Raw genomic sequence first — 230,221 nt, forward strand, 5'->3', positions numbered from 1 at the left:
CGGCCCCGGCGTGCCTGGTGCCCGGACCGGCAGTAGCGGTTCGATCACTGTCCACAACTCGTCTTCCACGATCCACGGGGCCGCCACGACGAAACATACTGCACCGCAACGAGAATCACCGCCACTCTACAGAACCTGTTAGGAGCTCTTAACCATGTCTTCAGCCTGACGCATCTTGTGCTCGACCCGCCTCGCCGCCGCAGCAGTCATCAAGGAAGGCTGGGTTCCCGGATCAGGGTTCTGCCTCTGAGATCCGGCAAACGGCGTCGGCAGGCATGCGCGAACCCTGGCCTGAGCTTAGTCCCACCCATTTCGGCACCTGCCCGTGCTACAAATCCTAGCGGCGCATTAGCTCCCGAGTCGCCGTTGTCGCGGCACGGGCCCCAGCGCATGTCCACCCTCATCCCTACAACTACGGATGAGAGGTATTGCTCGAATTGGTTGACTTGGAGCAACGTGGGACCGGAAGGAAACCCCCAAGGTACCCGCCCCGGCAACGGCGTCGGCCGGTCGGCAAGGAGGTCGACCATATAGGCGGCCCTTCGCATCCCAAGCACATCGAATCGAGGCCGGCAGTCACACCATCTCCGTCCGGTCGCAGACGCGGTGGTATCCCCTTTGCGTGAGGTGTCCGGTGTGCACCTCCCTCGACAGCAGGGGTGCTTCGCGGGGTCCAGGGGCGGGAAGCGGCCGTACAGCTTGTGCTGAATTGACCAACCCATCGCTATGCTCTGCAGAGTTGGGAGAACCAACTTATGAACATCAACTACTTCAACGGGCTCGATCTGGTCGTAGTATTCGACGTGCGCAATGTCGAAGCCCACTTGACCGGCGCTATCGAGGACTGCGTGGCGCGTGTGCCACGGTATCTGGACCGGCATTAGTTGTCCGGCGCGTCGCGCCATCGGGATCAGTCGCACAGCCGTTCCCGAAGACCTGGCAGCTCCGCAAACGCCATTAACCGCCACCGCGGTTGTCGAGTTGCTGCGCCCGCAGGCCCGCGTGTGACGTCAAGGCATCTCCGGCGCTCGTGGCAGCGCTGCGTCGGCGTGCTGCAACGCGTCTTGCGCGGGATCTGTACAGGGCCGTCAACCTACTCGGTATACCTGCCGTCAGCGAGGTGCGTCGTGACGGTTCAGTGCAGTTGCCACGCCGCCCCGGGACGAAACGCCCAATTTGGTGAAGACCCGTGCGAGATGCTTCTCGACAGTCTTTGGGCTGACGAATAGCTCTGCCGCGATCTCACGATTCGTGTAGCCCTGAGCGACACGGTTTGCGATGTCGCGTTCACGTTTCGTCAACATCGGCGAATCCATCGGTGCGTCGCCGGGCGGCTGTCGTCGCACGCGCCGACCGAGTATCCGCAGTTCCTTCGCACATTCGTCCCGCAACCGTTCGGCCCCAGCGTCTTGGAAAATCGCGTAAGCGATTTCAAGTTCACGTATCGCCGCCACACCTGCACCGGCCAAGCGGAGACTTCGGCCCTCTAGGAGCCGGGAGCGGGCGGCCCAGATTGCCATCTCTACAGTCTCGAAGCGTTCGACTGCATTGTGAGCTGACGCCGCGGCTGCCGTAAAATCCCCCGCCGCGAGATTGACACGAGCGCGGGCGTAGCAAGCGTTTCCTTGGCGGGAAGGCCCCACCGCAGTCGCCTCCATGCCCTGGGTCAGTGCCTCGGCTTCATCCATCCGGCCTACGGACAAATCTACCGTTATCAGCGCCTGGTGCCAAAACGGGCCCGCGGTCGGAGGAAGACCGCCGAGCTGGGGTCTGCCGAGTGACAGGATCTCGTGACGACCTCGTTCCAGCTCGCCGGATTCAATCAGGGCTTCGCCGTAGCACGCGTGCGCCAACCACGAGAAAAGCGCATCCGGCTGGCGATTGGCGGAGCGTACTGCGGCGCGGCCAGCGGCTAACGCCGCGGACAGGTCACCGCGCAAGGTCTCGACCCAGCACCGTAGCGTCTCTGCCGTCGATAGCAATTGATCGTTGTCTAGCAACAACGCAGTTTCGATAGCGGTTTCGACCGCCGTCCTAGCCTCTGGCAGCTGGCCGAGGAACAGCTTGGCTGCCGCCGCACCGATGGTGAACCGGCCGAACGCGTACCCGTGCCCTGTGGTGCGGCTGATATACAGTCCGCGTTCGGCGTGGCGATCGGCCGTGCGGAAGCGATCGTTGGTCATTTCCGCGTAGACGAGATCGGCGAGTGCTTCGAGCAACGCCGGGGGTAGGTCGACGTCACGCCTATCCATACCGTCAGCGGCGAGGTCGATCAGTTCATTAGCCTCAGTCAGGCTGCCTTGGTAGCTGGTCAACCAGGCGAGAGTGGCGGTCGAGGCGAGCAGCAAAGCTGGATCACCGAGGACGTGTGCCTGTTCGCGTGCGTGCGCTGTGGTCTCGACAGCTCGCTCCCACTCGTGCATCATCAAGTGATTTTGCGCTAGGTCCAGACGCAAGGCTACGGCGTCGGCGCTGCCAGGGATTGCCTGCTCGAGTGCCGTTGTAATGAGACGCCGGGCCTCCTCGGCCCGTCCGAGACCGTGATCTGCGCGGGCTATCATTCCAATGATTCGAACTCGATCGCCGGGTGCATCGGCTGGTATAAGCTCCAATGCTCGCTCTAGTGTCACGCGACTCTCTCGCAGATTACCTGACGAGGCGAGAGCTCCCGCCAACGAAACCATGAGTGATAGCCGCCGATCAGACCGGCTCGCTTCGGGCAGCAGCCGCAGGGCTGCTTCGAACAACCCAGCAGCTGCTGCGGGGGCGCGGGCCGCCACCGTGTGTCCAGCCGCGCTCAAAGTTGCGACCGCCTCGTCGTCCCCGACGGTGGCCGAGCGTTCGACGTGGTGTGCTCGCGTGCCGAGCGAAGCCCCGCGCTGCGTGAGTGCGCGTGCTGCCCGCTTATGGGCATCGAACCGCCAGCAGGGCATCGTGGTGTCGTATACCACTCGACGCACGAGCGGATGCCGGAACCGAAAAGACCCCGCTACATCGAGTGCCCGAACGAGGTCGGCAGCTGCGAGCGCGTCGAGGCACTTCAGCACCCGCCCTTTGTCGTTAGCCGCGATCTCGCCTATAAGGTCTACATCGAACGGATCGCCAGCCACCGCGGCGGCTTGCAGGACTCTGAGTGTATCCTCTGGCAACACTGCTAGCTCTCGGGCGAGAGTCGCGCGCAATGCCGTGGAGATATTGCTCTCACGTTCCTTGCCCACGCCAGGTGAATGAGGATAAGAGGCCGGATCGTTACGTGCCATCCGAGACAATTGCTCTAAATAGAATGGATTTCCGCTGCTCTCGGCGTACAGGTGTCGGACGAGAGGCGAGTCTGGTCTTTGACTGAGCAAGTCGGCCGCTTCGTGGATAGTAAGTGGTGCGAGCTCGAATTCCTGCAGAAGACCATCGCGTATGGCTTGCTCCACTGCGCCGAGTAGTAAGCTAGGCGTCTGTCGTGGCCGGTACGCAAGTGCTAGAACCATGCCAGGGACGGCCCGTCGCAACAAGTAGCTAATCAGCTCGACCGATGCCGGATCGGCCCAGTGTGCGTCATCAAGCGCCAGTAGCAGTGGGCGGCTGCGGCATAGACGCTCGAATGTGGCGCGCACCGCGCGGTAGAATTCGAAACGCTCCACCTGCAATCGGCTTGCAAGTTGGCCGCCGCGTCCCGCGAGTGACGGCAACACGGCGGCTAGTTCAGACACCCGATCCGGGCCGAGGGCTTCGACGACCTCGGCGTCCAGAACGCCGAATCGCTCATCAAGAGCCTCGACTACCAAGCCGTAGGGGACTTCCCGCTCGAACTCTGAGCCACGCCCGGTCAATACCTGGAAACCCATGTCCGCAGCATGCTTGCACACCTCGTCGAGTAGGCGCGTCTTACCGATGCCGGGTTCCCCCAACACTGCCACAGCGCCAACGGAGTTCGCAGCAGCTGCGGCGAGCAGTTGCTGCATGCACAACAGTTCCGATGCTCTGCCTACCAGCTTCTCGCTCGGGTTTGTACCGGTGGAACTCAGCTCCATCTCGTATCCCAAGCGACGAAGTCATTCGGTGAGCCTGTGGTCGGCCCCGTCATCATGCTCATTGCTCTTCGAGCATACCGCTGTGCGAAGTCAACAGCATGGACGGCTGTCGCTGGAGCTCCGAAATCCCTATCCGAACGCTGCGCGCCAGCCCGGCGGCAGCTGACTGACGAGCACTCGACCGCAGGCACAGCAATCGGCGGTGCACCAATCTATGCCGAGAGCAGGGATGATTCGTTTACGCTAACCGCCGGGGCTGGACAGATCTATCGATCATGACCGGATGCACCGGGACAGGGTGTGACCGAGAGTTCGAATCGTCCGTTGAGTTCGAGTCGTCCGTTTGAAGCGTGGGAGAAGATGGGGAGACCGCGGACTATCGCCCAACGTGACATGTCCTGCGGCGCGGAGACACTTGGTTGAGCGGCGCGCCTGGACGCCTTGAGATCAGACCAGGTGAGACTTCGACGCCGACACCAGTCGAGACGATCGTGCGGATCGAACAACTGCCATGTGCACGCAAACGGTCGGCACGACGCATCGCCACCGACCTGTGGGCCGCGGGCATGACGATCTCGGTACGCACAGTCAGTCGCCACCTGCACCGGCTGGGACTGAACCGGCGGCGGTTTCTCGCCCCCGCCCGGCGCATCGAACCGGGCACCGCGTCGCATCATCCCCCACCGTCCCGGCCACATGGTGCACGTCGACGTTAAGAAGGTCGGCCGTATCCCCGACGGCGGCGGCTGGCGGGTGCATGGCAATGGCTCCGATCGGGACAAAGCTGTCGCCCGCACATAGAAGCGAGGCACACGCACTGGCTACCTGTTCCTGCACACCGCGGTTGACGGCTACTCCAGGCTGGCCTACACCGAAGCCTTGCCGGTCGAGAAAGCCCTCACCGCGATCGGTTCGTTTTCCGGCGCGAGCGTTCTTCGCCGCTCACGGCATCCACATACAGCGGATCGTCACCGATAACGGCGCCTGCTACCGGGCGACCGATTTCTCGAAGGTGCTGCTCGGCGCTCGCCACCAGCGCATCAACCCCTACACCACACGGCAAGGTCAAGCGCTATCACCGGATCCTGGCCGAGGAATTCCTTTACGCCCGTGAATGGGCCAGCGAAACCCAGCGCACCGACGCGCTCGGGATCTGGAACATCCACTACAACGACCATCGACCACACACCGCCGCCGAAAACCAGCCACCAGCCAGCCGCCTTCATACCGGCGTCACCAACGTCCCGGCTCATACAGCTAGAGGTGACTGTGAGTGGGTTGCCGGCTCTGAACTGCTCGTGCGGACTGCGGAACGAGAGGTGGCGACCGCGTCATGGCACCTGAACGGCCAGTGGTCCGCCGGGGCGGTTGTGTGAAGCTATGGCTAATGGCCACGACTGTCCGCGCACCTTCAGGGACCGCGCCGTAGCCGATGCCCTCTCGCGCAAATAGGGGAGCACGGTAGGGCTTTCCCCATGCCAGTGCCGTCAGTGCTGTGACACGGTGACTGTAAACCACCGTGGACATCTGTGTTGGGACGCTGAACTGGCACACTCGGCATGTGTAGGCGAAGCTGACACGGACGGATATACCCGAGGCGGCTCGCCTTGTTCCAAGCTCAGGACTGGGCACTGGCGACCGTGCGCCAGGCGGGCGTCTCGGCTCCCCCTGTCTATGCCCCGTTGTGCAATATCGACGTCTACACGTCCTCACCGGCGGGCGCCGCTGGACGCCGGACCGGATCGAGCGGTGATGAAAAGAGGTCCTCATCCAGGTGAGCTCCTCGGTCGACCGCCGAGGGGACATGATGATCGAACGATCCGGATGAATCGGTCCGGCTGATTTCCGGCGGGGAAGAAGCGCACCGTCGCGCCGCCGCGATCCAGCGAGCTGCTCAAGACTCCTCGAGGTCCGGCGTCGGTGCGATCTTCGCACCGGCCGACAGCAGTCGCCGTGCCAGCGCGCGACTGCGCGGCCCGAGTTCGGGAGGTTCGAGTATCTCGAAGTCGTGCCCCAGCAGCACCATGTGCATGAGCACGAAGTCGAGGCTGTCGGCGGCGCCGCTGAGGACCTCGCATCGGTCGCCGCCTCGCGGTCGTACGACGGCGGCCGAGGCGGGGATCTGCGCGCGCACCGTGTCGGCGGAAGCGTGCACCAGGAAGCGGGCCCGGTTCGGATAGACCCGGCTCGCCACACCCTCCTGCACATACGCCGCCGCCTCGGGCGCCGCGCGTGGGCGGAAGCGCCACGTCCGGGCCGACACGTCGGTCATCCGGTCGACACGGAAGCTGCGCCAATCGTCGCGATCGAGGTCGAAGGCCAGCAGATACCAGCGCCGGTCGGAGGCGACCAGACGGTAGGGCTCGACTCGCCGCGGTCGCACCGTGCTCCCCGCGGGGTAGCCGAAGCCGGCCTCGACCTCGTCGCGGCAGGCTCTGGCCAGCGTCATGAGGACATCGGGATCGACCGGGGTGCGTCCTGCGCCGAAGGACTCCACCGCGCCGGAGAGGGCATGCACTTCGTGTCGCAACCGGATGGGCAGTACCCGGTCCAGTTTGGCCAGCGCCCGGAGTGCGGCGTCGCCCGCGCCCGCGACGGCACCACCCGCGCCAACCAGCAGCGAGACCGCGGTGACGATCGCTTCCTCGTCGTCGAGCAGCAGGGGCGGCAGGTCCTGCCCGGGGCCGAGGTGGTAGCCGCCGCCGACGCCTTGGCAGGCGTGCACGGGATAACCGAGCGTGCGCAGGCGCTCGACATCACGGCGTACGGTGCGCGCGGTGACCCCGAGCCGTTCGGCGAGTTCGGGACCGGTCCAGACCTGGCGTTGCTGGAGCAGCCCGAGCAGGGTGAGCACCCGTTCGGTGGTGCCCCGCTCCTCTCCGCTCGCCGCGCCCATATCGTCAGCCTGCCAGAAATAGCGGACCGATTCTGTCCGCTGGGTATGTCAGGGTGACGGCATGAACACAGACCAGCCCGACTGGAACAGGACGCTGCGCGAGCAGTGGGAGGCGCACTGGAACCGTCAGTTGCGGGACCGGCTGCGCGGCCTCACCGACGACGAGTACTTCTGGGAGCCCGTGCCGGACACATGGAGCGTGCGGCCGCGCGGCAGCTCGATGGCGCAGATGCAGGGCGGGTCGGGGAATTTCACGATCGATTACGCCTTCCCGACGCCGGTGCCCGCGCCGTTCACCACGATCGCCTGGCGGCTCGGTCACGTCATCGTCGGCGTGCTGGCCGTGCGCAACGCGGCCCACTTCGGCGGGCCCGCCGCGTCGTACGAGACCTGGGAATACGCCGGTGACGCGGCCACCGCGCTGGAACAGCTCGAGGGGCAGCTCGACGCCTGGCTGGCCGGAGTGCGCGGGCTCGGCGAGGACGGACTCCACGTCCCGATCGGACCGAAGGAGCCCTTCCCCGAGGCGCCGATGGCCGATCTGGTGCTGCACATCCACCGTGAACTGATCCACCACCTGTCCGAGGTCTGTCTGCTGCGCGATCTCTACCTGCACACCAGGGGCCCGCAGTAGACCCATACGAATTTCGGCTGCTCGGATCGCAGGGGTATCGCTCGGTTCAGCGGTCCGCTGCCCGATGGACGCTGCTCTGGGATGCCACGATGCGCACGAGATCGCCCAGCGCGATCTCCACGTCGGTCAAGTGCAGACCCCACGTGGCATCCGGGATCGGATACAGCTGCGGGCTGCCCGGTTCCGGCGTCGCCATCAGTGCCGACGCGCCGCCGTCGCGCACGCATCGGAGCCGGTACTGCTCGGCGGGGATCAGCCATGGGGTCGGGGCGGCGACGGCGGACGGCCCTTGGCGCAGAGCCACTTCGACGCCGAGCGGGCTGGGCACCGGGCCGGTACGGAGTACGGTCGCCGCGACGCGCGCTTCGTTGTGGTCCAGCGAAGCAGGGTTGGTGCAGGCGATCTCGTAGTCCGGACCGTACGGCCGCGGCAGCGGTTCGGGGGTCGCCGGGTTGCGGCCGAATCGGCTGTCCGGCGGCGGGGTCGCGCCGAAAGTTTGCCACGCGAGCACGCACCGCGTCTGCAGCTCGCTGCGGCACAGCGGCAGATACCGGAAGTCGCCGCCGACGTCGCCGTCCCTGGGCACCACCACATTGCCGCCGAGCAGGATCGCCGACAGGATCCGGTCGCGCACCGCCTGCTGCGGCTCGATCTCCTCCCGGATCAATTGGCGCAGCATGCGCGCACCCTGCGAATGCCCGATCAGCACGACCGGCCTTCCGCTCTCGCGCTCCGCGAGGAACTGACGCCACGCCCGCAGCACGTCCCCGTAGGCGATCCGCGCCATCTCGGCGCGCTGCTCGGGGGTGTAGATCCGCTCGGCCGCCAACGCGGTCAGGGTCCGCTGCCGATACACCGGCGCGAAGACCTGACACACTTGCGAGAATCGGGCGGCCTGTTGTTCCGCGACGGCCCGCACTTCCGGCGTCACCGCGGTGCCGGAGTTGGGTGTCGGCTCCAAGGATGCCGTCGGGTAGACATAGAAGCAGTCCACGCCGGAATCTGTGGGGACAGCGGGATCTTCGCGCGCATCGGGTTGCCCGGTCCGCCGCACTGTCGTCGCCGAGCTCCCTCGGCACGGATCATCGGCTCGATCCGGCCGGCACAACCAGACGACGCCGGCGTCGTCGAGCGGGTCCGCCGCCGCGCTCACCGATGAGCCCGCCGACAGCCCGATTCCGCACACGACAGCCGCAATCGTCCGTGCCCACCGACTTTTCCGCATCGCGCATACCTCACTGCTTCCGCACCCGGCCACCGGTGCCGAACCGGAAACGCTCGCCTGGGCTGGCGTCAGCCTAGCGGCCATCGCACGGACCGGGGCCTCGATCGTGGGTCTGCGTCACATCCCGCGGCGAACGGCACCAGTCAGCGCTGCACGAGTCGGGCCAGGCGATCCCACGAGATATACGCGAGAATGGCCGTCAACATGACGAAGTGAACACCTCGGCCCGATGGGTCGATCTCCTGCTCATATCGCGTGGTACAGAGTGTCTTCGTCTGCAAGTCTTCCATTCTCGTGAGAATAGTGACTAACATATTGCTCGGATCCCCTCGGCTGACCCGTGCGGCTGGGCGCCTGCCCGGCGCGGGCGCCGCTCGGTAAGCGGCGGCGCGTGGATCGAAGCGAAAGGATGCATCGACGCATGCTCAAGAGACTCGACCGAATACTCGGTTATGAGATGAAGGTCTCCGAGTTCCTCGGCACCCTCGTCATCATCGGCGTTCCCTACGGGCTGGCCGGGGTGGTCTGGACCCTCACGCACACCAGTCATCTGCGCGACATGCACGGCATCGATCTGGTGATCTCGTTCCTGGGATCGATCGTGTGCTGGCCGGTGCTCACCTTCTCGAATGTGTGCATGACCTGATGATGGCTCTGGTGTGGCTCATCGACGTTCTCGTGATCGTGGTCAAGATCCTCGGTGGGCAGATGAAAGTGAATCCCGTTCTTCGCGCCGGGTTGTGGGTGGCTGTGCTGAGTCTGTTCCTGGCCGGCTGTGCGGTGCTCGTCGCGCTCGTGGTGTTGCTGCAACGGTGGCTGGAAGCTCTCGCCTAACCGTCTCGCGACACGTTCATCAAATTTGGAATGAAGAGTTACATACCTACAGCATGAGCTCGATTGTCAAGCGGTGTCGACCTGCCTACTGACTCATATGTGCACTTCGCAAGGGTAATCCGGTGGGATCGTTGGGCTCGAGGCGAGGCTCGCCGCTTTGCTTTACGGAAGTAATTGTCAATCACTTGTCGCTTGTATGACGTCTGTGAGGTGTGCAACACTGCACACGCTCCGCGCCATCGAAGGGGCAGCCGCCGGCGCGGCGGACGAGAAATCGAAAGGAACGGCCACCAGTGACTGCCTCGCTGCGAACGCCGGCCGACAAGCAACCGCCACCGGAACCGGGCGAAGTCGAGAAGATGATCGCCGGCGCTTCGGGTTGTGGCGGCGCCACCCCCAGCGCTCACTGGAAACCCTCGGCCGGCAGGTCACTTTGGGCCGCGAAGCGATCATCCAACTCTTCGTCTCGCTGGTGCGGGGGCGCTTTCCCTACCAGGAGTTCATCAAACAGTGCGCGTTCATGGCGAACGTGTCGGCAGCGCCGACCGTGTTCGTGGCCATTCCGATCGCCGTCGTGGTCTCCATTCAGGTCGGCGCTCTGGTGAACCAAGTGGGCGCGACGACATTCATCGGCGCGGTGGCGGGATTGGGCATCATCCGCCAGGGCGCGCCCTTGGTGTCGGCGTTGATGGTGGCCGGTGCGGTCGGGTCGGCGATCTGCGCCGATCTGGGATCGCGGACCATCCGGGAAGAGATCGACGCGATGATGGTGATGGGCGTCGATCCGGTGCGCCGCCTGGTCGCGCCGCGGCTCGCGGCGGCGGCGCTGGTGAGCGTCTTGCTCTGCGGTTTCGTCGTCTTCGTCGGATTCGCGACCGCGTACATGTTCAACGTGTACGCGCAATCCGGGACGCCGGGCTCGTTCATCAGCTCGTTCGCCTCCTTCGCGGTGGCGAACGACCTGATCATCGCCTTGGTCAAGGCCGCGATCTTCGGCGTGCTCACCGCGGTGATCGCCTGTGACATCGGCTTGCACGCGCACGGTGGCCCTGGCGGTGTGGCGAACGCGGTCAACTCGGCGGTGGTCAGTTCCGCGCTGATGTTGTTCGCCACCAACATCATTCTCACCCAGCTGTACAACACCTTGTTCCCGGCGAAGGTGGTGTGAGGATGGCGAGCACCTACACACCTCCGGCGCTGAAGCCGCTGCGCAGTGTCGGAAAGACCGCGCTGGCGCCGGTGCACGCCAACCAGCGCCTGGGGCATCAGGCCATCACGTTCTTCCAGGCTCTCGGCGCCATCCCGTTCGTGCTGCGGCATTACCGCCGTGAGGTGGCACGGTTGACGGCCGACGTCGGCTGGGGCAACGGCTCGCTCATCGTCGGCGGCGGCACCATCGGCGTCGTCGTCATCTTGTGCGCGTTCGGCGGCATCATCGTCGGGATGGAGTCGTTCACGGCGCTGAACCTCCTCACGATGTCTCCGCTCACCGGCGCGATCTCCGGATTCGCCACCACCAGGGAACTCGCGCCGATCCTGGCGACTTTGGCATTCGCGATCCAGGCGGGTTGCCGGTTCACCGCGCAACTGGGCGCGATGCGGATCTCCGAGGAGATCGACGCACTGGAGTCCATCGCCATCCGCCCGCTTCCGTACCTGATCAGCACGCGCATGATCGCCTCGACCCTGACGATCATCCCGCTGTACAGCATCGGCCTCGCCACCGCCTATCTGACCACCAAGATCACGGTGCTGTTCCTGGGCGGAACGGCGGCAGGCACCTACGACCACTACTTCTTCCAGTTCCTGATCGGCACGGACGTCTTCTTCTCTTTGCTCAAAGTCGTGGTGTTCGTGATGCTCTCGACGTTCATCCAGTGCTACTACGGCTATGTCGCCACCGGTGGCCCGGAAGGCGTCGGAGTCGCGGCCGGGCGTGCCATCAAGATGGTGATCGTCGTGATGGTCTTCGCGAATCTCTTTCTGACCTTGAGCATCTGGGGCATCGATCCCGGATTCCGGATTTCGGGGTAGGGCCGACGATGATTCTGGACCCCAGTGGCCGTGGACCCAGCGCCAGGCAGTCGACCCTCGCCGGGCTGGCCGTGCTGACCACGATCGCGGTGCTGCTGTACCTGCTGGCGCTGCGCTACACCGGCTATTTCGAGGACAAGGTCCCGGTGACCGTCGTGCTCACCAGCACCGGTGACGGCTTGCCCGGACGGGCGGACGTCAAGTTCCGCGGCATGGTCGTGGGCTGGGTGGCCGCGGTGGACGTGGTCGCGCGCGGCGCCCGGCAGGAAGCGCACGTGGACTTGAGACCGGAGGTGGCTTCGACCATTCCGGTGAACGTGACCGCCCGGGTGATCCCGAACAATCTGTTCGGCGTCACCGCGATCGAACTCGTCGACAACGGGCCGGAACCGAAGACCCTACGCGCCGGTGCGACCATCCCGGAGGACACCGGAAGCGAGACGGTGGCGTTGCAGACCACATTGAACGTCCTGCGCAACGTGCTCGACAACATCCAGCCCGAGAAATTGGGCCGGGTGCTGGCCACCCTGGCGGCGGCGCTGGATCCCGCGGCCCGCGCGCCCGGCTCGACGGTGGAGCGCCTGGACGTCTGGCTGACGGAGATCCGGGGGACACCCGGTGTCGACACGCTGCTCGGCGATCTCGGGCGGGCCTCGATCGCGCTGAGCCAGTCGGCGCCGGAGCTGGTCGGGGTGCTGTCGGAGTCGGTGACCACGGCGCGCACCCTGGCCGAACGACGAGCGAAACTCATCGGTCTGCTGGCCACCGGGAACGCCACGGTCGATACGGTCAACGCCCTGTTCGCCCGCAATCCGGACGCGGGGAAGTTCCTCGTCGCCGGGCTGGACGATCTGTTCGGCGGTCTGGCCGCAGACCCGGAAGCCATCCCCTACACGGCCGCGAACCTGAACGTGGCGCTGCAACGGCTGGCCACTACGTTCCGCTACGGACCGGCCGAACAGATGGTGTGGAAGATGGACGTGTCGTTCACGCCGTTCCAGCAGTACACGGCGAAGGACTGCCCGCACTACGGCGATCAATACGGCCCCAGGTGCGGCGGCGCCACGGTGCCCGAGGTGGCTCCGGAGCAGAACTATCCGCCGCAACTGATGCCGAAGTGGCTCGACGCGGCAGGACCGCCGCCGGTACCGGCGGCGCCCGCCCCCCTCGGCGCGATGGGGCTGGTGCTTCCTGGGCTACCGGCGATTCCGGGTCTTCCCTTCATCCCGGGCCTGCCGGCCATCCCGGGCCTTGCGCCGACGCCGGACGCCGTCGCGCCGACGGAGCCCGGCACGCAGAACCCAGGCGCCGAGGTCCAGCCGATCGCGCTGCGCGGATCCGATGCCGTCGCGGCGATCGTGGGGACGAGACCCACCGTGGCGCAGTACCTGCTGTTGAGCCCGGTACTGGCGGGCGGATCGGTCACCGTGTCCGCCCACGACGAAGGGCGGGGCAAATGAAATCGGCCAAGGCGCTGGCGGGCTTCAGCTTCTTCGCGGTGGTGGCGGTCGCGCTCACCTTCACCATCTGGTCCACGCTGCAGCGGTCGGTCGACGGGGACACCCACCGCTATTCGGCGATCTTCTCCGACGTGCTGGGCCTGCGCGTCGGGGACGACGTGCGGATGGCGGGCGTGCGGGTCGGACGGGTGGATGAGATCGATTTCGCCGACGGCTACCAGGCCAGGGTCGATTTCCGGATCGATGAACGCCAGCATCTCACCACGACGACGAAGGCGCTGGTGCGCTACCAGAACCTGATCGGCCAGCGCTATATCGCCCTGGCGCCGGGCAAGGAGGCGGGCGCCGTCGTCGAAGCCGGTTCGCAGATCCCCCTGGAGCGCACCGAGCCGTCGTTCGACGTGTCCGCGTTGCTGTCCGGATTCGAACCGCTGTTCAGCGTGCTGCAGCCGGATCAGGTCAATTCGCTGTCGGAGACGTTGATCCAGGCGCTGCAGGGCAATCAGGTGTCCCTGCGCAGCCTCATCGTGCAAGCCTCCGAGCTCGCGGGCACCTTCGGGCAGCGCGACGAGATCCTGGGGGAGGTACTGGGCAATCTCAGCTCGGTGGTCAGCGGTCTGGCCCACCGCAGCGGCGAGCTGGAGACGTTGATCACGCAGGCCAGGGCGCTGGTGGAGGCCCTCTACTCGCAAGGAGAGAGCTTGAAGCACTCGGTCGACCGGGTGGCCGACACGACCGACTCGCTGACCCGGTTGATCATGCAGGTCAAGCCGGGCCTGGCGGGGGCGCAGCACGACGCCACCACGGGCGTCGCGTTGTTGCTGCTCAACGGCGCGTCCCTGGACCGGGCCGCGGTCGAACTGCCCGCCGTCCTCAACGGCGTCGCCCGCTTCACCAGCAACGGCGCCTACGGAAACGCGTACCTGTGCAGCCTCGACGTGTCGTTGTGGGGCGTGGTGTTGCCGCCGGGATTGTTCTCCCAGGTCGGCGGCAATTCGCACTCGGAGGTGTGCCGGTGATCGGGCGCCTTCCGACCCCGGGTTTCCTGCGGAATCGGTACCTGCGACTCGGCTTGATCGCGGCCGCCACGGTGGCGGCTCTGCTGATCGGATCGAGTGTCCTGACCCAGGCCCGTCTGGGCGACAAGACGATTCACGCCGAATTCGCCCAAGCTGCCGGTCTCCGTCCCGGCGCGACGGTGGACGTCTCCGGGATCGAAGTCGGCGAGGTGCACTCCGTGCGTCTCGAGGGCACCAAAGTCCTGGTGGACCTGAAGGTTCGGCGCGATCTTCGCTTGGGCGCGGACGCGCGCGCGGCGATCGAGATGTCGACGATCCTCGGCCGATTGCACGTAGACCTCCTCCCCGGCGACGGCAAGGGACTGCCGGGCAACCGCATCCGGCTGGAGAACACCTCGGTGCCGTACAACCTGAGCAAGGTCATCCAGGACCCGAAGTACAAGAACTCCTTCGAACGCATCGAACGCCTCGACCCGCAGAAACTGCGCCAAGCGCTGGATCTGGTCGATCAGCAGCTGGGGGATTCCCCGCAGCTGGCGGTCCAGGCGCTCGACAGCATCGGCGCGCTCGCCAAAGTGGTCACCGATCGCCGGGACGAGGTGGACGCGCTGCTGAAGAGCATGGACCAGGTATCCCAGCTCGTCGCCGACAATCAGAACAGCGTGCTGCTGTTGCTGACCCGCGGCGAAGCGATCGGCAACGCGGTGCGGCAGCGGCAGGATCTGCTGAAGCAGCTGCTCGACAATGTCGCGGCCCTGTCGCGACTGCTACAGGAGATGGGAGTGGAGAACAACGGTCAGCTCGCGCCGTTGATCCACGATCTGAACACCATGTCGGAGGGTTTGCAGAAGAACCGCGACAATCTGGACCGGCTCTACGAGAACATGCCGATCGCGTTGCGGCAGTTCAACAACGCCGTCGGCAACGGGCCGTACGGCGACGTGTGGGCGCCCTGGTTCTTCCCGGACAACTGGCTGTGTTTCGCCCGAGCCGTACAGGGGTGCAACTGATGAGAAAACGACGATTCGCGCAGGTCGGCGGCCTGATCGCGGCCGCGCTGGTCACCGCGAGCTGCGCGCTCGTGCCCGACAGCCTGACCGCGCTGCCGAGGCAGTACCTGGGCGAGCACATCCGCATCAGCGCCGATTTCGAGAACGTCGCTGGGCTCTACGCGGGCAACGAGGTCGCGGTACTGGGCGTCCCGGTCGGCCGGGTCGACACCGTGGCGGCGAAGGGCAGTTACGTCCAGGTCACCATGAGCTTGGAGAAGGGGACCGAGGTCCCGGCCGATGCGATCGCCGCCCTGGTGTCGCCGCAGCTGATCACCAACCGCCATGTCGAACTCGCCCCCGCCTACAGCGGCGACGGGCCCGTTTTCACCGACGGAATGCACATTCCGCTGTCCAGGACGCGGACACCGGTCGAATTCGACCGCATTCTGGAGAATTTCGACCAGCTCGGAGCCGCGCTCAAAGGCGACGACCAGAACGGGCCGATGGCCAGCCGGGTTCTGTTCCCGCTGCTGGACGGCAACGGCGACCGGTTGCGCGCGACATTGGACGCCTTGTCCTCGGCCTTCGAAGTGACTTTCGCCAACAAGGACCAGATCTCGAACACCATCGTCGAACTCAACGAGATCACCCAGATCATCGCCCAGAACGACCAGACGGTGCGCGATTTCAGCGGCCGCCTCACCGAACTGGTGCAGCTGATGGGTGACCAGGCGCCCGGCCTGCAAGCGGTGCTGCAGCAGCTGGACCAGTTCGTCACCAATACCGGCACGCTGGTCGGCGAGAACTCCGATCAGCTCGCGGGCGCGCTGGAGCGATTCACGACCATCACCGAACAGATGCGGGCCAACTCCCGCGGCCTCACCGAGATCGTCGACGTCGGGCCGCTGCTGTTCGAGAACCTGTCCAACGCCGTCAGCCGGGAACATCAAGCGCTGCGCCTGCACGCGCTCACCGACAAGGTCCTGCTCGACAACGAGGTCGTGTCGCAGTTCTGCGAACGCATCCAGATGCGCCTCGATGGTTGCCGCACCGGGAAACCGCAGGATTTCGGGCCCGACTTCGGTCTGACCGCGGCACTACTGGGGATCACGAAATGACCGGCAGGAAAGCGCTTCGGCGCACGACGGTGGCGGCCGCGCTGGTCGCGGCGATGAGCACCGCGACCGGCTGCAGTGTGACGGTGGCGAATCTGCCGATGCCGAAACCCGGCATCGGAGCCCCCGGCTACACCATCCGCGCGGCCTTCCGTGACGCGCTCAACCTGCCCGATCACGCGCACGTGAAGATCGGCGGCACCGATATCGGCGTCGTCACCGCGATCAGCACGACCAACTTCATCGCGGAAGTGGACATGCTGATCAGGGAAGACATCCAGTTGCCCCGGGGCACCACCGCGGAACTGCGCCAGGCGACGCCGCTGGGAGACATCTTCGTGGCGATGACCTTGCCCGCGACCGCACCGGGCGGCGAGAACCTGCGCGCGGGGGACGTCATCGACACCGAGCACACGTCGGCCGCCGCGTCCGTCGAGCAGCTGATGATGTCGGTCTCGATGCTGATCAACGGCGGCGGCATCAATCAGGCCGCGAAGATCACCTCCGAACTCGATTCGATGTTCGCCGGTCGCGCCCCGCAACTGGCACACCTGCTCAGCGAACTCACCCATGTCATCGCCGCGCTCAACCAGCGCACCGGCGACATCGACAACGTCCTGACCGGCCTCAACGTGCTGACCGGCGAATTGGCCCGGCGCAAAGCCGAACTCGGCGAGGCCGCGGACACCTTTCCGGCGTTGCTGGCGCTGTTGGCCGAGAACAACCAGTCCATCGTCGATCTGCTCGACAAGGTCTCGATCACGATGACCGCGCTCGGTGATTTCACCGAGACGACCGGGCCGCAGGCGGTCAGCCTGTTCGACAGCATCCAGCGGTTGATGGCCGGCTTCACCCGGATGGGCGACGACCTGGGCGGCACGTTGAACGGTCTGCACACCATCTATCCCGGGCTGATGGCGAGCCTGGACGGCCCCACCCTGGCCGTCGCGGCGACGGTGTCCTACCTCAGCGTCGGCGCCTTGACCGATCCCAGCGGCAGCAGGCCGCCCGAACTCGGCGACGTGCCCGCGTTCGTCGGCAGCTTGGCGCAGGTCATCGAGAAGGTGATCGGCCGGGTCACCAGTCCGCCCCAGCAACCGCAGCAACCCCAGCAGCAAGGAGGGGCCCGGTGAATCCTCCGCTGTGGCAATGGCTGGTGCGTCGCCGCGTCGCGGTCGCGAACTTCGGATCGGTCGTCGTGCTGATCGTCGGCGCGGCCTATCTCGGCGCCGAAGTCCTGCGCATCAATCCCTTGCCGAACGACTACTCGGTGACGGTGGAGCTCCAGTCCTCGGGCGGACTGTCGGCGGGCAACGACGTCACATTCCGGGGTACCCGGGTGGGCAAGGTCCGCGAAGTGAAGGTGGCGGGCAGCGGCGTCGTGGCCGTCGCCGAGATCGACTCGTCGGCGAAGATCCCGGTGGGCGGGACGGTCGCCGTGGGCAGGCTGTCGGCAGCGGGCGAGCAATATCTCGACTTCCGTCCGAGTTCCGACACCGGTCCCTACCTCACCGACGGGGCGCTGGTGGAACGGTCCCAGACCACCGTCCCGGTCACGGTGCAGTCGGTGCTGACCAACCTCAGCGGCTTCATCGGGGGCCTGAACCCGGACCGGTTGAACGTCATCATCGACGAACTGGACAAGGCGCTGGCCGGCGGCCCCGACCAGCTGCGGAACATGGTGTCCGGCATCAGCCGCGCCATGGCCGGGCTGAGCGACTTGCTTCCCCAGACACGGCAACTGATCGAGAACCTCGAAGTGATCGCGGAGACGACGTCGCACGCGCAGCCGGACCTCGCGACACTCACCCGCACCGGCGGGGTGTTGTTCGAGCAGCTGACCGCGGCGGACCAGGAACTCCGTCATCTCCTGGACGAAGGGCCGGTCCAACTCCGCACACTCGGCGGCTTCGTGTCCCGCACCGAAGACCCGCTGACCAACCTGGTCACGAACTTCGTCGCCATCACCAAGGCCGCCAAGCTGCGCGCACCGGCGATCGCGGCGCTGTTCCCAGCATTGCGGGTCGGGTCGCAGGCGCTGGGGATACCCGCCCACGACGATGCCTTCTACACACTGGTCGACATCTGGCCGCGGCCCACCTGTGAATACGACACCATCCCGCTGGTGCCTACGGACAAGATGACCGACACCAGGGTCCGGCTCTACAACTACTGCGTCACCAACGATCCTGCCCTGCAGGTGCGCGGTTCGGCGAATGCGCCGCGCCCCGACATCCCGGACAACGGGTCCACCCGACCGCCGGGCGTCGGTGGCGATGAGCTGTCTCGCCCGGCCCCCGGCAACTAGGAGATTCCGATGAAGAGTGAATACGTCGATCCGGCCGCTGAAACCGACTCGTCCGCAACCGAACCGGAAGAGCAGGCCGTCCCGGTGCAAGCCGGCTCCGGTGACCCGGCGGACGGGGACGGGGACGCCGACGCGGATCACGGCGTCACCGCCGGCTCCGAAGCCGCGAAAGTCCCCGGCCGGTGGGAAAGGCTGCGCCGCCTGCCGATCGGACGCCCCGCGCCGATCGTGCTGCGCTCGGCGGCAGCGGTCCTTGTGGGCGTATCGGTGGCGTCGGCCGGTTACTGGTATGTGCAGGCCGCCAACAGCAAGGATCTGCTGGCGGCCCACGAGGATGCACGCGCCGCGGCCTGCCGCTACGCGCCCATACTGGCGAACTACGACTCGAAGAACCTCGACGCGTACTTCACCGCTGTCGGTGACGGCGCCACCGGCGACTGGAAGAAACAGTTCGAGTCCACCAGCACCGAACTGCGTGCGGTGCTCGGGGAGGGGCAGGTCACCTCGGCCGCGCGCGACGTGCAATGCGCGATCCGCGCCGGTGACGAGCACTCCGCCGAAGCGATCGTGGTCATCGGCCAGACCATCACCAGTCTCGGCACCAAGGGCAAGCCCGCGCCGGGGCAGCTGTCGATGGTGATGCGCCTGGAGAAGGTCGGGGACCGGTGGTTGGTGAACAAGGTGAACTCGCCGTTGACGTCGCCTGCACAGCCCTGAACGCGTACGCGGTTCGCCATATAGAAGGAATTTCAATAAACATATGATTGTTGATGGGGGAGACTGTAATTGCTAGTAAAGCCATTATAGAGACTTGTACAACCCGGCGAGTTGGATAGAATACTCAATAACATAAGTCAGAGGTGGCCCACCCGGTCATCGAACGCGGGGGAGTCCGGAGAAGGCGGCGTCCGGCTGACGTCGACCCGGCTGATTCGCCTCGTCGTTCGACGTGTGAACGCAGATGGAAGGACATCCCGATGACCGCAGTCGCTCATCAACCCGATCACGACCACGGAGTGCCGCTGACCAAGGATCGCACCCGCATCGGTATCAGCGTGACGCATCGGCCGTTCACCAAGCGGCCGATCAAACTGACCGACGCGCTGGATTTCTGGTCGTTCGCCGGCGCCGCGGCGAACGTGGTCATGCAGATGGCCCGGCCCGGTGTCGGTTACGGTGTGGCCGAGAGCAAGGTGGAATCGGGCTCGCTGATGAAGCATCCGTGGAAACGCGCGCGTACCACCACGCAATATCTCGCGGTCGCCATCCTCGGCACCGACGAAGAGCGCAAGGCATATCGCGAGGCGGTGAATGTGGCGCACCGGCAGGTGCATTCGGCCCCGGGCGCCCCGGTCGAGTACAACGCCTTCGACCGCAATCTCCAATTGTGGGTCGCCGCCTGCCTGTACATCGGATTCGAAGACACCTATCAGCTGCTGCACGGAAGAATGAACGACGCGCAGGCCGAGGCGTTCTACACCTCCTCGTCCACACTTGGCACCACCCTGCAGGTAACCGAGGACATGTGGCCCGCCACCCGGGCCGAATTCGACGAATATTGGAACGCCGCCTGCGAGCAGGTCGTGCTGGACGACTACGTCCGAGGCTACCTCGAAGCCTTGCTCGAGCTTCGTATGATCCACTGGTACCTGCGGCTGCCTTTCCGGAACCTGCTGCGATTCCTCACCATCGGATTCCTGGCCCCGATCTTCCGGGAACAACTCCGGGTCGAGTGGACCGCCGCCGACCAGCGGCGTTTCGAGCATCTTTTCGTGTTCGTCTCATTCGTCAACCGCTTCATTCCGCGCTTCGTCCGCCATGGCGGATCGCACGCGCTGATGGTCGACCTGCGCCGGCGCATCCGGAAGCAGAAAAACCTGATCTGAGCAGTTGCTCGCTAAACCGTTCGGCCACTGCGGCACTGGGATTTGGCGATTTCGCGCGCCACCCGGTACATTCGTCTTGTCAAGCTACCGAGCGATCGGTGGACAGGCACGAATACCCCCGAGCGAGCCCCGAACCGATGCAGACCGGTTCGGGGCTCGGTTGGTTCCTGTGGTCTTCGAGTGATCCGGGCGTGCGCGGGTGACGGCCCCAACGCTGTCGAGCCGCCGTCATCGTGTCTCGTATGACCGCCCGTTCCCTGCCGGAGGAGCGGCCGAAGGAATCAGTCCGGTGGTTCCTGCGCCTCGTCGGTGGTCAGTTCCGGAGCTATCTCCCGAGTCGCCATTCCGCCGTGGCGGTCCTGATCGGTCGGGCCCGGCCTGCCTCCCTTGGGCTCGTCGGTCTTCTCGTCGTCCCTGTCTTTCTCGCGTGCCATGACAAACCCCTTTCTCGTGGCTTCGATCTACCCGCCGCGGTCCACTTCACACTTCGTCCGCTTCGTCGCGGTCACGGGATAGCAGCCCGGCGTGGCCGGTCAACGGCGACGTTCGTGCAAGGTGAGCAGTACGTGGTCGAAGCGGGTGCGCGTGTGCACTCCGGCGCCGCCGAAATCGGTCAGCGCCGCGACCAATTCCTCGGCCAAGACACGCAATTTCGTGTTCGTTTCTTGCGACCGCCAAATCAGCACACGAAAAGCTTGATCGGCCGAGATCCCGTACACCAGCATCAGAGCGCCCTTCGCCTGCTCGATCACCTCACGCGCGGCGACCATTTCCGGCAGCGTCTCATCGATGATTTCCTGGCGCTCCTCATCGACGGTGTCGGTGACATCGATATAGAAGCCCGCCGTGCCGACCACCGCACCGGTGGAATCACGCATCTGGTCGCTCACCACCAGCACGTGGTGCACCACCCCTTCGGTATCGATGATGCGGTGGCGGCCGCTGAAAGGCAGCCCGGTCCGCACAGTCGTGGCCAGGGTGTCGGCGACCTCGGCTCGATCGTCGGGATGTTTGTGCGCCAACAGCAACTCCGTCGTGGGCGTCACCTCGCCCGGCGCGTAACCATGCAGGGCCGCGACCTCGTGCGACCATTCCCAGCGTTGATCGGCGAACCAGAACTGGAAACGTCCGGTCCGCTTCGAGAGTGGGACCGTGGGCGCCGGTCCCGATGGCGCGTTGTCGTTCACGGCCTCTGCATTCCCCGCCGCCGGGCCGGTATGCGCCAGTACCGCACCGGTGGGCCGTGAACCGCCTCACCGAGCCGCCCCCTCCGCACTCCTGCCGCGAATATTGCGGCGAAGATGCGGCAAAGGCCCGAAACTGCCCAGCGGGCCGCCTTCGGCTTCGTGCACATCGTCTTCGGCAGCTGGTTCTCGGTCATCGCCAGCGATTTCGGCAGCTGGATCTTCGCGTCCCGGTACGTGCGGACCCGGTCGCTGTTCACCGGTTCGGTGGAGCACTCGGTCTACGGGATTCTCGTCTTCACCGTCGGACTGGGCCGGTACTTCTCGCACGGTCCCGTGCCTGAGACTCCGGTCCGGGCGATCGCCCCGGCACCGGCGTGAGGATGATCGCAACCCGGTGCGGTCGCCGACGGCTTCGGCGCCGATCACGCGGGTATCCGCCGCTTCGTGGTGGATTCTCTGCGACGGGCCGTGAGCACGCCCCTGCTGTATTTCTTCATCCTCGGTGACATCCTGGGCGCGGGCATCTATGTGCTGGTCGGGTCCATCGCGGGGGAGTCCGGCGGCGCGGTCTGGTTGCCTCTGCTGGTGGCGCTCGGTCTCGCCTGCCTCACCGCGGGCTCCTATGCCGAGTTGGCGACCAAGTACCCCAAGGCAGGCGGCTCGGCCCACTACGCAGGCCGTGCGCTCGGGCCCGCGGCCGGATCCCTCGTCGGTTTCTGCATGCTCGCCGCCGGTGTCGTGTCGGTGGCGGCGCTGAGCAGGGCTTTCGCCGCGGGCTACCTACGCGCCCTGGTGACGTTGCCGACCGCGGTCGTTGTCGTGGTGTTCCTCACCACGCTGGCATTGCTCAACGTCTACGGGATCAAGGAGTCGCTGCGCGCCAACGTGGCCGCGACACTGGTCGAAGTCGGCGGGCTCGTTGTCGTGATCGGGCTCGGGGCGTGGGTGATCTTCCGAGGAGACGCCGACCCGGGCCGGCTCACCGAGGTGGGGACGGCGGAGCGCGGCGTTGTCGGCGCGACCCTCGCGGGCGCCGTCTTGGCCTTCTACTCTTTCGTCGGGTTCGAGACCTCGGTGAATCTGGCGGAGGAAGTCACCGAGCCGCGCAGGTCCTATCCGCGCGCGCTCTTCGGGGCGCTGCTCACCGCCGGTGGCGTGTATCTGCTCATCGGGTCGGTGGCCGGTGCGGTGGTGCCCACCGAGCGCCTGGCGAACTCGAGCGGGCCGCTCCTGGAAGTGGTGCGCTCGGCCGGAGGCGTTCCGGACGAGTTGTTCGCGGTGGTCGCCTTGGTCGCCGTGGCGAACGGAGCCCTGCTGACCGGGATCATGTCCTCGCGGTTGGCCTACGGCATGGCTCGCGAGGGACTGCTGCCGCGGGCGCTGGGCCGGGTGTTGCCGGGCCGCCGGACGCCGTGGGTGGCGATCGTGGTGACAACGGTCGTGTCGTTGCTGCTCGCACTGACCGGCGAGGTGGCCGCACTGGCCGAGACGTTGGTGCTGTTGTTGCTGGTCGTCTTCGCGGCGGTCAACGTGTCGGTGTTGATCCTGCGGCGGGAGCCGCACGAAGGGGAACATTTCCGGGTGCCCGTGGTGGCGCCGTGGCTGGGTCTGATCTCCTGCCTGTTCCTGTTCACCCGGATCGACGCGGAGGTGTGGTTGCGCGGTTCGATCCTGATCGGGGTCGGCGTGCTGTTCGCGGCCGCGAACGCGGTGCGTGCACGTCTTGCGCAGCCGGACGGTCGCAGCGCCTCCCCGGCCGGGCGCGGAGCGTGACGATTCGCTCTCCATTGCGCGTCGACAGGACCATGTCCTTGCACCGGTATGAGCCCGGTGGTACACAAAATCTATGACGACTTAGTTAGATTTCCTCCTGAGAAAACGGCAGCCCGGGTGTGAATCCAGCTGCCGGATCCGCGGCGCCGCAGCGCCGATCGCAGTACGGAGATCGAATCGGTAATCCCTGAAGTAGCAACTGGCCTGGAGGTTCCACGCAATGACATACCCCGCGCACGGTGTTTCGCCGCTCGGTAGCGCAGTCCACGGTCACAACCCGCGGCACGACAGTACACGCGCAGCGGCGCACCGCGGTCTCGCCGTACCGGACCGTCCCAGCGAATGGCACCCGGGGATGCTGTGGTGGGACGCGGGCACAGTTCTGGTGACATATCCGCAGCCGCAGGGCGGCGGACACTGGAACACCGTGCCGCACCTGGTGTTGCCGGTCGGTCACGGGCGTCTGGCCTTCCGGATCTCGTCGCATTCGAGCGAAGCGCGGCATCTGGACGGCGACCGCCGGGTCATCGTGCAAGCCGCGGACTGGCGGGGCGAGCCGGCCCTCGGGTCGCGACAGCATCAAGGCACCGCCGAATTGCTGCGGACCGGTCCGCTGTTCGATCAGGTGCGAACCGGTATGCAGGTCAAATATGGCAAACGGGTCGGCTTGGCGCGGCTGACCCACCGATTGGCCATGGGTGCGGCTCCCTATGGCGACATCGTGGTCGTGGTCACGGTGCACGAAAACCGGGCTCTCGGCGTGTGAGTTCGCGCTCGGATCACCGTCGCGTCACGGCTCGCCCTCGGCGCCGGCCCGGCTGCCGAGGGCGAACGAGGAATTGGTGGCAGGTTCGACCGGCACCGAATTCGCGGGACGTACGCATGGAATCCGGTCGTACTGGACATGTGCGCGGAGTGCTGTCCATACGATGGGGTCGTGTCGCGGAAGCCGTGACGCACCGAGGGCCGACGGAGGTCGATGTGAAGGTCCATCTGCAGGTCACCGGAGCGCCGCGGCAGGTCGCGACCGACGCGCGGGAACTGGCCGAAACCGGGGCCGACGGACTGTTCACCTTCGAGGGCCCGCACGATGTGTTCTTCCCTCTCGTCGTCGCGGCCGGTGCGACCCCCATGGAGTTGATGACGAACGTGGCGATCGCCGGGCCGCGCAGCCCGATGCATCTCGCGCACGCGGCCTACGACCTGCAGGTATACAGCGAGGGGCGGTTCCGGCTGGGGTTGGGCTCGCAGATCCGCGCCCACATCGAGAAGCGCTACGGCAGCACGTGGGGCGCACCCGCGGAGCGTACGGCGGAAAGCGTGGCGGCGGTGCGAGAGATCCTCGCCGCATGGGAAGGCCGGGCTCCGTTGAACTTTCGTGGCAAGTACTTCACGCACACCCTGATGCCGCCCACTTTCGATCCCGGCCCGAACCCGTTCGGGCCACCGCCGGTGCTGATGGGCGCGCTCGGACCGGTGATGACCCGCAAGGCCGCCGAGGTCGCCGACGGGCTGCTGGTGATGCCGTTCAACAGCGCGCGCCACTTCACCGAGCGCACGCTGCCCGCGCTCACCGAGGGTCTGCGCCGTTCCGGCCGGACCGCGGACGATTTCCCGGTGACCGCTCAGGTCATGGTCGCACTCGGACGCACCGAGGAAGCGCTGGCTGCCGCGATCGGTGGGGTGGGCGCCCTGATCGCGTTCTACGGGTCGACTCCCGCCTATCGTCCGGTTCTCGAGGTCGAGGGATGGGCACAGGTGCACTCCCGGCTCAACGCGTTGTCCAAGGCGGGCGGTTTCGCCGAGATGCGGGCGTTGGTCACCGACGAGATGGTCCGCACGATCGGAGTGGTCGGGGCTCCGGAAGAGTGCGCGGCGCAGATCGCCACCCGCTTCGGCGCCGGCATCGAGGAGGTGTGCTGCTATTTCCCTGGCTACACACCGGATATGGAGGATGTCGCCGACTTGGTGGACGCGTTGCACGAGCACCGGGACGCAACCGCGCCCGCTGGGGTGCGCAGCAACAACGTTCGCCCGCGAAGGTAGCACAACACCGGACCACCCGGTCACTCGTTCGGCGCAGGGTGCGTGAAAGAGTAGTGAGCAGGGGATCGGCCGGCTTGACTGCACAGATGCCTGTTCCACCCCATGCTCGCGGCTACGAGGACTTCGGCGGGTCCGTCGGTCGCACCGCGGCCGATTCGACGCCGGATTGGCGCTTCCTGCCCACCGCCCCCGAGGGTGCTCCGAACATCGTCGTGGTGCTGATCGACGACATGGGATACAGCGACATCGGCCCGTTCGGCTCGGAGATCGAGACGCCGACGCTGGACCGGCTGGCCGCCGACGGTCTCCGGCTGACCAACTACCACACCACCCCGCTGTGCTCGCCGTCGCGGGCGTCACTGCTCACCGGGATCAACGCCCACCGCGCCGGATTCGGCTTCGTCGCCAACGCCGATCCAGGCTATCCCGGTCTGCGCCTGGAACTCGCGGACGATGTGCTGACCCTGCCGGAAATCTTGCGCGGCAATGGTTACGCCACCTACGCGGTCGGCAAGTGGCACCTGGTGCGCGACGCCACGATGAACCCCGCCGCACCTCGGGATTGCTGGCCGACTCAGCGTGGGTTCGACCGCTACTACGGCTCGCTCGAGGGGCTGAACTCTTTCTACTACCCGAATCAGCTGATCTCGGACTCCTCGGTCATCGACATCGAGGAGTATCCGCCGGGGTATTACCTCACCGACGACCTGACCGACAAGGCCATCGCCTACATCAAGGATCTACGCGCGCACGACGCGGCCAAACCGTTCTTCCTGTACTTCGCCCACGTGGCCATGCACGGCCCCCTGCAGGCGAAACCCGCGGACCTGGCCAAGTACCGCGGTCGCTACGCGAAGGGATGGGACGAACTGCGCCGCAGCCGGTTCGCCGCGCAACTCGCCCAGGGCCTCTTCCCCGCCGGTACGCAGCAGAAACCCCGCAACACCGAACCCGGTTACGAGGCCGCGGAGTGGGACTCGCTGACTCCCGCGCAGCAGCGCCGCTTCGCCCGGTACATGGAGGTGTACGCGGGCATGGTGGACAGCATCGACCAGAGCCTCGGGCGCATCGTCGACACGCTCGAGCAACTCGGCGAACTCGACAACACCATCGTGGTGTTCACCTCGGACAACGGCGGCACCGCCGAGGGCGGGCCGGAGGGCACCCGCACCTATTTCGCGGAATTCGCCCACATCACGGATCCGGATTGGATCGGCGACGTCCCGCACGACGAGGAGTTGATCGGCACCGCGAAGCTGGGCGTGCACTATCCGCGCGGGTGGGGCCAGGCATCGAATACGCCGTTCCGTTTCTACAAAGGCCAAACTTTCGCAGGTGGTGTGCGCGTGCCATTCGTGATCTCTTGGCCCGAGGGGCTGCCGCGCGGCGAGGGCGACGACGGTATCCGCCACGAGTACACCTACGTCACCGATCTCGCGCCGACATTGCTGGAGCTGGCCGGATTGCGGCGGCCGAGTGTGCGCAACGGGCTGCCCGCCAAGGATTTCGACGGCGTCTCGGCGGTGCGGACGCTGCGTGATCCGCGGGCGGAGTCCGAGCACACCGAGCAGTACTCGGAGATGGTCGGCAACCGGGGCTTCTATCGCGACGGATGGAAGCTGCTGTCGCTGTACGAGCCGGGGACCGACATCGACGAGCCGAAGTGGCAATTGTTCGACGTCCGCACCGATCCGACGGAGCTGCACGACCTCGCCGAGCGGTTCCCGGAGAAGGTCGCGGAACTGGCCGCCGCATGGGACGAATCCGCCTGGGCGAACACCGTGTTTCCGCTGCTGACCCGCGAAGATCTGGCGCGGCGGCGGCCGGGAGAAGAACGCTTCTCGGCTCCCGTCCGGCTGCTGCCCGGCACGCCGACCCTGGAACGGTATCGCTCCCAGCGACTGATCGCCTATCGGGACTTCGCCATCGAGGCGGAACTCGCCGGCTACGCCTCCGGTGACGAAGGGGTGCTGGTCGCACACGGTGATCCGCTGGGTGGTTATGTCCTCTACGTCGAGGACGGCCGGGCGACCTTCGGACTCAACAGCTACGGCCGCTACGACAGCGTCACCACATCACCCCTCACGGCCGGTGCGCGGCAGATCACCGTGCGCGCCATCGTGCGACCCCGGCTGAGGTGGGATTTCACTCTCGAGATCGACGGCACGCCCCTCGCGCGGTTGCTCGATCAGGTGCAGCTGGTCGGCATGTCGCCGTGGACCGGGATCTCCGTCGGCGTCGACGCCCGCGGCCCGGTGTCCTGGGACCTGCGGGAACGCCGCGGTACATTCCGCTACACCGGGGCGCTGCGCGCGATCACCTACACGCCGGGTCCGATTCGGGTGCCGCGACCGGCCATCGAGGCGGTGGAGCGCGAGGCGGAGTTCGTCGCCGAATGATTCCGCGCGCCGCCGATGCCGATCAGTCGGCATCGCCGAATATCTGTCCGGTCATGCGCAGGTCGGCGGAGTTCCTCGAACACTTCGCAAACCGAATCTCTCTTCTCGCCCGGCGTATCGGGCTCGACGCCACCTGATCGTCGGGCCGCTACCGACCGACGCCGCTCGCAGCGATCCGGGAAGGTGGGTGCAGTCGGAGGGGATCGAGCGCACCCACCCCCGCGCCTCGGCGACAGCCGAGCAGCGGGCACGGCCGGCGCGGGCAGCGTCGGGACTGACCGACGGAGACGATGCGAAAACCCCCGGAAACCCCGACCCGTGACCGACCTTAACTCCCGCGGCCCGGCAATGGCGGGAGAAATCGCAATTCGCCATTCCTGAAGCGGATTTCAGGCGCCTTCAGGCTGCCTTAAGCCCCCTGCTGCGAAGGTGATCTTCAGCTTCGAGATCGCAATTCCAACAGGAGGTTTCGCTATGAAAGCCACTCTTCGCCGTAGCCTGTCCGGTCGGCGCGGACTGCTCGCGGGCGCCGTTGCCGCCGCGCTCCTCGTCGGTGGCCCCGTGGCGCTGTACGCTGCCGCGAGTCCGCAATCGCCCGCCCGGCAGGCCGTCGCCGCCGCTGTACCGGACCACGAGTGGGCCCTCACCGCGGCGCCCGCGATCGGCAGGGAGCAAGCCGGCGACAAAGCGCGCGAAGCCGTGCCGGGTAGCACCGTGGTCTCCGCCGAACTCGACGACGAGGGAAGGACGACGGTGTGGGAGGTCGAACTCCGGACACCCGACGGCGTGGAGCACGAGGTGACGATCGACGCGACCAGCGGAGCCGTGCTGGGCACCGTGCGCCAGGACTGACAGCGACACAACGAAGGTCAAGGGTTCCGGAGACATGAATCTGCGCAAGATCGCCACGATTTCGACGCTCGCTGTCGCGCTGACCGGCATCTCGGCCGGCAACGCGGGCGCCGCACCGCGGGATGCCGGTGCGGAAGTCGTCAACTACACCGCCACCACCTCCGCCGAGAACGTCGTCGTCCGGATCGACGCGGGCTCGATGCGGGCCGAAAACGGGATATTCGCGATCGAGGCGACCGACGGCACCGTACTCGCGGGCACGCCCCTCGAGTTCCGGGTCGACGATTTCGTCTTCCCCATCGCGGCCGATATCAGCGGCCGAACGGCGACGCTCACACCACGCTTCGACATCGCCCACGCCCAGTACCGCCCGGTCGCTCTGCCGTTCGAAGACTCGGCGCATTGGCGAACGCCGTACGAGCGTGAGGTCGCGGCCTTCACCCGGCTCAAGGACACCATTGCCAGCGGCGCCGCGATCGGCACCGTCGTCGGCGGGCTCGGCGGCGGCCTGGTCGGTTGCGTGCTGGGCGGCATCGCAGGCGCCACGGTCGCCGCCGCGACGATCGTCGGCATGTTCGGTCCGTTCATCCCCGCCGCCGCCGTCGGCTGCCTGGGCGGCATCCTGGCCGTGGGCGCGCTGGGCACGCTCGCCGGTCAGCTCTTCGTCACCGCACCCGTGGCCGTCGCCGCGCTGGTGCAGTACTTCACCACGATCAATCAGCCCTTCGTCCCGCCGGCCAAATAGCTTGCCGGTGGGCTCTCGCCCAGCGCGCCGCCAGGCCGAACTGCCGGGTCCTGGCGGCTCGGGTGGTTTCGCCGGTGCCGGACGGGGCAGCTATCTGATGTGAGGACAGAACATGAGCGACCGCGTGGCGACCGGACCGCGGTCACCGGCGGTGACTGAATGCGACTGCGCCGTAGCCGACCGTACGACGGCGGAGTCGAGCGCGTCCGGCGCGGGCGCGGATTCGGTTACCGCACCGTGCAGGGCGCACCCGTGCACGACGACGAGACGTTGGAGCGCATCCGCGGGCTGGCGATCCCACCGGCTTGGCGCAAGGTGTGGATCTGCCCACACGACAACGGCCACATCCAGGCCGTCGGCGTCGACGCCGCGGGGCGGCGCCAGTACCTGTACCACGAACAGTGGCGCAAAGAGCGCGACGAGGAGAAGTTCGACCGGGTCCTGGCCCTGGCCGGGCGCTTGCCGGAGATCCGCGCCCAGGTGCGGGAAGACCTCGCGTTGCGTGGCCTCGCCCGGCGGCGGGTGGAGGCGGTGGCGGTAGACCTGGTCGATCGCGGAGTGTTCCGGGTCGGAGGCGAGGAGTACGCCGAGGAGCACGGCACCCGGGGCGTCGCGACGCTGCTGCGCGAGCAGGTCGAGGTGTCCGGGGATCGAATGCTTTTCGACTATCTCGCCAAGGGCGGCATCCGGCGCCGCGTGAGCGTCCGAGATCCGCTGCTTGCCAAAGCGGTTCGATCGCTGCTGCGCAGCAAAGCGGATTCCGATCGGCTCTTGGTGTACCGGGACGGCAGCCGTTACGGCGAACTGCGCGCTGACGACATCAACTCGCGCTTCCGCGAACTCGCCGCGTGCGAGTGCAGCGTCAAAGATCTGCGCACCTGGCAGGCCACCGTCCTCGCGGCGGCCGCGTTCGGTTCGATCGAACGCCCGGCCGCACGCCGGGCGCGCAGGACCGCGGTGCGGGAAGTCATGGACGAGGTCGCCGCTGCCCTCGGCAATACCCCCGCGGTCGCCCAGGCGTCCTATGTCGACCCACGAGTCGTGACGGCATTCGAGAACGGCACGACCGTCGCCGCGGCGCTGCGGCGCGCGAGGCGAGCCGAGTCGGCCGATGCGGAGCGGGCGATCATCGACAGCGCCGTAATCCGTATGCTCCGCCGGATGCGATGACACCGGCCCGCCCGATGCGCGCCGGAAGATGAAGTCGGCTATGTGATCGCATCGTCGCGAGGGGCACCAGCGGCGAACATCGTGCACACCCGAGACCGCACTCGGCATCGAAGGTCGGGCACCGGCCATATCCAGGAATTCAGACCTGCTCAGCTGCCGAAACACAAGCTGTGCAGTCGGTTTCCTCATTTTCACCTGAATTCGTTCCCCGGAACCAGCAACGGCGCAGCCATCATCGCCTGATACTGGACGAGCAACTTCTCCGCACTTCGCGGTGATCCCTACGAGCCGATCTGGTAAACGACGCTCCGAGAATCGACAGGATCCGGCGATGCCCAAGATCAAGAATTTGAACCCGCTCCCCATGGCCGACATCGGCGGCTCGGATCTCTTCATCCCCTTCCGAATGCCGAGTGGAGAAATCGGATACCTGCTCGGTGACACGTTCTCCGGAACCGAACCGAGAGTGGGTGGCCCGAATTGGCGTTCTCCGATGCTGCTGCGCAGCAGTACCCACGACATGTCGGTGCCGATCGAATTCGGCTCGGCGGCGCGGGGCGCTCGACAACTCTGGGATTATGTGCACGACAACCCGGAGTACTCCACGATCCTGCCTTGTGACGCCCTCACCATCGGCGGCCGGATCTATCTGTGGGTGATGGTCACCCAGGGATTGGCGAACGAGCGCTGGTGCGAGATCCGTTATTCCGACGACAACGGCGAGAGCTGGACCGACACCGCGGTCCGGTGGTCGACCAGCGCCTACGGCGGGAAACGCACCATGATTGCCTGGGAACGCGGCGGCGACGGCTTCGTTTACGTCATCTCCACCGGCGGACTCGCCCGCAACAAGAACATGCTGCTGTGGCGGGTGCGGGAAAGTCATACGGCGCTCACCGATCCGGCGGCCTGGCAGGGATGGGGGTGGAACGGCTGGGACTGGGGATGGGGCCGCGATCCCGGCAGCGATCCACGTTTCGGCATCCTGGCCGACGGCACGAAGCTCGGCGAAATCGGATTGCGGCGGGTTCAGGGAAATTGGGTGATGTCCGGTTTCGACGCCGGGGCCTACGGCGCTTTCGTCAAAGTCGCCGCGAGAATCACCGACAACTGGCGCACGGCCCCGACCTACCGTCCCGTGAAAGGGTCTTTCTGGGCGCCGGGCGGGCCGGATATCGTGCCGCGTCTCTATGGCTGCTACGTCCACCCGGACAGCAGATTCGACGGTGCATTCTGCATGATCGTCAGCGAATGGGCGGAATCCGGAATGCCGTATCGCGGCATGCAATTCCGGATCTACGGAGTCCGGCCGGTCGCTCCGATCACTGCGGCACGAGTCGTCAGCCGACCACGCGGCGGTTCGTCCCGCGCAACGGATTGGCCACCGGGAACGTGATCGCGGGCAGCGTCACCGACATGCGCACGGTCGTACCCGCTTCCGAGTTGTCGATGTCGAGTTGCTCGGTCAGCGCGCGCATCATGTCGATGCCACGGCCACGATAGCCGGGATCGGACGCCCGTGGCTTCCAGTCGCCGGTGTCGGTGACCACGATGACGACGGTGTCGATGTCGCAGGTGGCCGACATCCGCACCCGGCCGTTGTCGTCGTTGCGGTAGGCGTGCTCGATGCTGTTGCTGCACGCCTCGTTGGCCGCGGCGACCAGATCGGCGGCCAGATCGTGCGGCACCGCCGCGGCGGCCAGCCATCCCTTCAGCGTGCGCCGCAGCGCCGCGAGCTCGTCCGCGCGCGCGGGCACGTCCAGCCGCAGCGGCGCGGGCGGCTGGCGGTAGACCACCATGGCCACGTCGTCGTCGTAGCCCGCGTCCGGCCGAAGCCGCGAGAGCACCGCGTCGGCCACCTCGCGCGGCAGCCGCCCCGAGGTCTCGGCCAGGACCGCGGCGATCTTGGCGAATCCCTCGTCGATGTCGACGCCGCGCTGTTCGACCAAGCCGTCGGTGAACAGCACCAGGGTGGAACCGGGCGTCAGCGCCGTGGTGGCCTCCGGCCGGCGCGGCGTATCGAAGGTCGCCAGCGGCACCGCGCGTCCGCCTTCCAGCATCCGGCCGGTCTTGCCGACGTCGGCGAGGATCGGTGGCATGTGACCGGCGTTGCTGTAGCGGACCAGTCCGCGCACCGGGTCCAGCACGGCGGCGCAGACCGTGGTGCACATGGCGCCGGGGATGCGCGCGGCGACGGTGTCGAGTTCGGCGAGCAACTGCGCCGGTCCCGCGCCGCGCAGCAGCAGCGCACGGGCGGCGGTGCGCAACTGGCCCATCACCACCGCGGCGGACAGACCACGCCCGACGCAGTCGCCGACCACCACGCCGATGGTGCCGTCGCGCAGCGGCACCACGTCGTACCAGTCGCCGCCGATCTCCAGCGGCGGCAGCGCGGGTTCGTAGTGCACCGAGAAACGCGGCGGCAGATCGATCGGGCCGAGCATGGCGCGCTGCAGAGTCAGCGAGGTGGCGCGGGCCTGGTCGAAGTTGCGGGCCCGCTGAACGGCGAGACTGAGATGGCCGATCAGCAGGGAGAACAGCGTCCAGTCCGCGGCGCTGATCGCCCGCGGCGCGGCGAAGCGCAACCACATCGCCGCGTCGCCGGTCTCGCCGAGCGGCGCGACGATGCCCTCGGAGCTCTCTGCACCGTCCGGAATGGCGAGCAGGCTGCGCGGTGGCCTGCGCCTGGCCCGATCCAGCAGTGCGCGCGACCGGTCGTCGAGGGACGCGGCGCCGTCGTGCGACGCGCCGTCGGCGCCCACCCCGGAGACGTACACCTCCGGCACGGCGTTGCGGCTGGGCCACACCGCCACCACCGCGGTCTCCGCCCCCACCGTGCGGCGCACCTCGTCGAGCCCGACGGCGAGGACTTCCACCACACTGGTGGCCGCGCCGACAGCGGTGGCGAGGCGGGAGGCGGCCTGGTCACGCGCCTGCGCATCATGTTCGGCGGTGATGTCGCGGAGCGTGCCGACGAAGATCCGCTCGTTGCCCTCCGGCTTGATCAGCGCGCTGGTGCTCACCGCGAGCCACACGTTGCGGCCGTCGCGGTGGCGGATCGGGATGACGAAGCGCTGCGCCTCGGTGCCCAGGTCGGGATAGCGCGGACCCTCCGGGCTCGACCACGGATGCGGCAGCGCGTAGGGGACACCCGCGGCGCCGTAGCCGGTCAACGCGCCGAAGGCGGTGTTGACCTCGATGATGGTGCCCTGCGCGTCGGCGACGAAGAAGCCGTCCTGCAGCGATTCCACCAGCGCGGTCCGGAAGGCGTCGCGTCCGGCGAGGTCGTCGGCGCGGGAACGCTGCTGTTCGTAGCGGCGGGTGCCGTCGAGGTAGCCGCGGGTGGCGATGTCCAGCGGAACGAGGGTCTGCAACAGGAATTCCAGCGCGGTCTCCGGCAGGCGGGACCGGGATTCGCCGCCCTCGGCGGAACTGTCCTGCTGTCGCTGTTCCTCCACGTCCTGCACGACCCGGAAGTGGTTCTCGGTGAGATCGAGCAGGCTGATGCCTTCGACCAGGGCACGCCTGCCCAGTTCGTACCCCTCGGCGAGGCCGGCCTGGGTGGGCGAATCCATGTGCCGCCGTAGCGCATCGGCGTAGTCGTCGAGGAAGTCGGCCAGCAGGGCGCTCATCTGGCCGTCCCTCCCGCACCGCGGTGCCGCGCGGCGAGCACCAGCGCGTCGTCGGTGTCCTTGGCGTGCCGGGCGAGCATCTCGGCGGTGATGTCGGCGGTGGACTTGGAAAGGTCGATTTCGCTTGTGGATTCGGTGACGATGCCGTCGGTGGACATCAGCAGCAGGTCACCGGGACGGACCGCGATGGACTGCGGCTGAAGCGTCGCCGGGAGCCGATAGCCGACGATGCCCGCGGTCAGCAGGACGGTCGCGTGCACCCGCAGACCCGCGGGGCCCGCGGTCAGCACCTGGGACTCGACATTGCCGACGCCGAGCCAGCGCACCGTGTCACCCTCGTCGAACAGGGCGAGCGAGATGGCCGCCCCCCGGGTGTCGGCCATCGCGCGGTGGCACAGCACCATCAGCACGTCCAGCGGTTCGGCGCGGTTCTCCGACAGCACCCGCGCGGCGCGATCGGCCGCGTCCGCCGCGGCGGCGCCGTGACCGAGCCCGTCCAGGACCGCGAACAGGACGGTGCCGCCGCCCGTGTCGAGGACGACGCCGCGGTCACCGGAGACCTGTTGACCAGGCAGTGCGCGACCGGCCACCGCCCACTCGATCCGGCCGATGAGCCCGTCCTCATGCACCGTTCGGCACCCACTTCCACATCTCCACCAGCGTGCCGCGGCCCGGCGCCGAATCCACGGTCAGCCGGTCCATCAACCGCCGGGCTCCGGGGAGACCGAGCCCGAGCCCGCGTCCGGTGGAATAGCCGTCCTCCAGCGCCCTGGCGATGTCGATGATGCCGGGGCCCTGATCCTCGGCCTGCACCACCAGGGCTTGCCTACCCTCCCGGTCGTCGACGAGCAGGCGGATCTCGCCGCTGCCCGCGTAACTGGTGATGTTGCGGGCGATCTCGGAGATCGCCGTGGAGATCATCGTGCGGTCGGTCAGGGTGAATCCGAGTTTTGCTGCCAGTTCGCGTCCGGCTTGACGTGCGGTCACGATGTCTCCGGACACCCTGACCGCGATCACCACGTTCTCAGCGGCCACTGTCACGACCGTCTCGCTGGCGACGGGCTGGGATCTTGCGGTCCAACCAGGCGAGCCCCTCTTCCAGATCGAGGGCGGTGTGCATGTCCTCGAAGGTGAGCCCGAGTTGCACCATGGCGAACGCGACTTCCGGTTGCAGACCGACGATCACCGTTTCGGCGCCGCGCAGCTGCGTCATGTGCGCGATGGTACGCAAGGATCTCGCGGCGAACGAATCCATCACGTCGATGGCGGTGACATCGACGATGATGCCGTGTGCCCGATACTTGCTGACCTGTTTCATCAGGTCGTCCTGCAGGCGCTCGGTATCGGCATCGGTCAGTGCGGACTGCACCGACGCGATGAGATAAGTCCCCTGTTTGAGAATCGGAACCGGCATGTGACGCGCCTGATCAGCGGCCGTCGCGTTCGGTCACCCGTTCGGTGACGCGAGAAACCTCATAGCCCAGCAGCCGTTCCGCCTCCTCGATACCGCCTTGCAGGTCGCCGACCGCGTTCATCTTCGACAGATCCAGGCCGATGGTGACCAGGGTGAGCGCGATCTCCGAGGACAAGCCGGTGATGATCACGTTCGCGCCCATCAGCCCGGACGCGTCGACGGTCTGCACCAAGTGGTTGGCCACGGTGGAGTCGATCTGCGGCACACCGGTGATGTCGATGACGACCACCTTCGCGCGGTTGGCCCGGATGGCGCGCAGCAGCTGCTCGGTGAGCTGGCGGGCGCGCTGGCTGTCCAGCACGCCGATGATGGGAAGGATCAGCAGCTGCTCACGCACCTGGAGCACCGGGGTGGACAGCTCGCGGATGGCTTCCTGCTGCTGGCGGATGACGCGCTCGCGCTCCTGGACGAAGGACACGCCCACGGTGTTGGCGATGCGGTTGGCGGCCGGTTCGTAGGCGTCGAGCACCGCGTTGAGCAGTTCGAAGTCCGCCTGGTACTTCTCGAACAGCGACCGGGCCAGCACGTCGCGCAGCAGCAGCACGATGCCGAGCACCTCGTCGGTCTCGACGCCGCGCGGAATGATGCGCTCGGACAGGTCGCGCGCGTAGGCCTGCAGCGCCTCGACGCTACCGGTCTCGAGCACCTCGACGTAGTTGTCGTAGACCGAGGTGGCCTCGGAGAAGATCTCTTCGGGCGTCATCGCGGTCAGCAATTGCGCGTCGGTGATGCGCCGCGCCCATTCCTCACGCAGCGCGGTGCGGTTCTGGCGCAGGTGCTCGACCAGCTGCGGGAGCAGGTTGTCGACCGGTCCCGCGGTCAGGGAATCCGCCGAAAGGCTCATGGACACCTCGGACATGGAAACTCCTGCCCCTTTCGACGGGTTAGTCGGGATCTTCGTGCATTCGGCGCTAGCCGATTCCGAGCCTAGTCATACCCCACCCGCGTCACCGGCGAAACCTACCGCTTGTTCGCCGGATGTTCGAGTGTGACGGACCTTACGGCACCGTAGCGAACCCGCGTTCCAGCGCTGCGAGCGCCTCGTCCAAATACACGGTGAGGTCCGCGTCGGCACGGGCCAGCCAGGCGTCGAACGCGGCGCGCGCCGCCGCCAGCGTGGTCCGTCCGACGGCGAGCGGGATGAGCCCGTCCTCCGGTTCGCCGAGCCGGCTCGCCGCGAACGCGCTCACGGCGCGCTCCCAGGCGTCGTAGTGCGCACCGGCGGTGGCGGCGAGCGCGGGGACGGTGGCGACCAGTTGCATACGGGTGCGCAGTTCCGGAACGTCCTCGGCACGATATTGATTGGCGCTCACCACGATCCGGCGCACGGCGGTCATCATCGGCACGTCGTCCGGCACCGTCGCGAACGCGGCGCGCAGGGCGGCGACCTCGTCGTCGAACTGCCACCACAGCACCTCCGCCTTGGTGGGGAAGTACCGGAAGAAGGTGCGTCCGCTGATGCCCGCGGCGGCGGCGATCTGCTCGACGGTGGTCTCGTCGAAGCCCTGTTCACTGAACAGCCGCATGGCGATCACTTCGAGTTCGCGCTTGGTGGTGCCTCGTGGGCGGCCGCGCGTGGGCCGGTTCTCCAGCATCGTCTGATTGTGCTCGCCCACCGCGGCTATTGATTATGTCAGTGACTGACGATAATCTCGCGACATGTTGGCGGATCTCACCTGGCCCGAGGCGGGCGCGCGCGCCGCCGCGGGTGCGATCCTCGCCGTGGCGGTCGGGGCGACCGAGCAGCACGGCCCGCATCTGCCGCTGTCCACCGACACCGACGTCGCCGCGGCGCTGTGCGCCCGGCTGGCCGCCGCGCGCCCGGACGTGCTCGTCGGCCCCGCGATCCCGTACGGCGCCAGCGGCGAGCACGCGGGCTTCCCCGGCACACTGTCGATCGGGCAGGCGGCGCTGGAACTGCTGGTGGTCGAGCTGTGCCGCTCGGCGACCGACACCTTCGACCGCGTCCTGCTGGTCAACTGGCACGGCGGCAACATCGAAGCGCTGCGCCGGGCGACGGAACTGCTGCGCGCCGAGTCACGCGACGTGCGGCTGTTCTTGCCGCGCTTCGACGGCGACCCGCACGCGGGCCGGTCGGAGACGGCGCTGCAACTGGCGCTGGCGCCCGAGCGCGTACGCGACGACCGCTCCGCAGCGGGGGACACCCGCCCGTTGGCCGAACTGCTGCCGCTGCTGCGTCGCGGCGGAGTACGCGCGGTGAGCGCCAACGGCGTGCTCGGCGACCCGGCGGGCGCGACCGCCGCCGAGGGCGCGGCCCTGCTCGCGCACCTGAGCACCGACCTGATCGACCGAACCCGGCTCTGGTGGCCGGAGAACTCCCCGGAAAGGACCGGAACATGAACCCGTGGTTCGAGACCGTCGCCGAAGCGCAGCGGCGGGCGAAGAAGCGCCTGCCGAAATCGGTGTACGGCGCGTTGATCGCCGGCTCCGAGCGCGGCCAGACCATCGAGGACAACCAGCGGGCGTTCATCGAACTGGGTTTCGCGCCGCACGTGGCCGGGCCGATCGGCGAGCGCGACCAGTCGACGACCGTACTGGGACAGCATCTTTCGATGCCGGTGCTGATCTCGCCGACCGGTGTGCAGGCGGTGCACCCCGACGGCGAGGTGGCCGTGGCCCGGGCAGCCGCGGCGCGCGGCATCGCGATGGGCTTGAGTTCGTTCGCCAGCAAGCCGATCGAAGAGGTGATCGCGGCCAACCCGGCGACGTTCTTCCAGTTGTACTGGTGCGGCGGCAAGGACGAGATCCTGCAGCGGATGCGGCGGGCGAAGGACGCGGGTGCGGTCGGTTTGATCCTGACGCTGGACTGGTCGTTCTCGCACGGGCGGGACTGGGGCAGCCCGGTCATCCCGGAGAAGCTGGATCTGCGCACCATGCTGAAGTTCGCGCCGCAGACCCTGGCGCGTCCACGCTGGTTGGCGACGTACGTGCGATCGGGCAGCATCCCGGACCTGACCGCGCCGAACATGGCCATCGGTGACGCCCCTGCGCCGGGCTTCTTCGGCGCCTACGGCGAATGGATGGGCACGCCGCCGCCGGACTGGGCGGATGTGCGGTGGGTCTGCGAGCAGTGGGAAGGTCCGGTGCTGCTCAAGGGCGTCATGCGGGTGGACGACGCGCTGCGCGCCGTCGACGCGGGTGTGGCGGGGATCTCGGTGTCCAACCACGGTGGCAACAATCTCGACGGCACCCCCGCCGCGATCCGGGCGCTGCCGGTGCTGGCGGACGCGGTGGGCTCGCAGATCGAGGTGTTGCTCGACGGCGGCATCCGGCGCGGCAGCGACGTGGTGAAGGCCGTGGCGCTGGGCGCGCGGGCGGTGCTGATCGGGCGCGCCTACCTCTGGGGGCTGGCCGCGAACGGGCAGGCCGGCGTGGAGAACGTGCTGGACGTCCTGCGCGGCGGCATCGACTCGGCGCTGCTGGGTCTGCGCAAGACGCGCGTCACCGATCTGGACCGCTCGGACGTGGTGGTGCCCGCCGGGTTCGAGCGAGCGCTCGGGCTGCCGGAAACGTCCACCGCGGCAACCGCGCCCGCCGGTCACGCGGCTACGCCCGCCTGAACGGTCAACTTTCGGTCGCCGCCCGGCGGTGGTGCGCGAGCAAGGTGTCGTAGATGTCGGCCAAGGCGGCCAGCTGCTGACGATCGAGGATGTCGATCATGTGCCTGCGCACGCTGTGCACGTGCGCGGGCGCGGCGCCGGTCAGGACGTCGGCGCCGCGCGGAGTGAGCTTGGCGGCGGTGCGGCGGGCGTCGTCGGGGATCGGCTCGCGGACGACCAGCTCCCGTTTCTCCATCCGGGTGATCTGGTGGGACAACCTGCTCTGCGACCATTCCAGCTTGGCCGCGAGGTCGGCGAAGGTGAGCCGGTGGTCGGGCGCCTCGGCCAGATAGGCCAGCACCGAGTATTCGACGTAGGTGAGGTTGGACTCCTTGGTGGAGTCCCGCCCGACCGCCGCGGCGATGAGGTCGCGGGTGCGCACGAAACCCAGCCAGGCGCGCATCTCGACGTCATCGAGCCAAGGGGGATCGGTCACGATAGCGCTCCAAACTCTGACGTGTCTCCATGAGAGGTAGCATCACCGGGGTTGAACGTGCAACCTTTCCCGGGCAACTGTCCGAGATAGGGTTGCCTAACCAGGAGTGGCCCAGGCGGTGGTGGCTAGGCTCGCTGTGCTCGTGACCAGCCCGGCCGTTCGCGGCGCTCGGGCCCACCCAAAGGAGTGCGACTGGTGACCGCGCCGGACTTCCGCTATTCAGACCTGCTGCCGATCGGCGCGGACGACACCCCCTATCGGCTGCTCACGACCGAAGGCGTCAGCACGTTCGAGCACAACGGGCGCACTTTCCTGCAGGTGGAGCCGGAAGCGTTGCGGCTGCTCACCGAAACGGCGATGCACGACATCAGTCACTTCCTGCGCCCGGCGCATCTGGGGCAGTTGCGCAAGATCATCGACGACCCGGAGTCCAGCGGAAACGATCGCTTCGTCGCGCTCGATCTGCTCAAGAACGTCAACATCTCCGCCGGCGGCGTCCTGCCGATGTGCCAGGACACGGGTACGGCGATCGTGATGGGCAAGAAGTCCGAGGGTGTGCTCACCGGCGTCGACGACGCGGAATGGATCAGCCGCGGTGTGTTCGACGCCTACACCAAGCTGAATCTGCGGTACTCGCAGCTGGCGCCGATCACTATGTGGGAGGAGAAGAACACCGGCTCCAACCTGCCCGCGCAGGTCGAGCTGTACTCCACCGCGGGCGATCCGGCGAACCCCGCCTACAAGTTCCTGTTCATGGCCAAGGGCGGCGGCTCGGCGAACAAGTCTTTCCTGTACCAGGAGACCAAGGCCATCCTGAACCCCACGCGCATGCTGGAATTCCTGGACGAGAAGATCCGCTCGCTCGGTACCGCGGCCTGCCCGCCCTACCACCTGGCGGTCGTCATCGGCGGCACCAGCGCCGAGTTCGCCCTGAAGACGGCGAAATACGCGTCCGCGCATTACCTGGACAATCTGCCCACCGAGGGATCGCTGTCCGCACACGCCTTCCGTGATCTGGAGCTGGAGGAAAAGGTCTTCGAGCTGACCCAGTCCTTCGGCATCGGTGCGCAGTTCGGCGGCAAGTACTTCTGCCACGACGTGCGCGTGGTGCGCCTGCCCCGGCACGGCGCCAGTTGCCCGGTCGCCATCGCCGTGTCCTGCTCGGCAGACCGGCAGGCCCTGGCCAAGATCACCGCCGAGGGCGTGTTCCTGGAACAGCTCGAGCGCGAGCCCGCGCAGTACCTGCCCGAGCAGACCGACGCCATTCTGGGCGGCGACGTCGTGCGCATCGACCTCAACCGCCCGATGGACGAGATCCGCGCCGAATTGTCCAAATATCCGGTGAAGACCAGGCTTTCGCTGAGCGGTCCACTGGTCGTCGCACGGGACATCGCGCACGCCAAGATCAAGGAGCGGCTGGACGCGGGCGAGCCGATGCCGGACTACCTGCGCGACATGGCCGTCTACTACGCGGGCCCGGCCAAGACGCCGGAGGGGTACGCGTCCGGTTCCTTCGGCCCGACCACCGCGGGCCGGATGGATTCCTATGTCGACCAGTTCCAAGCCGCGGGCGGCTCGTTCGTCATGCTCGCCAAGGGCAATCGGTCCGCGCAGGTCACCAAGGCGTGCAAGGAGCACGGCGGCTTCTACCTCGGTTCGATCGGCGGACCGGCCGCCCGGCTGGCACTGGACTGCATCAAGTCCGTCGAGGTGCTCGAGTACCCCGAACTGGGCATGGAAGCCGTCTGGAAGATCGAGGTCGAGGACTTCCCGGCATTCATCGTCGTCGACGACAAGGGCAACGACTTCTTCGCCGAGACGCAGAAGCCGATCGCGCTGCGCGTGCGCACCCGCTCCAAAGAGCGCGTCTGACTCGCCCTCGACCGGCATGCGGCAGGACGCGGACACACCGATGTCCTGCCGATCACCGGGTTCTCGGCGTCGTCGCAGCGGGCAGGCTTAGCGAAGTACATCGTTGATTCCGGCACCGATGCGGGTCGAGGAGAGCTATGAGCACATCCGGGCCAGTACCGACGGCATTGTGTATCACCGAGTCGGCTGCCTCTCGGTTGGCCGATCGCGCTGCCCGGGAGGGCACCAGCAGTACCGCCCTGCTCGATCGGCTCATCCGGGAAGGCGTCGATCAGCTCGAGCACCCCGGGATCGTCTTCCGCGGTCCGCTGCACGACCGCCGCGCCGCGCTTTCTGCCGGACCGGAGGTCTGGGAAGTCGTTGCGCGCCTGCGGGAACTGGACGGACCCGTGGAACGCCGGATCGCCGTGCTCAGCGCCAAGTCGGACCTGAACACGAGCAAGATCAGACTGGCCCTCGCCTACGCACGGGCGCACGACGGCGAGATCCTGGAGCGGATTGCGCGCAATAAGCAAGCGGCGGAGTCGGTTCACCGTCGCGGTGTCCGGGTGGCCGCGCCCGCGTCGTCACCGAGCGCGCTGGACGGTCCGCCGTGTGCGTGATCCGGCCGGTTCGTCCGAGGCGGCCGATCTCCACATCACTGGGGAAGACAATGTGAAATTCCTGGCAATCCACCCGACGCGGGCGGCTGACGGCGCGAGCCGACAGTCGCCCGCAGCGCGTTTGCGGCCCAGAACCATCCATGGCTCGGACCGACAGCCGCTGTGTGAAACGGAGGCAGTTGCTTCATGGCGGGGTAGGCGCGACATACAGGCCGAAAGGGACACATCGCTCTCCGAAATCCTCGATGTTCCGGGCGATCTCGGCCATGATACGGCGCATATGGTTCAAAACCCCCTTGGATTCCGACATTTCGGAGGTAGTAGCCATAGCGGTCGGATTGTGATCCACAACACTGGAATAGATTGTGGACAGCCGGTTTTCCATGCGCGACGAAAAGTTAGCTACTTCAGGTCAATTGGGCCGATAACGGACATATCAGATGTGCATTATCCCAAGTTGTGGAGTGTCCTGTGGAATTCGCTGGATGTTGTCCACATGACCGAGTGCTGGGTGTGGAGGGAGGGTGGCAGGGTCGGGTCCGCGTCCGGCCGCGGGGGCGTGCGATAGCGGGCTCTGAGCGGGGAGTGGAAGCAGGCGCGTCGTAGTGAGTATCTTCCCGCGCCTCCGATCGGGGCATATCCGGCATAGGTGACCGCAGGCGATAGCATCGGCGCATGGTGCTTGGGAATTCTGCGCGGAGTCGGGTGGCGGTAGTGCTATCGGTGGCGGTGCTTCCGGCGTTGGTCGCGACAGGTGCGCTGGCGGGGCAGGCGCGGGCCGACACCGCCGTCGCCATCGAGCAGCGGGAGTCGGTGGGCTCGGCGACAGGAACCGAGGGGCTCGATCCCAAGCTGGCGTTGGCCTACACCCTGGCGGAGCGGGAGGCGCACGCTCAGGGAATGCCCTTGTCCATCACCTCCGGATATCGGACCCCCGCCGAGCAGCAGGCGCTGTGGGAGGACGGCGTGGCGACCTACGGCCCGGAGGACGCGCGCCGCTGGGTGCTGCCGCCGGAGGAGTCCACCCACGTCTCCGGCGACGCGATCGACGTCGGTCCGCAGCAGGGCGCACGGTGGCTCGAGGCGAACGGCTACCGATGGGGCCTGTGCCGGATGTTCGAGAACGAATGGTGGCATTTCGAGCTGGCCACCGTGCCGGGCACGGACTGCCCGCCGATGACCCCGGACGCGAGCGTGCGCTGATCCACCGCCGATCCGCTGGACACCTTGCTCGACGCGATGCTCCGGGATGAGCCGGTCGGCTAGGTCATCGGCGCGAGTTCCAGGCCGCCCTCGATCGTGCTGGGGACCCGGCGGCGATCGGGGGAACCGAGCGCGGCGGTGAGATCCGTTCCGTCGTGTTCGGCGAGCAGGTCGCCGCTGTCCCACACCAGCAGTGTCGCGCTGACGGTGTTCTCGGCCGCCGAGTGTGCCAGGTCGTAGTGCGCGCACGCCGGGACATGCGGATAGGTGATCCACAGGTCGTAGCCGGTCATGAACAGGTCCAGGTCGAATTGCACGCTCAAACCGAGCAATTCGCTGCGGCCGTTGTCGTCGACGCCCGCGAACGCCTCGTCCAGCGCGAGCAGGCGCGGGGCCTGCGGGTCGGCCGAATCGAGCATGACGTGGGCCGCGGCGAACAGCGGCAGGTGCAGCGAGACCGACTGCTCTCCGCCCGACAACGCGCTGTGCCTGGCCACGGTGAGCTTGTCCTCGCTGCCGTCGGCGGAGATCAAGGTGAACGAGAACACCCGCCAGGTGCGGTAGTCCAGCGTCGCGGCCAGGATCTCGGGGTAGGAGCGTTCCGGGTGCGCGGCCCGCGCCGCGCGGATCTCGGACGCGAAATGCGCCCGGATCGCCGCCAGGTCCTCCGCCGTCAGTGCCGAGGCATCCCGGTCGAGCAGCTTGCACATCGCCCGCGCCGCGTCGGACAAGCTGTCGGCCAGCACCCAGTGCACGCCGATGGTGTTGCCCGAGGACATCCGGCGCTGCTTCATCTCCGCGCCCATCCGGCCGATGAGATCGCGGGCGTCGCTGGTGCGTTCGTGGATCTGCTGGGCCAGACCGGTCAACAGCGCGTCTTCCAGGATGCGCCGCTCGGCGTCGGTGAGCAGCAATTCCTGGTCACGGCGGGCGGCGTCGATGCGGCCGGCGAAGTCGGCCAGCGCGGAAACGCCGTGCTCGTCGTGCACCTGGACGACGGTGAGACCGTCGGCGGCGTCCCATTGCAACCGGTAATCGCGGCCCGAAGCGGCGAGCGCGGCATCGAATTCCTGCAACGCCGCGGTCACCGCCGAGCGCGTGGACTTGCGGGTCGCCTCGCCTGCGCGCACCGACGAGGTGGCCGCGGCGAGACTGTCGAACAGCGCGGCGACTTCGTCGGGCAGCACCCGCGCCTGCGCCTGCGGCCCGGCCGTCGATATCCGGTACAGCAATTGCTCGGGCGTCGACCACGCGGCCTCGCTGCTGGGCCAGCGTCCGTCGGCGGGCGCGCCGAGCAGCGTGAGCAGATCCGGCCGAGCATACGGCGCAAGCGTTTTCACCTCCGCCAGCACTTCGGTGAGGGCGGTGGCGAGGGACTCGTGCGCGGTGCGGTAGGCGGCTTCGGCGTCACCGACCGCCTCGATGGCCTGGTTGGCGGCCTTGCGCGCGGCTTTCTGCTCGGCCTTGGTCGCCTCGATCCGCTGCCGGGCCCGTTCCAATTCGCGGTCGACGTCGGCCGCGCCCGCGCCGAGGGCCTCCCGCAAGGTCTCCAGCTTGCGCAGTTGTTCCTGATAGCCGGTGCGCGCGGCCTCGGCTTCTTCCGCGAACGCCTCGGCCAGGTCGGCGGCCTCGGTCGAACGGTCCTCGGCCTCGCGTGCGCGTTCCCGTTCGCGTTCGTGGTCGCCGCGCAGCCGCAGCAGTCCCGTTCCGGTGTTCTCGAAGTGCCGGATGGCGGCGGCGAGGGCGTCGAGTTCGCGGGCCGTGCGCGGTGTGCGATGGGCGGCGGCGGCCGCCCGCAGCTTCTTCTCCGCGGCGGACAGTTCCGCGACCGCTCGGTCGAGGTCGCGCTCGGCGTGGGCGGCCGCCTCCGCGCGCGAGCGCAGTACGCCCGCGGCCTCCGACACCGCACGCAAGGCGGTGCTCACCGCGGTCGGGCGCGGAAGCTTTTTGGCGGCGGCTGAGATTCGCGCGAGTTCGGCGGTGGCGGCGGCTGCCTGCTGTTCGGCGGCGCGCCGGTCCTCGTCCGCGGCGGCCGCGGCGGCGATCAGCTCGGCCGAGCGGATCTCGCGGCGCCTGGCACGCGCGGTGGCGCCGATGAACTCGGCGTCGGTCTTGCGGTGCCTGCCGATCTGCACGCCTTGCCGGAACGCGCCGTTCGCTCCGATCGTCACCACACCGCCGGGCTCACCCGCGCCCTCGCGCAGGGCGACGGAGGCGAGCACGTCGGCGACGACCTGCCGCGGCACCGTCAGAGTGTCCGAATCGTCTTCTACGACGAGCACGTCGGCGAGCGTGCGACCGGTCGGGCGGTCCGATGCGGGCAGCGGCACCAGGAACTGATCGGAGTCGTAGTCGCTCGGCAACTCGCCGTTCGGGCAGACCCAGGCATCCAGCAGGTTCGCGGCGTGCAGCGCGGCCTCGATGCCCGCCGCGGCCTCGGGCGGCACGTCGTCCGCGAAACGCACCAGCCGCCACAGGGCGGCGCCGGGCCGGTCGCCGGTCCGGCCGGAGCGGCCCGCGAATCCCGGTGGCGCGTCGTCCCGGCGGGCGGTGACGCGTTCCAGTTCGGTAGTCAGCTCATCGTGGCGCGCCGCGGCCGTGGTGACGCGGGCGCGTGCCTCCTGACGGCGGGTACGGACCTCGTCGAGCAGGGGTTCGGCACGCTCGGCCAGGACTTCGACGACCGATGCGGCATCCGAATCCGTCTCGTCCAGTGCCGAACTCAACGCCTCGAACAATCCGGCGCGTACGGGGGAGTAGATCTCCCGGTGCTCGTCCCACCAGGTCCGCAACGCGGCCGTGACCTCGGAGCGGGTCAAGGCGACCGCCGCTTCGGCGTGCGCGACTTCCGCGGCGGCCGCGTCGCGCAGTTCCCGCGCGCGCTCGGCCAGCCGCTCGGCCCTGGTGCGTTCGGCGGCAGCGGTCTCCACCGCGGCGACCGCTTTGCGGACCGCGCGCACGTCGGCGTCGCGTTCCTCGGCGTGCCCGCGCACGGCGGTGGTGAGCTGCTCGGCCCGTGTCGCTTCCGGAAGCGGCGTCCAGGCGATTCCCGCCTCCTCGGCCGCGGCGCGCAGGTCGTCCTCACCGCGAGCGAGCGCGGCGGCGGCGGTGCGCACCGCGGTGCGCGCGCGCTCGGCCTCCTGGGCCCGCTGGTCCAGGGTCTGGCGGGACTTGAGCGCCTTGTCGGCGTGCACGCCCGCCGAGGTCTCCAGGCGCCGCACCGCGTCGGCCAGGTCGTCGAGCTGCTGTTTGCCCTCGTAGGCGCTGGAACGCTGGAGGTTCTCCCGGTCGGCGAGGGCTTGCTCGTAGGCACGGTCGGCTTCCTCGGCCCTGGCCTCGGCGGCGGTGCGCTCGGTCTCCCTGCGCTCGCGCAGGGCGGTAGCGGCGAACAGCGCGGTACTCGCGTGGGTCACCGCGTCGAGCCGCGCGCGCACCTGGTCGATGTCCGTCTTCGCCTGCACCGCGAGATATTTGCGATACACCTCGACGAACGCCCGCGTCGCCGTGTCGGCGTGCACCAGACCCTCCAGGGTGCGGCCGACCTCCTCCATGTCGCTGAACGAGCGGGCGGCGTCCAGGATCAGCTGCTCGTCGAGCGGGCGCAAGCCGTCGGTGAGCGCCTGCGACAGGCCGCGCGGGTCCAGGTTCTTGGCCAACTGCGGACGGCGAAGCGTGAGAATCAGATTGATCAGCTGGTCGTACCGCTGCGACCCGAGACCGAACATGCGCGCGTCGATGGCGTTGCGGTAGTCCACCGGCCGGTCGACGATCGAATCGGTGCCGATCTGCTCGGCTAGCTGTTTGCGGGTGAACGGACGGTCGTCCGGTCCGATCAAGGAGAAGTCCACACCGACCCGGCCGTCGGCGACGAAATACCAGCGGGTCACCTTGTCCGAGGACCGAGTGGCGCGCATACCGATGCCGACGGTGACCGTCTCGGGGTCCTCCCAGCGGCCGCGCGCGAACTCCATCCAGACATAGGAGTAGGCCGAGTCCTGCTTGCGGTAGAGCAGGTTCGACTTCATCGTGCGTTCCTCGCCGGCGAACGGGTTGAGCCTGCGCGGCTCGATCCGTCCGTCCAAGACGAAGGGGAACAGCACTTCCAGCGCCTTCGTCTTGCCCGACCCGTTCGGTCCGCGCAGGACCAATCTGCCGTCGCCGAAACAGAACTCCTGGTCGCGGTAGTCCCACAGGTTGACGATTCCGGCGCGGGTCGGGGTGAACCGCACTCCGCCGTGAATGAGCGACATCCGTCAGTTCCCTTCCGTACCGGTGCCGTCGGGCCCGTAGGTGTCGGCCGCCGTGACGAACAGTTCCGCGGCCCGCTTGCTGCGTACCGTGACGACCGCGCCACGGTAGCGGGCCAGGGCGGGCAGCACGAGCAGCCCGTCGTCCACCACGCGGACCAGTCGCAGCCGCTCCAGCAATGCCACCACCTCGGTGGTGAGGCGCGCGACGTCGGCCTGCCACTGCGCGGCGAATGTCGTACCGTAACGGTCGGCCAGCGCCTGGACCGTCTCGCGCAGCCAGGTCCGGTCGATCAGCGGATAGCCGGGCGAAGCCGGCAGATCCTCCTGGGCCCGCGGGTCCTCCGGCGGATCGAAGTCGCAGGCAAGTGAATCCGATGCGCCGGATTCGGCGAGCGGGGTGAACACGGTGGATTCGGGGATGGCTTCGTCGAGCTGGTCGGCCAGTGCCTCGCCGAGGTCCGCCGTGCCGGTGCGCCGCGGCAGCGGGTGGTCGATATCCAGCACCCGGTCGGCGATCTCGCCGGCCAGCAGCAAGGCGACCTGCGCGAGCGTGCCGGTCCCGGGGAAGCGGACGTCCGACAGCCGCCCCGAGGTGTCGATCAGCGCGACGCCCTCCGCCCGGCGTTCGGCGCGCAATCCGGTGAACAGCTCCACCTCGGCCACCACCCGCTCCTGGGCGAGGACAGGCCGCTCCTCGGGCGCGAGATCCTCGGCGTAGACCACCGGTTGTTCGACCAGCGCCCTGCGCACCCGGCGCGCGATCCCGGCGGGGCCGGTCGCGTGCGCCGAAAGGCCGGGAACCGTGGAGTCTTCGGTCAGCAGACCCCGCACGCTGTGCAGATGCTGCAGTGCCCGTGGCGGCCGGAACAGCGCGAAGACCACCGGCCGGTCGATGTCGTAGAGCGCCTCACCGGCTTCCGGATCACTGGCCCAGCCGCCCGCGTCGCCGTCGGCCAAGGTGAGCACGCCGCGTACGGTCAGCCAGCCCACCGCGTCGACGAAGGCGTCGCGGTCGGCGGCCCGGTCGGTGGCGAGCTCGAGCCCGTCCACCCGGCTCGCGTAGGCGGCGACCTGTTCGGCCAGCTCGGAGAGGGTGATCTGGTCTCCCGCGCGTCCCAGCGCGGCGAGCGCGAGGGCGAGATAGGCATAGCGGCGGCGGTCGAAGACGCGCTCGGCGGCGGTGCGCGCGGGCCTGCCCGCGTCCAGGTGGTCCAGCACCGGGAAGACCCGCGCGGTGGTCTCGGTGACTTCGAGCCGGTAGCCGAACAATTCGGCGAGGTCCTCGCGCAACTCGGTGGCCCAGCGCCGGATCAGCGACAGTGCGATCCGGTCCGGGTAGCTGCGGGTCACCAGGTGGTTGGCCAGGACGACCCGCGCGGCGCGTTGATAGTTGTCGAGCGCGAGCGCATCGATGGTGCGTCCGTGCATCAGCGGCGCTCCCCGCGCGGGTGCGACCGTGCTCCGGTCGACTGCTCGATCTTCAGTGTCCGGTTGTTCAATCGCAGCAGCCCTCGGGCGGTGCGCACCACCGTCGGGCCGTCGTGTTCGGACACCGTGAGGGTGACGCCGCTGTCGGAGCCGGTGGTGCCCGCCACCCGCCCGCGCACCGGAACCCACGCGGTGGACGCGGCGTCCAGCAACCGCAGCAGCACTTCCGTCTCCCGGTCGTCCAGGACCCGTTCGTGCACGTCCCCGGCGGCCAGCGACCTGGCGGCCTCGGCGCGGGCCCGCTGCGCCTCCAACTGGGCTTCGCGCAGGCGCCGGATACCTGCGTCGTTGCGGTGGATGCGGGCGGGCGCACCGGCCGAAGGCGGGCGCCCGGTCTCGGCCAGCGTGCGGGAGATCTCCAACGGCGGTGCGTCCCACCACGACCGGATCGCCGGAATCACGTCGGCGTCCGGGTGCTCCATCGCCAGGTGCCGTGGTTTGCCCAGCCCGAACACGGCGTCGAACAGGGCGTGGGCGCTGTCCACGGTCGGCGCCGCGGTGAACCAACCGGCCAGGTGGCGCAGCGCCGATTCCCGGCTGACCCCGCCGCGTCGTGTCTCGGTGACCCGTCGCAGCAGCGAGAGCACCGCGGCGATGGCGCTCATGGTGGCCTCGCGCAGTCGCTCCGCCTCCGTCGGGCCGTCCGCCCCACCGGCGGACGCCACGAACCAGGTCCGCAGTCCGTCCCATCTGGCCTGCCAATCGGCGCGGCGTTCCTCGATGCTCAGCAGCACCCGTTCGTCGCAGCGCGCCGCCCGGACGATCAGGTCGTCGGCTCCGGTTTCCTCGATCTCGGCGATCGCCGCCGCCAGCCGTGGAGTGAATCGAGCCAGGTCCAGGCTGAATTCCCGCATGTGCGCCAGCAGCGCGTCCTTGTGCGCGAGAAACGATTCCGGGGTGATCTCGGTGGTGCGCACCAGGTCGCCGAGCCCCAGATAGAAGTGCGCGGCGCGGGCGGCCAGGTCGGACAGGGCGGTGTCGAGACGGCGCAGTGTGCGGTAGACGCGTTCGGCGTCGCCCGCCCGATTGGCCTCGGCCAGGGTGTGCAGATCGGCCAGCAACTCCGGCAGCACGAGGCGCGACAGCGAGGCGTCGTCGAGGCGCGCGCTGAGCACACCGGCGACCGCCCGGTATGCCTGGAATCCTGCCCGGGAGAACTGGTACACGTAGTGCCGGTTGCGGTATTCGGCCAGTGTCGCGGCGCGGGTTCCGTCGTAACTGCGTTCCAGCACGCCCCAGTGGTGCAGTTGGTCGAGCAGCGGACCGATCTCGGCCGCGGTCAGGCGTGCGGCAGCGGCCGGGTCGGTTCCATCCCGGGGCAGTTCCGGCGCACCGGTTTTCTGCTTTCGTCGCTCGCCCTCGCGCGAACCGGTAGGAAGCGTGCGTGATTCCGTGGTGCGCTCCGCATCCCGGGCCATTGCGACCGGTCGGTCCGGAATGGTCGAGTCCGGTGCGCGCAGCACGCTCCCGTGGCGTTCGATCCACTCCGCGACGTCGTCGGCGTGCAGCAGCACCACGTACGCCGCTCGCGCACTGTCGAACGCGCGCAGCACCCGGAGGTAGTCCGCGCGCCGCTCGGCGGTGGCGAAAGAGAACAGCCGCAGCCGGTCGTCCCAGGGGGTGTCGGCACAGCCGTCATCGGAGTCGGTCACCGGGAACAGGGTAGTAGCGGGCCGATCGCCACCTGCACGACGTTCCGCTGTTCGGCGTGGCCGGGTCCGGTTCGTCACCATTCGCCGCGGCTGCCCAGCGGTGTGGCTCACTCGACGGACAACGAACGCATCTGGTCCAGATACGCGCGGGTGCGTGGGTCGCCGGGGAATCGCTCGATGATCTCGCGCGCGACTTCGCCCGCGATCCACATCAGCGAAGGCAGCGACCGTCTGCTGCCCGCGAACGCGCGCTTACCCTCGGCCACCGCCAGTTCCAGGTCACGGTCGCGCACCGCGACCACGGCCAGCGTCAGGTGCGCCTCGGAGACGCGCATCGGGTTGCGTACCGTGCCGTCGGGGCGGGTGGCGTTGCGGATCACCTCGCGCGCGTATGTTTCGGCGAGCCGATCCTCGCCCGCCACCCGGCAGCAGTCCATCGCGTAGAAGTCGAACTTGTTCGCGTCGATGACGAAATGGTTGTCCAGATTCGCCGGATGTTCGAGTCGCTCCAAGATAGCTCTGCCGTCGTCGAGGGCGGCATCCACCTCCCGTGGGTTGCCCAGCCTGGCCCAGGCTTTGGCGCGCTGGGCGGCGAGCTGAACGCCGACGCGCAGGTGCTGGCTTACTTCCAGCGTCGGCTGCACGGTCTCGATGACGCCGCGGTAGTTGCCCTGGGTCAGCGCGAACCACGCGGTCATTTCCGCTGCCCACGCGGCGATCTCGAGATGCTCCGCCTCCCGCGCCAGCGATTGCGCGGCGCGGCGGGTCGCCTCCGCGGCGGTGCGCCGGCCGAGATCGTAATCCACGCAACCAACCAGCAAAGCGACCCATCCAGCGAGAATGAGGATTTCGCGGTGCTGCGCGAGAGTCAGGCGACCATCCAGCAACGATGTGATCCTGCGCAGCCAGGCCGTGCCTTCGGCGTGCAGGTCGTGCGGGTCGGCGTAGGAGTATTCGCAGCACAGGCGCTCGGCGGTGATGCGGATGGCCTCCAGCGTCACCGAGGACACGTCGGACATGCGCAGTCGCCCGAGGAACTCGAGCGTGTCCATGCCCGTCGCCGAGAGCAATTCGTCGTCCCGGTTGGGTCTCGCCTTCGGGAAGAACGCCGCGGCCACCGTGTCGAAGGTCGCGGCGATGATGGGCGCGTAGAAATCGTCGGGGCGTGATTCGCCCGATTCCCAACGGCGCCAGTTGCGTAGGAGCGTACTGTCGGTCGGCAGGTTGTGCGAAGACTTTCCACGCATCACGCGAACAGCGTCGGCTTGCGACCACCCCCTCGCGTCACGCTCGGAACGCATTCGGACAGCCCAGACGGGTCGATCGTCGGTAGCGGCCACGACTGTAGTATCGCACCAGTTAACGTTTGGTGGCCCTAAGAGGGCAGGCAGATGTCCGTGTGTTGCCAGCTACATTCGGCCCGCCGCGTTGTGCATCCTGGATATGGCGCCAGATGTTTGCCAACCCCTCCTGTAAGAGCAGTTGCAAGTACATCTGCTCTTGCACGAAGCGCAAATACCCCGTAGAACGGGTGGATCCACATAAGAGAACAGCGATCCCAATCCAACGGAGGTTCGGGTGGAAGCGTTGATCTATGGATACTTGCGTGACGATCTGGCCGATGGCCATAGCAAAGAGCTCGAGGCCGCGATGAGCAGCCTCGCCCGCGAGGAAGGGCTGTGCTTCGCCGCAACGTTCCATGAATCGACCGGCGGTGACGGGACGGCTTTCGCCGAGCTCACGGCGGAACTCAAGCGTGCCGACGCGCATCATGTGGTGGTTCCCTCACTCGATCACTTTGCCGGTCAGACGATTCCGCGCGACATCCTGATCGCCAAACTGGCTCAGGACGCGGCGGCGCGGGTGTGGACCGTGGAGAGCTGATCGCCGCGACCGAAATGCCCGGTACCGCACCGATCCCCACCGTCGCAGCCAGGTCGCCGCACCGGTCGCGATCACACCCGCTGCCAGGGAAGCGAGCAGCCCCGCGAGCCGGTGCTGTTCGAACAGCGGGTACACCTGCCAGTGCAGCAGATAGACGAACAGCGAGCCGTCGGCCAGCACCGCCGCGCAGACGGCGACGACAGCGGGGACCCGGACCGCGGACAACCACACCAGTGCGAGCAAACCCGCCATGATCAGTCGTTCCCGCTCGGGAACGCCGAAATAACCAGGCACCGCGATCAGTACGACGGCACTCACCGTCATCCGCTGCCACACCGACGTCGCCTTCGCCGCCGCCCAGCCGAGCGCGAAGAGCCAGACCGCCAGCGGAGAGAACGGGATGTCCTTCGCCGAATACAGACCGAACGCCTGGTATCGGAAAACGAGGCTCAGCGCGACCAGCGCCATCGCGAACCGGAACGGCTCGGCGCGTTGCCACCGGTCCACCGCGGGGATCCGGAGCAGCAGCGCCGCGACCAGCATGAAGTACACGAGCACCTCGAGAAACCACAGGTGCCCAGCGGTGGCGCTGTCGTGCGGGCCGAGGATCTTGTTCAGTAACAGGACATTCTGCCAACCGTAGTAGTCGCTGAACGGCAGCGTCATCGCCACCCAGAGCGCCGTCGGCACCGCGATGAATCCCACGGCGCGCAATGTGTGCCGCCATCGCTGGGCGGGTGGCGCCGCGGTCACGGCGAACCGCGCGAAGTTGAATCCGGCCACCCCGAGCAGCACGTGTGCCGCCCCCCACCGCACGAACACTCCGGCGTGCGCGCTCACGATGAGCACGATGCCGACGGCGCGCAGCAGTGTCGCGGTGTCGAGCGTCCGTCCGAAGCGTCTGCGGCTCTCGGGTGCCCGCTCCAGATCCGCGACGGGCGTGTTCGGCCAGTCGGCGGGGAGGCCGCCGAGTGCCCGCTCCAGTCGCGCCGCGGTGGTCACGTAGGTGAGCGAATTGCCGCCGAGATCGACGAAGGTGCTGTCCGCGTGGATCCGCGCGGGGTCGATGCCGAGGGTGGTGGCGTAGAGGGCGCGGATGTCACGTCCTTGCGCCGCGGGCCCGGCCAAGCAGCGGATAGCGGGGTAGTCGGGTTTGCCGTTGGGTAGCCGGGGCATTCGCTCGACCGGGTGGACTCGAACCGCGGCGGCGGGCAGACCGGACAGGTGCGCGGCGTGCTCGGTCGGATCCGACCGGGGATTCTCCACCGCGATGATCAGGTGCGCGTCGTCGTCGGCACAACAAGCCGTGAATCCGGCCTCCGCCAGCCCGGATTCGAGCCGTTCCAGGTCGATGCGCAATCCGAAGATCTTGGCGAACCGGCTGCGCCTGCCGACCACCCGATACAAGCCCTCCGGCGTGCGCCGGGCGAGGTCACCGGTGCGCAGGGCCTCGAGCGTGCGGCCGAGGGCGAGATCCCCGGTCGACTTCGCGTAGCCCATCATCACGTTGGGCCCGTGATAGACCAGTTCGCGCGGTTCGTCCTCTTCGTCGCCGGCATCCTCGACCGGCTCGAGGGTGAATTCGCCCCCGGGAATGGGGATCCCGATGCAGTCGGGATGCGCGCTCGCCAGATGCGGAGGCAGATACGCCATCCGGGCGGTGGCCTCGGTCTGGCCGTACATCACCACGAAGTCCCAGCCGCGTTCCCGGCCGAGCTCGGCGAATGCGCGCACCCGCTCCGGCGCGAGCCTGCCGCCCGCTTGCGTGATGTAGCGCAGGTGCGGCAGGGACTTGCGGGCGAAACCGATCCGGTCCAGGAGGTCGATGGTGTAGGGCACCGCGGCGAAAGACGTTGCCCGGCAGTCCCGGAAGGCCTGCCAGAATTCCACGTCGAGTACCGACCGGTCGGTGAGCAGGAGGCTCGCTCCGCGCACCAGGTGGCTGTGCACCACCGACAGCCCGTAGCAGTAGAACATCGGCAAGGTGGTGGCCGCGCAGTCGTCCGGCCCGATCGCCAGGTAGTCGGCGATGGCGGCGGCGTTCGACCGCAGATTCTCCGCGGAGAGCCGGACCAGCTTCGGCGACCCGGTGGACCCCGACGTGCTCAGCAGCAGCGCGAGATCCGGATGCAGACGATGCGCCGAGCGTTCCCGGATCATGCGGGCGCGGCCGTCTTCGATGACAATGTCCGGGTCATAGGTATCCCGCAACTCCGCAGTGATCCGCTCGGCGAGCAAGACGACGCACCCGGCGCTGAGTGCTCCGAGATACGCGACGAGCGAGGCGAGATCGTTGCGCGCGGCGAGCGCGACGAGGCGGCGGGCCGGGCCCAGCTCGGTCGCGTAGGCCTCGACGAGCGCCGCAAGCCGAGCGTAGGTCACCTGCCGGCCGGCTTCGCACTCGGCACCGCCGCCCGCGCCCGCAGGGTCGGGGCAATGGACGGCGATCCGCTCGTCGAAGGTGCGCAGACGCTCGACGATCGGATGGACGGTCACCGGCGAAAGTGTAGGAGGCGGCCGTTGGACGGCCCCGAGGTGGCCCCCCGGCGAACTTTCGGCGAACCCGGCGGCGGACGGGCGCCCGCACCGAACGCGCCGCCGCGCAACCGGTCAGAGACCGAAGCTGCCCGGACCCCGCCTGCGCAGGTACTTCTCGAATTCGGCTGCGATGGCGTCGCCATCGATCTTGGCCATCGCCTCGTTGACGTCGACCGCCGCGTCCCCGCGCTCCTCCAGCGAGCGCACGTACTCGCTGATCTCCTCGTCGCCCACGGTCATCTCGTTGACCGCGGTCTCCCAGTCCTCGGCCTGCTTGGGCAGCTCACCCAGCGGCACCTCGATGTCGAGCACGTCCTCGACCCGGTGCAGCAGCGCGATGGTCGCCTTCGGATTCGGCGGCTGGGAGACGTAGTGCGGGACCGCGGCCCAGAACGACACCGCCGGGACGCCCGCCTTCACGCACTGGTCCTGCAGCACGCCGGTGATGCCGGTCGGTCCCTCGTAGCGGGTCTGCTCCAGGTTGAACCGCTCGGCCGCCTCCTTGCTGTAGGCCGAGCCGGTCACCGGCACCGGCCTGGTGTGCGGGGTGTCCGCGAGCAGGGCGCCGAGGATCACCACCGTCTGCACCCCGAGTTGCTCGATGAACTCCAGCAGGTCGCCGCAGAAGCTGCGCCAGCGCATGTTCGGTTCGATGCCGCGCAGCAGCACCACGTCGCGGTCGCTGCCGGGCGGCGAGCAGACCGACAACATCGTCGACGGCCACTGGATTTCCCTGGTCACCCCGTCCACCTGACGCACCGTCGGCCGGTTGACCTGATAGTCGTAGTAGTCCTCGGAGTCGAGTTCGGCCAACGGCTCGGCGTCCCAGATCAGTTCCAGATGCTCGACGGCGCCGCTGGCCGCGTCACCGGCGTCGTTCCACCCCTCGAAGGCGGCGACCAGTACCGGATCCCGCAACGTCGGCAGGTCCGGATCGGGAGTTTCACTGGCGTTCACTCGGTCAGCCTACGGTGTGCGGCGATATGGCGTGTCCTCTGACGGCCGGACAGGGTGGCGTGTTTCCGCGTGCGGGCGGCGGCGGCGCCGGGCCGGGCGTGTGGCCCAGGACACCGAGCTTCGACGCGGTGGCCTGGAACGTCCACCCCGCCCACTACGCTGGAGCGCATGTCTGCGTCCATCCCCGCCGAGTTCGACACCACGCTACTCGACACGCTGCGCCGCCGTGTCGTCATCGGCGACGGTGCGATGGGCACCATGCTGCAAGCGGCTGATCTGACCCTGGACGATTTCCGCGGGTTGGAGGGCTGTAACGAGATCCTCAACGACACCCGTCCCGATGTCCTGCGTGGTATCCACCGCGCCTATTTCGAGGCGGGCGCCGACGCGGTCGAGACCAACACCTTCGGCTGCAACCTGCCCAACCTCGCCGACTACGACATCGCCGACCGGATCCGCGACCTCTCCGAGCGGGGTACCCGGCTGGCCCGCGAGGTCGCCGACGAGATGGGCCCGTCCGCCGACGGTACGCCACGGTACGTCCTCGGCTCGATGGGTCCCGGCACCAAGCTGCCCACGCTCGGTCACGCCGCGTTCGCCGCGCTCCGCGACGCCTACACCGAGGCCGCCCTCGGCATGCTCGACGGCGGCGCCGACGCCATCCTCATCGAAACCTGCCAGGACCTGTTGCAGGTGAAGGCGGCGGTGACCGGAAGCCGCCGCGCGATGGCGAAGCTGGGCCGCCGGATCCCGATCATCACGCACGTCACGGTGGAGACCACCGGCACCATGCTGGTCGGCAGCGAGATCGGCGCGGCGCTCACCGCGCTGGAGCCGCTCGGCATCGACATGATCGGCCTGAACTGCGCGACCGGTCCGGACGAGATGAGCGAGCACCTGCGCCACCTGTCGCGGCACGCGCAGGTGCCGGTCTCGGTGATGCCGAACGCCGGGCTGCCGGTGCTGGGCGCCGACGGGGCGGTGTACCCGCTCACCCCCGAGGAGCTGGCCGTCGCCCTGCGCGGGTTCGTCACCGAGTTCGGGCTGGCCCTGGTGGGCGGCTGCTGCGGGACCACGCCCGAGCACATCCGCCAGGTCACCGCCGCGGTGCGCGAGGTCGAGCCGACCCTGCCGCCGATCGCCGAGCGGCGCGTGCCGGTGCACGAGCCCAGCGTGTCCAGCATGTACACCGCGGTGCCGTTCGACCAGGACGCCTCGGTCCTGATGATCGGCGAGCGGACGAACGCCAACGGTTCCAAGGCGTTCCGGGAGGCCATGCTGGCCGGGGACTGGCAGAAGTGCCTGGACATCGCCAAGGACCAGACCCGCGACGGCGCGCACATGCTCGACCTGTGCGTCGACTACGTCGGCCGGGACGGCACCCGCGACATGGCGGAGCTGGCCGGACGGCTGGCCACCGCCTCGACGCTGCCGATCATGCTCGACTCCACCGAGGCCCCGGTGCTGCAGGCCGGGCTGGAACACCTCGGCGGGCGGTGCGCGGTCAACTCGGTCAACTACGAGGACGGCGCGGGCCCCGATTCGCGTTTCCAGCAGACCATGCGGCTGGTCGCCGAGCACGGCGCCGCGGTGGTCGCGCTGACCATCGACGAGGAGGGCCAGGCCCGCACGGCGGCGAAGAAGGTCGAAATCGCCGAGCGGCTGATCGCCGACATCACCGGCAACTGGGGGCTGTCGGAGAGCGACATCATCATCGACACGCTCACCTTCACCCTGGGCACCGGTCAAGAGGAGTCCCGCCGCGACGGGCTGGAGACCATCGAGGCGATCCGCGAGCTCAAGCGCCGCCATCCGCGCGTGCAGACCACCTTGGGCCTGTCCAACATCTCCTTCGGCCTCAATCCCGCGGCCCGCCAGGTGCTCAACTCGGTCTTCATGCACGAATGCGTGGAGGCCGGCCTGGATTCCGCGATCGTGCACGCCTCCAAGATCCTGCCGATCAGCCGGATCCCGGACGAGCAGCGCGAGGCCGCGCTGGACCTGGTGTACGACCGCCGCGCCGAGGGCTACGACCCGCTGCAGAAGCTGATGGAGCTGTTCGAAGGCGTGTCCACGTCCTCGTCGAAGGCGTCGCGGGCGGAGGAGCTGGCCGCGCTGCCGCTGTTCGAGCGGTTGGAGCGGCGGATCGTCGACGGCGAGCGAGCGGGCATGGAGGCCGACCTGGACGCGGCCATGACCGAGGTGCCGCCGCTGCAGATCATCAACGAGACTCTGCTGGCGGGGATGAAGACGGTCGGTGAGCTGTTCGGGTCCGGCCAGATGCAGCTGCCGTTCGTGCTGCAGTCCGCCGAGGTGATGAAGGCCGCCGTCGCCTACCTCGAGCCGCACATGGAGGCCACCGACGACAGCGGCAAGGGCCGCATCGTGCTGGCCACCGTGAAGGGCGACGTGCACGACATCGGCAAGAACCTGGTGGACATCATCCTGTCGAACAACGGCTACGAGGTGGTCAATCTCGGCATCAAGCAGCCGATCGCCACCATCCTGGACGCGGCGGTGGACAAGAAGGCCGACGTCATCGGCATGTCCGGCCTGCTGGTGAAGTCGACCGTGGTGATGAAGGAGAACCTCGAGGAGCTCAACGCCAAGGGCGTGGCCGAGCAGTTCCCGGTGCTGCTCGGCGGCGCGGCCCTCACCCGGTCGTACGTGGAGAACGACCTGACCGCGGTGTACGAGGGCGACGTGCATTACGCGCGAGACGCGTTCGAGGGCCTGCGGCTGATGGACGACATCATGACCCGCAAGCGCGGCGGCGAACTCGACCCGGACAGCCCGGAGGCCCTCGCCGAGCGGGAGAAGGCCGCCGAGCGCCGAGCGCGGCACGAGCGCTCCAAGCGGATCGCCGCGGAGCGCCGGGCGGCCGAGGTGCCCGTCGTGGTGCCCGAACGCTCGGACGTCGCGGCCGAGCTGCCGGTGCCGGTGCCGCCGTTCTGGGGCACCCGTGTGGTGAAAGGTCTCGCGCTGCACGAATACTCGGGTCTGCTGGACGAGCGGGCCCTGTTCCTCGGGCAGTGGGGTCTGCGTGGGCAGCGCGGTGGTGACGGGCCCAGCTACGAGGAACTGGTGGAGACCGAGGGCAGGCCGCGCCTGCGCGCCTGGCTGGACCGGCTGAGCACGGAAGGCGTCCTGCAGCACGCCGCGGTCGTATACGGCTATTTCCCCGCGGTGTCCGAAGGCGACGATGTCATCGTGCTCACCGAGCCGGAACCCGACGCGCCGGAACGGTATCGGTTCACCTTCCCGCGTCAGCAGCGCGACCGGTTCCTGTGCATCGCCGACTTCATCCGCTCGCGGGCGTACGCCCGAACGGCCGGTCAGGTCGACGTCCTGCCGTTCCAGCTGGTCACCATGGGTCAGCCGATCGCCGATTTCGCCAACGAGCTGTTCGCGGGCGACAGCTACCGCGACTACCTCGAGGTGCACGGCATCGGCGTCCAGCTCACCGAGGCGCTGGCCGAGTACTGGCACCGCCGCATCCGCGAGGAACTCGTGCTCGACGGCCACGCGGTCGCCGAGTCCGACCCGGCGGACGTGCTGGACTACTTCAAGCTCGGCTATCGCGGCGCACGCTACTCCTTCGGTTACGGCGCCTGCCCCGAGCTGGAAGATCGCGCCAAACTGGTCGATCTTCTCGAGGCCGACCGCATCGGTGTCACGCTGTCGGAAGAGTTGCAGCTGCATCCGGAACAGTCGACGGATGCCTTCGTCCTGGTGCATCCGGAGGCGAAGTACTTCAACGCGTAGCCGTGCGCTGATGCGGCGTGGCGTGGCGGTCGGGGCGGCGATCGCTGGTGGCCTGCGAGCCATAGCGAAATGCTCTCGCGCAAAGGGCCTTTGCTACCTGCCCGGATGTCGTGTCGCGCGGGGATCGGAGCGATCGTCGGCGCGTTTCCCGGGCGGGCGCGCGCGGTTTACCTGGGCGATCGACCATCCCCGTGCCGGGAGGTGGATGTCTGTCGGGTAGATGTGCCATTGTCGAAGGCGTTGTAACTGCATCCGGGGCAGTCGGCGGATGCGTTCGCGTCCCTGCTCAGTGGTGCGAAGCACCTCGGCGCGTACGCCTTCGGAGTCTTCCGGGCTTGCGCGTGGAGTGCGAAACGGCCAGGCGCGTAAGTAGGAGAGGCACACCACCATGACGGCGGATCGATTGATCGCGGGACGGTATCGGCTCACGGATCCGATCGGCACCGGCGCCATGGGTGTGGTCTGGCGGGCGACCGACGAGCGATTGCAGCGCACCGTCGCGGTCAAACAGGTGCTCCTGGGTCCCGGACTGACCGGGTCCGCGGCGCTGGAGGCGAAACGGCGTGCCATGCGGGAGGGGCGGATCGCCGCGCGCCTGCACCATCCGAACGCCATCACCGTGTTCGACGTGGCGGAGGAGGACGGCCAGCCCTGGCTGGTCATGGAGTATCTGGACGCGCCGAGCCTGGCGGCCAAACTGTCGGGCGATCGCACCCTGCCGCCGCTCGAGGTCGCCCGGATCGGCGCGCAGGCGGCGAGCGCCCTGGCGGCCGCACACGACGCGGGGATCATGCACCGAGACGTGAAGCCGGCCAACCTGCTCGTCGCCGACGACGGCACGGTCAAGATCACCGACTTCGGCATCTCTCGCGCGGTCGGCGACGTAACGGTCACGGCCACCGGATTCCTCGCCGGGACGCCGGCCTATCTGTCGCCGGAGGTGGCCCGCGGCGAGGATCCCGAACCGGCCTCCGACGTCTTCGCCCTCGGTTCGACGCTGTACGCGGCAGTGCAGGGCACCCCGCCGTTCGGCGAGGGAGACAACCCGCTGGCCTTGCTGCATTCGGTCGCGCGAGGCGAGATCCCGCCGCCCGAGGCCGCGGGTTCACTGGGGCCGGTACTGATGTACCTGCTCGCTCCGGCCGTCGCCGACCGCCCGACCATGCGGGAGGCGAAAACGCTCCTGGAAGCCGTTGCCGCGGGCCGGGATCCGCAGTTGCCCGCGGCGGTGACCAAGGTGATTCCCGCACCTGCCACGGCTGCCGCCGCGACCACCGTGCTGCCGAACCGCCCCGCTGTCGTCTCGCCGGAGCAGTCGGGCGACACCGGAGTGACCGCGGTCGTACCCGCGGAGTCGGGTCCGTCCGCGCCGCAACCGGTTACGCCGGCGCCGCGCCGGGCCGGGATGGCGGCGACCTTGCCGGGCGTGCTGCGTGGCCGGCAGCGAGGCCGGCTGATCGCCGTTGAAGTCGCCGCGGTCGTCGGGGTGCTGATCCTGGTCGGCATCATCGCGATGCTGGCCGGAGCGGACGGCGAGGGCGGAGCCGCGCCGACCTCGTCGGCCGTACCTCCGGCCGCTGTGGCGCCCGAGAACGCGCCGTCACCGGGCGACGCGGCCGGAACCGAGCCGCGGCAGGCCCCGGCGCAAGCTCCCGGCCAAGCCCCGGCGCAAACCTCCGCCGCATCGCCCGCACCCACGTCCGGGCCCGTGCCGGGGCCCGCGCCCACGTCGGCGGGTGCCCCGCCGCCCCCGCCCGCCCCGGGAACCACCCCTCCGGCGCCGACGACGAATCCCGCGCCGAGCACCACCCCGCCGCCCAGCACCACGCCTCAGCCCACCACGTCGAGCCCTGCCCCGACCACCACCGGGCCGGCCACCACGGCGACGACGACGCCGTCCGGGCCGCCGACCTCCGACCGGATCGCCTCGTTCATCCAGGGCTACTACGGCATGCTGCCCACCAACGTGTCCGGCGCCTGGACGCAGCTGGCGCCCGGATACCAGGCGCAGACCGGCTACGACTCCTATGTGAAATTCTGGGGCACCATCCGTTCGGTGAGCGTCGGCTCGGTCACGCAGAACGGCGGTAACCGGGCGGTGGTCGCGCTCACCTATATCTTGAAGAACGGGACGACGACCTCCGAGAGCCGCTGGATCGAGGTCGTCGGCGACAGCGCCAAGCTGCAGATAGCAGCGTCGGGCACGTAGGCGCCGTTCGCTTCCGCCCCGGTCCGCGGCGGTGCGTTCGGGCACAGTCCCGGCCTCACGCGTTCGGCGCGGCAGCATGGTCGCCGGCTGGGCGACCTCGTCCCACCCGGCGCGATGGGCTCCGGCGTGCGCCGTTCGATCCGGCCGCCTCGGCTGGGTGGGGCAGCGGCGTGCTCCGTCCGGCGATACGGTGCGTGCGGCCGTCTCGGCCGGTGATCGCGGGCGCGCCGAGCACTGCCGAGGACATGGGCGAGATCTAGGAGAAGGACCGAAACGTGACAGCGCGACTGGCTGGGGTGCTCTGGGACATGGACGGCACGCTGCTCGACTCGGAGAAACTCTGGGACGTGGCGGTGCGGGAACTGGCGCGCGAGCACGGTCACGAGATGACCGACGCGATCCGGCACGCCCTGATCGGGGCATCGGGCCCGAACGCCCTGCGCATCATGTTCACCGGCCTGGGCATCGAGCCGACGCCCGCCTCGCTGCGGGCAGCGGGGGAGTTCCTGGAACGACGGGTGACCGAATTGATGACCGGCCCCATTCCGTGGCGGCCGGGCGCGAAGGATGCGCTGGCCATGGTCCGCGCCGCGGGTCTGTCCAGTGCGCTCGTCACCAATACCAAACGGTCGCTCACGGAGTTCGGTCTCGACACCCTGGGGCGCGACTTCTTCGACGTCTCAGTCTGCGGCGACGAGGTGGCGCACGGCAAGCCGGAGCCGGATGTCTATCTGCGCGCCGCCGAGTTGCTCGGGCTCGCTCCGGAACACTGTGTTGCGGTGGAGGACTCGCCCACCGGCGCCCGAGCGGCGCAGGCGGCGGGATGCGCACTGGTGGTCGTCCCGTGCGAGATTCCCGTGCCGGACGCGCCGGGACGGGTGTTCCGCGATTCACTCGTCGGGCTGACCGTCCCGGATCTGGAACAGGCGCTGCGCCTACGCGATTGAGTGGCCTGGCGACCGCGGCACGCGCGGCCGCCGTGCTCCGCCGGGACGAGAGTTACTGTGCCGCAACGGGAGTGCGCGCAGATGGTAGGTGTGACTGTGATCACCGGCAATCTCGCCGAATCCCGGGCGTGTCGGCGAGCGCTCCACCAAAATGACGCCATGGCAGCGTTGGGCGTCCTCGACGAGATCGTAGATACCGCACGGTATCCCCTGGTGGATCCGGAAGGGCCGGCGCTGCGCGATACGGTGCGGCGCGCCCGCGCGGAACTGGCCGACACCGGCTGCACGGTGCTGCGTGGTTTCATCCGCCCCGAGCTGACCGACACCCTGCGGGCGCAGGGGGAGCGGATGGCCCCGCACGCGCATTACGAGGTCGAGCAGGTCAACGCCTACAACATCCCCCTGGACGCCGACCTGCCGGAAGACCACCCGGGCCGGATCGTGCTGGAGCGCGGCAACGCCTTCGTGCCCCGCGACCGCATCCCCGCCGACGCGCTGATCCACCGCCTGTACACCGACGAGTTGTTCCAGCGGTTCGTCGCCGACTGCTTCGGTTTGACCGAATTGCACGAGTTCGCCGATCCTCTCGCCGGACTGTGCCTCAACGTCGTCGCGCCGGGCATGTCGCATCCCTGGCATTTCGACACCAACGAATTCACCGTCTCGATGCTGACCCAGCCCGCCGAGGACGGTGGCGTCTTCGAGTACTGCCCCAACATCCGCACACCCGAGGCGGAACACCTCGACGACGTCCGCGCCGTGCTCACCGGTACCGGCGAGCGTTTCGTCCAACGGCTCGAACTGCGTCCGGGCGACCTGCAGCTGTTCCAGGGTCGCTTCTCGTTGCACCGCGTCTCACCCGTCAGCGGTGCGCGTCAGCGCCATTCGGCCATTTTCGCCTACACCGATCGTCCCGGAATGGTCGGCACGGTGGAGCGGACCCGGCAATTGTTCGGCCGCGTGCTCCCCGACCATCTAGCCGCCGCGGCCGACGCCGTCCGGGGCGATCGACTGCTCGACTGAGCCGAACGGCTCGACTGACCGAGCTCGACCCGAGAGGACCGACAGTGCCAGTGCCGTTACACACGACCGGGAAAGCGTCTTTCGACGACATCTACGACCGCCCCGATCCGCGCGCGTACTACACGCGCATGTCCGAACTGGACTACCGCATTCCGGAACTGGCGAAGCCGTTCTTCCAGCAGCAGATTCGGGAATTCCGCGCCTCCGCGCGGGTCACCGTGCCGACGGTGCTCGACATCGGCTGTTCCTACGGCGTGAACGCCGCGCTGTTGCGTTTCGACACCACGATCGGCGAACTGGCCGGGCATTACGCCGTCACCGACATCGATCGGGCCGGACTGATCCGGCGTGACCGCGCCCGGGCCGCGGCGGGGACCGCGGCCGACGACGTCCGCTTCCTGGGTATGGACGCCTCCCGCCCCGCCCTCGACTACGCGCGGGAGGCCGGGCTCCTGCATGATGTGGTGCACGCCGACCTGGAGTCCGGCGAACCGACCGACGAGCAGCGCGCCCTGCTGGCGGCCGCCGATCTGGTCGTCTCCACCGGCTGCGTCGGCTACGTCACCGAGAAGACCTTGACGCGCGTGGCCACGGCGCACCCGCGCAGGCGGCCGTGGATGGCACACTTCGTACTGCGCATGTTCGACTTCGCACCGATCGAGGCGGAACTCGCCGCGCTCGGCTACCGGACCGAGCAGGCGCCGGGGTTGTACGAGCAACGCAGGTTCGCCTCCGCGGCCGAACAGGCGCAGGTGCTGAACACCCTGTCCGCCAAGGGAATCGACACGACCGGCCGGGAAGATCAGGGATGGCTGTATGCGACCCTGTATGTGTCCAGGCCGCTGCCGAAACATCACGCCGACACCGAGGACTCGCATTGACCGAACGCACCTTCGCCGCCGACGACCACCTACCCCGGGTGCCCCTGCCGACGCTGGAGGACAGCTGTGGCCGATTCCTGCAGTGGTGCGAGCCGCTGCTGACCGCCGACGAACTCGCCGCCACCCGGGCAGCGGTCGATGACCTGCTGCGACCCGACGGGCCGGGGCGCACGCTGCACGCGGCGCTCGCGGAATACGACGCGACGCCCGGCGTCGGCAGCTGGCTGGACCTGTTCTGGCCGTCGCGCTACCTGGGCAGGCGGGACCGGATCGCGCTGAACGCGAACTTCTTCTTCCTGTTCCGGGACGACACGCCGCTGGCCGCCTCCACCGCCGCCACCCAGGTGGATCGCGCCGCGGGCATCATCTCCGCGGCCGTCGACTACAAGCTGGCGCTCGACCAGGAGGCCGTCCCGCCGGTGACCCAGCGGGGGCAGCAGCTGTCCATGTGGCAGAACAAGTACCTGTTCTCCGAGACCAGGATCCCCGGCGTGGAGCAGGACACGGTGCGGGTCCCCTACAGCGCGGAATGGCCGGGTCCCTCGCAGGCCCGGCACATCGTGGTGTTCTTCCACGGCAGCCCGTTCCGGATGGACGTCATCGGCCCGGACGGAGCGCCGTACTCGCCGGAGGATCTCGCCGACGGGTTGCGCGCGGTGCTCAAGGCGGGCGCGCGCCCGGCCCGCACCGACACCGCGGTGGGGCATCTCACCACCAAGGCTCGTGCGGAATGGGCGGAGAGCAGGCAGCGGCTGCTGGCCGAGCCCGCGAACGCCGCGGCGCTGGACGCTATCGAGACGGCGCTGTTCGCCGTCTGTCTCGAGGACTTCGCTCCGCGCGACGAGCAGCACGCCTGCGACGAGCTGCTGCACGGCGACAGCGCCAACCGGTGGTTCGACAAGTCGGTCTCGTTCATCGTCTTCGGTGACGGGCAGGCGGGCATCAACGTCGAACACTGCGGACTCGACGGCACCACCATCCTCTCGTTCGTGGACACCCTGCTGGAGACGACGGTGCCTGCTCACGCCGCCCGCTCCGGCGCGCAGGCGCAGGGACTGCCCTCGGTCGAGCCGATCGAGTTCGTGCTGGACGAGCCGCAGCGCGGCGACATCGCCGCGGCCGGCGCAGCCTTCGCCCGCTATGCCGCCGAGAACGCCACCCAGACGGTCTCGTTCCCGGACTTCGGCACCGCCGCGGCCAAGCAGCTGGGCATCTCGCCGGACGCCTTCGCCCAGCTGAGCTACCAGCTGGCCCACCGGCGCAGCAAGGGGCTCACCGGCGCCACCTACGAGTCCATCGCGACCAGGCAGTACCGCAACGGCCGCACCGAGGCCATGCGGGTGGTCACCCCGGAGATGATCGCCTTCGTGGACGCGATGCAGGACCCGGACGCCGACGTCGACACGAAGCTCGCCGCGGCGCGGACGGCCGCGGCGGCGCACGTGGAACGGGCCAAGCAGTGTCAGGCCGGAGACGCGCCCGAACAGCACCTGTGGGAGCTGCAGTGGATCCAGTGCAGGCGCGGCGCGGAACTGGGCGTCACCGACCCGATCCCGCTCTACGACAGCCCGGGCTGGACGATCATGCGCGACGACTACCTGAGCACCAGCTCGGCGCCGTCGGTCAACATCCGCTACTTCGGTTTCGGCTCCACCAGCTCCCGCTGCATCGGCATCGCCTACGTGCTGCTCCCGGACCGGTGGAATCTCTACCTGGCCACCCCGAAGCCGGTCGCCGACCAGATGTACGCGTTCGCCGACCACCTCCGCACGGCGGTCGCCGATCTGCGAGCGTTGCTCGCCGGGAACTAGGCGCCCTCCGCCCGGTTCTTCCGCCCGCCGGGTGCGGGAGAACCGGGCGGACGCCGTTCCGGGCCATCGTGGGCCGGAGCAACGGGCCCGCATCCGGGTCTGAAACAATGGCTCATCGTGAAGAACTTCGAATCCCTGTTCGCCGAGCTGCAGGATCGTGCGGTCAACCGCCCCGAGGGGTCCGGAACCGTTGCCGCGCTGGACGCAGGCGTGCATACCCAGGGTAAGAAGGTGCTCGAGGAGGCCGGTGAGGTGTGGCTGGCCGCCGAACACGAGAGCGACGAGTCGCTCGCCGAGGAGATCTCCCAGCTGCTGTACTGGGTGCAGGTGCTGATGGTGGGCCGCGGGCTGAAGCTCGAGGACGTGTACCGACATCTGTGACGGCCGTCCGACACCCCGATCTCCTCTCGAAAGGACTCTCCCATGCTGCGCGTCGCAGTCCCCAACAAGGGCGCTCTATCCGAATCCGCCGTCTCGATCCTCACCGAGGCGGGCTACCGCAAGCGCACCGACTCCCGTGACCTGACCGTTCTCGACCCGGCCAACCAGGTCGAGTTCTTTTTCCTGCGACCCAAGGACATCGCGATCTACGTCGGCTCCGGGGAACTCGATCTCGGCATCACCGGGCGTGATCTGGCGTGGGATTCCGGCGCCCCGGTGCAGGAACGCCTCGCCCTCGGGTTCGGCCGCTCCACCTTCCGCTACGCCGCCCCGGCCGGGCGGGAGTGGAAGGTCGAGGACCTCTACGACAAGCGGATCGCCACCTCCTACCCGAACCTGGTGCTGAACGACCTGCGCCGCCGGGGCATCGAGGCCGAGGTGATCCGTCTCGACGGCGCGGTGGAGATCTCCATCCAGCTCGGGGTCGCCGACGCCATCGCCGACGTCGTCGGCTCGGGGCGCACGCTGCGTCAGCACAATCTGGTGGCCTTCGGGGAATCGCTGTGCGATTCCGAGGGGGTGCTGGTCGAGCGCAAGGACGCCGACCAGGGCGACCGGGCGCGCAACCAGCTCGTCGCTCGGGTCCAGGGCGTGGTCTTCGCCCAGCAGTACGTCATGCTGGACTACGACTGCCCGAAGGACCTGCTCGACGAGGCGTTCGTCATCACCCCCGGCTTGGAGTCGCCCACGGTGGCGCCGCTGGCCGATACCGGCTGGGTGGCCGTGCGGGCACTGGTGCCGCGCAAGCAGAGCAACGAGCTGATGGACAAGCTGGCCGACCTGGGCGCGAAAGCGATCCTGGCCACCGACATTCGCTCCTGCCGCGCATTCTGAACGCCGGATTCGTTCGATTCGCCTGATTCGTTCACGCTGAGCGCAATCGGTGTGCGCTGTGACCGGGTGTTGCTACCGTGCGGCCTCTCGATGAGGAAACGCAAGGAGCCCCCGTGTCGCAGTCACCACCCGAGGAGCAGTCGGGCAGCACATTCACTTGGAACGAGGATTGGCTGGCGGCGATCGCCGGGCTGATCCTGATCGCGCTGGTCCTGCTCGGCGTGATTCCGGACTGGCTGGTGCCGTGATGGCCGAGACCGGTGCCGGAGCGGCGAACGAACCGAACGCCCTGACCGAGAGCAGGACCGGGGCGGGGCGTGCCGAGGTTCCCCCCTCGGAAACCGAAGCGTTGCAAGCGGTATCCCGTCCGACGGCCGGCGCCGTCGCGGCCGGTATCGCCGTGGTGATCGTGCTCGGGGCTCTCACGCGGTACTTCGAAACGCACGTCCCGCGGTGGTCGGTGGACACTCCGTTCCAGCGGGTCGCCAAGTCGATCGAATTCCCGGTGTACGCCATCGCGCTCGGATTGATCGGCAACGTGGTGCTGACCGAACTAGCTCTGCGCGACCGGCTTTCGGCGGGCTTCCGCACCGAGTTCTTCATCAAGACCGGCGTGGTGCTGCTCGGCGCGTCGATCAATCTGAAGATCCTGGTCACCGCGGCGGGCCCGTCGATCCTGCAAGCACTGTTGCTGATCACGGCCGTGTTCGGCTTCACCTGGTGGCTGGGCGGGCGCCTGGGGCTGGACGACAAACTTCGCGCGCTGCTGTCCTCGGCGGTGTCGATCTGCGGCGTCAGCGCGGCGATCGCCGCGGCGGGCGCGGTGCAGGCCCGGCGTGAGCAGATCGCCTACGCGGCCTCGCTGGTGATCGTCTTCGCGCTGCCCTCGATCTTCCTGCTGCCCTGGCTGGCCGGGGTGCTCGGGTTGCCGGACGCGGTCGCGGGCGCCTGGATCGGCGGCAACATCGACACCACGGCGGCGGTCGCGGCCTCCGGCGCGATCGCCGGGGAGAAGGCGCTGCAGATCGCCACCATAGTCAAGACCACGCAGAACGCCCTGATCGGTGTCGTCGCGATCGCGCTGACCGCCTACTTCACGCTGCGCGTCGAGCGGACACCGGGAGCGGCGCGCCCGTCGGCCCGGCAGTTCTGGGAGCGATTCCCGAAGTTCGTGCTCGGCTTCGTCGCCGCCTCGATCATCGGCACGCTGTACCTGCAGTCGGCGGACAAGAAGTCCGGCGCCGCACACATCGCGATCGTCAACGATCTGCGCACCTGGTTCCTGATCTTCGCGTTCGTCTCCATCGGTTTGGAGTTCTCGCTGCGCGGGCTACGGGAAGCGGGCTGGCGACCGGTCGTGGTGTTCGGTTCCGCGGCAGTGGTGAATCTCGCCGTCGGCCTGGGACTTTCGGTGCTGTTGTTCCACAACTTCACCGTCTGAGGTTCGCTGCTCGCCGACGGGCGCGGCCGAGAACCGGCATCCGGTGTCGCCCGATCCTGAACGCCGGGATCGGGCGGCCGGGCATGGACTTCCTGTGGCCGCACGAGGCCACCGGCCCGTCAGTCCGATACGGCTTCGGCCAGGGTTTCGTCCGGGGATTCGGCCGCGTCGCCGCTCGGCCAGCCGGGGTAGGGCGGCGGCGTGCCGCCGAACGCCGGGCACAACGGCTTGTAGTCGCAGTAGGAGCACATCCGGCTGGGGTTCGGCGGGAAGTCCCCCGTGCGGCCTGCCTCACGGATCGCCGCCCACAGGGCCGAGAGCGTGCGCTCGAAGCGCAGCAATTCCTGCTCGTCGGGGGCGTAGGTGAGGATCTGCTCGTCGGCCAAGTAGAGCAGCCGCAACTGGGCGGGCACGAGCCCGCGGGTGCGCAGGACCACCAAGGCGTAGAACTTCAACTGGAACAGCGCTGTGGTCTCTTGAGTGAGCCCCGGCACACGGCCGGTCTTGTAGTCCACGACGCGCAGGGCGCCGCTCGGTGCGACGTCGATCCGGTCGACGAACCCGCGCAGCAGTGCGCCGTCGTCCAGTTCGACCTCCACCCGCGCTTCGCGAGATTCCGGGTCGAACCGGGTGGGGTCCTCCAGCCGGTAGTAGCGGCGCACCAGCGCGCGCACCTCGCCGAGGAACACGTCGAGCCGCTCGCCGGCGATCAGCTCCGCGACCTCCGGCTGCTCGCCCCGCACCCGCGCCCACGCCGACGGCACCAGGGCGTCGGCGCGCTCGGGCACCCGCTCCGCAGCGGGCAGCCCGTAGAGATCCTCGAGCACCGCGTGCACCACCGTGCCGCGCACCGCGTGTATCGAGGGCCGCTCCGGTATCCGATCGATCGCACGGAACCGATATTTCAGCGGGCACTGCTTGAAATCCGTTGCCCGGGAAGGCGACAGCGCGGGCCGGGCGCGGCTCGCGGTCGCAGCGAGCTCCGGGGCGCGCGCGCCGTCGGCAGGGGGCGTGGACACGGGCGAGCACATACCTGGCAGGCTATCCCGCGGCACCGACACGCCGGTGCGCGACAGCACGGATTCCAACCAGCGGAACGGAGATTCATGACGGCCAGACGGACCGGGCCATTCACCATCGGTGACCGGGTGCAGCTGACCGATGCCAAAGGGCGCCTGTACACGGTGGTCTTGGAGCCGGGCAAGGAGTTCCACACCCATCGTGGCGGGATCAAGCACGACAGCCTGATCGGCGCCGACGAGGGCAGCGTGGTGCACTCCACCAACGGCACGCCGTACCTCGCGCTGCGTCCGCTGCTGATCGACTACGTGCTGTCCATGCCGCGCGGCGCAGCGGTGATCTATCCCAAGGACGCCGCGCAGATCGTGCACGAGGGTGACATGTTCCCCGGGGCGCGCGTGCTCGAAGCCGGCGCGGGATCCGGCGCGCTGACCTGCTCGCTGCTGCGGGCGGTCGGGCCGCAGGGGCAGGTGCTGTCCTACGAGATCCGCGCCGACCACGCCGAGCACGCGGTCCGCAACGTGGAGACGTTCTTCGGTGAACGGCCTGCGAACTGGTCGCTGACCGTCGGCGATGTCGCCGGCTACACCGGAGAGCCGGTGGATCGCGCCGTGCTGGACATGCTCGCGCCGTGGGACGCGCTCCCGGCCGTGTCCAAGGCGCTGGTGCCCGGCGGCGTGCTGATCGTCTACGTCGCCACCGTCACGCAGTTGTCGAAGGTGGTCGAAGCGCTGCGCGAGCAGGAGTGCTGGACCGAGCCGCGATCGTGGGAGTCGCTGGTGCGGCCGTGGCATGTCGTCGGCCTCGCCGTGCGACCCGAACACCGCATGCAGGGTCACACCGCCTTCCTGGTCAGCGCCCGCAGGCTCGCTGAGGGCACCGTCACGCCCAAGCCGCAGCGCAGGCCGTCGAAGGGCTGAGCGCGGCCGGGCGGGGGCGAGCGGCGATCGGCGGGGCTCAGGCCGGGACGCAGGGCGCCTGCGCGAAGCCGAGCAGCAGGCAGCCGGCGGCGTCCGACAGCTTCCAGGTGCCGTCGACGTTCTCCCAGCTCAGCGGCACGGCGGGCGCCGCGCCGTGCGGGGAGGTGATGGTCACCTGCGCGTTCGCGGTATTGCCCTGGACGGTGAGGTCGGCGACGGTGAAGGTGAGCGTGTAGCCTTGCAAGCCCTTGTTCATCTGGTCGATGTTCGCGGTGCGCTGCTCGCCGTTGACGATCAGCTTGGACTTCTCCGCGGTGGGTACATTCGAATCGGCGAACTTGCCCAGCATCGCCTGCAAGCTCTCGGCGGTCGGCGCGGCGGTCGCATGGTCGCCGTGATCGTGGGTACCCGAGGCGGCGGCGCTGGTGGTGGCCGAGGTCGCCGTAGCGGTGTCGTCGTCGGATCCGCAGGCCGCCAGTGCGCCGGAGATGGCCAGCGCCGCGGCGGCGGTGGCAAGGGATACACGCAGGGTTCTCGCGGGAAGGAGCATGGTCGGCAACCTTTCGGCTCGGGCGGCGAGCGGGCTCGCCAGGGTCGGGTTAGGGCAGGCTAACATGGTGGTCCGGCCGCCGATCGCGGCCCAGATGTGATCACCACGAAACCATGTCGGAAAGCGAGAACGGGTCGCGCCCGGTAGCGTTGATAGACCGGGACTGGGAGGAGCAGCACATGAGCCCCATCGAGAATTCGGATTCGGCGGCCTGGAGAGAGCTCGAGGCGGTACGCGCCGAGGCGGCTGCACTCCGAAGGCAACTCGCCGACTCGCCAGATCGCACACGGGAATTGGAAGCCCGCATCGATTCGCTGACCATTCGCAACACGAAGCTGATGGACACCCTCAAGGAAGCGCGCCAGCAGTTGGTGGCGCTGCGTGAGGAGGTCGATCGGCTCGGTCAGCCGCCGAGCGGATACGGCATCCTGATCGGTGTGTACGACGATCAGACGGTCGACGTGTTCACTTCGGGTCGCAAGATGCGGTTGACGTGTTCACCGAACATCGAGACCTCGACGCTCGAATACGGTCAGACCGTCCGCCTCAACGAGGCGCTCACGGTCGTCGAGGCCGGGCACTACGACGCGGTCGGCGAGATCGGCACCCTCCGGGAGATCCTCGACGACGGACGTCGCGCCCTGGTCGTCGGCCATGCCGACGAGGAGCGCGTGGTGTGGCTGGCCGGCCCGCTGGCGAAGGTCGCCGAGATGGACGACCTGGACGACCCTGATTCCCCCATTCGCAAGTTGCGGCCGGGCGACTCGCTGCTGGTGGACTCGAAGGCCGGTTTCGCCTTCGAGCGCATCCCCAAGGCCGAGGTCGAGGACCTGGTGCTGGAAGAGGTGCCCGACGTCGACTACAGCGACATCGGCGGTCTCGGCAGGCAGATCGAGCAGATCCGCGACGCGGTGGAGCTGCCGTTCCTGCACAAGGACCTGTTCCGCGAGTACGCGCTGCGCCCGCCGAAGGGCGTGCTGCTCTACGGTCCGCCCGGTTGCGGCAAGACGCTGATCGCCAAGGCGGTGGCCAACTCGCTGGCCAAGAAGATCGCCGAGGCGCGCGGTGAGGATGCCAAGGAAGCCAAGTCGTACTTCCTGAACATCAAGGGCCCCGAGCTGCTCAACAAGTTCGTGGGCGAGACCGAGCGCCACATCCGGATCATCTTCCAGCGGGCGCGTGAGAAGGCGTCCGAGGGCACGCCGGTGATCGTGTTCTTCGACGAGATGGACTCGATCTTCCGCACCCGCGGCTCGGGTGTCTCCTCCGACGTGGAGACCACCGTGGTGCCCCAGCTGCTGTCGGAGATCGATGGCGTCGAGGGCTTGGAGAACGTCATCGTGATCGGCGCCTCCAACCGTGAGGACATGATCGATCCGGCGATCCTGCGGCCGGGCCGCTTGGACGTGAAGATCAAGATCGAGCGTCCCGACGCGGAGTCGGCGCAGGATATCTTCTCGAAGTACCTCACCGAGCAGCTTCCTCTGCACGACGACGATCTGGCCGAGTTCGGCGGCGACAAGGGCCTGTGCATCCGCGCGATGATCGAACGGGTCGTCGACCGGATGTACGCCGAGAGCGAGGACAACCGCTTCCTGGAGGTCACCTACGCCAACGGTGACAAAGAGGTCCTGTACTTCAAGGACTTCAACTCCGGCGCCATGATCCAGAACATCGTGGACCGCTCCAAGAAGTACGCCATCAAGGCGGTGCTCGACACCGGCAATCCGGGTCTGCGGATCCAGCATCTCTACGATTCGATCGTGGACGAGTTCTCCGAGAACGAGGACTTGCCCAACACCACGAATCCGGATGACTGGGCGCGCATCTCGGGTAAGAAGGGCGAGCGGATCGTCTACATCCGCACGCTGGTCACCGGCAAGAACGCCAGCGCCAGCCGCGCCATCGACACCGAGTCGAACACCGGTCAGTACCTGTAAGGTTCCGCCGGACCACGAAGGGCCGCGTCTCTCCGGAGGCGCGGCCCTTCACTGTTCGTGCAGGAGCAGGTCGCCGCCGCCTCGTGCCGGTCACGCGGGCGGCGAGCCAGAAGGCAGTCGGTCGGGCAGGCCGAACCGCGGGTAGAGAGCGTCGAGGTGGAAACGGGTGATCCTGCCGATGCGGTCGCCCGCTGGTGTGAGCACGATCAGGCCGGCCGGAGTCGCGACCGGGCGCACCGCGTCGTCGAGGTAGGCGCCGAACGCGGGCAGGCCGTTGGCTCCCGTCGGCACCAGGTGGACGCGGCGCTCGCCACTGTAGGTGAAGGAAGCGGACAGGAATTCCGCGATCGCGGCCGGACCGTGGTACTCGTGTGGCGCGGGCGGCATCGAAAGCCACGCGTCGTCGGTCAGCAGCGCGATCACGCCTTCGACGTCGCCGGAGAGGTACGCTGCGGCGAAACGGCTTGCGAGAGCGCGTTCTTCGGGAGCGGCCTGGCGCGGAAGCGTCCGACCTCGATGCCGGTCGAGCGACGCTCGTGCGCGTTGCAGGTGTCCCTTGACCACGGTGGGCGTGACGCCGAGGATGTCGGCCACCTCGGCGACGGGGAAGCCGAGGACGTCGCGCAGCACCAGGATCGCGGCTTGGCGCGGCGGTAGTCGCTGCAACCCCATGACGAAGGCCAGCTCGACCGCTTCGGTGGCCACGTAGCGGGCCTCCGGGCCGGGCGCGGGATCGGCAATGTCGATCTTGCTGTCGGGGTATGGCTGCAACCAGCGCACTTCGTCCCGGCGGGTGGGTTCGGGCGGCGAGAACGGCGGCACCGGCTCGGGCGGCATCCGGCGGCGGGCGTCCCGCAGCGCGTTGAGGCACCGGTTGGTGGCGATGCGGTACAGCCACGAGCGCAGCGACGACTGTTGCCGGAAGCCGGGCAGGCCGCGCCAAGCCGCGAGCAAGGTCTCCTGCACCATGTCCTCGGCATCGGTCATCGAGCCGAGCAGCCGGTAGCAGTGCAGTTCCAACTCGCGCCGGTGCGGGTCGGTGAGGGTCCGAAACGCCGACTCGTCGCCCGCGCATGCCCGTTCCAGGGTCTTCTGCTGCACGCCGTCGATGGTGCCAGTTCGCCGTCGGGCGTTCCATCGGGCCCGTTCCCGGTGTCACTACCTACAGCACGGCGAAGCGCCGATGCTCACCGGAAGGAGACACCATGTCCGAACCCATCGCTCTGCGGACTTCGCTCGCGTTCTATCGCGCCTGGACCGGTCACGATTTCGACGACGCCATGACCTACGTCGCCGACGACATCATCTGCGACGCCCCCGCCGGGCGGATCGCCGGAGCCGCGGCGTTCCGCGATTTCCTCGAACCGTTCAGCCGGATCCTCACCGACTCGACCTTGCTGGCCTCGTTCGGTGACGACCGCACCGCGCTGCTGATGTACGACACGGTGACCGTTCCGGTTCCGAACGCGCCCGGCGCGGAGTGGCACAAGGTGGTCGACGGACGGATCACGTATGTCCGGATCATCTTCGACCGTGCGCCGTTCGACGCGGCTCGGGCCGCCGCGCGCTGAATCGGCGTAGGCCGCTCGTGCTAATATTTGGCCATGCGGCCAGAAAATAGTACGGGTGGCCAACGCGGATCGTTCATCGAGGAGGCGCGGCGACGGCAGATCATCGCCGCGGCGGTGGAGGTGATCTCTCGAGTCGGGTACGCCAACGCCTCGCTGGCACGGATCGCCGAGCACGCGGGTATCTCCAAAGGAGTCATCTCCTACCACTTCGAGGGCAAGGACGACCTGATGACGCAGCTGGTGGTCCAGCTGTACGTCTCGGCGGCGGAGTACATCGCGCCACGGGTGGCCGCGGCGGTCGGCGCGCGCGAGAGCCTGCTGGCCTATCTCGCATCGAATCTCGGCTTCATCGAAGCGAATACGACTTACGTGGCCGCGCTGGTGGAGGTCGTGACGAATCTGCGCGACGCGGAGGGCCACCCGAAATTCGCTTCCGCAGACGGGGAACGCGACATCATCGCGCCGCTGGTCGACATCATGACCGACGGGCAGCGCACCGGGGAGTTCGGCGAGTTCGATCCACTGTTGATGGCCAAGTCGATCCGCGACGCCATCGACGGCGCGGCGGGACGTGCCGTGCGGGAACCGGACTTCGCGATGGACGCCTACTCGGCGCATCTGTGCAGGTTGTTCGACACGGCGACGCGCAAGGCGAGCGAGCATGACTGAAGTGCAGAATCGCGCACGGCGGCAGGTGGATCCCGGCGAACCGCTGCCTCCGTTCGCCCTCGGCGGAGTGGGCGCGGTAGCGGCGCTCGGCGCGCTGGCGCTGCTCGTCTCGATCGGGAGGTATGGATTCTTCGGTGACGAACTGTATTTCGTCGCCGCTGGGCGCAGACTCGCCGTCGGCTATGCCGATCAGGGGCCGGTGCTGCCGGCGATCGCCCGGATGATGGATCTGCTCGCCCCGGGCTCCCTGGTGGCGCTCCGCCTTCCGGCTGTGCTTGCCACCGTGGCCGCGGTGGTGATCACCGCCTCGATCGCCAGGGAGTTCGGTGGCGGCCGCGCGGCGCAGGTGCTGGCCGCGGCGGCCTACGCCACCTCGCCGTTCCTGCTGGTACAAGGCGACCAACTGGCCACCAACACGATCGATACCGCACTCTGGGTGGTGGTGAGTTGGCTGGTGGTCCGCTGGGTCCGCACCCGCCACGACGGCCTGCTGGCGGCGGCTGCGCTGGTCACCGCGGTCGACATGCAGGTCAAGTGGCTGATCCCGTTCTTCTGGATCGCCCTCGCGATCGGGGTGGCGGTCTACGGACCGCGTGAGCTGCTGCGCCGCCCCGCACTGTGGTGCGGCGGCGCCGTAGTCGTGCTGACCTCTGCGCCTGGCCTGGTGTGGCAGGCGGCGCACGGGTGGCCGCAGCTACGCCTGGGTGGAGCGGTCGCCGCCGAGCAGGCCACGATCGGCGGTCGCTCCGTCTGGCTGCCGCTGGCGCTCGCCGCCGCCGGTCTGATCGGCGGTCTGCTGCTGGTCTACGGAGTGTGGACACTGTGGCGGGTGGAGTCCTGGCGGCCCTACCGGTTCCTCGGGCTGCTGCCGATAGTGCTGGTCGTGGTCTTCATCGCGACGAACGGACGTCCGTACTACGCGACGGGCTGCTACGGAGTGCTGATCGCGGCGGGGGCGGTGCGGTGGACGGAGAACCGGCGTCGCTCGCGCACGATCGTCACCGTGCCGTTGCTCGCGCTGTCCGTCGCCCTGGTGGCATTTTCCCTGCCACTGCGCCCGGAGTCCGCTGTCGAGCCGGTCGACACGCAGGCTCAGGCAGGCTTGGAGATCGCGCTCTACGGGCGATTCGGCTGGTCGGAACTCGCGGCGGGAACAGCGGCGGCCTACCGTGCGCTGCCGGAGCCGGAGCGATCGTCGTCCGTGGTGATCACCGATTCATATTGGCAGGCAAGCGCTTTGGACGTCCATCGAGCCCGGTACGGGCTGCCCGCCGTCTACAGTCCGAATCGTGGTTTCGGCTACTTCGGCACCCCGCCCGATACGGCCACGACAGTGCTCTGGGTGGGCGGCACCGAGGCCGACGTGCGCGCGCACTGCGTCGAGGTCACCGCGGTGGGGCAGGTCGACGCCCGGCTCGGATATCCCGGTGTCACCCGTGGCGTCACCATCTGGCGCTGCGCGCAACCACGTGCGCCGTGGTCGCGATACTGGCCGGACATGCTGCGGCTGAACTGATGCCGCGGTTCACCACCAGCCGAGGATCGGTGACAAGTGCCTGCCGAGTTCCGGCGCGAGCGAGCGTGAATAGCTGGCGGTGAGGTGGTGCTCGTCGTGATAGATGAGGACGTTGCCCTCCGCGACCGCGCATACGTCGCGTTCGCACAGCGCGTCGGATAGATCCAACGGGAACACGTTGGGGAACGCGGCGGCGAACTCCAGTGCCGGGTTGACCATGTCCAGCGCCTCCGCGCGCGGCATTCCGCAACTGATCCGATCGCCCTGCTGGGCGAGGCAATCGATGGCCCGGTACCGCACGCCGTCGCGGCGCAGCCATGGCGTGTCGCGGATGGCGAGCACGTTGAGCCCGCGGTCGGACAGCCGGGTCCAGACGTCCAGATAGTCGGCCGGGGTCTCGTCGCCCGCGCCGTCGCGCGGGCGGGTCGCCGTGGTGAAGACCCACTCCGGGCGTTCGACGCCCAAGCGGTCGATCACTTCCACGGACCAGTCACGGCAATCCGGGTTGGCCTCGCCCTTGTACATCGGTTCCGCCGCCACGGTCAGCGGGCAGCCCATCTTCAGATAGACCTCGACCCGGAACGCGTGCTCACGGGCGAGCTGGTCGAGGGCGGGCACCCAGTGCTCGGCATGCGAACTGCCCACCACCGCGACGGTGCGCTGCGCGCCCGCGTCCCCGTAGGTGCAGGTGACGACGTCGCGGGTGTCCCAGTCCGCGATGCAACCGTCGCGTGACGGGTAGGCGGCATCCGCGGGCGCTTCGTACACGGACGGGCGCATCGCGGCCTCGGGCGTGCTGGCACCGCTGACCAGCGCCTCCGCGCCGGGATAACGCATCGAGTCCAGCGACGCCACCGCCCGAGGCGGATTCGCTTCGGTGACCACCTGCTCGCCCACCGACGCCGCGAGCACCGCGATGCCGAGCGCTGCGACCAGCCGGCCGGTGCGGACGGCGCGGGCAGGCGTCTGCGGGGCCGGGCGGCCGGACCGCATCCGCAGCGGCTCCTCGATGAAACGGTTCGTCAGGTGGGCGAGCGCCAGCGACGCCGCGATAACGCCCAGGCCGACGCCCAGCCCCGCGGTCGCGGCTCCGGTCCGCGCCAACACGAAGATCAGGATCGGCCAATGCCACAGGTACAGCGCGTAGGACAGTTCGCCGAGCCGCACCGCGGCCTGCGCGCCGAGCAGCCGATTGGGCAGCGGTTGCCGGTCGGCGGGCAGGCCGGCGCCCGAGACGATCAGCGCCAGCGCGGCGCCGACCGGCACCAGCGCCGCCGGACCGGGAAATCGGTCGGCGCCGTCGATCCACCACCCGCAGGTGAGGACCGCGACCGCGCCGAGCACGGCCGCCGCGACCCGGACGGCGCGCGGCGGGGACAGCCAGGGCGCTGCGACCGCAAGCAGCGCTCCGGCCAGCAGTTCCCAGGCACGGGCGAAACTGTCGTAGTAATTCCAGCCCTGATGGACCGCGGCGCCGTGCGCGGCGTAGCAGAAGGAGGCCGCGGCGCCCGCGGCCAGCGCGACGGCCAACACGGGACGCAGCGCCCCGGGGCGCGCGAAACGCCGGCACAGGCCCGCTGCGGACGCCACGCCGAGCAGCGCCAGGAGGTAGAACTGCGACTGCACCGCCATCGACCACAGATGCTGGAGCGGGCTCACCGACGGATCGGCGGCCAGGTAGTCCGACCAGGACAGCGCCAGGTACCAGTTCTGGTAGTACAGCAGCGATGCCAGGGTCTGCGCCGCCATCTCGTCCCACTGGGTGAACGGGCGCAGCAGCACGGTCGCCGCGACGACGGCGCAGAGGAGCGTCACCAGCGCGGGGAGCAGTCTGCGGGCGAGCCTGCGCGCGGTGTGCGCGATGCGGACCGTGCCCGCGGACTCCGCGCCGCGCAGCAGTGAGCCGGTGAAGAAGAAGCCGGACAGCACCAGGAACACGTCCACGCCGCCCGACACCCGGCCGAACCAGATGTGGAACGCCACGACCAGCGCGATCGCCACGCCACGCAGGCCGTCCAGATCGCGCCGATACGCTCCGGCCGTCCGCGGCGGCGCTGTCGCGGTGGCGACCGCACCCGGTGCGAGGAATCGATGCACCGCTCGTGTGACTGTCACCGGATCCGTATGGCGCGGTCGCTGCGGGAACGGAAGGCAACGGTTGGGCGACGGGGCGATGTACGGGACACGTCATCTCTCTTATCACGCACGGGGAACGCCGGTCCAACTCACACGGCGGCGATGGGGTGCGGAAACGACCCCGGAATTCGGACAAATCGGTCGCCTGTCGACCGGGCTCCTGCCGCCGGTCGTTAGGGTGGAGGCGTGAACGTTGAGGTGACACCCCTGCCGGGTATCGGTGTGCGTAAGGACTTTCCGCTGACCAACAGCCGACGCCGGATCGGCGTGATCGACCACCGCGACGGCACGATGGACCTCATCGTGAGCAAATCAGACGACCCCGACGAGACCGAACAGGTGCCGCTGACGGGCAAGGAGGCGGCCGTGCTGGCCAGTCTGCTCGGTGCGCCGCAACTGGTGGAACAACTCCGTGAGGAGCACCGGGCGTTCACCGGTTTGACCACCCGTCAATTGTCCATCCCGGACCGGTCTCGGTTCGACGGGCGCCGGTTGGGGGAGACTCAGATGCGCACCAGGACGAAGGCGTCCATCGTCGCCGTGGTGCGCAGCGGGCAGCCGATTCCCTCGCCGGGGCCGGACTTCACCTTCACCGCCGGGGACGTCCTCGTCGTCGTCGGCACCGCGGAGGGCCTCGAGGCCGCCGCCAAGATCCTGTTAGACGGCTGAGCGGCATGGTGGCACATGAGACCGCGCTCGCGCTGATCCAGCTGGGCGCGGTATTTTTCGGCCTCGGCCTGCTCGGGCGGATCGCCGCGCGCATCGGCATGTCGCCCATCCCGCTGTACCTGATCGGCGGACTGGTCTTCGGCACCGGCGGCCTGGTCGAGCTGCGGCAAGTGGACGACTTCATCCACCTCGCCAGCGAAATCGGCGTCGTGCTGCTGCTGTTGCTGCTCGGACTGGAATACAGCGCGCCGGAATTGGTCACGGGCATGCGCCGATCGTGGGCCGCGGGTGTCGTGGACATCGTGCTCAACGCGACGCCGGGCGTGCTCGTCGCGCTGGGGCTCGGCTGGGGGTTCACCGGCGCCATCGCCATGGCCGGGGTCACCTATATCTCGTCCTCGGGCATCGTCGCGAAGGTGCTCAACGATCTGGGCAGGCTCGGCAACCGCGAAACGCCGGTGATCCTGTCCATCCTGGTGTTCGAGGACCTGGTGATGGCCGGATACCTGCCGGTCCTGACCGCGGTGCTGGCCGGTGTCGGCTTCCTGGCCGGGCTGAAGACGTTGGCCATCGCCTTGGTGGCGGTCACCGTCGTGCTGATCGTCGCACTGCGCTACGGCCGCTACGTCTCGGCGATCGTCGATAGTTCCGACCGCGAGATCTTCCTGTTGAAGCTGCTCGGATCCGCCTTGCTGGTGGCGGGCGCGGCCTCGGCGGTCCAGGTGTCCGCCGCGGTCGGCGCGTTCCTGCTCGGCATCGCCATCTCCGACTCGACCGCGCACAACGCGACCAAGCTCCTGGAGCCGCTGCGGGATCTGTTCGCGGCGCTGTTCTTCGTGCTGTTCGGCTTGAGCACCGATCCGGCGAGCATCCCGCCGGTGCTGGGCTGGGCGTGCCTGCTGGCGCTGGTCACCACCGCCAGCAAGATCGCCACCGGCTGGTGGGCGGCCAAGCGGGCCGGTGCCGGCCGCTTGGGCCGGGCACGCGCGGGCACCGCCTTGGTCGCCCACGGCGAGTTCTCGATCGTCATCGCGGGACTCGCCGTCGCGGCGGGCGCGGTTCCCGCGGAATTCGCCGCGCTGGCCACCACGTACGTGCTGCTGATGGCGGTGCTCGGCCCGATCGCGAGCCGGTTCGTCGAACCGGTCATGGCGCTGGTGCTGCGGCGGCGCGCCGGGGTGTCCTGACGGCGCGCCGAGTCGGCGGTAGCGGTGCCGCAGCGGCACCGCCACCGCGACGGATTCAGTTCCGCCTGGCGGAGACGGAATCGAGTACGACGCCCGCGGCCGGCTCGCCGTCGGACGAGCCGTCCTTGACACCCGCGGCGGCGATGGACGTCAGCACGTCCATGCCCGCGGTGACCCGCCCGAACGGGGTGTAGCTCGGCGGCAGCGGCGCGTCGCGGTAGACGACGAAGAACTGGCTGCCGTTGGTGCCGGGGCCGGCGTTCGCCATCGCGATCGTGCCCGCCGGATAGGTCGCGCCCGTCAGGTTCTCGTCGGGGAACTGGTAGCCGGGGCCACCCATGCCGGTCGCGGTCGGGTCGCCGCATTGCAGCACGTAGATGCCTTCGGTGGTGATCCGGTGACACTTGGTGTGGTCGAAGTACTGTTCCCCGGCCAAGAACACGAACGAGTTGACCGTGCGCGGCGCCCGGGCCGCGTCCAAGGCGATGGTGACGGCGCCGCAATTGGTGGCCAGCGTCGCCGTGTATCCGGCGTTGGTGTCGATGCTCATGCCGGGTTCGGCGGGCCATTGCTTGCCGTTCGGCTGACCGGCGGCCGGTGCGCCGCAGCCGGTCGCCGCCGGGGCCGCCGAGACGACACCCGCCGCGGATGCCACCAACGTCACGCCGACGGCGAGGACCCCGAGGATCCGCAGCGATCGCCACGGTACGCCCCGGCGCCCCGCGCGCCGGCCGTTGACGAGTTCTCGCGCTTGCACTTCGCTGCTCACCGCTGAAAATCTCCTTCACTCGGGGTTGCGCACCGGACGATGCAGCGCGAATCATTCCATCTCGTCCGATCCGGCGGGGGAGTACGGCCCGATTGCCCACGCCCCGTCGCGATGCGTAGTGCTTCGCCGGGATGGTCCGGGCGACTTGGTGCGGTGCGCCGCGATCGAGCCCCGCCAACGGGCGGCGGTGACGCGACCTGATCGCCGCTGTCGCCGTCGGGGCGAGAGCGTCCGATGTGCCGATCGGCTACGAAAACGTTTCCGAAATCCCGTCGCACACGGAATTTGGTCTCGGTGACGTATAACAAAGCATGGGAATCGTTCGAGCGGCGCTGGTCCAAACGAACTGGACCGGCGAAAAAGAGTCGATGCTGAAGGTGCACGAGGCCTACGCGCGCCGGGCCGCCGCGGAGGGGGCCGCGGTGATCTGTTTCCAAGAGCTGTTCTATGCGCCCTATTTCTGTCAGCGGCAGGATGCGGAATTCTACGGCTACGCCGAGTCGGTCCCGGGCCCGACGACAGAGCGGTTCGCCGCACTGGCGAAGGAATTGCGCCTGGTGATGGTCCTGCCGGTGTACGAGCAGGAACAGCCGGGCCTGCTGTACAACACGGCCGCGGTGATCGACGCCGACGGCAGTTATCTCGGCAAATACCGTAAACACCATCTACCGCACGTGCACGGATTCTGGGAGAAGTTCTACTTCCGGCCGGGCAACCTCGGCTGGCCGGTGTTCGATACGGCGGTCGGCAAGGTCGGCGTGTACATCTGCTACGACCGGCACTTTCCAGAGGGCTGGCGTGCCCTGGCGCTCGCCGGGGCGGAGATCGTGTTCAACCCGTCGGCCACGTCGCGAGGCCTGTCCGGTTATCTCTGGAGACTGGAGCAACCGGCAGCCGCGGTGGCCAATGAGTATTTCATCGGCGCCATCAACCGGGTCGGCGCCGAAGAGTACGGCGACGACGACTTCTACGGCACGAGCTATTTCGTCGACCCCGAAGGACAGTTCGTCGGGGAGGTCGCCTCCGACACCGGCCCGGAACTGGTCGTCCGCGACCTGGACATGGATTTGATCAAGGTGGTGCGCGACCGCTGGGCGTTCTACCGCGATCGCAGGCCGGACGCCTACGGGCCACTGGTGGCCCCCTGAGACCGGGGAGAACGACGATGGCGCGCACTTTCATCCACGGCGGCACGGTCGTCTCCGCCACCGGATCGCAGCTGCTCGACGTGCTCATCGACGGCGAGACCATTGTCGCCGTCCTCCAGCCGGGCTCCGCCGCGCTGGGTGCGGACCTCGCCGCCTCCGCGGATCGGGTGATCGACGCGACCGGCAGATACATGATCCCCGGCGGTGTGGACGGCCACACGCACATGCAGATGCCCTTCGGCGGGACCGAAGCCTCCGACACTTTCGAGACCGGCACCCGCGCGGCCGCGTGGGGCGGCACCACCACCATCGTCGACTTCGTCGTCCAGCGGCCCGGGGAGCGGGTCCAGGACACCCTGGCCGCCTGGCATGCGAAGGCCGCCGGACAGTGCGCGATCGACTACGGCTTCCATCAGATCATCGGGGCGGTCGACGACGAATCCCTGAAAGGCATGAGCGAATTGGTGGCCGAGGGCGTCACCAGCTTCAAACTCTTCATGGCCTACCCCGGTGTCTTCTACTCCACCGACGGGCAGATCCTGCGCGCCATGCAGTCCGCGGCGGATCTGGGCGCGCTGCTGATGATGCACGCCGAGAACGGGATCGCCATCGACGTGCTGGTCGAGCAGGCGCTCGCGCGTGGGGAGACCGCGCCGTATTTCCACGGCACGACCAGACCGTGGCAGCTGGAGGAAGAGGCCACCCACCGCGCGATCATGCTGGCGGAGCTGACCGGTGTGCCGCTGTACATCGTGCACGTGTCGGCCAAGCAGGCGCTGGCCCGGATCGCCGCCGCCCGCGACGCGGGACGCAACGTGTTCGGCGAGACCTGTCCCCAATACCTGTACCTCTCGCTCGAAGATCAACTGGGCGCGCCGGGTTTCGAGGGCGCGAAATGGGTGTGCTCGACGCCGCTGCGGGCGAAGGCCGAGGGACATCAGGAGGCGCTGTGGCGCTACCTGCGCACCGGCGATGTCACGACGGTCGGCACCGACCACTGCCCGTTCTGCCTGAAGGACCAGAAGGAATTGGGTCTCGGGGATTTCAGCAAGATTCCCAACGGCATCGGCGGCGTCGAGCATCGGATGGACCTGATCTTTCAGGGCGTCCGATCCGGCCGGATCCCGCTGGAACGCTGGGTCGACGCGTGCTGCACCACCCCAGCCCGGATGTTCGGCATGTATCCCCGCAAAGGGGTGATCAGCCCGGGCGCGGACGCCGACATCGTCGTCTACGACCCGGACGGCCACACCAGCATCGGTGTCGGCAAGACCCATCACATGAATATGGACTACTCGGCCTACGAAGGATTCGAGATCGACGGGCACGTGGACACGGTGCTGTCCCGGGGCCGGGTGGTCGTCGACGACGGCGTCTATCTGGGGCACGCCGGGCACGGCCGGTTCGTCAAGCGTGAACTCTCGCAGAACCTGATCTGACGACGCATCCGCATCCTCGAACGGAGAGTGCCGCATGGACATCGGTCTGGTGCTGCAATGCACGCCGCCGGCCGCGCGGGTGATCGAACTGGCCAGGCTCGCGGAGACCTACGGGTTCTCCCACGTCTGGACCTTCGACTCGCATCTGCTCTGGCAGGAGCCCTACGTCATCTACAGCCAGATCCTGGCCGCTACCCGCAAGGTGATGGTCGGTCCGATGGTGACCAACCCGGCCACCCGGGACTGGACGGTGACCGCCTCGGCCTTCGCCACGCTCAACGAGATGTTCGGCAACCGCACGTTGTGCGGGATCGGGCGCGGCGACTCGGCTGTCCGCACGCAAGGCGGCAAGCCCGCGACCCTGGCTACGCTGCGGCAAGCGGTGCAGGTGATCCGGGAACTGGGCAACGGGCGCAGCGCGCGGATAGACGACACCGTGGTCCGGCTGCCGTGGGCGGCCGACTCGCGGCTGGAAGTATGGGTAGCGGGCTACGGGCCGCGTGCTCTCGACCTGACCGGTGCGGTCGCGGACGGATTCATCCTCCAACTGGCCGACCCGGACATCACCGCCTGGACCATCGCGCGGGTGCGCACGGCCGCCGAGCGCGCGGGCCGGGACCCGGCAGCGGTGCGGATCTGCGTCGCCGCACCCGCCTATGTCACCGACGGAACGGACGCGGCGCTGGTGCACGCACGGCAGCAGTGCCGATGGTTCGGTGGGATGGTCGGCAATCACGTGGCGGAGATCGTCGCGAAATACGGCACGCACAGCGAGATTCCGGCGGCTCTCACCGACTACATCGAAGGCAGGCGCGGCTACGACTACAGCCAGCACGGACGCGCGGGCAATGTGCACGCCGAATTCGTGCCCGATGCGATCGTGGACCGCTTCTGTCTGCTGGGCACGCCCGACGATCAATTGATCCGCTTACGCGAGCTGGCTGGGCTCGGCGTCGACCAATTCGCCCTCTACCTGCAGCACGACGCGAAAGTCGCGACGCTGGAGGCGTACGGTGAATCGGTGCTGCCTCGTCTCGATCCCCTCCTGACCGCGACCCAGCCGACCGAAGGGGATGTCTAGCGTGGACGATCACGTCTTCCTACTCGCTGATCGGGGTGCCTGCCAGCGGCCACTCACCTTGCGGGAGTGACCGCCAGGTCCGGATACCGTTCGGCGTTAGGCTCGATCAGGTTGTCGGTGAGGTTCGCCTCGGCCGGCAGTTGGTACAGAGCCGGCAGTCCGAATTCCTGCATGACCGGTCCCTCCTCCGCGCTGCCGGAGAGGCACGATGCGCTCGACCTGGATGAGCCGCGCACTACCGAGTATGGTCCGCATCACACGGAGGCCGCGACGGACGTTGGCAGTCGCGCGTAAGGACATAGGTCCTCTTCGGTGAGCAGTGCTCCGCCGCCATTCCGCACAGCACACCGCTCGACGGTGTCGCGGGACGGCAGGGGAGAGAGGGACCGTCGACCCTACTGCCCGTTGTGGAAACCGCGTGGAATGAAGGAGTCGTCGCCGCCATCCCTCGTCGGAGTCGAGCGATGAACATGAGGCGGGGAAGCCGCATCGGCGAAGTCCAGGGACGCACGCAGCGCCGATCGTGGGTGTAAGGGTCTCCGCCCTCCGCGGGCGAGGTCGACCGCGGTGATTGGAGGATCCATGACCGCAGACGGGCGTTCCCCGATCGTGGGACAGTCGACCACCCACCCATCGGTCACGCGGCCGCTCTATGGTCCGCCTGTAGCGCCGAGCGGCTGTCGTGTCCGCTGCGGATCGTTTACGTCACCACGGCCCATGGCGAATCATCGGCGAGCAATGCTCCGAGGCGACTCGAAGTAGCGGCGAGTTCACAGCACAGTGCGACCGTCGTCGACCACGTCGTCGCCCTCGTACGCCGTTGTTGTCCTGAACTCGCGGTCACCGGCGGAGTGATCGACGGACCTGCCGAGGACGCTTTGGCCAGTGTGGAGGACGATGCCCGGATGGTCGTCCTCGGTCACCCTGAGGTGGGGTCGCTCGATGTGCTGTCGTCCACCTTCCACAGTGCGACGATTGCCGACCACGCGATCTGCCCCGTGACCGTCTGGCGGGGGCGGCACGGCCGGCTTCCAGATCGCCGCCCGGTGATCCTCGCTGTGGCGGACGACAGCAGCGGTACGGGCGCTGCATACGCCGCTTTCCACTACGCCGGCCTGTTCGGGGCATCGGTCTTGCCGTTGTATGTCGGGCGGGAACAACTACCCGCCGCGACTGCCACAGGACCGGTTTCGACCACACCTAGCAAGCGGGGCTCCCTCGACGCGAATGTGGCCGCGGCACGGAGACTCTTTCCCGAAGTCACCGCGGCTGCCTCCGCTGAGGTATCGGAAGCGGCGTTGAGCGAAAGCGTTATCGGCGCGCAACTGGTGGTCACCGGAGCCGATGGACACGCGCCGGTCTCCGCGGTGCGCGGTTTCGGTGCGGAGCTCTTCCGCCGTAGCCGGTGCCCTGTGATGATCTGCCCGTCACGGACACCTCCGGTCGGTCTCGGCGCGAGCCCCCTCACACATCTTGCTCCGTCGATTCTGGGCGTGCAGGTTCGTCCGCTCACGCCCGACGACAGGGAAGCGGTCGCTACTTTGCATCGGCAGATGTCGGCGCACGACGCGCATCTCCGGTTTTTCAGCGCACTCCCGAAGCACATCGACGCGTTCGCCGAGCAACTGTGCCTGCACGACTCCACGCATTTCGCGCTGGGCGCTTTCGAGGGTCGACACCTGGTCGGGGTCGCCAACTACGTCGTGATCGACGCGACGTCTGGACATGTCGCGGCGGAGATACCGCTGGCGGTCGCCGCCCACGACCAGCGTCACGGCATCGGCACTCTGCTCGTCCGGCGCGTGGGGACGGCCGCTTACCTGCGCGGAGTGGCACGCCTGACCGCCGATATCCTGACCGAGAATACCCTGATGCTGGCGATCATCGCCGAACAGGGATGGAAGGACGCGCTGCGGTACGACGGCACCATCGCCCACTTCGACCTGGAACTGGACGCCTACAGGCAGGCTCAGCCTGCACGAATCGGCTGAACGGGGGGGGCAGGGGCGCGATGACCGCCGCTCCCCCCGAGTCGGATGCAGTTGGTCACGCCGCCGCCCGTCGCGGCGGCGATGTCGGTCGCGACCTACGCCAGTCTCGATTCGTTCGTATGAGGTGTCCATGCGCAACGAATCCGCACTGTGGATGTTCGTGTCGAATCGGCGGGTTCGGTGGGCAGTTCTATGCCGAGCTCGAGCCCTGGTGCTCGTCCCGGCCCCCTGAGGACCTTCGCCTCTGTAACCGGCGCGGTCGGCCGAACATGCTCGGTGCATGCCCTGCGCATCGCCCGGACGATCTTGCTTCCGGTGCGCCGGCGCGACGCAGTCTTCGCGGGGTCGCCGCTCAGCCGAGCGGAACTCTCGGGCGGGCCCGCACTGTCACTCTGCGCAGCATCGTGGGCGCGCAGCTGGCGGAGACGGCGGTGCTGCGGCCCACCGATCCGGTCGTCGTGGGCGCGTCCGTGGTATCCGCGGCGGCGCTGCTCTGCATTGTCGAAACGCCTGGACTGAGCCAGTTGTTCGGATGCAGGCCGGTGGGCCCTGGCGGACTGCTCATCGCCGGAACCGCGGCGGCAGCGGGGGCGGCCGGAACACTGCTGCCGCCACCTGGGATCGCGGGCAGCCACGGGTGATGCCTTTCGCGCCTGCGGATCATGCCTCCCGGAAGACGGACAGCGCAATGCCGCGCGCGAGGGGGCCTACGGCTTCCTGGCGGACAGATAAGTGGCCGCGACGACCATCGCAGCGATGATGGCGGCGATGACGACTGCGGCAGTCGGCCAATCCATGATGGTTCCTTTCGTAATCTGTGACTTCGACTGTCGTCTCGAGGCACATCGCTGTGGTAGAGCAATTGGCTATTCGGCCGGGGGCTTAAGGCCCCTACCGGTGTGGTTCGCAGACTTGATGGCGGAACCTTCCGGCATGCCGCCTCTCGGGTCGACTTCGGCATGCTCGGGAGCCGAGACATCACGTTCGGTGCGGCGCCGCACGAGTAGCAACGCGGCCACGGCCACGACGATCGGAACGAAACTGACGGCCAGCATGGTGAGCCGAAGAGCGTTCGCGAGGTCCACATCGAGTTGCAGCCCGGCCGCGTGCCGCAGCAGGTTGGGATCGTAACCGGCGCTGCCTGGACTGTGCGCCACCGCGCTACGTGCGGCGTCGACGGCCCGCTCGGCGCTGGTGATCGAGATCGCGCGTGAGTGCGCGTCCGCCAGCCATTCGCGCTGGAAGAAGATGTTCAGCAGCAGAAGGTAAACGGTGGGCCCCAAGGCGTAGCCGGTCATCCCGGCGGCCAGTTGGACGGAAGCGACGGTACCGGTATGTCCGGGCGGTGCTCGCGAAAGCACCATCTCGGATACCGAAGTCGCGGTGACCAGTGCGCCGAGATTGCACAGCCAGGTGGCCAGTACCAGCAACCACAGCGCCATCGTGGGGCTGACGGTCGCCGCCATCAGCAATCCGCTCGCCGAGAGCAGCGACAGCCCGACGATCAATACCGATCGTGGGCTGTGAACGCCCATCAGGCGCCCGGCGAGGGTCACGGCGCCCGCGATGAGCAATGTGCCCGGTAAGTACAGCGCGCCGATGGCCTCCGGTGACAGCGCCAGCACCTTGGTCCCGAACTGCCCGAGCGCGACCCCAAGTCCGGCTGACAGGAAGTTGAGGGTGATAGCCGACGCCAGAGCGATGCTGAAGGTCGCGTTGCGGAACAGCGTCAAGTCCAAGGCGGGTTCGGTTGTACGCCGTTCATGAAGCACGAACGCAGTCGCCGCCGCTGCGCTGAACGCGAACGGCAGCCAGGTTTCCGGCCGAAGAACGCCTTTTTGCGCGGCGGCGATGCCGATGACGAGGCCGAGCAGCGCCGCTCCGATCAAGGCCACGCCGATCACGTCGAGCCGAGGGCGCTGCCGGACGGGTGACTCCGGCACGTAGACCGCGGTCAGCCACAGCGCGAGCAGCGACAGCGACGGGGCGACCAAGAACAGCGACCGCCACCCGACGGCGGTCACCATCCAGCCGGTGAACGCTGGGATGACCCCACACAGAATCATTTCCACCGCCATGAAGACGCCGATGGCGGTGGGGCGCTTCTGCTCCGGCACCGATGTCTTCAACAGCGCCAGCGGCACGCCGAGCAGCGCTGTCATCCCGACACCGTCGAGGACGCGCATTGTGAAGAGGTATGCGTAGCCGGGTGACAACAGGGAGAGCAGGTCGGCGACCGTCACGACACCCAAGCCGAGCATCAGCAGCCGCTTGAGCCCATACGCATCGCCGAGATTGCCCGCGGCGAGGACAGCGGCGGCCATCACCAAGGTCGCCGTTCCGCCGAGCAAACCGGCGAGTTGCGGCGGCACACGCAGGTCGCGACTTACTTGGGGCAGGTTCAGACTGAGCACAAGGGGATCGAGGACGGTGATCGTGAACGCGAGCGCGAGGGCGATGATGGCAAGCAGGGCCCTCGTATCAGCTCGCGACCGAAGCGCTGGCACCGCGCACCTCCCCGATACGGACGCGGATCGACATGCCGCCAGCCCCCGCGTCCGGTCGTGCCTGTCGGTTCGGTCGCCCACGCGGGCCGGTCGCCGTGTCCGAAGGATCGGCGTCGGGTTGCTGGTCCGGACTCACTTCGCGTGCCGTGATCGGGTGGTGGCGGCACCGATCGCGCGGCTGAGGACCGGTTGCGGTCGTCGTGACAGCTGCCGGTCGCGGGCGTGGACCAGCAATACCGCGATCTCGGTCGCGATGCTCGAGGACATCGTCTCGATGTCGGGCGTCGTGTCGTAATCGCCGGTGATACCGAAGGTCAGACGGTCGAGGTAGCTGAGGATCGCGATCGTTGTGCGTACCCGCATGGCGATCGGAATGCAGGGCCACAACTCGAGCACGTTCCGGCCGCCGAGGATCAAGCGGTGCCTGGGGCCGGGAATGTTGGTCGCGAGCGCGACGACGCCGCGCTGCGGGAAAGAGACCGCCAGCCGGAACACTTCGGCCACGATTCCGAATGGCAGCCGCCGGGAGAGCGAGAGCATCGACTTCTCGGCATCGGCTTCACCCCGAGCGCGGTGTTTCCGAACCTGCTCGTGGACGGCCATCAGTCGCTCCACGGGCTGATCGATCTCGATCGGCAGGTGGGTGATCACCGCGGAGACACGGTTGTCCAGTACGTGTTTCGCCTCGGTCGTTCGGGTCGAGACCGGTACGACGATGCGCAGTTCGGTGGTGGAGGGATGCTCGCCGCGGCTGAGTAGCAGACGGCGGTAGGCGGCGGCGATGGCAGCTACGGCGACATCGTTGATGGTGACATCGAAAGCCGTTGCTATCTCCTGCACCTGCGGAAGCATGGTGCGCGCCACCGTGTAACGGCGCTGTCTACCGATGGGTCCGTTGAGCGATGACTCGCTTGCCGGCGCGATCGCCGCGTACAGCACCGGCGCCAATGTGCGCACGGTTCCGACGGCGAAACGCGGGATGGTCGCGGGTGCCCGAATCGCTTCTTTCAGCAGTCTCAGCAATCCTGTGCCCGGCCGTCTCGCGGTCGGCCTGCGGTGCTCACCGATATCGATCGCGGAGGGGTCGCAGAAGCTTTCCAGCAGCGTGATCTCGGAGATGCCGTCGACCATGGTGTGATGAGCCTTGAGGATCATCGCCCAGCGATCCTCGGTCAGCCGGTCGATCATGACCACCTCCCACAGCGGGTGGTCACGATCCAATCGCTCGGTCAGCTCGGTCGCGATCAGCTCCTGCAACTCCCGCTCGCCACACGGCTCCGGTAGCGCGGTCCACCGAATATGATGGTTCAGATCGAAATTCGGGTCGTCCTCCCATACCGGCGCTTTCACGTCCCATGGCACGCGCCGGACCCGCTGTCGCAGCCGTGCGTGCCGCTCCAGTCCGCGATCCACCCAACCGCGCAGTTCGATCCTGGACGGCGCCGGCCCCTCGAGGATCGCCACTGTACCGATACCGAGGCTGATTCTGCGGTCGGTGTCTTCCATTTCCATGAAGCCCGTGTCCAGCGGGCCCAGTTCGGTCATCGCGAACCCGTCCCGGCAGCGGTCGTAGGCTGCTGCCTATCGGCTGGTACTGCCACTACTACGGATGAATCTTCCCGTGCCTCGACTTTTGCGAGCGAGATGCCAATGTCACCGGCCCAGGTGACGTAGGGCTCTCTCGATCGGAGCGCCACCCCCGGATGCCGTCGTGATGTCGGGACACCGCAATGAGCGTGTCGGCATCACCCGCCACGATGGGCCCCGGTTTCGCCCGTTCCATAGGCACTCGCCGACCTCGCGATGATCACCGGAACCTCGGCCGCGTGCAGGACGGACTGACCGACCGAGCCGAGCGTCATTCCGGCGAAGCCGCCGCGACCGTGGCTGCCGACGACGATGAGCTGGGCCTTGTTGCCGATCATGAGAAGCCGTTCGGCGGGACGGTCCTCGGTCACGATGCGGTGCACCGGGACCTCCGGATACTTCTCACCGAATCCGGCGATACTCCGGGAGAGCAATTCTTCGCCCTCCTCCTGCATTTGGTCGGATGATTCGAAGCGCAGGAAACCCGACCAGGTGTGCACCGCGACGAGTTCGACGCCACGGAAAGCGGCTTCATCGAAGGCGATCTCTATGGCGTGCACGCTGCTGCGGGAGCCGTCTACGCCGACCACCACCGGTCCGTCCGGTGGTGCGGCGGTCTCCGGGATGACCGCGACCGGGCATGCCGCGTGCCGTGCCAGGGCGGTGCTCACCGAACCCAGGAGTCTGCGGTTGATGGCGCCGAGCCCGTGGGTGCCCAGGACGAGCAGTCGCGCGGCCTTCGAGCGATCGCGCAGGACCGGGATCGCAGGCGCGTCCACCAGTTCGGTGGTGATCTCGAGTTCGGCGATCGGCGCGGATTCGGAGATGGCGGTCGCGCGGGCGGTTTCGAGCGCGTCCAGCCCGCCTTGCCGATAGCTGTCGAAGTCGAACTGGCCGAGTTCGAAGCCCGATCCGAAGTCACCGAGCACACCGATCGCGTAAACGAGGTGTAGCGGCACGGTGCGCCGAGCGGCAGCGACGGCAGCCCAGCGCAGTGCCGCAAGCGCGACGGGCGAGCCGTCGACGCCGACCAGGACAGGCGGATTGCTGATCGCGGACATCTGTTTCGCCTCTCTGCTTGCCTCGGCGTCGTCGCGAGTCACTGCGGTGCGGATGCGGTGCACTGGCCTTCTCGCGCAGCAACGAGCGCAGACGCATCGGCGGCTCGGTGACGATCCGGCGGGCGAGGTGCAAAGACGCTTCGAGTGAATCGCTCGAAGGGGACATGAGCATCAGACTCGTCCCGATGTCCATGGCGCGGCTAGGGTCCGATGGCCCCGGCCGGAACGTCCGATGACCCTCCATCGAGAGTTGTCCCGGACCGGGCCGTCACCGACCGAGCCGTACGTGACGACGCTGAGGACCTGCCTCTGCACCCCGGAGTGCACGGACCGGGCGGCTGTCTCATAGGACTGCCGTATTCGACAATGCCTGGGCAACGAGATCATCTGCACGCATGCGGCCCTCCCCACCGGCGTCAGGGCATGCTCGGTCCGATATCCGAGTATGCGCCGAATGGCCGGGTACGGATTGCGGGCATCGGTGTTCGCCGGGAGAGCGACCAATGGCCCCCACACGGTGTGTTCGCGCCTGACTGCGCAAGAATTCTACCTACTCGCGTGAGGCAGACGTCCTATGTTTCGACCGACGGCGGGGTTGGCGCGATGGTCACAGGCAGCGCCGGTTTCATCGCAGCACCGTCCGGACCAGACGTTCCTGCGCGGGAAGGCCGGATGAGATGTCGACAGCTTCGACGACCGGGCCGATGGACACAGCCGAGCCGATCGTGGCCAGAGGACCCCGCATTCGGTGACCTTCGGCCGTCACCTGCTTCGCTGGTTCGCGCGATGCTGAATCACAGTCGACAAAGCGGGCGACACCGGTCGAAAGGTGATTGATCGTCATGGGTGAATTCACGGGGAGAAGCGCCCTCGTCACCGGCGGCGCGCGCGGTATCGGCGCATCCGTGGTGGCCGCTCTGGCGAAGGAGCAGATTCCAGTCGTCATCGGCGACCTGCTCGAAGGCGAGGGCACTGCCCTGGCGGCGGCACTCGGCTCGGGCGCGATCTTCCGCAGGCTGGATGTGACCGACGAGGCGGGCTGGCGCGCTGTCCTCGACGATGCCGAGGCGGAGTTCGGTCCGCTGGCGGTGTTGATCAACAACGCAGGAATCGTCGACTTCGGCGACGTCGAGTCCGAATCTCCCGCGATGTTTCGGCATGTGGTCGACGTCAACCTCTACGGCGCATGGCTGGGTATGCATCTGGCCGCGCCGCGCCTGCGGGCCGCGGGCGGTGGCGTCATCGTCAACATCTCCTCCACCGCCGGGCTTATCGGCTACGCGGGTATCGGCGCCTATGTCGCGAGCAAATGGGGTTTGCGCGGCCTGACCAAGGCCGCCGCCCTGGAACTTGGGCGCGCGAACGTTCGCGTGTGCTCGATTCACCCGGGCCCTGTTCACACACCGATGACGGCGGCGCTGGACGAATCCGTCGCCGCGAACCAGCCGCTGGCCCGCTTCGGTCAGCCGGAGGAGGTGGCCGCGATGGTGCGATTCCTGGTCACCGAGGCCACCTACTCGACCGGCTCGGAATTCGTGCTCGACGGTGGCGCCACCGCCGGTCAGGTTCTGGGCCTACCGGACGACTCCCGATGAGAGGGCGAGCGATGCCGAGAACACACCCCGACTCCGAGACACTTCGATCCGCGTTGGCGCTGGCGTCTCGGGCGCCATCGGTGCACAACACCCAGCCATGGCTGTGGCGGCTCGGACATGAGACAGTGCACCTGTACGCCGACGAGAGCCGGAGGCTGCCGCACACCGATCCCGACGGACGCGATCTGCTGCTCAGTTGTGGTGCCGCTTTGCATCATTTCCGAGTCGCCGCTCGCGCGGAGGGTTGGGAGACCATGATCCATCGGCTACCGAATCCGGCCGCGCCCGAGCACCTGGCGTCGATCGAATTCCGTCCCATCGCTTGCAGTCCCGAGGACGTCGAGTCGGCCCGCGCCATCAGCAGGCGCAGCACGGATCGCCGCCGTTTCAGCTCGTGGGAAGTTCCGGCGGCGCATCTCACGGCCATGATCGACGCCGGACTGGCCACCGGCGTGCTCGTGCGCGATATCGACGCCGAACCGGCTCGGACCCAGTTGCTGCGCGCGTTCGAACAGGCGGCCTGGCAACACGCTCGTGACGTCTCCTACGGTGCCGAACTAGCGCAGTGGAGTGCCAGACACGCGGCGCCACAAGGTGTGCCCGCGCGCAATGCGGTGTTGACCGAGGCCGATCCCACCGTGCGTCCCTTCTCGAACCCGGGATTACCGCAGGCTGTGGTGCGCGACATCGATGCCGCCGACCGGATGCTGCTGCTGAGCACCAGCAGTGACGACCGATTGTCCCAGCTGCGCGCCGGGGAGGCCGCGAGCGCGGTGCTGTTGACCGCCACGACACTGGGGCTTGCGACCTGCCCGCTGACCGAGCCGATGGAGTTGGCCGACACGAGGAGACGCATTCGCGCCGACGTTCTGGACGACACCGGATATCCGCAAATAATCATCCGGGCCGGTTACGCGATCACGAGCGCTGACCCGGTTCCGCCCACGCCCCGCCGCCCGCTCGCCGAGGTGGTGCAGCCGCTCGATTCCTCGGAGCCATGATCAAACGCGGTCGAGAGGCGTGATGCGAGCCAGCTGAACACACCGATTGGTACGGATATGCGACGACCGACCTGAGACCGAGGAGAACGCGATGACGGAGCACTCGACCGGAACTGCCGCACCGACCGATCGGCCGATCGTGGTCGCCGTCGACGGTTCGGCAACCTCGTATCACGCGGCGGCATGGGCGGCGGCCGACGCCGCGCTGCATCGCGCCCGGCTGCACATCGTCACCTCCGTGTCCGTGCGGCCCGGATACGGCCTGGGCGCGACTCTCACGGAGGCCGATGTGGAGTGGCTGCGCAAGGACGGCGAACGAGTGCTCACCGAAGCCGCGCGCGTGGCCAGGACGACAGCGGCGGGCGAGGCGCTGACGATCAGCACCGAGTTGACCGTCGCACCGATCATTCCGGACCTGATCGACCGGTCCGGGCGCGCGCGAACTCTGGTCGTCGGCAGCCGCGGGCTGGGCGCGTTCCGGCGAGAATTGCTCGGCTCGGTGAGCGCCGCGATGACCAGGCACGCGCACTGCCCAGTCGCGGTCGTGCGCTCGACGTCGGCGACCGATCCCCTTACCTCGGGGAAACCCGTTCTGGTGGGGGTGGACGGCACCACCAACAGCGTGCCCGCCGTCGAACTCGCCTTCGAGGAGGCATCGCGACGCAAGGTCGGTCTGATCGCGCTGCACACATGGAGCGATTCGAGCGGGATCGACCTGGTTCCCGGGTGGGACGCTGTGCGGGAACGCGAGGATGCGCTGCTGGCGGAGAATCTCGCGGGCTTCGGCGAACGCTATCCGGATGTCGCGGTGCGACGTGTCCTGGTGCGCGACAGGCCGGTTCGGTCCTTGTTCGATCAATCGGAGGACGCTCAGCTGCTCGTGGTGGGCAGCCACGGCCGCGGTGGGTTCACCGGCATGTTGCTCGGGTCCACCAGCGCGGCTTTGCTGCATTCGGTGGAGTGCCCCATCCTCGTCGTGCGTCAGCGCTGACGCCGTTATCATGCGACGACGGAACGGGCGATCTGCGGACCACTGTCGGTCTCGCAGGCCGCGCCGACCATCGCGTGTGAACCCGTAGGCGGTATCGGCTGATCATCCCCGGTGCGGAGCCTCTCGCGTGGCGAGCGCTTGCTCGAGCAGAACTCGCCGCTCGGCGGCGGCGATCGTCCGGCGGGCGACGGGCACGACGTCCGGTGTCACCGATATCGAGGTGATGCCCATGCGCACCAGGTATTCGGCGAACTCCGGGCGCGTCGAGGGCGCCTGCCCGCACAGCGAGGACGTGATCTTCAGCCGCCGCGCCGTCTCGATGATCTTGCCGATCGCGTCGAGTACGGCGGGGTCGGATTCGTCGAACAGTTCGGCGCACGTGGTGGAGTCACGGTCGACACCGAGCATCAGCTGGGTGAGGTCGTTGCTACCGATGGAGACGCCGTCGATGCCCAGGCCCACGTATGCGGGCAGCCAGTGCACCACCGAGGGCACTTCCGCCATCACCCAGCGGTGCAGTCCACGCTGGTCGCCCAGCGGGCTGGCGTCGATGAGGTCGAGGCAGGCTTCCAGCTCCCATCGGGTGCGCACGAACGGGATCATCAGGTGCAGATTCGGCGTCTTCTCACGGACGAGTGCGAGCGCGGTGAGCTCGAGCGCGAACACCTCCGGTTCACGGATGTAGCGATAGCAGCCGCGGTACCCGATCATCGGATTGCGTTCGTCCGGTTCGTAGACCGTGCCCCCTGCGAGGTCACGGAATTCGTTGGTCCGCAGATCGGTAGCCCGATAGATCACCGGGCGGGGGGCGAACGCCGTAGCGATCCTCTGCAAGGGCTCGGATAGACATTTGACGAAGAGGTCCTTCTCACCCCGAGCTATCAGATCCCGCGGATGGCGTCCGTCGAGTGCCTGAGTGATCAGCGTTTCCGCGCGCAGCAATCCGACGCCGTCGACGTCGGTGGCCGCGACTCGTTCGGCGGCATCGGGTAGTGCGAGATTGACGTAGATGCGGGTCGCGGTCGGCTCCGCCGCGGCGGTCGGCGCCGACGGGCGAGGTTCGGCCCGCACCGGTTCCGATCGCCCGGTCCGGATCTGGCCCGTGGATCCGTCGACGGTGACGACGGCGCCCTCGGTGAGGGTAGTGGTTGCTGTGCGGGTGCCGACCACGCAGGGCACGCCGAGTTCGCGCGCGACGATCGCGGCGTGGCATGTCATCCCGCCGCTGTCGGTGACCAGGGCGGATGCTCGGGAGATGGTGGGCAGCCAGTCGGGATTGGTCATAGTCGCGACGAGGACCTCGCCGGCCTGCAGTGTCGAGCCCTCCGATGGTGACCGCAGAATGCGTACGGCGCCGCTGGCTCGTCCCGGAGCAGCGGCGAGGCCACGTAGCAGGACCTGGGCCGGGGCTCCCGCGGGCGCCGCGGGCTTCCCATCGGCGCGGCCGGTCAGTGTGGTGATGGGCCGGGCCTGGACCAGCCACAGGCGCTCGTCGTCGAAGGCCCATTCGACATCTTGCGGACGGCCCCCGTGTAGCTGTTGCACTTGTAAGGCCGTCCGGGCAACTGCCACAGCCTCGTCCTCGTCGAGTACCTGGCCCGCCGCCTCCTCGTCGCTCAGCCGGATCTGCTGGTCGCCATCGGGGCCGGGCACGATGGCGTATGCCTGATGGCCCGACCGAGCGGCGATCAGCGTTGGCCCTTTGGCGTCGAGCATGTAGGTGTCGGGCTCGGTGGCGCCGGAAACCACCACCTCGCCTTGTCCGCGCGCCGCCTCGATCACCACGCGATCGCGGCGGCCGGTCGCCGGGTCCGCGGTGAACGCCACGCCCGACCTGCGGGCGGCGACCATCCGTTGCACCACCACCGCGATATCCGGGCGTTCGTGCATCTCGCGGCGGGCGCGGTAGGTGAGCACCCGGGGGGTGAACAGCGACGCCCAACAGTCGACGACTGCGTCCATGAGCCGGTCGTCGCCGTGGATGTTGGTGCGGGACAGGTTCATTCCCGCGAAGGAGGCGGTCGCACTGTCCTCGCCGACCGCGGACGAGCGCACCGCGACCGGAACGAAATCGCCGAGCCGGTGGTAGGCGGCCAGCACGGCGGCGCGCACTGCTGCCGCCATCGGGGTCTGGTGCACGAGTTTGCGCATCCGGGTGCATAGTTCATCGAGGCCTGCATCGTCGGAGCGAGCGCTCTGCGAGGCCGCTTGCAGCGCCTCGTCGTGCAAAGTGTCGAGTTCGGCGCCGTGCGGACCGTGGATGATCACCTCCTCGTAACACGATTTGAGGATCACGTACCCTGGCGGCACCGGCAGGTGCGCCGCCACCAGCTCGCCGAGATTCGCGCCCTTGCCCCCTGCGCGGTCGGCATCCGCCAGCCGCAGATCGGCGAGGTCTGCCACATAGTCGCCCATAACGGCTCCGATCAGTCGGAATTCCAACGTCGCGTGTAGTCAGCCTGGCTCAACATGATGTGTGTTCACCACGGCCGAAGGTCCCCTTGTGACGCCCATTGGCCCCGTTGCCGCACCCGGAACCCGCCACTCTGGGAAGACCGGGCACCAGTCACGGAGAGTCGCCCGCGGTTTCGTACGGGATGAGAGCCGACGTCACACGTCGTTGCTGTGGTCCCTCCCGCACGGGAGGCGTTTCCGGCCTGGGTCGCGCGGGCAGGCCGAGAGCCGAGCGATCACAGGCGAGCACCAGGTTGGTCGAGGTGATCAGTCCGGTGAGCCTGGCGTCGGCGTCGACCACCGCGACGGCGTCCAGGTTGGGCCGCAACACCACACGGGACGCGACATCGCTCACCAGCTCTTCTTCCCGGGCAAGGGCGACACCGGGTAGCGCACGCGCGGCATCGCCCACTGTGGTGGTCGCGCGGGCCGGTTCGGCGACTGCGGCCAGATCCGACCAGGCCACCACCGCAACGGGGTGACCGCTCGCGTCGACCACGGGAAACACGCTATGCCCACTTGCCGTCGCGTCCGAACGCAGCAGCGCGGCGATCGGCAAGTCGGCCGGGATCGCCATCGGGTGCGGGGTCATCACGTCACGAACCCGGCTGTCGCCCAGCCGGTGACGCAGCCCGGCGACGGTGAGTTCGGCATGCGCCGCCGACTGCAGGAACCAGCCCAGCAGCATCAGCCACAGCCCACCCAGGTGCCCGAACAGGACGATTTCGGCGATACCGATCATCAGCAAGACCGTGCCGAGGAATTGGCCACTGCGGGCGGCCGAGGTCGCAGCGCGCAAACGGTCACCGGTGCGCCGCCAGATCACCGCGCGCAGCACGCGGCCGCCGTCGAGCGGCGCGCCGGGCAGAAGATTGAACAGCCCCAGGATCGTGTTCATGACGGCCAGCCACACCAGGACAGCGGTGGCCGGCCCGTCCGGATCCACCGCCGCGCTCGCGAGGCCGGCGAGGAACGCGACGGCGGCGATGCCCAGACTGGTGAGCGGACCAGCCGAAGCGATGCGCAGATCCGTTCGCGCGTCCCGCGGTTCTTCGGTCAATTCCGAGACACCGCCGAGCAGCCACAACACGATCACGTCGACGCGAACACCACTGCGCCGGGCGACGATCGAATGGGCCAGCTCGTGGGCGAGCAGCGCCGCGCAGAACGCGATGGCCCCGATGACGGCTGTGGCCCACACGACGGCAGTGCCCGCGGTGCCGGTCAGGTACGAGCCCAGAACCCAGGTGCACAGTCCCACGGTGACCAGCACCGACCAGTGAGCGCCGAGGCGGATGCCCGCGATCCTGCCGAGCGGGAATGTTCGATGGATCATCGGGTGCCATCCAGCAGGGTGGGGCGGGAGTCGCGGGGCGCGTTTGTCACGGGGTGATGGTGGTGGAACGAGCTGATGGGAGCCGGAGACTGCGGGCGATGGCGTCGGTCCATGAGCGGACCGCTGCCCAGTCACGCAGATCCCCGTAGTGGCCTTTCCCGAGCAGCCGGTAGAGCATGCGGGTCCGTAGGGAGATGCCGTCGCTGTCGTACCGTCCGGCGAATGCGCGGTAGTCGTGTGCCTTGACCGAGTCGCGCAGTTCCGCGATCTTCTTCGGGACCAATCGCCCTAGGCGGCGGCCGATCGGACCACGCAGTGCCGGGGCGAGGCCGACGCTGAACAGCCACACGTCCTTTTCCGCCAACTCGTCTTGGTGGGCGTGCACATAGTCGGTGACGGAGGGTAGGAGTTTCATGTTGTGCACTGCACTGCCGAGCACGAGGGTGTCGAAGTTGGACAGCTCGGGTGCGTGGTCTATATCGGCGAGTTCGACGATGGCGTCGCGTCCCGACAGTTCTGTGCCGATGAACTCGGCGATGTCGCGGGTGGATCCCTGTTCGGTCGCGTAGACGACCGCGATGTGGTGTTTGTCCTGGTCCATGGCGAAAATCTTCCTCGCGTACACCCCGTCCGTTGAGAGGACTCGTGCCCGGGCACAGGGGACCATCGTCACTGCCGGTGGCGGCGTAGCAGCCGGTGCCGCAGTTCGTCGGCACCCCACACGATGAACGGGTACGGCAGCGTGAACGCGAGCATGGCAGGGGTCAGAGCGGCTGTCCCGAGCAGGCTCTGCATCACCGGGAGGTAGATGATCACCGCCGCGAGGGTTGTCGTAGACGCGCCTACCCGCCTGGATGGCGGCGGTGATGGTGGCGAAGTTGTCGTCGGTGGGCACCATGGTGGCGGCCTCGCGGGCCACGTCGGTACCTGAACGGCCCATCGCCACACCGATGTCCGCACGTCGCAGTGCCGGCGCGTCGTTGACGCCGTCACCGGTCATCGCGACGACGTGGCCTGCGGCGCGCAGCGCGTCGGCGATGCGCAGTTTGGCTTCGGGGGAGGAGCGGGCGAAGATGAGTTCGTTCGGCCCCGCCAGCAGCCGGTCGAGTTCGGCCTCGCTCATCCGCTCGAGTTCGGCACCGGTGATCACCCTCGGCGGTCCACGCGTGATACCGATCTGGTCGGCGACCGCGGCAGCGGTCAGGCGACGATCGCGATCGCGACCGGGACGATGCCGACCGCGGCCGCGAGCCCAGCCGCCGCCCACAGCAACAGCGCGAGTGGGTGCGTGAACTGAAGAGCCAGCTCACGTAGCCGGTTTCGGCTCCCCCGCCGCCGCAGCACATTCGGCCCGTAATGAATCAGCCGCCGTTCGGCCTCGCGCGTAGTGAGCCCGCGGCGGCTGCCGCCTCGCGCGTAGTGAGCCCGCGGCGGCTGCCGCGCAGATCGCGCAGCAGCAGATCGATCCGCTCGGTGGGATCGATCCGCTGACCGGGTTCCGCTTCGACCAGGCTGGTCACAGCGACGCCACGGCACGAAGGGTGTCCACCGCGGCGCTGCTGAGCCGCTGCCGGACATCATCGGCGACCGCGGGCGATCCCGCGCGCCGCACGATCCGGGGGACTTCGCGCATTCCCACAACGAGGTCGGCACGGGGCAGACTTGGGCTCGGACGAATCTCGCCCCGCACCCGCACCACCGTTTCCGGTGCCGATTCGACAAGGGTGACCTGGTATCCCATCGAAGCCTCCTCGGTTCCTCTGGCTCGAGCGTGCGCTTTGCCGTGGTGGCCGGACAGGGGCGAAGGTCCCGCACCGAGAGGTACCTTGCCGCCCCCACCGGAAACGACGGAGGTCATCAACTGGCGAGGTCTTTACGCCCTGCCGAAGCGACCGTCGTGGGTCGTTGACTTGATCGCGGGAGGCCGACATGAAGACTTTGAGCCATGAGGCATCGAACTACGCGCGGACGCGGTGGGAACCGATCGAGAAGTCTACGGCGGAACGCGTCGGTGCGAATCTGACCGACTACCGGATGTCCTGCCAGGAATTCGACTGGGCGGCGGCACGCTCCTCGCTGGCCGGGTTGCCGGATGGGGGAGTCAACATCGCCTACGAAGCCGTCGACCGCCACCTGGGCACCCCTTCGGCCGATGTCACCGCACTGCGCGCGCTGCGTTCAACCGGCGAACGCTCCACCTTGACCTACGCCGAGTTGGCGGCCCTGAGCAACCGATTCGCAGACGTGCTGCACGAGCTGGGTGTGCGTCCCGGCGAGCGGGTGTGCATCCTGCTGGGCCGGATTCCGGAGCTGTATGTCGCGGCGCTGGGCGCATGGAAAGCCGGATGTGTCGTCTCGCCGCTGTTCTCCGCGTTCGGACCCGAACCGGTGCGCCAGCGTTTGACGATCTCCGAGGCGACGACGCTGGTCACGACGAGAGAACTCTACCGGCGAAGAGTCGCGCCGATCCGCGCCGAGGTGCCGGACCTGCGGCATGTCCTCGTGATCGACGCCGATCCCGAGGGCGAGCTGGAAGGTGGCGCGATCGACTTGTCACTGGCGATGGTGGCCGCCGATGCCGAATTCCCGATCGTGCGGACCCAGCCGGAAGATCCGGCATTGCTGCATTTCACCAGTGGGACCACGGGGAAACCGAAAGGCGCGGTTCATGCGCACGCAGCGGTGCTTGCCCACCGGATCACCGCACGCTACGCACTGGATCTGCGACCGGGCGACGTGTTCTGGTGTACAGCGGATCCGGGCTGGGTGACCGGTATGTCCTACGGGGTGATCGCGCCGCTGACTCTGGGCGCCACCGTGATCACCGACGAAGCCGATTTCGACGCCCTGCGTTGGTACGAAGTGCTCACCGCGGAGGAAGTCTCCGTGTGGTACACCGCGCCGACCGCGCTGCGCATGCTGATGCGCCGCGGCGACGAGCTGCCGCCCGGCACCGATCTGTCGCACCTTCGATTCGTCGCCAGCGTCGGAGAACCACTCAATCCCGAAGTGGTCGTCTGGGGTCAGCGGGTTCTGGGCAAACCGGTTCACGACAACTGGTGGCAGACCGAGACCGGCGCGATCATGATCGCCAACCTCGCCGCCGAGCAGGTACGGCCCGGTTCGATGGGACGGCCGCTGCCCGGCGTCCAAGCCACTATCCTGCGCCGCGGGCCGGACGGCCGGGCAGAAGTGATCGACGGCGGCGTCCGGCATGCCCGAACCGGCGAGATCGGTGAACTCGCGTTGCGCGCGGGCTGGCCGTCGATGTTCCGCGGCTACTGGGGACAACCCGAGAGGTACACGCGGGCATTCGCTGCGGGCTGGTATCTGTCCGGCGATCTGGCCCGGCGCGACGCCGACGGATATTACTGGTTCGTCGGACGCGCAGATGACGTGATCAAGTCGGCGGGGCACCTGGTCGGACCGTTCGAGGTGGAAAGCGCGCTGATGGCCCACCCGGGGTAGTCGAGGCGGGGGTGATAGGCAAGCCGGATCCGGTCGCGGGCGAGCTGGTGAAGGCTTTCGTCCTGCTGCGCCCGCAATACGCCGCCTCGGAAGAACTGCGGGAGTTGCTCGCGTTCGGCCGCAAGGCGCTCGGCGCGGTGGCGCCCAAAGAGATCACCTTCGCCGAGAGCCTGCCACACACCCGCAGCGGAAAAGTGATGCGACGACTACTCAAAGCGCGCGAGCAAGGGCTGCCCGAGGGCGATGTGTCGACCCTGGAGGCCGGGCAATGACCGCCACCGAACTGCCGGATCGAGTGGGTGACCGACTGCCGCTCGCCGATACGGAACGCATCGAATTGCTGCGGCAGATGATCCGTATCCGGCGATTCGAGGAGCGCTGCGTCCAGCTCTACAGCGCCGAGAAGATCCGAGGATTCCTCCACCTGTACGTCGGGGAGGAAGCCGTCGCGGCCGGGCTGCTGCGGCAGATCGGTTCCGAGGACGCGGTGGTGTCCACCTATCGCGAACACGGGCATGCACTCGCTCGCGGTATCCCCATGGCCTCGTTGATGTCGGAGATGTTCGGACGCGCGTCCGGGTGCAGTGGTGGTCGCGGCGGATCCATGCATCTGTTCGATGCCGGACGACGCTTCTTCGGCGGAAATGCGATCGTCGGAGGAGGCTTGCCGCTGGCGGTCGGCTTGGCCCTGGCCGATGCCATGCGGGATCGGCCCGCGGTGACGGTGTGCTTGTTCGGTGACGGCGCGGCGGCCGAGGGCGAGTTCCACGAATGCTTGAACCTGGCCGCGTTGTGGCGACTGCCGATCCTGTTCGCGTGCGAGAACAACCGGTACGCGATGGGCACGGCGCTGCACCGCGAACACGCGGTGACCGATCTGGCACTGCGCGCTTCGAGCTATGGCTTGGCGGCTTGGCCGGTCGACGGTATGGACCCGGAGGCGGTGGCGGCGGCAACCCAGAGGGCGGTGGAATCCATTCGTGGCGGGAGCGGGCCGTGCTTTCTGGAACTGCGGACCTACCGCTTCCGTGCGCACTCGCTCTACGACGCCGACCGCTATCGGGACAAAGCCGAGATCGAGCAGTGGAGAAGCGCGACCCGATACCCCGGTTGTCCGCCGAACTGCGGGCATCGGGATCACTCGACGAGCAGGCCCTGTCCGCCCTCGAGGCCGCGGTCGGCGCCGAACTCGACGATGCGGTCGCCCAGGCCGAGGCGGGACCGCTCGAGGACGTCGCCGATCTGAGCCGTCAGGTCTACGCGGAGCGCCCATGATCACCTACCGCGAGGCGATGCGGGAAGCGCTGCGAGAAGCGTTGGATCGTGACGATCGCGTCTTCCTGATGGGCGAGGACGTCGGCGCCTACGGAGGCTGCTTCGGGGTCAGTCGCGGCCTGCTCGAGGAATACGGGCCGCGCCGGATCAGGGACACGCCGTTGAGTGAGTCCGCGTTCGTCGGTGCGGGCATCGGTGCGGCGCTGGGGGGTATGCGGCCGATCGTCGAAATCATGACCGGCAATTTCAGCCTCCTCGCGCTGGATCAAATCCTCAACAACGCCGCGACGTTGCGGCACATGTCGGGTGGCCAGCTCGGCGTGCCTCTGGTGATCCGGATGGCGACGGGCGCGGGCCGCCAACTTGCTGCCCAGCATTCGCACAGCCTGGAAGCGTTTTACGCGCATATTCCCGGACTACGCGTGGTGTCGCCTGCCACCGTGGCGGATGCCCGCGGCATGCTGTGGACCGCGTTGCAGGACCCCGATCCCGTCGTGATCTTCGAACCGATCGCGCTGTACAACAGCGAAGGGGAATTGGCTGCCGACGCCGAGCCGGTGGACATCGACCACGCGGTGGTCCGGCGGGCGGGCGCCGATGCCACCGTTGTCGCCTTCGGCGCGACTCTGGCGATCGCCGAATCGGCCGCCGAGACGCTCGCCGCCGAAGGAATCGCCGCGGAAGTGATCGATGTGCGCAGTCTGCGGCCGCTGGACGAGGCGACGTTGCTGGAGTCGGTGACACGCACCCACCGCCTCGTGATCGTGGACGAGTGCTGGCGCAGCGTCGGCATCGCGGCGGAGATCGCCGCTCGCGCGGCGGAACACGCCTACTACGACCTCGACGCACCGATCGGGCGGGTGTGCACCACCGAGGTCCCGATTCCTTATGCGCGACAACTGGAGGAAGCGGCGCTGCCGCGGGTGCAGACGGTCGTCGACGCCGTGCGTGAGGCGGTGAGCTGAGGTGGTCGAGTTCCGGATGCCCTCGCTCGGAGCCGACATGATGGAGGGCACGTTGCTGCACTGGCTCGTGCATCCCGGTGACGTCGTGCGCAAGGGAGACGTGGTCGCCGAGGTCGACACCACCAAGGCCGCGATCGAGGTCGAATGCTTCGACGACGGCGTCGTGGGGTCGATCCTGGTACCGGAGGGAAGGACGGTACCAGTGGGCACTCCGCTGGCGACGATCGAATCCGCGCCGCTCCGTCCCGGCGATGCCGAAGGCACCCCCATCGCGACACCGGCCGGTCACGCACTGCCCCGACCGGTGGAACCCCATGGCGATGAAACAATCACCGCTCCGGACGGCGCGAGACAGAACGGTTCTCGTGCCACGCCGCTGATCCGCCGATTGGCACAGGAGGCGGGTATCGACCTGGCGACCATCCATGGGTCGGGCCCGGGCGGGCGAATTGTGCGCTCGGACGTAGCGGAAGCAATCTCCGCTGGTGCGCCCACTGCGCCGCGATCCGAACCCGTTACCTCCGGCCCGCAGGAGCGTGTAGGGCGCGATGAGCGAAGGCAGGCTCTGGAAGCGTCGGGCACTCCCGCGAGAGGCCGGCCGTCACCACCAACCGTTGTGGTACGCGCTTCCGGCTACGCGCGGCGGCTGGCGCGCGAATCGGGAGTCGATCTGGCGGACATCTCGGGGACCGGCCCGGACCGCGCGGTGCGCGCGCGTGATGTGCGAACAACGGAGGCCGGCTCCGAAGCGGTCCCCACGGCGGCGGAGTCCCCACCTGCGCAGCCCGCCGGTGTGACAGATGCGATCGGCGCCGGAACGCTGCCGCATGACCCCGTCGCGGTGCGCAAGGTCATCGCGGCGGCCATGACACGGTCGAAGCGGACTGTGCCGCACTACTACTTGTCCAGCACCATCGATATGGACGCCGCGCTGCGCTGGCTGGAAGAGACGAACCGCCGCGTGGCGGTCAGCGCGCGCATCCTCTCGTCTGCTCTGGTGCTGTGTGCTTCGGCGCGGGCGGCGCGAGCTGTGCCCGACCTGAACGGGCACTGGCTGGACGACGAGTTCCGTCCAGCTTCGGCTGTGCATCTCGGTGTGGTGGTGTCGCTGCGTGGCGGCGGCATCATGGTGCCCACCATCCCGGATGCCCACACGCTCGCTCCGCCGGCGATGATGGATGCCCTGCGCGGCGTTGTCGGCCGAGCTCGCTCCGCTCGGCTGCGTTCCGCGGATGCCGTTCCCGCGACCATCACGGTGACGAATCTGGGTGAGCTGGGTGTGGACTCGGTCTTCGGCGTGATCGCCGCGCCGCAGGTCGCGATAGTCGGCTTCGGCGCCGTCACCGCACGTCCCTGCGCGATGCACGGCCTGCTGGGTGTCCGCCCCCAGTTGACCGCCACGCTCTCGGCGGATCACCGCGCCAGCGACGGCGCCGTCGGGGCCCGTTTCCTCAACACCGTCGCCGAACTTCTTCAGCAGCCAGAGGAGATGTGAAACATGATGCAGCCAACCATGTCCCGTGCGCAGGCGGAAGATTCCGTGCGTGCAGCGCTGCGCGGATTCGCCACCGAAGCCGACATCTCGGGCCTCGGCCAGGACGACCCCTTGCGCAGCACCCTGGAACTCGACTCGATCGACTTCCTCACCTTCGTCGAACGGCTCTCCGCTACCGGCGGCTGGATCGAGGAGAGTGACTACCCACGAATGTCGACGATCCGTTCCTGCGTCGACTTCCTCACCGACACTCGCTAGACATCTGTCCCTGCCGTCGGGTACACGACGAAGCCTTCGTTCAACGGTCGGGCAGGATCCGGGCGTCATCGATCACATCGACGTGCTCCACACCGTCGACGGTGCGGGCAAGAGCGGCGACAAGCTGTTGCTCACGGGTATCGGCGAATATGCCGCGAACGGTGACCGCCCCGTCGGCCACATCTATCGTCCACTGCCGGCGTAGTCGTCGAGCAGTGCGCGGATCTTCGCGTCGATGGTCGCGTCGTCGCTGAGCAGAATTCGCAGCAGGTCGCGCCGGGCCACGATCCCGACCAGCAGCCCGGCCGCCACGACCGGCATCGAGCGAAGCCGCCCGGTGAGCATGCGCGAGGCGATCGTGGCGGTGTCGGTGGTGGGCGTGACCACCTCCACCGGAGTCGACATCGCCGCTTCCACCGTCTTGTCCGGTATGCCGGGACCTGCTGCCAGGGCGTCCGATTCGGACAGCATTCCGACCACGCAGCCCTGCTCGTCGATTACGGGAAGCGCGGCGAAGCCGTGTGCGGTCAGCAGCGCGGTAGCCTCCGACAACGGTGTTCCTGGCCGTGCCGTCACGACGGGCCTGCTCAAAACGTCACGTGCACGCATCGGTATCACCTCGTATCTGCGGTGTCCGGAGCCGTGCCCGCGGCGGGGCGGGTGAACGCGATGGCGGGACACAGTGGCGGCTCCCGGTGTCTCGACCGAGCTGCGGTCGGTCTCGGCACCGGCCCATATGTTCAGCATCGCCCGAATCCCTCGCTTGCCGGGAGATGCATCTGCCCTGCCGGCCTGGGACCAATGTCCTCAGTCTCCCGCCGGCCCGATGGCCTCGATCTGAGGACGGCCGGGATTCTGCGAAGGATCCAACTGGACACCGCTCGGCCGGGGGTCTGCGACGACCGGGCGGCTTCTCCGGAGTTGCGGCCTCGGATCCCGATGCATGTTCCGCTGCCGAGTTGCAATACGGTCGCGAAGCCTCCGGCGGTCAGCGGGCGATGGCGAAAGTCCTTTGCGCAGCTGGGCGGCCATCCTCGCTGAGCTCGCTCACCCGCGGCTGGCGGCCGGCGCCGGGTACGTCGCGTCGCGCCAGGCGTTGAGCGCTTCGGCGACCGATTCCTCGATCACGCGGGTGGTGTCGAGTTCGACGGCCTCGGGCCACGGCGCTGCCTCGGTTGCCAACGCGTCCGCGATAGCGGGAGTGGCGTCCGAGTGACCTCGGGGCCTGGTGCGGAGTCGCTCGGCGGCGATGGCCTCGGGGCAGACACACCGCAGGGATACCAGATCGCTGCGTGTCTCGTCGGCCACGGTGGCGGCGCGGGCGCGCTGGTCTGCATCGGTCCAGCTGGCGTCGAGGACGACCGAGACGCCGTGCTCGATCAGGTCCCTGGCCTGCGTCAGCATTCGGGTATACACCAACTCCTTCGCCGTCCGCCGATAGGCGCCCGCGCCGTATATTCCCGTGGTGCCCGCGATGGCTCCCGCGGCGCGCACGCTGTCGCTGGAGATCGCGACGGCGCTCGTCGCCGTTGCCAAACGGGTTGCCACGGTGGACTTTCCGGTGCCGGGCAGGCCGCCGACCAGCACGAGACGTACGGCGCCCTGTTCCAGGTGGTCGACGGCAAGTGCGAGAGGTCGCCCGGCACGTTCCGCGGCTTCTGGGTCCCCTTGATCAGCGCGGATGCTGTCGGTCTTGGCACGGACCGTCGCTCGGTAGGCGATGTAGTGATGCCGAAGCGATGGTGGAGGCGAATCGCCCGCAGCGCGCAGGTAGTCGTTCAAGAACGAGTCGGATGCCTCCGGGTGGCCGAGGAATTCGAGATCCATCGCCAGGAACGCGGCGTCGTCGAGGCCGTCGAGGCAGCGTAGCTGGTCGTCGAAATCGAGGCAGTCGAGGATTCGGAAGCCGTCGGGCAGGACGAAGATGTCCTCGGCGAGCAGATCCCCGTGGCCGTCGACGACGCGGCCCTCGGCGATGCGCTGTGCCAGCAAGGCGGTGCGGCCGTCGATGAAGCGCATCGCCAGGTCCCCGGCCCGGGTGAGGAGGGCGGAATCGGCTACCGCTGTGCGGCGTTCGCGCAGGGGCCGCAGCAGGGTGTCCCAGCGTCGTCGCAGCTGCTCCGGTGTGCCTGCGCGGTCGATGTCCGCGCCGCGTCTGGCCGCCGCGTGGAAACGTGCAACAGTCTTCGCGAGCGCGGACAGTCCGGGCGTCGGCCGGGCCGGATCCGCGAGCGTGGTGGACAAGCGCAGTGCGTCGGGCATCCGGCGCATCACGATGATCGGTTCCGGGGCGCCGCCTTCGGGGTCGGTCAGGTGGGCCAGACCGAGATAGACGTCGGGTGCAAGGCGCTGGTTCAACTCGACTTCGCGGAGGCAGGCTCGCTCGCGGTTCTCGGGCGTGCCGAAATCGAGGAAATCGGTGACGACCGGTTTTTTGGCCTTATAGGCGCGGTCTCCGCACAGCACCACCAGCCCGGTATGCGTCTCGCGCACTTGCGCGAAGGGCTCGTGGGTGGCGTGGAGGGCGGTACGCAGGGCCGAGGCATCGAGCATGACGACTCCCTCTGGTCGAAGAGTTGCTCTACAGCGTGGCCGGGGCCGGCCTGCGCTGCCTAGGGTCCAATGGCCTGCCGCGCACGGGGCATACCGCGGCGTGCGGCGTCCCCCGTAAACAGCACCGAGGGCGCGAGGGCCGTTGGTCCAGTCTGGTGGGGACCATTTCCCATCCGATCGTCGACCCGTGGATCTGCCGTGACTCGGTCCGAAGCAGCAGGCTGGACTTCACATCGCTCCTGCCGGAGCAACGACGCCCGCGGTCGCGGCGCAGCATCGGCACGAGATGATCGGAGACAGTTCATGCTGTATCTGCCGAACCACCCGGGCGCACAGGCCGCCGCGGCGCCCGACGGTGAATCGCGCGCCGCGCGGTGGCGGATGGTCCGTGCGCTCGCGTTTGCCTGCGTGCTAGTTGTGCTGGTTGCCGCTGGACTCGCGATACATCTGTTCAGTGCGCGGGCCGCTGAACTGATGTGGCTGGCGGCCACGGTGGTCGCGCTCGTTCCCGCGACGGCATCGGTGCTGTCGGATCTACTGAAGCGCCGCTACGGCGCGGACCTGCTCGCGTTGGTGGCGTTGGTCGGCGCGGTGGTCGTCGGTGAGTACTTCGCCGGTGCCCTGGTCGCGCTCATGGTGGCCACGGGGCAGCTGCTGGAGACGTACGCGGGACGCCGCGCCGGACGCGATCTGTCCGACTTGTTACGCCGGGCCCCGGCCCAGGCGCATCGCCGTCGCCCCGACGGCATCGACACCGTCTCGGCGACAGCGATTGCGCCCGGAGATCTCGTGGTGGTATTGCCCGGTGAGACGGTGCCGGTCGACGGCGTTCTCACCACAGCGGGAGTCTTCGACGAATCGGCGCTGACGGGGGAGTCGGTCCCTGTGGTGCGCCGGGCGAACACCGAGGTGCGCAGCGGTGTGGTCAACGCGGGAACGGCCGTGGACATCCGAGCCGCGGCGACGGTCGAGGCCAGCACGTATGCCGGCATCGTGACGCTGGCGCGGCAGGCTGCGGCCGCGGCAGCTCCTACCGCGCGGCTCGCCGATCGCGTGGCGGTGTGGTTCCTGCCGCTGGCACTCGCTGTCGCGGGCGCCGCCTGGCTGTTCACGGGGGATCCGGTACGGGCGGTGGCGGTGGTCGTCACGGCGACGCCTTGCCCGCTGCTGCTGGCGGTGCCGGTCGCGATCACGGCCGGGATGTCGCGGACGGCGCGGGCGGGCGTGGTGGTGAAAGACGGTGCCGCACTCGAGACTCTGGGGCAGGCCCGATGCCTGGCGATGGACAAGACCGGCACCGTGACGGTCGGACGGCCGGAGGTGCTCGACATCGTCACCGCGCCCGGCGTCCGCGCCGAGCAGGTGCTACGCCAGGCGGCGGCGGTGGAAGAGTTCTCGCCGCATGTGCTCGCGCGTGCGGTGGTCGCCGCGGCGGCGGCGCGCGGTATAGAGCGGGCGGTCGCGCAAGGAGTGTCGGAAGAACCGGGGCAGGGGGCGACCGGGACGGTCGAGGGCCGCGCGGTGCGGGTCGGCCGGCTTCCGGCGCAGGCGCAGCCGGCGCCGTGGGCACTGGCGGCGCTGCGACGGGCGCGGCTGGATCTGGCCGCCGTGGTGTGGGTGTGCGTCGATCAACAGCCCATGGCCGCGCTGCTGGTGCGCGACCGCATTCGCGTCGACGCGGAGCGAACGATGCGCAGACTGCGCTCGGCGGGTCTGCGGCGACTGCTCATGCTCACCGGCGACCGAGTGGACAACGCGGCCGAGGTCGCCCGCCTGCTCGGTCTCACCGAAGTCGTGGCGGACGCCGACCCCGCCGACAAGATCGCGGCCATCCGCGCGGAACGCCACAACGGTGTGACGGTGATGGTCGGCGACGGAGTGAACGACGCGCCCGCGCTCGCGGCGGCCGACGTCGGTGTCGCGCTCGGTTCACGCGGGTCGACGGCGGCGGTACAGGCTGCCGACGCGGTGATCGTGGACGATCGCATCGACCGGCTCGCCGATGCGGTGGAGATCGCTCAGCGATCACATCGCCTGGCGGTACAGAGCGCGACGGCCGGGATGGCGATGTCACTGGCCGCGATGATCGCGGCGGCTTTCGGACTGCTGATGCCCGCGGCCGGCGCGCTCTTGCAGGAGGGCATCGATGTCGCGGTGATCGTGAACGCGTTACGCGCGCTGCGGGTACACCGCGGCCGGCCGACCGCGGCGATCGAGCCGCTGGTAGCCCGCTTCACGCGTGAGCACGGCAGGCTACGTGCCGCGCGCGCGTCCGTGCGGCAGGCCGCCGACGCGCTCTCGAGCGGTCCAGGACCGGATGCCGACGCCGCGGTCCGCCGCGCGTTCCAACTACTGGTGGACGACATACTGCCGCATGAGCACGCCGAGGAATCGGAACTGTATCCAGCGTTGACCGGCTATCTGCGCGATCCGGAGGCGATGGTGACGATGAGCAGAGAGCACACCGAGATCGAACGACTCATCCGACGTATCGGCCGTCACCTCGACGACGCACCACGAGAAATCCGCGCGGACCAGATCGATGATCTGCGTGCCACGCTCTATGGACTGGACGCCGTCCTCACCCTGCATTTCGCGCAGGAAGACGAAGCATTGTTCACCTTGGCGCCGTCGGTCGAAATTCCCTGCCCAGTTCTGTCTGATGACCTAGGTCCCAGTGCCCGAGGGGCCGCCGACTCTGCTGCGGTCGTCCGCGAGTGAGCAGAGTATTCGGTACCGGGCCGAGACCAACTCTTCCGCCGGACCGACACCTGGGCCGGGAATGGAGTTCGTCGAGGGCGGCATCGAGGAGGCTTCGATGGGCCGGATCGTGACTTTGACGATGAACCCCGCGATCGATCTCGCGACACGGGTGGCCAGGGTGGTACCGACGGACAAGATGCGTTGCGCGACACCACGCTACGACCCTGGTGGCGGCGGCATCAACGTCGCGCGCACGGTGGCCGAACTGGGTGTCGAGGTGACGGCGGTGTTCCCCGCGGGCGGCCCGCCCGGCCGACTGTTGGAGCAGTTGGTGCGAGACACCGGAGTGCCGCCGCGGCCGGTGCCGGTGGCCGAATCAACCCGGGAGAGTCTCTCGGTCACCGAAACGTCGAGCGAGGAGCAGTATCGGTTCGTCTTTCCGGGCCCTCGGCTGACCGATCCGGAACAGCATCGCTGCCTGGCCGAGGTCGAACGCGCGGTGCTCGGCGCGGATTACCTCGTTGCCAGCGGCACCCTCCCGCCGGGTGCGTCCGCGGATTTCTACCAGATCCTCACCGATCTCGTCGGCGACCTGAGTGTGCGGGTGGTGCTGGATACTTCCGGCAACGCGCTGCGCAGCGTGCGCCGCGGCGTCCATCTGATCAAACCGAGCGCGCGGGAACTCGGCGACTACGCTGGGCATCCGCTGATCGAGCGCGCCGAACAGCTGGCGCAAGCCCGCCGCCTCATCACCGCCGGAATGACGGAGATCGTGCTGCTGTCCCTCGGCGCCGCGGGCGCTCTTGCGGTGACGCGGGAATCGCACGAATGGTTCGCGCCGATTCCGGCGCGGGTGCGCAGCGGTATCGGGGCCGGCGACGCGATGGTCGGGGGCGTCGTGGTGGGTCTGGCGCGGGGATACGAGTTGTCCGAGGCGGTGCGTCTGGGCATCGCCGCCGCGACCGCGGCGCTCGCCACCACCGGTACCGGACCCGGCCGCCGCGAGCACATCGCGCAGCTGTACCGACAACAACCGCGCGACACCGGTTCTACAGCCGACGTCGGCGACGTGGCAGGGCCGGCGGCTACCCAGCTGCCATAGCCCACACCATGAAGTCCCCGAGCCGCGTACATCGATGGAAACCGAGTCCCGGCAAGAGAGGCGTAGCGGTCATTCGGCCGAGGGCCGAGCGTGGGACATTCGACCCTCGGACTTCGAGTCGATGTCCTCCTCCGCAGGCGACCGCGCAGCCGCACGCTGACAGAGCCGACAGGCAGCAGTAGAGGAGAAGCCGTGCTGAGAAACGAGGACATCACGTTGTCGGCTCCGATCGGACCTACGCGGGAGATAACCGAACTCAACCGGGCTCTCGGGCGGATTCGGGCATATCCAGGATCTCGCTGAGCGGTCGGCGTGCGGTCGCCGGGGCGTTCGGCTCCGATTCGGGCGCGATACCGACGCGGATCAACACTTGGGGGAGGCCGGAGTGTCCGGTCAACTCTCGGACCACGGCACGGCTGCTCGGCACTTCGGTCAGGTGGGTCAACGGACAGGTCGCGAAGCCGGCGAGTGTGCACTCCAGTAGCACCGTGGACAGCACCTCACCGCAAGGTACCAGGTCCGCGGGTATGTCGCGGTCGGTGGACAGCACGAGAATCACCGAATGGTCCTCGGTGATCTCGCCGCGCCGGTCGCCGGTGGTGGTCGGAAACGCCCGGCCCACGTCGACTCGCTGCCGTTCATCCTTGGAGATCAGCGCGTCGCTGGGCACTCCCGCGTCGCCGATCGTGTGCCCGGTCCACCACTGCAATTCGGCGTGGTATCCGGAATCGTAGCGGCGCAGCGCAGCGCTCATCTCGGAGGCACGTGCGAGGCTGGGGCGGCAGTCGTCACCCAGCACGTCGAGTGTGGCGTCGTAGGGATCGAAGGTCGACCTCAGGACCTCTTCGAAGTCGGGCCATCCGGTGGGAGCCTGGAACGGCAGCCGGTCGGTGTGCCGTCGCAGGATGGCGTCGGCGCGGGCGCGGTCGCCGTCGGTGACGATCCGAGCCGGTTCGAAGGTGATGTTGGCCAGGTGTTCGCGGCGGTTCGGATCTGGGAAGCGGGCGACGTGGATGCGCCAGCCCGCCGCGGCCATCGCCGCGCGCAGATGGTCCAGAGCGATTCCGCAGCTGATCAGCATCTGCCTGCCGGATGTGTCCGTCGCCGGAAGCATGCGTTCGGGTACCGCGAACAGACGCAAGGTTCGGCCGTCGAATGTCCAGTGCCAGGGTTGGCTGTTGTGCAGCGAGGGCGCCCGCCCGGCGAGCAATACGGCCTTCTCGATGGTTTCTCCGGTCGGTGGCTGGTTCATACCGTCACGGTAGGGAGCTAGAGGCGACGTCTGGAGGAGTCGTAGGTCCCGAATCGCACCGCAGGTGGTCCCCCGTCGGCCGAGTGCCGGGGCCCTCGGCCCCTAGACGGGAGGCATCGGTCCGTTCAGGGCTGTATGTGTGGGAAAAGGTGCCACGGCGGTACCGCCGATCGACGCACGCAGGCACGACGCGGTGATCTCGACATGGACGGGGTGGTCACCGATAGCGCGTCGATGCACGCCGCGGTCTGGACGGAATTGTTCGATTCCTTCTTGAACCAACGCCCCGCGGGTGCCGGACAGGACCGCTCACCGTTCACCGAAAACGGCTATCCACGCTTCGTGGACGGCAAACCGCGTTATCGGGGTGTCGCCGACTTCCTCGCGGCACGTGGAATCGCACTGCCGTGGGGGAGACCGTTCGATCCAGAAACGGCTGAGACGGTGTGCGGGCTGGGCTACTGGAGAGTCAGGTTTTCCTGGCGCTGGTCGCGATGAGTTTCTCGTCGAGTGCGGCGCGGAGCTACCGATGGAGATCGCTCGTCTCCGGTCCAGCCTGGCGGCCTACGACGCCGGGCGCGACCGCTACACGATCCGCGGCGTGATCGGCCCCGACGAGTTCCATTCCGGCTATCCGGATGCGCCGGGGCCGGCATCGACAACAACGCCTACACCAACGTGATCATGGCGGCTTGGGTGATCCTGCGCGCGATCGACGCGCTCGCCCTGCTGGCTCCACGCGAACAGTCGGAGTTGCTGGAGAAGTTGTCGGTGCGGCCGTCGGAAGCGGATGGCCCGTTGTGCTCGGCGGATGTAGGTGCCGTTCCATGACGGATTGATCAGCCAGTTCGAGGGATACGAGCGACGAACTCGATGGGGACCACTACCAGCGGCGATACGGGAGCATCCAGCGGCTGGACCGCATACTCGACGCCGAGGGCGACGACGTCAACCGGTATCGGGCCGCCAAACAGGCGGATGTGCTGATGCTCTTCTACCTGCTGTCCGCCGACGAACTGCGAGAACTGCTAAGCCATCTCGGATACGACCTGTCCGGCGAGATGATCCCGCGGACCATCGATTACTACCTGTCGCGCACGTCGCACGGCTCGACCCTCAGCGCGCTCGTGCATGCGTGGGTGCTGGCGCGGGCCAACCGGGATCGCGCCGTGGAGTTCTCCGACCTGGTGCTCGGCTCCGACGTCGCCGATATCCAGGGCGGCACCACCGCGGAGGGAATTCACCTCGCGGCGATGGCGGGCAGCGTCGACATGCTGCAACGGTGCTTCACCGGCATGGAACTGCGCCGCGACCGGCTGGTGTTCTGCCCTTACTGGCGGAAAGCCCTCTGCGCCCTGAGTTTCCCGGTGATCTATCGCGGTCACCGGCTGATCGTGCGGGTCAGCGGCGAAGGCGTCGAGATCAGCTCCGATCCCGGCCCGTCGCCACCGATCGAGATCACTTGCCGGGATCGGACCACACGCCTGACGCCACGGAAGATGGCCCGGCTGATGGACTCGGTACCTGGATCCGCCGGATGAATCGTTGGGATGGTCACCGCGAACACTCATTCGCGTCGATACGCCGTCAGGTGTGGTGCATCCTTCGGTCGAGTTCGGTGTGGGCGATTCGGCCCGCCCACACGCGAGCGCGGTCCAGCTCGCCCGGCATGAGTGGGCCGGTCGTATCGGCGACAAGGAAATCCACCGGCTGATCGGCGAGCGAATAGCCCAAGCGGCACAGTCGTTTCCCGATACCGCGTGCGGCCGAGCCCGGCAGCCACGGCGGTTTGGCGACTTTGGTGCCGAAGGCCAACGCGCGGTGGCCCGCCGATACGGGCAGTGCGGCCGCGAGCCATTCCCGTACACCGATGTCGGTAGCAATCGGAGCATCGGTGAGCTTGGCGGCGTCGCGGCGCGTCTGCGAGCGGCTGAGCCCGAACGCGTGAGTAGGACCGCCGACCACGAGCAGGTTCACCGTCGCGCACACTTCCGCCGCCGCCACCACGTTCACGACATCTACTTCGGCATGCTCACGCAGTCCCTGGGCGACGGCTTCCGCGATCGCGGCGGTGTTGCCGAACATCGATTCGTAGACTATTCGCGCGCGCATGACGCTCTTCTCCTCCGCGCTGTACCGAGTGAGGATTCCCACGGTAGGGCGGCGGAGAGAGGCGGCGATAGAGTCGAACCGACTATTCCATGGGACTTTCGCCATGGCGTGGGGTGAACATGCCGCGCGACGCACTGGACGCCTCGGTCGGCGGCAGCTGTATCCGAACGTTGGCGACCGCGGTGACGGCTTGACCGGGCGGGAATACGGGGGGCCGATGTCCCGTCCGGTGAATGACCTTCGTCTCTGTCGATGATCCGTCACAGGCGCGATCCTCGAAGCTGATGGCACCGGTCGTCGGAAGAGGTGAGCGGCGATGTCTGAAAGCGTGGTCATTGCGCTGGACGGATGGTGGATTCGGCTGACCCGCCTGTGGTCGCTGCAACCGTGCAGTGCGAACCAACTGATGCGCCCGTCCGACCGCATCGAATCAGCGGTCCGCGCGATCGCCACGATCGCGGTACTGATCGCGGTACTGATCGCGGTCCCGGTGGCGGGTGCCCTCGCTACGGACGCGTATGCCGGCACTTCCGCCGAAATCCGTTACGAGAGTGCGACGAGATCCCTGGTTCACGCCGTGATCACCGACCAGCCCGTCCGAACCGCGGCGCATCGATACGAAGTCCGGGTGCGATGGGAAGAGTCCGGCCATACCGGCGACGCTGTCGTGCCGGTCCGGGAGAAGGCGCAGCTCGGCGATCATGTCGAGCTGTGGCTCGACGCCGACGGCGCGCCCACCGCGCGACCACGCCACCCGGACACCGCGGTGGTGGCCGGGATCGGGATAGGTGTTTCCGTCCTGGTCGGCGTCTGGCTGTGTGGATGGTGCCTGGTGAACGGGACGGTCTTGATGCTGGCGCGGCATCGTAGCGCGCGATGGGACCGCGAGTGGCGACAGATGTGTCGTACGGCAAGAGGGGACACGCAATGATGTACTGGTACGGGAGCGAACCACAGTTTCGCTGGGGAGGCCGACGTGGAGTGGATGCGCGGGGACGCGAACGCATCCTCACCGAGGCCGCACGCGTCGCGCGCACAGCCGCGCCCGGCGAGGAGCCCGCGGTCACCACCGAGGTGAGCGGTCATTCCATTGCGCTCGAAGTGATCGCATCCGTGCCCGGAGACACACTGACATGTTTCACCTCCGGACTCGATTGGTCGGCTCGGCTCTGCACAGTTCCGTGATGACGGCGTCCACCGCGTGTGGGACGGCGGCGGCGACCGGCTCCGACAAGCCGACACCCAGATCCAGGCATGCCGCGTCCACGGCGATGACGACGATCCGGCCGGGGACACGGCCGACCGCGCGGCCCAACGGTAGCGCGTCCCGGATCCCCAGAGTGTGGGAGGACGCGGCGGTGCCGGTGTGCTGGAGCAGATCGAGGTCGCCGCTGCGGACTCGGCCGGGAACCAATGGCTCGCGGCGGACCGCGTCGATCACCACGGCAAGGTCCATGCAGGCCCAGAGGTCGGCCACACCTGTGGGTTCACCGTCCGACAGGGTTACCAGAACTCCTGGGATGTGCAGTTTTTCTATCTGGATTGCGACCGCCCAACCGATTCCGTCGTCGCTGCGGTAGTCGTTGCCGACGCCGATGACCACGGCCCAGGGTTCGGTCATCGGCGCACCACGTCGATGTCCAGGAAGTGCGCCGAGCAGGAGATGCACGGATCGTAGTTGCGGATCGCGCGCTCGCATACCGCGGCGAGCGCGGCGTCGTCGAGGTCGAGGTTGTCCGCGATCACGCGCCGAAGGTCGTCCTCCATCACGGCTTGGTTCTGGGAAGTCGGTGGGATGATCGTGGCCGCGCGCACGATGCCGTGATCATCGATCTGGTAGCGGTGGTAGAGCAGTCCGCGGGGGGCTTCGCTCACTCCGTGGCCGGTCCCGGCGCGAGGCGCTACGGGTACCGCAGCACGGCGAGGTCTTTCGTAGGCGGCGATGATACTCAGCGCCTCCTCGATGGCGTAGACGACTTCGACCAGACGGACCAGGATGCTGCGGAACGGGTTACGGCATTCGGCGCCGAGCCCGATCTCGGCGGCGATCTGCCGCGCGCTCGGTGACAGCTGAGGGTAGTTCAGCGTGTACCGCGCCAGTGGCCCGGTGAGGTAACGTACGCCGTCGAGCATCGCGTGCAGGGCAGTGGAGTGCGGTACCTGATATTCACGCACGTGAATGGGAAATTCGGCTGCGGAGAGCCGAAGCCCGGTGCTGGTGTGCACAGTGCCGGTGTCGATGGCGTATCGGTCCGATTCGGACGCGGCGAGAAGGTCGTATTCGAGCTCCAGGTCGGGAAATTCGAATGCGGCCGCCCGGCGTGCGGTCTGCACCGCGCAGTCCCGTGCGTGGCAGAGTAATTCGGTCACAGGAGCGAAATCGGCGGGTTCGGGGACCGAGTAGAAGCCGCCGAGCCGGACATTGACGGGATGGATGGCCCGGCCGCCGAGGAGTTCGAGCAGCGCGTTGCCCGCCTTCTTCATCGCCAACCCTTGCTCGACGAGTTCGCGGTGGTCGGTGGCGAGCGTGATCGCGTCCGGGTAGCCGAGGAAATCGGGCATGTGCAGCAGATGAATATGCAGGGAGTGACTGGAAATCCATTCACCGCAATACAGCAGCCTGCGCAATTCGGCCAGTGGCCGGTCCAGCTCAACGCCGCAGATCTGCTCGATGGCGTTACAGGCACTGGTCTGGTAGGCCACCGGGCAGATCCCGCAGATGCGGGAGGTGATGTCGGGCGGTTCGGTGTAGGCGCGGCCGCGCAGGAATGCCTCGAAGAAGCGTGGGGGCTCGTAGATGTTCAACTCGGCGCTTTCGACCTGCCCGTCCGTGACGACTACGCGCAGCGCGCCCTCGCCTTCGACACGCGCCAGCGAGCCGACTTTCAGCTGCCTATGCCGACTCATCGCCGCTCCTGTTCGCGAAGTCCGGCGCGGCGGCGGCGTAGGTGGCGAAGACGCGGTCGATGTCGCCGGTGTCCATGCCGTTGACGCGCAGAATGGGCAGCAGTGCGTGGACGTTGGGATTCGCCATCGGGCCGAAACAACCGAAGCACCCACGGTGGTAGGCCGGGCACAGGGCTCCGCATCCCGCCTGGGTGACCGGTCCCAAGCAGGGAATCCCTTCGGCGACCATCACACAGGTGGTGCCGCGGCGTTTGCATTCGGTGCAGACGCTGGTGTTCGGGATGTCGGGTGCACGGCCGGCCAGGAACGCGCACAGGGTGTCGAGCAGTTGGCGTCGGTCGATCGGGCAGCCACGTAACTCGAAGTCCACCGGGACGTGCGCTGAGATCGGGGTGGAGGTGCTCAGGGTGGCGATGTACTCCGGATCGGCGTACACCACCGAGGTGAATTCGGCGACGTCGGCGAAATTGCGCAGCGCCTGGATTCCACCGTGCGTGGCGCATGCCCCTATCGCTACAAGAATTCTGGATTGCTCGCGGATGTCGAGGATGCGGCGCTGTTCTTCTTCGGTCGTGATCGAGCCCTCGACCAGTGAGACATCGTAGGGGCCGGGATCCATGGCGCTGGAGGCTTCGGCGAAGTGGGTGATGCGCACCCGTCCTGCGAGGGCGAGTAACTCGTCCTCGCAATCGAGCAAGGTGAGCTGGCAACCGTCGCAGGAGGTGAACTTCCACACCGCGAGTGTCGGCGTCTTCGTCATAGTTCGCGCACCGCCAGAAGTGGTTCGGCCACCGCGTAGTCGACGACAGGTCCGTCTCGGCACAGCAGCAGTGGGCCGAGTTGGCAATGACCACATCGCGCGACGCCACACTGCATGTTGCGCTCCAGCGCCAATTGGATGTCCGTGGCCGGAATTCCCCTGCGCAGCAGGCTCTGTGCGCAGAAGCGCATCATCGGCTCCGGGCCGCAGAGCAGAGCGGTGGTCTTTCCGGGTTCCAGGGTCAGGTGCGCCAGTGGCTCGGTGACGAAGCCGACGCGGCCACGCCAGTCCGGCGCGGGGCGATCTACGGTCTGCTCGAGTTCGATCGAACCGGCCGCCGACCACACCTGTTGGTCGTCGCGGAACAGCATGTCCCCTGGGGTGCGGGCGCCGCTGATGAGCACGATCCGCCGGTAGTCGGAGCGGGCGGCGAGCGCGGTGAGCACGGCTGAGCGCAGGGGCGCCAGCCCGACGCCGCCGCCCACGATGACGAGGTCTCCTCCGATCGCCGACGCCAGGTCCCATCCTGTGCCGTACGGTCCGCGGACCCCGATGAGACCGCCGATGCCGGTGCGGTGCAACGCCGCGCTCACCGCGCCCACCGCTCGGATGGTGTGTTCGAGGGTGCCGTTGTCGTCGGCGGGGTTCCCGCTGATCGAGATCGCGATCTCGCCCACGCCGAAGCTGTAGAGCATCATGAACTGCCCCGCCCGAAAGCGTTGCGCCGCATCGTGTACCGGTTGCAGACGCAGGGTCACGGTGTCGGGCGTTTGCGCACTGCGCCCGACTACTCGGTAGGGCAGCATGGTGTCGCCGTGCGCCACGGGCCGGGCCCGCGTCTCCACACTCATCAGCCACCTCGGTCCGCGACGAAGCGGGATGGACCGGCGTTGCACGTCTCGGTGGGGTTGCGGTAGAGGTCGAGCAGCCGTGCCCGGGTGGCTTGCAGCCGTTCCAGCAGCGCCTCGAACAGCATCATGGCCAGCGCACGGCCGAATCGCGGGTCCTGGTCGGCGAGTTCGGCCAGGGTGCGCGCATCGAATTCGACGGTCTCGACCGGTTCGGCGGTCATCGCGCCGAAGTGCCACCGGTAGGGCGGTACCAGCCAGGACCAGCCGAGCAGATCGCCGCCGCCGAGAGTCTGGAGCACGACGGCTCCGCGCCCCGGAACCTGCGCGTCGAGCAGTACCCGGCCGTGGCGGATCAGCCAGCATCGGTCGGCGGGCCTGCCCTCGGTGATCACGCGGTGCCCGGCGGGAAAGGCCACCTCACGCCCGGCGCCGGCCAGCGTGTGCAACTCTTCTTCGCTCAGTTCCGCCAGCTGTCCGAACGCGGACAGTTCGTCACTGGTGGCCATGGTCGGTTTCCTCGGCGAGTTCGGCCAGCCGGGCTACCTCGGCGGTCAGATCGATCTCGGCGGGACACCAGGCGATGCATCGGCCGCAGCCGACGCACCCGGAGCTGTCGAACTGGTCGTGCCAGGTGCTGAGTTTGTGGGTGATCCACTGCCGGTAGCGGCTTTCGCCGGACTGCCGCACGCTGCCGCCGTGCAGGTAGGAGAAGTCCAGTTCGAAGCACGAGGACCAGTGCTCCCAGCGCTCGGCATGGTCGCCGGTGAGGTCGGTGACGTCCTCGGTGCTCGTACAGAAACAGGTGGGGCACACCATCGTGCAGTTGCCGCAGGTGAAGCAGCGGCTGGCGACGTCCTGCCAATGCGGGGACTCCCGGGACTCGTGCAGCAATGCGCGGATGTCGACCTCGGGCATCTCGCGGCCCATCCGGCCTGCTGCTGCGGTCACGGCGGCCCGTGCGGCGGCGACCTGCTCCGTATCGGCCGGACGTGTGGTGATCTCGGCGAGGATATCGGCGCCGTCCGCGCTGCCCACGTCGACGAGGAATCGGTGCCCCTCGGCGTCGATGCGCTCGGTCAGGGCGAGGTCGTATCCGGCCGAGACGCCGGGGCCGGTGCCCATCGACGCGCAGAAGCACACGCCCCCGGGCTCTGTGCAGTTCACCGCGACGATGAAGAGTTCTTTCCGGCGCGCGGTGAACGATGCGTCGGGATGCGCGCCGCCGCCGAGTACTTTTCCGAGGATCGCGATCGAGGTGAGGTCGCAGCCGCGCACGCCCAGGAATGCGGAACGGACCGGCGTTTCTTCGACGGGTTCCAGTTCGAGATCCGGCCCGAACTGTCCGATCTTGCGGCGCGGCGGATGCAGGAACTGTTTCCATGATCCCGGTCCGGCGGAGTGTGCGAACACCGCCGCGTCGTCGCGGCGATGCAGCCGATACCGGCCGGGCGCGGTCTCCGCGCCCCAGCCGGCGGGCAGCCGCCGACCGGAGTCCAGCTCGTCCAGGACGATCGCGCCATCGCGCACCCGCGGGCCGATGACGCGGTATCCCCGCTCGTGCAGCACGTCCACCAGACGATTCAGACCAGCGCGATCGATCACCACGGTGTCCTCAGGCATAGCCGAACGCCTTTACTCGGTCGTGTGTAGTCGTTCCGTTTTCGATTCTGGTGGTATTCGCGGTGCGCCACGAGGGACAAAGGTCCTGAATCGCGATGGCCGACGGCATCGATACCGGCAGGAATGCGGGGCTGGCACCGATGTGGTCTTTCGGCCTTCCGGCCGAGGACGATCAGCCGCATTCGAGTCGGTGTGGCGGCTCATACCGTTGACATCGGTGCCCGGCTGGGTGCGACGCCATCACAGGCTCGGGAGGCCGTCATGACAGAGAAGCGATTCGATGACCCGCATCACCTCGCCACGGCGAAGGTCATCGTCGGAGTGGACGGCTCGGACGGGTCGTGGACCGCCGTGCGGTGGGCTGCGCGGTTCGCGGCCGAACGGGGACGCGAGCTCGAGATTCTGCACGGCATGGAGCTGGTGGGGACCGGCGGAATGCTGGGCGACTACGAAGTTGTGATCCCCTCGGTGATCGATGCCATCCGCGAACAAGGACGAGACGTGGTCACCCGGGCCGAACGCGTGGCCCGTTCGGTCGCGCCCGACTTGCGTATCTCGGCTCGCGCGACCACCGACACCTGCAAGCATCTGTTGATCGACCACAGTGCCGAGGCGTACGCGGTCGTGATAGGGGCGACCGGAGACGCCGGGACGTTCACCCACCTCGGCTCCACGCTGCTGGCCGTGACTGCCCACGCAGAGGGCGCCTGGTCGTCGTGCGTACCGACCCTGATTCCGGCGGATCGGTTCGCGCGTCGGGCCCGATAGTGGTCGGCGTGGACGGCAGCCCAGTCAGCGACATGGCGATCGCGGTGGCCTTCACCGAAGCCGCCGAACGCGGTGTCGGACTCGTCGCCGTTCATGTCTGGACCGACTGGGACTCCGGCCGATTCGCCGGTCACATCAACCTGGCCGAGACCGAACTCGACAAGGTCGAGCGCGCGATTCTCGCCGAACGCGTCGCGGGGTGGCAGGAGAAATTCCCGGACGTTCGCATCACCCGCAAAGCGGAGGTTTCCGCGCCGGCACCCCACCTGCTGGCCTGGTCGAAGATTGCGCAGTTGCTGGTCGTGGGCAGTCGCGGACGCGGCGGATTCGCGGGCATGCTGCTCGGCTCGACCGCCAACACTCTGGTGCAACATGCTTCCTGCCCGGTCATGGTCGTTCACCCTGCCCGATGACCGACAGCGGGGGCGGCTGCTATGTCGCTGATACGGGTTGACGGCGGCGTGGCTGCCGCCATGGGGCGCGGCGAAGACCAGTTCGGGACAGGAACCGACCGATCGGTATGTCGCGAGGTCGGATCCTCAGGCGCGGCAGTCGGTTGCACAGACAGTCTCCGCGGGTCTGCGTAGCCGACGTGCCAGGACCCATGGGGCCTGCCTCCGGAGCTGAATCCGCAGCGAGGCCGTGGCCGCACAAGGGGTGGGAACGGTCAGTATCCAGATCACTGCCGCAAGGCGATCGGTGCGCGTATCAACATCAAGGCGCGAACGATGCATCGAGATGCGGGTGAGCGATCCGATTTCGAATGCCGCGGCATTCGAAATCCATGTCCTTGCGCATCGAGGCGCGACCGGCTGTCGGCGTGGGATCCCACCTCGGCGTCATGCGAAGGCCAGGGCCGCCGTGTCCTCGTCATGAACCTCGCCTTCCTCGGGTATGCGGGACAGGTGTCGCGTTCGATGTGCAGGACCCCGTGCGTCGCGCGGCAGACAGGCGGGGCGGAAGACCATGGTGGCAGAGAGGATTTGAGCGGTACTCGCGTCGAGTGGATGCGCGAGTGGTCCGTGCGTGCTCATCGACCGCCATCGGCGCGGGGTTGGTTCCAGCCGGCGGTTTGTGGCAACACCGGGGCATCCGGACCTGCCTCGCTGTGAGCACTCGAACCTGGCAGTGGGCGCCTGGGCGGCCGAAGTAGAGGACGGGCAAACTCTCAGCAAAATCTCAGGCTCAATCGACGCATAAACGATGCATTTAAAGAGCGACAGTGCAAGACTTCATGAAGTGAACATCCGCTCGCGGTTACCCCGCACGAGGCGCGCGAACTCGGCGGTGGGCATTCCAGCCTGCCGGGAGGAGGGCGCTCGCGCTGATGACATCCAGCGCGAGCACCAGCGCCACTGAGCTCAACGAAGGAACGACTGATATGCGAAACGTGAAACGAACACTTCTGCTGGCTACGGCTGTCACCGCCGCTGTCCTGGGAACATCGGCCTGTTCCGATGACAGCGACACGTCCTCCGCCACCTCGACCGCCGGTTCGGCTCTCAAGACATCGACGGCGGCGACAGCGTCCCCGTCGTCGACGGGGACGCTCGCGTCGTCTCCCGTCGGCCCAGGCTGCGCCGCGTACGCCGAACAGGTGCCAGCCGGGCCGGGCTCGGTGACCGGCATGGCGACCGAACCTGTCTCGGTCGCCGCGTCGAACAACCCTATGCTCACCACGCTCGTCGCCGCGGCGTCCGGTCAGCTCAACCCGCAAGTTAATCTGGTCGGTACTCTCGACGGCGGGCAGTTCACCGTCTTCGCCCCGGTCGATGCCGCCTTCGCCAAGGTAGATCCAGCGACAATCGAAACGCTGAAGACCGACTCGCCCGCACTGACCAAGCTCCTCACATATCACGTAGTGCCAGGACGGGTCGGGCCCGGCGAAATCGCGGGCGACCACAAGACCGTCGAGGGTTCCACGGTCACCGTGACCGGCAGCGGCGATGACCTCAAAGTGGCTGATGCCAATGTGATCTGCGGTGGACTCCAGACCGCGAACGCGACCGTCTATCTGATCGACACGGTGTTGACGCCACCTGCCGCGTGATCGGGCGGACCGCGGCTGTGATCAACCGCTCGCTCCGCTCCAGGGTTCTCACTGAAAAGGTCCTACCGGCCTAGTGGCCACAATGGCGGCGCATAGGGGCGAGCGGCACGGCGGCTCGACCATGTCTCCTGCCGTGGCTCCGGAATGCGTGACGGCGTGGCCGAGGCTTCCTGACCTGTGGGGAATCACAGGCGGGACAGTTCCGCCGCAGTTCATCCACATCGATGCGGCAGGCGAGTGTGACGGCTTCGAAGCCACCCATTTGTGACATGGTCACCGGCTGCGGTCTCCATCGCTACCTACAGTCGTGCTACCCATTACTGCTTCGAGAGAGTCGAGAACGGAGGGGATGTCGAGAACATCGTGGTTGAACTCGGGGCACCCAGCCGAGGCGGATGCGTCGCGATCGCGATGCGCGAAGGCCTCCTGAACCCGGATCTCGTGACCAATCGTCGGGTCGAAGACGCACGCATTCCGCGCCAGGGGCCGCACGACTCGTGATCGCCGGTGTGGGTTCGACGGGCGACAGCTTCTACCCGCGGTGGTCGTCGGTTGGCAGCCCGATGTGCACGCAGCAGTGGCGCAGTGTCGAGATCACCTCCATCGCAACTGCCGACACCGTGGTTGCGGTGGAATGAGTTTGCTCCAGAAGTCGTGGCGTACTGCGTCCCACAACGTGGCCATTTCCGGAAGGAGTTCTCGTGCTTGTGCGAGGTCCGGAAAGTCCTCGGGGCCGAAGGATATGATCGGCGTGGCACTGGATGTCTCGTGGACTGCGACGATGGAGATCAGGTGGTTCTGAAACGGCCGCCACGTCGCGCGCAGGCCGCCGGCTTCCGTTCGTCGCATATCATCCATTTCTGTTTCCAACTCGTCGACTTTTCTAGACATATTTCGACCGCTATCGGGGTCGACCTTCCGCTGATTCTGTTGCGCGATTTTCCATCGACCCGCTCCGGTGCGGAAACCGGTGGAAAACGTAAAATCCACTCATTTGCGAAGCGTAGGCGTACCGGGCCGTAAATCCCTCGATCGGCGGCGCTCTCCAGCGCGTGGAATGCTGTTCTCCGGTGGGAACGGTGGACGCTGATCGACCGGGGTAATTCCGCCGTGTTTACCTTCGGTAAGTGCGGGCAACCAATGCCGAACGGAGATGCCACAGCCCGCTGGCCATGGTGGGATCGAATCCGGTCAGCTGGCCGATCCGCTTGAGCCGGTGGTCCACGGTGTTGGTATGTACGTGCAGTAGCCGCGCAGTGCGCTGGCGGTTCAGGTTGTGCGCGATATGGACCTGCAAGGTATCGAGCAGTTCGGGATGCTCGTTCAGGGGATCGAGCAGCGATCCGAGATGCTCACGGGCGGCACCGGGGCGGGTGAGCTGGTATTCCAGAGCCAGATCGTCGAAGTGGTACAGGTCCGGCACCGACCGCAGCCGGGTAACCATGTCGAGTAGTTCGTGGGCTTGATCGGCAGCGGTGGGCACAGCGTCGGTGGTGGCGGTGACCGCTGCGGCGGTGATGTGCACGCGGGCCGCCCGCGACAGATGCCCGATCAGGTCTTTCAAGACGCCCTTGGTGATGTGATCGGCGGGGATGAGCAGGGTGCCGCCGTCGATCGACAGCAGCCGTGCCCGAGAAGCGGGCCACGAACTTCTCGACGGTGTGGTAGGCGATCGAAGCCGACACGTCCTTCAGTGTGAAATAACCGATGGACCAATCGCCGGTGAGCGTCGCCGTGATCCGGTAGGTGCCGCCGAAGTCGGTGACGAAATCCAGTTCGGCGACGGTCAGCTCGGTCGGCACATGGATACCCGGGAGCCCGAACGAGCTCAGCAACTGCGTGACACCGATCGGCTTGTGCTCGTGCAGACTACCGATGAGATACAGGCCCGGCAGCCACAATTCGACATCCAAGGCGAGATCTTCGAGCGTGAACGCAGCGGCGACCGCCGCGGACCTCACCACATAACCGGCCGGTTCGGCCGACAGGTCTTTGTCGAGGCCGTAGTCGAAACCGGTGACCTGCCCGAGTGCGGATCCAACCCCAGATCCGTCAGGCCGCTCTCGAGCGTGCGCCACCTATCGTTCCCGGCCAATGCTCCTACCAGCGTGTTCACCGTGAACGCGCCCGGATCCCGTGACCGTACCGCTGCTTGCAGCTCACCGTCGTTGCCCGTGTTCAGCGTGACTGCCACCGCGATCCCGTCGAACCGGCCATCGAGCGTAAGAGTGACCTCGCCCATGCGGGTCACCCGTACGGTCGCGGCCTGCACGATGGTGGCCACCGTGGTCTCCGCAGGCCAGGCCAGCTCGGTGCAGGTGATGGCCAGGGTCAGTTCGGTACGGCCATGGTCGATCTGCGGCCGGCCCGAGCCCGCGATGCCCTCCAGTTTGCGCCCCGGAAACATGGCGAGCGCATCACGCAACCGGCCCGGCAGCGCAGCGTCTGCCCCATCGAGAACCGGCGGATCGCCGAGCACGGTCAGATGGGCCGCGAGCGCGTCCAGATCGATCGAGCCCTGGCCCCCGGGCTCCGGCCCACAACTCATCGCTTCTTCGCCCGGCACTCGAGCCCGAGAACCTGTCGTTCCCTGACCTGCCCTGCACCAACTTCGCAGGACAACCGGATATCGGGGCCATAGAAAATCGTCTGCGTGAGCCGAGGAACGCTGGTGCCCGGATCACGGGTGCCGAGACGAGTCTGTTGGTCACCGTTGCCCACAGGAAAGTCCTCCCCCCATGTGTGGTGCCGCCTGCCTTCCGAGGTCTGCACGCGACAAGGCTCGTGTCGATGTGGTGCACTCGGTCTCACCGTCAGAGCCGACGGAGCCGTAGCATGATGCAATGAAACACTTTGTCGGAGAAGGAAATACACCGACGATTGGACCAACGTGACAACCAGTTTGCGCGGTCGTGGCCAGCCCGTCAAGCCCGGCTGTGGAAGGGCTGACGTGTCGTCCGCGCTTGCCCGCATGGGAGCAACCGGCGATCGGGCAACCTGGTCACAGGTTGAGATGCCTGCGGGCTGCTGTCCGGTGGCGTAGGTGGTGCGACTCGCGGATGGTCCTGTCGTATGTGGGTCTGCCCGTCCGGTAGCGTCTGCGGCATCGTTGGTCTGTGCGGATGCGGCGGGTGTCTGGCTCGTATCGCCTTCGCTGGTTTGTGCCGCAGCGGACCTGAGCCGCCTACGACGGTCAGGCGGTCGCGCAGCTGCCCGTCCTCCGGGCGAGTTCCGTTCGGCGGCAGTGGATTCTGTTCACGCTTCGCATTCGGGGGCATCGGCGACTGTGGAGGGCAACGCGTGGAGGATGGCAGCGAGTGGGACCAACTCGTCCAGACCGTTTCTGTCGACAGTCACGGCGTGCATGTCGAGCGCGACAAGGTCGGCCTCGAGATCGAGGACGCCAACGAGGACCGGGGTTTCCGCGGACGTCGTGATCAGACGGGCAGGCGATCAATGGATCCAGATCGGCAGGACGTTCGCCAAAGGCCAACAAGGTCGATCTCGCGGCCGTACTCACCATGGCCGGTAGCAAGATCACCGTCGGCGGGGGGACGGTGCCGCTGGTCAGGATGGCCATCGTCCAGCGCCGGAACGTGGCGAGGGGGCGTCGGCTGCGTACGGCAACGGCAAGCGGAATCATCTGCGCGCGTTCCGCATAGCGAAGACGGTGGTTGGACCCGGCCTGTATTGGTCGCCGTGATCGACCTTCCAAAACCGAACTCGAGATGGCCCGGCGGCTCGATGGCTGACTTCGGGTCTGATCAGCTTGCGAGCAGGGCTGGACCGTCCGGAATATGTCCGTCGTTCTCGGCCTTGCGATACAGGTACCGCAGCGCGGCGACCGTGTTCGAGATCAGTGGTAGTGGGGTCATCGATCGGCCGGTCGGGCCAGCCAGGGACCTCGAGAGGGCTCCCAGCCCCGTGAGGCGACCAGCTCACGGTCCATGATCTGGTCATGAGTATCGACCGGACGCAACGAGTACCCGGCCGCGTTCGGGCGATGGCGGCGCATAGGGGCGAGCGGCAGCTCGACCATGTCTCCCGCCGTGGCTCCGGAATGCGTGACGGCGTGGCCGAGGCTTCCTGACCTTTGAGGAATCACAGGCGGGACAGTTCTCGTCATATGCCGCGCCTCCAGCCGCGCAGGCGCCCCGATAGGGCTAGGGTGCCTATGTGCTGTTCTATCCAGGTTCGAAGGGGGAATTCGCCCCATGAGCGGGTCAGATCACGTCTTCTACCCCTGGAGCGCGCAGGCCGAGTTGAACCCGGCTCCGATCACCGGCGCGTTCGGCTCCTACTTCTGGGACGACACGGGCAAGCGCTACCTCGACTTCTCCTCCCAGCTGGTCAACGTCAACATCGGCCATCAGCACCCGGACATCGTCGCCGCGATCGTCGCGCAGGCGCAGCGGTTGGCGACCATCTCGCCGACGGTCGGCAACGACGTGCGCAGCGAACTGGCGCGGCTGATCGTCGAGCGGGCTCCCGGCGAGCTGAATCGCATCCTGTTCACCACGGGCGGCGCGGAGGCCGTGGAGCACGCGGTGCGGTTGGCGCGCAGTTACACCGGGCGCACGAAAATGCTGGCGGCCTACCGCTCCTACCACGGCGGCACCGGTGTCGCGATCGGCCTGACCGGGGAACCGCGGCGGTGGGGCGCGGAACCGACCAACGTCGACGTGGTCCGGTTCTTCGGGCCCTACCCGTATCGGTCGCCGTGGGGCACGGCCGGTCCGGAGGAAGAGACGGCCGCCGCGCTGGCGCACCTGCGGCAGGTGATCGAACTGGAGGGGCCGCAGCACATCGCGGGGCTGATCCTCGAGACCGTGGTCGGCACCAATGGTGTGCTGGTCCCGCCGCCCGGCTATCTCGCAGGCGTGCGAGCGCTGTGCGACGAGTTCGGCATCGTCTACATCGCCGACGAGGTGATGGTCGGGTTCGGCCGGGTGGGCGAATGGTTCGCGGTGCAGGCCTATGGCGTCGAGCCGGACATCATCACCTTCGCCAAAGGGGTGAACTCCGGCTACGTCCCGCTCGGCGGCGTACTGATGGCCGAACGCATCGCCCAGCGCTATGACCACGTGCCGTATCCGGGCGGTCTCACCTACGCGGGGCACCCCCTGGCCTGCGCCGCGGGCGTCGCGTCGATCGCGGTGTTCGAGCGGGAGGGCATCCTCGATCACGTGCGGTCGGTGGGCGCCGATGTGCTCGGAAAAGGGTTGCGCGAGCTGGCCGGTCGGCATCCGAGCGTCGGCGAGGTGCGGGGCATGGGCTTCTTCTGGGCGCTGGAACTGGTCCGGGATCAGCGCAGCAGGGAACCGCTGATCCCGTTCGCGGCGACGGGCGCGGACGCCGAACCGATGCTCGCGGTCACCGCGGCCGCCAAGGCGCGCGGGCTGTGGCCGTTCAACGCGGGCAACCGCTTCCAGATCGCACCGCCGCTGACCACGACCGCCGACGAACTGCGGACCGGTCTGGAAATCGTCGACGAAGTGCTCGACGTCGCCGACGGCTACGCCAGGACGAGCTGACACCGCTCAGTGCGGCGTCAGCTCCACCACGACGCCGCCTTGCTGCCAGGTCTGGTAGATGTCGGCCTTCGAGGGTGCGCCGTCGGCGGTGAAGCCGATGCCGTTGTACTTCGCGTTCTGCTTGTTGTCCCGCGCGACGATCTCGTAGAGCCGCAGCACGTCGGCCTCGGTGGTGTGGACGACGGGGTCGAAGGTGCGTGGCTTGCCGCCGAAGGACGCCTGCACGGGAGCGCCCGCCCGCAGATTCTTCACCCACGGCCGCAGGGCGGTGCCGATCAGCAGATTGTCGCCGTGCCTGGTGTAGGCCAGCGGTACGTCGTAGACCTTCCCCGACTTGCGCCCGACGACGTGCAGGATCATCAGCCGCTTGCCGACGACGCCGGACAGGCCGGGCACCCGCAGCAGGGTGCGCACGACTCCGTTCATCACGGCCTGATACGACGGGATGGGTTCGGGGCCCGACGTGGTCGGTGTGCCGTAAGGGTTTTCGGACGACGCGTGCTCACTCATGCTCCCAGTATCGGAGTTCACGTCGCGCCGTGCGGTACGACGTCCGAGATCCGCCAACGGGCACCGGACGGGCGCGGCGCGCGGCCTCGGTACCCTGCGTGCATGACTTCCGGACAGACAGAAATCTGGCACAACCCGCGGTGCAGCAAGAGCCGCAACGCCACGGCGTTCCTGAACGAGGCCGGTGTCGGCTACACCGTGCGGAAGTATCTGGACCAGCCGCCGACGGCCGACGAGCTGCGGGAGGTGCTGCGGCGGCTGGAGGCCGAACCGTGGGACATCACCCGCACCGGTGAGCAGGTCGCCAAGGACCTCGGGATGGCGAACTGGCCGCGGACCGACGCGGACCGGGACCGCTGGATCGACGCGCTGGTCGAACATCCGGCGCTGATCCAGCGGCCGATCGTGCTCACCGCCGACGGCGGAGCAGTGGTGGCCCGCGACGAGGCCGCACTGCGCGACCTGCTCTGACCGCCGCCCAACGGCCGGTCCCACCGGGCGGGCCTCGACGGTAGGGTCGGCGGGCATGAAGGTACAACTGCGCCACAGCCCGGCCGCCGCCATCGCGCGGTGCTTTCTCGCCGGCGGCGAGCCGATGCGGGTCGAGAGCGGCGCCATGGTGGCGCACTCGGCGGGAGTCATGTTGCAGGCCAAGGCCGAAGGCGGCATCCTGGCCGGGTTGAAGCGGTCGGTGTTGGCGGGGGAATCGTTCTTCGTCTCGACCTTCACCGCGCCGCCGCAGGGCGGGTGGGTCGACGTGGCGCCCGCGCTCCCCGGCGATGTGCTCAACCTGCAGATCACCCCGGATCGGCCGTTCTTCATCAGCCGTGGGGGCTGGATCGCCAACTCGCACGGCGTGCAAGTGGAGAGCAAATGGGGCGGCTTCGCCAATCTGTTCGGCGGCGAGGGCGGGTTCGGTCTGCGCGCGCACGGCGAGGGCGAGATCGTGGTGGGCGTGTTCGGTGCGATCGATGTGATCGACCTGCAGCCGGGGGAGCCGATCACGATCGACACCGGGCACGTCGTCGCCTACGACCTGACGATGAATTTCGGCATCCGGCGGGCGGTCTCGGGCCGCTCGATCCAGTCCTTGAAGTCCGGTGAGGGCTTCGTCTTCGACTTCACCGGTCCCGGCCGGGTGCTGCTGCAGACGCGCAATCCCGGCGCGTTCGCCGCCTGGGCCGGATCGGCTGCTTCGTCCAGCTGATCACGATCATCCGTCCGCCGGGAAACCGGCACCGGACAGCAGGTCGGTGACGAGCAGGCGGGTGTCCGGGACGAAAGGCCAGTCCGGATCGGCCAGATGCGCCAGCAACTCGGCGTCGGTCCACCACCAGCCCTCGGCGATCTCGTCGGGTTGGTGGCGCACCGGCCCGTCGTAGCGCAATTCGTACGCGAACAGGTGGCAGCGCATCGGCCGGCCGTTCCATTCGCCGTCCCAGGAGACCCTCGCCCGTGGTTGCGGTGAGAGATCGGCAGGGTCCGGAATGACGCCCAGTTCTTCGGCGACCTCCCGCAGCGCTGTCTCGCGCGGCGCTTCGCCGGGCGCGACCACACCACCGGCCAGACAGTCGTGCATGCTCGCGAAAACGAGTTTGGTATCGGTGCGGCGGTGCACGTAAACGCGCAGGCCGTCCCAGGACCGCAGGAGGACACCGGCACTGGCGTGCCACAATCCGTCGCGATAGACCGTGGCCCGCTCGGCCGCGCCCACCGGGTTGCCCGCCGGATCGTAGACCGCGATCAGTTCCGCTCCCGGATCTCCGGCGTGGGGCGACCCATGATCTGGTGGAGCGGACATGGATCGAGAGTAACGTGAACACCGCACGCCACAGGGAGAGAGGATCGCCGCCCATGGTGCTTCCGCACGCACTGGCGAAGTTCAACCGGCATGTCACCAATCCGACCGCGGGCCTGGTCGCGGGGCGCGCGCCCGGCTTCGGCATCGTGCTGCACAAGGGCAGGAAGTCGGGACGGTCCTACCGCACCCCGGTGATGGTCTTCGAACAGGACGGCGCCTACCGGATCGCGCTGACGTACGGCCGTGACGTCGACTGGGTCAAGAACATTCGCGCGACGGACGGCTTCGCGCTGGAGACCCACGGTCGCGTCGTCGAGCTGACCGACCCGGTCGTGCGGCACGATCCGACCGCGGCGTGGGCGCCGGTGGGGGTGCGGCAGGTACTGAAGACGATCTCGGCGGAGTATTACGTGGAGTCCCGTCCGGCGGGGTGAACCGCGCGTCGGACGCACTACGCGCCTTGCACCGACTGGACCGTGCGGCTCAGTACCGAGGGCGGTAGCCCGAACGTCCGGCGGCAGGTGCGGGTCAGGTCGGCCCCGTCGGAGAAGCCTGCCGCATGTGCGGCTGCCGTGAGATCGTCACCGGCCAGCGCGCGGGTGCGTGCGATGTGCAATCGCAACCAGAGGATGTAGCGGCGCAACGGAATTCCCATCTGCTCGGTGAACAGATGCGACAGCCGGGGCGCCGGGATCCCGAGCTGCCGAGCGACATCCGAGCCGCGCACCGAGCCCGCGCGCACCAGGGCGGGGAGCAGTTGCAGCGCCGCGGTGATCACCGCGTGCCGCTCGCCCCCACCCGACGACTCGTCCTGCGGCAGCAGGTCCTCGACGACCGCGGTGACCTGTGCGGTCAGATCGCCGCCCGCGGCGACGATGCCCAGCGTGTCGGTGCTGTCGGCCCAGCCGTTGAGGTGCGCCCTCCGGTCGGCCGCCGCGCCCGCGGCGGTCTCGGGGTCGAGATAGACGGCCGTGCCGTGCGCGGACCCCACGTCGATCCGGTGCGGCGCGTCGGTCGGCACGATGACGTGCGTGCCCTGCTTGCGCACGCCGCTGCCGTCCACCACCACGATCGGCGTGCTCGCGGCCACGATCTGCACCGCGTGGTGCGCGTGCAACTCCGTCGGGCCGATCGATCCGGCGAAGGCCAGGACGCCCGGCCGGAGCAGTGCGGCACCCGCCTGCGGTGGTTCGTCCGCTGCGCCCACAGGCGACATCGAGAAGCCGTCGGTGACCAGAGCCTTCATCATGGGATGCTCCCGGCTGAGACACGCACGCTGAATCCTGGGATGAGCGTATCGGTTTCGCGCGGGCGGTATTCCCGATTCCTCCGATTACGGCCGACCCCGCCGATCACTCCACGGCGGGATTCCGGCATCGATCATGAGTTCGCCGCTCGATTGCTCGCAGCGGAAGAACGCCGGTCAGCTCTCCGAGACCTCGACCCCGCGCCAGAACGCGACGTAGTCCTTGATCTGCGCCGCCTTGGTCTTCGGCTGCGAGTAGTACCAGGCGGCGTCGGTGTTGGATTCGCCGTCGACCACCACGGTGTAGTAGCTGGCGGTGCCTTTCCACGGGCAGTAGGTGTGTGTGTCGGAGGGCTGGAAGAACTCCGGGCTGATCGAATCCGGCGGGAAGTAGTGGTTGCCCTCGACGATGATGGTGTCGTTGCTGGTCGCGAGGACGCGGCCGTGCCAGGTTGCCGTTGCCATACTTCGATTCTGCCCCGATCTCACCCGGTGGCGGCGGCCGAACCTGTCGCGCGCAACCGCGCGGTCACACGGGGTGGTCCGGCCGCGCCGCGCGCCGATGGAGTTCGACGGCCAACGCCACGAGTTCGCCCAGGTGCTCGCCGTCGGATTCGGCACGCCGCATCGCCTCGGCGACGGGGAAGGTGCGGACCTCGAGAATCTGCTCGGCGCCGCCGGGATTGGTCGGCGCGGAGTCGAGCACCACGTCCGCGGTGCACCAGAGCCACGCCTTGTGCGGGTGGGGCTGCCATTCCCGATACGGCGCGGGGCGATTGCTGGTCGCGTGGTGGGCGCCGAACCAGCTGATCGGCCCGATCGGGCGCGCTCCCGCCTCCTCGCGCAGTTCCCGGCGCACGCATTCGTCGATCGACTCGCCGCGTTCCCTGGTGCCGCCGGGGATCAGCCAGATGCCGCGATCGTCGCGGCACAGCACGATCTCCTCGCCGACGAAACAGACGACGTGGATATTCGTGACCAACTCGTCCGACGGCAGCGTGGTGGAGAACCGCACGTCCAGATCCCCCCACGCCCAGTGGGTCGGTGTGTGCAGCACGGGATAGCGGTCGGCGAGCGTCACAGGACGACGGTAGCGGTCGACGAGGGATCGTGTCCGCCGGATTTCTGCGGGTGTGCGGCGACATGCACGGGGTGCGGCCGGGTTCGGCGCTGCTCCGGTCCGGGTTGTCACGTCCGTATCCTCCGGCGCGGCGGATGCGGACGTACGATCAGCGTTCCCGGGCCAGTGTCCGGTAACTCACGTTCCAGAACCACTCCACCGGCCCCCGCTCGAAGCGACGCAACCACAGGTGTGCTCCGCTCGCGATGACCAGCGCGACCAGCACGTAGACGGCGATGGTGAAGGGGACGCGGTCGTCGGATGCCACGCGCGCGGCGAGTCCGAATCCCCAGCCGTAGCACAGCATCGAAGCCACCAGATTCTGCAGGATGTAGCAACTGAGCGCGGTGCGGCCGATCTCGGTGAGGCGGCGCCCGGCGAACCCGACCGCGGGCCGCCGCAGGTACCACTCGGCGACCGCCGCCAGGATGCCGAGGGCGACGAACGGTGCGCTGCCGTAGCGAGTGAACAGGATGAGGTCGCCGCCGCCGGCGATGCCGACGGCCAGGTCGATCGGTGCGGCGATGCCGAAGCCCACGATCATGAGCCGCTGACGGATTCGCGCGCCTTCCGGACCGAACACGCCGGCGCGGAACAGCCGCGCGCCGGTCAGGAACAGCGCGACCGACATCGCGAACACGAAGATCGCCTCCATCCGGAACAGCCCGGCGTTGCCGAGCCGGAACATCGCGAGATCCCAGAAGGAGCCGTCGGCGTACGGATTCGGGTCGAGCCCGCCGCGTGCCGCCGCGTCTCGCCGCGGCGCGAAGGCCAGGACGAGCGCGATCAGGGTCAGCAGCGTCACGTGCACGGCGGCGGCGCCGATCAGCCAGCGTCGCTGCGCCCGCTCGCCGGTGGCCAGCACGAACGCGACGACCAGTCCGGTCACCGCGTAGCCCGTCAGCACGTCGAACTCGGCGACGAACACGAAATTCAGCAGACCGTCCACGAACAGCAGACCCGCGCGCCAGGGGTAGTCGCCCGGCCAGCGCCGCCCGGCCCTGGTCGCCGAGCCCCGCTGGATGGCGAGGCCGACGCCGAACATGATGGTCAGCAGGCCCAGGAACTTGCCTTGGGCGAGCTGCTGGAGCACCCGCTCGGTCCACAACCAACCGTCGGCCTGCCCGCCCAGGCCGTGGAGATAGCCGATCAGCCCCCTCCGGATCGGTCATGATCCAGACATTGGTGGCGAGGGTGCCCAGGATCGCGATCCCGCGCAGCACGTCCAACGCGACGAGCCGGGCGGGTGCGGGCAACGCCGGCGGAGCGGGCGCGGGGTGCTGTCCGGTGGTCTGCGTGGGGCGGGCCGCGGGCGATTCGGGCATGTCCCGACTATCACGCCGACCTGCGCCGCGAGGAGTCCTCCGGAAGTACCACCTGCGGTATGACATTGGACTCCGCCGGTCGCGACCGGTTCGGCCGGGTGCGTGACCTAGGCTCGATGCCATGCAGCGCATCATCGGAATAGAGGTCGAATACGGCATCTCGACCCCGACCGAGCCGTCGGCCAACCCGATCCTCACCTCGACCCAGGCGGTCCTGGCCTACGCCGCGGCCGAGGGCGTGCCGCGCGCGAAGCGCACCCGCTGGGACTACGAGGTGGAGTCGCCGCTGCGCGACGCGCGCGGATTCGACCTGAGCCGGATGAACGGGCCCGCGCCGGTGATCGACGCCGACGAGGTCGGGGCGGCCAACATGATCCTCACCAACGGCGCCCGGCTCTACGTCGACCACGCGCACCCGGAATACTCCGCGCCCGAGGTCACCGACCCGCTGGACGCGGTGATCTGGGACAAGGCGGGCGAGCGGGTGATGGAGGCCGCCGCGCGGCACGCCTCCAGCGTGCCGGGGGCCCCGCGGCTGCAGCTGTACAAGAACAACGTCGACGGCAAGGGCGCCTCGTACGGCACCCACGAGAACTACCTGATGAGCAGGGACACCCCGTTCAACCAGATCATCGTCGGGCTCACGCCGTTCTTCGTGTCCCGGCAGGTGGTCTGCGGCTCCGGCCGGGTCGGCATCGGCCAGTCCGGCGACCACGCGGGCTTCCAGTTGTCCCAGCGCTCGGACTACATCGAAGTCGAGGTCGGCCTGGAGACCACACTCAAGCGGGGCATCATCAACACCCGCGACGAACCGCACGCCGACGCCGACAAGTACCGCAGGCTGCACGTCATCATCGGTGACGCCAATCTGGCCGAGATGTCGACCTACCTCAAGGTCGGCACCACCGCGCTGGTCCTCGATCTGATCGAGGCGGGCGAGGACCTGTCGGACCTGCAACTGGCGCGCCCGGTCACCGCGGTGCACACGATCAGCCACGACCCCACGCTGCGGGCGACCGTCGCGCTCGCCGACGGCCGGGAGCTGACCGGCCTCGCCTTGCAGCGGGTCTATCTGGATCGGGTGATCAAATTCGTCGACCGCACCGGAAACGACGACAAACGCGTGCAGGACATCATCGAGAACTGGGCCATGGTGCTGGACCTGCTCGAACGCGATCCGATGGAGTGCGCGAACCTGCTCGACTGGCCGGCCAAGCTGCGTCTGCTCGAGGGCATGCGCAGCCGCGAGGGACTCGGCTGGGCGGCCCCCAAGCTGCACCTGATGGACCTGCAGTACTCCGACGTGCGGCTGGACAAGGGGCTGTACAACCGCCTGGTCGCCCGTGGCTCGATGAAGCGCCTGATCAGCGAGCAGCAGGTCCTCGACGCCATGACCAACCCGCCCACCGACACCCGCGCCTACTTCCGCGGCGAATGCCTGCGCCGCTTCGGCGCCGATATCGCGGCGGCCAGCTGGGACTCGGTGATCTTCGACCTGGGCGGCGACTCCCTCGTGCGCATCCCCACCCTGGAACCCCGCCGCGGCACCAAAGCCCACGTCGGCAAACTCCTCGACGGCGTGACCACCGCCGCTGACCTGGTGGAGCAGCTGACGACGTAGCCTCCGGCAGCGCGTGTCCCGATCGGCTGACGGCACGGCCCGGCAGGGCCTTGCCTCGATCGCCCTATGCCACCACACCAGCTCAGCTAAGGGTTTCGAGCGAGACCGGGCATTGTCCGTTCGCGGTCCCGCTCGGACACGAGCCGTGGAGGGGCCGCGAACACGCAGCGCCGCAGGCGCTGCAAGGCAAACACCGCCACACAAAATAAGCACACTGTCGGTGCTGGTAGGTAGTGTTGAGGGACGAGCACGGACAATGCTCATGATCGGGATCGTGCTCACGATGGGTCCCGGTCATGGTGAGGACAGAGGAGGTCGGCTGCCATGGCACAAGAGCAGACCAAGCGCGCCGGGGGTGGCGACGAGGACGAGGGCCCGGACGGTGTGGATGCCGCCGGTCAGGAGCGCCGCGAGAAGCTGGCGGAGGAAACCGACGACCTGCTCGACGAGATCGATGACGTGCTCGAGGAGAACGCCGAGGACTTCGTCCGCGCGTACGTGCAGAAAGGTGGCCAGTGACAGTCGGTGACCCCTCGCGTCTCCACCTGGGGTACGCCCTCTCGTCCTTCTCCGACTATCTCCGTATGCATGCTCCGGACTTGTTGCCCGTAAACAGGTTCGGACAGGGTGCCGCCGGAATCTCCGGCGGCACTTCCGCGAAGGAGATCGCTCCGCACGGCACCACCATCGTCGCGGTGAGTTACCGCGGTGGTGTGCTGATCGCGGGCGACCGGCGTGCCACGCAGGGGAACCTGTTGGCCAGCCGGGATATCGAGAAGGTCTACATCACGGACAGCTATTCCGCGGCCGGTATCGCGGGCACCGCGGGCATGGCGGTGGAGATGGTGCGAATCTTCGCGGTGGAGCTGGAGCACTACGAGAAGCTCGAGGGCGTGCCGCTGACCTTCGACGGCAAGGCCAACAAGCTGTCGAAGATGGTGCGTGAGAATTTGCCCGCGGCCTTGCAGGGTCTGGCGGTGGTGCCGATGCTGGTCGGTTACGACCTGAACGCCACCGATCCGGACAAGGCGGGCCGCATCGTGTCGTTCGATGTGGTGGGTGGACGCAGCGAGGAGCGATTCGGGTACGCCGCGGTCGGTTCCGGCTCGGTATTCGCGAAGTCGGCGCTGAAGAAGTTGTACGCCAAGGGAATCGATCAGGAGCGTGCGCTGCGCATCGCCGTCGAGTCGCTGTTCGACGCGGCCGATGACGACACCGCGACGGGCGGCCCGGATCTGGTGCGCGGCATCTTCCCGACGGCGATCGTGATCGATGAGGAGGGTGCGGTCGAGGTGACCGAGTCGCGTCTCGAGGAGATCGCGCGCGGCGTCGTCGCCGACCGCGCGGCCGCCGAAGAAGGGAGCGCCTGATCATGACGTTGCCGTACTACGCGTCGGCCGAGCAGATCATGCGCGACAAGACCGAGCTCGCGCGCAAGGGCATCGGTCGGGGGCGCAGCGTCGTGGTGCTGACGTACGAGAAGGGTGTGCTGTTCGTCGCGGAGAACCCGTCCACGACGCTGCACAAGGTGAGTGAGCTGTACGACCGGATCGGCTTCGCCGCGGTCGGCAAGTACAACGAGTTCGAGAACCTGCGCAGGGGCGGCATCCTGCAGGCCGACATTCGCGGGTATCAATACGACCGCCGCGACGTCACCGGTCGTGCCCTGGCCAATGCCTACGCGCAGGCCCTTGGCACGATCTTCACCGATCAGCTGAAGCCGTACGAGGTGGAGATCTGTGTGGCGGAGGTGGGCTATCCGGAACAGGCCCCGCAATCGGTGCTGTACCGGATCACCTTCGACGGGTCGATCGTGGACGAGCGGGAGTTCGTGGTGATGGGCGGCACGACCGAGCCGATCGTCACCGCGTTGAAGTCGTCCTACCAGCCGGGTCTGGATCTGGCCTCCGCGGTGGGTGTGGCGGTGCGGGCGCTGCAGGCGGGCGTGCCGGAAGGGACGGAGAAAGAGAAGCGGGGGCTGGGCGTGAGTTCGCTCGAGGTCGCGACCTTGGAGCAGGCGCGTCCACGCCGGGCGTTCCGGCGGGTGGCCGATGCCGCGCTGGAGCGCTTGCTCAGCCCGGCGCAGCCGGACGGCGGGTCCGCTGCGCAGGAGAGCGGCGCCGAGGCCGAGGCTGCGGAGCCCTCGGCGAAGGACACCCCGCCGGCGGAGTGATCCGCCCGGGCCGACGAGCTCGGCGGCCCGCGAACGACGTCTCGTTCGCGGGCCGCGTCGGCATGCCCGCGCCCGGTCCCGCCGTGTGCTTCCTCCGCCGGAAGCGGGGTATCGGCCGGGCAAATTCCGACAAAGCGGGCCAAATTGTTGTGAAGACGTATGCATACGGGTTGTTCGGTGCACCACGCAAGTCCCTGACATGGCTGTAATGTCGATGGTGTGCAGCGACGAATTATGGGGATCGAGACCGAGTTCGGTGTGACATGCACCTTCCACGGTCACCGTCGACTGTCCCCCGACGAGGTGGCCCGGTATCTGTTCCGCCGGGTGGTGTCCTGGGGCCGTAGCTCGAACGTGTTCCTCCGCAACGGTGCTCGGCTCTACCTCGATGTCGGGTCCCATCCGGAGTACGCGACCGCGGAGTGCGACAACCTGGCGCAATTGGTGACCCACGACCGTGCGGGCGAGCGGGTCCTCGAAGAGTTGCTGATCGACGCCGAGCAGCGTCTGGCCGAAGAAGGCATCGGCGGCGACATCTATCTGTTCAAGAACAACACCGACTCCGCGGGCAACTCCTACGGTTGCCACGAGAACTTCCTGGTCGTTCGGGCAGGCGAGTTCTCCCGGATCTCGGACGTGCTGCTGCCGTTCCTGGTCACCCGCCAGCTGATCTGCGGCGCGGGCAAGGTGCTGCAGACACCGAAGGCCGCCACGTTCTGCCTGTCGCAGCGTGCCGAGCACATCTGGGAGGGCGTCTCCTCGGCGACCACCCGTTCGCGGCCGATCATCAACACCCGCGACGAGCCGCATGCCGACGCGGAGAAGTACCGCCGCCTGCACGTGATCGTCGGCGACTCCAACATGTCCGAGACCACCACCATGCTGAAGGTCGGCACGGCCGCCTTGGTGCTGGAGATGATCGAGGCGGGCGTCTCGTTCCGCGACTTCGCGCTGGACAACCCGATCCGCGCGATCCGCGAGGTGAGCCACGACCTGACCGGGCGCCGTCCGGTGCGCCTGGCAGGCGGACGGCAGGCCAGTGCCCTGGACATCCAGCGCGAGTACTATGCCCGCGCCGTGGAGCATCTGCGCAACCGCGACCGGGATCCCCAGATCGACCAGGTGGTCGACCTGTGGGGCCGGACCCTGGACGCGGTCGAGGCACAGGACTTCGCGAAGGTCGACACCGAGATCGACTGGGTGATCAAGCGCAAGCTGTTCCAGCGCTACCAGGACCGGTACGGCATGGAGCTGTCCGATCCCAAGATCGCCCAGCTGGATCTGGCCTACCACGACATCAAGCGCGGACGCGGCGTCTTCGACTTGCTGCAGCGCAAGGGCCTGGCCAAGCGCGTCACCGAGGACGAGGCCGTGGATGCCGCGGTCGACACCCCGCCGCAGACCACCAGGGCCAAGTTGCGCGGTGACTTCATCACCGCCGCGCAGGAGGCGGGCCGCGACTTCACCGTCGACTGGGTGCACCTGAAGCTGAACGACCAGGCACAGCGCACCGTGCTGTGCAAGGACCCGTTCCGCTCGGTCGACGAGCGCGTCGATCGCCTGATCGCGTCGATGTGATCGTCGCCTTCTCCGTCACACCGCTCGGGACCGGCGCCGATGTCGGGCGCGCGGTCGCCGAAGCGGTCCGCGTGGTGCGCGCCAGCGGATTGCCCAACCACACCGACGCCATGTTCACCACGCTCGAGGGCGAATGGGACGAGGTGATGGCCGTGGTGAAACAGGCGACCGACGCCATCCTCGCCGTAGCGCCGCGATGCAGCCTGGTGCTGAAGGCCGACATCCGCCCCGGGGTGATGGATGCGATGACCACCAAGGTGGAGAAGGTCGAGCGCTACCTGGCCGAAGGCTGATCGGCGCAGCGGCCCGCGCAGCTGAACACGCCGCGACGAAGTCGCGGCCGGGACAACACAGCCCGGCCGCGCAGATTACCCTCTATCGGGTGGCGATATCCAAGGTCGAGCGGCTGATGAATCTGGTCATCGCGCTGCTGTCGACCCGGCAGTTCCTGACCGCAGAGCGGATCCGGGAGAGTGTGGCCGGATACGAGGACTCCGCCAGCGATGAAGCGTTCAGCCGGATGTTCGAGCGGGACAAGAACGAACTGCGCGATCTGGGCATTCCGCTGGAAGTGGGTCCGGTGAGCCGGTACTCGACGCTCGAGGGTTACCGGATCAACCGCGACGCCTATGAGCTACCCGAGATCGACCTGACCGATGAGGAGGCCGCCGCCGTCGCGGTCGCCGTGCAGATGTGGGAATCGCCCGAGTTGGCCGCCGCAGCGGAGGGCGCGCTGCTCAAACTGCGCGCGGCGGGTATCCACGTGGAGACCGACGCCGCGGTGGCGTCGGTGCCCGCCGTTCCGGCCCGCGCTCGCGGCTCGGAACCGGTGCTCGGCAAACTTCTCGCCGCGATCGATGCCGGCCAGGCGGTGCGGTTCGAGCACCGCGGCGCGATCAACGCGCCCTATCTGATGCGCGACGTCGAGCCGTGGGGCGTCGTCACCCACCACGGCCGCTGGTACCTGGTCGGGCACGACCGGGACCGGGACGCCGTGCGCAGTTTCCGGCTCTCCCGCATCGGCGACGATGTGACCGCGTACGGCCCGCGCAACGCCGTGCGCAAGCCGCAGGGCGTCGATCTGCGCGCCATCGTCGACCAGGTCACCAGCAGCGGGCCGGTCAGCGGCGCGGCGACGGTGTGGGTGGCCGAGGGGCGGGGCCGGGAGATCCGCAGGCTTGGCCAGGTGACCGGCGAGCGCGTGGTGGGCGGCCGGGCGGGCGCCGTGGTCGAGCTTCCGGTGCGCTCGCGCGATTGGCTGGCCCGGCTGATCACCGGTTTGGGGCCCGACGCCGTGGTGCTCGCCCCGGAGTCCCTGCGTGCCGATGTCATCGCGCGGCTGCGTTCGGTGTTCGACCGCACGGAGGTGCGGGCATGAGCTCGCGGCTGTCGGTCCGGCTCTCCCGGCTGTTGAACATGATCCCGTACTTCATCGCCCACCCCGGGATCAGCGCCGCGGAGGCCGCCGCCGACCTCGGCGTGACCACCAAGCAGCTGATGAGCGACCTCAATCAGCTGTGGATGTGCGGGCTGCCCGGGTACGGCCCGGGTGACCTGATCGACCTGTCGTTCTCCGAGGAGAGCATCGAGGTCACCTTCTCCGCGGGCATCGATCGGCCGCTGCGGCTGACCTCCACCGAGGCGACCGCGCTGCTGGTCGCGCTGCGCTCGATCGTCGACATGCCCGGCATGGTGGACCCGACCGCGGCCCACGCGGCCATCGCGAAGATCGAATCGGCCATCGCGGGCGGCGTGGAACCGGCCGCGGACGGACGATCCCGCACACCGCCGCCGGAGGCGCCCGCGGTGGCCGCGGTGCGCTCGGCGCTGGCGCTGGGCCGGGTGCTGCGGCTGGTGTACTACTCCGCCAGCCGCGACGTGGTGTCCGAACGCATCGTGGACCCGATCCGCATCGTCCTGGTGGACGACAACAGCTATCTGCAAGCCTGGTGCAGGCAGGCCGAGGGCGTGCGGCTGTTCCGCTTCGACCGGATCGAGGCCGCGACCGAACTGGACGAGGCGGCTCGACCGCCCAAGCACGCCACCGAGGCGACGGCGGGCCTGGACCTGTTCCAGGACGATCCGGCGGTCCCGTTGGCACGCCTGCGGATTCACGCCGACTACGCTTGGGTCCTCGATCAGTACCCCATGCACCGGCTGGCGGTGCACCCCGACGGCAGCTTGGAGGCGACCATGCGGTTCGCCACGCTGGACTGGATGGCCCGGCTGCTGCTCGGTTTCGGGGCGGGCGTCACCGTCCTCGGTCCGCCGGAACTGGTGGCGGCAGTGCGCGAGCGGTCGAACGCCGCGCTGGCCGCCTATGAGGAAGCCGGATATCTGGAGGCCAGATGAGGGACGAAGAGGCCCGACCGGCATGAACGTTCGTGTGCTCGTGGTCGGTGCGGGCAGCATCGGCAACTTCGTCGGCGGCAAGCTCGGCGCGGCGGGCGCGGAGGTCACCCTGGTCGGCCGCAGGCGAGTGCTCGACGAGCTCGGCGCTTCCGGACTCCGGCTCACCGACCTCGACGGCGGTGACGAGGCGCTGGCGCCGGACCGATTCCACCGCGCCACCGAACCGGATGACGTCGGCTCGGCGGACCTGGTGCTGGTCACGGTGAAATCGGCGGCGACCGCGGCGGCGGTGCGCGAACTCGCGGGCAAGATCAGGCCGGGCACCGTGGTGCTCAGCCTGCAGAACGGCATCGGCAACGATTCGGTGATCCGGGAGATTTTGCCGCACTGTGTGGTGTTGGCCGGCATGGTGATGTTCAACGTCGTGCACCATCCCGGCGGCCGGTTCCACCGCGGCACCGAGGGCGGTCTCGCGGTGCAGGACGATCCGGCGCTGGCGCCGTTCCTCGACGTGTTCGAGCGGGCGGGTCTCGGCCTGCGCCGCTATCCCGACCTGCGTCCGGTGCAGTGGGCCAAGCTGCTGCTCAACCTCAACAACCCGATCAACGCGTTGTCGGGCCGCCCGCTGCGCGAGGAGCTCGCCGACCGGGACTATCGCCGCTGTCTCGCGCTGACCCAGCGCGAAGCGCTCGCGGTGATGAACAAGGCGCGAATTCGCCCGGCCCGGCTGACCCCGCTGCCGCCCCGGGTGATGGCCACGCTGCTGACCGTCCCCGACGCCCTGTTCCGGCGGGTGGCCGGCCAGGTGCTGGCCATCGATCCGGTGGCGCGCTCGTCCATGGCGGACGACCTCGAGCTCGGCCGCACTACCGAAATCCCCTGGTTGTGCGGGGAAATCGTGGGGCTTGGCGCGATGGTCGGTGCGCCGACGCCGGTGAATCAGCGGCTGATCGAGTTGGTCGTCGCCGCCGAGCAGGGTGGTCGCCGCGTGTGGACCGGCCGGGAACTGCTCGGCCAGTTGCGGGGCGCCGCGGCGGTCGCCGCGCCCCAACGCGGGGCGAACGAGCAGTGACGGCGGCGTTCGCGCACGTCACGGTCCGGTAGCATCGAGACATCACAGTCTTGGGAGGTAGATCATGGGCAGTCTGAGCATCTGGCACTGGCTGATCATTGCGGTGGTCTTCGTGATGTTCTTCGGCGCGAAGCGGATGCCCGACGCGGCCCGCAGCTTGGGCCGGTCGTTGCGCATCTTCAAGAGCGAGGTCAGTCAGATGCAGAACGAGAGCAACGCGCCCGGCAACGGCGCGTCGGCTCAGCAGCCCGCACCGCAGTTGCCCGCCGCGCAGCAGTCGACGCCGTCGCAGGCCACGGAGTCCCGCACCGAGCAGAAATCGGTCTGAGCGGATCCGCTCGCGCCGGAGTGAGCAAGGGCTCACTCCGGACTCAGTGCTGTTGCCGAGCTGAGCCAGGCACGTGAACCCAGGGGCGATCACCAACCATGCGAATCCCGTTCGATCCGCGGCGCAGTAAGCGCAGGACCAATCCCGACGGCACGATGTCGTTGGTCGAGCATCTGCAGGAGCTGCGGTACCGGTTGCTGGTGTCGATCGCGGCGGTGATCGCGACGACGATCCTGGGCTTTCTGTGGTACGCGCACGGGTTCCTCGGGATCGAGAGCCTCGGTGAGATCCTGCGCGGACCGTATTGCTCGCTGCCCGCGTCGGCGCGTGCGTCGTTGAGCCCGGACGGGGAGTGCCGTCTGCTGGCCACCGCGCCGTTCGAGCAGTTCACCTTACGGTTGAAGGTCGGCATGACCGCGGGCGTGGTGCTCGCGGCGCCGATCTGGCTGTACCAGATGTGGGCGTTCATCACGCCGGGCTTGTACGCGAAGGAGCGCAAGTACGCGATCGGGTTCGTGTCCTCGGGCACGGTGCTGTTCGCCGCGGGGGCGGTGCTGGCCTATGTGGTGATCGCGCACGCGTTGAGTTTCTTGCTCACCATCGGCGACAACGTGCAGATCACCGCGTTGAGCGGGTCGCAGTATTTCGGGTTCATCATCCAGTTGCTGATCATCTTCGGCGTCAGCTTCGAGACGCCGTTGCTGATCATCGGGTTGAACCTGGTCGGTGTGCTGACCTATGAGCGCCTCAAGGCGTGGCGGCGTGGGATCACTTTCGGACTGTTCGTGTTCGCCGCGATCGTGACGCCGCAGGACCCCTTCTCGATGCTGGCCCTGGCCTTGGCGTTGACGGTGTTGTTCGAGGTGGCGATCCAGTTCTCCCGGGTCAACGACATGCGCCGGGCGCGTAAGGAGCGCGAGGGCTGGGGTGCGTTGTCCGACGAGGAAGCCTCCGAACTGGGCGAGCCGGAGCCGATCGATCCGGCCGAGTCGATCACCACGCCCGCGGAGAAATCCGCACGACCGGTGTCGGACTACTCCGATACGCTCTGACGAGTGACAGATGACCGGTCGCAGACGGGCGAATTGGACGCGTTTTCCACCGAACTGAAGTTCCGGCTGGATCCGTTTCAGCGCGATGCCTGTGCGGCGCTCGAAGAAGGCCACAGCGTCCTGGTCTGCGCACCCACGGGCGCGGGCAAGACGGTCGTGGGCGAGTTCGCCGTCCACTTGGCACTGGTGGCGGGTGGCAAGTGTTTCTACACCACGCCCATCAAGGCGCTGTCGAACCAGAAGTTCGCCGACCTCACCGAACGCCACGGCCGCGACAACGTCGGCCTGCTGACCGGCGATCAGTCGATCAATCCGGACGCCCCGGTGGTCGTGATGACCACCGAGGTGCTCCGCAATATGCTCTACGCCTCCTCGGACGCCCTGCGCGGACTGTCCTACGTCGTGATGGACGAGGTGCACTACCTCGCCGACCGGTTCCGCGGCGCCGTCTGGGAGGAGGTCATCCTGCACCTGCCTCCGGACGTGCGCCTGGTCAGCCTGTCGGCCACGGTGAGCAACGCCGAGGAGTTCGGCGCATGGATGGAGACGGTGCGCGGCGACACCGCCGTCGTGGTCGACGAGACCAGGCCCGTGCCGCTGTGGCAGCACGTGATGGTGGGTCGGCGGATGTTCGACCTGTTCGACACGAAATCCACCGAGCAGAAGGTGCTCGTCGACGAGGATCTGGTGCGGTTCATCCGCCAGCGCGAGGCCGCCGACCGGATGAACAGCTGGGGCGCCCCGCGCAACGGCCGCGGCGGCCCGCGCCGGGATTTTCGTCCGCTGCCGCGGCCGGAGGTGCTGGCCAAACTGGACGAAGAGGGCCTGCTGCCCGCGATCACGTTCATTTTCAGCCGGGCCGGATGCGACGGCGCGCTCGCGCAGTGCCTGCGGTCGCGGCTGGACCTGAGCCGTCCGGAAGAGCGCGACGAGATCGACGCGATCATCGAGAAACACACCGGCGACCTGCCCAAAGCCGATCTGGAGGTGCTCGGCTACTGGGAGTGGTGTGAGGCGCTGCACCGCGGACTCGCCGCGCATCACGCCGGGATGCTGCCCGCGTTCCGGCACACCGTCGAGGAGTTGTTCGTCAACGGGCTGGTGCGTGCCGTCTTCGCCACCGAGACGCTGGCGCTCGGGATCAACATGCCGGCCCGTACCGTCGTGCTGGAACGGCTGGTGAAGTTCAACGGCGAATCGCACGCGGAACTCACACCCGGGGAATACACCCAGTTGACCGGGCGTGCCGGGCGGCGCGGCATCGACGTCGAAGGCCACGCGGTGGTGCTGTGGCAGCCCGAGGTGGACACCAGCGCGGTAGCCGGTCTGGCTTCCACGCGCACCTATCCGCTGCGCAGTTCGTTCCGGCCGGGCTACAACATGTCGATCAATCTCATCGATCGGATGGGCGCCGACGAATCGCGGGCCCTGCTGGAGCGCTCCTTCGCCCAGTTCCAAGCGGACCGGTCGGTGGTCGGGCTGGTGCGCGGCATCGAGCGCAACGAGGGAGCGCTGCGCAAGCTGCGCGATCAGCTCGGCGGCGCGGAAGGCGGTTTCCTGGACTACCTCGCGCTGCGCGAGCGGATCAAGCAGCGGGAGCGGCAGCTGGCCCAGCAGAGTCGCGCCGACCGGCGCGGCGCCGCGGTGGACGCGCTCGGCGCCCTGCGGCGCGGCGACGTGGTGGCCATTCCCTCCGGCCGCCGCGCCGGGCTGGCGGTGATCCTGGAGCCGGACGCGACGCCGGGTGATCCCAGGCCGCTGGTGCTCACCGAGGACAAGTGGGCTGGACGGGTGTCGGTCGCCGATTTCCCGGTGCCCGCCGAAGCACTCGGGCACATGCGGCTGCCGCGCCGGGTGGATCATCGGACCGCCCGCACCCGCCGTGATCTGGCTTCCGCGCTGCGCAGCACCGGGATCTCGGTGCCCGGCAGACCACGGCGAGGCAGGCAGTCCGCTGCGGCCGACGACCGGGAACTGGCGACGTTGCGGCGCAGCATGCGTGCGCACCCGGCGCACTCCCGCCCCGATCGCGAGCAACTGGCCCGGGTGGGCGAACGCTACAACCGGCTGGCGCGGGAGACGGAATCGATGCGCCAGAAGGTTGCCGCCACCACCAATTCGCTCGCGCGCACCTTCGATCGGATCCTCGGGCTGCTGGAGGAACGCGGTTTCGTGCACGAGAGCGAGGTGACCGCGGACGGACGCAGGCTGGCCCGCCTCTACGCGGAGAGCGATTTGCTGGTCGCCGAATGCCTCCGGAAGGGTCTGTGGCGCGGCCTCGGTCCGGCCGAGCTGGCCGGCGTGGTGTCGATCCTGGTCTACGAATCCCGCCAGGAGGGTGGGTATCTCGGCGCGAGCGGACCGACGGCGCCGATCCGCCGGGCGGTGGGTGCGACCATCGGCGTCTGGTCGGAGCTGCGCACGGACGAAGCGCGGCACAAACTGCCGCCGACCAGGGAACCCGATCTGGGTTTCGTCGACGGCGTCTACAAATGGGCGCGCGGCGACGGGTTGGCCGAGTCGTTGCTTGCCGGCGGTGACGCGGGCGCACCACTGTCGGCCGGCGACTTCGTGCGCTGGTGCAGGCAGGTGATCGATCTGCTCGACCAGATCCACGGCACCGCCGACGATCCCGAGGTCGCCGCCACCGCGGCCAAAGCGGTGCGGGCGATCCGGCGGGGTGTCGTGGCGGTGGACGCCGCCTGAGCGGTGTGCGCTGCGGGCGCGCGGCGGCGGCAATATCAACACGGCGGATTCGATTGTGATTTGATTTCTTTCGCGTACCGACCGTGGCGGAGTAGTCGTGTCATGCGACGAGGCCCACGCGGGGGGCTACCGTGTGTACAACGATGCGAGTGGAGGCAAGCAGATGAGCGGCCCGTACGGACCGAACGACCCCGGGGAGGGACGCAACGATCCCACCCAGCAGTGGGGTGGACAGCAGGCGCCGGGCGGAGCCGGTCCCACGCAGCAGTGGAGCGGTCAGCCGCAGACCCCGGCCTCGGCCCAGCCGACCCAGCACTGGGGTGAGCAGCAACCGCAGCAGCAGTGGGGGCAACCCCAGCAGCAGTGGGGCCAGCAACCGCAGCAGCCTCAGCAGCCGCAATGGGGCCAGCAGCCCGCGCAGGGGCAGCCGCAGTGGGGTCAGCCGCAGCAGCAGGACTGGGGCCAGCAGGGGCAGCAGCCGCAATGGGGTCAGCCTCAGCAGCCGCAGCCGCAGTGGGGCGCTCCCGGCCAGCCGCCGCAGCAGGGTGGCAAGGGCAAAGGCCTGATCATCGGTCTGTCGCTGCTCGGCGTCGCGGTGGTCGTCGCGCTCGTCGCGCTCGTGCTCGTGCTGACCGCCAAGGACCAGCTGGACCAGGCTGCGGTGCAGGACGGCGTGAAGAAAGTACTGTCGGATTCCTACGGCATCCAGGACATCAGCGATGTCTCCTGCCCGTCCGGCCAGGAAGTCAAGGTCGACGCCACCTTCGAATGCAGTGTGAAGGTCAGCGGCGAGGCCAAGAAGGTGACCATCAAGATCACCAAGGACGACGGCACCTACGAGGTCGGTCGCCCGAGCTAGCGTGTCGTGCGGCGACGTCGTCGCCACTGTTCGGGTGACGGCCCCATCGAGGTACGCGATGGGGCCGTCGGCTTTCGAGGTCAGGCGGTGCGGGCGCCGAGTGCGGTGATCAGACGCATGACCGGGCTTTCCGCGTTGTAGGCCGAGGCGAGGGCGCGCAGGCGATCCGGATCGGCCGGTTCGGTGGGGAGGACATCGCTGCGGGACAGGGCCACCTCGGCGTCGCAGACCACTCGCACGACCGGCGCGGCGGCCTTCAGATAGTCCCCGGCGGCGCGCAACCGGGCGCGCACGCCTTGGGCCAAGTCGGCGTCGGGATCTTCGACGGCCGCGACCAGGGCCTCCAAGGAGCCGAAACGGGAGATGAGGGTGGCAGCGGACTTCTCACCGATGCCGGCCACTCCGGGCAGGCCGTCGGAGGCGTCGCCGCGCAGCGTCGCCATATCGGCATAGGCCGGGCCCGCGTTCTCCAGCGGCACCCCGTACTTCGCCGACACCTCCGCCGGGCCGAACAGTTCCGCCTTGGCCAGGCCCCGCCCGGCGTAGAACACTCGCACCCGCGGTGCGGGCTCGTCGCGCACCAGCTGCAACAGATCGCGATCGCCGCTGACCACGACGACCTCGTCGGCGCGTTCCCGGGTCGCCAAGGTGCCCAGCACGTCGTCGGCCTCCAGGCCCTCCGCGCCGCCGGTCGCGATCCCCGCTGCCTCGAGCACTTCCAGGATCATCTCCACCTGCGGGGTGAGCGTGTCGGGCACGCTTTCCGCGCCGGGCGCGGCCTCCGGTGAGCTGTCCAACCGGTGTGCCTTGTACGACGGCACCAGATCGACCCGATAGGCGGGCCGCCAGTCCAAATCCAGGCACACCACCAGCCTGCCCGGCGCGAACTTGGTGATCAGCGACGCCACCATGTCGGTGAACCCACGCAGCGCGTTCACCGAGCGGCCGTCGGGCGCGGTGATCTTGTCGGGGATGGCATGGAAGGCGCGGAACCACAGACTGGCTCCGTCCAACAGCAGCAGGGGCCCACCGGAAGCAGAGGTCACGGGCTGAGGCTACTCGTTCGCACCGACACCGCCTCGGCGAAGTTCGGCGTTCATCCCGCGGACGGGACGGGTAACGTCGGACGAATGAGCTCGCATACGGATTCGAGATTCGCGGCGGACGTCTACGGTGCACGGCTGGAGCGGGCGGTGGAGCTGATGCGGGCTGCCCACCTCGACGCTCTGCTCATCACGCCCGGGCCGGACCTGCGCTATCTGATCGGATCGGCGGCCGAGTCGTTCGAGCGGCTGACGTGTCTGGTGATTCCGGCGGACGGCGCGACGCCGCCGGTAGTGATCCCGAAATTGGAGCTGGCGTCGCTGGAATCCTCCGCGGCGGGTGAATTGGGCCTGCAAGTTCTGGACTGGGTCGACGGCACCAACCCGTACGCCTTGGTGAAGTCCGCGCTGCACGTCGGCTCCCGGGTCGCGGTGGCCGACGTGATGCCCGCGCTGCATCTGCTGCCGCTGGCCGAATCCTTCACCGGCCTGCCGGTGTCGGCCACCCCCGTCCTGCGCGAACTGCGCATGATCAAGGACCCGGCCGAAGTGGACGCGCTGCGCCGGGCAGGCGCGGCGATCGACCGGGTGCACGCGCGGATGGGCGAGTTCTTGCAGGTGGGGCGCACCGAGGCAGAGGTGGGCCGCGACATCGGGGCCGCCATCGTGGCCGAGGGGCACACCGAGGCGGCGTTCGTCATCGTCGGCAGCGGCCCGCACGGGGCGGACCCGCACCACGGCGTGTCCGAGCGCCGGATCGAGGCCGGGGACGTGGTGGTCGTCGACATCGGCGGCCCGGTCGAGCCCGGCTATTACTCCGACTCCACCCGGACCTACGTCCTGGGCGAGCCCGATCCGGAGGTGGCCGCCCGGTACGCCGAACTGGAGAGCGCCCAGGCGGCGGCGGTCGCGGCCGTGCGTCCGGGCGTCACCGCGGCCGCGGTCGACGCTGCGGCGCGAAACCCCTTGACGGACGCGGGTTTAGGCCCCGCGTTCGTGCACCGCACCGGCCACGGCATCGGCCTGTCGGTGCACGAGGAGCCCTACATCGTCGCGGGCAACGACCTCGTCCTGCAGCCCGGCATGGCTTTCAGCGTGGAGCCCGGGATCTACTTCCGCGGCGAGTGGGGCGCGCGCATCGAGGACATCGTGGTCGTCACCGACGACGGCGGCGAATCCCTGAACAAGCGGCCGCACGGTCTCACGGTCTTGTGATCGACGGCTGACCCGCGGGGAAGGCCCTACGCGCCGGCGCCGTTACCGCCTGCTTCGCCGTCGGCGGTCGGCGCGACCAGGGTGCTGCTGGACAAGACGCGCCGCACCTGGATCGCGATCACCACGCGCGTCGGGTTCTCCCGCGGCACGCGATAGCGACCGGCGTACCGCTCGACCGCCTCCGCGACGTCGTCCGGGGCGTCGAGCACGGTCGCCGGGCCCTCCAGGGTGATCCAGCGGATCCCGTCGACCTGGCTGACCGCCGCGTATCCGGAGCGGCGCACGTTGCGCACCTTCACCGACCCGTCGTTGGTGATCACGCGCGCGATCCCGGCCTCTTGGTCCCAGGTGAACCCCACCGCAACGACATGCGGCGTACCGTCCGCCCGCAACGTCGTCAGCGTGGCGAGGTGCCGTTCGGCGACGAACTCCAGGGCGGCGGGGGACAACTCAGCAGTACTCGTCGGCATGCCCCGACCGTAGCCCCCGGCGTCCGTCCGCGCCGCAGCAGCCCGGCCCTGCTACCGAGCACACGCCCGGGTGCGCGATGACAGGCCACGCCCAGGGCAATGAAAGACTTGGGCGCATGGGAACGCGTAGATCGGCCGAGGGCACCGTCCTGCTGCTGGGCGGCCGCAGCGAGATCGGGCTCGAAGTGGCGCGACGGCTGGCGCCGGGGCGAGCCGTGGTTCTGGCGGCCAGGCGCAGCGGCGACTTGGCCGTGCAACGCGTGGAGATCGCGGCGGCGGGTGCGAGCGAGGTGCACACGGTCGAATTCGACGCCGACGACCTGGCGAGTCATCCCGCCTTGCTGGAGAAGGTCGACGCGGAGCACGGGCCGATCGGCATCGCGGTGCTGGCGTTCGGCGTGCTCGGCGATCAGCAGCGTGCCGAGCGGGACCCCGCACACGCGGCGGCGATCCTCCACACCGACTTCGTCGCCCAAGCGAGTGTTCTCACGACGTTGTCGAGCCTGCTGCGCGCGCGAGGCGCGGGACAGATCGTCGTGTTCAGCTCGGTCGCGGGCGTGCGCGTGCGGCGCGCCAACTACGTCTACGGATCGGCGAAAGCGGGACTGGACGGGTTCGCCTCCGGTCTCGCGGATGCCTTGCACGGCACGGGAGTCCGGTTGCTGCTGGTCCGTCCCGGCTTCGTCATCGGCCGGATGACCGAGGGGATGTCTCCGGCGCCGTTCTCCAGCACTCCGGAGCAGGTCGCCGACGCCGTGGTCGAGGGTCTGCGCCGCGGCGCGAGCCGGATCTGGGTGCCCCGCGTACTGCGGCCGGTGTTCTTCGCGATGCGCCTGCTGCCGCAACCGATCTGGCGCCGGATGCCGCGGTGAACGCCACTCCCGTGTCGTGGGCCGGCGCGCCGATCGCTGTGGTCGGAATCGGCGCCGACGGCTGGGACGGCCTCGGTCGCGTCGCACAGGAGGCGATCGGCGACGCCGAGATCCTGTTCGGGTCCCCGCGCCAGCTCGCGCTCGTGCCGCCCACCGTGGCCGCGCGGCGGGTGACGTGGCCGTCGCCGTTGCTGCCCGCGCTGCCCGGGCTGTTCGAACAGCACGGCGGGGCCAGGTTGTGTGTGCTGGCCAGCGGCGATCCGATGTTCTACGGAATCGGCGTCACCCTGGCGCGGCTGCTGGGCCCACAGGCGCTGCGGGTGCTGCCGCAACCGTCTTCCGCATCGCTGGCCTGCGCCCGGCTCGGGTGGTCGCTGGCCGAGACGCCGGTGCTCAGCGTGGTGGGGCGGCCGCTGACGACGGTGCTGCCCGAGCTGGCCGAGCGCAGACGACTGCTGGTGCTCAGCGCCGACGAGCACACGCCACGGGATCTCGCGGACCTGCTGGGGCGCCACGGTTTCGGCGATTCCGAACTGACGGTCCTCGAGCAACTCGGCGGTCGCGCCGAACGGCACCGCGCCGGAATCGCGAAGCAATGGGCGCATCCGCCGGGCGACCCGCTGAACATCGTGGCGATCACCTGCTCGGCCGACCCGGGCGGGCCACGCGCCACGCGCCTGCCCGGCCTGCCCGACGAACTGTTCGGCGGCGACGGCCAGCTCACCAAACACGAGGTCCGCGCGTTGACGCTGGCGGCGCTGGCGCCGGCTCCCGGAGAACTGCTGTGGGACGTGGGCGGCGGTTCGGGCAGTATCGCCATCGAATGGTGCCGGGCGTACCCGACCAACCGGGCCGTCACGTTCGAGCGGCTCGAGCGCAGGCGGCGGCAGATCGCCGACAATGCGGCGGCGCTGGGCGTGCCGCACATCTCGGTGCGTGGCGAGGTTTGCGCCGAACTCGCCGCCGATCCCGGAATCGCCACGCCCGACGCGATTTTCGTCGGTGGAGGCCTGACCCAGGATGGCGTACTCGAGACATGCTGGGCGCAGTTGCGTCAAGGCGGCAGGCTCGTCGCGAACGCGGTGACCGCCGAGTCGGAATCACTGCTGCTCAACTGGTCAAGCGCCCAGGGCGGGATGTTGCGGAAGTTCCAGATCTATCGCGGGGAGCCCCTGGGATCCTTCACCGCGTGGCGTCCGCAGCTTCCGGTGACGCAGTGGTCGGTGGTGAAACCGGCGCCGGCGTTCCCCGCGGAGGGGTGAACATGTTATCGGTCACGCGGTAGGGTCGGGGCCGAGTTCCGATCATGATCGGAAATCCGATTCCTGTTGGGGAGATAGATGAGATACAAGAAGTTCGCCGCTACCGCATTGCTGGCCGTCGCCGCCACCGGAGTCACCGCCGGCACCTCCTACGCCGCTCCTACGCCGCCCGCGGCGCAGGACCAGTCCGCGGCGGCGCCCACCGTCACGGGCGCCGATCAGGGCGTCGGCTACGCGCTGCAGCTCGCCGATGCGGGTAAGTCGGTCGTCACCAGCGTGACCGGGGGCGCGTTCAGCGTCGACGCCGACACTCAGGCGGTCACCCTGAAGAACGCCGCGGGCGAGACCGTCACCACCATTCCGCTCACCGCGACCGCCAAGGGCCAGGAGGTCCGGATCGCCGCGGCCGTCGCCGACGAGGGCAGGCAGCTGACGCTGACGCCGCAGGTCGCCCCGACCGCGAACGCGCCGGTCGCGGCCGAGTTCATCGGCGCGCAGGAATGGTTCTTCGCCGAGTTGCAGCGCGCCTCCCTCGGCGCCCTGGTCGGCGGTCTGATCGGCGCTGCCATCGGCATCGTCTTCTTCGGTGTCGGCATCCTGCCGGGCGCGGTGCTCGGTGCGCTGATCGGTCTTGCCGTCGCGGGCGGGCCGTCGCTGCTGAACGCGGGCATCGCCTACTTCAGCGGCCAGCCCTGAGGATTCTGATTCTGGGCGGCACCCGGGAAGCGCGGGAGCTGGCCCACATCGCCTCCGGCGAGCGGGGATTCGAGATCGTGTCCTCGCTCGCCGGTCGCGTGCGTGCGCCCTTGCTGCCCGAAGGCACGGTCCGCATCGGCGGCTTCGGCGGGTCGGAGGGGCTGCGGGCGTGGCTGGCGGCCAACGACGTGGCCGCGATCGTCGACGCCACCCATCCGTTCGCGGCAGCCATCAGCGCGAACGCTGCTGCGGCCGCTCGTATTTCGGCTGTCCCCCTGGTGCACCTGCGGCGACCCGGGTGGGTGGAGCGAACGGGGGACCGCTGGGTCCGAGTCCCTGATCTCCCTATCGCCGCAGCGGAAACGACCGCCCTCGGCGAGCGAGTTTTCCTGACCATCGGTAGACAAGGCGTCGACGCGTTCGCCGGACTCGACCGGCAATGGTTCTTGATCCGGTCCATCGACCCGCCGGAAGGCCCCCTGCCGCCACGACTCGAATTGCTGCTCGCGCGTGGTCCTTTCGCCCTCGAGGACGAAGCTCGACTGCTCGCCGGGCATCGGATCGATGTGCTCGTCACGAAGGACAGCGGCGGCGATCAGACCGAAGCCAAACTGGCCGCGGCCCGCGCGGCGGGAATCCCGGTCGTCGTCGTGGACCGTCCGCCGTTGCCCGCGGGCGCACCGATCGTGGAATCACCCGAGCAGGCGCTGAACTGGTTGCGCGGCATGAGGAATCGGCACGGCTGAGCCATGGGCGCGGTCAGTCGCCGAGAAGTTCCGGCAGCTGGTCGAACCACTCCAGCACCGCCCGCTCGTAGCGGATTCCGAAATCCAAGGTAGCGCGGGCGAACGTGGGCATTTCCCGCGGATCTTCGGCGAGATACCGGGTGAGCCGCGCCTGATGGATCTCCCGGTTGGCCGCGATGATGCCGTCGAGCCGATCGCGATCGAGATGCTTGCCGAAGGAGAGCGTGAGCAGCAACGGCACCCGGATGGTCTCCCCGCCGGGATCGCGGGCGACCCATTCCAGGAACGCTTCCCGCCCCGCGTCGGTGATGTGATACGGCGTGCGCTCCCTGGCTCCGGTCTCGCCCTTCTCGACGAGTCCCGCCGCGTCCATCGTGGCGAGTTCCCGGTAGACCTGGCTCTGCGTGATCGTCCAGAAGTCGCCGATGCGATCCTGGGCCTCGGTCACCAGATCCCACCCCGACATCGGGCCTTCGTGCAGAAATCCGAGCAACGACGCCGCCGTCGAGTTCAGTGGCTTGCGCTTGGTCGCGGTGTTGGTCAACGACTGCTCCCTTCGCTCTCAACATTCCATAGTGGAATGTTACCGGAACGGGGCGGTTCAGGCGTCGCCGGTCAGCTTGTCGAGCCGGGCGAGCACCTGCGCCATTCCCTGCTCCAGCCGTGCCTGTCCCTGTTCGAGCTGTGCCTGGCCGCGGGCCAGCGCGGCCTGGCCTTCTTCGAGACGGACCTGTCCTTGTTCGAGCACGGTGACTCTGCGGTTGAGTTCGCCCACATTCTCGCGCAGGTCCCCGACGTCGCGGCGGAGCTCGCCGATGGTGTCGCCGGCGTTCTCCGCACGCCGGTCGAGCCGGCCGATGCCGTCGAGCGCCTTCCTGGTCAGCGCCGCCAGTTCGTTGAGGACCTCGCCCTGCTCGTCGAGTGCCTGTTCGCTCGCGGTGGCCCTGGCCTCCAGGGCTCGGGCGCGCAGCGTCAGCTCCGACAGTGTCGCGGCCAAGGTCCCTCCGATCTCCGGTGCGTCAGGCGATCTTACGCGCCGTCGGCGGTGGCGTCGCCCGCGCGACCGTAGCGGCGGGAGGTGAAGACGCGAGTACCCGCGCCGGTCTCGAGCGCGGTGGTGGTGGACGCGCCGATGATCAGCAGGGTGCGCATGTCCACCTCGCCGGGGTCGAGATCGCCGAGCGGCACCACCCGCACCGACTCGTTCGGCCCGCCGACGTCGCGCCCGACGACGACGGGCGTGTCCGGCTTGCGATGCTCCAGCAGCAGGTCACGCATCGCGCCGACCTGCCAGGTGCGTTGCGAGGAGGCCGGGTTGTAGACCGCGATCGCCATGTCGGCCGCCGCGACGGCGGAAAGGCGCTGCGCCACCACCTCCCACGGCTTGAGCCGGTCGGAGAGCGAGATCATCGCGTAGTCGTGCCCGAGCGGTGCGCCCACCCGGCTGGCCACCGCGTTGGCGGCGGTGAGGCCGGGCAGCACCCGCACCGGCACCCCGCGCCACTGCGGGTCGGCGGATTCCTCCAGCACCGCCGCCGCCATCGCGAAGACACCGGGATCGCCCGAGGAGACGACCGCGACGCGCGCACCCCGTTTGGCCAGATCCAAGGCCATGGCCGCGCGCTCGGACTCGACGCGGTTGTCGCTGGCATGGCGACGCTGGCCACGGCGTTCGGGCACCCGATTCAGATAGGTGGTGTACCCGACCAGATCGGTGGCGTCCGCCAGTGCCGCGCGCACCTCGTCGGTGGTCCATTCCGGTGCGCCGGGACCCAGTCCCACCACCACGACCTCGCCGACGCGCTCGACCGCCCCCGCGTGGCTCGCGCGCAGCTCCGGCTCCGCATCGAGGCGGGGCAGCGGCGTGGTGGGCTCGGGGCCGGGCACGAGCGTGATGGCGAAGTACGGCACCTCCGCGTCGTCCACCGCGCCGGCATGCAATACGCGCTGCTCGGTGGTACTCGCGCGCTCGACATAGTAGGCGCCCGCGAGGCGACCGGAATCCGAAAGCGCCTGACGCACAACGGGATAGGTGCGTCCCAGCTTCATGATCGCGGCCGCGTCGGTGGTGCGCAGCCGCCGGGTGAGCTCGTCGACCGGCATGGTGCCCGGCAGCACGGTCAGCACCTGCTCCCCTTCGACCAGCGGCGTGCCAAGGGCCGCCGAGGCCGCGCTCACGGAGGTGATACCGGGGATGATCTCGGCGTCGAACCGGTCGGCCAGCCGCCGATGCATGTGCATGTACGAGCTGTAGAACAGCGGGTCGCCCGCGGCGAGCAGCGCGACCGAGCGGCCCGCGGCGAGGTGGCCGGCCAGCCGTTCGGCGGCCTGTTCGTAGAACTCATCGATCGCGCCTTGGTAGCCACCGGGGTGATCGGTGGTCTCGGTGGTCACCGGGTAGACGAGATGCTCCTCCACCTGACCGGGGCGCATATACGGCGCGGCGATGCGGCGGGAGATGCTGCGGCCGTGGCGCGCGCTGTGGAACGCGACGACGTCGGCCGCGCCGATCACCTTGGCCGCTTTGACCGTCACCAATTCGGGATCGCCCGGTCCCAGCCCGACCCCCCACAGTTTGCCCGGAATGCTCATTCCTCTTCGCTCGCAATCGCGTTCAACGCCGACGCGGTGATGGCGCTGCCGCCGCGCCTGCCGCGCACCGTGAGGTATTCGACGCCGCCGAAATCGATCAGCGCGTCCTTCGATTCGGCCGCGCCCACGAATCCCACCGGGATGCCGAGCACGGCGGCGGGCCGAGGTGCTCCCGCGTCGAGGAGGTCGAGCAGATGGAACAGCGCCGTCGGCGCGTTGCCGATCGCGACGACCGCGCCGTCGAGCCGGTCGCGCCACAGGTCGAGCGCGGCGGCGGAGCGGGTCGTGCCCTTGGCCGCGGCCAATTCCGGCACCCGAGGATCGGCGAGGGTGCACACGACCGCGTTGTCCGCGGGCAGCCGTTTCCGGGTGACGCCCGAGGCGACCATGGTCGCGTCGCAGAGGATCGGAGCGCCCGCGCGCAGCGCCCCTCGCGCCGCGGCGACGACGCCGGGGGAGAAGGCGATGTCCGCGGCGAGATCCACCTGACCGCAGCCGTGGATCATCCGCACCACGACCTGCGCCACGTCCGGCGGGAAGCCGCTCAGATCGGCCTCGGCGCGGATGGTCGCGAACGAGCGACGGTAGATCTCGGCCCCGTCGGTCAGGTAGCTGGCACGTACGTCGGACATGCGGTCAACCATATGGGTGCGGGTCCGGGCAGAGCGGTCCGGGTCGGGCGGCGCGCATCGCGGGCCGGGCCGCGCGGATCAGGTGCGTGGACGCTCGAGAATCCGGGACATGACGATGGCGCTGCGGGTGCGCCCGACGCGCGCGTTCTCCCGGATCCGCTCCACGGTCACCTCGATCTCGGCCATGTCGGTGGCCATCACGTGCACCAGCGCGTCGGCCTCGCCCGCGATCGTCCACACGCCGACCACTTGCGGGATGGGTTCGAGGCTCCGCTTGAGTTCGGCCGGGGAGATGTTGTCGCGGTAATACACCTCGACGTACGCCTCCGTCTTCCAGCCCAGCGCCGCGGGATTGACCAGCGCGGTGAAGCCGGTGATCTGCTTGGCCGCGACCAGCCGGTCGACCCGCCTTTTCACGGCGGGCGCGGACAATCCCACCGCGCCGCCGATTTCCTGGAAAGAAGCGCGCGCATTCTTCAGCAGTTGCTCGAGAATGCGCCTGTCGAGGTCGTCCACGTCACACCTTCCGCGCTCCTGCGCAACGATCTGCCGATTTCAGCGTGCTTTTTGCAATGAACCACCGTTTCTCACGCAATGCTAGGCGACTTACTGTCGTGGCAGCCAAGTTCGCGCTCACGCCAGGGAGTTCCGTTGACGTCTGTAGCCACCCTCCCCGTCGAATCCGCCGTCCGCCGCTGGTCGCCGCGCCGGTTCGTGATGTGCCGTCCCGATCACTTCGACGTCACGTACGCCATCAATCCCTGGATGAATCCCGCCGAGCCGGTCGACCGCTCGCTGGCCCTCGCGCAATGGGAGACGCTGCGCGCCACCTACGCCGAACACGGGCACACAGTGGAGGTGGTGCCCGGCGTCGCGGGTCTGCCCGACATGGTGTTCGCCGCGAACGGCGGGCTGATCGTCGGTGACCGCGCCATGTCGGCCCGGTTCACGCACGCCGAGCGCGCCGCGGAAGGCCCGGCCTACCACGCCTGGTTCGCCCGTTACGGAGTGGCCGATCTGGTGGCCGCCGCGGAATGCAATGAGGGCGAAGGCGACTTCCTCCTGGTCGGCGACCGGCTTCTGGCCGGAACCGGGTTCCGTAGTTCGCGCGCCGCGCATGAAGAGGTGTCGCGCCACTTCGGTCTGCCCGTGGTGTCACTGGAGCTGGTCGATCCGCGCTTCTATCACCTCGACACCGTGCTGCTCCCGCTGGACGCCGAGACCATCGCCTACTACCCGCCCGCGTTCGGTCCGGCGGCGCGCGCGGCGCTCGCCCAGCTCTATCCCGACGCGATCGTGGCCACCGACGCCGACGCGGCGGTGCTCGGGTTGAACGGCGTCTGCGACGGCTACCACGTCTTCCTCAGCAGCGCGGCCACCGACTTGAGCGACGCGTTGCGCGCCCGTGGCTATCACCCGGTCGGCATCGAGATGTCCGAGTTGCTCAAGGCCGGGGGCTCGGTCAAATGCTGCACCCTCGAGATCCACGGCGGGACGGCGCGCGACGGTCAGTCGACGCGGTAGCCCTCGTCCGTCGCGACGACGTCGGTGACCTCGCCGCGAGGACGGCCACAGCGGCGATCACATCCGGACCAGTGCTGACGCCCGGCCACCGCGACGTCCGTCGCGGGCAGCGGCTGCGGAACGTCCACCGGATCGGCCGGCCCCGGCAGCACCCGCCCGCTGTCGACGGCGTCGGCGGCATCGGCCCGGACGTCGGTGTGCGACTTCGCGCAACCTGGCTGCCCGGCGCACGCGCTGACCAGCAGCCACGGCGAGTCGGCGTCGAAGATCAAGCCCATCGGAGCGAGCACGCGCACCACTTGTTCGGCGACCCACTCCGCCAGGTCGGTGAGCACCAGGCTGCGCCACGGCGTGACGAAGACCGGTCGCTCGACCGCGGCGAGGAACTCGGCAGTGCGGGCGGGCAGGGAGCCGAGGCGTACACCGGCGCCGAGGCCGACCAATCCGTTGTCCTGCTCGAGCCAGCCGATCGGAATGCTCGGCGTGGGGTCGAATTCGAGCCTTTCGGCGCTGGGAGACAAGCCGAGGCGATCGATGACGCGTTCGGCGCCGTCGGGGATCTCGTGCAACCGCCAGCGGCCGGCGTCGTCACCGCGCAGGGCAAGGAATTCGTGCGCGGCCGCGAGTACGACGTCGACCGCGTCGGCGGCGGCGAGCCGCAGACCGCTGTCTCGGCCCGCAAGCAGGAGCGCGAACTCGTCCCCGCCGACCGCGTGCACCCCGATATCGGGACCCAGCCCGCTGACGTCGCCGCGTCCGTCGTCGAGAGTGAACAGCACACGGCCGGGCAGACCGGCCAGCCGCGGCGCCGCCAGCAGACCGCTGTCCAGCGGGGAAACCAGCGGGTGCACGTCGGCCAGGCCGCCGATCCGGCCCGACAGCGGCGAGGCGATGATGTTGCGTACCCGTTCGTGCGTGGTGCTCGGCAGCAGGCCGGCGGCGGCGAGCCGGTCGGTCAGCGCCCCGGCGTCGCTCACCCGGCGCAACTGGACGTTGCCCCGGGAGGTGAGCTCGATGGTGCCGTCCGCCAGGTCTCGGGCAGCCTCGGCCAGGGTCTGCACCTGCGCCGGCTCCAGGCGACCGCCGGGCACGCGGATTCGGGCCAGCGGTCCGTCGGCCGCCTCGTGCAACCGCAGCACACCCGGGCAGGAATCAGGAGCACGTCGCGTCATAACGATTCCAGCCTACGGACGTGCGGGCCGTGCGCGGCGAACGGCCGGTCACTCCCCGATCGAACCCACCCAATCGATGACGGCGGCTCGATATTCAGCGGTATTGCGGGCGAGATTGACCGAATGCCCGCTGCCGGGCAGCACGTAGGTGCGCAGTCGCGCCGCCGGGCCGAAGAACGGAGCCTCGGCGGCGCGCAGTGTCTCGGCGTCCGCGCAGACCGAGTATCCCGGGCCGCAGGAGAGCCGGTCCCGGCTGCCGTTGACGACCATGACCGGGACATCGATGAAGTTGGTCATCGGCGGAAGGGTCGACGTCAGGCCATCCGGATACTCCGTCGGCGAGAAGACTTCCTTGGTCGCTTCGTCCACCGCGAGCACTTCGGGGTCGGCCGTCTCGGGTGCGAAGAAACTGGCGGCACGGGTATCGGGCCGCGTCGTCAGATACCCGGGATCGTAGTCACGACCGGCGAATCGGGCGTCCTCGGCGGCTTGGTGGTAGGTCGAGATGACGCCGAAAACTTCGGACACGTTGAGGGCGTGCGAGAACCCGGTCAGCAGGATGCCGTCGACATCCTGGTACGTGGTCGCCTCCAGGACATCGATGCCCGAGCTCAGTGAATGGCCGCCCGTGACGACCTTGCCGAACGGGGGCGCGCCCGCCAGCCCCCGGCGCAGGGCCTGGACGATGTCGTGCAGGGCGCGGGCGGAGACCGTCGCGGTGACCTGCGTACTCGGCGGTCGGGTGCTCGCACCGTTGCCCAGCCGATCGATCACCAGCGTGGCCACGCCCGCGGCGTTCATGGCGCGCCGGAAGCTGTAGGTCTCCGGGGCGTATGGGAAATCCCAGTAGGTGTGGTTGTAGTTGGAACCCGCGATCAGCACCATGACGGTGTCGGTGGCGTGCGCCGCGGGAGTGCACAAGGAACCGGCCATCTCCCCGAGCGGGACGGAAATGGAAACCGGTGTACAGCGGCCCGGCGCCGTGTCGTCGGCGTGAGCCGGATTCGGTGTCAGGCAGAGAAGTATCGCCGCCGCGGACGCGACGATCGACCGTAGCGAGGTTCGCACGCGACGCAGGCTATGCGCGAACATCTGGGCGCGCAATACGTATCGCCGATGAAGGCATCGGATTGCCGACCGGCGCGACGGCAAAGGATTCCGATTCGATGACCGTCAATCTTTCACCGGTGGAACACATGTGGTGCGACCTCCGGGGCCTTCACATCGACCGCTCCGGCGACGACCTCGAAGGAGCGGGCGTCCAGAGTGGTGCAGCCCAACTCGGCGAGGCAGGCGAACCGGTACTCGCTGTCGGCTTTCCGCATCGCGTTGTCGAGGTCTTCGCGCGTGTCGTAGATCGTGATCGAGAAGACGGTGTCGTCCTGCGGATCGACGAAGAAGAAGATCTGCCGGGCGCCGTGGTGGCCATGGCGTGCGGGACGATCTCGTGCTGAGAAACGGCACCGTCGTCGCCATCGTCTCGGGGTCGATGAGGCAGGCGGCCTTCATCATGCGGGCGTAGAGCTTTTTCATGGCCGAATGCCTCCCGACCGGGGCCGACCGCGCGTTCGATTATCCGGCGAACGCCGATACCGCGCACAATGTCCCTTGGCTATCGCATAGTCGATGCCGCACGCGTGCACCCGGCCGCACCCGATGTCGCTTCGGGAGAGCGGATGCCCGGGACGACGCGGTCGACGAGGAGCGCGGGAACGTGGGTGCGACAAGACCAGGGGCGGATACGCGAGCGGTGCATTTCGTCGGAAGTTTTCCGGCCGAGAGCACGGATGTCGCGATGCGCGCCATGTTGGACAGCGCGGGGGCGCGACTGCGCACCTTGCCGACCGGGGAGACCCGGCGCTACGAGTTCTACATCCAGCCGATCATCGAAGATCTGGTCGCGCAAGGCGTCCTGGCGGTGAAGAAGCCCGGAACGTGGCGCTCGAGCCGGGAGCGGGCGATCCATCGGGTCGCGCGCGGCGTCGAACTGCCCGCCGACACGATGGATCTCGGCTACCTCGGCGAGGCCGAGGAGGCGTTGCCGATCTTCCGCGAGCTGCGCGCGAAACGCGAATTATCCGAGCTCGCACTTCAGATCGGCATGCCGACCGACTTCACGCTGACCTTCATCGCCATGGGAGCCGCCGGTCTGCGGCGGCATCGCCCGGCCTTCCGTGAGGCCACCGTCCGTGACATCGCGGCGATTCGCGAACTGGCCGGTGACGACGTCGTCGTGCAGCTCGAGGCCACTGCGGAACTGGTGCTCATGGCCAGGGCGCAGCCGTTGCACCGGCTGGTCGATCGGGCGCTGGGACTCGGCGAGGGAATCGCCGCGCTGGCCGCGGCCGCGCCCGAGGGTACTCGTTTCGGAGTGCACCTGTGCCTGGGCAGTTTGCGCAACAAAGCCCGGGGCAGGTTGCGTGATGCCCGGCCGCTGGTAGACCTGGCCAATTCCGTCGCCCGGCAGTGGCCCAAGGGACGCGTTCTGCAATTCGTGCACGGCCCGTTCGCGGCGGGCGATGTACCGCCCTCGGCGGAGTCCGAATTCTATGCCCCCCTGGCTGATCTCGCTTTGGGGGATGGCACCGATTTCTATGCCGGGTTGGTGCACGACGTCCCCACCGAGGCGCAGCAGGCGGAGACGTTGCGGGTTATCGAGAACGCGCTGGGTCGCCCGGTCGACGGAGTCGCCTGCGCCTGCGGCCTCGGGCGTCGTTCTCGCCCGGTGGCGGATGAACTCATGGCGCGAGCCCGGGCGCTCGCAGCCGGCGACTGAGTCCGCGATTGCGCGATTTTTCCCATCCTGGTCAAGAGTGCGCGGGGAGGTACGGTGTCCGGCATGGAGCGAGCACCCCGCGGCGTCGATCCGAACCTGCCGAATTCCGCTCGGGTATACGACTACTTGCTTGGCGGCAAGGACAACTACGAGGTTGACCGGGCGGTCGCGCATCGGATGCTGGCGATCGCCCCGGATACCCGTACGTTGGCGTGGTTCAGCCGCCAGTTCCTCGTGCGTGCGGTCCAGTCGGCGGCGGAGGCGGGGGTCCGGCAGTTCATCGACCTCGGCGCGGGTATCCCGACCTCGCCGAACGTGCACGAAGTCGCGCGCAAGACCGATCCCTCGGCGCGAGTGGTCTACGTCGATTTCGACCCGGTCGTCTACGCGCACTGCAATGCGCTGCTGGCGAATTCGGAGGGCGTGACGGCGCTGCAAGGAGACGTTCGCCGTCCGGAAGAGATCATCGATCGGCTGCGGAGCGAGGGCCTGATCGACTTCGGTGAACCGGTGGCGATCACGCTTGTCGGGGTGCTGCACTTCGTGATGGACGACGAACGCCCGGCCGAGATCGTCGCTCGGCTGCGCGAAGCCATGGCGCCGGGAAGCTATCTGGCGTTCACGCACGGCGGCGACAACAGCAATTCCGAATTCATCACCCGGTCGTCGTCGGACACCGCCAATTCCTCGGCTCAGGTGGTCTATCGCTCTCCGTCCGTGGTCGAGTCGTTCTTCGAAGGCTTCGAGATGCTCGATCCCGGTGTGGTTCCGCTGCAACAGTGGCTCGGCGACGATCTGCCGGACACCGGTTTGGTGCTGTTGGGCGGGGTGGTCCGCAAACCTTCGGACGTGTCCGCCGACTAAGGTCGGCGTATGTCCGAAATCTCCGCGCTCGCAGACCGCCTCGCCATCGTCGAGGTGATCACCAAAATGTTCGTGTACACCGATCAGAAGCGGTGGGAAGAATTGTCGGCCGAGGTCTTCACGCCGACGGTGGATTTCGACGGCGGATTCGGCGGGTCGGTCGGGGAACGCGCCGCGACCGACATCATCGCCGATTGGCGCTCCGGTCTCGCCGACCTCGACGGGGTGCACCACCAGTCGGGCAACCATCTCATCGATCTGGACGGCGACGCGGCGCGCGTGCACGCGGACGCCATCGCGGTGCACGTCAAGAACGCCGCGACCGAAGGCAAAACCCGGACCTTCGTCGGCAGCTACTCCCTCGGCGTCGAACGCACGATGGACGGGTGGCGGGTCAACCGGTTCCACTACCACCTCAAAGTGATCGACGGGAACGCGGATCTGGTCTAGGTACGGACCGCTCGCGTGCCAGGGGCGCGGCTTGTGGGTCCATCCGCTCGGTGGTCTCCAGCGCCGCGGCCGGCGAGTCGCCGACCGGTTCGCGGATCTGAGCGGGGAGCCGCGGCAGGGCGGGCGCGATGCGATGGGTGTATCCGGCGGCCAGGATGCTGCCCGCGATGGCGCGAGGCGGTCACGACCATGTCGAAGGTCGCCCGCACCACGCTGTGCCGGCATTGCGACGACGCCATGCAACTGCGCGCCGCCACGCTCGAGCGCCTGCTTCCTCCGGTCGTCGAGGCGGCTCCCGGCGGTCCGCTGCGGCAGCGGCTGATCGATCTGCTCGGCAGGCAGGCCGCGGTCGTCAACGAGGCCCCGCTGCAGGTATCCACATCGGTCTGGCCGGCGACCGGCGAGCGCGGGGAACCGGGCGCGGAACCGGCGTTCACGTCGCTGCGCCGTCGGCTCGTCGAGCAGTACCGCCGGCCGTTCGACCAGCTGTTCGGAGATCCGGACGTGCGCGTGCAGCTCGGCGATCCGGACGTGACGTTCGCGCTGACCCAGCTCGTCGGCCCGATCGTCGTCGCCAGGTTGGTCGGCCTACCGCCGGTCACACCTGTCGGGTGCGCCCGGCTGGTCGACGATTTCCTGGCCGCACGGGCGAGCGACCGCGACCGCCGCGCGGCCGAGCGCGCCGGACGCGTGGACGAGGCTGATCCGAACGACAGGTAGGCTCGGCGTGCTCGGCGGACGACGAGGAAACCGGTGGAAGTCCGGTGCGGTCGCGCCACTGTAGAAAGCCAGACCCTCCCCGGCGAGCAGCGAACCCCCCGATGGGCGCGTCACCCGAGGAAGGCTGCCACCCGTGATTGTGCTGTTGTCCACGTCCGACACCGATCTGCTCAGTGCCCGCGCCAGCGGCGCCGACTACCGTTGGGGGAATCCGGCTCGCCTGCTGGTCGACGACCTCCCCGGCCTGCTCGACGGCGCCGATCTGGTGATCGTCCGTATCCTCGGCGGCAAACGGGCCTGGGAGGACGGGCTGGAGACACTGCGCGCCAGCGGCATTCCGCTCGTCGCGCTCGGCGGCGAGATCGCGCCCGATGCCGAGCTGATGGAATGCTCCACCGTCCCGGGCGGTGTCGCGGCCGACGCGCACAACTACCTTGCCGCTGGTGGCCCCGAGAACCTGCGCCAGCTGCACAATTTCCTGTCCGACACCGTGCTGCTGACCGGCCACGGCTTCGAGCCGCCGGTCCAGTTGCCCAGCTGGGGCGAACTGGACCGGGTCGCCGCCGAGCCGGCCGACGGGCCGACCGTCGCGGTGATCTACTACCGTGCGCAGCATCTGGCGGGCAACACCGCCTACGTCGACGCGCTGTGCACCGCGATCGAGCAGGCGGGCGCGCGGGCGTTGCCGCTGTACTGCGCGTCGCTGCGTACCGCCGAACCCGAATTGCTCGCCACCCTGCGCCGGGCCGACGCGCTGGTGGTGACGGTGCTGGCCGCGGGCGGCACCAAGCCCGCCACCGCGTCGGCGGGCGGCGAGGACGAGGCTTGGGATGTCGGCGCGCTAGCCGACCTGGACGTGCCCATCCTGCAAGGGCTGTGCCTGACCACCGGCCGGGCCCAATGGGAGGCCAACGACGACGGGCTGTCGCCCCTGGACGTCGCCACCCAGGTGGCGGTGCCGGAATTCGACGGCCGAATCATCACGGTCCCGTTCTCGTTCAAGGAGTTCGACGCCGACGGCCTGTCCACGTACGTCCCCGATCCCGAGCGCGCCGCACGCGTCGCGGGCATCGCGACGCGCTACGCGCGGCTGCGTCACATCCCCGCCGCGCGCAAGCGCATCGCGGTCATGCTGTCGGCCTACCCGACCAAGCACGCCCGCATCGGCAACGCCGTCGGCCTGGACACCCCGGCCAGCGCCATCCGCCTGCTCACCGAAATGCGTTCCGCGGGTTACGACCTCGGCGATCCCGGCGAGATCCCCGGCCTGGACGAGCGGGACGGCGACGCCCTCGTCCACGCGTTGATCGCGGCCGGCGGCCAGGACCCCGACTGGCTCACCGCCGAGCAGCTCGAGGGCAACCCGATCCGCATCGGCGCGGCCACCTACACGGCCTGGTTCGACACCCTGCCCGAGGACCTGCGGGACGCCGTCGTGGCAGCGTGGGGACCGCCGCCGGGGGAACTGTACGTCGACCGCTCGGCCGACCCGGACGGCGAGATCGTCATCGCCGCCATGCGTTTCGGCAATGTCGTGCTCATGGTGCAGCCGCCGCGCGGTTTCGGCGAGAACCCCGTCGCGATCTACCACGACCCCGATCTGCCTCCCAGCCACCACTACCTGGCCGCCTACCGGTGGCTCAGCGCGCCCGAAGGCTTCGCGGCCGACGCGATGGTGCATCTGGGCAAGCACGGGAACCTGGAGTGGCTGCCGGGCAAGACGCTGGGCATGTCGGCCTCCTGCGGCACCGACGCGGCCCTCGGCGACCTGCCGCTGATCTACCCGTTCCTGGTGAACGACCCCGGTGAGGGCACGCAGGCCAAGCGGCGCGCGCACGCCACCTTGGTGGATCACCTGATCCCGCCGATGGCCCGCGCCGAAAGCTACGGCGACATCGCCCGTCTGGAGCAACTGCTCGACGAGCACGCCAACATCTCCGCGCTGGATCCCGCCAAGCTGCCCGCCATCCGCCAGCAGATCTGGACGCTGATGCGCGCGGCGAAGATGGATCACGACCTCGGCCTCACCGAGCGTCCGGACGAGGACTCCTTCGACGACATGCTGCTGCACGTCGACGGCTGGCTGTGCGAGATCAAGGACGTGCAGATCCGCGACGGCCTGCACGTGCTCGGACAAGCCCCGGCCGGGGAGAGCGAACTGGACCTGGTGCTGGCCATGCTCCGCGCGCGCCAGTTGTGGGGCGGGGAGCGCACCGTGCCCGGTCTACGGGAAGCCCTCGGTCTCGACGAGTCGGGTGGGGAGGCGCGCGAGCGCGTGGACGCCGCGGAGGAGCGGGCCCGGGCTCTGGTCGGCGCATTGCAGGCGGCGGACTGGTCGCCGGACGCGGTCGACGGCCTGACCGACGACCCGGATGTCCGCCGCGTGCTGCGGTTCGCGGCGACCGAGGTCGTGCCGCGCCTGCGGCAGACCGGTGTGGAGATCGAGCGGGTGCTGCACGCGCTCGACGGCGGGTTCATCCCGGCCGGCCCGAGCGGTTCGCCGTTGCGCGGCCTGATCAACGTGCTGCCCACCGGACGCAATTTCTACTCGGTCGACCCGAAGGCGGTCCCGTCCCGGTTGGCCTGGGAAACGGGGCAGGCCATGGCGGAATCCCTGCTCGAGCGCTATCGCGCCGACCACGGCGAATACCCGCGGTCGGTGGGCCTGTCGATCTGGGGCACCTCCGCCATGCGTACCTCGGGCGACGACATCGCCGAAGTCCTGGCGCTGCTGGGCGTCCGGCCCGTCTGGGACGAGGCGAGCCGCCGGGTCAGCGCGCTCGAGGTGATCTCGACCGCGGAGCTGGGCCGCCCCCGCATCGATGTCACGGTGCGCATCAGCGGCTTCTTCCGGGACGCCTTCCCACACGTGCTCGCCTTGCTCGACGACGCGGTCCGCCTGGTCGCCGACCTGGACGAGCCCGGCGAGAGGAACTACGTGCGGGCGCACGCCGAGGCCGATCTCGCCGAGCACGGCGACCGGCGGCGCGCCACCACCCGCATCTTCGGCTCCAAGCCCGGTACCTACGGGGCGGGTCTGCTGCAGCTGATCGATGCGAAGAGCTGGCGCACCGACGACGACCTCGCCGAGGTGTACACCACCTGGGGCGGCTACGCCTACGGCCGCGACCTCGACGGCGCGCCCGCCGCCGAGGACATGCGCGGCGCGTACCGCCGGATCGCGGTGGCGGCCAAGAACACCGACACCCGCGAACACGACATCGCCGACTCCGACGACTATTTCCAGTTCCACGGCGGCATGGTCGCCACGGTGCGCGCGCTGACGGGCAAGAATCCCGAGGCCTACATCGGCGACAGCACCCGCCCGGACGCGGTGCGCACCCGGACGCTGTCCGAGGAGACGGCGCGGGTGTTCCGGGCCCGTGTGGTCAATCCCCGGTGGCTCGAGGCCATGCGCAGGCACGGCTACAAGGGCGCGTTCGAAATGGCGGCGACCGTCGACTACTTGTTCGGCTACGACGCCACCACCAACGTGGTGGCCGACTGGATGTACGAAAAGCTGACGGAGAGCTACGTTTTCGACGAGGTGAACCGGAAGTTCATGGAGCAGTCCAATCCGTGGGCGCTGCACGGCATCGCCGAGCGGCTGCTCGAGGCGGCCGAGCGGAAACTATGGGAACACCCCGAATCCGACACGCTCGATCGGCTGCGGCAGGTCTACCTGGAGACCGAAGGGGAGTTGGAGTAACGGACACCATCCTCCCGTCTTAGCTGAAAGGTTGCCGAAAACCCTGGCTTGCAAGACATTTCGGGCATTCCCCAGTGTCGTAAATGATGATGCACTACGTCTATAATCGCTAGTGTTTCACGGCTGTACCCAGGTAACGACAGATCGAATCTGCTGAGGATGGGAAGGCTCATGAAGTTCAGAGAATTGGTTGCGACCACGCTGCTGACCATCGCCGCCACCGGCGTGACCGCGGCGACCGCGTACGGGCAACCCGAGATCTACGACCCCGTGGTGCGCGGATACGACAGCGGTGTCGCCTACACCGCGTCCGTCGCGCCGGACCGCACGAGCGCCGCGGTGACGCTCGCCGACGGGACGTTCGCCCGCACGCCGGAGGGGGTCGCGGTGGTGGCGGCCGACGGGTCGGTCGTGACCACGGTGCCGACGACCATGGTGTCGATGTTCGGTCAGCAGGTCGAAGTGGCGCCCGAGATCGATGCGGCCGGGACGACGTTGACGTTGACTCCGGTCGGAGCCGCCATCCCGGAACCGGGCGCGCCGCAGTTCGTCGGTGACGCCGGGAGCACGCTGGGCGGGGTCGCGATCGGGTGCGCCATCGGGGCGCTGGTCGGTCTGGTCTTCTTCATCGTCGGGGTCTTCCCCGGCTGCGTGGTAGGCGGCCTCATCGGCGCCGCCGCGGGCGCCAGCCGGTAGTGCGGGACTGATTCGCAGTCGTCGGCATCGGCCGCGCTCGGCGTCGAGCGCGGCCGTTCGCTTGCCACGGGGGATGCGATCCGCCGCTATCCTCGTCCGGACGCCCGCTGGAAACGTGCGGCGGTGGCCGCCAAGTGCTCGGCCAGCGCGGGGGAGTCCAAGATCTCGAATTCGACATCGGCGAGGCCGAGATACAGCGTCAGCAACTGAGGTGAGTCCGAACCCACCTGCGCGACACAGTGTTCCGGACCGTCCGGTGCCACCTCCACCGCCGCGGGCAGCCGGGCCCGGATCACCTCGGCGGGGGCGGCCATGCGAACCCGGGCGCGGTAGCGCCAGGTGGCAGCGCCCACGCCGCGCTGTACTCGCTCGGCGATCTCCTCCTCGGACACGATGCGAGGGGTGAACCGCGGCCCGTTCGGAATCTTCGGCGTGATCCGGTCGAGGCGGAAGGTGCGCCAGTCGCCGCGTCCCACATCCCAGGCGACCAGATACCAGCGGCCCGACCAGTGCACCATCCGGTGCGGCTCGGCATCCCGGCTGGATCGGGTACCGTCGTGGCTTTCGTAGTCGAAACGCAATCGTTCGCTCGCCCGGATCGCGCCCGCCACCGCGGTGAGCACCGCCGCGTCCACGGTCGACTGTCCGCCGCCGGGCACGTGCACAGTGGCCGCGGTCAGCGACTCGAACCGGTGCCGTAATCGCGACGGCAGCACCTGCTGCAGTTTCGCCAGTGCTCGCACCGATGTCTCCGCGATGCCGGTGACCGCGCCGTTGGCGGCGGTGACCAGTCCGACCGCCACCGCGACGGCCTCGTCGTCGTCCAGCAGCAACGGCGGCATCGCCGACCCTGCCCCGAGCCGGTAGCCCCCCGCGACGCCGGGCGTGGCGTGCACGGGGTATCCGAGCGTTCGCAACCGCTCGACATCGGTGCGGATGGTCCGAGTGGACACGCCGAGCCGTTCGGCCAGCGCGGACCCGGTCCAGTCGCCCCGGAGCTGTAACAGCGACAGCAGCCGCAACAGGCGTGCGGAGGTTTCCAGCATCGGTCGATCATGACAGGTATCGCGGAAGGGTTTCTTCCGCGAAGTCCGTCAGCCCGCCTGTGTCATGCACGGCTCCACGGTGAAATCGAGCCCGAAGTTGTTCAAGGTGACCGGCAGCGGAGCGTCGGGGTTCGGCCGCGGGGTGGACCGCAGCCGGAAGTCGGCGGAGGTCAACAGGTGCGCGAGCAGCGTGCTGGTGACGAACAGCACCAGGTTGCGGCCGGGGCAGTCGGCGGGACCCGCGCTGAACGGCACGAGCTGGGGATACTGCTCCGCGCGGCCGTCGAGCCAGATCTCCGGGACGAACTGGTCGGCGAACGGCAGCAGCTCGGCGTCGCGGTGGAACGAGGGCACCGCGATCATGAGGGCGGCCCCCGCCGCGATGGTGAAGCGCTCCTCGCCGTCGCGCCACTGGGTGTCGGCGGTGATGTCGCGCAGCAACATGGGCGTGGTCGGCCACAGCCGCACCGATTCGAGCACGCAGGCGCGCAGATAGCCGCGCAGATCGACGCGGTCAGGATCGACGGCGTCGGCGAGTGCGCGGGCATGGTGCTCGGGATGGGTGCTCAGCACCGCCAGTGCCCGGCTCAGCGCGATGCCCGCGGCATCGAAGGCGAACAGCCAGTGCGGTATCTGCCCGACCGGATCGGTGGCCCCGCCCGCAGGCACCGCGGCCAGCGCCCCGGCGAGGCTGTCCGGGGGAGCGGACTCCACGTGCCGGTACAGCCGATTGGTGAACTGATCGCGCTGCCTGCGGTGCGCGGGCGCCAGAAACGACCAATTGCCCGCCGAGCGCAGCCGGGACAATTCGTCGGTGAGCACGGTGTCGTCGCGCCCCCTCTCGCCCAGGACGATCCGCCGTACCAGCCGCCACCATCGGATGGTGAACTGCCGCGCGTCAAGGTGACCGCGGTGCAGGGCCGCCACGATCAGCTCGCGCGCCTCCTCCGCGATGGCCTCGGCGAACGGCCCGGCCAGGCGATGCAGCGGCTCGGCCGAATCCAGCGCGGCCTCGTTCACGGCCCGGCGCTGGTCACGGATCGGGCCCTCGGACAGCAGGACGCCGTGGGGCTGGAACTGGCGCAGTGCGGCGCGCTTCTCGCGATTGGCCGGGTGGAACGGTGTCGGCGCGTCGGCCAGCACCCGCCCGACGTCGTGCGGATCGAGGACTACCACGATCCGGCGCCCCGGCACCACGAGCTCGACCGGGCCCGCGCCGAACTCCCGTCGCAACTGCCGCACGCGCTCGATCGCCCGGGAATCAGCCCCGGTGCGTTCCAGCAAGCCGAGCACCGGCCGACGCCGGGCGATGACGCCCGAGGCGACCGAGGCGAATCCGAGATCCGCCAACGCCGCCACCGCGGGCACTCCCACCAGTCGGTGTTCGCGGTTTTCTGCCATACGGCCTCCTCCCGGTGCGCTCAGGTCGACACGATGCCGACGACCGGGCACATACCCGGCGACGCCGGGGTCGAAACCGCGGCGGGGTCCGGGCGGCACCGAGATGGCGCCGGGGAGGCTCAGCTGGGGGTCTGGGTCTCGTCCACCGCGAGCGCGTCCTCGACCGAGTCGAACACCGTGAGCAACCGGTCCAGGGCGGTCACCTCGATCGGCCTGCGCGCCGCGTCGCTGGGGACGACGCGCAGGCCGCCCGAGCCGGTGGCCTCCGAAGCCGCCAACAGCACGCTGAGACCGGCGGAGCCGAGGAACCCGACGTTCGACATGTCCACCACGACCGCGGCCGGCCCGTCGCGCAGGGCCTCGTCGAGCGCCGATTGCAAGCGTGGCGCGGACGCCATGTCGATCTCGCCGTGCACGGTGACCACCACCGTGTCCTCCGCCGACCGCACCTCGACCTCCAGCGCTCGGGGCGCGCTTTCGGAACTCACAATCCACCTCCCGTGCCGGCGACGCGTCCTCGGCAGTACGTCACGTCGACCTCTCCGGTTCGCTCCTCTTACGCACGCAGGGCACGGCGCAGAGCGCGAGCATTCCGCGGTCAACTTACCCCATCGCGGCTCGAGGCAATCACACTGCTGCGTCGTCCCCCTCCGACCGAGCGGTATCGCGGGATCGGAGGTTGCCGTCGCACCGGCCCGGAAGTCGCCGTTCGACGGAGTCGCTGCGCGAGAGGTGTGATCTGCCGGACCGCGATCTGTACCAAGTCATTACGCCGGCGCAGTCGAGGAGCCTCGGCGTCTCGTCACCACGACGGCAGCCCCTACGCCGTCCCCGCGACAGCGAACGCCGCCGCCGTGGTTCGGAGTTCCGCTGGGGAGTGTCCGAACTCACGACGGCGGCGATGAATTCGAGCGGCGGCGCCGCGTTCGTCTGGGTAGCTATTCCGGCCAAGTGCCGGTGAGCGATTCGTAGCCCGTCGCGCCCGCGCGATCGATCGCGGCCTTGACCAAGCCGAAGACGGCGCCCTGCAGCGCCGCGGCGAACAGCACCTCGCGCCAGGAATGATCCCGCGCGGTAGAGGTTGGGGCCTGCTTCTCGCCCGTGATCTGCCGCCACACCTTGGTGAACACGGCGTTCGCCGCGAGGCCGCCGAGCACGCTGATCGCCAGGCCGAGCGGTTTGTAGAGGGTCTTCATCGCCGCCTCCGTACGATCTGCCACACCAGCGCCGCGAGTACGCCCGCGCCGATCGCGGCCGGGATCGGATACGCGCGCAGCGCCCCACCGGCCTGCCTGCCGCGTTCGGCGACCGGCTCCGGTGTCGCCGCCGCCACGCGGTGGGCGAGATCCGCGGCGCCGGTGCGGGCCTGCTGGGCCTTGTCCGCGACCGCGAGCGCCGCCTCCGACGCCGCGTGCTGCGTCGCCTCGACGGCGTCGTGTGCCTTCTCCTTGCTCCGCGCGGGCACATCGAGCTTGTGGCCGAGCTCTTCGACCGTCCTGCCGAGCTCCGCTCGGGCCTGGTCGCGGTCGCGCCGCAGGGCCTCGACGTCGTCGGTGGGCTGCCCGGCCCCGGGTCGGCTGTCAGTCATCCCCGCCTCCTGTCCTTGATCATCTCGATGTCCTCGCGCACGCCCTCGACCGCCTCCTGCGGTATCGGCGGATTCGCGTGCTCCACGCTCTTCTTCCCGGACAGTCCGAGGATCGCCGCGACCACCAGCAGCGCGCCCGCGACGATGAGCGCGGCCGCCCAGCCCGGTAGCACCTCGGTGAGACCGAGTACCGCCGCCGCGACCAACGCGGCCCCACCGTAGAACGCCAGGAGCGCCGCGACGCCGGCCAGGCCCGCGCCGAGGCCGAACCGTTTTCCCTTCTCGCGCATCTCGACCCGGGCGAGCTGCAGCTCGTCCCGGATGAGCCGGGACACCTGGGCCGTGGCGTCCTCGACAAGTTCGGTGACCGATCGCGCGTTCGCGGGCGGGCGAATCTGTGTCGTCTCGGTCATGAGACCTCCTTCGGCATGTCACACCTCCTGCACGGCGACTACCCGCGCGCCCGGATTCCAATCGGGGCGCCGGGGTGGGCCGGGCGCGGCGTGGTGCCCGGTGCGCGCGGACGGCGGACGCGCGGCGAGGATCCCGGTCATCCTTCGAAAGGCTTGTCGCGCAGACGAAGTGGCCGCGGTCAGGTGAGGTAGGGGCCGATGTGCGGAATGGCCTCGACCGGATGCCGTGCCTGCACGCCCTTGCCGACGGCCTCGAAGTGCCAGCCCCCGTCGCCGCGCCGCACTCGGCCGAGCACCAAGCCGGGGTAGGCGCCGCCGGTCAGCTCGTGGCGGGCGAGCTGGGTGCCCGCCACGGTGTCGACCACGCGGCAGTAGGCGTTCGCGATCCGCTCGAAAGTCTGGCCGGTGTAGCAGGTGACGAGGAAGAGCACCGTCGTGACGTGCGCGGCGAGGCGGGACAGATCGACGCTCACGATCTCGTCGTCGCCCGCGCCTTCCCCGGTCAGGCTGTCGCCGTGCAGACGGACCGAACCGTCCGCCGAGCTGAGCTGCTCGTGGTAGACGACGTCGACGAGCCGGTCCGCGGCGAAGAGCAGGGCCGCGATGTTCAGGTCGATCTCCGCGCGCCGGCCGAACAAGCGCGAGCGAGAGGCCGGGTCCCAGCCGAGGGCCACGGTGACATGCTCGAGCGGCGCGCCGCGCTCGTCGCGTAGCTCGGTCGGCATCGGTGTCCTCCTGTGCGTCGGGACGCGGACCCGGCACGGCCGGTCCCGCCGTGGTGCGTAGCAGGCCTCCGGGTGAACACCGGAATGATTCCGGCGGACGAAAAGAGTACCGGTATTCGCGCCCGATCCGGCGAGAATCCAATCCGTGCGGCCGTTCGCCGCGAAGTCAGGGCATGCGGGTTGGCACAGGGCAGGTGCGCCGAGACCGCGGCGCGGGTCCCACCTCGCGCGGTCGGTCGCCTGCGGAGTCCCCGGTCCGTTCGCCCGTCGTGATGGCGGCGAACGCGCGACCGGTGGACGAAACGCCTCCGGCGCTGCGTGCCGGGGCCGAGGGTGGCCGGCCATGACCGGCACCGAGCCGTGCCGCGCGGACCTGCTGGACTTGGCCTACCCCTACGCGATGGACGCGGTGGCGGAGATCGAACGCAGGCACATCGATCACCGGCTCGCGACGGCCGATTCCGGGACCGCCGCGGCGTTCGCGGCCGCGGTGCACGGGGTCCGTGAGACGCTGGCGGCACTGAGCGCGACCGCCGCGGTGAACCCGCCGCCCACTCTGGAGGCGAAGATTCTGCGGGCGATCGACGACTCCGGCCCGGATCCGCGCCACCGCGGCGGTGACCTGCGCCGGCTGTCCGGTCGTCGCCGGTCGATCCGGCTGGTGCTGGCCGCCGCGGTGGCCATCGGAGCCGGTGTGGGCGCCGTGGTGGTGGCCGACCGGATCGCGGGGTCGCACGTCGAGCCGGTCGCGGGCGATCAGATCCTGCGGCAACCGGACGCGCGGTCCCGGTCGATCGAGCTGCCTGTGGGCGGCACCCTGACGGTGAGCACATCGGACCGGCTCGGGGCAGTCACGGTCGGCTTCGACGCGGTACCCCCGCCACCGCCCGGACGGTCCTACCAGCTCTGGGTGGTGTCCGCCACGGGCGCGGCGCGCTCGGCGGGCGTGCTGACCACGATGCCGCCGCTGGGCGTGACGACCGAGTTCGCCCCGGCGGACGTCTTGGCCCTCACGATCGAGCCCGCGCCGGGTTCGCCGCGTCCGACCTCGGCGCGCCTGGCTGTCGTCCCGCTCGGCTGATCGGGCCGAGCCCCGTGTTTCAGGGCTGGTCGCACCCTTCGAGGGTCGCGCGCGCCACCGCCTCGACGACGTCGTCGATCTCACCGCGCGCCCGCAGCGCCGCGATCTGGCGGTGCGCGCCGTTACCGCGGGCGAGCAGGCGTGCGAACGCCTCCTCGACGAACCGGCGGTCGCCTGCCTCGTCCAACGCGGGCCCGACGTGCTCGATCAGCCGGAACAGCAGGTCGCGCATGGGCGTCACGTTGCCGTCATGGGGATCGACGCCGTCTCCGGCCAGTCCCGAACGGGCGGCCTTCCAGTACGCGGCCCGCAGCACCTCGGCGGGTACCGGCTGGGCGATCTGTCCAGCGGCCAGCGATTTGCGCGCCATACCGACGATCGCGCGCACCAGTGCCGCAAGCAGCGCGGTCTCCTCCACCGTGGCCGGTATGTCGCTGACCCGCACTTCGACGGTCGGGAACGAGACCGACGGACGGACATCCCAGTAGACCATCTGCTTGTCCAGGATGCTGCCGCTGTTGAGCATCATCGCTACCATCGCCTCGTAGTCGCGCGCGGACTCGAAGTAGGGCGGTGGTCCGGCGCTGGGCCAGCGCCGCCACAGAATGCTGCGCCAGCTGGCGAAGCCGGTCTCGGAACCGCGGTAGATCGCCGAATTCGCGGTCATGGCCAGCAGTTGCGGCAACCACGGCCGCAGATGGTTGCTGATCTGGATCGCGGTCTCCTGGTCCGGGACGCCGACGTGGACATGACAGCCCGACAACCCCTGCTCGTGGGCGAGCATGCCGAAGTTCTCGGCGATGCGTTGGTAGCGCGGGGTATCGGTGACCGGGAAGTCGTGCGGGACGGTCGGCGGGATGCCGACGGCGAGCAGTCGGGCGTCGTTGCGCTCGGCGCAGGCGGCGATGCCACGGCGCAAGTCGCGCAATTGCCGGTGTAGTGCGCCGATCTCGGTGTGCACCGCGGTGCTGGTCTCCACCTGGCAGCGGGTCAACTCGAGTTGCAGATCGATGCCGATCTCCTCGGCGGTGCGCGCGACTTCGACATTGCGTGCCAGCGGTTCGCCGGTACGGGGATCGACGAGGAGGAATTCCTCTTCCACGCCGACGGTCAGGAGCCCATCGTCCATGTGGTCGCAATACCCACGGCTCGGCCGCGTAGTCCAGCCGATCGCCAGGTCGCCGAGCGATTGCCATCCGTCGCGAAGCGGGTTTGAACGATCGGGAGGCGGCAACGCGAACGGCAGGGGCCGTTCGAAGAGGAGTAGTCGCATGTTTCGGATCGCTTTACGGCTCGTCGTGACCGGGAGTTCCGCCGCGATCGTGGCCGCCGCGGGCGCCGGTGCGGCCGGTGCGGGCCCGACGTTGTCGGCGGACACCCAGGAGGAGGGCACCATCGCGGTGAGCAGCCAGCCGCCGGCGGAGGAGTGGAACTGTCTGCTCGTCGGCTCGGCCGAGCAGGCCGGTCCTCGGGTCGACATGGCCCGGACCGGCGAGAGCCGCGGCGGTTTCGCGGCGGGCAGCACCGTCGCCGCCACCTGCGTCGGGCCGCAGTGGCCGGGAGTGGCCATGACCACCGGCGTCACATCGCTCGACGACGCCGACTGAGCCCGCTCGGCCGAACGGCGCCTCCCACGGGCGGTGCTGCGAGAACGCGCAAGACGGGTCGGTCTCGATAGTCTCGCTGCCATGCGGATCGTCGTCCTCGGCTCGGGCATCTCGGGTCTGTCCACCGCGGCCGAACTGCTCCGCGCGCGGCACGAGGTGATCGTGGTCAGCGCCGAGCCCCTCACGGCGACGACGTCGTTCCTCGCCGCCGCGGTGTGGTTTCCGACCGCCGCGGGGCCGGCCGACCGCGTCCGGACGTGGAGCGAGACCACCTTCGGCCATCTGGCCGCGCTGGCTGCCTCCGGTGCGCCGGGTGTGCGGATGTGCGAGTCCATGGCGCTGTATCGCTGCGCGCCCGCGATCCCGGACTGGTCGCGATCGGTGCGCTCGTTCCGCGCGGCCGAGCGCGGCGAGCTGCCTCCCGGCTACGAATTCGGGTTCCGGTTCGAAGTTCCCTTGGTGGAGATGCCGGCCTACTTGCCGTTCCTCAGCGCGCAAGTGGACGCCGCGGGCGCGCGCCGCGTGTTGCGCGCGGTGCGGAGTCTCGAGGATCTCGCCGACCTGTCACCGGACGTCGTGGTCAACTGCGCCGGCCTGCGGGCCGCCGACCTGGTCGACGACCCGGAGGTGTACCCGATCCGCGGGCAGATCGTGCGGGTCGCCAATCCCGGGCTGTCGGTGTCGGTCCGCGACGAAGCCCATCCGCTCGGTCGCGCCTACGTCCATCCGCGCGCGCACGACTGCGTCCTGGGCGGTTCCCTGGACGCCGGCGAATGGGACACGGCGCCGGATCCCGACCTCACCCGGTCGATTCTGCGGCGCTGCCGTGATCTGGTCCCCGGTCTCGCGGGCAGCGAAGTGCTGGAGACCGTGGTGGGGCTGCGCCCCGGCCGCCGTACGGTCCGTGTGGAACTCGACACCACCGCGCTGCCCGGGACGCCCGTCATCCACAACTATGGCCACGGCGGCTCCGGGATCACCATCGGTCACGGGTGCGCGCTGGAGAGCGCCGCGCTCGTCGCCGCGCTGTGAACCTGCGCCGGTGACCCTGCGGTCGGATCAGTTGGCGTAGCTGCGCGCCACCACCGAGTTCAGCGCCTCCAGGAATTCGCTCAGCACGCCGGGCTCGACCCGGTCACGCGGTGCGCGTTCGCCGGGCGAGTCGGTCACGGGCACGGCGAAGCCCGCGTCGACGCTGTCGCGCAGGACGGCGTGGACCGCTTCGATCGGGATGCCCGCCTGGGCGCACCGGTTCGCCGCGTGCTCGAACCGGCCCAGCGCCAGACTCCCGGCCGCCTCGGCCGCGTCGACCAAGACGAGGGCCAGCTCCAAACCCATTCTGATCAGCGCGTCCGGACCGCCGCGATGGGCGCCACGATCGAATCTCGCGGACACCTCGACACCGTCCCGATCTTCTTCGTGCGGGCCGATACTCATGGCCCTCCCTCCGCCCGGCGACCCTCTTGCCACCGACGTTACGACGGGGATCGAGAGAATTCGACCGCGCGAATGCGAGTTGTGAGGCTTCACAGGCGGGCACGGCGCGGTTCGGGTGCTGTCCCCAACCGAGGGCTCGGCCCTCGGCACGCCGAGCCAGTCAAGTTACCGTTGAGTACTTTCCGCGATCGGGGAGGGAAGGAGTCACATGTCCATCACCGATTCGGCAGGTCCGGATCTGACCCTGTCGGGCCGCCCGGCCAGTTCTTCACTGCGAGACGTGCGGAATCTGTCTCGCAAAATGGTCGGCCACTTCATCGAGACCGTCGCGCACTGCCGGACGCTGCCCGGCGAGGCGCTCAACGGCGACATCACCAACATCACCCGGTTGTGCCTGGAACTGGCCGTGAGCATGCTCGACGGCACCGACATTCCCGAGAAGACCCTATTACTGCGCAACGCTGCGGCGGGCTGGGCGCGGGAGGGCATTCCGATCGACACCATCCACCACGCCGTGCACGAGGGTTTCAAGCTCGGCTTCGATCTGATCGTCGCGAACGCGACCGCCGCCGATTTCGACAGTCTGAAAGACATCAGCCGCCGCTTGCTGGAAATCCTGGACACCATCACCTCCACCGTGTCGCGCGCCTATGTGACCGAGTTGCGGGCCGTGGTCGGCGAGCACCACACGGCCGCCCACACCCTCGCCTCGGCCCTGCTCGGCGGGCACCCCACATTCACCATGGCCCGGGAATGCGGCATCCAGATCGCCGATTCGTATTCGGTTCTCGCGCTGGCCATTCCGCCGCATCCCGAGGAACGCAATCCGCAACTCGACGGTGCGGTGGTGGCGCGGCGGAAGCTGCGCCGGGTGCAGTCCGAACTCGCGACCAGCTGCGGTGAAGCGGTGCTGTCGCTGCTCAGCGTCGACGGCGGCACCCTCCTGCTGCCGTCCGTCTCGCCCGAGGACAAGGCGCTCGACGAACTGGTGGACCGGCTCGGCCGCGCGGCGCAGGTCCCCGTCGTCGCGACGGTGATCGCCGCGACGCCGGTCGAGGTGCCGACGGCCGCCGACCGCGCGCACGAGCTGCTCGACATGGTGCAGCGGCTGCGCTGGACGCGCGGGCTGTTCCGCTTCGACGACCTGGCGCTGGAATACCAGCTCACCCGCCCCGGACCGGGACTGGAAACGCTTCGGACACTGCTCGATCCGCTCGACGAGCACCCGGAACTGCTCGAAACTCTCAAACGGCACATCGGCACGAACCTGAATCGCCAGCGCACCGCGCGATCGCTGCACATCCACACCAACACCGTGGACTACCGGCTCAAGCGCATCGGCCAGCTCACCGGATTCGACCCCGCCCAGGCCTCCGGGGTGTGGTACCTGCGGGCCGCGTTGGTCGCGCGCAGCTACCGGGACTCCGAGGACGGATCGTCGGTCGTGACGTGGCCCCGGCCGGCCGCGGTCTCCTCGTAGATCCGGCCGCGCAGGTCGTCCGCCCCGAGTAGGTCGTGCACCGCCTCGGGCGTCCACCGCAGGTCGGCGCCGGGGCGAGTGGCGAGATACCCCGCGGTGGCCCGAGTGGACCAGCGGTGTGCCGCGCGCAGGCCCGCCGCCATGTGGCGCAGGTAGGCGGCGGCGGGTGGATTGCCCCGCACGTCGCGACAGCGCCAGGGGGCCGTGAACGTGAGCACCGGGTGCCCCGCTCGAGTGCCCGCGTGCACCAAGGTCTCGTACCGTCCGGGACCGAGCGTCACTTTGCCCTCTTCGATCACCCGGCGCGCGTCCACCTCCGTTCCCGGCGGGCGATACATCTCCTGCGCCACGATGTCGGAGAACTGTTCGCCGGTGAGCAGGTGGGCGTGCACCGCGATCTCGCCCGGGCAGCCCGGGTCGTAGAAAGCGCGGCCGCCGGTCCAGGTCAGCGATTCGGTGGCGAAGTACAGCACGCCCCGCAGCAGGAGGGGCGCCGAGCGGATCGGGTCGGCGGGGTCACGGCAGCCCGGCAACGTGATCGTTCCCCCTTGCGGCCTGCCGCCCCGAAGGTAGGTGCGCAGTCTGGTGAGGCTCATGTTCGAGCCGTAGGCGGCGTACCAGATCAGGTCCGTGCTCCGGGGCGCCTCCCCGGCCGGTGCCGCTCGGGCCGCCGAGCCGGCCGCGCCGTCGATGTGCCAGGCCGTCATGACACCCATTCTCGGCTTCTCGCGAGGCGGTGCCACACACACTTGCGAACGCACAGGAAATCGTGAACCCGAGTTTCGCCTATTGCGGAAGCAATTCTTCCGCAATAGGCGGAACAGTGTTGCGCATGACGAACACGAAGCAGATCCGGCCCTTCCGCATCGACATCCCGCAGGCCGAACTCGACGACTTGCGCGAGCGGCTCGGACGGACACGGTTGCCGCACGCGGTGCCGGGCACCGACGGGGATTGGGCACGCGGAATCGCGCCGCGCTATCTGCGGGAACTGATGGAGTACTGGCGGGACGAGTTCGATTGGCGGGCGCAGGAGGCGCGGATGAACGCGCACGCGCAGTTCACCACCGAGATCGACGGCCAGACCATCCACTTCTTCCACGTCCGCTCACCGGAGCCGGGAGCGATTCCGCTGCTGATCACCCACGGCTACCCGGGCTCGGTGGTCGAGTTCCTCGATCTGATCGGCCCGCTCACCGATCCACGATCGCACGGCGGTGATCCGGCGGACGCGTTCCACGTGGTGATCCCATCGCTGCCCGGATTCGGATTCTCCACGCCGCTGGCCTCGACCGGGTGGGAACTGGCGCGCACGACCGAGGCGTTCGCGGAGCTGATGAGCAGGCTGGGGTACGAGAAATTCGCGGCGCAGGGCGGTGATATCGGCGCCGGTGTCACCGGGCGGCTGGCCGCGACGCATCCGGAACGGGTGATCGCGACGCACGTGAACAGCGATCAGGGCACGCTCGGGTTGGTGGGCGAGCAACTGCCGATGCCGGACGGACTCGCCGATGACGAACTCACCGCCCTCGCCGCCGCGCGCGAGAAGTGGGAGCAGCAGAAGGGATACCTGACGCTGCAGACCACCCAGCCGAACACGGTAGCCGCCGCGCTGACCGATTCACCTGTCGCGCAACTCGGCTGGATCGCGGAGAAGTTCCAGGTATGGACCGATCCGGCACGGGCGGAAGGTGCGGCGGTGGACCGTGACCTGCTGCTGACCAACGTCAGCATCTACTGGTTCACCCGCGGCGGCGCCTCGGCGGCGCAATTCCTCTGGGAGACCGCCCATTCCGGGATGGCGTGGGCCGCGCCGTCCGGGGTCCCGCAGGGATGGGCCGTGTTCAACACGCATCCGCTGATGCGCCGGGTGATGGACCCCGACGGTCGAATCGAGCATTTCACCGAGTACACCGAGGGCGGGCACTTCGCCGCGGCCGAACAACCGGGACTGTTCGTGGCGGACGTACGCGCGTTCTTCCGCCACTATCGCGGATAGCGGCGGGGCGGCGCCGGCGAGCCGCCGCCCCGGCCCGCGGCTACGTCCGCATGCGTAACCGCGGACCGTCCTCCGGTCGGATGTCCCCGCCGTCGCGCGGGCCTACCGTTTCCCTATGACGTGGAACGAGATGAGCAAGAACAAGTTCGTCCTGCTGACCACTTTCAAGAAGGACGGGACGCCGGTCGGCACACCCGTGTGGGTGGCTCCGGATGGTGACCGGATCGTTGTCTGGACCAATCCGACGACCTGGAAGGTGCGCCGCATCCGCCGCAATCCGGATGTCACGCTGCAAGCCTGCGACGGACGCGGCCGCCCCACCGGGAACGAGGTCTTGCCCGGCAGTGCGCGCATCCTCGACGCGGACGGCACGCAGCGGGTGCGGGACGTGGTCGCGGACAAGTACGGCATCATCGGCAAGCTCGCCATTCGCGGGCACAAGTTGCTGCGCGGCGCGGACGCGTCCGTCGGCATCGCGATCGATCCGAAGGCGGCCGGCGACCCGGCCTAGGCGGATTCGGCGAGTCCGGCCGAGCGCCAGATGTCCGCGAGGTCGTCGAGCGGGACCGCCAGCGCCTGACCCAAGGCCACCACGGTGCCGAAGGCCGGGGAAGGCAACCGGCCGGTCTCGATCTTGCGCAGCGTTTCCGGGGAGATCCCGGCCGCCCGCGCGATGTCGGTGAGTTCGCGATCCGCGCGTGCCGCGCGCAAGGCGGCGCCGAGGCGGCGACCCGCCTCGATCTGCGCGGGCGTCAACGGGAGGCGGACCATGCGCACAGGTTACGGACGGTATTCCGGCATCGCAAGCGACCTGACTGGTATTAAAATACCGACCAGGCTAGGCTGGTATTAAAATACCGGCAGACTGGAGAATCGATGGTCGAGTTGAAGAGCCCCGCGGAGATCGCGCGGATGCGAGTGGCGGGGCGCTTCGTCGCCGACGTGCTCGCCGGGCTGCGTGCGCGTGCGCGGGTGGGAGTGAACCTGCTCGACCTGGAAGCCCATGTGCGGGAACGAATACGCGAGCGTGGCGCACAGTCGTGCTACTGGGATTACGCGCCCTCGTTCGGGCGCGGGCCGTTCCGCAACACGGTGTGCCTGTCGGTGAACGATGCTGTACTGCACGGTCTTCCGTTCGACTACGCGCTGGGCGACGGCGACGTGCTGACCATGGACCTGGCGGTCGGCATCGATGGCTGGGTCGCGGACGCGGCGACCACGGTCGTCGTCGGCACCGCCGCGGACGCGGACCTGCGGCTGGTGCGGGCGACCGAGGAGGCGCTGGCCGCGGCGATCGCCGTCGCGGTGCCGGGCAACCACATCGGCGACATCTCCGCCGCCATCGCCGCGGTGGCGCGGGACTACGGCTATCCGGTGAACACCGAGTTCGGCGGGCACGGCCTCGGCCGCACCATGCACGAGGACCCGCATGTGCCGAACGACGGCCGCCCCGGGCGCGGCTATCGGTTGCGGCCCGGGCTGACCATCGCGATCGAGCCCTGGTTCGCGCGCACGACCGACCGCATCGTCACCGATCCCGACGGCTGGACCATTCGCTCGGCGGACGGTTCCCGGACCGCCCACTCCGAGCACACCGTCGCGATCACGCCGGACGGGCCGGAGGTGCTCACCGCGGCGTGAGTGCGCCGGCTAGGTCTCCGACAGCCAGGAGGCCAGGTCGTCGGAGGCGCGCAGTTCGTCGGCCAGGGACGCGCGCTCCGACGCGGACAGCTCCATCGCGCGCAGTTCGGTCCGGAAGGGCTCGGCGCGGCGGGGGTCGCCGAGTGCGACGGCCAGTTCGGCCAGCCCCGCCAGTGCCCGCGCCAAGTCCAGCCGCGGCGCCTCGGCCCGATACCGGCCGAGACCGACCTCGAGCACACGGAACGCGGCCGGGTAGTCGATCTTGAAATCGCGCAGGATGCGGGCGTTGTCCAGTACTTTGGCCAGCCCGGTCAGCTCCTTCGAGCCGCCGTACTCCACCTTCGGTGGTTCGTCGCGCTGAATGTAGATCAGCTGGTTACCGGCTGGATCGACCACGGTGAACCGGGTCTGCCCCGGCCGGAAGCGGGTGATCCGGGGCAGACCCTTCGCAGGCACCCTGCCGTAGCGGGTGCGCAGCGCCGCGGTGAAATCCTGGTGCCGGTTCGCGACATCGTCGACCATGACCAGGCAGCCGGTGCGTTCGGCGGGAATGTCCGCGTCTTTGGGAGCGGGCACGAAGTGCAGGGCGCAGCCGTGATCCTCCACCGCGCCGTAGACGTACGGGCGAGTCTGCTCGTGCGTCACCGTGTAGCCCAGCGTTTTGTAGAACTCCAGCGTGCCGGCCAGATCGCCGGTCCAGAGCTGCGGTACCGCCGTATCACCCATGAATCCTCCCGCTGCGGTAGTCAAGTTTGACTATCGGAGCGTAGGGGCGTTCGACCGAAGAAGTCAAACTTGACTACCATGCGTCCGAGCGAAAGGAGCGCGTGATGTCGGTGGTGCGCCTGCTGGTGCTGGGGGTGCTGCGGCTACGGCAGCCCGTCCACGGCTACGCCGTGCGCCAGGAACTGCTGTCCTGGCGTGCGGAGACCTGGACCAATGTCAAGCCGGGCTCGATCTATCACGCCCTGAAGCAGCTGACGCGCGAGGGAAAGCTGAGCGCGTTCGGCACCCAGGCCAGCGACCAGGGGCCGGGGCGCACGTTGTTCGAGCTGACCGAGGCGGGCGTGGCGGAGTTCCACCGGCTGATGGACGAAGCGCTGGTCAGCGTCGATATGGAGGAATTGGGCGCGGGCATCGCCTTCATGGACGCGTTGCCCAGGGCGCACGTCATCGCGAAACTGCGCGAACAGCGCCGCCGCAGCGAGGAAGTGCGTGCCGACCTGCTCGCCATGATCCCGGACTATCCCGGGCGCTACGAAGCACCACACGCGACCGATCTGCTGGAGCTGTGGAGCGGTGTGTTCGGGAACCTGTCGACATGGACCGAGGGCGTGCTGGCGCGCCTGGAAGCGGGGGAGTACCGGATGCCGGAGTAGGTCACGGCTGTGCACGTCCGCGCGTCGCGCCGAGCCGCTTCCCGCGCCGCTCGTTGCGACGGCGGGCGGGATACGCTGCCGGCATGACGAATTCGCTGGGCGCCGTCGCCGAGGCCGACTACGTGCTGCTGACCACGTTCCGCAAGGACGGGACTCCCGTCGGCACGGCGGTGTGGGCGGTGTCCGAGAACGGCAAACTGTATGTCTGGACCGTGACCGACAGCTGGAAGGTCAAGCGCCTGCGCCGCAACCCGGCGGTCACCCTGCAGCCGTGCAGCGCGAGCGGCAAACCGCGCGGTGCGGTGATCGAAGGAACCGGACGGCTCCTCGATGCCGAGGGCACCGAACACGTGCGCAAGCTGCTGCGGCGCAAGTACTGGCTCACCGGCCCGCTGGTCATCCTCGGCAGCAACCTGCGGCGCGGCAAAGCGGGAACCATCGGCATCGAGATCAGTCCCGCGGCCTGACCTGCGGCGTCAGGTCGCCTGGCTGACCGACGACATGTGGAAGTCGGGAATCCGCAAGGGCGGCATGGCGGTGCGGGTGAACCAGTCCTTCCATTCGCGCGGCAGCGTGAGCTCGGTGGCGCCCGCCTCGCTCACCCGCCGCAGCAGGTCCAGCGGGCTCTCGTTGAACCGGAAGTTGTTCACCGCCGCGGTCACCTCGCCGTTCTCCACGAGATAGACCCCGTCCCTGGTGAGTCCGGTGAGCAGCAGCGTGGCCGGGTCCACCTCGCGGATGTACCACAGCGTGGTCAACAGCAAGCCGCGTTCGGTGCGCGCGATCATGTCGTCGATGGTGGCCTCGGAACCGCCGGTGAGCAGCAGGTTCTCTCCCGGAACCGTGGCAGGTGCGTCGAACTCGGCGGCGGTGGCGCGCGGATAGATCAGCGCGGAGATCACGCCGTCGCGCAGCCAGTCGACCCGGTCGGCGGTCAAGCCGTTGTCGAACACCGACATCGATTCCGACGACGCGGTCGCCGCCACGAACGGGCGGTATTCCAGCCCGGGAGCATGCGGATCCGAGTAGAGCGTGAGCGGGAGATCGCTCAAACGCTCGCCGAGCCGGGTACCGCCGGCCCGCGCGAACGCGGTGTGGCCCTCGTGCGCGCCCCGGCCCTCCATCGACCAGGCCAGGTAGATCATCAGGTCGGCGACGGTCGAGGGCGGCAGCAACGTCTCGTAGCGGCCCGCGGGGAGCTCGACCCTGCGCTTGGCCCAGTCCAGGCGGCGGGACAGGTCCGCGAGCAGGCCGGACACGTCGACGTCGGTGAAATCCGCGGTGCCCACACCGACCCACGCGCTGGCCAGCTCCGCGCCCTCGCCGCGTTTGCCGTTGATCTCCACCGAACCGGTGGGCTGCACGAAGCGCCGGCGGAGGCCGGTCGAGGTGCCCAGCCATGTGGTGTGCATCTGATGGTGAGCGAAACCGTAGAGGCGGTCGGCGCTGTCGAAGCCGTCGGCCAAGCCGTCGGCCAAGCCGGTGAACACCTCGATGCCGGTGCCACCGGCAGGCGCGGTCCAGTCGTCGTCGACGGTGTCCGGCTCCAGCAGCGGCATCGCGTCGCGCGCCGGTTCGGCGTCGCGCGCCGCCGCCTCGCTGGCGCGCACGACGGCTTCGATGTCGTCCGGGTCGACGCTCGTCGAGGCGATCGTGCCGACGCGGGCGAGGGTCGGTCCCTCGCGGAACACCGAGATCACCGCCCAGTCCCGCGACACCGAGGATCCGTTGGTGGTCATGGAGCTCCCGGCCCAGCGCAGCGACGCCTCGTGCTCGTCGCGGACGATCACCATCGCCTCGTCGGCGCGGGAGAGCGCCAGCGCCCGCTCCACGGTCACGCTCGCGGGGAACAGATCGTCGCTCACCGGCCTGCCTCCGTCCGGGTGTTGAGAATGTTGACGCCGCGCACCAGAACCGAAGGGCAGCCGTGGCTTACCGCGGCGACTTGGCCGGGCTGCGCTTTGCCGCAGTTGAACGCACCGCCGAGCTGCCAGGTCGACGGGCCGCCCACGGCTTCCATCGCACCCCAGAAATCGGTGGTGGTGGCCTGGTAGGCGACGTCGCGCACCTGGCCGTCCAGCTTGCCGCCGCGAATGCGGAAGAACCGCTGCCCGGTGAACTGGAAGTTGTAGCGCTGCATGTCGATCGACCACGACTTGTCGCCGACGATGTACAGGCCGTCCTCCACGCGGGAGATCAGCTCCTCGGTGCTGGTGTCGCGGTCCGGATCGGGTTGCAGCGAGACGTTGGCCATCCGCTGGATCGGCACGTGATGGGCGGAGTCCGCGTACGAGCAGCCGTTGGACCGCCGCAAACCCAGGCGCGGCGCGAACACCCGGTCCAGTTGGTAGCCGACCAGGACCCCGTCGCGGACCAGATCCCAGCGCTGCCCGGCGACGCCCTCGTCGTCGTAGCCGACACTGGCCAGCCCGTGCGATTCGGTGCGGTCGCCGGTCACGTACATGATCGGGGTGCCGTAGCGCAGCGTGCCGAGCTTGTCCGGCGTGGCGAACGAGGTTCCCGCGTAAGCGGATTCGTAGCCGATGGCCCGGTCGTACTCGGTGGCGTGGCCGATGGATTCGTGGATGGTCAGCCACAGGTTGGTCGGGTCGACGACGAGGTCGGTCGGCCCGGCCTGCACGCTGGGCGCTTTCACCTTCTCGGCCAGCCATTCCGGGATCCGGGCGAGTTCGCCGTCCCAGTCCCACACGCCGTCGGCGCCGGTGACGTACTCCCAGCCGCGGCCCGCGGGTGCGGCCAGCGTGCGCATCGTCTCGAACACTCCCGCCGAAGTGTCCACCGTGATCGCTTCGAGGCTCGGGTGCAGCCGCACCCGTTGCTGGGTGATCGAAGAGCCCGCGGTGTCGGCGTAGTAGGTCTGCTCCTTGACCTGCAGCACGCTCGCGGTGACGTGGTCCACCCCGTCGGCATGCGACAGGCGCTCCGAATAATCCTGCAGCACGCCGAGCTTCTCACCGGTCGGCACGGCGAACGGGTCGATGTCGTACTCCGAGACCCACCGCGCGCCCGCGTAGCGCGGCTCGTCGGCGAGCTCGACGCGTTCGCGGTTGAGGGCGCGCAGCGAGGTGGCGACCGTGACCGCCGTGCGCGCCACCTCGGCGGCGGTAGCGGGAGTCAGCGCGGCGTGCGACGCGAAGCCCCACGTGCCGTCGACGACCACCCGCACGGCGAAGCCGAGCCGCGTGCTGTCGGTGACGGCCTCGACCCGGCCGTCGCGCAACCGGATCGACTGGGTGACCAGGCGATGCACCCGCAGGTCCGCGTGCTCGGCGCCGGCTGCCGTAGCCGCGGCCAGGGCGGCGTCGGCGAGCGCGGCCAGGGGCAGGTCGAGGAACTCGGCGTCCACGTCTCTGGAAGTCGCGATGCTCACCCGCACCAACCTAGTCGGTGCCCACACGGTGATCACACACTGTGCGAAACCGCATCGCGTGCCGGTGCGCACCGGATGCGGAGCGGCGCAGGGCGAACGGCGCGCGCGACACTCGCGCCTACGGCGTGTTGCTCGCCGGATGCCGTACTGTGCCCGCGTGCCGCCATCCGCCCTTCGTGACCGCAAACGCGAACGTACCCGCCGAGCCATCCTGGAAGCCGCAGCCGAGCTGTTCGAGACCAGAGGCTACGAGGAGACCACGGTGGCCGACATCGCCGCCGCGGCGGACGTCGGCACCCGCACGTTCTTCAACTATTTCGCCAGCAAGGAAGAGTTGCTCTTTCCCGAATCCGACGAGCGGGTGCGCGCGGCGGTGGTGGCCATCGCGGGCAGGCGTCCCGGAGAACGCCCGGTGGAGGTCTTGCTGCGCGCGTTGCGTGCCGCGGGCGACAATCCCGGTGAACACCTCGTCGACGATCTGTACGCCCGGATCGGAGCGCTGCGCGCGGAGGTGTCGCGGACCGTCCCCGCGGTGAGCGGGCGCGCCGCGCATGCCCAGTTGGTCACCCAGCGTGAGATCGCCAGGCAGTTGCACAAGGCGTTCCCCGCCGAACTCGACGAGGTCGGCGCCGCCGCATTGGTCGGCGCGGTCGTCGGCGCGGTGTCGGGTGCGCTGACGGTGCTGTTCCAGCAGCCGGTGGCCGGTGTGGAGGACGCCGAGCGCCTGCAGCGCAGGATTCACGAGACGACGTCGCGGGTGCTGCGGCCCTGGCTCGCCACCCAGCACGCCGAACCGGTGGGCTGATCAGCCGAACTGCTGCCAGCCCAGCCGGAGCACCATCCCGATCACGACCACCAGCAGCACGATGCGCACGAACTCGGCGCCCTTGCGCAGCGCCATGCGCGCGCCGACCACGGCGCCGACAACGTTCGCGACGGCCATTCCCGCGCCCAGTGCCCACAGGATGTGCCCGGTCGCCCCGAAGAACAGCAGAGCGCCGAGGTTGGATCCGCAGTTGATCACCTTGGCCATGGCGGCGGCCCGGACGAACTCGGTGCCCAGCAAGGTCGCGAAGGTGATGATGAGGAAGGTGCCGGTGCCCGGCCCGAGCAGCCCGTCGTAGAAGCCGATAAGACCGGCCGCCAGCGCCATCGTGAGAACCACCTTGCGCCGGGTGGGCGGATGCGTGGCCAGGGTGACGCCGATCGACGGGCGCAGCGTGACGAACACGGCGACGCCGACCAGCACCACCATCACGATCGGGATGAACAGTTCGCGGTCGATCAGCGAGACCGCGGCCGCGCCGACCGCGGCCGCCCCCGCGGCGATCACCGCTGCGGGCAGCAGCACCCGCCAGCGCATCGGCACCTTGCGCGCGAAGGTCAGGACCGACGCGCTGGTCCCGGCCACCGCGGCGAGCTTATTGGTGCCCAACGCGGTCTGCGGCGCGATTCCTGGCGCCACCACGAACAACGTCGGCAGCACGATCAGGCCGCCGCCGCCCACCACCGCGTCCACCCAGCCCGCGGCCGTCGCCGCCGTCAACAGAACCGCCCAGTCTCCGATCTCCACGACGTCAGACAACCAGACCCCGGATCGGGGCCGCGCCGGGTGTGCTCGCGCAGACCGCTCCGCCGGGCCGTCCTGCCCGCGTGCCGCTCGCACCTAGGCTGATGCCGTGCGTCGTTTCAGTCTGTGGCTCCGGGGGAAGCCCGTCGTGGCCGATTCGGTGCTTGCGGCGATTTTCGTGCTGCTCGAGGTCATCGGTGTGGGCAACGCCCACAACAAGCTCGCCTACCTTGCCGTCGGGGTGCTGCTGCCGCTACCGCTCACCCTGCGGCGGGTGTACCCCCGGGCCATGGCGGCCCTCACCTTGGCGCTGTCGCTGACGGAGACGCTGGTGGGCTTCCTCGCCGAGGACGACGCCGACCACATCGCGCAGTTGTCCCACGGCATCATGCTGTACACGCTGGTCGCTTACGTCGGCAGGCGGGCCGGATTGTGGTACGGGCTCGGCCTGGCGGTGGACCTCGCGCTGTCGATCGTGGCCATCGGGAAACCCGCCGGGTCCGACGGCGTGTTCACCGTGATGTTCTACGCCTTGTGCTGGACGCTCGCGGAGTTCATCGGCGCGCGGCACGCCTACGACGCCGAGGTGGCGGCCCGGCTCGCGGTCGCCGACTACGACAAGGAGCGTCGCGCGCACGACGCCGTCGCGGCCGAACGCACCCGCATCGCGCGGGAGTTGCACGATGTGGTGGCGCACGCGGTGAGCGTCATCATCGTGCAGGCCGACGGCGCGAAGTACGCGCTGCGCCGCGACCCGGACGCGGCCGAACAGGCGCTCGGCACCATCGCGGGCACCGGCCGCGAAGCGCTGCGGGAACTGCGCCGGACCGTGGCCCTGCTGCGCACCGAGCACGCTCCCGATCAACTGCCCCAGCACGGCACCGCCGGCATCGCCAAGGTCGTGGAGATGATGCGCGGCACCGGCCTGGCCGTGGAGCTCGAGCTGAGTGGCGAACTCGATGACATCGCACCCGAGGTGAGTCTGGGCGTGCACCGCATCGTGCAGGAATCGCTGACCAACACACTGCGGCACGCGGGGCCGCACCCGAAGGCGTGGGTGCGCGTGCGCCGCACCGACGCCGACGTGCTGATCGACGTCACCGACACCGGCGGGGTCTCGCCGCACGACTCGGCGCGCATCCAGGGCAGCGGACTCGGCCTGGTCGGGATGCGTGAACGCGTCGCAGTGCTGGGCGGCAGCCTGGAGGCGGGCCGCGACGCCGACGGAGCCTGGCGCGTGCACGCCAGCATCCCGCTGCGGCCCGGCCTCGCCGAGTGAGCCTGGTCACCGGCCCCTGCGCCCACCGCGTAAACCGCTGCGGCGCAGGATGATCGGCCGACGGTGCGGGGCCGGCCCGTGCAGCTCGTCCGGCGCGCCGAGGCGTTCGCGTTACATTGGGGGCGTGCCGATCACCGTTCTCGTCGTCGATGACCAGGAACTCATGCGGATGGGATTGAAGATGGTGCTCGGCGCGCACCCGGACATCGACGTGATCGGTGAGGCGGCCAACGGCGCCGCCGCGGTCGCCGCCGCGGCCGAACTGCGACCCGACGTTGTGCTGATGGACGTGCGGATGCCCGTGGTGGACGGGGTCGTCGCCACCACTCGGATCGTGGAGGCAGGGCACGGCAGCCGGGTGCTGGTCATGACGACCTTCGACCTCGACGAGCACGCGCTCGGCGCGCTGCGCGCCGGAGCCAGCGGATTCCTGCTGAAGGACACTCCGCCCGAGGATCTCGTCTCGGCCATCCGCAGCGTCGCCGCCGGTGACGCCGTGGTCTCGCCGAAGGTCACCAAGCGTCTGCTGGACCGGCTCATCGCGGAGAACCCGGCGCGTACCCGCGACCCGGGCGTGCTCGACGTACTCACCGCCCGCGAGCGCGAAGTGCTCGAGCAGATCGCCGCCGGACGCTCCAACGCCGAGATCGCCGAACAGTTGTACCTGTCGGAGGCCACGGTCAAGACGCACGTGGGCCGGGTGCTCACCAAACTCGGTCTGCGCGACCGCGTTCAAGCGGTCGTGCTGGCCTACGAGACCGGATTGGTGCGTCCCGGCGGCTGAGGCGAGACGGATCTCAGCGACCTATCAGGCGAATCGGGGAGCAAAACCCCGGTGCGGCACGTTGACCGAGTAGATCGTCCGAAAGGATCGCCATGCCCGCCTTGTTGTTCGTGTTGTACGTCGTCGTCGAAGTCACCGCGCTGGTCGCGGTCGGTCAGCTGATCGGCGTGCTGCCGACCATCCTGCTGCTCATCGCCGGGTCGGCCGCGGGCATGCTGCTGGTCGGCTCGCAGGGGCGGCGTGTGTTCGAGCAGTTCCGCCGGGCCGCGCGCGGGGAAGTGGCTCCAGGGACCGCCGTGGCCGACGGCGCCCTGGTCGCGGCGGGCGGGGTGCTGATGTTCGTACCCGGCCTGGTCACGTCGGTGTTCGGCCTGCTCCTGCTGCTGCCGCCGACGCGGTTGCTGGTACGGCCCCTGGTCACGGCGTTCGCCGCACGGCGCTTCCGCAGGCTCGTCGCGACGGCTCCCTACCGTGGCGTGGTCGTCGACGGCGGTGAAGTGGTCGACGGCGTCGTGGTGGGGCAGTGGTACGACGACGGCCAGAGCACCGCGCGCCGCGCGATCAGCGCGCCCTGACGGCGAAGTCGGCGCACCCGGTTCCGTGTGGCGTCGCGAGGGGCTATCGTGGCGCGATGGCCACCGAGCAACTCACCGTGACGGTGAGCGAGGAGCTGGCCGCCGCGGTGAAACGAGCGGCGGCGGCTGCGGGACAGTCGATTTCCGGATTCGCGGCCGCGGCGCTGCGGCTGGAGCTGATCGCCGTGGAGGCGGGGTGCCTGCCCCCGGCGGCCGGGCGTGCCGGAGGTGCGCCGCCGCCGGAGTACGCGGAGGTAATGGCGGTGCTGGCGCAGCCGGAGGATCTGGCGCGTCACCCCGTGCTGAACGGCTGACCGAAACCGCCGGAACGGCCATACGGCAGACTGGTGCCTCGTGAGTACCCAGTTGCTGATCGGCGGTCGTTTCTACAGTGCCAGTTCGCCCGACGCCACGGCGATGGCGGTGAGCGACGGGACCGTCGTCTGGCTGGGCGCCGAGCAACCAGGTCGCGCGCTGCATCCGGACGCCGAGGTCATCGACCTCGACGGCGCCTTCGTCGCGCCGGCGTTCGTCGATCCGCACGTGCACGTCACCGCCTTGGGCCTGAAGCTGACCGGGCTCGATCTCTCCACCGCCCGGTCGCTCGAGCACTGCCTGCGGCTGCTGCGGGAGTTCGCCCGGGCGCACCCGGAGGGGGTGGTGCTGGGCGACGGCTGGGACGAGACAACCTGGCCGGAGGGCAGGCCGCCCACGGTCGAGGAGATCGACGCGGCGGCCGGTGCGGGCAGGCACGTCTACCTCTCGCGGGTGGACGCGCATTCGGCGGTGGCGTCCTCGGCGCTGCTGGACGGACTGCCCGAGTTTGCGGTGGCCGACGGATTCACCCGCGGCGAGCCGGTGCGGGCCGCCGCCCACCACGTGGTGCGCACCGCCGCGCTGGCGAGTCTGTCACGGGCACAACGGGATCGAGCGCGTGCCGCGGCACTCGACCACGCTGCCGCGCACGGGGTCGTGGCGGTCCACGAATGCGCGGGCCCGGAGATCGCGGGCCGCGACGACGTCCGTGAACTGCTCGAGTTCGAGCACGGGGTCCAGGTGCGGGCCTACTGGGGCGAGGCGGTGCGCAGCGCCGAGCAGGCCCGCGCCCTCATCGGTGACCTCGGCGTGCACGCCCTCGGCGGCGATTTGTTCGTGGACGGGTCGTTCGGATCGCACACGGCGTGGCTACGCGCCCCCTATGCCGACGAATCAGGTTGCGGGCGAAGCTATCTCGATGCCGACGCGATCAGCGACCACGTCCGGGCCTGCACCGTCGCCGGTATCCAGGCCGGATTCCACGTGATCGGCGACGCCGCCATGGACGCCGTCGTCGCCGGTGTCGAACGGGTGGCCGCCGAACTGGGTGGTCCCGCGATCGCGGCGCTCGGGCATCGCGTCGAGCACGCCGAATTGCTCGACGGCGAGCACATCGCACGTCTCGCGCGCTGGGGTGTGATCGCCAGTGTGCAGCCGGGATTCGACGCCACGTGGGGGGGATCGGACGGCATGTACGTCGCGCGGCTCGGCGCCGAGCGCGCCGCGACGCTGAACCCGTTCGCCGCCATGGCCTCCGCGGGCGTCGCCCTCGCGATCGGCTCCGACGCCCCGGTCACGGCGCTGGATCCGTGGGCGGCGGTACGTGCCGCGGCCAACCACCGCACACCCGGCCACGGCCTGTCCCCGCGCGCCGCCTTCGCCGCGGCCACACGCGGCGCCTGGCGCGCCGGGGGCGTCCGCGACGGAGTCGCGGGCACCCTGGTGCCCGGAGCGCCCGCCTCGTACGCGATCTGGGATGCCGGCGAACTCGTCGTCACCGCGGCCGCGGATTCGGTGCAGCGCTGGTCCACCGACCCGCGCTCGCGCGTGCCTGGGCTGCCCGCATTGGATGCCTGCGCGCCGCTGCCCACGTGCCTGCGTACCGTCCACCGCGGGGTGACGATCTATGCGAAATGAGCGGACGATCGCGGAGCCTACGGTGGCTCCCGACCGTTCCGTGTCCGGCACTTCCGTGCGCCGCCACGGGCGGCCCGGCCGGACCTGCGTATATCGCGCCGGCGCCGCCGACCGCAGCTCGGCCGACCCGCGCAGCCGAGCTTCTCGGCCTACGCTCGGCACTCGACCGGCATCCGGGACGGAGCGTGCGCCGGAAGAGGGAGTGCACGGTGTGGGCGGCAGCCGCTCCGAGTCGGTAACCAAGTTTCTTCCGCGCCGTTGCCGAGCGCGGGAATTCGGACACGGTAGCGTCGCAGCGGACGCCGAGTGCCGAGTATGCGGCCGGCCCGTCGATCCGCTCGGCACTGCGCGGTGGCGACCAGCGGGTGGCAGGTCGGCGTCGTGGCGCCTGACCCGCATGGGTCCATCCGTGGCTGTCACCGCCCTTTCCGTGAAGACGATTACGGTCCAAGCGCATCGGCGGAGCCTCTTGCGCTCGGCGTGTGCTACGACGCCGAGCAGGCGGTACCGCACTGAAGGCGGGTGCGATGTGGCACTGAGTGTCAGCCGGGGATGCTGGAGCGGGAGTCGTGAGCGTCAGGTGGGCCGATCGGAGGGGGTCTCCGGGCGAACACGCACGGCAAATCGGACGAAGCTGCCGCGGCGCGAGGTGATCGCGCAGGTAGAAGCCGGATTTTCGCCGGTCGCCGAGTGGCTTCCGATGCGCCGTGAGTTCGTCTCGTGCCGAGCGGTGAGTCGGCGACATCCCGCGGCCGAACGGGTTGTCGACCTGGCGCGACCGCAGACTGCCGGCTCACTGGTTCCCGCCGGAAATCGGGGTTCTGCCTGCCGTGGGGCGGTCGGGGCGCCGACTCCGAAGCAACGGCGGTTAACGATCCGGTGGCCTGCGGCGATTACCAGGTGGACGCCTCGTGACTCCGGCTCGGTGGTGGCCCGCGATTTTCTGCATTGCTCCTCCACCGAATCCGTTGTGGGGCGTGCAATCGCTACCGCGCGGCCGACGCGACACCGCCGGCGCGTCCAGGTCTGTGCGCGCCCGCAGAGCATGACGGCGACGATATCGAGTGTGACGAACGTCACGACTTGGGGTCGGCCGGGTTCCGCCGATCGACGGGCCCCGGGTGGTTTACGCCGGTCCACCTCGTGCGGACCAGCGTGGGTGCCGTCAGCGGCGGACTGGCGATCGCCGGCCCGATGGCGGACAGTGGCCGAGTGATGGCGCGAGAACGAGTGCTCGGATCGGTGCGGCAGGTGTCCGAAGTGCTTCGTAGGCACCAAGTGGCGGCGCGTTCGGTCGCGGCGATCTTCGCGGGCCTGCTGTTGTTCGGTAGCTTCCCGCCGCGGCCGTGGTGGTTTCTCGCCCCGGTCGGCATCGCGATACTGACCCTCACCGTACGTGGCGGCGGCCGGCTGCGGGCGGGTTTCGGATACGGATTCCTGGCCGGACTCGGGTTTTTCGTTCCGCTCCTGCCGTGGACGGGCATTTACGTCGGTCCACTGCCGTGGCTGGCGCTGTCCACCGTCTGCGCGCTGTACCTGGGCGTCTTCGGCCTGCTCGCCCGGCTCGTCGGCACGTTGCCCGGCTGGCCCCTCTGGGTGGCCTTGGCCTGGACCACGGCCGAGTGGGGCAGGTCGAGTTTCCCGTTCGGCGGTTTCCCGTGGGGCCGTTTGGCCTTCGGCCAGGCCGACGGCTGGTTCCTTTCGCTGGCCGCGGTCGGTGGCGCCCCGCTCGTCGGGTTCGCGGTCGCGCTGACCGGAACCGGCGCGGCGGCATTCGCGTCCTTGCTGTGGTCGGCGCGTCCCGCCGGTGACGGGCGCCGCACCGCCGATGCCGAGACCGGCGGCACTACCGCGACACCGGTGCGCCGACACATCCCCGTGACCCGACTCGGGTACGCCGCTGCGGCTTTCGCCGTGCTCGTCATGCCGCTCTCCGGCCTGCTGCTCCGGTCCGCGCTGCCGGATCCGGACGAGGGCGACAGGATGGTCACGGTCGCGGCGATCCAGGGCAGCGTGCCGCGTCTCGGGCTGGATTTCAACGAGCAACGGCGTGCCGTGCTGGACAACCACGTCCGGCGCACCGAAGAGCTGGCGGACGAGGTGGCGGCGGGCCGCGCGCCGCGCCCCGATGTGGTGATCTGGCCGGAGAACTCCTCGGATATCGACCCGTTGCGCAACGCCGACGCGGCCGCCCTGATCACCGCGGCCTCCGAGCGGATCGGCGCACCCATCCTGGTCGGTGCCGTGCTGATCAACTCGGATCGGACCACGACCAACTCGGTGATGGTGTGGAACGGCGCGGGCGGCCCCGGTGAGCGGCACGACAAGAAGATCATCCAGCCTTTCGGAGAGTACCTGCCGATGCGCGGCTTCTTCCGTCGTTTCTCCGAATACGCCGATCGTGCGGGGTATTTCGTGCCGGGAAATGGTGACGGTGTGGTGCGTGCGGCGGGTATCGACATCGGCGTCGCGACGTGCTATGAGGTCGCCTTCGACCGGGCGTTCGAAGACGCGATGCGGGCCGGTGCCCAGCTGCTCACCGTGCCGACGAACAACGCCACCTTCGGCGACAGCGAGATGACCTATCAGCAGCTGGCCATGTCCCGCATCCGTGCTGTCGAGCACGGCAGGGCCCTGGTCGTCGCGGCCACGTCGGGTGTCAGCGCCATTATCGCCGCCGACGGCAGCGTGCGGCAGGAAACCTCGTTATTCGTGCCCGCCGCCCTGGTCGACGAGCTGCCGTTGCGCACGGACAGCACGCTCGCAACGCGAATAGGCCCTGCACCGGAGCGGGTTTTCGTTATCGTGACAGCTTCGGCGGCGCTGGCGGCCATCTTCCGGCGGCGCTCCGTGCGCGAAGATTTGCGAACCGCTCGGCGCACTGCCGGCAGTCGGTAACACTCTCCGTCGGGCCGCCGATAACCGAACGTCAGGTTTGTTCCGTCCCCCATCGGCCCGAAAGTAATGGTACGGAATTGAGTTGCGCTTTGTTCGCCTGGCAATGAAATCGGTCGTCGGAGTACCATCGAAAAGTCTGGTCAGGACCCGTTTTGGTTCAGCTCGACCTAGTTGAGTCGCAATGTTTGCGGAAATGTAACCAACCAAAGTGGCCTTCTGCCAAGGACGTTGGATGTGAAACAAATCCAATACGTCGGCAATCCGGCTGAAGCGATGCTCCGAATCATAGGGCGTGGATCACGTCCTCCGGCAGGCGCGTGCGCTTGCTGGGACGGTGCTCGGGGAGTTGCGTCAACAGCGGCAGAACGGAGTGATTGATGAGTTCATTGGCCACGGATCGCGTCGACCAATGTTCATCCGGCGAATTCTCGGCTCAACCGTTTGCGCTGTCACCCGCACAGACCGCTCTCTGGTACGCGCAGCGCATTCGGCCCGACGTGCCGTTGACGATCTCCCAGTACGTCGAGATACACGGGGACCTGGACGAGGGACGGCTGCTGTACGCGATCGAGCGTTTCGGGGCCGAGACCCAGGTGGGGCAAGTTCGCTTGATGGAACTGGATGGCACTCCGTATCAGATCGTGGATCCGGTGCACCGCCCGGGATGGGTTCGCATCGACCTGCGCGGCGAGGCCGATCCGTACGCCGCGGCGCTGCGCTGGATGCATGAGCACACCAGTTCGCCGATCGATCTGGAACGCGACCCGTTGACCTCCAACGCGGTGTTGCGGATCGGGGACTCCGACTACATCTGGTATTCGTTCGCCCACCACATCGTCATCGACGGCTACGGCGCGATGAATGCGCTTACCCGCACCGCCGAGATCTACACCGCGCTGGAGAATCGGACGGAACCGGTCGCCTCGCGGGCGACGGCCCTGGCCGAGATCTACGCCGACGAGGCGCGCTACCACCAATCCGGCCGTTTCCAGAACGATCGCGAGTACTGGCTCGGGCAGCTGTCCGGTGTCGGCGAGCCGGTGAGCCTCGGCGGCACCCGGCTCGGCGCCGCCGACCACGACGCGGGCCGCAGGCTGGCCACCGCGGTGCTGGACGACGAGCGCCATGCCGCGATCGACGCGGCGACCAGCGCGTGGAACACCACCGACTCGGCGGTGTTCGTCGCGGCGCTGGCCGCCTACGTGCGATCGGTGACGGGCAACGCGGACGTGGTGCTGAGCCTGCCGGTCTCGGCGCGCACCACGGTGTCGCTGCGCCGCTCGGCGGGCGTGATCTCCAACGTCGTGCCGATTCGGCTGCGATTCGACGAGGCGACCACGATCGGCGACCTGGTGAAGGCGGCCGAGCTGCAAATCACCGGCGCACTGCGACACCAGCGCTACCGGCACGACGACATCCGGCGTGACAGCGGCTACTCGCGCGACGCCCGCGGATTCTTCGGTCCGATGGTCAACCTGATGTTGTTCCACAACGAGCTGCATTTCGGCAGCTTGGTCGGCTCCATGCACGTGCTGGCCACCGGCCCGGTGGAAGATCTCTCGGTCAACGTCTACAACGGCGTGGGCGGCCGCTTGCACGTCGACTTCGAAGCCAACCCCCGCCTCTACGGCGAGGCCGAGGTGAACGTGCACCATGCGCGCTATCTCGACTTCCTCGGCCGGTTCCTGGCCGCGGATCCGAGCCTGCCCGCCGAGTCGTTGGGCGCGATCACCCACACCGAACGGGAGCAGGTGCTGCACGGGTGGAACGCCACCGAGGCGCCCCGGCAGGAAGGCACGCTCGCGAGCCTTTTCGCCGAGCGTGTCGCGGCAGGCCCGGAGGCGATCGCACTGGAGTTCGGTGACGAGGCGCTGACCTACGCCGAACTCGACGCCCGCGCCAACCGGCTGGCCCGGCTGCTCATCGCGCGCGGCGCCGGACCCGACACCACGGTCGGGCTGTGCCTGCGCCGCAGTCTCGACCTGGTGGTCGGCATGTACGCGATCGTCAAAGCGGGAGCGGCGTACCTGCCGCTGGACACCGAGCATCCGGCCGAACGGATCAGGCAGATCGTGCGCCAAGCCGAACCGCTGTGCGTGCTCACGACGAGCCGCGACGACGTGGAGCTGCCCGCGACGGTCGCCCGGCTGGACATCGACACCGCGGAGGTCTCCGGCTTCGACGCCGGTCCGGTCACCGACGCCGACCGCCGGTGCGCGCTGCGCCCCGACCACCTCGCTTACGTCATCTTCACCTCGGGATCCACCGGGAAGCCCAAGGGTGTCGGCGTGACGCACGCGGCCATCGTCAACCGCCTGCGCTGGATGCAGCACGAGTATCCGCTCGGCGGCGACGACGCGGTGCTGCAGAAGACACCGGCCACCTTCGACGTTTCGGTGTGGGAGTTCTTCTGGCCCTTGCAGATCGGCGCGCGCTTGGTGATCGCCGCCCCCGACGGACACCGCGACCCGGCGTACCTCGCCCGGGTCATCGCCGAAAAGGGCATCACCACTGCGCATTTCGTGCCGTCCATGCTATCGGTGTTCGTCACCGAGGCCGATCTGCACGGCTGCGCCTGCCTGCACCGGGTGTTCTGCAGCGGTGAGGCGCTGCCCGCGGCCGCCGTGCGAGAGTTCTACGCGGCGTTACCCGCCGCCGAACTGCACAACCTGTACGGCCCCACCGAGGCCGCCGTCGACGTCACCTACTGGGCGTGCCCGCCCGACGCGAGCGCCGTGCCGATCGGTTCGCCGGTGTGGAACACCGAGACCTACGTGCTGGACGATCGGCTGCAGCCCGTCCCGCCCGGCGTGGTCGGGGAACTGTACCTGGCCGGGATCCAACTGGCCCGCGGCTATCTAAGACAGCCGCGGCTGACTGCCGACCGGTTCGTCGCCAACCCCTTCACTCCGGGTGCGCGGATGTATCGCACCGGTGACTTGGCGCGCTGGCAGATCGGCCGTTCCGGCGCCGAGCCGGGTGTTCTGGAGTATCTGGGCCGCAGCGACTTCCAGGTCAAGATTCGTGGTTTGCGCATCGAACTGGGCGAGGTCGAGGCCGCTCTGCTCGACGACCCGAGGGTGGCTCGCGCGGTGTGCGTGGCGCACACCGGACGCACCGGTGACGAACTGGTCGCCTACGTGGTCGCGGCGAAGCAGGAGGACGACGAGGCCCGCCTGGACACGGCGGCGCTGCTGACCGCGCTGCGTCACACGTTGCCGGGCTACATGGTGCCCTCCACAGTGATGGAACTCGACGAGCTGCCGCTGAGCGCCAACGGCAAGATCGACCGCAAGGCGCTGCCCGCTCCCGTGCCGGGGACGCGTTCGATCGGGCCGATCGCCGAACCGCGCACCGAGGTGGAGCGAGTGCTCGCCGGCATCTTCGCCGAGGTGCTCGACACCGAGGTCGGCATCGAGGACAGCTTCTTCGACCTGGGCGGCAACTCGCTCATCGCCGCACGGGCGGTGTCCCGGATCAACGCCGCGCTGGGTACCGCACTGACCATCCGGGATCTGTTCGAGGCATCGACGATCGAGGCGCTCACCCGGCGTTTCGCCATGCAGACCACCGACGTCTCCTCGCCGCGCCTGGCGCCGGCCGAGCGGCCGGAGCGGATTCCGCTGTCGCAGGCGCAGCAGCGGTTGTGGATCCTGAACCGGTTCTCCGAGCATGCTGCCGCGTACAACATGCCGCTGGCGGTGGCGGTGGAAGGACCGCTGGACGTGGCCGCGTTGCGTGCGGGCCTGGTGGACGTCATCGAACGGCACGAGAGCTTGCGCACCACCTTTCCCGAGGCGCCGGAGGGGCCCTACCAGCTGATCCACCCGGCGGGGGCGATCCCGTTGACGCTCGACCCGATCGATGTCACCGACGCCGAGGTGGCCGAGCTGGCGACCGAATACGCCGGCTACGGCTTCGATCTGCGCAGCCAGGCCCCGATCCGGGTGGCGCTCTACCGCACCGGCCCGCAGCGGCACGTCTTCCTCATCGTGCTGCACCACATCTGCGGTGACGGCTGGTCCATCGCACCGCTGGCCAAGGACCTCATGACGGCGGTGGCCGCGCGCGCGAACGGTGTCGCGCCGCAGTGGACGCAGCTGCCGGTGCAGTATGCCGACTTCGCGCTCTGGCAGCGTGAACTGCTCGGCGACGAGTCCGATCCGGCCAGCGCGCTCAGCCGTCAGCTCACCCACTGGCACAAGGCACTGGGCGGACTGCCCGAACAGCTCGATCTGCCGCTGGACCGCCCGCGCCCGCTGCGCAGGTCGACCGTCGGCGGCCGGGTCGAGTTCACCATCCCGGCCGAGATCCGCCGCGCCGCCATCGAACTCGCGGCCAGCCGGGGCGTGAGCATGTTCATGGTGCTGCACGCGGCGCTGGCGACGCTGCTGTCGCGGCTGTGCGCGAGCGGTGACATCGCGATCGGCACCCCGATCGCGGGCCGTTCCGATCCGGCGCTCGACGATCTGGTCGGCATGTTCGTCAACACCCTCGTTCTGCGTACCGCGGTCGACCCGGGCGCCGGGTTCGACCGGATGCTGGACGTGGTGCGCGAGACCGATCTCAACGCCTTCGCCAACGCCGACGTGCCGTTCGAGCGGCTGGTCGAGGTGGTCAACCCGGAGCGTTCCCCGTCGCGGCACCCGCTGTTCCAGGTGATGCTGTCCTATGACCACGCTCCCGACCTGCGGATCGATCTGCCCGGTGTCCGCGCGGAGGTGCTGCCCATCGCCTCGGACGTCGCGAAGTTCGATCTGCAGCTGGTCGTCCACGACGACTCGGGCGACGGGCCGCTCTCTGCCGAATTCGGCTATACGACAGACGTTTTCGATCGAGATACCGTGCAGTCGTTCGCCCGCAGGTTCATCGCCGTGCTGGCAGGCGGCGTGGCCGCCCCCGAACTGCCGGTGGGCGACCTGCCGATCCTGGACCGCAGGGAAACCGAGAACCTGGTGCCCATCGGGGGTGCGCCCGCCGAGCCCTCGATCACCTTGGCCACCTTGCTGACCGCCACCGCGCGCCGGCTGCCGGACGCGGTGGCGGTCCGCTACCTGGGCACGGACACCACGTACCGCGAACTCGACGAGCGCTCGAACCGGTTGGCGCGCATCCTGATCGAGCACGGCGCCGGACCCGAGACGGTCGTCGCGATCGCGCTGCCGCGCGGTCTGGACGCGATCACCGCGGTGTGGGCTGTCGCCAAAACCGGCGCCGCCTATGTGCCGATCGACCCGAACTACCCCGGTGAGCGCATCGCCCACATGATCGGTGACTCCGGGGCGATGCTCGGTCTGACCGATCCCGAATCGTCGGCCGCGATGCCCGCCTGGCCCGCGGCGCGGGGAAAGCATCGCAGGGCCGAGGTCGACTGGCTGGTGCTCGGCTCCGCCGAGCTGGGCGCCGAACTCGCCGAGCACTCGGCGGAACCGATCACCGACGACGATCGGCACCATCCGATGCGGGTGAGTCACCCGGCCTACCTCATCTACACTTCCGGGTCCACCGGCACGCCGAAGGCGGTCGTCGTGACCCACGCGGGCATCGCGTCCCTCGCCGGCGAGCAGAACTACCTGTTCGGCATCTCGGACGCGGCGCGGACGCTGCACTTCTCCTCACCCAGCTTCGACGCGTCGGTGCTGGAGATGCTGCTCGGCTTCGCCGCGGGCGCCACGATGGTCATCGCCCCAGCGGGCACGTACGGCGGCGCCGAACTGGCCGCACTGCTGCGCGAGGAGCGGGTCACCCACGCCTTCGTCACTCCCGCCGCGCTGGCCACCGTGCCGAACGAGGGCCTCGATGAGCTGGAGACGGTGATCGTCGGCGGTGACGCCTGCTCGGAGGAACTTGTCGAGACCTGGACGAGCGGGCATCGCATGCACAACATGTACGGCCCCTCCGAGGCCACCGTCGCGGCGACCGCGAGCGGACCGATGGAGCCGGGGCGTCCGGTGCCGCTCGGTTCTCCCGTGCGCGGCATGCGATTGTTCGTGCTGGACAATCGTTTACATCCGGTCCCGCCGGGCACACCGGGCGAGCTGTACGTGTCGGGTCCGGGCGTCGCTCGCGGCTACCACGGACGCTTCGGCCTGACCGCGCAGCGGTTCGTGGCCAACCCGCACGGCCGGCGCGGCGAGCGGATGTACCGCACCGGCGATCTGGTCGTCGTGGAGCGGTCCGGACAGCTGCGGTTCCTCGGCCGCGCGGACGACCAGATCAAGATCCGCGGTTTCCGCATCGAACTGCGCGAGATCGACAACGTGCTGCGGCTGCATCCCGGCGTCCGGTTCGCGCACACCGTGGTGCACACCGACGAGCACGGTCAGGTGCGGCTGGCGTCGTACGTCACGGCCGACCGGCCGATCGAGGCGCGGGCCGTGCTGGAGACCGCCCGTGGGCGGCTGCCCGGCTACATGATCCCCGCGTCGGTGGCGGTGCTCGACAAGATCCCGGTCACGCCCGCGGGCAAGCTGGATCGAAAAGCTCTACCGGAGCCGGAGTTCGGGACTGCGGGTGCTTCTCGCCCGCCGAGCACCGCGCTGGAGCTGGGCGTGGCGGGGGTGTTCGGCGGAGTGCTCGGACGCCCGGTCGTCGGCGCCGAGGACAGCTTCTTCGATCTCGGCGGCAACTCCCTGCTGGCCACCCGGCTCGCTGCCGCGTTGCACGCCGAGTTCGGTGTGGAGCTGCCGGTGCGATCGATCTTCGAGACGCCCACCGTCGCCGGTGTCGCCGAGCAACTGGACCGAGCGCCCCGGACGCAGCGGCCGGCGCTGGCGGTGCAGACGCCGCGTCCAGGGCGTATTCCATTGTCGCTGCCGCAGCAGCGTTTGTGGTTCCTCAACCGATTCGCGCCCGAATCGAGCGCCTACAACATCGCTTTCGTGATCCACGTCGCCGGCGATCTGGACGTCCCCGCGCTGCGCGAAGCGCTCGGTGACGTGGTGCGGCGGCACGAGGTGCTGCGCACCGTCTTCCCGGAGGACGCCCAAGGCGCACAGCAAGTGGTGCTCCCGGTCGAGCGTGCGGTGCCAGAGGTGGTGGTCACCGACATCGACGACTCCGGCGCGAAAGCCGCGCTGGAAAATCTGGCGCACAGCGGTTTCGATCTCACCACGCAGGTGCCCCTACGTCTGTCGCTGCTTCGCACCGCGCCCGGGCGTTACCTGCTCGGCGTGGTGGTGCACCACATCGCCGCCGACGGCTGGTCGCTCGGTCCACTCACCAGGGATCTGGCCGCGGCCTATGCGGCGCGGCACGAGGGCGTCGCGCCGGCGTGGACGCCGCTGCCGGTGCAGTACGCCGACTTCGGGCTCTGGCAGCGTGCCTGCCTCGGCGAAGAGGACGATCCGGGCAGCGCGGCGGCGACCCAGCTGGAGTACTGGCGCACCGCGCTGGCGGACATTCCCGACCAGCTTCCGCTGCCCTATGACCGGCCGCGTCCCGTGGAGCCGACGCAAGAAGCCGGGACGGTGCGTTTCACGGTGCCGGAGCGAGTGCGGCACGGGCTCTCCGCGCTGGCACGCGAGCAGGGCGTCAGCAAGTTCATGGTGCTGCGTTCGGCGTTCGCGGTGCTGTTGCGCTGCGTCACGGGTGGGCGCGACATCGTGATCGGCACGCCGGTGGCCGGACGTACCGATACCAAGCTCGACGGACTGGTGGGCATGTTCGTGAACACGCTCGTGCTGCGCTCCGACGTCGACCCCGACCGCGACTTCACCGACCTGCTGCGCGCCGACCGGGACGCCGAGTTGTCCGCGATGGCGCACGCCGACATCCCGTTCGAGCGCATCGTGGACGAACTGGGCGCCGAGGCGCGTACTTCGGGCAGGCACCCCCTGTTCCAGGTGGCGCTGAGCGTCCAGGACACCCCGGTGCCCGCACTGGAACTGCCCTGCCTCGCCCTGCGCGCGGAGGCACTGGACATCGCGCTGGCGAAGTTCGACCTGGAATTGCGCGTTGCGAACGACACGGGCGCGCCCGGATCCGCCGCGGACGCGGCGGAAGGAGTGTTCGAATTCGTCTATGCCGCCGAGCTTTTCGACGCGATGACGATCGAGACGCTGGCGGACCGGTTCTTGCGCGTGCTCACCGCCGTCACCGGCGACCCGCGCGTGCTGATCCGGGACGTCGACGCGCGCACCGATCACGAGCGCCGTACCCTCGCCCCGGCGCGGGGCGGCCGAGCGGCACCGCCGTGCACGCTGGCCGCGTACTTCACCGCCACCGCACAGCGGTATCCGCAGCACACCGCGCTGTGCGCGGGCACGACGTCATTGACCTACGCCGAACTCGACCGGCGCTCCAATCGCCTGGCGCGCGCGCTGATCGCGCGTGGACTCGGCCCGGGAACCCGGGTGGCGCTCGGGCTCACCCGCTCGATCGACTCGGTGGTGGCGTTGCTGGCGGCCGCCAAGTCCGGCGCGGCGTTCGTGCCCATCGACCCGAAGTACCCCGCCGACCGCATCCGGCACATGCTCGCCGATTCCGGCTGCACGACCGGTGTGACGATCACCGCGCACGTGGAGAAGCTGCACGCGGGCGCCCCGGAAGGCCGCGGCACCGAGTGGCTGCTGCTGGACCGTCCGGAGTTCGCCGCCGAACTCGACGGCCACGACGACGCGCCGATCCACGACCACGAGCGTTCGCGCACCGTCCAGGTGGCGGATCTGGCCTATCTGGTCTACACCTCCGGATCGACCGGCACGCCCAAGGGCGTCGCGGTGACCCACAGCGGTCTGTCCAACCTGGCCGACGAGATCCGCGACCGCATCGGTGTCCAGGAGCATTCCCGCACCTTGCACTTCGCGACGCCGAGCTTCGACGCGGCGATCCTGGATCTGTTGATCGCGCTGGGAGCGGGCGCGGCGATGGTGATCTGCCCGACCGACATCTACGGCGGCGACGAGTTGGCCGCCCTGATGGAACGCGAGCGGGTCTCGCACGGCTTCATGACGCCGGCCGCGCTGGCCACGATCGACCGCGAGCGCTGGCCGCTGCCGCACATGCGCGCCCTCATGGTCGGCGGTGAGGCCGTGGCGCCGGATCTGGTCGCACGCTGGGCGCCGGGACGGATGATGTGCGATGTGTACGGACCCACCGAGACCACGGTGGTGATCACGATCTCCGGTCCGCTGCGCGCCGGTGATCCGATCACCATCGGCACCCTCGTGCGGGGCGCCCAGGGGTTGGTGCTCGACGAGCGGCTGCGTCCCGTGCCGGTCGGCGTCCCCGGCGAGTTGTACCTCGCGGGGCCCGGGGTCGCGCGCGGATATTTCAACCGGTTCGGGCTCACCGCAACACGTTTCGTGGCCGATCCGTACGGCCCGGCGGGGGCCAGGATGTACCGGACCGGTGACGTGGTGCGCTGGAACGCTTCTGGGGAGTTGGTCTACCTCGGCCGCAGCGACCATCAGGTGAAGTTGCGCGGTTTCCGCGTCGAGCTCGGCGAGATCACCGGCGCCTTGGGCGAACATCCGTCGGTGCGATTCGCGCACACCGAGGTGCGCCGCATCGCGGGAGCCGACCGTATCGTCGCCTTCGTCCAGCCCGCCGACCGCGCGGCCGGAGTGGACACCGAAGCGCTGCGCGCTTTCGTCGCGCGCCGGTTGCCCACGCACATGGTGCCCGCAGGCATCACCGCGCTGGACACCATCCCGCTGACTCCGGTCGGCAAGCTGGACGTCGACGCGCTGCCCGAACCGCGGTTCACGGGCGATTCGACCGGTCGCGAGCCCGGAACCGACGCCGAGCGCTTGGTCGCCGCGGTGATGGGTGAGCTGATCGGGGCCGACGACGTGCGCGCCGACGACAGCTTCTTCGACATCGGCGGGAACTCGTTGCTGGCGACCCAGCTCGTCGCCCGGCTGGCCGCGGCGACGAACGTGCGGCTCGCCGTGCGGACCGTGTTCGCCACGCCGACGGTCGCCGGACTGGCCGAGCTGCTGGCAGCGGGCGCCGGGTCCGACGCGGATCGCCCGGCTCTGGTGCGCCGGGAGCGTCCCGAACGCATCCCGCTGTCGGCCGCCCAGCGGCGGCTGTGGTTCCTCAACCGCTTCAACGCCGGTGGCGGGCCGAGCGCCGGGCACTCGGCGGGCGCCTACAACGTCCCGCTCGTGCTCCGCATGACCGGCCACCTGAACGTCGGCGCGCTGGTTTCCGCGCTGCACGAGGTGCAGGCCAGGCACGAAACCCTGCGCACGGTGTTCCCGGAGACCGACGGCGCGCCCGCGCAGGTCGTGCTCGACCCGGCCGAGGCCACGATCCCGCTGACCCGGGTGACAGCGCACCCGGACGAGATCGAGGCCGCCGTCCGTCGTTTCGCCGCACCGGGCTTCGATCTGGCCACCGATGTGCCGATCCGTGCGGCGCTGATCGCGGTGCCGACCGGCGCGGACGAGCCCGCCGAGCACGTGCTCGTCGTGGTCGCGCACCACATCGCGATGGACGGCTGGTCACTCGAGCCGATGGCCGCCGACGTCGCCGTCGCCTACCGCGCGGCCTGCGCGGGCGAGGCGCCGGGCTGGGCGGAGCCGGAGGTCCAGTACGCCGACTACACGCTGTGGCAACAGGAGGTGCTCGGTAGCGAGGACGACCCGGACTCGGCGGTGAACGGGCAGCTGGAGTACTGGCGGCAGGCCCTGGACGGCATCCCGGAGCTGCTCACCGTGCCCGCCGACCGGCCGCGTCCGCCCACCCCGTCCTACCGGGGCGGCACCGTGGAATGCACGGTGGATCCCGTCACACATCGTGAGCTGCAGAGGATCGCGGGCAGCAACAACGTCAGCCTGTTCATGGTCCTGCACGCCGCGCTCGCCGTGCTGCTGCACCGGATGACCGCCACCGACGACATCACCGTCGGCACCCCGATCGCGGGGCGCGGCCATCCCGCGCTGGACCGGCTGATCGGCATGTTCGTCAACACGCTCGTGCTGCGCACGCGGATCGACCCCGGCGCCCGGTTCACGGACCTGCTGCACGCGGTGCGCGAAACGGACCTGGACGCCTTCGCGCACGCGGACCTGCCGTTCGAGCGGCTCGTGGAGGTGCTCAACCCGGCCAGGTCCCAGGCGCACCATCCGATGTTCCAGGTGATGCTCTCGGTTCGCAACGAGCCGGTCGGCGGGCTGGAACTGCCGGGGCTGCGCGTCGAGGCCGCCGACATCGACACCGGGATCGCCAAGTTCGATCTCCAGTTCACCTTGACCGAAACGCAGACCGCACAGCGGGATCCGGCCGGCATCACCGTAGCGGTGAACTACGCGACGGATCTGTTCGACGAGCCGACCGCGCAGCGGCTCGGCAAGCGCCTGGCTCGCTTGCTCGCCGCCATCGCCGCGAGCCCGACCACCGCGGTGGGCGATCTGGAGCTGCTCGACCCCGCCGAGTGGACCGGGCTGGCGCCGGTGCGCGGCGGCAAACCGGACCGGCCGATCACCTTCCCCGAGGTGTTCGAGCGGGCGGCGAGCGTCGATCGCGCCGCGATCGCCCTGGTCTCCGACGGTACGGAGGTGACCTACGACGCGCTGGATCGCTGGACCAACCGCTTGGCGCGAGTGCTGATCGACCGCGGCGTGGGCCCGGAAACGCTGGTCGCACTGGGCATCCCGCGATCCATCGAGTCCGTGGCGACGGTGCTCGCGGTGGCCAAGGCCGGAGCGGCGTTCGTGCCGGTCGACCCGTTGTACCCGCAGCAGCGCATCGCGCACATGTTGTCGGATTCCGGTGTGGCGCTGGGCATCACGCTGGCGCATTACCGCCGGGAGCTGCCCGAGGACACCGAATGGATCATGCTGGACGATCCGCTGTTCCGCGGTTCGGTGCTCGACGCCTCGGACGCGCCCGTCACCGACACCGAGCGTCTCGCTCCGCTGCGGATCGACAACCCGGCGTACGTGATCTACACCTCCGGCTCGACCGGCACGCCGAAGGGCGTGATGGTCACGCACGGCGGACTGTCGAACTTCGCCGCCGAGACCGCCCACCGGTTCGACGTCCAGCCGGGGTGCCGGGTGCTGCACTTCGCCACGCCGAGCTTCGACGCGGCGATGCTGGATCTGCTGCTGTCCCTCGGCGGCGCGGCGACTCTGGTGATCACGCCCGGCGGCGTGGTCGGCGGTGACGAACTGCGGCAGGTCTTCGCCGCGGAGCGGATCACCCACGCGTTCATCACCACTTCGGCCCTCGGCACCGTCGACCCCCGGGGTCTGCACGAATTGCAGCACGTGCTGGTCGGCGGCGAGGCGCTGCCGCCGGACCTGGTGACCCGATGGGCGCCCGGCCGCAACCTGTACAACGTCTACGGCCCGACGGAGACCACCATCGTCACCGTCATCTCGCAGCCGATGTCGCCCGGTGCGCCGATCACCATCGGCGGACCCATCCGTGGCGTCAACGCGGCGATCCTCGACGCACGGTTGCATCCGGCTCCGCTCGGGGTAACCGGCGAACTGCACTTGGCCGGTGACGCACTGGCCCGCGGCTACCTGAACCGCCCGGGACTGACCGCGCAGCGATTCGTCGCCAACCCCTTCGGCAAACCAGGGGAGCGGATGTACCGCACCGGCGATCTGGTGCGCTGGTGGGCCGGGCAGCGGGAGAACGGGGCGTCGCCCGATGCCGCACCGGAGATCGAATACGTCGGCCGCACCGACCACCAGGTCAAGATCCGCGGCTTCCGCATCGAACTCGGCGAGATCGACGCCGCGCTCGCCCGTCACGGCGCGGTGGCGTTCTCGACCACCATCGGGCATCGCACCCCGGCCGGCGCGACCGCGCTGGTGTCGTATGTGAAGGCGCGCGACGGAGTGACGCTCACCGCGGCCGAGTTGACCGCGCACCTGACCGGGCTGGTGCCGAACTACATGGTGCCGCAGTCGATCATGCTGCTCGACGAGGTGCCGCTGAGCCCGGTGGGCAAGCTGGATCGCGCGAAACTGCCGGAGCCGGTGTTCACCGCGGGCGAGGGCTATCGCGCTCCCTCCACCCCGACGGAGGAGGCGCTGTGCGCGGCCTTCGCAGAGGTGCTCGGTGTGGAGTCGGTGGGTGTGGACGATGGCTTCTTCGAACTCGGCGGCAATTCGCTGCTGGCCACGAAGGTCGTCGCACACGTCAGGGAGTCGGGCCTGGATCTGCCGGTGCAATTGATGTTCGGCGACGCGACGCCGGCGGCGATCGCGGCGCGGCTGGACGGGGCGGACGCGACTTCGGGTGCCGCGGTGGCGGCGATGCTGGCGCCGGTGCTGCCGATCCGGCCGAGCACCGAGGTCAGCCGCGCGCCGCTGTTCTGCGTGCATCCCGCGATCGGATTGGCCTGGTGCTATTCGGGTCTGCTCGCGCACCTCCCGGCGGACCGGCCGGTCTACGGCTTGCAGGCTCCGCACGTCGCGGGGCAGGACGGTCACGCGACGATCGGCGAGGCCGCGCGCCACTACGTGGCCGAGATCAAGCGGATCCAGCCGGACGGCCCCTACCACTTGCTGGGCTGGTCGCTCGGCGGACTGATCGCCCAGGAGATGGCGGTGCAACTACAGGAGGCAGGCGACGAGGTCGCACTGCTGTCGATGATGGACAGCTACCGGTTGTCCGATGACCTGCTCGACCAGGCGACCCCGAGCGTCGCCGAGATCGTCGGCGAGTTCGGCAGCGACGAACTCGGCGCGGAGATCGATCCGGACCTGAGCCTGCGGGAGGCCGCCGAGCTGCTGCGCGCCCGGTCCGGGCCGTTCGCGGCGCTGACCGTCGAGCATCTGGAGCGGCTCTACGCGGGTTACCACAACGGCACCGTGCTCGCGCACAGCTTCCGGCCGCGCCCGTTCGACGGCGACCTGTTGTTCTTCACGGCGGGCGACGACCCGGTCAACCGGGCCGATCCCGATCGGTGCGCCGAAGCCTGGCAGCCGTACGTCACCGGCGCCGTCCACGACCACGAGCTGCGCTGCGCGCACTCCGCGATGACCACGCCGGACGCACTGGCGGTGATCGGGCCGGTGCTGCGGAGGTGGCTGGAGACGAAGGAGACGCACACGTGAGCTTCGCGGTCGAGGTGACCGGCCTGGTGAAGAACTACGGCCGCGCCCGCGTCCTGGACGAGATCGACCTACGAATCCCCACGGGCACGGTGATGGGCCTGCTCGGCCCGAACGGGGCGGGCAAGACGACGACCGTGCGGATCGTCACCACGCTGCTGAAGCCCTCCGCCGGGTCGGTACGGGTGGCGGGCGTCGACGTGCTGCACGATCCATCGGCGGCGCGCAAGCGGATCGGTTTGTCCGGCCAGTACGCCGCCGTCGACGCCAACCTGTCCGGCTACGAGAACCTGCGCATGGTGGCCCGGCTGTACGGGATGTCCCAGCGCCAGGCGACCGCTCGGGCCACCGAACTGCTCGGTGCCCTCGGGCTCGACTACGCCGCACACCGCAGGGCGGGGACGTACTCCGGCGGCATGGCCAGGCGGCTCGACCTCGCGGGCGCGCTGGTCGCGCGGCCGCCCGTGGTGGTGCTGGACGAGCCGACCACCGGCTTGGACCCGCGCGGCAGGCTGGACATGTGGCGGGTGATCGGCGACCTCGTCGACGACGGCACCACGGTGCTGCTCACCACGCAATACCTGGAAGAAGCGGATTTACTGGCCGACCGCATCACCGTGATCGACCACGGGCGGGTCATCGCGCGCGGCTCGGCCGACGAGCTGAAGACCTCGATCGGTGGTGACCGGCTCACCGTCACCCTGGCCGCCGGGCAGGCCGCCGAGCCCGCGCTGGCCGTGCTGGCGCAGATCGGCGTCGGCAAGCCCGCTCACGAGGTGGGCACCGACGAGGTGTCGGTGGTGGTCGGCGACGGCTCGCGCACCATGGTGGAAGCGCTGCGCAGACTCGACGACGCGGGCGTCTGCGTGGTCGACGCGAACGTGCACCGGCCGAGCCTCGACGACGTATTCCTTTCCCTCACCGGCAAGCCGGGCGACACGCCCGTCACGGAGCCGGAGACCGATGACGTACCAGAGGAGATCATGTCGTGAGCACGGCAATGGTGCGGGAGGCGGCCCCGCAGGCGCAGCCGCGGCCCGGAAAGGCCGCGACGCAGCAGGATTCCGCTCCCCGGCTGCGGTTGTTCCGGGACAGCGCGATCGTGGCCCATCGCAATCTGCTGACCATCCTGCGCGTGCCGACGCTCCTGGTGACCGCGACGATTCAGCCGCTGATGTTCGTGTTCCTGTTCGCTTACATCTTCGGCGCGTCGCTCGGCGGTGGCCAGTACCGGGAATTCCTGCTCGCGGGCATCTTCACCCAGACGGTGGCGTTCAACGCCGCGTTCACCACGGTCGGCCTCGCCGGGGACCTGCAGAAGGGCATCATCGACCGGATGCGGGCGCTGCCGATGTCGCGGCTGGCCGTGCTGATGGGCCGCACACTGTCGGACCTCGTGGTCAACATCCTCAGCCTGGCGGTGATGGTCGGGTGCGGGTACGTGGTCGGGTGGCGCATCCACGGCAGCGTCACCGACGCCGTGCTGGCGTTCGCCGTGATCCTGCTGTTCGCGTTCGCGATGTCCTGGGTCGGTGCGCTGACCGGCTTGCTGTCACCCACCGTCGAGGTGGCGCAGAGCGCCGGGCTGATCTGGCTGTTCCCGCTGACGTTCATCTCCTCGGCGTTCATCTCCGCCGAAACCCTGCCCGGCCCGCTGCGCACGATCGCCGAATGGAATCCGATCACCGCGGTCTCGGCGGCCGGACGCAAGCTGTTCGACAACGACTCGCCGCCCACATTCGTCCCGCCCAGCGGCTGGGCCGCAGACCACTGCGTCGAATACGCGATCGCCTGCTCGGTGGCGATCCTCGTGCTGGCCGTGCCGCTGGCGCTGCTGCGTTACCGCAAGGTGGCCAGCCGCTGACCCGGACAGCGAACGGCCGCCGCATCGAACGATGCGGCGGCCGTTTCCGTACTGCGCGAACCGTCAGGCGCGGCGACGGGTCTTGAGCAGTTCGAGGCGCTCCTTGAGCAACTCCTCGAGCTCCTCCTTGCTGCGGCGCTCCAGCAGCATGTCCCAGTGCGTGCGCGGCGGTTTCACCTTCTTGGTCTCCTGCGTGGTGCCCTCGATCAGCACACCCTCCTGGCCGTTGCGGCACAGCCAGGTCGGCGGGATCTCGGCGTCGTCGGCGAAGGGAACGTCGAATTCCTCGCCGTTGTCGGTCCGGTACCGGGCGATCCGACGCGGAGCCAGGTCGTGGTCGCGATCGGTCTCGTAGCTCACCGCTCCGAGCCGACTGCCTCGGAGTACGCGATCTGCCATGGTGTGCCTCTCCCTGTGTGCTCGAGTCTTCGTGCGCTGCGACCGTGTCCGCACGGCTGCGCGGGGCATCCGCCGGACTTGATGTACAACGATCGGGCCGGCGCCGATAGTTCCCGACGCGGCCGCGGTGAACCGTTCCATTGTAGTGCCCTCGGCACGCAGGCCTCGTCATGCCCGATGCGGGGCGATTCTCCGGGGGTCAGTGAGCGGATCGCGGGCCGCGGGCTATTAGTGTTCTGCGTCATGTCGCGCCGCTTGTCCTGCCAGTGGTGTGGGCGGGAGATCGTGGAATCGGAGGCCGGCCGCCGTCGCCGGTACTGCCGCCAGTCCTGTCGCCAACGCGCCTACGAACACCGCAACAGCTTGAAGGGGACCGGGATCCCCGACGACGCGGTTGTGCTCAGCGCCCAGGAGGCGGCCGACTTGGCCGATCGCTGGTTCGCCGCCCGCTGCGCCGCCGAGGACGTCGCCACCGCCATCGCGGAGGGGGCGACGTCCGACGAGCTGGCCGCGCTCGGCAAGACCCTGGTCGCGCTCACCCGTGACGCGGAACGCCTTCGCTGACCGGCTCCGCCGCCGGACCCGGGCCGGCGCCGCGGTGACGGAGATACACCGCGCCGAGCAACAGCCCGACGGTCGCAGCCAGTCCGCCCGCCGCGAGCCAGGTGGCCCGATCCGGGTGGACCAGCGGCTGCGCCCGCATCGCCTGCCAGAAGACGAGCGCGAGCAGACCGGCGTATCCGACGGCCAGCACGCCCACGACCGCGGTGCGGGCGCGTTCGAGCCGCAGCCAGCGACAGCGCGGAGCGAGCCAGGCGAGCGCGAGGGCCACCAGCAGCAGGACCTGGATGCCGTGCAGCCCGACGAAGTGCGGAACGCGCAGGTCACCGCCGACGGTGCTCCAATGCGTGATCGGCATGCCTGCCATGGCGTCGCGCGGGGCGAGATCGCCCGCGTCGGCCAGGACCGTGTGCCCCGCGGCCAACTCGACCACTCGTCCGTCGCTGTCACGGACGAGTTGCTTACCGGTGAACCCCATCAGGTAGCCGAGCGCCATGCCGACGACGGCCAGGGCCAGACCGGCGTGGATGGCCCGCGCCGTGGGGCGGTCCACCAACCGCTGCCAGGCCAGGATCAGCACGATGACCAGGTTGGCGAGGAACAATCCTGGGACGCCGGAGGCGAAGACGACCTGCCCGATCGAGTTCACCGGGTCGTCCTGGGTGTTGAAGTGGCTGAAGGTTCCCCGCGCGGCTTGCACCACGATGAATCCGACGTCGATGAACCCGGTCACCGCGAATACCGTGCCCAGCCACCAGGTGGCGCGGCTTCCCTTGTGCGGCAACGACAGCAGCCATGCCAGCGTGAGGCTGTAGAGGAAGAAGGCCACGCCGAACTTCATCGGCTTGAGCCAGACCGACTCGCCGAGCAGCGTGCGGTCGTCGACCGGCATCGCCGCGAGGCAGAACAGGACGAGCGCGGCCATCGCGGTGACCGTGCCGAGTAGCGGTCGATGCAGTCGCGCGCGCTCCGCCACCGCCGTGCCCGCCCGCGATCGCGGCGACGACGACTCGCCCTGCGGCGGCGCGGCGAAATCTGTTGTGGACATGGACCGAACGTAGAAATCGCGAACCCCGCCAAGCGTCCCGCCGCAGCGCCATTCGCGCCTAGTACCCCGGTACGGGTCGGGCGTCCGGGTGATACCGCGGAGGCGGCATGGTTGGGGAGAGCGGGAAAGGGCCGCGAACGCGCCGTTGCGTTCGCGGCCCCGTCGAGGGCGACCGCGTCGTCGCCGAGTTTGTCCGCGGACTCCTGTCCCACGAACGGGTCGGGGTCAGTCCTCCGCCGCGAACCCGACGTCGATGCCGCGCTCGGCCAGCCAGGGCCGCGGGTCGATCGGTGCGCCGTCGGGCAGGTGGACCTCGTAGTGCAGGTGCGGGCCGGTGGAATAGCCACGGTTGCCGACCGTCGCGATGACGTCGCCCGCGCGGACCGGCTGGCCCACGGCGACGAGGATGTCGTTGACGTGGCCGTAGACGCCGACGGTGCCGTCGTCCTGTTGCACCCGCACCCACAGGCCGAAGCCGGAGGCGGGTCCGGCCTCGATCACGACGCCGTCGGTGACCGTGGCGATCGGGGCGCCGAGCGGGTCGCCGAAATCCAGGCCCGCGTGCAGCGTGCCCCAGCGAGTCCCGAAATTCGAGGTGAGCACGCCGGCCACCGGACGGACGGTCTTCGGTGGGGTGAAGTCCTGGGCGATGCGGTTCGGGTCCCAGGGTGCGGGCAGCGGGGCCGCTTGCGGCGCCTGGTTCTGGTCCGGGGCGAAGACGGCGAACTGGGTCGTGCCCTCGGCCGGGCGGATCTCGCCCGAGGCGATCTTGCCCGCGACGAGGCGGGCGGAGGCGTCGGTGTCCTGGTCCTGCTGTGCCGCGGCGAGGATGCCGGCGGAGGCGGTGACGACCGCGGCGGCGGCGAGGACACGGGTGGCAGCGCGGTCGCGGCGCAGTCGGGTCACGCTCCGGCGAATCGGTAACGGAAAGGTCACGGGCATGCATCGAACGTAAGCGAGCCGGCGCGCCGGTCGGCAATCCTGTGGCTATCATCACCGGGCATCGAAAGCCCAGGTCGTCGGTCACGGGTAGGTAACGACGGAGCGTTGTTCGGCGTATGAGCTGGGCAGACGACCTCGTACCCGACTGTTGACCGGCAAAACGTCGGACGCCCACACTATGTGAGTGGCGACTAATGGAGTTCGTGCACTGACGGCGCTGGCGGACCCGACCCGGCGCGCGATTTTCGAGGCTTTGCCGCAGCACCCGCGCTCGGTCGGCGACATCGCGCACGACCTGGGCGTGACCAGTTCGGCGGTCTCCCAGCATCTGCGCGTGCTGCGCGAGGCCCGGTTGGTCATGATGCGGCCGGAAGGCAACCGGAGGCTGTACTCCTTGGACCCGCGTGGCCTCGCCGACGCCCGCGACTATCTCGAGCAGTTCTGGCCGAGTGCGATCGCCGCGTACTCCGCGGCGATCGCGACGGCGAACGCCTGAACCGGGGGCCCGTCATCCCCGGATGGCGTCGGGCGACGGTCATCCGACGCGCCGATATGCCGGTTTGCGGCGGTCGGTGTTCGTGCTGGGCCAGTTGCGCATACTCAACTGTTTGTCGACCGCGTTGATCACCTCGGTGACCCCGATCTGCAACAGCCCGGGGTCGGGGGTGTCGGCGTACGGGTCGCCGACCTGGCCGGCCCACAGCACCGCGTGCCTGCCCAGCAGGTGCGCGGGCGGGCCCGCCCGCCGGGGCGGCGTCGGGCCGAACAGTAGGACGGTGCGGGTGCCGAACGCCGTGGCCAGATGGGCGACACCGGTGTCCCCGCAGATCACCAGCGCGGCTTCGGCGACCGTGGCGGCCAGATCGATGAGGTTCTGCTCCCCGGCCAGCACCCGGCCGACCGGCAGCCCGGCCCGTGCGGCGATGCCCAGTGCGAGTTGGCGCTCGTTGTCGTCGCCGGTGAGGACGACTTCACGTCCGAGTACCAGCAGGTGCCGCACAACCGCGGCGAAACGGTCCGGGGGCCAGCGGCGGGCCGGCGCGCCGGCGCCGACGTGCACGACCACGCAGTCGCGGCGGCTGGTCGTCGAGACCGGCGGTACCAGGCCGAGGTTGCGTCGATCGGCTCCGATGCCGTCGTACTCGAGCAGGTGACACCAGCGGTCCACCTCGTGCATGTCGTTGTCCCACTCGGGGCCGGGTAGCTCGGGAAATGCGGCGTTGCGAAACGAGAGGATGCGTCCGGGGTCGGTCTTGGCGAGCGTGACGATGCTTTCCGCGCTCGCGCCGTGCAGGTTGACCGCCAATTCGGGCGGCGGCGCGTCCCAGCGGAGGCTGCTCGGATCGGCGGTCGGCACCAGCGCGTCGACCGAGGCGATCAAGTCGACGATGGGCTTGAGCCGCGGCGGTGCCGCCAGGACGATGCGATCGTGGGGTTTGGCCCGGCGCAGTGCACGGAGAGCCGGGACCGCGGTGAGTAGATCACCGAGCCCACGCGCCTGCAACACGAGCAGAACCGCCACCCTCTTCTCCTAGCCACCCGAGTCTCACCGAACCCCGACCCACCCGTTCACCCCAGGGGCGCCAACGAAGAGTCACTCCGTGATGACTACCCGACCGGCCGGACGGTGAAACGTGAACTCCGGGCAACGCCGCGGTACCGGCCGAACAAGCGCGATGCGGCCGGGTCGGCAAATGATCAGAAAACCCGCGACCTCAGCTATAGCATCAAAGTATGACGACAAACAGCGTGGTAGAGGGTCCGTTGCAGTCTCTTGCCCGCCGTGCGTGGCAAACCGTTCTGCTCACCGGCGTTCTGGCGGTGATCCTCGGCATCCTGATCCTGGTCTGGCCGGACATCACCCTGCAGGCGGCAGGCATCGTCTTCGGCATCTATCTGGTGGTCACCGGCTTCCTGCAGTTGATCGCGGCTTTCGGCGCGCCGGCCAGTGCGGGGCTGCGGGTGCTGTCGTTCATCATCGGCGTGCTGTCCATCGTGGTCGGCGTGTTCTGCTTCCGCGACGAACTGGCCTCGATCCTGCTGCTGGGCCTGTGGATCGGCATCGGCTGGCTCTTCCGCGGGATCGCGCTGCTGGCGGCGGCGATCTCCGAACCCGCGATGCCGGGGCGCTGGTGGCAGGTGTTCTTCGGCGTGGTGACCGCGGCCGCGGGTGTCGTCCTGATCGTCTGGCCGGTTCGGTCGGTGGCCACGCTGGCCGTTTTGGCGGGGGTCTGGCTGATCATCCTCGGCATCATGGAGATCGTCGTGGCGTTCGGGATCCGCAGGGACGTCCGGGCGGTGGGCGCCGCGCACGCCGTCGCCTGACAACAGATTTCACCCGGCCGGGCGCGATCGACGCTCGGCCGGGCGATGTCGTGTCTCCCGGTGCCGGGACCAGCACGGTTCCGTCCGGTCGGAACTCGTGACAGAATCACAGGCGCATTTTCACGAGACGTCGGCTTCGGGGTTGGTCGACATCGAAAAGAACTGGAGGCACGAATGATTCGTACTGCTGGGTTTGTCGGTGCGCTTGCCCTGGCAGGGGCCGCGGCCATGTTGTCGGCGGGGACGGCGCAGGCCGCGGTCGGCACGCTGTCGATCAACGGTGAGCTGCACGCGGATCCGGTGGGCTGCTTGAACACCGACGGCACCTTCTACACCACGTTCCAGATCACCGTCGTCAACAGCACCGATCGTGCCGTCACGCTGTACTCCGGAAGGGACTGCACCGGTTCCGTGGTCGGCGAGCTGCCCGTGGAGAAGATCGGTTACCTGCCCAAGGGCGGCAGCGTCTCCGTCAGCTGAGCCCCCGGTCGTGACGGCGGCCGAGGCGTAGCGTGCCTCGGCGCGGCGGGAGCGCCCTGTCGTCCCAGAAGCGAGCGTGCCGATCCCCCGGGTGTGTGGATCGGCACGCTGCTCGGTCAACGCGTGCGCGGCCAGTCTCCCTGGCGCGCCACGGTGGACTCCGAACTCACCGGCACCGGCGCGGCGGCGGCCGAGCGGCGACGCCCGCGCGGATCCCATGCCATCGCAGTCGCCGCGGCACCCAACAGGACGATCACGATCATCGTCACAACACACCAGACCAACACGGTCATCGCCTCTCTGGCAGCACCATCCGTTTGTCAGACTGCGTCGGCTTATCAAGGCGGACAGTTGTTTTCGAGTCGCCGACAGTATTCACCGCCGCCTGGCCGCGCGCGAGTCCACGGCGCGGCGCCGACTTCGTCGGAAGTTCGCGATCGGTTCCGACGCGGACGGCGCACCAGCCCGAACGCCGAAATCTTCCGGTGATCGACTCGCGGTCCGGAGACCGGAATCACGGCCGCGCCCCCGCCGTCCGGTGTGTGGGCGGCGTCTCACTGCGCAGCCGGCGTCGGTTTGTCCTGTTTTCGCCGGGGTAGCACGGTGGGGAACGGAGGTCACCCACACCGGAAAGGGCTGGTTCGGCGATGTCGAATTCCACAACGGGCGCGACAACGGATCGGCGATCGCCTCTGCAGGTCGCCGCTATGGCGGTAGGGGCGGTGTTCCTCCTGGTCGGGATTCTCGGTTTCATTCCAGGAATCACCACCGACTACAGCGAACTCGACTGGGCGGGGCATCACTCGCAGGCCCAGTTGCTCGGTTTGTTCAACGTGTCCGTGCTGCACAACGTGGTTCATCTGGCATTCGGCGTCATCGGCGCGCTGGCCGCCCGCACCCCCGCGTCGGCGCGTGCGTACCTCGTCGGCGGCGGTGTCCTCTACCTCGTCCTGTGGCTGTACGGCCTCGTCGTGGACCCGGACAGCGACGCCAATTTCGTGCCGCTCGACACGGCGGACAACTGGCTGCACTTCGCCTTGGGCGCGGGGATGATCGCCCTGGGGGTGATCTTGGCGCGGCGGCCCGCGACTCGAGCGCCCGGCGCGGGCGGGCAGACCGGGATGCTGGAATAGCGGGATCGCGTCCGCGGGGCTGCAGGGACTCGGTTCGGGCGGCCTCGTCACAGCGCGGCGTAGACGGCTTCGATCAAATCGTGTGCGCGGCGATCACCGGCTGCGGTGTCGCGCCGCAAATTCGGTATGAACGCGATCGCGACGTCGGGCGGGAGGTTCCCGAGCCCGACCGAGCCGCTCGCGCCCGGGATGGCCGAAAGCGGTGGAGCGGGCCGCGTCCGGCGGTAGGAAGGTGGCGCAGGGGAGCATGTAGCCGAGGGTGACCCGTGGTCCAGTTCGGGCCTGTTGGTAGCCGGCGGCGCGCTTGGTGGGTGTGGGGTGTGGTTGCCGAAGTTTCGCGCACCGCACATGTTGACATCGACTGCTGTTGACAACATATGATGTCAATAACTCGCTCAGTCTGCGGGTCGATGCGTCGACACGTGTGAACCGCAGGGCGCAGCGTTTCCACCACTTCAGCTACGACCGCGGCAAGGGAGTACCGATGAGGGCCAAACCACCCGCGCTGGGATATCTCCGCAAGGATGTCTCGGGTGTGTCGCAGGACTGGGACGAAGCGCAGATGCGGAGCTTGGCGAAGCGTCTCGGCTACGAGCTGTGCAAGACCGTCACCTTCGGCGCCGGCACCGACGCGCCGGTGGAGCGCCTGGTCGACGCCGTGCGGGTGTTCGGTGTCGACGCGGTGATCGCACCGGGTCTGCATCACTTCGGCAATGCGGTGCCGGGCGAACTCGTGGAAGTGTGCGACCTGATCACGGTGACGCCCCAGCAGACGTACTCTCGTTCGGCGCTGTCGCGTATCTGGGCGTAACTCCTCGGCGTCGATAACGAAAACCGCGTCCCGCCGATCACCAACCTACGGGTCGAGGGCTGATCAGAAGGAGCTTCATGAGAAGGGCTGCTGCCGCCGTCGCGCGGCTTGGCGTGGGCGCTGTTACCGGACTGGCCTGCGTGGCGATCACCGGGACAGGCCCGGTGCAAGCGGCACCGCGGGATTGCGTCGTCGAGCGAGAAATCTTCAGCGCCTCCGCGACCTGCCCCGGCGGCGACGTCACCGAGTACGTCCTCCGGGTGGAATGTGTCGGCATCTACAGCTCAGGACCGTTTCCGCTATACGCTGCCGGGACCTACATCCAGCTCGGCTACCCCTTCACGCCGAACGGTCAGCGCACTACGACGGGATGCATGAATTGGGGCCCCGGTCTGCTCGGGGTCGTCACCAACGCCTCGGTGGAGACCTATCACCGCTGAGGTGGTCGGATGGCGAGGGGCGGGCCGACTCGGCCGGGGCGGATAGGCTTGCGGCATGTCGGACGCGGTGGCACACAAAGAGTTTTCGGTCGCGCTCGCGCTGGGTGGGGGCGGCCCGGTCGGCATCGCGTGGTTGGCGGGATTGGCCACCGGATTGCGGGACAGCGGTGTGGACTTGGCGCTGGCGGATCGCTTCGTGGGGACCTCCGCCGGGGCGGTGGTCGGCGCGGTGCTGGCCGACGGTGGTAATCCGGCGCGTTTGTTGCGGCCGCCGTCGACATCGGCGCCGGTGCGCGCGGATCCGGCGCGGATGGCGGAGATCTTCGCCGTGCTGCGCACGCCTGGGCAGGATCCCGCTGAGGGGCGTCGCCGGGCGGGCGCACTGGCGCTGTCCGCCCGGGTCGGCGATCCGGACGAGCACATCGCACGCATCGGCGGGCTGGCCGGTGTGGCGCGGTGGCCCGAGCGCGATCTCGTCGTCACCGCGATCGACATCGCCACCGGTGACCTGCGGGCGTGGACCAGGGACGGCGCGGCGTCGTTGCCCGCGGCACTGGCGTCGAGCACCGCGGTGCCGGGCGTGTTCCCGCCGATTCCGATCGACGGGAGCCACTACGTCGACGGCGGGCTGCGCTCGCCGGTCAACGCCGACCTGGCCGCAGGCGCGGATGTCGTAGTGATCGCCGAACCCTTGGCGCACATGTTCCCGCGCGTTCCCAGCGATCGCGAATTGGGTTCGGCCACAGAGATCTCCATCGTCCCCGACGACGACGCCATCGCCGCGTTCGGGCTCGACGTGTTCGCCCCGGCCGCGCTGGCCCCCGCGCACGCGGCCGGGGTGCGTCAGGCCGCCGAGGCGGCGCGGCGACTGAAGGACGTCTGGCCGGACCGCTGACCGAGAGGGTCGCTGACGACCCGGCTTCGTCCGGCGTGTACCAGAGAATGCCCTTGATCTCCGGATGGTCGGGAGCCAGGCTGGATCGGTAACTGTTCGATGCGCGCCGAGCATCCGAAATCACCGACCCGGCGATACGCTCCGGCGCGGCGAGCGCCGGAGGGCATCGCCGGGCGGTCCCGGCGTGGCGCGGCGGAAAGCCGGGTCAGTCGTCCGGAGTTTCGGTGAAGCGCTGGAGGTACAGCGGCTCGCCCAGCTTCTCCACCAGATCGAGTTCGGTCTCCAGATAGTCGACGTGCTGTTCCTCGTCTTCGAGGATGTGCTCGAAGATGCGCGCGGAGGTGACGTCCCCGCGCGAACGCATCAACTCGATGCCCCGCCGGAGCCGTTCCACCGCTTCCAGCTCGATCTGCAGATCGGCCCGCAGTTGTTCCGGCACGCTCTGCCCGATGCGCAGCGGATTGAGCTTCTGATAGTTGGGCAGCCCCTCGAGGAACAGAATCCGGTCGGTGAGGAGCTCGGCATGTTTCATCTCATCGATGGATTCGTGCCGAGTGTGCCGCGCCAGCTTGGTGAAACCCCAGTTCTCCTGCATCTTGGCGTGCAGGAAGTACTGGTTGATCGCCGTGAGTTCGGCCGTCAGTTGCTCGTTGAGCAACGCCACGATGTCCTTGTCGCCGTCCATAGCAGCGATCGTGGCACAAAATGTGCGCAGCGCGGCAGAGACCGCCTGGTGTGTCGCTTCAGGCGGCCGTGGGTTGCGCTCCGGTCGTCGCCCGGGCGCTGCCGATCACCTCGGCCAATCGCGCCGTGCAACTGCCGCAGCCGGGTTTCCAACCACAGGCGTTCTTCACCTGGCGGATGCTGTCGGCGCCCGCCGCAACGCAGGTGTGCACATCACCTTCGGACACCGCGTTACAGATACAGACGTACATGAAGCCTCACAGCCAGGATCACCTTTCCGATGAGGTTAGCCTCGACTAACGAGGTAAGCCTCCCCTAATGTATAGCAGCTCCGCGGGCCGGGGGGAACCCCGACATGCGGGCCTGGCGCTTTTCTGCACATCCGGTCGCGGCGCCAGCCGTCGGCGAGCCGCTGCACGGCGAGGCACCGCAGGTCGCTGGACTCGAGCCCCGGCGTTGCCCGGAGCGGTTCGGCGGCGTGCCGCGCCCGCGCCTCCGACGTCGAGCGGATCACCGCCTCTCAGCTGTGTGCCCCGACCCCCGCGGGGCGCAGTGCTCAGCCGTCGTCGCGCAGTGGCGCGGGATCCGGGGGCGCCGCCGTGATCGCTCCCGCGCTGTCCGCTGAACCATGGACAGCCCGAAGCGTCGCCCCGCTACTGCTCAGCCGAGTGAACTCGCCGATCGGCGAGTGTGGTGTTGCGAATCAGTGTGCCCCCTCAGTTCAGGTAACGGACCAGGTGTTCGGCGACGCAGGCCGGCTTGTCCGCGCCCTCGGCGGTGATGGTCACGGTCCGTTCGGCCTGCACGCCGCCGGGCACGTCGGTGACTGCGGTGAGCGTGACGGTGCCGCGCACCCGGCTGCCGACGCGCACCGGACTGACGAAGCGCACTTTGTTCAGGCCGTAGTTGATCGCCATCCGGGCCGACCGCACTGTCATCAACTGCTGGCTGATCGGAGCGAGCAACGCGAGGGTGAGGAACCCGTGGGCAATGGTGGCCCCGTACGGGCCGTCCGCGGCGCGGTCCGGGTCGACGTGGATCCACTGGTGGTCGCCGGTCGCCTCGGCGAACAGGTCGATGCGTCGCTGGTCGATCTCGAGCCACTCGCCCGGGCCGAGTTCGGTGCCTACCGCGGCGCGCAGAGCGTCGAAATCGGGGAAGGCGGTCATGCGGCATCCTTTCTGTGGGCGGCGTCTGCACGATATCCGGGGAGCGGCAGCGCGCGGAATCCGCTGCCGCGAACGGTCCTTGATCGCCTTTCCGGTGGCATCGAGCGGCAACGGGCGCAGCAAAGGGATCAAGCGTGGAACCCTGTAGCCCGCCATTCGAGCGCAGCGCAGCAAGGGCGGCGCCTACGGTCGCGGGACGGTTCCCCAGGAATCGTTCGTTCTCGGCGGGATGGGTGTTGAACCGCGGACGACGAACATGGGATTGCTGCCGCCGGTGAGGCGCCCGCCGGGCATTCCGTACTTTCCACTGGCGGTTCCTCCGGCGACTTCGGCTAGGCGCAGCCCTGGGCTGCACCGGAATGTGCGCACCTCCCCGGAAATGTGACCTCTACTACAGATTTGCACACTACCGGACACGAATGTCCGGTCATATTACTGTCCCGTAGCGGCCGTGGTCGGCCACGCGAGTTCCCAGCTCGCGTCCGAGCTTCGAGGTGTGTGATGTCAGCAATTACGCGCCGGTCACTGTTGACCGGGGCTGCCGCGGCGGGTGGCCTGCTGGCCGCCGCGCGCTACGCGAACACGAGTCCGATTGCCATGCGGGTCAACAGCGTTCCGCTCACTCGCGAGGAGCATCGGGCGGTCGTCATCGGATCGGGATTCGGCGGTGGCGTCACCGCACTGCGCCTGGCCGAAGCCGGCGTTCGGGTACTGGTGCTCGAACGGGGGCTGCGCTGGCCGACCGGTCCGAATTCCGAGACCTTCCCGCGCGCCTCGGCATTGGACAAGCGGGTGCTCTGGTACAAGTCCAGCCCGGTGCTGTTCGGTAAGCCATTGCTTTTCGAGCCGTTCACCGGTCTGGTGGAGGCCGTGCCCGGGAAAAATATGACCGCGCTGTGTGCGGCGGGCGTGGGCGGTGGATCGCTTGTCTACCAGGGAATGTCCTTGCAACCGGCGCAAGCGGTGTTCGACACCCACTTCCCCGAGGCTCTCGACTGGGCCACCATGGATCGCGTGCACTACCCGCGGGTCGCGCGCATGCTCGGCTTGGCCGTGGCCCCGGACGAGCTGATCGCCAGCCCCAGCTACGCCGCCTCGCGGGTCTTCGCCGATCGCGTGCGGCGCGCCGGACTTCCGCTGTCGAAGATCCCGATGCCCATCGACTGGAACTACGCACTGGCCGAACTACGGGGGGAGATGAAGCCCTCCTACACCAACGGCGACGGCGCCATGGGGGTCAACAACGGGGGCAAGCACTCGGTCGACGTCACCTATATCGCCGCGGCCGAGGCGACCGGTCTGGTGACGGTCGAACAGCTGCACCAGGTCACCGACGTCGAGCGCGCCGCCGACGGCCGGTGGATCGTCCACGTCGAGCGCTTGGACACCAGCGGCGCCGTGCTGGAGAACAAGATCATCACCACCGGCGCACTGGTGATGTCGGCCGGAAGTCTCAACACCACCAGGCTGCTGGTGCGCGCCTCGGCCAAGGGACTCATCCCCGATATGCCGGACGGCCTCGGCCAGGGCTGGGGCACCAACGCCGACCGCATCTATCTGTGGACCGATCCCGCGGCGAGTTTCGGTGCGGAGCAGGGCGGTCCGGTTGTCTACGGAAGCAAGAACTGGGACGATCCGCACACGGC

The 230,221-nt window shown here is 68.8% G+C and carries 208 protein-coding genes and 7 pseudogenes (1 of these 215 cut by a window edge); 129 read left to right on the forward strand and 86 right to left on the reverse strand.

Annotation, left to right across the window (positions count from 1 at the left end; translation table 11 throughout):
* Positions 1-755 precede the first annotated feature (755 nt).
* A complete protein-coding gene (locus tag GVY64_RS38740) occupies positions 756-884 on the forward strand; it encodes a hypothetical protein (RefSeq protein ID WP_268895655.1) in 129 nt (42 codons plus the stop codon).
* Between the two features lie 228 nt (positions 885-1,112).
* Here GVY64_RS38740 and GVY64_RS38905 read toward each other — a convergent pair whose 3' ends face one another.
* Positions 1,113-4,025 (reverse strand): helix-turn-helix transcriptional regulator, encoded by a 2,913-nt coding sequence (locus GVY64_RS38905; RefSeq protein WP_159843958.1) that lies wholly within the window; start codon positions 4,023-4,025, stop codon positions 1,113-1,115.
* A 1,001-nt stretch (positions 4,026-5,026) separates the two neighbouring features.
* Between GVY64_RS38905 and GVY64_RS39145 the strand changes: the two genes are divergently transcribed.
* The gene (locus GVY64_RS39145) at positions 5,027-5,401 is read left to right on the forward strand and encodes an integrase core domain-containing protein (RefSeq protein WP_442939610.1); all 375 of its coding nucleotides are present in this window, start codon (positions 5,027-5,029) and stop codon (positions 5,399-5,401) included.
* 518 nt (positions 5,402-5,919) lie between these two features.
* Here GVY64_RS39145 and GVY64_RS20770 read toward each other — a convergent pair.
* Positions 5,920-6,921, reverse strand: coding sequence for a helix-turn-helix transcriptional regulator (locus GVY64_RS20770; RefSeq protein WP_159843960.1), 1,002 nt, complete (start codon positions 6,919-6,921; stop codon positions 5,920-5,922).
* 61 nt (positions 6,922-6,982) lie between these two features.
* Here GVY64_RS20770 and GVY64_RS20775 point away from each other — a divergent pair, with 61 nt between their 5' ends.
* Positions 6,983-7,555: a DinB family protein gene (locus GVY64_RS20775; RefSeq protein ID WP_159843963.1), complete on the forward strand. Its 573-nt coding sequence runs from the start codon at positions 6,983-6,985 to the stop codon at positions 7,553-7,555.
* 46 nt (positions 7,556-7,601) lie between these two features.
* Here GVY64_RS20775 and GVY64_RS20780 read toward each other — a convergent pair whose 3' ends face one another.
* Positions 7,602-8,549: a DUF3089 domain-containing protein gene (locus GVY64_RS20780; RefSeq protein ID WP_159843965.1), complete on the reverse strand. Its 948-nt coding sequence runs from the start codon at positions 8,547-8,549 to the stop codon at positions 7,602-7,604.
* 652 nt (positions 8,550-9,201) lie between these two features.
* Here GVY64_RS20780 and GVY64_RS20785 point away from each other — a divergent pair.
* The 12 genes from GVY64_RS20785 (at position 9,202) to GVY64_RS20840 (ending at position 20,428) form a co-directional block, all read left to right on the forward strand.
* Complete coding sequence (locus GVY64_RS20785; RefSeq protein WP_159843967.1) at positions 9,202-9,426, forward strand: hypothetical protein; 225 nt, start codon at positions 9,202-9,204, stop codon at positions 9,424-9,426.
* Complete coding sequence (locus GVY64_RS20790) at positions 9,426-9,614, forward strand: hypothetical protein (protein ID WP_159843969.1); 189 nt, start codon at positions 9,426-9,428, stop codon at positions 9,612-9,614. Before GVY64_RS20785 ends, GVY64_RS20790 begins: the two co-directional genes overlap by 1 nt.
* A 196-nt stretch (positions 9,615-9,810) precedes the next feature.
* Positions 9,811-10,782 carry an ABC transporter permease gene (locus GVY64_RS20795; protein WP_159843971.1) on the forward strand — a complete coding sequence of 324 codons (972 nt, stop codon included), beginning with the start codon at positions 9,811-9,813 and terminating at the stop codon, positions 10,780-10,782.
* Positions 10,783-10,784: 2 nt separating this feature from the next.
* Positions 10,785-11,648 (forward strand): ABC transporter permease, encoded by an 864-nt coding sequence (locus GVY64_RS20800; RefSeq protein WP_159843974.1) that lies wholly within the window; start codon positions 10,785-10,787, stop codon positions 11,646-11,648.
* A gap of 8 nt (positions 11,649-11,656) precedes the next feature.
* Positions 11,657-13,108, forward strand: coding sequence for an MlaD family protein (locus GVY64_RS20805; RefSeq protein ID WP_159843976.1), 1,452 nt, complete (start codon positions 11,657-11,659; stop codon positions 13,106-13,108).
* Positions 13,105-14,127 carry an MlaD family protein gene (locus GVY64_RS20810; protein WP_159843978.1) on the forward strand — a complete coding sequence of 341 codons (1,023 nt, stop codon included), beginning with the start codon at positions 13,105-13,107 and terminating at the stop codon, positions 14,125-14,127. Before GVY64_RS20805 ends, GVY64_RS20810 begins: the two co-directional genes overlap by 4 nt.
* Positions 14,118-15,137, forward strand: a complete 1,020-nt coding sequence (locus GVY64_RS20815) for an MlaD family protein (RefSeq protein WP_159843980.1) — start codon at positions 14,118-14,120, stop codon at positions 15,135-15,137. Before GVY64_RS20810 ends, GVY64_RS20815 begins: the two co-directional genes overlap by 10 nt.
* Positions 15,137-16,237, forward strand: a complete 1,101-nt coding sequence (locus tag GVY64_RS20820; protein WP_159843982.1) for an MCE family protein — start codon at positions 15,137-15,139, stop codon at positions 16,235-16,237. The genes GVY64_RS20815 and GVY64_RS20820 overlap by 1 nt, the downstream gene beginning before the upstream one ends.
* Positions 16,234-17,367: an MCE family protein gene (locus GVY64_RS20825; RefSeq protein WP_159843985.1), complete on the forward strand. Its 1,134-nt coding sequence runs from the start codon at positions 16,234-16,236 to the stop codon at positions 17,365-17,367. Before GVY64_RS20820 ends, GVY64_RS20825 begins: the two co-directional genes overlap by 4 nt.
* Positions 17,364-18,542: an MCE family protein gene (locus tag GVY64_RS20830; protein WP_159843987.1), complete on the forward strand. Its 1,179-nt coding sequence runs from the start codon at positions 17,364-17,366 to the stop codon at positions 18,540-18,542. The genes GVY64_RS20825 and GVY64_RS20830 overlap by 4 nt, the downstream gene beginning before the upstream one ends.
* A gap of 9 nt (positions 18,543-18,551) precedes the next feature.
* Positions 18,552-19,259: a hypothetical protein gene (locus GVY64_RS20835; RefSeq protein ID WP_159843989.1), complete on the forward strand. Its 708-nt coding sequence runs from the start codon at positions 18,552-18,554 to the stop codon at positions 19,257-19,259.
* A 260-nt stretch (positions 19,260-19,519) separates the two neighbouring features.
* Positions 19,520-20,428, forward strand: a complete 909-nt coding sequence (locus GVY64_RS20840) for an oxygenase MpaB family protein (protein WP_159843991.1) — start codon at positions 19,520-19,522, stop codon at positions 20,426-20,428.
* A 281-nt stretch (positions 20,429-20,709) separates the two neighbouring features.
* Here the strand turns inward: GVY64_RS20840 and GVY64_RS37295 are convergent, their stop codons facing one another.
* Together GVY64_RS37295 and GVY64_RS20845 are read right to left on the reverse strand one after the other, a co-directional pair.
* The gene (locus GVY64_RS37295) at positions 20,710-20,862 is read right to left on the reverse strand and encodes a hypothetical protein (protein ID WP_201298090.1); all 153 of its coding nucleotides are present in this window, start codon (positions 20,860-20,862) and stop codon (positions 20,710-20,712) included.
* Between the two features lie 99 nt (positions 20,863-20,961).
* Entirely contained in the window at positions 20,962-21,615 is a 654-nt protein-coding gene (locus GVY64_RS20845; protein ID WP_159843994.1) for a PAS and ANTAR domain-containing protein, read from the reverse strand.
* A 114-nt stretch (positions 21,616-21,729) separates the two neighbouring features.
* Here GVY64_RS20845 and GVY64_RS20850 point away from each other — a divergent pair, with 114 nt between their 5' ends.
* From GVY64_RS20850 to GVY64_RS20890, 9 genes are all read left to right on the forward strand, one after another.
* Positions 21,730-21,993: a hypothetical protein gene (locus GVY64_RS20850; RefSeq protein WP_201298091.1), complete on the forward strand. Its 264-nt coding sequence runs from the start codon at positions 21,730-21,732 to the stop codon at positions 21,991-21,993.
* 90 nt (positions 21,994-22,083) lie between these two features.
* Positions 22,084-23,388 (forward strand): APC family permease, encoded by a 1,305-nt coding sequence (locus GVY64_RS20855; RefSeq protein ID WP_328820986.1) that lies wholly within the window; start codon positions 22,084-22,086, stop codon positions 23,386-23,388.
* Between the two features lie 385 nt (positions 23,389-23,773).
* Complete coding sequence (locus GVY64_RS20860; RefSeq protein ID WP_159843998.1) at positions 23,774-24,154, forward strand: hypothetical protein; 381 nt, start codon at positions 23,774-23,776, stop codon at positions 24,152-24,154.
* A 215-nt stretch (positions 24,155-24,369) separates the two neighbouring features.
* Positions 24,370-25,434, forward strand: a complete 1,065-nt coding sequence (locus GVY64_RS20865; protein ID WP_159844000.1) for a TIGR03617 family F420-dependent LLM class oxidoreductase — start codon at positions 24,370-24,372, stop codon at positions 25,432-25,434.
* Between the two features lie 86 nt (positions 25,435-25,520).
* Positions 25,521-27,833, forward strand: a complete 2,313-nt coding sequence (locus GVY64_RS20870) for an arylsulfatase (RefSeq protein ID WP_159844002.1) — start codon at positions 25,521-25,523, stop codon at positions 27,831-27,833.
* A 474-nt stretch (positions 27,834-28,307) separates the two neighbouring features.
* Positions 28,308-28,685 carry a PepSY domain-containing protein gene (locus GVY64_RS20875; RefSeq protein WP_159844004.1) on the forward strand — a complete coding sequence of 126 codons (378 nt, stop codon included), beginning with the start codon at positions 28,308-28,310 and terminating at the stop codon, positions 28,683-28,685.
* 34 nt (positions 28,686-28,719) lie between these two features.
* Positions 28,720-29,430 (forward strand): hypothetical protein, encoded by a 711-nt coding sequence (locus GVY64_RS20880; RefSeq protein ID WP_159844006.1) that lies wholly within the window; start codon positions 28,720-28,722, stop codon positions 29,428-29,430.
* A 159-nt stretch (positions 29,431-29,589) separates the two neighbouring features.
* The gene (locus tag GVY64_RS20885) at positions 29,590-30,600 is read left to right on the forward strand and encodes a DNA topoisomerase IB (RefSeq protein WP_159844008.1); all 1,011 of its coding nucleotides are present in this window, start codon (positions 29,590-29,592) and stop codon (positions 30,598-30,600) included.
* 331 nt (positions 30,601-30,931) lie between these two features.
* Complete coding sequence (locus GVY64_RS20890) at positions 30,932-31,996, forward strand: DUF4185 domain-containing protein (protein ID WP_159844011.1); 1,065 nt, start codon at positions 30,932-30,934, stop codon at positions 31,994-31,996.
* Here GVY64_RS20890 and GVY64_RS20895 read toward each other — a convergent pair.
* From GVY64_RS20895 to mftR, 6 genes are all read right to left on the reverse strand, one after another.
* On the reverse strand, positions 31,941-34,232 hold the full coding sequence (locus GVY64_RS20895) for a SpoIIE family protein phosphatase (RefSeq protein WP_159844013.1): 2,292 nt from the start codon (positions 34,230-34,232) through the stop codon (positions 31,941-31,943). The genes GVY64_RS20890 and GVY64_RS20895 overlap by 56 nt on opposite strands.
* Positions 34,229-34,861 (reverse strand): SpoIIE family protein phosphatase, encoded by a 633-nt coding sequence (locus GVY64_RS20900; RefSeq protein ID WP_159844015.1) that lies wholly within the window; start codon positions 34,859-34,861, stop codon positions 34,229-34,231. Before GVY64_RS20900 ends, GVY64_RS20895 begins: the two co-directional genes overlap by 4 nt.
* On the reverse strand, positions 34,854-35,267 hold the full coding sequence (locus GVY64_RS20905; RefSeq protein WP_051020806.1) for an ATP-binding protein: 414 nt from the start codon (positions 35,265-35,267) through the stop codon (positions 34,854-34,856). The genes GVY64_RS20900 and GVY64_RS20905 overlap by 8 nt, the downstream gene beginning before the upstream one ends.
* Positions 35,257-35,646: an STAS domain-containing protein gene (locus GVY64_RS20910; protein WP_039798459.1), complete on the reverse strand. Its 390-nt coding sequence runs from the start codon at positions 35,644-35,646 to the stop codon at positions 35,257-35,259. Before GVY64_RS20910 ends, GVY64_RS20905 begins: the two co-directional genes overlap by 11 nt.
* Positions 35,647-35,659: 13 nt before the next feature.
* The gene (locus GVY64_RS20915) at positions 35,660-36,565 is read right to left on the reverse strand and encodes an STAS domain-containing protein (protein WP_063018025.1); all 906 of its coding nucleotides are present in this window, start codon (positions 36,563-36,565) and stop codon (positions 35,660-35,662) included.
* Between the two features lie 139 nt (positions 36,566-36,704).
* A complete protein-coding gene (gene mftR, locus GVY64_RS20920; RefSeq protein WP_159844017.1) occupies positions 36,705-37,301 on the reverse strand; it encodes a mycofactocin system transcriptional regulator in 597 nt (198 codons plus the stop codon).
* Positions 37,302-37,365: 64 nt separating this feature from the next.
* Here mftR and mftE point away from each other — a divergent pair, with 64 nt between their 5' ends.
* The gene (gene mftE, locus GVY64_RS20925; RefSeq protein WP_159844019.1) at positions 37,366-38,067 is read left to right on the forward strand and encodes a mycofactocin biosynthesis peptidyl-dipeptidase MftE; all 702 of its coding nucleotides are present in this window, start codon (positions 37,366-37,368) and stop codon (positions 38,065-38,067) included.
* The gene (mftD, locus tag GVY64_RS20930) at positions 38,064-39,287 is read left to right on the forward strand and encodes a pre-mycofactocin synthase MftD (RefSeq protein ID WP_159844021.1); all 1,224 of its coding nucleotides are present in this window, start codon (positions 38,064-38,066) and stop codon (positions 39,285-39,287) included. Before mftE ends, mftD begins: the two co-directional genes overlap by 4 nt.
* A 4-nt stretch (positions 39,288-39,291) precedes the next feature.
* Here the strand turns inward: mftD and GVY64_RS20935 are convergent, their stop codons facing one another.
* Positions 39,292-39,762 (reverse strand): MarR family winged helix-turn-helix transcriptional regulator, encoded by a 471-nt coding sequence (locus GVY64_RS20935; RefSeq protein ID WP_159844023.1) that lies wholly within the window; start codon positions 39,760-39,762, stop codon positions 39,292-39,294.
* 195 nt (positions 39,763-39,957) lie between these two features.
* Here GVY64_RS20935 and GVY64_RS20940 point away from each other — a divergent pair, with 195 nt between their 5' ends.
* The 3 genes from GVY64_RS20940 (at position 39,958) to GVY64_RS20950 (ending at position 43,439) form a co-directional block, all read left to right on the forward strand.
* Positions 39,958-41,634, forward strand: coding sequence for a fumarate hydratase (locus GVY64_RS20940; protein WP_159844026.1), 1,677 nt, complete (start codon positions 39,958-39,960; stop codon positions 41,632-41,634).
* A gap of 137 nt (positions 41,635-41,771) precedes the next feature.
* Positions 41,772-42,236, forward strand: coding sequence for a hypothetical protein (locus GVY64_RS20945; RefSeq protein WP_201298092.1), 465 nt, complete (start codon positions 41,772-41,774; stop codon positions 42,234-42,236).
* Positions 42,237-42,911: 675 nt separating this feature from the next.
* On the forward strand, positions 42,912-43,439 hold the full coding sequence (locus GVY64_RS20950) for a M15 family metallopeptidase (RefSeq protein ID WP_159844028.1): 528 nt from the start codon (positions 42,912-42,914) through the stop codon (positions 43,437-43,439).
* Positions 43,440-43,498: 59 nt separating this feature from the next.
* Here GVY64_RS20950 and GVY64_RS20955 read toward each other — a convergent pair whose 3' ends face one another.
* The 4 genes from GVY64_RS20955 to GVY64_RS20975 form a co-directional block, all read right to left on the reverse strand.
* Positions 43,499-47,689, reverse strand: a complete 4,191-nt coding sequence (locus tag GVY64_RS20955; protein WP_159844030.1) for a TIGR02680 family protein — start codon at positions 47,687-47,689, stop codon at positions 43,499-43,501.
* Between the two features lie 3 nt (positions 47,690-47,692).
* Positions 47,693-49,117 carry a TIGR02678 family protein gene (locus tag GVY64_RS20960; protein WP_159844032.1) on the reverse strand — a complete coding sequence of 475 codons (1,425 nt, stop codon included), beginning with the start codon at positions 49,115-49,117 and terminating at the stop codon, positions 47,693-47,695.
* The gene (locus tag GVY64_RS20965) at positions 49,117-50,829 is read right to left on the reverse strand and encodes a TIGR02677 family protein (RefSeq protein WP_442939607.1); all 1,713 of its coding nucleotides are present in this window, start codon (positions 50,827-50,829) and stop codon (positions 49,117-49,119) included. Before GVY64_RS20965 ends, GVY64_RS20960 begins: the two co-directional genes overlap by 1 nt.
* Before the next feature lie 107 nt (positions 50,830-50,936).
* A complete protein-coding gene (locus tag GVY64_RS20975; RefSeq protein ID WP_159844331.1) occupies positions 50,937-52,076 on the reverse strand; it encodes an XRE family transcriptional regulator in 1,140 nt (379 codons plus the stop codon).
* A gap of 331 nt (positions 52,077-52,407) precedes the next feature.
* Here GVY64_RS20975 and GVY64_RS20980 point away from each other — a divergent pair, with 331 nt between their 5' ends.
* On the forward strand, positions 52,408-52,713 hold the full coding sequence (locus GVY64_RS20980) for a hypothetical protein (protein WP_159844034.1): 306 nt from the start codon (positions 52,408-52,410) through the stop codon (positions 52,711-52,713).
* Here GVY64_RS20980 and GVY64_RS20985 read toward each other — a convergent pair.
* Complete coding sequence (locus GVY64_RS20985; protein ID WP_159844036.1) at positions 52,615-55,209, reverse strand: AMP-binding protein; 2,595 nt, start codon at positions 55,207-55,209, stop codon at positions 52,615-52,617. The two genes, GVY64_RS20980 and GVY64_RS20985, sit on opposite strands and share 99 nt — an antisense overlap.
* A 114-nt stretch (positions 55,210-55,323) precedes the next feature.
* Positions 55,324-56,208, reverse strand: coding sequence for a PAC2 family protein (locus GVY64_RS20990; protein WP_159844038.1), 885 nt, complete (start codon positions 56,206-56,208; stop codon positions 55,324-55,326).
* A 168-nt stretch (positions 56,209-56,376) separates the two neighbouring features.
* On the opposite strand from GVY64_RS20990, the gene metH reads away from it, so the two are divergent.
* The 10 genes from metH to GVY64_RS21035 all read left to right on the forward strand — a co-directional run bounded on the left by metH (position 56,377) and on the right by GVY64_RS21035 (position 69,560).
* Positions 56,377-59,973, forward strand: coding sequence for a methionine synthase (gene metH / locus GVY64_RS20995; RefSeq protein WP_159844040.1), 3,597 nt, complete (start codon positions 56,377-56,379; stop codon positions 59,971-59,973).
* A 388-nt stretch (positions 59,974-60,361) separates the two neighbouring features.
* Complete coding sequence (locus GVY64_RS21000; protein WP_159844043.1) at positions 60,362-62,182, forward strand: serine/threonine-protein kinase; 1,821 nt, start codon at positions 60,362-60,364, stop codon at positions 62,180-62,182.
* Between the two features lie 275 nt (positions 62,183-62,457).
* Complete coding sequence (locus GVY64_RS21005) at positions 62,458-63,129, forward strand: HAD family hydrolase (RefSeq protein WP_328820987.1); 672 nt, start codon at positions 62,458-62,460, stop codon at positions 63,127-63,129.
* Positions 63,130-63,288: 159 nt separating this feature from the next.
* A complete protein-coding gene (locus tag GVY64_RS21010) occupies positions 63,289-64,152 on the forward strand; it encodes a HalD/BesD family halogenase (protein ID WP_159844045.1) in 864 nt (287 codons plus the stop codon).
* Positions 64,153-64,196: 44 nt separating this feature from the next.
* The gene (locus GVY64_RS21015) at positions 64,197-65,033 is read left to right on the forward strand and encodes a class I SAM-dependent methyltransferase (protein ID WP_201298094.1); all 837 of its coding nucleotides are present in this window, start codon (positions 64,197-64,199) and stop codon (positions 65,031-65,033) included.
* Positions 65,030-66,844, forward strand: coding sequence for a choline/carnitine O-acyltransferase (locus tag GVY64_RS21020; RefSeq protein WP_159844047.1), 1,815 nt, complete (start codon positions 65,030-65,032; stop codon positions 66,842-66,844). The genes GVY64_RS21015 and GVY64_RS21020 overlap by 4 nt, the downstream gene beginning before the upstream one ends.
* A gap of 117 nt (positions 66,845-66,961) precedes the next feature.
* Entirely contained in the window at positions 66,962-67,225 is a 264-nt protein-coding gene (locus GVY64_RS21025) for a phosphoribosyl-ATP diphosphatase (RefSeq protein ID WP_039798430.1), read from the forward strand.
* A gap of 42 nt (positions 67,226-67,267) precedes the next feature.
* Positions 67,268-68,119 (forward strand): ATP phosphoribosyltransferase, encoded by an 852-nt coding sequence (hisG, locus tag GVY64_RS21030; protein WP_159844049.1) that lies wholly within the window; start codon positions 67,268-67,270, stop codon positions 68,117-68,119.
* Between the two features lie 113 nt (positions 68,120-68,232).
* Positions 68,233-68,367, forward strand: coding sequence for a hypothetical protein (locus GVY64_RS38745; RefSeq protein ID WP_255218394.1), 135 nt, complete (start codon positions 68,233-68,235; stop codon positions 68,365-68,367).
* 41 nt (positions 68,368-68,408) lie between these two features.
* Positions 68,409-69,560 (forward strand): YeiH family protein, encoded by a 1,152-nt coding sequence (locus tag GVY64_RS21035; protein WP_442939611.1) that lies wholly within the window; start codon positions 68,409-68,411, stop codon positions 69,558-69,560.
* A 119-nt stretch (positions 69,561-69,679) separates the two neighbouring features.
* On the opposite strand, the gene GVY64_RS21040 is transcribed toward GVY64_RS21035, so the two are convergent.
* On the reverse strand, positions 69,680-70,591 hold the full coding sequence (locus tag GVY64_RS21040; protein WP_159844051.1) for a RecB family exonuclease: 912 nt from the start codon (positions 70,589-70,591) through the stop codon (positions 69,680-69,682).
* Between the two features lie 75 nt (positions 70,592-70,666).
* On the opposite strand from GVY64_RS21040, the gene GVY64_RS21045 reads away from it, so the two are divergent.
* Positions 70,667-71,500, forward strand: coding sequence for a tRNA (adenine-N1)-methyltransferase (locus tag GVY64_RS21045; RefSeq protein ID WP_159844053.1), 834 nt, complete (start codon positions 70,667-70,669; stop codon positions 71,498-71,500).
* A 37-nt stretch (positions 71,501-71,537) separates the two neighbouring features.
* On the opposite strand, the gene GVY64_RS21050 is transcribed toward GVY64_RS21045, so the two are convergent.
* A complete protein-coding gene (locus tag GVY64_RS21050) occupies positions 71,538-72,050 on the reverse strand; it encodes a hypothetical protein (protein WP_159844055.1) in 513 nt (170 codons plus the stop codon).
* A 179-nt stretch (positions 72,051-72,229) separates the two neighbouring features.
* On the opposite strand from GVY64_RS21050, the gene arc reads away from it, so the two are divergent.
* On the forward strand, positions 72,230-73,990 hold the full coding sequence (gene arc, locus GVY64_RS21055; protein ID WP_159844057.1) for a proteasome ATPase: 1,761 nt from the start codon (positions 72,230-72,232) through the stop codon (positions 73,988-73,990).
* A 90-nt stretch (positions 73,991-74,080) separates the two neighbouring features.
* Here arc and GVY64_RS21060 read toward each other — a convergent pair whose 3' ends face one another.
* Positions 74,081-75,091, reverse strand: a complete 1,011-nt coding sequence (locus tag GVY64_RS21060; protein ID WP_159844059.1) for an RNA polymerase subunit sigma-70 — start codon at positions 75,089-75,091, stop codon at positions 74,081-74,083.
* A 104-nt stretch (positions 75,092-75,195) separates the two neighbouring features.
* Here GVY64_RS21060 and GVY64_RS21065 point away from each other — a divergent pair, with 104 nt between their 5' ends.
* Genes GVY64_RS21065 through GVY64_RS21075 form a run of 3 tightly spaced genes read left to right on the forward strand, consistent with a single transcriptional unit; the run spans position 75,196 to position 77,746 of the window.
* Positions 75,196-75,561 (forward strand): nuclear transport factor 2 family protein, encoded by a 366-nt coding sequence (locus GVY64_RS21065; RefSeq protein WP_159844061.1) that lies wholly within the window; start codon positions 75,196-75,198, stop codon positions 75,559-75,561.
* A 33-nt stretch (positions 75,562-75,594) separates the two neighbouring features.
* Positions 75,595-76,230 (forward strand): TetR/AcrR family transcriptional regulator, encoded by a 636-nt coding sequence (locus tag GVY64_RS21070; RefSeq protein WP_159844063.1) that lies wholly within the window; start codon positions 75,595-75,597, stop codon positions 76,228-76,230.
* On the forward strand, positions 76,223-77,746 hold the full coding sequence (locus GVY64_RS21075; RefSeq protein WP_201298095.1) for a glycosyltransferase family 39 protein: 1,524 nt from the start codon (positions 76,223-76,225) through the stop codon (positions 77,744-77,746). The genes GVY64_RS21070 and GVY64_RS21075 overlap by 8 nt, the downstream gene beginning before the upstream one ends.
* Positions 77,747-77,755: 9 nt before the next feature.
* Here the strand turns inward: GVY64_RS21075 and GVY64_RS21080 are convergent, their stop codons facing one another.
* Positions 77,756-79,861, reverse strand: a complete 2,106-nt coding sequence (locus GVY64_RS21080) for an acyltransferase family protein (RefSeq protein ID WP_236567027.1) — start codon at positions 79,859-79,861, stop codon at positions 77,756-77,758.
* 207 nt (positions 79,862-80,068) lie between these two features.
* Here GVY64_RS21080 and GVY64_RS21085 point away from each other — a divergent pair, with 207 nt between their 5' ends.
* Positions 80,069-80,551, forward strand: coding sequence for a cation:proton antiporter regulatory subunit (locus GVY64_RS21085; protein WP_159844065.1), 483 nt, complete (start codon positions 80,069-80,071; stop codon positions 80,549-80,551).
* Positions 80,552-80,556: 5 nt separating this feature from the next.
* Positions 80,557-81,738, forward strand: coding sequence for a cation:proton antiporter (locus tag GVY64_RS21090; RefSeq protein WP_159844067.1), 1,182 nt, complete (start codon positions 80,557-80,559; stop codon positions 81,736-81,738).
* Positions 81,739-81,793: 55 nt separating this feature from the next.
* On the opposite strand, the gene GVY64_RS21095 is transcribed toward GVY64_RS21090, so the two are convergent.
* On the reverse strand, positions 81,794-82,507 hold the full coding sequence (locus tag GVY64_RS21095; protein WP_236567028.1) for a peptidylprolyl isomerase: 714 nt from the start codon (positions 82,505-82,507) through the stop codon (positions 81,794-81,796).
* 311 nt (positions 82,508-82,818) lie between these two features.
* On the opposite strand from GVY64_RS21095, the gene GVY64_RS21100 reads away from it, so the two are divergent.
* The 6 genes and pseudogenes from GVY64_RS21100 to GVY64_RS21120 all read left to right on the forward strand — a co-directional run bounded on the left by GVY64_RS21100 (position 82,819) and on the right by GVY64_RS21120 (position 88,807).
* Positions 82,819-83,655, forward strand: coding sequence for a nitrilase-related carbon-nitrogen hydrolase (locus tag GVY64_RS21100; protein WP_159844069.1), 837 nt, complete (start codon positions 82,819-82,821; stop codon positions 83,653-83,655).
* A 17-nt stretch (positions 83,656-83,672) separates the two neighbouring features.
* The gene (gene hydA, locus GVY64_RS21105) at positions 83,673-85,094 is read left to right on the forward strand and encodes a dihydropyrimidinase (RefSeq protein ID WP_159844071.1); all 1,422 of its coding nucleotides are present in this window, start codon (positions 83,673-83,675) and stop codon (positions 85,092-85,094) included.
* A 34-nt stretch (positions 85,095-85,128) separates the two neighbouring features.
* Entirely contained in the window at positions 85,129-86,175 is a 1,047-nt protein-coding gene (locus GVY64_RS21110) for a TIGR03842 family LLM class F420-dependent oxidoreductase (RefSeq protein ID WP_159844073.1), read from the forward strand.
* Between the two features lie 677 nt (positions 86,176-86,852).
* Positions 86,853-87,125 (forward strand): annotated as a pseudogene (locus GVY64_RS39150) (hypothetical protein); the annotation flags it as partial.
* Between the two features lie 603 nt (positions 87,126-87,728).
* Positions 87,729-88,166 (forward strand): GNAT family N-acetyltransferase, encoded by a 438-nt coding sequence (locus GVY64_RS21115; RefSeq protein ID WP_236567030.1) that lies wholly within the window; start codon positions 87,729-87,731, stop codon positions 88,164-88,166.
* A 404-nt stretch (positions 88,167-88,570) separates the two neighbouring features.
* A complete protein-coding gene (locus GVY64_RS21120; protein ID WP_159844075.1) occupies positions 88,571-88,807 on the forward strand; it encodes a hypothetical protein in 237 nt (78 codons plus the stop codon).
* A 225-nt stretch (positions 88,808-89,032) separates the two neighbouring features.
* Here the strand turns inward: GVY64_RS21120 and GVY64_RS21125 are convergent, their stop codons facing one another.
* From GVY64_RS21125 to GVY64_RS21140, 4 genes are all read right to left on the reverse strand, one after another.
* Entirely contained in the window at positions 89,033-90,673 is a 1,641-nt protein-coding gene (locus GVY64_RS21125; RefSeq protein ID WP_159844078.1) for an MFS transporter, read from the reverse strand.
* Between the two features lie 132 nt (positions 90,674-90,805).
* Positions 90,806-92,218 (reverse strand): wax ester/triacylglycerol synthase family O-acyltransferase, encoded by a 1,413-nt coding sequence (locus GVY64_RS21130; protein ID WP_159844080.1) that lies wholly within the window; start codon positions 92,216-92,218, stop codon positions 90,806-90,808.
* A 200-nt stretch (positions 92,219-92,418) separates the two neighbouring features.
* Complete coding sequence (locus GVY64_RS21135) at positions 92,419-93,321, reverse strand: universal stress protein (RefSeq protein ID WP_159844082.1); 903 nt, start codon at positions 93,319-93,321, stop codon at positions 92,419-92,421.
* Between the two features lie 625 nt (positions 93,322-93,946).
* Positions 93,947-94,165, reverse strand: a complete 219-nt coding sequence (locus tag GVY64_RS21140) for a hypothetical protein (protein ID WP_159844084.1) — start codon at positions 94,163-94,165, stop codon at positions 93,947-93,949.
* Here GVY64_RS21140 and GVY64_RS21145 point away from each other — a divergent pair.
* The 3 genes from GVY64_RS21145 (at position 94,164) to GVY64_RS21155 (ending at position 96,908) form a co-directional block, all read left to right on the forward strand.
* The gene (locus GVY64_RS21145; RefSeq protein WP_159844086.1) at positions 94,164-94,916 is read left to right on the forward strand and encodes an SDR family NAD(P)-dependent oxidoreductase; all 753 of its coding nucleotides are present in this window, start codon (positions 94,164-94,166) and stop codon (positions 94,914-94,916) included. The genes GVY64_RS21140 and GVY64_RS21145 overlap by 2 nt on opposite strands.
* 11 nt (positions 94,917-94,927) lie before the next feature.
* A complete protein-coding gene (locus GVY64_RS21150) occupies positions 94,928-95,917 on the forward strand; it encodes an Acg family FMN-binding oxidoreductase (protein WP_159844088.1) in 990 nt (329 codons plus the stop codon).
* A 91-nt stretch (positions 95,918-96,008) separates the two neighbouring features.
* Positions 96,009-96,908 carry a universal stress protein gene (locus GVY64_RS21155; protein ID WP_159844091.1) on the forward strand — a complete coding sequence of 300 codons (900 nt, stop codon included), beginning with the start codon at positions 96,009-96,011 and terminating at the stop codon, positions 96,906-96,908.
* A gap of 102 nt (positions 96,909-97,010) precedes the next feature.
* Here GVY64_RS21155 and ppsA read toward each other — a convergent pair whose 3' ends face one another.
* The 8 genes and pseudogenes from ppsA to GVY64_RS21185 all read right to left on the reverse strand — a co-directional run bounded on the left by ppsA (position 97,011) and on the right by GVY64_RS21185 (position 102,439).
* A complete protein-coding gene (gene ppsA, locus GVY64_RS21160; RefSeq protein WP_159844093.1) occupies positions 97,011-99,323 on the reverse strand; it encodes a phosphoenolpyruvate synthase in 2,313 nt (770 codons plus the stop codon).
* Positions 99,324-99,474: 151 nt separating this feature from the next.
* On the reverse strand, positions 99,475-100,698 hold the full coding sequence (locus GVY64_RS21165; protein ID WP_159844095.1) for a site-2 protease family protein: 1,224 nt from the start codon (positions 100,696-100,698) through the stop codon (positions 99,475-99,477).
* Positions 100,699-100,744: 46 nt separating this feature from the next.
* Entirely contained in the window at positions 100,745-101,299 is a 555-nt protein-coding gene (locus GVY64_RS21170) for a flavodoxin domain-containing protein (protein WP_159844347.1), read from the reverse strand.
* Positions 101,300-101,367: 68 nt separating this feature from the next.
* A complete protein-coding gene (locus tag GVY64_RS37950) occupies positions 101,368-101,514 on the reverse strand; it encodes a hypothetical protein (protein WP_236567049.1) in 147 nt (48 codons plus the stop codon).
* Positions 101,515-101,518: 4 nt separating this feature from the next.
* A pseudogene (locus GVY64_RS37955) lies at positions 101,519-101,911 on the reverse strand (HAD-IC family P-type ATPase); the annotation flags it as partial.
* Positions 101,899-102,042, reverse strand: a complete 144-nt coding sequence (locus tag GVY64_RS39155; RefSeq protein ID WP_442939608.1) for a hypothetical protein — start codon at positions 102,040-102,042, stop codon at positions 101,899-101,901. The gene GVY64_RS39155 and the pseudogene GVY64_RS37955, both read right to left, overlap by 13 nt.
* A gap of 17 nt (positions 102,043-102,059) precedes the next feature.
* Positions 102,060-102,218 (reverse strand): hypothetical protein, encoded by a 159-nt coding sequence (locus tag GVY64_RS37960; RefSeq protein ID WP_236567031.1) that lies wholly within the window; start codon positions 102,216-102,218, stop codon positions 102,060-102,062.
* Positions 102,215-102,439, reverse strand: a complete 225-nt coding sequence (locus GVY64_RS21185) for a hypothetical protein (protein ID WP_159844100.1) — start codon at positions 102,437-102,439, stop codon at positions 102,215-102,217. The genes GVY64_RS37960 and GVY64_RS21185 overlap by 4 nt, the downstream gene beginning before the upstream one ends.
* Before the next feature lie 293 nt (positions 102,440-102,732).
* Between GVY64_RS21185 and acsA the strand changes: the two are divergent.
* The 5 genes and pseudogenes from acsA (at position 102,733) to GVY64_RS21210 (ending at position 108,159) form a co-directional block, all read left to right on the forward strand.
* A pseudogene (gene acsA / locus GVY64_RS21190) lies at positions 102,733-104,438 on the forward strand (acetate--CoA ligase).
* A gap of 77 nt (positions 104,439-104,515) precedes the next feature.
* A pseudogene (gene pdhA, locus GVY64_RS21195) lies at positions 104,516-105,441 on the forward strand (pyruvate dehydrogenase (acetyl-transferring) E1 component subunit alpha).
* Complete coding sequence (locus GVY64_RS21200) at positions 105,438-106,406, forward strand: alpha-ketoacid dehydrogenase subunit beta (protein WP_159844102.1); 969 nt, start codon at positions 105,438-105,440, stop codon at positions 106,404-106,406. Before pdhA ends, GVY64_RS21200 begins: the two are co-directional and overlap by 4 nt.
* Before the next feature lie 16 nt (positions 106,407-106,422).
* Complete coding sequence (locus GVY64_RS21205) at positions 106,423-107,901, forward strand: 2-oxo acid dehydrogenase subunit E2 (protein WP_236567032.1); 1,479 nt, start codon at positions 106,423-106,425, stop codon at positions 107,899-107,901.
* Between the two features lie 3 nt (positions 107,902-107,904).
* Entirely contained in the window at positions 107,905-108,159 is a 255-nt protein-coding gene (locus tag GVY64_RS21210; protein WP_201298096.1) for a hypothetical protein, read from the forward strand.
* 40 nt (positions 108,160-108,199) lie between these two features.
* Here GVY64_RS21210 and GVY64_RS37965 read toward each other — a convergent pair whose 3' ends face one another.
* The 3 genes from GVY64_RS37965 to GVY64_RS21220 all read right to left on the reverse strand — a co-directional run bounded on the left by GVY64_RS37965 (position 108,200) and on the right by GVY64_RS21220 (position 110,712).
* Positions 108,200-108,340 (reverse strand): hypothetical protein, encoded by a 141-nt coding sequence (locus GVY64_RS37965; RefSeq protein WP_236567033.1) that lies wholly within the window; start codon positions 108,338-108,340, stop codon positions 108,200-108,202.
* Positions 108,341-108,342: 2 nt separating this feature from the next.
* Positions 108,343-108,711 carry a CBS domain-containing protein gene (locus tag GVY64_RS37970; RefSeq protein WP_236567034.1) on the reverse strand — a complete coding sequence of 123 codons (369 nt, stop codon included), beginning with the start codon at positions 108,709-108,711 and terminating at the stop codon, positions 108,343-108,345.
* 495 nt (positions 108,712-109,206) lie between these two features.
* A complete protein-coding gene (locus tag GVY64_RS21220) occupies positions 109,207-110,712 on the reverse strand; it encodes a bifunctional aminoglycoside phosphotransferase/ATP-binding protein (protein WP_201298097.1) in 1,506 nt (501 codons plus the stop codon).
* 303 nt (positions 110,713-111,015) lie between these two features.
* Between GVY64_RS21220 and GVY64_RS21225 the strand changes: the two genes are divergently transcribed.
* Together GVY64_RS21225 and GVY64_RS21230 are read left to right on the forward strand one after the other, a co-directional pair.
* Positions 111,016-113,433 carry a heavy metal translocating P-type ATPase gene (locus GVY64_RS21225; protein WP_201298098.1) on the forward strand — a complete coding sequence of 806 codons (2,418 nt, stop codon included), beginning with the start codon at positions 111,016-111,018 and terminating at the stop codon, positions 113,431-113,433.
* 61 nt (positions 113,434-113,494) lie between these two features.
* The gene (locus tag GVY64_RS21230; RefSeq protein WP_201298099.1) at positions 113,495-114,517 is read left to right on the forward strand and encodes a 1-phosphofructokinase family hexose kinase; all 1,023 of its coding nucleotides are present in this window, start codon (positions 113,495-113,497) and stop codon (positions 114,515-114,517) included.
* Between the two features lie 256 nt (positions 114,518-114,773).
* On the opposite strand, the gene GVY64_RS21235 is transcribed toward GVY64_RS21230, so the two are convergent.
* Entirely contained in the window at positions 114,774-115,769 is a 996-nt protein-coding gene (locus tag GVY64_RS21235) for an Acg family FMN-binding oxidoreductase (protein ID WP_159844106.1), read from the reverse strand.
* Between the two features lie 204 nt (positions 115,770-115,973).
* Between GVY64_RS21235 and GVY64_RS21240 the strand changes: the two genes are divergently transcribed.
* Both GVY64_RS21240 and GVY64_RS21245 read left to right on the forward strand, forming a co-directional pair.
* Entirely contained in the window at positions 115,974-116,267 is a 294-nt protein-coding gene (locus GVY64_RS21240) for a hypothetical protein (protein WP_159844108.1), read from the forward strand.
* Positions 116,257-117,310, forward strand: a pseudogene (locus tag GVY64_RS21245) (glycosyl hydrolase family 65 protein); the annotation flags it as partial. The gene GVY64_RS21240 and the pseudogene GVY64_RS21245, both read left to right, overlap by 11 nt.
* A gap of 46 nt (positions 117,311-117,356) precedes the next feature.
* Here GVY64_RS21245 and GVY64_RS21250 read toward each other — a convergent pair.
* Positions 117,357-117,881, reverse strand: coding sequence for a flavodoxin domain-containing protein (locus tag GVY64_RS21250; RefSeq protein WP_159844110.1), 525 nt, complete (start codon positions 117,879-117,881; stop codon positions 117,357-117,359).
* 316 nt (positions 117,882-118,197) lie between these two features.
* Between GVY64_RS21250 and GVY64_RS21255 the strand changes: the two genes are divergently transcribed.
* Positions 118,198-118,812 (forward strand): Rv1733c family protein, encoded by a 615-nt coding sequence (locus tag GVY64_RS21255; protein ID WP_159844112.1) that lies wholly within the window; start codon positions 118,198-118,200, stop codon positions 118,810-118,812.
* A gap of 207 nt (positions 118,813-119,019) precedes the next feature.
* Here the strand turns inward: GVY64_RS21255 and GVY64_RS21260 are convergent, their stop codons facing one another.
* Genes GVY64_RS21260 through GVY64_RS21285 form a run of 6 tightly spaced genes read right to left on the reverse strand, consistent with a single transcriptional unit; the run spans position 119,020 to position 124,019 of the window.
* Complete coding sequence (locus tag GVY64_RS21260; RefSeq protein WP_159844114.1) at positions 119,020-119,502, reverse strand: hydrogenase maturation protease; 483 nt, start codon at positions 119,500-119,502, stop codon at positions 119,020-119,022.
* Positions 119,499-120,788, reverse strand: coding sequence for a Ni/Fe hydrogenase subunit alpha (locus GVY64_RS21265; protein ID WP_159844116.1), 1,290 nt, complete (start codon positions 120,786-120,788; stop codon positions 119,499-119,501). The genes GVY64_RS21260 and GVY64_RS21265 overlap by 4 nt, the downstream gene beginning before the upstream one ends.
* The gene (locus GVY64_RS21270; RefSeq protein ID WP_159844118.1) at positions 120,775-121,548 is read right to left on the reverse strand and encodes an oxidoreductase; all 774 of its coding nucleotides are present in this window, start codon (positions 121,546-121,548) and stop codon (positions 120,775-120,777) included. The genes GVY64_RS21265 and GVY64_RS21270 overlap by 14 nt, the downstream gene beginning before the upstream one ends.
* Positions 121,545-122,399: an FAD/NAD(P)-binding protein gene (locus tag GVY64_RS21275; protein ID WP_159844120.1), complete on the reverse strand. Its 855-nt coding sequence runs from the start codon at positions 122,397-122,399 to the stop codon at positions 121,545-121,547. Before GVY64_RS21275 ends, GVY64_RS21270 begins: the two co-directional genes overlap by 4 nt.
* On the reverse strand, positions 122,399-122,905 hold the full coding sequence (locus GVY64_RS21280) for a Crp/Fnr family transcriptional regulator (RefSeq protein WP_159844123.1): 507 nt from the start codon (positions 122,903-122,905) through the stop codon (positions 122,399-122,401). The genes GVY64_RS21275 and GVY64_RS21280 overlap by 1 nt, the downstream gene beginning before the upstream one ends.
* Positions 122,892-124,019, reverse strand: a complete 1,128-nt coding sequence (locus GVY64_RS21285; protein ID WP_159844125.1) for a 4Fe-4S dicluster domain-containing protein — start codon at positions 124,017-124,019, stop codon at positions 122,892-122,894. The genes GVY64_RS21280 and GVY64_RS21285 overlap by 14 nt, the downstream gene beginning before the upstream one ends.
* Positions 124,020-124,280: 261 nt before the next feature.
* Here GVY64_RS21285 and GVY64_RS37975 point away from each other — a divergent pair, with 261 nt between their 5' ends.
* The 3 genes from GVY64_RS37975 to GVY64_RS21295 all read left to right on the forward strand — a co-directional run bounded on the left by GVY64_RS37975 (position 124,281) and on the right by GVY64_RS21295 (position 126,837).
* Positions 124,281-124,787: a universal stress protein gene (locus tag GVY64_RS37975; protein ID WP_236567035.1), complete on the forward strand. Its 507-nt coding sequence runs from the start codon at positions 124,281-124,283 to the stop codon at positions 124,785-124,787.
* Between the two features lie 8 nt (positions 124,788-124,795).
* Positions 124,796-125,200 (forward strand): universal stress protein, encoded by a 405-nt coding sequence (locus GVY64_RS37980; RefSeq protein WP_236567036.1) that lies wholly within the window; start codon positions 124,796-124,798, stop codon positions 125,198-125,200.
* A 968-nt stretch (positions 125,201-126,168) separates the two neighbouring features.
* A complete protein-coding gene (locus GVY64_RS21295; protein WP_159844357.1) occupies positions 126,169-126,837 on the forward strand; it encodes a fasciclin domain-containing protein in 669 nt (222 codons plus the stop codon).
* Positions 126,838-127,431: 594 nt separating this feature from the next.
* Here the strand turns inward: GVY64_RS21295 and GVY64_RS21300 are convergent.
* The 3 genes and pseudogenes from GVY64_RS21300 to GVY64_RS21310 all read right to left on the reverse strand — a co-directional run bounded on the left by GVY64_RS21300 (position 127,432) and on the right by GVY64_RS21310 (position 129,316).
* Positions 127,432-127,827, reverse strand: a complete 396-nt coding sequence (locus GVY64_RS21300) for a hypothetical protein (protein ID WP_159844127.1) — start codon at positions 127,825-127,827, stop codon at positions 127,432-127,434.
* Positions 127,828-127,951: 124 nt separating this feature from the next.
* A pseudogene (locus GVY64_RS21305) lies at positions 127,952-128,461 on the reverse strand (PucR family transcriptional regulator); the annotation flags it as partial.
* A gap of 333 nt (positions 128,462-128,794) precedes the next feature.
* Positions 128,795-129,316 (reverse strand): hypothetical protein, encoded by a 522-nt coding sequence (locus GVY64_RS21310; RefSeq protein WP_159844130.1) that lies wholly within the window; start codon positions 129,314-129,316, stop codon positions 128,795-128,797.
* A 1,735-nt stretch (positions 129,317-131,051) separates the two neighbouring features.
* On the opposite strand from GVY64_RS21310, the gene GVY64_RS21315 reads away from it, so the two are divergent.
* Positions 131,052-132,371, forward strand: a complete 1,320-nt coding sequence (locus GVY64_RS21315; protein WP_159844132.1) for an aspartate aminotransferase family protein — start codon at positions 131,052-131,054, stop codon at positions 132,369-132,371.
* Between the two features lie 6 nt (positions 132,372-132,377).
* Here GVY64_RS21315 and GVY64_RS21320 read toward each other — a convergent pair whose 3' ends face one another.
* Positions 132,378-132,881 (reverse strand): nitroreductase/quinone reductase family protein, encoded by a 504-nt coding sequence (locus GVY64_RS21320; RefSeq protein ID WP_159844134.1) that lies wholly within the window; start codon positions 132,879-132,881, stop codon positions 132,378-132,380.
* A gap of 102 nt (positions 132,882-132,983) precedes the next feature.
* Between GVY64_RS21320 and GVY64_RS21325 the strand changes: the two genes are divergently transcribed.
* Together GVY64_RS21325 and GVY64_RS21330 are read left to right on the forward strand one after the other, a co-directional pair.
* Positions 132,984-133,352: an arsenate reductase family protein gene (locus GVY64_RS21325; RefSeq protein ID WP_159844137.1), complete on the forward strand. Its 369-nt coding sequence runs from the start codon at positions 132,984-132,986 to the stop codon at positions 133,350-133,352.
* Between the two features lie 55 nt (positions 133,353-133,407).
* Positions 133,408-134,088: a TIGR00266 family protein gene (locus tag GVY64_RS21330; RefSeq protein WP_159844139.1), complete on the forward strand. Its 681-nt coding sequence runs from the start codon at positions 133,408-133,410 to the stop codon at positions 134,086-134,088.
* 6 nt (positions 134,089-134,094) lie between these two features.
* Here the strand turns inward: GVY64_RS21330 and GVY64_RS21335 are convergent, their stop codons facing one another.
* Positions 134,095-134,682: an NUDIX hydrolase gene (locus GVY64_RS21335; RefSeq protein ID WP_159844142.1), complete on the reverse strand. Its 588-nt coding sequence runs from the start codon at positions 134,680-134,682 to the stop codon at positions 134,095-134,097.
* A 53-nt stretch (positions 134,683-134,735) separates the two neighbouring features.
* On the opposite strand from GVY64_RS21335, the gene GVY64_RS21340 reads away from it, so the two are divergent.
* Entirely contained in the window at positions 134,736-135,116 is a 381-nt protein-coding gene (locus GVY64_RS21340) for a nitroreductase family deazaflavin-dependent oxidoreductase (RefSeq protein WP_159844144.1), read from the forward strand.
* A gap of 17 nt (positions 135,117-135,133) precedes the next feature.
* Here GVY64_RS21340 and GVY64_RS21345 read toward each other — a convergent pair whose 3' ends face one another.
* The 4 genes and pseudogenes from GVY64_RS21345 to GVY64_RS21360 all read right to left on the reverse strand — a co-directional run bounded on the left by GVY64_RS21345 (position 135,134) and on the right by GVY64_RS21360 (position 138,373).
* Positions 135,134-135,931: an AraC family transcriptional regulator gene (locus GVY64_RS21345; protein ID WP_328820989.1), complete on the reverse strand. Its 798-nt coding sequence runs from the start codon at positions 135,929-135,931 to the stop codon at positions 135,134-135,136.
* Positions 135,932-136,105: 174 nt separating this feature from the next.
* A complete protein-coding gene (locus tag GVY64_RS21350; RefSeq protein WP_159844147.1) occupies positions 136,106-136,393 on the reverse strand; it encodes a DUF427 domain-containing protein in 288 nt (95 codons plus the stop codon).
* A gap of 64 nt (positions 136,394-136,457) precedes the next feature.
* Positions 136,458-137,009 carry an NUDIX hydrolase gene (locus GVY64_RS21355; RefSeq protein ID WP_201298100.1) on the reverse strand — a complete coding sequence of 184 codons (552 nt, stop codon included), beginning with the start codon at positions 137,007-137,009 and terminating at the stop codon, positions 136,458-136,460.
* 148 nt (positions 137,010-137,157) lie between these two features.
* Positions 137,158-138,373: pseudogene (locus GVY64_RS21360) on the reverse strand (DUF418 domain-containing protein).
* A 121-nt stretch (positions 138,374-138,494) separates the two neighbouring features.
* Here GVY64_RS21360 and dop point away from each other — a divergent pair.
* The 13 genes from dop (at position 138,495) to GVY64_RS21425 (ending at position 152,114) form a co-directional block, all read left to right on the forward strand.
* The gene (gene dop, locus GVY64_RS21365) at positions 138,495-139,994 is read left to right on the forward strand and encodes a depupylase/deamidase Dop (RefSeq protein WP_063018112.1); all 1,500 of its coding nucleotides are present in this window, start codon (positions 138,495-138,497) and stop codon (positions 139,992-139,994) included.
* A gap of 324 nt (positions 139,995-140,318) precedes the next feature.
* Positions 140,319-140,513, forward strand: coding sequence for a ubiquitin-like protein Pup (locus tag GVY64_RS21370; protein WP_014986166.1), 195 nt, complete (start codon positions 140,319-140,321; stop codon positions 140,511-140,513).
* The gene (gene prcB, locus GVY64_RS21375) at positions 140,510-141,364 is read left to right on the forward strand and encodes a proteasome subunit beta (RefSeq protein ID WP_201298101.1); all 855 of its coding nucleotides are present in this window, start codon (positions 140,510-140,512) and stop codon (positions 141,362-141,364) included. The genes GVY64_RS21370 and prcB overlap by 4 nt, the downstream gene beginning before the upstream one ends.
* A gap of 2 nt (positions 141,365-141,366) precedes the next feature.
* A complete protein-coding gene (gene prcA / locus GVY64_RS21380) occupies positions 141,367-142,167 on the forward strand; it encodes a proteasome subunit alpha (protein WP_159844152.1) in 801 nt (266 codons plus the stop codon).
* 219 nt (positions 142,168-142,386) lie between these two features.
* Positions 142,387-143,745, forward strand: coding sequence for a Pup--protein ligase (gene pafA / locus GVY64_RS21385; RefSeq protein WP_174186519.1), 1,359 nt, complete (start codon positions 142,387-142,389; stop codon positions 143,743-143,745).
* Positions 143,742-144,038, forward strand: a complete 297-nt coding sequence (locus GVY64_RS21390) for an MTH1187 family thiamine-binding protein (protein WP_159844154.1) — start codon at positions 143,742-143,744, stop codon at positions 144,036-144,038. The genes pafA and GVY64_RS21390 overlap by 4 nt, the downstream gene beginning before the upstream one ends.
* Positions 144,039-144,127: 89 nt before the next feature.
* Positions 144,128-145,123 (forward strand): helix-turn-helix transcriptional regulator, encoded by a 996-nt coding sequence (locus GVY64_RS21395; RefSeq protein ID WP_159844156.1) that lies wholly within the window; start codon positions 144,128-144,130, stop codon positions 145,121-145,123.
* Entirely contained in the window at positions 145,120-146,097 is a 978-nt protein-coding gene (locus GVY64_RS21400) for a helix-turn-helix transcriptional regulator (RefSeq protein WP_159844158.1), read from the forward strand. Before GVY64_RS21395 ends, GVY64_RS21400 begins: the two co-directional genes overlap by 4 nt.
* Before the next feature lie 22 nt (positions 146,098-146,119).
* Complete coding sequence (locus tag GVY64_RS21405; RefSeq protein WP_159844160.1) at positions 146,120-147,169, forward strand: 2-dehydropantoate 2-reductase; 1,050 nt, start codon at positions 146,120-146,122, stop codon at positions 147,167-147,169.
* A gap of 64 nt (positions 147,170-147,233) precedes the next feature.
* Positions 147,234-147,497 carry a Sec-independent protein translocase subunit TatA gene (gene tatA / locus GVY64_RS21410; protein WP_159844162.1) on the forward strand — a complete coding sequence of 88 codons (264 nt, stop codon included), beginning with the start codon at positions 147,234-147,236 and terminating at the stop codon, positions 147,495-147,497.
* A 98-nt stretch (positions 147,498-147,595) separates the two neighbouring features.
* A complete protein-coding gene (tatC, locus tag GVY64_RS21415; protein WP_159844164.1) occupies positions 147,596-148,549 on the forward strand; it encodes a twin-arginine translocase subunit TatC in 954 nt (317 codons plus the stop codon).
* 3 nt (positions 148,550-148,552) lie between these two features.
* The gene (locus tag GVY64_RS21420) at positions 148,553-151,255 is read left to right on the forward strand and encodes a DEAD/DEAH box helicase (RefSeq protein WP_159844166.1); all 2,703 of its coding nucleotides are present in this window, start codon (positions 148,553-148,555) and stop codon (positions 151,253-151,255) included.
* Between the two features lie 163 nt (positions 151,256-151,418).
* On the forward strand, positions 151,419-152,114 hold the full coding sequence (locus tag GVY64_RS21425; RefSeq protein WP_159844168.1) for a DUF4333 domain-containing protein: 696 nt from the start codon (positions 151,419-151,421) through the stop codon (positions 152,112-152,114).
* Between the two features lie 80 nt (positions 152,115-152,194).
* Here the strand turns inward: GVY64_RS21425 and GVY64_RS21430 are convergent, their stop codons facing one another.
* A complete protein-coding gene (locus tag GVY64_RS21430) occupies positions 152,195-153,160 on the reverse strand; it encodes a 5'-3' exonuclease (RefSeq protein ID WP_159844170.1) in 966 nt (321 codons plus the stop codon).
* Between the two features lie 84 nt (positions 153,161-153,244).
* On the opposite strand from GVY64_RS21430, the gene GVY64_RS21435 reads away from it, so the two are divergent.
* Complete coding sequence (locus tag GVY64_RS21435; RefSeq protein WP_159844172.1) at positions 153,245-154,372, forward strand: M24 family metallopeptidase; 1,128 nt, start codon at positions 153,245-153,247, stop codon at positions 154,370-154,372.
* Between the two features lie 26 nt (positions 154,373-154,398).
* Here GVY64_RS21435 and GVY64_RS21440 read toward each other — a convergent pair whose 3' ends face one another.
* On the reverse strand, positions 154,399-154,842 hold the full coding sequence (locus GVY64_RS21440) for a PPOX class F420-dependent oxidoreductase (protein WP_159844174.1): 444 nt from the start codon (positions 154,840-154,842) through the stop codon (positions 154,399-154,401).
* A gap of 116 nt (positions 154,843-154,958) precedes the next feature.
* Here GVY64_RS21440 and GVY64_RS21445 point away from each other — a divergent pair, with 116 nt between their 5' ends.
* From GVY64_RS21445 to GVY64_RS21455, 4 genes are all read left to right on the forward strand, one after another.
* Positions 154,959-155,714, forward strand: coding sequence for an SDR family NAD(P)-dependent oxidoreductase (locus GVY64_RS21445; RefSeq protein ID WP_159844176.1), 756 nt, complete (start codon positions 154,959-154,961; stop codon positions 155,712-155,714).
* Positions 155,693-156,976 carry a precorrin-6y C5,15-methyltransferase (decarboxylating) subunit CbiE gene (cbiE, locus tag GVY64_RS21450; protein ID WP_159844363.1) on the forward strand — a complete coding sequence of 428 codons (1,284 nt, stop codon included), beginning with the start codon at positions 155,693-155,695 and terminating at the stop codon, positions 156,974-156,976. The genes GVY64_RS21445 and cbiE overlap by 22 nt, the downstream gene beginning before the upstream one ends.
* A gap of 78 nt (positions 156,977-157,054) precedes the next feature.
* Complete coding sequence (locus GVY64_RS37985; protein ID WP_236567038.1) at positions 157,055-157,672, forward strand: hypothetical protein; 618 nt, start codon at positions 157,055-157,057, stop codon at positions 157,670-157,672.
* 2 nt (positions 157,673-157,674) lie between these two features.
* Positions 157,675-158,418 carry a cobalt-precorrin-6A reductase gene (locus GVY64_RS21455; RefSeq protein WP_236567046.1) on the forward strand — a complete coding sequence of 248 codons (744 nt, stop codon included), beginning with the start codon at positions 157,675-157,677 and terminating at the stop codon, positions 158,416-158,418.
* Between the two features lie 13 nt (positions 158,419-158,431).
* Here the strand turns inward: GVY64_RS21455 and GVY64_RS21460 are convergent, their stop codons facing one another.
* The 5 genes from GVY64_RS21460 to GVY64_RS21480 all read right to left on the reverse strand — a co-directional run bounded on the left by GVY64_RS21460 (position 158,432) and on the right by GVY64_RS21480 (position 162,158).
* Complete coding sequence (locus GVY64_RS21460; RefSeq protein ID WP_159844180.1) at positions 158,432-158,962, reverse strand: PadR family transcriptional regulator; 531 nt, start codon at positions 158,960-158,962, stop codon at positions 158,432-158,434.
* A gap of 57 nt (positions 158,963-159,019) precedes the next feature.
* Positions 159,020-159,415 (reverse strand): hypothetical protein, encoded by a 396-nt coding sequence (locus tag GVY64_RS21465; RefSeq protein WP_159844182.1) that lies wholly within the window; start codon positions 159,413-159,415, stop codon positions 159,020-159,022.
* A 32-nt stretch (positions 159,416-159,447) separates the two neighbouring features.
* Positions 159,448-161,010 carry a precorrin-3B C(17)-methyltransferase gene (gene cobJ, locus GVY64_RS21470; protein ID WP_159844184.1) on the reverse strand — a complete coding sequence of 521 codons (1,563 nt, stop codon included), beginning with the start codon at positions 161,008-161,010 and terminating at the stop codon, positions 159,448-159,450.
* Positions 161,007-161,642, reverse strand: coding sequence for a precorrin-8X methylmutase (locus GVY64_RS21475; protein WP_159844186.1), 636 nt, complete (start codon positions 161,640-161,642; stop codon positions 161,007-161,009). The genes cobJ and GVY64_RS21475 overlap by 4 nt, the downstream gene beginning before the upstream one ends.
* A 78-nt stretch (positions 161,643-161,720) precedes the next feature.
* Positions 161,721-162,158, reverse strand: coding sequence for an Lrp/AsnC family transcriptional regulator (locus tag GVY64_RS21480; RefSeq protein WP_159844188.1), 438 nt, complete (start codon positions 162,156-162,158; stop codon positions 161,721-161,723).
* 135 nt (positions 162,159-162,293) lie between these two features.
* On the opposite strand from GVY64_RS21480, the gene ddaH reads away from it, so the two are divergent.
* Positions 162,294-163,166: a dimethylargininase gene (ddaH, locus tag GVY64_RS21485; RefSeq protein ID WP_236567039.1), complete on the forward strand. Its 873-nt coding sequence runs from the start codon at positions 162,294-162,296 to the stop codon at positions 163,164-163,166.
* Here ddaH and cobG read toward each other — a convergent pair.
* Together cobG and GVY64_RS21495 are read right to left on the reverse strand one after the other, a co-directional pair.
* On the reverse strand, positions 163,151-164,344 hold the full coding sequence (gene cobG / locus GVY64_RS21490; protein ID WP_442939612.1) for a precorrin-3B synthase: 1,194 nt from the start codon (positions 164,342-164,344) through the stop codon (positions 163,151-163,153). The two genes, ddaH and cobG, sit on opposite strands and share 16 nt — an antisense overlap.
* A 42-nt stretch (positions 164,345-164,386) precedes the next feature.
* Positions 164,387-165,406, reverse strand: coding sequence for an alpha/beta hydrolase (locus GVY64_RS21495; RefSeq protein WP_236567040.1), 1,020 nt, complete (start codon positions 165,404-165,406; stop codon positions 164,387-164,389).
* 62 nt (positions 165,407-165,468) lie between these two features.
* Between GVY64_RS21495 and GVY64_RS21500 the strand changes: the two genes are divergently transcribed.
* The 7 genes from GVY64_RS21500 (at position 165,469) to GVY64_RS21530 (ending at position 173,553) form a co-directional block, all read left to right on the forward strand.
* The gene (locus tag GVY64_RS21500) at positions 165,469-165,792 is read left to right on the forward strand and encodes a hypothetical protein (RefSeq protein WP_159844194.1); all 324 of its coding nucleotides are present in this window, start codon (positions 165,469-165,471) and stop codon (positions 165,790-165,792) included.
* 341 nt (positions 165,793-166,133) lie between these two features.
* Positions 166,134-167,114: a hypothetical protein gene (locus tag GVY64_RS21505; RefSeq protein WP_159844196.1), complete on the forward strand. Its 981-nt coding sequence runs from the start codon at positions 166,134-166,136 to the stop codon at positions 167,112-167,114.
* 63 nt (positions 167,115-167,177) lie between these two features.
* Complete coding sequence (locus GVY64_RS21510; protein ID WP_159844198.1) at positions 167,178-167,978, forward strand: SAM-dependent methyltransferase; 801 nt, start codon at positions 167,178-167,180, stop codon at positions 167,976-167,978.
* Between the two features lie 9 nt (positions 167,979-167,987).
* The gene (locus GVY64_RS21515) at positions 167,988-168,428 is read left to right on the forward strand and encodes a nuclear transport factor 2 family protein (RefSeq protein ID WP_159844200.1); all 441 of its coding nucleotides are present in this window, start codon (positions 167,988-167,990) and stop codon (positions 168,426-168,428) included.
* 189 nt (positions 168,429-168,617) lie between these two features.
* A complete protein-coding gene (locus tag GVY64_RS21520; protein WP_159844202.1) occupies positions 168,618-169,148 on the forward strand; it encodes a TetR/AcrR family transcriptional regulator in 531 nt (176 codons plus the stop codon).
* Positions 169,149-169,281: 133 nt separating this feature from the next.
* Positions 169,282-172,857, forward strand: a complete 3,576-nt coding sequence (gene cobN / locus GVY64_RS21525) for a cobaltochelatase subunit CobN (RefSeq protein ID WP_159844204.1) — start codon at positions 169,282-169,284, stop codon at positions 172,855-172,857.
* Positions 172,858-173,028: 171 nt separating this feature from the next.
* On the forward strand, positions 173,029-173,553 hold the full coding sequence (locus GVY64_RS21530) for a hypothetical protein (RefSeq protein ID WP_159844206.1): 525 nt from the start codon (positions 173,029-173,031) through the stop codon (positions 173,551-173,553).
* 86 nt (positions 173,554-173,639) lie between these two features.
* On the opposite strand, the gene GVY64_RS21535 is transcribed toward GVY64_RS21530, so the two are convergent.
* From GVY64_RS21535 to GVY64_RS21565, 8 genes are all read right to left on the reverse strand, one after another.
* On the reverse strand, positions 173,640-174,599 hold the full coding sequence (locus GVY64_RS21535) for a helix-turn-helix transcriptional regulator (protein ID WP_159844208.1): 960 nt from the start codon (positions 174,597-174,599) through the stop codon (positions 173,640-173,642).
* A 48-nt stretch (positions 174,600-174,647) separates the two neighbouring features.
* A complete protein-coding gene (locus tag GVY64_RS21540) occupies positions 174,648-176,000 on the reverse strand; it encodes a cytochrome P450 (RefSeq protein WP_159844210.1) in 1,353 nt (450 codons plus the stop codon).
* Positions 176,001-176,119: 119 nt separating this feature from the next.
* Complete coding sequence (locus tag GVY64_RS21545) at positions 176,120-176,488, reverse strand: STAS domain-containing protein (protein WP_159844212.1); 369 nt, start codon at positions 176,486-176,488, stop codon at positions 176,120-176,122.
* 450 nt (positions 176,489-176,938) lie between these two features.
* Positions 176,939-177,196, reverse strand: a complete 258-nt coding sequence (locus GVY64_RS21550) for a DUF4235 domain-containing protein (protein WP_159844214.1) — start codon at positions 177,194-177,196, stop codon at positions 176,939-176,941.
* Positions 177,193-177,588: a DUF3618 domain-containing protein gene (locus tag GVY64_RS21555; protein WP_159844216.1), complete on the reverse strand. Its 396-nt coding sequence runs from the start codon at positions 177,586-177,588 to the stop codon at positions 177,193-177,195. The genes GVY64_RS21550 and GVY64_RS21555 overlap by 4 nt, the downstream gene beginning before the upstream one ends.
* The gene (locus GVY64_RS21560; RefSeq protein ID WP_159844218.1) at positions 177,585-178,001 is read right to left on the reverse strand and encodes a phage holin family protein; all 417 of its coding nucleotides are present in this window, start codon (positions 177,999-178,001) and stop codon (positions 177,585-177,587) included. The genes GVY64_RS21555 and GVY64_RS21560 overlap by 4 nt, the downstream gene beginning before the upstream one ends.
* A gap of 18 nt (positions 178,002-178,019) precedes the next feature.
* Positions 178,020-178,142, reverse strand: coding sequence for a hypothetical protein (locus GVY64_RS38750; protein ID WP_268895659.1), 123 nt, complete (start codon positions 178,140-178,142; stop codon positions 178,020-178,022).
* A gap of 38 nt (positions 178,143-178,180) precedes the next feature.
* On the reverse strand, positions 178,181-178,726 hold the full coding sequence (locus tag GVY64_RS21565) for a TerD family protein (RefSeq protein ID WP_159844220.1): 546 nt from the start codon (positions 178,724-178,726) through the stop codon (positions 178,181-178,183).
* A gap of 343 nt (positions 178,727-179,069) precedes the next feature.
* Here GVY64_RS21565 and GVY64_RS21570 point away from each other — a divergent pair, with 343 nt between their 5' ends.
* Positions 179,070-179,807, forward strand: coding sequence for an anti-sigma factor (locus GVY64_RS21570; protein ID WP_159844224.1), 738 nt, complete (start codon positions 179,070-179,072; stop codon positions 179,805-179,807).
* Positions 179,808-179,826: 19 nt separating this feature from the next.
* Here the strand turns inward: GVY64_RS21570 and GVY64_RS21575 are convergent, their stop codons facing one another.
* Entirely contained in the window at positions 179,827-180,936 is a 1,110-nt protein-coding gene (locus GVY64_RS21575) for a glutamate--cysteine ligase 2 (protein WP_159844237.1), read from the reverse strand.
* Positions 180,937-181,078: 142 nt separating this feature from the next.
* On the opposite strand from GVY64_RS21575, the gene GVY64_RS21580 reads away from it, so the two are divergent.
* Together GVY64_RS21580 and GVY64_RS21585 are read left to right on the forward strand one after the other, a co-directional pair.
* Positions 181,079-181,414, forward strand: coding sequence for a hypothetical protein (locus GVY64_RS21580; RefSeq protein ID WP_159844240.1), 336 nt, complete (start codon positions 181,079-181,081; stop codon positions 181,412-181,414).
* A gap of 81 nt (positions 181,415-181,495) precedes the next feature.
* Complete coding sequence (locus GVY64_RS21585; RefSeq protein WP_159844243.1) at positions 181,496-182,446, forward strand: FAD-dependent oxidoreductase; 951 nt, start codon at positions 181,496-181,498, stop codon at positions 182,444-182,446.
* 27 nt (positions 182,447-182,473) lie between these two features.
* On the opposite strand, the gene GVY64_RS21590 is transcribed toward GVY64_RS21585, so the two are convergent.
* Positions 182,474-182,851 (reverse strand): hypothetical protein, encoded by a 378-nt coding sequence (locus tag GVY64_RS21590; RefSeq protein ID WP_159844246.1) that lies wholly within the window; start codon positions 182,849-182,851, stop codon positions 182,474-182,476.
* 208 nt (positions 182,852-183,059) lie between these two features.
* Here GVY64_RS21590 and GVY64_RS21595 point away from each other — a divergent pair, with 208 nt between their 5' ends.
* Positions 183,060-184,331 carry a PucR family transcriptional regulator gene (locus tag GVY64_RS21595; protein ID WP_159844249.1) on the forward strand — a complete coding sequence of 424 codons (1,272 nt, stop codon included), beginning with the start codon at positions 183,060-183,062 and terminating at the stop codon, positions 184,329-184,331.
* Here the strand turns inward: GVY64_RS21595 and GVY64_RS37995 are convergent.
* Positions 184,265-185,038 carry a histone deacetylase gene (locus tag GVY64_RS37995; RefSeq protein WP_236567041.1) on the reverse strand — a complete coding sequence of 258 codons (774 nt, stop codon included), beginning with the start codon at positions 185,036-185,038 and terminating at the stop codon, positions 184,265-184,267. The genes GVY64_RS21595 and GVY64_RS37995 overlap by 67 nt on opposite strands.
* Before the next feature lie 125 nt (positions 185,039-185,163).
* Between GVY64_RS37995 and GVY64_RS21605 the strand changes: the two genes are divergently transcribed.
* Together GVY64_RS21605 and GVY64_RS21610 are read left to right on the forward strand one after the other, a co-directional pair.
* Entirely contained in the window at positions 185,164-186,330 is a 1,167-nt protein-coding gene (locus tag GVY64_RS21605; RefSeq protein WP_159844251.1) for an epoxide hydrolase family protein, read from the forward strand.
* Positions 186,331-186,445: 115 nt separating this feature from the next.
* On the forward strand, positions 186,446-186,841 hold the full coding sequence (locus tag GVY64_RS21610; RefSeq protein ID WP_159844254.1) for a PPOX class F420-dependent oxidoreductase: 396 nt from the start codon (positions 186,446-186,448) through the stop codon (positions 186,839-186,841).
* On the opposite strand, the gene GVY64_RS21615 is transcribed toward GVY64_RS21610, so the two are convergent.
* Positions 186,838-187,101 carry a helix-turn-helix domain-containing protein gene (locus tag GVY64_RS21615; RefSeq protein ID WP_159844256.1) on the reverse strand — a complete coding sequence of 88 codons (264 nt, stop codon included), beginning with the start codon at positions 187,099-187,101 and terminating at the stop codon, positions 186,838-186,840. The genes GVY64_RS21610 and GVY64_RS21615 overlap by 4 nt on opposite strands.
* Positions 187,102-187,206: 105 nt before the next feature.
* On the opposite strand from GVY64_RS21615, the gene map reads away from it, so the two are divergent.
* Positions 187,207-187,971 (forward strand): type I methionyl aminopeptidase, encoded by a 765-nt coding sequence (map, locus tag GVY64_RS21620; RefSeq protein ID WP_159844258.1) that lies wholly within the window; start codon positions 187,207-187,209, stop codon positions 187,969-187,971.
* Positions 187,972-187,980: 9 nt separating this feature from the next.
* Here map and GVY64_RS21625 read toward each other — a convergent pair whose 3' ends face one another.
* Positions 187,981-188,697 carry a glyoxalase gene (locus GVY64_RS21625; protein WP_159844260.1) on the reverse strand — a complete coding sequence of 239 codons (717 nt, stop codon included), beginning with the start codon at positions 188,695-188,697 and terminating at the stop codon, positions 187,981-187,983.
* Between the two features lie 104 nt (positions 188,698-188,801).
* Here GVY64_RS21625 and GVY64_RS21630 point away from each other — a divergent pair, with 104 nt between their 5' ends.
* Together GVY64_RS21630 and GVY64_RS21635 are read left to right on the forward strand one after the other, a co-directional pair.
* A complete protein-coding gene (locus GVY64_RS21630) occupies positions 188,802-189,350 on the forward strand; it encodes a PadR family transcriptional regulator (protein ID WP_159844262.1) in 549 nt (182 codons plus the stop codon).
* 83 nt (positions 189,351-189,433) lie between these two features.
* Positions 189,434-189,817, forward strand: coding sequence for a PPOX class F420-dependent oxidoreductase (locus tag GVY64_RS21635; protein ID WP_159844264.1), 384 nt, complete (start codon positions 189,434-189,436; stop codon positions 189,815-189,817).
* Positions 189,818-189,826: 9 nt separating this feature from the next.
* On the opposite strand, the gene GVY64_RS21640 is transcribed toward GVY64_RS21635, so the two are convergent.
* Both GVY64_RS21640 and GVY64_RS21645 read right to left on the reverse strand, forming a co-directional pair.
* Complete coding sequence (locus tag GVY64_RS21640) at positions 189,827-191,143, reverse strand: metallopeptidase TldD-related protein (protein WP_159844367.1); 1,317 nt, start codon at positions 191,141-191,143, stop codon at positions 189,827-189,829.
* A 68-nt stretch (positions 191,144-191,211) separates the two neighbouring features.
* Positions 191,212-192,735, reverse strand: a complete 1,524-nt coding sequence (locus tag GVY64_RS21645; RefSeq protein ID WP_159844369.1) for a TldD/PmbA family protein — start codon at positions 192,733-192,735, stop codon at positions 191,212-191,214.
* A gap of 163 nt (positions 192,736-192,898) precedes the next feature.
* Between GVY64_RS21645 and GVY64_RS21650 the strand changes: the two genes are divergently transcribed.
* Positions 192,899-193,546, forward strand: a complete 648-nt coding sequence (locus tag GVY64_RS21650) for a TetR/AcrR family transcriptional regulator (protein WP_236567042.1) — start codon at positions 192,899-192,901, stop codon at positions 193,544-193,546.
* Here GVY64_RS21650 and GVY64_RS21655 read toward each other — a convergent pair whose 3' ends face one another.
* Entirely contained in the window at positions 193,547-194,314 is a 768-nt protein-coding gene (locus GVY64_RS21655; protein ID WP_159844269.1) for a TSUP family transporter, read from the reverse strand.
* 106 nt (positions 194,315-194,420) lie between these two features.
* Between GVY64_RS21655 and GVY64_RS21660 the strand changes: the two genes are divergently transcribed.
* The 9 genes from GVY64_RS21660 (at position 194,421) to GVY64_RS21700 (ending at position 217,688) form a co-directional block, all read left to right on the forward strand.
* The gene (locus tag GVY64_RS21660; protein ID WP_159844271.1) at positions 194,421-195,590 is read left to right on the forward strand and encodes a sensor histidine kinase; all 1,170 of its coding nucleotides are present in this window, start codon (positions 194,421-194,423) and stop codon (positions 195,588-195,590) included.
* 124 nt (positions 195,591-195,714) lie between these two features.
* Positions 195,715-196,374 (forward strand): response regulator, encoded by a 660-nt coding sequence (locus GVY64_RS21665; protein WP_159844273.1) that lies wholly within the window; start codon positions 195,715-195,717, stop codon positions 196,372-196,374.
* Between the two features lie 92 nt (positions 196,375-196,466).
* Complete coding sequence (locus GVY64_RS21670; RefSeq protein ID WP_159844275.1) at positions 196,467-196,949, forward strand: FxsA family protein; 483 nt, start codon at positions 196,467-196,469, stop codon at positions 196,947-196,949.
* Positions 196,950-197,005: 56 nt separating this feature from the next.
* Entirely contained in the window at positions 197,006-197,263 is a 258-nt protein-coding gene (locus GVY64_RS21675; protein ID WP_159844278.1) for a ribbon-helix-helix protein, CopG family, read from the forward strand.
* 40 nt (positions 197,264-197,303) lie between these two features.
* Positions 197,304-198,902, forward strand: coding sequence for an amidohydrolase (locus tag GVY64_RS21680; protein WP_159844281.1), 1,599 nt, complete (start codon positions 197,304-197,306; stop codon positions 198,900-198,902).
* 1,215 nt (positions 198,903-200,117) lie between these two features.
* Positions 200,118-201,800 (forward strand): apolipoprotein N-acyltransferase, encoded by a 1,683-nt coding sequence (gene lnt / locus GVY64_RS21685; RefSeq protein WP_159844371.1) that lies wholly within the window; start codon positions 200,118-200,120, stop codon positions 201,798-201,800.
* Positions 201,801-202,177: 377 nt separating this feature from the next.
* Positions 202,178-215,827 (forward strand): amino acid adenylation domain-containing protein, encoded by a 13,650-nt coding sequence (locus GVY64_RS21690; RefSeq protein WP_159844283.1) that lies wholly within the window; start codon positions 202,178-202,180, stop codon positions 215,825-215,827.
* Entirely contained in the window at positions 215,824-216,816 is a 993-nt protein-coding gene (locus GVY64_RS21695; RefSeq protein WP_159844285.1) for an ATP-binding cassette domain-containing protein, read from the forward strand. The genes GVY64_RS21690 and GVY64_RS21695 overlap by 4 nt, the downstream gene beginning before the upstream one ends.
* Before the next feature lie 89 nt (positions 216,817-216,905).
* On the forward strand, positions 216,906-217,688 hold the full coding sequence (locus tag GVY64_RS21700) for an ABC transporter permease (protein ID WP_159844373.1): 783 nt from the start codon (positions 216,906-216,908) through the stop codon (positions 217,686-217,688).
* Between the two features lie 63 nt (positions 217,689-217,751).
* On the opposite strand, the gene GVY64_RS21705 is transcribed toward GVY64_RS21700, so the two are convergent.
* Positions 217,752-218,087 carry an RNA polymerase-binding protein RbpA gene (locus tag GVY64_RS21705; RefSeq protein ID WP_043719627.1) on the reverse strand — a complete coding sequence of 112 codons (336 nt, stop codon included), beginning with the start codon at positions 218,085-218,087 and terminating at the stop codon, positions 217,752-217,754.
* A gap of 243 nt (positions 218,088-218,330) precedes the next feature.
* On the opposite strand from GVY64_RS21705, the gene GVY64_RS21710 reads away from it, so the two are divergent.
* Positions 218,331-218,651: a hypothetical protein gene (locus GVY64_RS21710; RefSeq protein ID WP_159844287.1), complete on the forward strand. Its 321-nt coding sequence runs from the start codon at positions 218,331-218,333 to the stop codon at positions 218,649-218,651.
* Here the strand turns inward: GVY64_RS21710 and GVY64_RS21715 are convergent.
* Both GVY64_RS21715 and GVY64_RS21720 read right to left on the reverse strand, forming a co-directional pair.
* Positions 218,623-219,696, reverse strand: coding sequence for a hypothetical protein (locus GVY64_RS21715; RefSeq protein WP_328820990.1), 1,074 nt, complete (start codon positions 219,694-219,696; stop codon positions 218,623-218,625). The genes GVY64_RS21710 and GVY64_RS21715 overlap by 29 nt on opposite strands.
* Before the next feature lie 225 nt (positions 219,697-219,921).
* Positions 219,922-220,638 carry a M23 family metallopeptidase gene (locus tag GVY64_RS21720; protein WP_159844289.1) on the reverse strand — a complete coding sequence of 239 codons (717 nt, stop codon included), beginning with the start codon at positions 220,636-220,638 and terminating at the stop codon, positions 219,922-219,924.
* Positions 220,639-220,822: 184 nt separating this feature from the next.
* Between GVY64_RS21720 and GVY64_RS21725 the strand changes: the two genes are divergently transcribed.
* Entirely contained in the window at positions 220,823-221,134 is a 312-nt protein-coding gene (locus GVY64_RS21725; protein ID WP_159844291.1) for an ArsR/SmtB family transcription factor, read from the forward strand.
* A 39-nt stretch (positions 221,135-221,173) separates the two neighbouring features.
* Here the strand turns inward: GVY64_RS21725 and GVY64_RS21730 are convergent, their stop codons facing one another.
* Positions 221,174-222,160 (reverse strand): glycosyltransferase family 9 protein, encoded by a 987-nt coding sequence (locus tag GVY64_RS21730; RefSeq protein ID WP_159844293.1) that lies wholly within the window; start codon positions 222,158-222,160, stop codon positions 221,174-221,176.
* A gap of 212 nt (positions 222,161-222,372) precedes the next feature.
* Between GVY64_RS21730 and GVY64_RS21735 the strand changes: the two genes are divergently transcribed.
* From GVY64_RS21735 to GVY64_RS21765, 7 genes are all read left to right on the forward strand, one after another.
* A complete protein-coding gene (locus GVY64_RS21735; RefSeq protein ID WP_159844295.1) occupies positions 222,373-222,963 on the forward strand; it encodes an HdeD family acid-resistance protein in 591 nt (196 codons plus the stop codon).
* 174 nt (positions 222,964-223,137) lie between these two features.
* Positions 223,138-223,443 carry a hypothetical protein gene (locus GVY64_RS21740; RefSeq protein WP_040871783.1) on the forward strand — a complete coding sequence of 102 codons (306 nt, stop codon included), beginning with the start codon at positions 223,138-223,140 and terminating at the stop codon, positions 223,441-223,443.
* A 93-nt stretch (positions 223,444-223,536) separates the two neighbouring features.
* The gene (locus GVY64_RS21745; protein WP_159844297.1) at positions 223,537-223,932 is read left to right on the forward strand and encodes a hypothetical protein; all 396 of its coding nucleotides are present in this window, start codon (positions 223,537-223,539) and stop codon (positions 223,930-223,932) included.
* Positions 223,933-224,150: 218 nt separating this feature from the next.
* A complete protein-coding gene (locus tag GVY64_RS21750) occupies positions 224,151-224,576 on the forward strand; it encodes a DUF4383 domain-containing protein (RefSeq protein ID WP_236567043.1) in 426 nt (141 codons plus the stop codon).
* 484 nt (positions 224,577-225,060) lie between these two features.
* Complete coding sequence (locus GVY64_RS21755; protein WP_159844301.1) at positions 225,061-225,387, forward strand: hypothetical protein; 327 nt, start codon at positions 225,061-225,063, stop codon at positions 225,385-225,387.
* Between the two features lie 77 nt (positions 225,388-225,464).
* A complete protein-coding gene (locus GVY64_RS21760; protein WP_236567044.1) occupies positions 225,465-225,827 on the forward strand; it encodes a hypothetical protein in 363 nt (120 codons plus the stop codon).
* 55 nt (positions 225,828-225,882) lie between these two features.
* Complete coding sequence (locus tag GVY64_RS21765) at positions 225,883-226,722, forward strand: patatin-like phospholipase family protein (RefSeq protein WP_159844303.1); 840 nt, start codon at positions 225,883-225,885, stop codon at positions 226,720-226,722.
* 205 nt (positions 226,723-226,927) lie between these two features.
* Here the strand turns inward: GVY64_RS21765 and bfr are convergent, their stop codons facing one another.
* Positions 226,928-227,407 (reverse strand): bacterioferritin, encoded by a 480-nt coding sequence (bfr, locus tag GVY64_RS21770; protein WP_067807548.1) that lies wholly within the window; start codon positions 227,405-227,407, stop codon positions 226,928-226,930.
* A 50-nt stretch (positions 227,408-227,457) separates the two neighbouring features.
* Here bfr and GVY64_RS39160 point away from each other — a divergent pair, with 50 nt between their 5' ends.
* Entirely contained in the window at positions 227,458-227,706 is a 249-nt protein-coding gene (locus GVY64_RS39160) for a hypothetical protein (RefSeq protein WP_442939609.1), read from the forward strand.
* A gap of 416 nt (positions 227,707-228,122) precedes the next feature.
* Here GVY64_RS39160 and GVY64_RS21780 read toward each other — a convergent pair whose 3' ends face one another.
* Positions 228,123-228,575 (reverse strand): MaoC family dehydratase, encoded by a 453-nt coding sequence (locus GVY64_RS21780; RefSeq protein WP_159844307.1) that lies wholly within the window; start codon positions 228,573-228,575, stop codon positions 228,123-228,125.
* Positions 228,576-229,076: 501 nt separating this feature from the next.
* Between GVY64_RS21780 and GVY64_RS21785 the strand changes: the two genes are divergently transcribed.
* Positions 229,077-230,221 carry the 5' portion of a GMC oxidoreductase gene (locus tag GVY64_RS21785; protein ID WP_159844309.1) on the forward strand. 448 nt of this gene lie beyond the right edge of the window, so only the first 1,145 of its 1,593 coding nucleotides appear in the window; the start codon lies at positions 229,077-229,079; its stop codon lies off the right edge, out of view.

The organism is Nocardia sp. CY41, assembly GCF_009829325.1.
Taxonomy (GTDB): Bacteria; Actinomycetota; Actinomycetes; order Mycobacteriales; family Mycobacteriaceae; genus Nocardia.

What these genes read in the sequence shown, in the direction of transcription:
- GVY64_RS21580 (WP_159844240.1), top strand. Translation starts at nt 181,079, where the DNA reads ATGTTTCGGATCGCTTTACGGCTCGTCGTGACCGGGAGTTCCGCCGCG.
- GVY64_RS21270 (WP_159844118.1), bottom strand. Translation starts at nt 121,548, where the DNA reads ATGACGAAGACGCCGACACTCGCGGTGTGGAAGTTCACCTCCTGCGAC.
- hydA (WP_159844071.1), top strand. Translation starts at nt 83,673, where the DNA reads ATGGCGCGCACTTTCATCCACGGCGGCACGGTCGTCTCCGCCACCGGA.
- GVY64_RS21690 (WP_159844283.1), top strand. Translation starts at nt 202,178, where the DNA reads ATGAGTTCATTGGCCACGGATCGCGTCGACCAATGTTCATCCGGCGAA.
- arc (WP_159844057.1), top strand. Translation starts at nt 72,230, where the DNA reads ATGAGCCCCATCGAGAATTCGGATTCGGCGGCCTGGAGAGAGCTCGAG.
- GVY64_RS21325 (WP_159844137.1), top strand. Translation starts at nt 132,984, where the DNA reads ATGACTTCCGGACAGACAGAAATCTGGCACAACCCGCGGTGCAGCAAG.
- GVY64_RS21400 (WP_159844158.1), top strand. Translation starts at nt 145,120, where the DNA reads ATGAGCTCGCGGCTGTCGGTCCGGCTCTCCCGGCTGTTGAACATGATC.
- GVY64_RS20820 (WP_159843982.1), top strand. Translation starts at nt 15,137, where the DNA reads ATGAGAAAACGACGATTCGCGCAGGTCGGCGGCCTGATCGCGGCCGCG.
- GVY64_RS20810 (WP_159843978.1), top strand. Translation starts at nt 13,105, where the DNA reads ATGAAATCGGCCAAGGCGCTGGCGGGCTTCAGCTTCTTCGCGGTGGTG.
- GVY64_RS21185 (WP_159844100.1), bottom strand. Translation starts at nt 102,439, where the DNA reads ATGGGATACCAGGTCACCCTTGTCGAATCGGCACCGGAAACGGTGGTG.
- GVY64_RS21505 (WP_159844196.1), top strand. Translation starts at nt 166,134, where the DNA reads ATGCGCGCCATGTTGGACAGCGCGGGGGCGCGACTGCGCACCTTGCCG.
- GVY64_RS20950 (WP_159844028.1), top strand. Translation starts at nt 42,912, where the DNA reads ATGGTGCTTGGGAATTCTGCGCGGAGTCGGGTGGCGGTAGTGCTATCG.
- lnt (WP_159844371.1), top strand. Translation starts at nt 200,118, where the DNA reads ATGGCGCGAGAACGAGTGCTCGGATCGGTGCGGCAGGTGTCCGAAGTG.
- GVY64_RS38905 (WP_159843958.1), bottom strand. Translation starts at nt 4,025, where the DNA reads ATGGAGCTGAGTTCCACCGGTACAAACCCGAGCGAGAAGCTGGTAGGC.
- GVY64_RS21350 (WP_159844147.1), bottom strand. Translation starts at nt 136,393, where the DNA reads ATGGCAACGGCAACCTGGCACGGCCGCGTCCTCGCGACCAGCAACGAC.
- hisG (WP_159844049.1), top strand. Translation starts at nt 67,268, where the DNA reads ATGCTGCGCGTCGCAGTCCCCAACAAGGGCGCTCTATCCGAATCCGCC.
- GVY64_RS21115 (WP_236567030.1), top strand. Translation starts at nt 87,729, where the DNA reads ATGTCGGCGCACGACGCGCATCTCCGGTTTTTCAGCGCACTCCCGAAG.
- cobJ (WP_159844184.1), bottom strand. Translation starts at nt 161,010, where the DNA reads ATGAGCATTCCGGGCAAACTGTGGGGGGTCGGGCTGGGACCGGGCGAT.
- GVY64_RS21315 (WP_159844132.1), top strand. Translation starts at nt 131,052, where the DNA reads ATGAGCGGGTCAGATCACGTCTTCTACCCCTGGAGCGCGCAGGCCGAG.
- GVY64_RS21370 (WP_014986166.1), top strand. Translation starts at nt 140,319, where the DNA reads ATGGCACAAGAGCAGACCAAGCGCGCCGGGGGTGGCGACGAGGACGAG.
- GVY64_RS21535 (WP_159844208.1), bottom strand. Translation starts at nt 174,599, where the DNA reads ATGCTGGAAACCTCCGCACGCCTGTTGCGGCTGCTGTCGCTGTTACAG.
- GVY64_RS21250 (WP_159844110.1), bottom strand. Translation starts at nt 117,881, where the DNA reads ATGCGCGCGCGAATAGTCTACGAATCGATGTTCGGCAACACCGCCGCG.
- GVY64_RS21260 (WP_159844114.1), bottom strand. Translation starts at nt 119,502, where the DNA reads ATGACCGAACCCTGGGCCGTGGTCATCGGCGTCGGCAACGACTACCGC.
- GVY64_RS20775 (WP_159843963.1), top strand. Translation starts at nt 6,983, where the DNA reads ATGAACACAGACCAGCCCGACTGGAACAGGACGCTGCGCGAGCAGTGG.
- GVY64_RS21010 (WP_159844045.1), top strand. Translation starts at nt 63,289, where the DNA reads ATGGCAGCGTTGGGCGTCCTCGACGAGATCGTAGATACCGCACGGTAT.
- GVY64_RS20825 (WP_159843985.1), top strand. Translation starts at nt 16,234, where the DNA reads ATGACCGGCAGGAAAGCGCTTCGGCGCACGACGGTGGCGGCCGCGCTG.
- GVY64_RS21145 (WP_159844086.1), top strand. Translation starts at nt 94,164, where the DNA reads ATGGGTGAATTCACGGGGAGAAGCGCCCTCGTCACCGGCGGCGCGCGC.
- mftD (WP_159844021.1), top strand. Translation starts at nt 38,064, where the DNA reads ATGAACCCGTGGTTCGAGACCGTCGCCGAAGCGCAGCGGCGGGCGAAG.
- GVY64_RS21550 (WP_159844214.1), bottom strand. Translation starts at nt 177,196, where the DNA reads ATGAAGACCCTCTACAAACCGCTCGGCCTGGCGATCAGCGTGCTCGGC.
- GVY64_RS21720 (WP_159844289.1), bottom strand. Translation starts at nt 220,638, where the DNA reads ATGCCCGTGACCTTTCCGTTACCGATTCGCCGGAGCGTGACCCGACTG.
- GVY64_RS21205 (WP_236567032.1), top strand. Translation starts at nt 106,423, where the DNA reads ATGCCCTCGCTCGGAGCCGACATGATGGAGGGCACGTTGCTGCACTGG.
- GVY64_RS21755 (WP_159844301.1), top strand. Translation starts at nt 225,061, where the DNA reads ATGAGGGCCAAACCACCCGCGCTGGGATATCTCCGCAAGGATGTCTCG.
- GVY64_RS21235 (WP_159844106.1), bottom strand. Translation starts at nt 115,769, where the DNA reads ATGAACCAGCCACCGACCGGAGAAACCATCGAGAAGGCCGTATTGCTC.
- GVY64_RS37295 (WP_201298090.1), bottom strand. Translation starts at nt 20,862, where the DNA reads ATGGCACGCGAGAAAGACAGGGACGACGAGAAGACCGACGAGCCCAAG.
- GVY64_RS21220 (WP_201298097.1), bottom strand. Translation starts at nt 110,712, where the DNA reads ATGCTCGATGCCTCGGCCCTGCGTACCGCCCTCCACGCCACCCACGAG.
- GVY64_RS37985 (WP_236567038.1), top strand. Translation starts at nt 157,055, where the DNA reads ATGAGATACAAGAAGTTCGCCGCTACCGCATTGCTGGCCGTCGCCGCC.
- GVY64_RS21445 (WP_159844176.1), top strand. Translation starts at nt 154,959, where the DNA reads ATGGGAACGCGTAGATCGGCCGAGGGCACCGTCCTGCTGCTGGGCGGC.
- GVY64_RS21265 (WP_159844116.1), bottom strand. Translation starts at nt 120,788, where the DNA reads ATGAGTCGGCATAGGCAGCTGAAAGTCGGCTCGCTGGCGCGTGTCGAA.
- GVY64_RS21605 (WP_159844251.1), top strand. Translation starts at nt 185,164, where the DNA reads ATGACGAACACGAAGCAGATCCGGCCCTTCCGCATCGACATCCCGCAG.
- GVY64_RS21295 (WP_159844357.1), top strand. Translation starts at nt 126,169, where the DNA reads ATGCGAAACGTGAAACGAACACTTCTGCTGGCTACGGCTGTCACCGCC.
- mftE (WP_159844019.1), top strand. Translation starts at nt 37,366, where the DNA reads ATGTTGGCGGATCTCACCTGGCCCGAGGCGGGCGCGCGCGCCGCCGCG.
- GVY64_RS20770 (WP_159843960.1), bottom strand. Translation starts at nt 6,921, where the DNA reads ATGGGCGCGGCGAGCGGAGAGGAGCGGGGCACCACCGAACGGGTGCTC.
- GVY64_RS21740 (WP_040871783.1), top strand. Translation starts at nt 223,138, where the DNA reads ATGATTCGTACTGCTGGGTTTGTCGGTGCGCTTGCCCTGGCAGGGGCC.
- GVY64_RS21285 (WP_159844125.1), bottom strand. Translation starts at nt 124,019, where the DNA reads ATGCCTGAGGACACCGTGGTGATCGATCGCGCTGGTCTGAATCGTCTG.
- metH (WP_159844040.1), top strand. Translation starts at nt 56,377, where the DNA reads ATGTCTGCGTCCATCCCCGCCGAGTTCGACACCACGCTACTCGACACG.
- GVY64_RS21610 (WP_159844254.1), top strand. Translation starts at nt 186,446, where the DNA reads ATGACGTGGAACGAGATGAGCAAGAACAAGTTCGTCCTGCTGACCACT.
- GVY64_RS21570 (WP_159844224.1), top strand. Translation starts at nt 179,070, where the DNA reads ATGACCGGCACCGAGCCGTGCCGCGCGGACCTGCTGGACTTGGCCTAC.
- GVY64_RS21595 (WP_159844249.1), top strand. Translation starts at nt 183,060, where the DNA reads ATGTCCATCACCGATTCGGCAGGTCCGGATCTGACCCTGTCGGGCCGC.
- GVY64_RS21585 (WP_159844243.1), top strand. Translation starts at nt 181,496, where the DNA reads ATGCGGATCGTCGTCCTCGGCTCGGGCATCTCGGGTCTGTCCACCGCG.
- ppsA (WP_159844093.1), bottom strand. Translation starts at nt 99,323, where the DNA reads ATGGGCGACTATGTGGCAGACCTCGCCGATCTGCGGCTGGCGGATGCC.
- GVY64_RS21140 (WP_159844084.1), bottom strand. Translation starts at nt 94,165, where the DNA reads ATGACGATCAATCACCTTTCGACCGGTGTCGCCCGCTTTGTCGACTGT.
- GVY64_RS21565 (WP_159844220.1), bottom strand. Translation starts at nt 178,726, where the DNA reads ATGCCGACCGAGCTACGCGACGAGCGCGGCGCGCCGCTCGAGCATGTC.
- GVY64_RS21130 (WP_159844080.1), bottom strand. Translation starts at nt 92,218, where the DNA reads ATGACCGAACTGGGCCCGCTGGACACGGGCTTCATGGAAATGGAAGAC.
- GVY64_RS21640 (WP_159844367.1), bottom strand. Translation starts at nt 191,143, where the DNA reads ATGGTGATCGTCCGCGACGAGCACGAGGCGTCGCTGCGCTGGGCCGGG.
- GVY64_RS20795 (WP_159843971.1), top strand. Translation starts at nt 9,811, where the DNA reads ATGACGTCTGTGAGGTGTGCAACACTGCACACGCTCCGCGCCATCGAA.
- GVY64_RS21675 (WP_159844278.1), top strand. Translation starts at nt 197,006, where the DNA reads ATGGCCACCGAGCAACTCACCGTGACGGTGAGCGAGGAGCTGGCCGCC.
- GVY64_RS21170 (WP_159844347.1), bottom strand. Translation starts at nt 101,299, where the DNA reads ATGGACCAGGACAAACACCACATCGCGGTCGTCTACGCGACCGAACAG.
- GVY64_RS38740 (WP_268895655.1), top strand. Translation starts at nt 756, where the DNA reads ATGAACATCAACTACTTCAACGGGCTCGATCTGGTCGTAGTATTCGAC.
- GVY64_RS21335 (WP_159844142.1), bottom strand. Translation starts at nt 134,682, where the DNA reads ATGTCCGCTCCACCAGATCATGGGTCGCCCCACGCCGGAGATCCGGGA.
- GVY64_RS21575 (WP_159844237.1), bottom strand. Translation starts at nt 180,936, where the DNA reads ATGGACGATGGGCTCCTGACCGTCGGCGTGGAAGAGGAATTCCTCCTC.
- GVY64_RS20910 (WP_039798459.1), bottom strand. Translation starts at nt 35,646, where the DNA reads ATGCCGGTTCCGATTCTCAAACAGGGGACTTATCTCATCGCGTCGGTG.
- GVY64_RS20960 (WP_159844032.1), bottom strand. Translation starts at nt 49,117, where the DNA reads ATGCACGGACGCACCATCGATGCGCTCGCGCTCGACAACTATCAACGC.
- GVY64_RS21320 (WP_159844134.1), bottom strand. Translation starts at nt 132,881, where the DNA reads ATGAGTGAGCACGCGTCGTCCGAAAACCCTTACGGCACACCGACCACG.
- GVY64_RS21110 (WP_159844073.1), top strand. Translation starts at nt 85,129, where the DNA reads ATGGACATCGGTCTGGTGCTGCAATGCACGCCGCCGGCCGCGCGGGTG.
- GVY64_RS21735 (WP_159844295.1), top strand. Translation starts at nt 222,373, where the DNA reads ATGACGACAAACAGCGTGGTAGAGGGTCCGTTGCAGTCTCTTGCCCGC.
- GVY64_RS20890 (WP_159844011.1), top strand. Translation starts at nt 30,932, where the DNA reads ATGCCCAAGATCAAGAATTTGAACCCGCTCCCCATGGCCGACATCGGC.
- GVY64_RS21475 (WP_159844186.1), bottom strand. Translation starts at nt 161,642, where the DNA reads ATGTCCGACGTACGTGCCAGCTACCTGACCGACGGGGCCGAGATCTAC.
- GVY64_RS20955 (WP_159844030.1), bottom strand. Translation starts at nt 47,689, where the DNA reads ATGTCGCTCATTCACGGCGGAGTGCGGTTCACCCCGACCCGCGCCGGA.
- GVY64_RS20880 (WP_159844006.1), top strand. Translation starts at nt 28,720, where the DNA reads ATGAATCTGCGCAAGATCGCCACGATTTCGACGCTCGCTGTCGCGCTG.
- GVY64_RS21615 (WP_159844256.1), bottom strand. Translation starts at nt 187,101, where the DNA reads ATGGTCCGCCTCCCGTTGACGCCCGCGCAGATCGAGGCGGGTCGCCGC.
- GVY64_RS21440 (WP_159844174.1), bottom strand. Translation starts at nt 154,842, where the DNA reads ATGCCGACGAGTACTGCTGAGTTGTCCCCCGCCGCCCTGGAGTTCGTC.
- GVY64_RS21040 (WP_159844051.1), bottom strand. Translation starts at nt 70,591, where the DNA reads ATGTGCTCGCCCGTGTCCACGCCCCCTGCCGACGGCGCGCGCGCCCCG.
- GVY64_RS21280 (WP_159844123.1), bottom strand. Translation starts at nt 122,905, where the DNA reads ATGGCCACCAGTGACGAACTGTCCGCGTTCGGACAGCTGGCGGAACTG.
- GVY64_RS20840 (WP_159843991.1), top strand. Translation starts at nt 19,520, where the DNA reads ATGACCGCAGTCGCTCATCAACCCGATCACGACCACGGAGTGCCGCTG.
- GVY64_RS21540 (WP_159844210.1), bottom strand. Translation starts at nt 176,000, where the DNA reads ATGGCAGAAAACCGCGAACACCGACTGGTGGGAGTGCCCGCGGTGGCG.
- GVY64_RS20945 (WP_201298092.1), top strand. Translation starts at nt 41,772, where the DNA reads ATGAGCACATCCGGGCCAGTACCGACGGCATTGTGTATCACCGAGTCG.
- GVY64_RS38750 (WP_268895659.1), bottom strand. Translation starts at nt 178,142, where the DNA reads ATGACCGGGATCCTCGCCGCGCGTCCGCCGTCCGCGCGCACCGGGCAC.
- tatA (WP_159844162.1), top strand. Translation starts at nt 147,234, where the DNA reads ATGGGCAGTCTGAGCATCTGGCACTGGCTGATCATTGCGGTGGTCTTC.
- GVY64_RS37975 (WP_236567035.1), top strand. Translation starts at nt 124,281, where the DNA reads ATGACAGAGAAGCGATTCGATGACCCGCATCACCTCGCCACGGCGAAG.
- GVY64_RS21230 (WP_201298099.1), top strand. Translation starts at nt 113,495, where the DNA reads ATGGAGTTCGTCGAGGGCGGCATCGAGGAGGCTTCGATGGGCCGGATC.
- GVY64_RS21075 (WP_201298095.1), top strand. Translation starts at nt 76,223, where the DNA reads ATGACTGAAGTGCAGAATCGCGCACGGCGGCAGGTGGATCCCGGCGAA.
- GVY64_RS21065 (WP_159844061.1), top strand. Translation starts at nt 75,196, where the DNA reads ATGTCCGAACCCATCGCTCTGCGGACTTCGCTCGCGTTCTATCGCGCC.
- tatC (WP_159844164.1), top strand. Translation starts at nt 147,596, where the DNA reads ATGCGAATCCCGTTCGATCCGCGGCGCAGTAAGCGCAGGACCAATCCC.
- GVY64_RS21425 (WP_159844168.1), top strand. Translation starts at nt 151,419, where the DNA reads ATGAGCGGCCCGTACGGACCGAACGACCCCGGGGAGGGACGCAACGAT.
- GVY64_RS21100 (WP_159844069.1), top strand. Translation starts at nt 82,819, where the DNA reads ATGGGAATCGTTCGAGCGGCGCTGGTCCAAACGAACTGGACCGGCGAA.
- GVY64_RS20895 (WP_159844013.1), bottom strand. Translation starts at nt 34,232, where the DNA reads ATGAGCGCCCTGCTGGCCGACTTCCTCGACGACTACGCCGATGCGCTA.
- GVY64_RS21530 (WP_159844206.1), top strand. Translation starts at nt 173,029, where the DNA reads ATGAAGTTCAGAGAATTGGTTGCGACCACGCTGCTGACCATCGCCGCC.
- GVY64_RS21050 (WP_159844055.1), bottom strand. Translation starts at nt 72,050, where the DNA reads ATGCTCCTTCCCGCGAGAACCCTGCGTGTATCCCTTGCCACCGCCGCC.
- GVY64_RS21045 (WP_159844053.1), top strand. Translation starts at nt 70,667, where the DNA reads ATGACGGCCAGACGGACCGGGCCATTCACCATCGGTGACCGGGTGCAG.
- GVY64_RS21715 (WP_328820990.1), bottom strand. Translation starts at nt 219,696, where the DNA reads ATGTCCACAACAGATTTCGCCGCGCCGCCGCAGGGCGAGTCGTCGTCG.
- GVY64_RS21225 (WP_201298098.1), top strand. Translation starts at nt 111,016, where the DNA reads ATGCTGTATCTGCCGAACCACCCGGGCGCACAGGCCGCCGCGGCGCCC.
- GVY64_RS20835 (WP_159843989.1), top strand. Translation starts at nt 18,552, where the DNA reads ATGAAGAGTGAATACGTCGATCCGGCCGCTGAAACCGACTCGTCCGCA.
- GVY64_RS21510 (WP_159844198.1), top strand. Translation starts at nt 167,178, where the DNA reads ATGGAGCGAGCACCCCGCGGCGTCGATCCGAACCTGCCGAATTCCGCT.
- GVY64_RS21635 (WP_159844264.1), top strand. Translation starts at nt 189,434, where the DNA reads ATGACGAATTCGCTGGGCGCCGTCGCCGAGGCCGACTACGTGCTGCTG.
- GVY64_RS21705 (WP_043719627.1), bottom strand. Translation starts at nt 218,087, where the DNA reads ATGGCAGATCGCGTACTCCGAGGCAGTCGGCTCGGAGCGGTGAGCTAC.
- dop (WP_063018112.1), top strand. Translation starts at nt 138,495, where the DNA reads ATGCAGCGCATCATCGGAATAGAGGTCGAATACGGCATCTCGACCCCG.
- GVY64_RS21210 (WP_201298096.1), top strand. Translation starts at nt 107,905, where the DNA reads ATGATGCAGCCAACCATGTCCCGTGCGCAGGCGGAAGATTCCGTGCGT.
- GVY64_RS21200 (WP_159844102.1), top strand. Translation starts at nt 105,438, where the DNA reads ATGATCACCTACCGCGAGGCGATGCGGGAAGCGCTGCGAGAAGCGTTG.
- GVY64_RS21135 (WP_159844082.1), bottom strand. Translation starts at nt 93,321, where the DNA reads ATGTCCGCGATCAGCAATCCGCCTGTCCTGGTCGGCGTCGACGGCTCG.
- GVY64_RS21090 (WP_159844067.1), top strand. Translation starts at nt 80,557, where the DNA reads ATGGTGGCACATGAGACCGCGCTCGCGCTGATCCAGCTGGGCGCGGTA.
- GVY64_RS21165 (WP_159844095.1), bottom strand. Translation starts at nt 100,698, where the DNA reads ATGATCCATCGAACATTCCCGCTCGGCAGGATCGCGGGCATCCGCCTC.
- GVY64_RS20915 (WP_063018025.1), bottom strand. Translation starts at nt 36,565, where the DNA reads ATGTCCGAGGTGTCCATGAGCCTTTCGGCGGATTCCCTGACCGCGGGA.
- GVY64_RS21070 (WP_159844063.1), top strand. Translation starts at nt 75,595, where the DNA reads ATGCGGCCAGAAAATAGTACGGGTGGCCAACGCGGATCGTTCATCGAG.
- GVY64_RS21630 (WP_159844262.1), top strand. Translation starts at nt 188,802, where the DNA reads ATGTCGGTGGTGCGCCTGCTGGTGCTGGGGGTGCTGCGGCTACGGCAG.
- GVY64_RS21555 (WP_159844216.1), bottom strand. Translation starts at nt 177,588, where the DNA reads ATGACTGACAGCCGACCCGGGGCCGGGCAGCCCACCGACGACGTCGAG.
- GVY64_RS21345 (WP_328820989.1), bottom strand. Translation starts at nt 135,931, where the DNA reads ATGATGAAGGCTCTGGTCACCGACGGCTTCTCGATGTCGCCTGTGGGC.
- GVY64_RS21750 (WP_236567043.1), top strand. Translation starts at nt 224,151, where the DNA reads ATGGCGGTAGGGGCGGTGTTCCTCCTGGTCGGGATTCTCGGTTTCATT.
- GVY64_RS21670 (WP_159844275.1), top strand. Translation starts at nt 196,467, where the DNA reads ATGCCCGCCTTGTTGTTCGTGTTGTACGTCGTCGTCGAAGTCACCGCG.
- bfr (WP_067807548.1), bottom strand. Translation starts at nt 227,407, where the DNA reads ATGGACGGCGACAAGGACATCGTGGCGTTGCTCAACGAGCAACTGACG.
- GVY64_RS21560 (WP_159844218.1), bottom strand. Translation starts at nt 178,001, where the DNA reads ATGACCGAGACGACACAGATTCGCCCGCCCGCGAACGCGCGATCGGTC.
- GVY64_RS21330 (WP_159844139.1), top strand. Translation starts at nt 133,408, where the DNA reads ATGAAGGTACAACTGCGCCACAGCCCGGCCGCCGCCATCGCGCGGTGC.
- GVY64_RS21155 (WP_159844091.1), top strand. Translation starts at nt 96,009, where the DNA reads ATGACGGAGCACTCGACCGGAACTGCCGCACCGACCGATCGGCCGATC.
- GVY64_RS21405 (WP_159844160.1), top strand. Translation starts at nt 146,120, where the DNA reads ATGAACGTTCGTGTGCTCGTGGTCGGTGCGGGCAGCATCGGCAACTTC.
- GVY64_RS21625 (WP_159844260.1), bottom strand. Translation starts at nt 188,697, where the DNA reads ATGGGTGATACGGCGGTACCGCAGCTCTGGACCGGCGATCTGGCCGGC.
- prcA (WP_159844152.1), top strand. Translation starts at nt 141,367, where the DNA reads ATGACGTTGCCGTACTACGCGTCGGCCGAGCAGATCATGCGCGACAAG.
- GVY64_RS21760 (WP_236567044.1), top strand. Translation starts at nt 225,465, where the DNA reads ATGAGAAGGGCTGCTGCCGCCGTCGCGCGGCTTGGCGTGGGCGCTGTT.
- GVY64_RS21515 (WP_159844200.1), top strand. Translation starts at nt 167,988, where the DNA reads ATGTCCGAAATCTCCGCGCTCGCAGACCGCCTCGCCATCGTCGAGGTG.
- mftR (WP_159844017.1), bottom strand. Translation starts at nt 37,301, where the DNA reads ATGCTGGAGAACCGGCCCACGCGCGGCCGCCCACGAGGCACCACCAAG.
- GVY64_RS21000 (WP_159844043.1), top strand. Translation starts at nt 60,362, where the DNA reads ATGACGGCGGATCGATTGATCGCGGGACGGTATCGGCTCACGGATCCG.
- map (WP_159844258.1), top strand. Translation starts at nt 187,207, where the DNA reads ATGGTCGAGTTGAAGAGCCCCGCGGAGATCGCGCGGATGCGAGTGGCG.
- GVY64_RS20975 (WP_159844331.1), bottom strand. Translation starts at nt 52,076, where the DNA reads ATGCGTGGAAAGTCTTCGCACAACCTGCCGACCGACAGTACGCTCCTA.
- GVY64_RS21590 (WP_159844246.1), bottom strand. Translation starts at nt 182,851, where the DNA reads ATGAGTATCGGCCCGCACGAAGAAGATCGGGACGGTGTCGAGGTGTCC.
- GVY64_RS20800 (WP_159843974.1), top strand. Translation starts at nt 10,785, where the DNA reads ATGGCGAGCACCTACACACCTCCGGCGCTGAAGCCGCTGCGCAGTGTC.
- GVY64_RS37995 (WP_236567041.1), bottom strand. Translation starts at nt 185,038, where the DNA reads ATGACGGCCTGGCACATCGACGGCGCGGCCGGCTCGGCGGCCCGAGCG.
- GVY64_RS21340 (WP_159844144.1), top strand. Translation starts at nt 134,736, where the DNA reads ATGGTGCTTCCGCACGCACTGGCGAAGTTCAACCGGCATGTCACCAAT.
- GVY64_RS21520 (WP_159844202.1), top strand. Translation starts at nt 168,618, where the DNA reads ATGTCGAAGGTCGCCCGCACCACGCTGTGCCGGCATTGCGACGACGCC.
- GVY64_RS21765 (WP_159844303.1), top strand. Translation starts at nt 225,883, where the DNA reads ATGTCGGACGCGGTGGCACACAAAGAGTTTTCGGTCGCGCTCGCGCTG.
- GVY64_RS20875 (WP_159844004.1), top strand. Translation starts at nt 28,308, where the DNA reads ATGAAAGCCACTCTTCGCCGTAGCCTGTCCGGTCGGCGCGGACTGCTC.
- GVY64_RS20885 (WP_159844008.1), top strand. Translation starts at nt 29,590, where the DNA reads ATGCGACTGCGCCGTAGCCGACCGTACGACGGCGGAGTCGAGCGCGTC.
- GVY64_RS20850 (WP_201298091.1), top strand. Translation starts at nt 21,730, where the DNA reads ATGCGGCAAAGGCCCGAAACTGCCCAGCGGGCCGCCTTCGGCTTCGTG.
- GVY64_RS20790 (WP_159843969.1), top strand. Translation starts at nt 9,426, where the DNA reads ATGATGGCTCTGGTGTGGCTCATCGACGTTCTCGTGATCGTGGTCAAG.
- GVY64_RS21435 (WP_159844172.1), top strand. Translation starts at nt 153,245, where the DNA reads ATGAGCTCGCATACGGATTCGAGATTCGCGGCGGACGTCTACGGTGCA.
- GVY64_RS21240 (WP_159844108.1), top strand. Translation starts at nt 115,974, where the DNA reads ATGGACGGGGTGGTCACCGATAGCGCGTCGATGCACGCCGCGGTCTGG.
- GVY64_RS20805 (WP_159843976.1), top strand. Translation starts at nt 11,657, where the DNA reads ATGATTCTGGACCCCAGTGGCCGTGGACCCAGCGCCAGGCAGTCGACC.
- GVY64_RS21275 (WP_159844120.1), bottom strand. Translation starts at nt 122,399, where the DNA reads ATGAGTGTGGAGACGCGGGCCCGGCCCGTGGCGCACGGCGACACCATG.
- GVY64_RS21150 (WP_159844088.1), top strand. Translation starts at nt 94,928, where the DNA reads ATGCCGAGAACACACCCCGACTCCGAGACACTTCGATCCGCGTTGGCG.
- GVY64_RS20870 (WP_159844002.1), top strand. Translation starts at nt 25,521, where the DNA reads ATGCCTGTTCCACCCCATGCTCGCGGCTACGAGGACTTCGGCGGGTCC.
- GVY64_RS21780 (WP_159844307.1), bottom strand. Translation starts at nt 228,575, where the DNA reads ATGACCGCCTTCCCCGATTTCGACGCTCTGCGCGCCGCGGTAGGCACC.
- GVY64_RS21255 (WP_159844112.1), top strand. Translation starts at nt 118,198, where the DNA reads ATGTCTGAAAGCGTGGTCATTGCGCTGGACGGATGGTGGATTCGGCTG.
- GVY64_RS21710 (WP_159844287.1), top strand. Translation starts at nt 218,331, where the DNA reads ATGTCGCGCCGCTTGTCCTGCCAGTGGTGTGGGCGGGAGATCGTGGAA.
- GVY64_RS20785 (WP_159843967.1), top strand. Translation starts at nt 9,202, where the DNA reads ATGCTCAAGAGACTCGACCGAATACTCGGTTATGAGATGAAGGTCTCC.